This window comes from Paenibacillus chondroitinus NBRC 15376 (assembly GCF_004000765.1).
GTDB classification, from domain to species: Bacteria; Bacillota; Bacilli; order Paenibacillales; family NBRC-103111; genus Paenibacillus_E; species Paenibacillus_E chondroitinus.
On the sequence record NZ_BILW01000013.1, the window covers coordinates 1 to 173,895 of the forward strand.

General features: G+C 46.3%; 142 protein-coding genes, 3 pseudogenes and 1 riboswitch. Of the genes and pseudogenes, 15 read left to right on the forward strand and 130 right to left on the reverse strand.

Annotation, left to right across the window (positions count from 1 at the left end; genetic code table 11):
* Window positions 1-461 precede the first annotated feature (461 nt).
* From PCH02S_RS16045 to PCH02S_RS16055, 3 genes are all read right to left on the reverse strand, one after another.
* Window positions 462-1,826 (reverse strand): glycosyltransferase, encoded by a 1,365-nt coding sequence (locus PCH02S_RS16045; protein ID WP_164819585.1) that lies wholly within the window; start codon window positions 1,824-1,826, stop codon window positions 462-464.
* A gap of 130 nt (window positions 1,827-1,956) precedes the next feature.
* A complete protein-coding gene (locus PCH02S_RS16050; protein WP_127454740.1) occupies window positions 1,957-3,033 on the reverse strand; it encodes a polysaccharide pyruvyl transferase family protein in 1,077 nt (358 codons plus the stop codon).
* Window positions 3,034-3,071: 38 nt separating this feature from the next.
* Window positions 3,072-3,785, reverse strand: a complete 714-nt coding sequence (locus PCH02S_RS16055; RefSeq protein ID WP_246069112.1) for a glycosyltransferase family 2 protein — start codon at window positions 3,783-3,785, stop codon at window positions 3,072-3,074.
* Between the two features lie 215 nt (window positions 3,786-4,000).
* On the opposite strand from PCH02S_RS16055, the gene PCH02S_RS16060 reads away from it, so the two are divergent.
* The 3 genes from PCH02S_RS16060 (at window position 4,001) to PCH02S_RS16070 (ending at window position 6,624) form a co-directional block, all read left to right on the forward strand.
* Window positions 4,001-4,513 carry a hypothetical protein gene (locus PCH02S_RS16060; RefSeq protein WP_127454744.1) on the forward strand — a complete coding sequence of 171 codons (513 nt, stop codon included), beginning with the start codon at window positions 4,001-4,003 and terminating at the stop codon, window positions 4,511-4,513.
* 130 nt (window positions 4,514-4,643) lie between these two features.
* The gene (locus tag PCH02S_RS16065; RefSeq protein WP_127454746.1) at window positions 4,644-5,738 is read left to right on the forward strand and encodes a polysaccharide pyruvyl transferase family protein; all 1,095 of its coding nucleotides are present in this window, start codon (window positions 4,644-4,646) and stop codon (window positions 5,736-5,738) included.
* Window positions 5,725-6,624: a glycosyltransferase family protein gene (locus PCH02S_RS16070; RefSeq protein ID WP_127454748.1), complete on the forward strand. Its 900-nt coding sequence runs from the start codon at window positions 5,725-5,727 to the stop codon at window positions 6,622-6,624. Before PCH02S_RS16065 ends, PCH02S_RS16070 begins: the two co-directional genes overlap by 14 nt.
* 96 nt (window positions 6,625-6,720) lie before the next feature.
* Here PCH02S_RS16070 and PCH02S_RS16075 read toward each other — a convergent pair whose 3' ends face one another.
* The 5 genes from PCH02S_RS16075 to PCH02S_RS16095 all read right to left on the reverse strand — a co-directional run bounded on the left by PCH02S_RS16075 (window position 6,721) and on the right by PCH02S_RS16095 (window position 13,115).
* A complete protein-coding gene (locus tag PCH02S_RS16075; RefSeq protein ID WP_127454750.1) occupies window positions 6,721-8,199 on the reverse strand; it encodes a sulfatase-like hydrolase/transferase in 1,479 nt (492 codons plus the stop codon).
* A 27-nt stretch (window positions 8,200-8,226) separates the two neighbouring features.
* Window positions 8,227-9,066: a carbohydrate ABC transporter permease gene (locus PCH02S_RS16080; RefSeq protein WP_246069113.1), complete on the reverse strand. Its 840-nt coding sequence runs from the start codon at window positions 9,064-9,066 to the stop codon at window positions 8,227-8,229.
* The gene (locus PCH02S_RS16085) at window positions 9,063-10,004 is read right to left on the reverse strand and encodes a carbohydrate ABC transporter permease (protein WP_127454752.1); all 942 of its coding nucleotides are present in this window, start codon (window positions 10,002-10,004) and stop codon (window positions 9,063-9,065) included. The genes PCH02S_RS16080 and PCH02S_RS16085 overlap by 4 nt, the downstream gene beginning before the upstream one ends.
* A gap of 95 nt (window positions 10,005-10,099) precedes the next feature.
* Window positions 10,100-11,581, reverse strand: a complete 1,482-nt coding sequence (locus tag PCH02S_RS16090) for an ABC transporter substrate-binding protein (protein WP_127454754.1) — start codon at window positions 11,579-11,581, stop codon at window positions 10,100-10,102.
* Window positions 11,582-11,744: 163 nt separating this feature from the next.
* A complete protein-coding gene (locus PCH02S_RS16095; protein ID WP_127454756.1) occupies window positions 11,745-13,115 on the reverse strand; it encodes a response regulator transcription factor in 1,371 nt (456 codons plus the stop codon).
* Between the two features lie 89 nt (window positions 13,116-13,204).
* Between PCH02S_RS16095 and PCH02S_RS16100 the strand changes: the two genes are divergently transcribed.
* Window positions 13,205-14,866 carry a cache domain-containing sensor histidine kinase gene (locus tag PCH02S_RS16100; protein WP_127454758.1) on the forward strand — a complete coding sequence of 554 codons (1,662 nt, stop codon included), beginning with the start codon at window positions 13,205-13,207 and terminating at the stop codon, window positions 14,864-14,866.
* A 178-nt stretch (window positions 14,867-15,044) separates the two neighbouring features.
* On the opposite strand, the gene PCH02S_RS16105 is transcribed toward PCH02S_RS16100, so the two are convergent.
* From PCH02S_RS16105 to PCH02S_RS16205, 21 genes are all read right to left on the reverse strand, one after another.
* Window positions 15,045-15,731 carry an LrgB family protein gene (locus tag PCH02S_RS16105; RefSeq protein ID WP_246069114.1) on the reverse strand — a complete coding sequence of 229 codons (687 nt, stop codon included), beginning with the start codon at window positions 15,729-15,731 and terminating at the stop codon, window positions 15,045-15,047.
* On the reverse strand, window positions 15,724-16,077 hold the full coding sequence (locus PCH02S_RS16110; protein ID WP_127454760.1) for a CidA/LrgA family protein: 354 nt from the start codon (window positions 16,075-16,077) through the stop codon (window positions 15,724-15,726). Before PCH02S_RS16110 ends, PCH02S_RS16105 begins: the two co-directional genes overlap by 8 nt.
* 15 nt (window positions 16,078-16,092) lie before the next feature.
* A complete protein-coding gene (locus PCH02S_RS16115; protein WP_127454762.1) occupies window positions 16,093-18,177 on the reverse strand; it encodes a hypothetical protein in 2,085 nt (694 codons plus the stop codon).
* A gap of 26 nt (window positions 18,178-18,203) precedes the next feature.
* The gene (locus PCH02S_RS16120) at window positions 18,204-19,088 is read right to left on the reverse strand and encodes an NAD(P)-dependent oxidoreductase (protein WP_127454764.1); all 885 of its coding nucleotides are present in this window, start codon (window positions 19,086-19,088) and stop codon (window positions 18,204-18,206) included.
* A gap of 61 nt (window positions 19,089-19,149) precedes the next feature.
* Window positions 19,150-20,031 (reverse strand): carbohydrate ABC transporter permease, encoded by an 882-nt coding sequence (locus PCH02S_RS16125; protein WP_127454766.1) that lies wholly within the window; start codon window positions 20,029-20,031, stop codon window positions 19,150-19,152.
* 34 nt (window positions 20,032-20,065) lie between these two features.
* On the reverse strand, window positions 20,066-20,983 hold the full coding sequence (locus tag PCH02S_RS16130) for an ABC transporter permease (RefSeq protein ID WP_397369560.1): 918 nt from the start codon (window positions 20,981-20,983) through the stop codon (window positions 20,066-20,068).
* A gap of 353 nt (window positions 20,984-21,336) precedes the next feature.
* Window positions 21,337-23,664, reverse strand: coding sequence for a helix-turn-helix domain-containing protein (locus PCH02S_RS16135; RefSeq protein ID WP_164819586.1), 2,328 nt, complete (start codon window positions 23,662-23,664; stop codon window positions 21,337-21,339).
* Window positions 23,665-23,817: 153 nt separating this feature from the next.
* On the reverse strand, window positions 23,818-25,380 hold the full coding sequence (locus tag PCH02S_RS16140; RefSeq protein WP_127454772.1) for a type 2 periplasmic-binding domain-containing protein: 1,563 nt from the start codon (window positions 25,378-25,380) through the stop codon (window positions 23,818-23,820).
* Window positions 25,381-25,588: 208 nt separating this feature from the next.
* Complete coding sequence (locus PCH02S_RS16145; protein ID WP_127454774.1) at window positions 25,589-27,040, reverse strand: CoA-acylating methylmalonate-semialdehyde dehydrogenase; 1,452 nt, start codon at window positions 27,038-27,040, stop codon at window positions 25,589-25,591.
* Window positions 27,037-28,227 carry an iron-containing alcohol dehydrogenase gene (locus PCH02S_RS16150; RefSeq protein ID WP_127454987.1) on the reverse strand — a complete coding sequence of 397 codons (1,191 nt, stop codon included), beginning with the start codon at window positions 28,225-28,227 and terminating at the stop codon, window positions 27,037-27,039. The genes PCH02S_RS16145 and PCH02S_RS16150 overlap by 4 nt, the downstream gene beginning before the upstream one ends.
* Window positions 28,228-28,244: 17 nt before the next feature.
* A complete protein-coding gene (locus tag PCH02S_RS16155) occupies window positions 28,245-30,389 on the reverse strand; it encodes an alpha-amylase family protein (protein ID WP_127454776.1) in 2,145 nt (714 codons plus the stop codon).
* Window positions 30,390-30,566: 177 nt separating this feature from the next.
* Window positions 30,567-32,669 (reverse strand): hypothetical protein, encoded by a 2,103-nt coding sequence (locus tag PCH02S_RS16160; RefSeq protein WP_127454778.1) that lies wholly within the window; start codon window positions 32,667-32,669, stop codon window positions 30,567-30,569.
* A 453-nt stretch (window positions 32,670-33,122) separates the two neighbouring features.
* On the reverse strand, window positions 33,123-34,547 hold the full coding sequence (locus PCH02S_RS16165; RefSeq protein ID WP_407670088.1) for an NAD-dependent malic enzyme: 1,425 nt from the start codon (window positions 34,545-34,547) through the stop codon (window positions 33,123-33,125).
* Window positions 34,548-34,607: 60 nt separating this feature from the next.
* Window positions 34,608-36,791 (reverse strand): malate synthase G, encoded by a 2,184-nt coding sequence (locus PCH02S_RS16170; RefSeq protein ID WP_127454782.1) that lies wholly within the window; start codon window positions 36,789-36,791, stop codon window positions 34,608-34,610.
* 26 nt (window positions 36,792-36,817) lie between these two features.
* Window positions 36,818-37,585 carry a fumarylacetoacetate hydrolase family protein gene (locus PCH02S_RS16175; protein ID WP_127454784.1) on the reverse strand — a complete coding sequence of 256 codons (768 nt, stop codon included), beginning with the start codon at window positions 37,583-37,585 and terminating at the stop codon, window positions 36,818-36,820.
* A gap of 156 nt (window positions 37,586-37,741) precedes the next feature.
* Complete coding sequence (locus tag PCH02S_RS16180; RefSeq protein WP_127454786.1) at window positions 37,742-38,488, reverse strand: IclR family transcriptional regulator; 747 nt, start codon at window positions 38,486-38,488, stop codon at window positions 37,742-37,744.
* A 164-nt stretch (window positions 38,489-38,652) separates the two neighbouring features.
* The gene (locus PCH02S_RS16185; RefSeq protein ID WP_127454788.1) at window positions 38,653-39,528 is read right to left on the reverse strand and encodes a carbohydrate ABC transporter permease; all 876 of its coding nucleotides are present in this window, start codon (window positions 39,526-39,528) and stop codon (window positions 38,653-38,655) included.
* A 12-nt stretch (window positions 39,529-39,540) separates the two neighbouring features.
* On the reverse strand, window positions 39,541-40,494 hold the full coding sequence (locus tag PCH02S_RS16190; protein WP_157318803.1) for an ABC transporter permease: 954 nt from the start codon (window positions 40,492-40,494) through the stop codon (window positions 39,541-39,543).
* A gap of 20 nt (window positions 40,495-40,514) precedes the next feature.
* Window positions 40,515-41,600, reverse strand: coding sequence for a mandelate racemase/muconate lactonizing enzyme family protein (locus PCH02S_RS16195; RefSeq protein WP_127454790.1), 1,086 nt, complete (start codon window positions 41,598-41,600; stop codon window positions 40,515-40,517).
* Between the two features lie 33 nt (window positions 41,601-41,633).
* Window positions 41,634-43,952 (reverse strand): helix-turn-helix domain-containing protein, encoded by a 2,319-nt coding sequence (locus tag PCH02S_RS16200; RefSeq protein ID WP_127454792.1) that lies wholly within the window; start codon window positions 43,950-43,952, stop codon window positions 41,634-41,636.
* A gap of 128 nt (window positions 43,953-44,080) precedes the next feature.
* A complete protein-coding gene (locus tag PCH02S_RS16205) occupies window positions 44,081-45,616 on the reverse strand; it encodes an extracellular solute-binding protein (RefSeq protein ID WP_127454794.1) in 1,536 nt (511 codons plus the stop codon).
* 370 nt (window positions 45,617-45,986) lie between these two features.
* On the opposite strand from PCH02S_RS16205, the gene cyoE reads away from it, so the two are divergent.
* Window positions 45,987-46,907, forward strand: a complete 921-nt coding sequence (gene cyoE / locus PCH02S_RS16210; RefSeq protein ID WP_127454796.1) for a heme o synthase — start codon at window positions 45,987-45,989, stop codon at window positions 46,905-46,907.
* Between the two features lie 108 nt (window positions 46,908-47,015).
* Here cyoE and PCH02S_RS16215 read toward each other — a convergent pair whose 3' ends face one another.
* A complete protein-coding gene (locus tag PCH02S_RS16215) occupies window positions 47,016-47,468 on the reverse strand; it encodes a MarR family winged helix-turn-helix transcriptional regulator (RefSeq protein WP_127454798.1) in 453 nt (150 codons plus the stop codon).
* Window positions 47,469-47,702: 234 nt separating this feature from the next.
* On the opposite strand from PCH02S_RS16215, the gene PCH02S_RS16220 reads away from it, so the two are divergent.
* Both PCH02S_RS16220 and PCH02S_RS16225 read left to right on the forward strand, forming a co-directional pair.
* On the forward strand, window positions 47,703-48,179 hold the full coding sequence (locus tag PCH02S_RS16220) for a glutathione peroxidase (RefSeq protein ID WP_127454799.1): 477 nt from the start codon (window positions 47,703-47,705) through the stop codon (window positions 48,177-48,179).
* A gap of 508 nt (window positions 48,180-48,687) precedes the next feature.
* Window positions 48,688-50,772, forward strand: coding sequence for an acyltransferase family protein (locus tag PCH02S_RS16225; RefSeq protein WP_127454801.1), 2,085 nt, complete (start codon window positions 48,688-48,690; stop codon window positions 50,770-50,772).
* Between the two features lie 52 nt (window positions 50,773-50,824).
* On the opposite strand, the gene PCH02S_RS16230 is transcribed toward PCH02S_RS16225, so the two are convergent.
* Window positions 50,825-52,348, reverse strand: a complete 1,524-nt coding sequence (locus PCH02S_RS16230) for a glycoside hydrolase family 31 protein (RefSeq protein ID WP_127454803.1) — start codon at window positions 52,346-52,348, stop codon at window positions 50,825-50,827.
* A 115-nt stretch (window positions 52,349-52,463) separates the two neighbouring features.
* Between PCH02S_RS16230 and PCH02S_RS16235 the strand changes: the two genes are divergently transcribed.
* Window positions 52,464-53,333, forward strand: a complete 870-nt coding sequence (locus tag PCH02S_RS16235; protein WP_127454805.1) for an AraC family transcriptional regulator — start codon at window positions 52,464-52,466, stop codon at window positions 53,331-53,333.
* Here the strand turns inward: PCH02S_RS16235 and PCH02S_RS16240 are convergent.
* The 5 genes from PCH02S_RS16240 to PCH02S_RS16260 form a co-directional block, all read right to left on the reverse strand.
* The gene (locus PCH02S_RS16240) at window positions 53,321-54,121 is read right to left on the reverse strand and encodes a barstar family protein (protein WP_127454807.1); all 801 of its coding nucleotides are present in this window, start codon (window positions 54,119-54,121) and stop codon (window positions 53,321-53,323) included. The genes PCH02S_RS16235 and PCH02S_RS16240 overlap by 13 nt on opposite strands.
* Before the next feature lie 36 nt (window positions 54,122-54,157).
* Window positions 54,158-55,489, reverse strand: coding sequence for an SMI1/KNR4 family protein (locus PCH02S_RS16245; RefSeq protein ID WP_127454809.1), 1,332 nt, complete (start codon window positions 55,487-55,489; stop codon window positions 54,158-54,160).
* A gap of 101 nt (window positions 55,490-55,590) precedes the next feature.
* Entirely contained in the window at window positions 55,591-56,151 is a 561-nt protein-coding gene (locus PCH02S_RS16250; RefSeq protein ID WP_127454811.1) for a YdcF family protein, read from the reverse strand.
* A 10-nt stretch (window positions 56,152-56,161) separates the two neighbouring features.
* Window positions 56,162-56,590, reverse strand: coding sequence for a DUF6557 family protein (locus PCH02S_RS16255; protein WP_127454813.1), 429 nt, complete (start codon window positions 56,588-56,590; stop codon window positions 56,162-56,164).
* A gap of 164 nt (window positions 56,591-56,754) precedes the next feature.
* The gene (locus PCH02S_RS16260) at window positions 56,755-57,420 is read right to left on the reverse strand and encodes a methyltransferase family protein (RefSeq protein ID WP_218033157.1); all 666 of its coding nucleotides are present in this window, start codon (window positions 57,418-57,420) and stop codon (window positions 56,755-56,757) included.
* Window positions 57,421-57,601: 181 nt separating this feature from the next.
* Between PCH02S_RS16260 and PCH02S_RS16265 the strand changes: the two genes are divergently transcribed.
* On the forward strand, window positions 57,602-58,267 hold the full coding sequence (locus PCH02S_RS16265; protein ID WP_127454815.1) for an MgtC/SapB family protein: 666 nt from the start codon (window positions 57,602-57,604) through the stop codon (window positions 58,265-58,267).
* A gap of 38 nt (window positions 58,268-58,305) precedes the next feature.
* Here the strand turns inward: PCH02S_RS16265 and PCH02S_RS16270 are convergent, their stop codons facing one another.
* From PCH02S_RS16270 to PCH02S_RS16330, 13 genes are all read right to left on the reverse strand, one after another.
* Window positions 58,306-59,625: an ABC transporter substrate-binding protein gene (locus PCH02S_RS16270; protein WP_127454816.1), complete on the reverse strand. Its 1,320-nt coding sequence runs from the start codon at window positions 59,623-59,625 to the stop codon at window positions 58,306-58,308.
* A gap of 29 nt (window positions 59,626-59,654) precedes the next feature.
* Window positions 59,655-61,220, reverse strand: coding sequence for a response regulator (locus tag PCH02S_RS16275; protein ID WP_127454818.1), 1,566 nt, complete (start codon window positions 61,218-61,220; stop codon window positions 59,655-59,657).
* An 11-nt stretch (window positions 61,221-61,231) separates the two neighbouring features.
* Window positions 61,232-63,055: a sensor histidine kinase gene (locus PCH02S_RS16280; protein ID WP_127454820.1), complete on the reverse strand. Its 1,824-nt coding sequence runs from the start codon at window positions 63,053-63,055 to the stop codon at window positions 61,232-61,234.
* A gap of 18 nt (window positions 63,056-63,073) precedes the next feature.
* Window positions 63,074-63,892, reverse strand: coding sequence for a carbohydrate ABC transporter permease (locus tag PCH02S_RS16285; RefSeq protein WP_246069115.1), 819 nt, complete (start codon window positions 63,890-63,892; stop codon window positions 63,074-63,076).
* A gap of 11 nt (window positions 63,893-63,903) precedes the next feature.
* Window positions 63,904-64,824, reverse strand: coding sequence for a carbohydrate ABC transporter permease (locus PCH02S_RS16290; protein ID WP_127454821.1), 921 nt, complete (start codon window positions 64,822-64,824; stop codon window positions 63,904-63,906).
* A gap of 98 nt (window positions 64,825-64,922) precedes the next feature.
* Window positions 64,923-66,236: an ABC transporter substrate-binding protein gene (locus PCH02S_RS16295; RefSeq protein WP_127454823.1), complete on the reverse strand. Its 1,314-nt coding sequence runs from the start codon at window positions 66,234-66,236 to the stop codon at window positions 64,923-64,925.
* Window positions 66,237-66,791: 555 nt separating this feature from the next.
* A complete protein-coding gene (locus tag PCH02S_RS16300; RefSeq protein WP_127454824.1) occupies window positions 66,792-68,036 on the reverse strand; it encodes an MFS transporter in 1,245 nt (414 codons plus the stop codon).
* Window positions 68,037-68,152: 116 nt separating this feature from the next.
* Window positions 68,153-69,004 (reverse strand): aldo/keto reductase, encoded by an 852-nt coding sequence (locus PCH02S_RS16305; protein ID WP_127454826.1) that lies wholly within the window; start codon window positions 69,002-69,004, stop codon window positions 68,153-68,155.
* A gap of 72 nt (window positions 69,005-69,076) precedes the next feature.
* The gene (locus PCH02S_RS16310; RefSeq protein WP_164819587.1) at window positions 69,077-70,603 is read right to left on the reverse strand and encodes an extracellular solute-binding protein; all 1,527 of its coding nucleotides are present in this window, start codon (window positions 70,601-70,603) and stop codon (window positions 69,077-69,079) included.
* Between the two features lie 53 nt (window positions 70,604-70,656).
* On the reverse strand, window positions 70,657-71,799 hold the full coding sequence (locus tag PCH02S_RS16315; RefSeq protein ID WP_127454829.1) for an enolase C-terminal domain-like protein: 1,143 nt from the start codon (window positions 71,797-71,799) through the stop codon (window positions 70,657-70,659).
* Window positions 71,800-71,865: 66 nt separating this feature from the next.
* Window positions 71,866-72,747, reverse strand: coding sequence for a carbohydrate ABC transporter permease (locus tag PCH02S_RS16320; protein ID WP_127454831.1), 882 nt, complete (start codon window positions 72,745-72,747; stop codon window positions 71,866-71,868).
* Between the two features lie 25 nt (window positions 72,748-72,772).
* The gene (locus PCH02S_RS16325) at window positions 72,773-73,732 is read right to left on the reverse strand and encodes an ABC transporter permease (RefSeq protein WP_127454833.1); all 960 of its coding nucleotides are present in this window, start codon (window positions 73,730-73,732) and stop codon (window positions 72,773-72,775) included.
* A 186-nt stretch (window positions 73,733-73,918) separates the two neighbouring features.
* On the reverse strand, window positions 73,919-76,234 hold the full coding sequence (locus tag PCH02S_RS16330) for an AraC family transcriptional regulator (protein ID WP_164819588.1): 2,316 nt from the start codon (window positions 76,232-76,234) through the stop codon (window positions 73,919-73,921).
* 436 nt (window positions 76,235-76,670) lie between these two features.
* On the opposite strand from PCH02S_RS16330, the gene PCH02S_RS16335 reads away from it, so the two are divergent.
* The gene (locus PCH02S_RS16335; RefSeq protein ID WP_246069116.1) at window positions 76,671-78,584 is read left to right on the forward strand and encodes an endonuclease MutS2; all 1,914 of its coding nucleotides are present in this window, start codon (window positions 76,671-76,673) and stop codon (window positions 78,582-78,584) included.
* Between the two features lie 124 nt (window positions 78,585-78,708).
* On the opposite strand, the gene PCH02S_RS16340 is transcribed toward PCH02S_RS16335, so the two are convergent.
* From PCH02S_RS16340 to PCH02S_RS16505, 34 genes are all read right to left on the reverse strand, one after another.
* Window positions 78,709-79,539 carry a phosphoenolpyruvate hydrolase family protein gene (locus PCH02S_RS16340; RefSeq protein ID WP_127454837.1) on the reverse strand — a complete coding sequence of 277 codons (831 nt, stop codon included), beginning with the start codon at window positions 79,537-79,539 and terminating at the stop codon, window positions 78,709-78,711.
* A gap of 7 nt (window positions 79,540-79,546) precedes the next feature.
* Window positions 79,547-80,776 (reverse strand): Tm-1-like ATP-binding domain-containing protein, encoded by a 1,230-nt coding sequence (locus PCH02S_RS16345; RefSeq protein WP_127454839.1) that lies wholly within the window; start codon window positions 80,774-80,776, stop codon window positions 79,547-79,549.
* Window positions 80,777-80,804: 28 nt separating this feature from the next.
* Window positions 80,805-81,557, reverse strand: a complete 753-nt coding sequence (locus tag PCH02S_RS16350) for a sugar phosphate isomerase/epimerase family protein (protein WP_127454841.1) — start codon at window positions 81,555-81,557, stop codon at window positions 80,805-80,807.
* Window positions 81,558-81,589: 32 nt separating this feature from the next.
* Window positions 81,590-82,351, reverse strand: a complete 762-nt coding sequence (locus tag PCH02S_RS16355) for a sulfite exporter TauE/SafE family protein (protein ID WP_127454843.1) — start codon at window positions 82,349-82,351, stop codon at window positions 81,590-81,592.
* Between the two features lie 22 nt (window positions 82,352-82,373).
* On the reverse strand, window positions 82,374-82,736 hold the full coding sequence (locus PCH02S_RS16360) for a cupin domain-containing protein (protein WP_127454844.1): 363 nt from the start codon (window positions 82,734-82,736) through the stop codon (window positions 82,374-82,376).
* Between the two features lie 23 nt (window positions 82,737-82,759).
* A complete protein-coding gene (locus tag PCH02S_RS16365) occupies window positions 82,760-84,274 on the reverse strand; it encodes an extracellular solute-binding protein (protein WP_246069117.1) in 1,515 nt (504 codons plus the stop codon).
* A gap of 35 nt (window positions 84,275-84,309) precedes the next feature.
* A complete protein-coding gene (locus PCH02S_RS16370) occupies window positions 84,310-85,191 on the reverse strand; it encodes a carbohydrate ABC transporter permease (protein ID WP_127454846.1) in 882 nt (293 codons plus the stop codon).
* A complete protein-coding gene (locus tag PCH02S_RS16375) occupies window positions 85,191-86,153 on the reverse strand; it encodes an ABC transporter permease (RefSeq protein ID WP_127454848.1) in 963 nt (320 codons plus the stop codon). Before PCH02S_RS16375 ends, PCH02S_RS16370 begins: the two co-directional genes overlap by 1 nt.
* A complete protein-coding gene (locus PCH02S_RS16380; RefSeq protein WP_127454850.1) occupies window positions 86,150-87,130 on the reverse strand; it encodes a Gfo/Idh/MocA family protein in 981 nt (326 codons plus the stop codon). The genes PCH02S_RS16375 and PCH02S_RS16380 overlap by 4 nt, the downstream gene beginning before the upstream one ends.
* 316 nt (window positions 87,131-87,446) lie before the next feature.
* Entirely contained in the window at window positions 87,447-88,004 is a 558-nt protein-coding gene (locus PCH02S_RS16385) for a helix-turn-helix domain-containing protein (protein WP_246069118.1), read from the reverse strand.
* A 178-nt stretch (window positions 88,005-88,182) separates the two neighbouring features.
* Entirely contained in the window at window positions 88,183-88,635 is a 453-nt protein-coding gene (locus PCH02S_RS16390) for a hypothetical protein (RefSeq protein ID WP_127454852.1), read from the reverse strand.
* A gap of 36 nt (window positions 88,636-88,671) precedes the next feature.
* Window positions 88,672-89,637: an ABC transporter ATP-binding protein gene (locus PCH02S_RS16395; protein WP_127454854.1), complete on the reverse strand. Its 966-nt coding sequence runs from the start codon at window positions 89,635-89,637 to the stop codon at window positions 88,672-88,674.
* Complete coding sequence (locus tag PCH02S_RS16400) at window positions 89,630-90,613, reverse strand: ABC transporter ATP-binding protein (RefSeq protein WP_127454856.1); 984 nt, start codon at window positions 90,611-90,613, stop codon at window positions 89,630-89,632. Before PCH02S_RS16400 ends, PCH02S_RS16395 begins: the two co-directional genes overlap by 8 nt.
* 14 nt (window positions 90,614-90,627) lie before the next feature.
* On the reverse strand, window positions 90,628-91,500 hold the full coding sequence (gene opp4C / locus PCH02S_RS16405) for an oligopeptide ABC transporter permease (RefSeq protein ID WP_127454858.1): 873 nt from the start codon (window positions 91,498-91,500) through the stop codon (window positions 90,628-90,630).
* A 15-nt stretch (window positions 91,501-91,515) separates the two neighbouring features.
* Window positions 91,516-92,469 (reverse strand): ABC transporter permease, encoded by a 954-nt coding sequence (locus PCH02S_RS16410; protein ID WP_127454860.1) that lies wholly within the window; start codon window positions 92,467-92,469, stop codon window positions 91,516-91,518.
* Window positions 92,466-94,202 carry an ABC transporter substrate-binding protein gene (locus tag PCH02S_RS16415; RefSeq protein ID WP_127454862.1) on the reverse strand — a complete coding sequence of 579 codons (1,737 nt, stop codon included), beginning with the start codon at window positions 94,200-94,202 and terminating at the stop codon, window positions 92,466-92,468. Before PCH02S_RS16415 ends, PCH02S_RS16410 begins: the two co-directional genes overlap by 4 nt.
* 198 nt (window positions 94,203-94,400) lie before the next feature.
* Window positions 94,401-95,318, reverse strand: a complete 918-nt coding sequence (locus tag PCH02S_RS16420; RefSeq protein ID WP_127454864.1) for an ArsR/SmtB family transcription factor — start codon at window positions 95,316-95,318, stop codon at window positions 94,401-94,403.
* Window positions 95,319-95,511: 193 nt separating this feature from the next.
* The gene (locus tag PCH02S_RS16425) at window positions 95,512-95,697 is read right to left on the reverse strand and encodes a hypothetical protein (protein ID WP_127454866.1); all 186 of its coding nucleotides are present in this window, start codon (window positions 95,695-95,697) and stop codon (window positions 95,512-95,514) included.
* A gap of 105 nt (window positions 95,698-95,802) precedes the next feature.
* The gene (locus tag PCH02S_RS16430) at window positions 95,803-96,096 is read right to left on the reverse strand and encodes a DUF2325 domain-containing protein (protein ID WP_127454868.1); all 294 of its coding nucleotides are present in this window, start codon (window positions 96,094-96,096) and stop codon (window positions 95,803-95,805) included.
* A gap of 163 nt (window positions 96,097-96,259) precedes the next feature.
* A complete protein-coding gene (locus PCH02S_RS16435; protein WP_127454870.1) occupies window positions 96,260-97,237 on the reverse strand; it encodes an aldo/keto reductase in 978 nt (325 codons plus the stop codon).
* Window positions 97,238-97,261: 24 nt separating this feature from the next.
* Window positions 97,262-98,647 (reverse strand): LLM class flavin-dependent oxidoreductase, encoded by a 1,386-nt coding sequence (locus PCH02S_RS16440; protein WP_127454872.1) that lies wholly within the window; start codon window positions 98,645-98,647, stop codon window positions 97,262-97,264.
* A 32-nt stretch (window positions 98,648-98,679) separates the two neighbouring features.
* Window positions 98,680-100,914 carry an SfnB family sulfur acquisition oxidoreductase gene (locus PCH02S_RS36205; protein WP_218033158.1) on the reverse strand — a complete coding sequence of 745 codons (2,235 nt, stop codon included), beginning with the start codon at window positions 100,912-100,914 and terminating at the stop codon, window positions 98,680-98,682.
* A 13-nt stretch (window positions 100,915-100,927) separates the two neighbouring features.
* Window positions 100,928-102,307: an LLM class flavin-dependent oxidoreductase gene (locus tag PCH02S_RS16450; protein WP_127454873.1), complete on the reverse strand. Its 1,380-nt coding sequence runs from the start codon at window positions 102,305-102,307 to the stop codon at window positions 100,928-100,930.
* Window positions 102,308-102,325: 18 nt separating this feature from the next.
* Window positions 102,326-102,991 carry a methionine ABC transporter permease gene (locus PCH02S_RS16455; protein WP_127454875.1) on the reverse strand — a complete coding sequence of 222 codons (666 nt, stop codon included), beginning with the start codon at window positions 102,989-102,991 and terminating at the stop codon, window positions 102,326-102,328.
* Complete coding sequence (locus tag PCH02S_RS16460) at window positions 102,984-103,754, reverse strand: methionine ABC transporter ATP-binding protein (protein WP_127454877.1); 771 nt, start codon at window positions 103,752-103,754, stop codon at window positions 102,984-102,986. Before PCH02S_RS16460 ends, PCH02S_RS16455 begins: the two co-directional genes overlap by 8 nt.
* Window positions 103,755-103,772: 18 nt before the next feature.
* Window positions 103,773-104,666 carry a MetQ/NlpA family ABC transporter substrate-binding protein gene (locus tag PCH02S_RS16465; protein ID WP_127454879.1) on the reverse strand — a complete coding sequence of 298 codons (894 nt, stop codon included), beginning with the start codon at window positions 104,664-104,666 and terminating at the stop codon, window positions 103,773-103,775.
* A gap of 48 nt (window positions 104,667-104,714) precedes the next feature.
* On the reverse strand, window positions 104,715-105,998 hold the full coding sequence (locus tag PCH02S_RS16470; protein ID WP_127454881.1) for an acyl-CoA dehydrogenase family protein: 1,284 nt from the start codon (window positions 105,996-105,998) through the stop codon (window positions 104,715-104,717).
* 45 nt (window positions 105,999-106,043) lie between these two features.
* Complete coding sequence (gene ssuD, locus PCH02S_RS16475; protein ID WP_127454883.1) at window positions 106,044-107,201, reverse strand: FMNH2-dependent alkanesulfonate monooxygenase; 1,158 nt, start codon at window positions 107,199-107,201, stop codon at window positions 106,044-106,046.
* 97 nt (window positions 107,202-107,298) lie between these two features.
* Window positions 107,299-108,756, reverse strand: coding sequence for a 4-hydroxyphenylacetate 3-hydroxylase family protein (locus PCH02S_RS16480; protein ID WP_127454885.1), 1,458 nt, complete (start codon window positions 108,754-108,756; stop codon window positions 107,299-107,301).
* Between the two features lie 187 nt (window positions 108,757-108,943).
* Entirely contained in the window at window positions 108,944-109,543 is a 600-nt protein-coding gene (locus tag PCH02S_RS16485; RefSeq protein ID WP_164819589.1) for a TetR/AcrR family transcriptional regulator, read from the reverse strand.
* A gap of 461 nt (window positions 109,544-110,004) precedes the next feature.
* A complete protein-coding gene (locus tag PCH02S_RS16490) occupies window positions 110,005-110,991 on the reverse strand; it encodes an ABC transporter permease (RefSeq protein ID WP_127454888.1) in 987 nt (328 codons plus the stop codon).
* 1 nt (window position 110,992) lies between these two features.
* Window positions 110,993-112,498 (reverse strand): sugar ABC transporter ATP-binding protein, encoded by a 1,506-nt coding sequence (locus PCH02S_RS16495; RefSeq protein WP_127455003.1) that lies wholly within the window; start codon window positions 112,496-112,498, stop codon window positions 110,993-110,995.
* 75 nt (window positions 112,499-112,573) lie between these two features.
* A complete protein-coding gene (locus tag PCH02S_RS16500; protein WP_127454890.1) occupies window positions 112,574-113,671 on the reverse strand; it encodes a sugar ABC transporter substrate-binding protein in 1,098 nt (365 codons plus the stop codon).
* Window positions 113,672-113,812: 141 nt separating this feature from the next.
* Window positions 113,813-114,418, reverse strand: a complete 606-nt coding sequence (locus PCH02S_RS16505; RefSeq protein ID WP_127454891.1) for a pentapeptide repeat-containing protein — start codon at window positions 114,416-114,418, stop codon at window positions 113,813-113,815.
* A gap of 198 nt (window positions 114,419-114,616) precedes the next feature.
* On the opposite strand from PCH02S_RS16505, the pseudogene PCH02S_RS36965 reads away from it, so the two are divergent.
* A pseudogene (locus PCH02S_RS36965) lies at window positions 114,617-114,736 on the forward strand (VOC family protein); the annotation flags it as partial.
* A gap of 78 nt (window positions 114,737-114,814) precedes the next feature.
* Here the strand turns inward: PCH02S_RS36965 and PCH02S_RS16515 are convergent.
* The 11 genes from PCH02S_RS16515 to PCH02S_RS16565 form a co-directional block, all read right to left on the reverse strand.
* Complete coding sequence (locus PCH02S_RS16515) at window positions 114,815-115,636, reverse strand: carbohydrate ABC transporter permease (RefSeq protein ID WP_127454895.1); 822 nt, start codon at window positions 115,634-115,636, stop codon at window positions 114,815-114,817.
* Window positions 115,636-116,502 carry a carbohydrate ABC transporter permease gene (locus tag PCH02S_RS16520; RefSeq protein ID WP_127454897.1) on the reverse strand — a complete coding sequence of 289 codons (867 nt, stop codon included), beginning with the start codon at window positions 116,500-116,502 and terminating at the stop codon, window positions 115,636-115,638. Before PCH02S_RS16520 ends, PCH02S_RS16515 begins: the two co-directional genes overlap by 1 nt.
* Window positions 116,503-116,567: 65 nt before the next feature.
* Window positions 116,568-117,836, reverse strand: a complete 1,269-nt coding sequence (locus PCH02S_RS16525) for an ABC transporter substrate-binding protein (RefSeq protein WP_246069119.1) — start codon at window positions 117,834-117,836, stop codon at window positions 116,568-116,570.
* A gap of 218 nt (window positions 117,837-118,054) precedes the next feature.
* On the reverse strand, window positions 118,055-119,065 hold the full coding sequence (locus PCH02S_RS16530; RefSeq protein ID WP_127454900.1) for a LacI family DNA-binding transcriptional regulator: 1,011 nt from the start codon (window positions 119,063-119,065) through the stop codon (window positions 118,055-118,057).
* A gap of 135 nt (window positions 119,066-119,200) precedes the next feature.
* Window positions 119,201-120,187 (reverse strand): PfkB family carbohydrate kinase, encoded by a 987-nt coding sequence (locus PCH02S_RS16535; RefSeq protein ID WP_127454902.1) that lies wholly within the window; start codon window positions 120,185-120,187, stop codon window positions 119,201-119,203.
* Window positions 120,188-120,216: 29 nt separating this feature from the next.
* The gene (locus PCH02S_RS16540; RefSeq protein ID WP_127454904.1) at window positions 120,217-121,839 is read right to left on the reverse strand and encodes a response regulator; all 1,623 of its coding nucleotides are present in this window, start codon (window positions 121,837-121,839) and stop codon (window positions 120,217-120,219) included.
* 23 nt (window positions 121,840-121,862) lie between these two features.
* Window positions 121,863-123,320, reverse strand: coding sequence for a glycoside hydrolase family 32 protein (locus tag PCH02S_RS16545; RefSeq protein ID WP_127454906.1), 1,458 nt, complete (start codon window positions 123,318-123,320; stop codon window positions 121,863-121,865).
* A 57-nt stretch (window positions 123,321-123,377) separates the two neighbouring features.
* Window positions 123,378-124,208 carry a carbohydrate ABC transporter permease gene (locus tag PCH02S_RS16550; RefSeq protein WP_246069120.1) on the reverse strand — a complete coding sequence of 277 codons (831 nt, stop codon included), beginning with the start codon at window positions 124,206-124,208 and terminating at the stop codon, window positions 123,378-123,380.
* 16 nt (window positions 124,209-124,224) lie between these two features.
* Entirely contained in the window at window positions 124,225-125,160 is a 936-nt protein-coding gene (locus tag PCH02S_RS16555) for a carbohydrate ABC transporter permease (RefSeq protein WP_127454908.1), read from the reverse strand.
* A 114-nt stretch (window positions 125,161-125,274) separates the two neighbouring features.
* On the reverse strand, window positions 125,275-126,579 hold the full coding sequence (locus tag PCH02S_RS16560; RefSeq protein WP_127454910.1) for an extracellular solute-binding protein: 1,305 nt from the start codon (window positions 126,577-126,579) through the stop codon (window positions 125,275-125,277).
* 185 nt (window positions 126,580-126,764) lie between these two features.
* Window positions 126,765-128,582, reverse strand: a complete 1,818-nt coding sequence (locus PCH02S_RS16565; RefSeq protein WP_127454912.1) for a cache domain-containing sensor histidine kinase — start codon at window positions 128,580-128,582, stop codon at window positions 126,765-126,767.
* Between the two features lie 153 nt (window positions 128,583-128,735).
* A riboswitch (Fluoride riboswitch) is annotated at window positions 128,736-128,796 on the forward strand.
* A 95-nt stretch (window positions 128,797-128,891) separates the two neighbouring features.
* Here PCH02S_RS16565 and PCH02S_RS16570 point away from each other — a divergent pair.
* Window positions 128,892-130,172, forward strand: coding sequence for a voltage-gated chloride channel family protein (locus tag PCH02S_RS16570; protein WP_127455007.1), 1,281 nt, complete (start codon window positions 128,892-128,894; stop codon window positions 130,170-130,172).
* Window positions 130,173-130,174: 2 nt separating this feature from the next.
* On the opposite strand, the gene PCH02S_RS16575 is transcribed toward PCH02S_RS16570, so the two are convergent.
* From PCH02S_RS16575 to PCH02S_RS16630, 12 genes and pseudogenes are all read right to left on the reverse strand, one after another.
* The gene (locus tag PCH02S_RS16575; protein ID WP_164819590.1) at window positions 130,175-131,287 is read right to left on the reverse strand and encodes a GerAB/ArcD/ProY family transporter; all 1,113 of its coding nucleotides are present in this window, start codon (window positions 131,285-131,287) and stop codon (window positions 130,175-130,177) included.
* 32 nt (window positions 131,288-131,319) lie between these two features.
* Window positions 131,320-131,520, reverse strand: a complete 201-nt coding sequence (locus PCH02S_RS16580; protein ID WP_127454916.1) for a hypothetical protein — start codon at window positions 131,518-131,520, stop codon at window positions 131,320-131,322.
* A 13-nt stretch (window positions 131,521-131,533) separates the two neighbouring features.
* On the reverse strand, window positions 131,534-132,727 hold the full coding sequence (locus PCH02S_RS16585; protein WP_127454918.1) for a Ger(x)C family spore germination protein: 1,194 nt from the start codon (window positions 132,725-132,727) through the stop codon (window positions 131,534-131,536).
* Window positions 132,714-134,189 (reverse strand): spore germination protein, encoded by a 1,476-nt coding sequence (locus PCH02S_RS16590; RefSeq protein WP_246069121.1) that lies wholly within the window; start codon window positions 134,187-134,189, stop codon window positions 132,714-132,716. Before PCH02S_RS16590 ends, PCH02S_RS16585 begins: the two co-directional genes overlap by 14 nt.
* Window positions 134,190-134,520: 331 nt before the next feature.
* Window positions 134,521-134,799 (reverse strand): annotated as a pseudogene (locus PCH02S_RS16595) (carbohydrate ABC transporter permease); the annotation flags it as partial.
* Window positions 134,759-137,242: a sugar-binding protein gene (locus PCH02S_RS16600; RefSeq protein ID WP_307719937.1), complete on the reverse strand. Its 2,484-nt coding sequence runs from the start codon at window positions 137,240-137,242 to the stop codon at window positions 134,759-134,761. The gene PCH02S_RS16600 and the pseudogene PCH02S_RS16595, both read right to left, overlap by 41 nt.
* A gap of 247 nt (window positions 137,243-137,489) precedes the next feature.
* Entirely contained in the window at window positions 137,490-138,251 is a 762-nt protein-coding gene (locus PCH02S_RS16605; protein ID WP_127454924.1) for a GTP cyclohydrolase II, read from the reverse strand.
* Between the two features lie 272 nt (window positions 138,252-138,523).
* Window positions 138,524-140,155, reverse strand: coding sequence for an extracellular solute-binding protein (locus tag PCH02S_RS16610; protein WP_127454926.1), 1,632 nt, complete (start codon window positions 140,153-140,155; stop codon window positions 138,524-138,526).
* Window positions 140,156-140,233: 78 nt separating this feature from the next.
* Window positions 140,234-141,094, reverse strand: a complete 861-nt coding sequence (locus PCH02S_RS16615) for a carbohydrate ABC transporter permease (RefSeq protein ID WP_127454928.1) — start codon at window positions 141,092-141,094, stop codon at window positions 140,234-140,236.
* A gap of 13 nt (window positions 141,095-141,107) precedes the next feature.
* Window positions 141,108-142,076 (reverse strand): ABC transporter permease, encoded by a 969-nt coding sequence (locus PCH02S_RS16620; RefSeq protein WP_407670086.1) that lies wholly within the window; start codon window positions 142,074-142,076, stop codon window positions 141,108-141,110.
* A gap of 46 nt (window positions 142,077-142,122) precedes the next feature.
* Complete coding sequence (locus PCH02S_RS16625; protein ID WP_127454930.1) at window positions 142,123-143,283, reverse strand: Gfo/Idh/MocA family protein; 1,161 nt, start codon at window positions 143,281-143,283, stop codon at window positions 142,123-142,125.
* A 19-nt stretch (window positions 143,284-143,302) separates the two neighbouring features.
* A complete protein-coding gene (locus PCH02S_RS16630; protein WP_127454932.1) occupies window positions 143,303-143,989 on the reverse strand; it encodes a GntR family transcriptional regulator in 687 nt (228 codons plus the stop codon).
* Between the two features lie 358 nt (window positions 143,990-144,347).
* On the opposite strand from PCH02S_RS16630, the gene PCH02S_RS16635 reads away from it, so the two are divergent.
* Window positions 144,348-145,283 carry a helix-turn-helix domain-containing protein gene (locus tag PCH02S_RS16635; protein WP_127454934.1) on the forward strand — a complete coding sequence of 312 codons (936 nt, stop codon included), beginning with the start codon at window positions 144,348-144,350 and terminating at the stop codon, window positions 145,281-145,283.
* Window positions 145,284-145,385: 102 nt separating this feature from the next.
* Here the strand turns inward: PCH02S_RS16635 and PCH02S_RS16640 are convergent, their stop codons facing one another.
* From PCH02S_RS16640 to PCH02S_RS16655, 4 genes are all read right to left on the reverse strand, one after another.
* Complete coding sequence (locus PCH02S_RS16640) at window positions 145,386-146,123, reverse strand: polysaccharide deacetylase family protein (RefSeq protein WP_246069122.1); 738 nt, start codon at window positions 146,121-146,123, stop codon at window positions 145,386-145,388.
* Window positions 146,124-146,360: 237 nt separating this feature from the next.
* Window positions 146,361-147,656 carry a hypothetical protein gene (locus PCH02S_RS16645; RefSeq protein WP_127454938.1) on the reverse strand — a complete coding sequence of 432 codons (1,296 nt, stop codon included), beginning with the start codon at window positions 147,654-147,656 and terminating at the stop codon, window positions 146,361-146,363.
* 18 nt (window positions 147,657-147,674) lie between these two features.
* Window positions 147,675-148,907, reverse strand: coding sequence for an oligogalacturonate lyase family protein (locus PCH02S_RS16650; protein ID WP_127454940.1), 1,233 nt, complete (start codon window positions 148,905-148,907; stop codon window positions 147,675-147,677).
* A gap of 15 nt (window positions 148,908-148,922) precedes the next feature.
* Entirely contained in the window at window positions 148,923-150,308 is a 1,386-nt protein-coding gene (locus tag PCH02S_RS16655; RefSeq protein ID WP_127454942.1) for a family 4 glycosyl hydrolase, read from the reverse strand.
* Window positions 150,309-150,469: 161 nt separating this feature from the next.
* Between PCH02S_RS16655 and PCH02S_RS16660 the strand changes: the two genes are divergently transcribed.
* Window positions 150,470-151,330: an AraC family transcriptional regulator gene (locus tag PCH02S_RS16660; RefSeq protein WP_127454944.1), complete on the forward strand. Its 861-nt coding sequence runs from the start codon at window positions 150,470-150,472 to the stop codon at window positions 151,328-151,330.
* A 25-nt stretch (window positions 151,331-151,355) separates the two neighbouring features.
* Here PCH02S_RS16660 and PCH02S_RS16665 read toward each other — a convergent pair whose 3' ends face one another.
* The 17 genes and pseudogenes from PCH02S_RS16665 to PCH02S_RS16745 all read right to left on the reverse strand — a co-directional run bounded on the left by PCH02S_RS16665 (window position 151,356) and on the right by PCH02S_RS16745 (window position 167,427).
* Complete coding sequence (locus PCH02S_RS16665; protein WP_218033159.1) at window positions 151,356-151,631, reverse strand: hypothetical protein; 276 nt, start codon at window positions 151,629-151,631, stop codon at window positions 151,356-151,358.
* 102 nt (window positions 151,632-151,733) lie between these two features.
* Window positions 151,734-152,489: pseudogene (locus PCH02S_RS16670) on the reverse strand (aminoglycoside phosphotransferase family protein); the annotation flags it as partial.
* Between the two features lie 9 nt (window positions 152,490-152,498).
* Window positions 152,499-153,983, reverse strand: a complete 1,485-nt coding sequence (locus tag PCH02S_RS16675; RefSeq protein ID WP_127454946.1) for an amidase family protein — start codon at window positions 153,981-153,983, stop codon at window positions 152,499-152,501.
* Between the two features lie 82 nt (window positions 153,984-154,065).
* Window positions 154,066-154,512, reverse strand: coding sequence for an acetyltransferase (locus tag PCH02S_RS16680; RefSeq protein WP_127454948.1), 447 nt, complete (start codon window positions 154,510-154,512; stop codon window positions 154,066-154,068).
* A gap of 118 nt (window positions 154,513-154,630) precedes the next feature.
* Window positions 154,631-155,026, reverse strand: coding sequence for a GNAT family N-acetyltransferase (locus PCH02S_RS16685; RefSeq protein WP_127454950.1), 396 nt, complete (start codon window positions 155,024-155,026; stop codon window positions 154,631-154,633).
* A 179-nt stretch (window positions 155,027-155,205) separates the two neighbouring features.
* Window positions 155,206-155,955, reverse strand: a complete 750-nt coding sequence (locus tag PCH02S_RS16690) for a C1 family peptidase (protein WP_127454952.1) — start codon at window positions 155,953-155,955, stop codon at window positions 155,206-155,208.
* A 158-nt stretch (window positions 155,956-156,113) separates the two neighbouring features.
* Window positions 156,114-156,428 carry a type II toxin-antitoxin system RelE/ParE family toxin gene (locus PCH02S_RS36970; RefSeq protein WP_407670087.1) on the reverse strand — a complete coding sequence of 105 codons (315 nt, stop codon included), beginning with the start codon at window positions 156,426-156,428 and terminating at the stop codon, window positions 156,114-156,116.
* Window positions 156,412-156,699: a type II toxin-antitoxin system Phd/YefM family antitoxin gene (locus PCH02S_RS16700; RefSeq protein ID WP_127454957.1), complete on the reverse strand. Its 288-nt coding sequence runs from the start codon at window positions 156,697-156,699 to the stop codon at window positions 156,412-156,414. The genes PCH02S_RS36970 and PCH02S_RS16700 overlap by 17 nt, the downstream gene beginning before the upstream one ends.
* Before the next feature lie 238 nt (window positions 156,700-156,937).
* Window positions 156,938-157,858 carry an ATP-grasp domain-containing protein gene (locus PCH02S_RS16705; protein ID WP_127454959.1) on the reverse strand — a complete coding sequence of 307 codons (921 nt, stop codon included), beginning with the start codon at window positions 157,856-157,858 and terminating at the stop codon, window positions 156,938-156,940.
* A gap of 192 nt (window positions 157,859-158,050) precedes the next feature.
* Complete coding sequence (locus tag PCH02S_RS16710) at window positions 158,051-158,776, reverse strand: LutC/YkgG family protein (protein WP_127454961.1); 726 nt, start codon at window positions 158,774-158,776, stop codon at window positions 158,051-158,053.
* Window positions 158,769-160,286 (reverse strand): LutB/LldF family L-lactate oxidation iron-sulfur protein, encoded by a 1,518-nt coding sequence (locus tag PCH02S_RS16715; protein WP_127454963.1) that lies wholly within the window; start codon window positions 160,284-160,286, stop codon window positions 158,769-158,771. The genes PCH02S_RS16710 and PCH02S_RS16715 overlap by 8 nt, the downstream gene beginning before the upstream one ends.
* Complete coding sequence (locus PCH02S_RS16720; RefSeq protein ID WP_127454965.1) at window positions 160,283-161,011, reverse strand: (Fe-S)-binding protein; 729 nt, start codon at window positions 161,009-161,011, stop codon at window positions 160,283-160,285. The genes PCH02S_RS16715 and PCH02S_RS16720 overlap by 4 nt, the downstream gene beginning before the upstream one ends.
* A gap of 97 nt (window positions 161,012-161,108) precedes the next feature.
* The gene (locus PCH02S_RS16725) at window positions 161,109-162,023 is read right to left on the reverse strand and encodes a fumarylacetoacetate hydrolase family protein (RefSeq protein ID WP_127454967.1); all 915 of its coding nucleotides are present in this window, start codon (window positions 162,021-162,023) and stop codon (window positions 161,109-161,111) included.
* 30 nt (window positions 162,024-162,053) lie between these two features.
* A complete protein-coding gene (locus tag PCH02S_RS16730) occupies window positions 162,054-162,827 on the reverse strand; it encodes an SDR family NAD(P)-dependent oxidoreductase (protein WP_127454969.1) in 774 nt (257 codons plus the stop codon).
* Window positions 162,828-162,839: 12 nt separating this feature from the next.
* Window positions 162,840-163,685 carry an amidohydrolase family protein gene (locus PCH02S_RS16735; protein WP_127454971.1) on the reverse strand — a complete coding sequence of 282 codons (846 nt, stop codon included), beginning with the start codon at window positions 163,683-163,685 and terminating at the stop codon, window positions 162,840-162,842.
* A 41-nt stretch (window positions 163,686-163,726) separates the two neighbouring features.
* On the reverse strand, window positions 163,727-164,692 hold the full coding sequence (locus PCH02S_RS16740) for an aldo/keto reductase (RefSeq protein WP_127454973.1): 966 nt from the start codon (window positions 164,690-164,692) through the stop codon (window positions 163,727-163,729).
* A gap of 32 nt (window positions 164,693-164,724) precedes the next feature.
* Window positions 164,725-167,427 carry a UxaA family hydrolase gene (locus PCH02S_RS16745; RefSeq protein WP_127454975.1) on the reverse strand — a complete coding sequence of 901 codons (2,703 nt, stop codon included), beginning with the start codon at window positions 167,425-167,427 and terminating at the stop codon, window positions 164,725-164,727.
* 197 nt (window positions 167,428-167,624) lie between these two features.
* Between PCH02S_RS16745 and PCH02S_RS16750 the strand changes: the two genes are divergently transcribed.
* Window positions 167,625-168,527: a helix-turn-helix domain-containing protein gene (locus tag PCH02S_RS16750; RefSeq protein ID WP_127454977.1), complete on the forward strand. Its 903-nt coding sequence runs from the start codon at window positions 167,625-167,627 to the stop codon at window positions 168,525-168,527.
* A 52-nt stretch (window positions 168,528-168,579) separates the two neighbouring features.
* Here the strand turns inward: PCH02S_RS16750 and PCH02S_RS16755 are convergent, their stop codons facing one another.
* From PCH02S_RS16755 to PCH02S_RS16765, 3 genes are all read right to left on the reverse strand, one after another.
* Window positions 168,580-169,746 (reverse strand): response regulator, encoded by a 1,167-nt coding sequence (locus tag PCH02S_RS16755; RefSeq protein WP_127454979.1) that lies wholly within the window; start codon window positions 169,744-169,746, stop codon window positions 168,580-168,582.
* Window positions 169,743-171,551: a sensor histidine kinase gene (locus tag PCH02S_RS16760; protein WP_127454981.1), complete on the reverse strand. Its 1,809-nt coding sequence runs from the start codon at window positions 171,549-171,551 to the stop codon at window positions 169,743-169,745. Before PCH02S_RS16760 ends, PCH02S_RS16755 begins: the two co-directional genes overlap by 4 nt.
* A 188-nt stretch (window positions 171,552-171,739) precedes the next feature.
* Window positions 171,740-173,895, reverse strand: a 2,156-nt coding sequence (locus PCH02S_RS16765) for an S-layer homology domain-containing protein (protein ID WP_164819591.1), incomplete at its 5' end; no start/stop codon positions are given.

Here is a 173,895-nt window from a genome sequence, read left to right on the forward strand (position 1 = left end):
GCGTGCTGAGCACTATGGTTACTCGGTGCGAGGCGAGCGTGCTGAGCACTATGGTTACTCGGTGCGAGGCGAGCGTGCTGGCGCTATGGTTACTCGGTGCGAGGCGAGCGTGCTGAGCGCTATGGTTACTCGGTGCGAGGCGTTCATGCTGAGCGCTATGGTTACTTAGTGCGAGGCGATCATGCAGAGCACTATGGTTACTCGGTGCGAGGCGAGCGTGCTGAGCGCTATGGTTACTCGGTGCGAGGCGGACAGGCTGAGCGATTGGTCACTTGGTGCGAGGCGGACAGGCTGAGCGATTGGTTACTCGGTGCGAGGCGATCATGCAGAGCACCATGGTCACTTGGCACGAGCCGGACAGGCTGAGCGATTTGGCTACTTAGTTCGAGAACGCGACACAATTATCAGCGTTCTTATATAACAAAAAAAGCCACCCATATAGTGGCTTTCATAATCTCCGCTTATCTATTTCCTATCTCCGATCGAATAGCAGCTCTTTCTGTCGAAGGCAGTGTTTTTAAATGCTTCAAGTAAACATCGAAGAGAGCTGGAATCGTATCGTGCACATTAAATTTGTCCTCAACAAATTTACGGCCTACCCATCCGAGATCTTCCCGTTCACGTTCTTTCAGCTCCAATACCGACTTAATGTCGGACTCGAACTCTTCAACCGTCCATGGCTTGCTCGGTCCGTGATCGCAGAACCAGGTTTCCCATGCTTTGGCATACAGTTCCTTGCTCATAACCCCCATATATCCGGTAGCTCCTGCAACAATCGTAGGACATTCGCAGGCAAGTGCCTCTAGCGCAGCGCGCCCTGTGCCAATAAAGCAATCGCTTGCGGAGTAATAAGCGCACATATGCAGAGATTCTCCTGCCAGTTGTATAAAATCGACGCCGGCTTCTTCTTGAATTCGCGCCATTTCTGTTTGAACTAGCTCCTTATGATGCCCGCCGCCGACAATAATCTGCTTGAGCTCCGGATAATCGCCTGCAATAAGTCTCCGGCAAGCCTCCATGATCGCAAGTGAAATATCCGCTTTCTCAAATGACAACCTTGCTGCATAAGTAACTACTGGAGCATTATGGTCGATCCCCCAGGATGCACGTACATAAGGTTTGGTCGACTTGTGCGAAGAAAACTCCGATACATCAATCCCATTTTGCAGTAGGATAGAGGAGACGTGATTAGCCTTCAATGTTTTAACAATCGATTGGCTTACAGCCAGCACGGTGTCGCATTGTTTTACTAATGGAATTAGGGCATCATCTACGAATCCATGTACTGTAAATACGACGGGAATGTTCATTTCCTTACCAGCCTGTACGGCGAAAAGGCCAGATGGCCACTGATGAGCATGCAGGAGGGAAATATTTTCGTTACGGATAATAAGCTTCAAATAATCGATAATTTCAGCTTTTCTCTCCAAGTTTTCTTTGAACTCATCCGTTACAAAATCTACCGTATACACCGGACAGCCAAGGGCAGCAAAGGCGTCTAACATTCTTCCGGTCTTCGCCGCAACGACCACATGCGCGCCATTTCTCATTAACTCACGAGCTAAACCTAATGTATGCGTCTCGGTCCCGCCTACGTTAAACTGGTCAATGACCAAAAGCACTCGCAGATGTTTCTGCATTCTGCGAATTTCCGAAGCAGGAAGCTGCACCATCTGCGGCTTACCTTCAAAGCGGACAACATCTTTCAGATGAATGGTACCGCTTTTTTCGTTTTTAATGACAATGACATTTTGATTCTGGGAAGATGATTTCTTCTTGGTTGGTTTGCGCAAGGATGAAATTACTTTTCTCTTCGGCAACGGCAAAATCCTCACTCCTTCCATGTGCGTTAGCACCGGGACTGTTTGTCTTGTACTCCTATAATGTATGAGTGGAGGCCGATCTTGGCATGGTTGCTTATAACGATTACTAAAATTTCCATAAAACCCATCTTCTTTAGCTCCATGCCTGAAGGAAAGGAGATCGCAAGCTTGTTTGATGGGCAGAAATGTTAGCTTGCAGGCGATGCCTATCGCGCTCCCAATGCTCCAGAAGGTGAGATGAGGTTTGCTCTAATTTATCCGCAAGCCGCTCTTCGTCCGTCGAAATAACGGAGGACGGCAGCCCTATCGACTCTATGAAATCGAAGGTTTTCATCCGATAACCAAGTGCGATGAAGGGAACTTCAGCCGCAGCTGACATGACATTAGCGTGCAGTTTGAAATTTACCGTGAATGCGCAGCGCTTCATAATCCTCATTAAGGCCTGCGCCGAATAAACCTTTGGTGCAATCCGCACAGCTTCCGAGTTGCCAATCTTATCCGCCAAGCTTATCAATGCTTCTCTATCAGGGTTCCATACGTAATACAAATATAACTTGTAGCCCGCTTGTATCCACCTCTTGCAAGCTTCCGCCAACTGATTCTCTACAAGCTCTTCCTGTCCCCCATAAATCCGGTTATAGGAAGTCCCCCAGTTGATCCCCACGACCTTTTCATCAGAAGGCCACATTTTGGTATTGATAGGCGGCTCCAAGTCATCCGAACGCAGCAGTACCCCCGGATCTCCGCTTACGATAAACCTATCGGCATCCACATCCAGATATTCCAGCAGCTTTTTGGTCAGCGGTCCCCGCACGCCGGCAAATATGGCATTTTGGCTTATGTTCTTCAGCATTTTCCTATATTCAGGCTTTGTTTGATACTGCATCTTCCCGCTATCTCCGCTTGATAGACTTACCATATCTTTTCTTGTTATCCAATCAACGCCGCTTCCCCACACAGCCACTTGCTTCCCTTGCTTCAAAGCATGATGCAAAACATCCACATAACCTGGAATAAGCAGGGAACCCCCGCCAAGCACGACGACATCATAATCAGCGACATCCTGTAAACTTACGCCGGGCATAGAGGGTACGACCGAAACATCTTGCTCGGGCATCATGAGATTAGCACTTTCACGAAAGACGTCCCACATTAAATCGTCCCCGATATTCCCGAAACCGATCCAACCCACATAGAAAACTTTTCGCATCCTAGTCTCCCTTCCTGACTCTTGATGTCAGATCATTTCTATTTTCGGAAAAACTCTCTTGAGCGTTGGTTTTCATGCCTCCTGTAGAAATACAGAGGTTCTTTCAGATTGTCCACCTTCATACCTGCTGCTATACACCTAGCAATAAAATCGTAATCCTCGATACCGACACCACGCCTAATCGGTCCTCCGATCTGATCGAACACGCCGGCACGGAATAATATCGTTCCATGACAAACACAATGACACCCGTTCTTATAAGCAGCATTTATTTTGGAAACTCCATAGCTGAGCCATTGCTCCCGTTTACGGGTTTCGAAATGGCCATCCTGGAAATATTCATAGGAGGTTCCAATCATATCAAGGGATGGATGCTCGCGCATGGACTCAACTTGTCTCATAATTCGTCTAGAATGCGATAGATCGTCTGAATCCTGCATGGCAATGAATTCGCCTTTCGCCAAATACATCCCCACATTGATCGCTCCCGCGTAACCTGTATTGCGCGGCAGCTTTACGGCATAGAAACGATCTTCAAATGAGAATGTTTTGGCGGTTTGTTCTTTGATTTCCTTCCATCTATGAATCTTGTTCCAAGTTAAGTCCGTTGATCCGTCATCCACAACAATAATCTCTATTTCCTTATAAGTCTGTTTAAAAAGACTATTCAAACACGATTGCACATAAGCTTCCGAGTTATAGCAAGGAACGATGATACTTACGCGGTCTGGTATCACTTCTCTCATCATCATTCATCCTCCGGCTTCATCTCTATACTCTAATAGATGCACCCTATCATGAAATGGAAAGGGGCAGATGACGGGCTGGATACACCTATTATTGGCATTCTAGTTATATGAATCAGCACCAAAGATACATTTTAGTAGAGTTAGACGAATGGTGGAAAACTTTGTAATTTCTTACACATAAGATATAACATGCCTTAAAAAGATGGGGGTGAATAAAAATGTCTCTTAACTTAATTGAAAACTTTTCCTTCGAAACGGGCATTACTCCATGGCAAACAGCTGGTACAGCTGGTACAGTAAATCCCTTAACAGGCGCATTCGAAGGCAGCTTTGTCGGCACATTAGGTCCACTTGTCGCACTAGTTCCCGGCAATGCAGTCATAAGCCAAGCATTCCCAGTAGCTGCTGATGCCGTTAACCTGCGTGTGAGCTATGCGCTTCGTAGACTTGTGGCGGTAGCTCCGATCGTAAACGGAAATATCCAAGTTCAAATCGTATGGCAACGAGGAGCAGATGGCGCTTACGCTCCGATATCCACCGAAGTTCTGGAAGACATGCCAGGTACGGATATTGATCTTTCGCTAGAGTGGGAAACACACGTTGTTGTGACAGGTCCTAAACCTGCCCTAGCTGAGCAAGCCAGAATTCGCTTTATCCTTTTTGCTTCATTAATTGAATTAGGCGTTGCTGGCACTTATATTGATGAAGTCGTCGTTACGGCTGAGTCCTAAATTTAAGCTTTGAATGCCTATCAGGCTGTCGACTACGTGTCGACAGCCTGATTTCTATGAATATATAACATATATGTAAAAAATGAATATGATGTAGTTGTAGCAACTTTCTCTGAACGGAGGTCACATCTTGGCCAAACTATTATATTTGGGTGAAATTGGATATCGGAACGCGGGAGACGAAGTCATGTGGGACATCTTCAAGCAGGAAGCCAGACGATTCATCCCCAATGAATTGAGCTTGTTGGAAGCTTGCAGGCAAGAGTATGCGCATATCTCCGGCTACGATATCATCGTCCTTGGCGGCGGCTCCCTGCTTGCTCCAAGCTATATTTCCCTGCTTAGCAAAGCGATGGAGCTCAACAAATCGATCTATATCTGGGGCTCAGGGATCGATAAAATTGCCGGAAGATCCGGTCTGGACAGTTTATTAAACAAGAAACAACTGCCAGCGAATTTTGTCGATCCAAACATCGTCAACCAATTAAATAAAATCATTTCATATTCTCGCTATACAGCAGTCAGAGGGCCGCTAAGCCATCGATTTCTACAATCCATTGGCGTGAATACAGCGAAAGTCCAGATCAGCGGAGACCCCGCTTTCTTACTGCAGCCGGGTGACAGAGCCAAAGGGTTGTTTACGCAATATTTCGATCCACAGGAAGCGGTTGTCGGCATCAATTGGGGAACGGCGAATAATCAAATTTTTGGAGGCAAAGAAGACATTGTCGAAGATCAGCTTGCAGCGGCCGCTAAGTTATTGATTCATAAAGGCTACTCTATTCTTTTATATAACGTATGGCCGGAAGATATCCCCGCTAGCAAACGGTTATTAACGAAAATAAACAGGCCCGGAAAAGTGAAGCTCGCGGATACGGTGTATCCTTATCAGCTCATGGCCTTAATCCAAAAGTGCCGCTTTACCATCAATTTAAAGCTGCACGCCGCTATTTTCTCTGCCGTTATGCAGGTGCCGTTTATCTCCCTTGGTTACCGCTTCAAAATGTTTGACTTCGCAGCCTCCATCTCCATGCTGCCTTTTGTCATTCCGACCGATAACCCAGCCGTAAACTTTGAGATCCTGCGTTTATCCCAAGACATTGAAAAAAACCACGCTACTCTGGTTCGTACCCTGAAGAAAGAGATCAATAAATATGCAGGAAGGCTGTCCGCCGCCTTTTTTGTAAACACATTAAGAGAGGAGCTGCGCAATGGACACCCCTGAACTAGCAAAACCGCAACCTGCCATCATTATGTGCTATGGAAAAACTCCGTACACGCCAGGAAGATACTTAGAAGACGGTCTTCGCCGAATTGGTGTCCGAGTCGTTCGAATGGAAGAAACCGTTGATTTTGCCGCGATCAACATGAGCTCCTATCTGGGCGTACTCTTTGTTGAAAGTCCCTCTCGCCCGAAAGTGCTTGTCAAAAACATACATCTCGTTACCATTCCGAAGCTGTTCTGGATCCATCACGGCGAAAATCGCCTTAACGCGAACATTGAGATGTGCGGATGGTATAAACCGGATCTGCTGCTTATGGCTCACTCCCTTCATCTCGCGCATCAGTTCCCGTCTCCGGTTCGTTTCTTCCCGTTCGGCGTCGATCCGCATATTTTTCAGTCGGCGACTCCTTTGGTAGAACGGCCGGTTGACATTTCTTTTGTCGGTGGACAAAGCGCCTTGTACCGTACGCGGGAGGCCAGAATGAAATATATGGAAACGGAACTCAAGGGCAAACGAACGGTTTCTTTCAATAAAAAAGTTTTTCTCCACGATCTGAGCTCACTTTACGGTAAATCCAAAATTGTATTTAATCATACAGCTGATTCGATTAAGGCTTTCAACATGCGGATTTTTGAAGGAATGGGCTGTGGAGCTTTGGTTTTTTCGGACTATGCGCCCGAACAGGAAATGTTGTTTCAGGACAGGACTCATTTCGTGTTGTATCAATCGAGGAATGATTTGATGAATAAAATCGATTACTACTTAAATAACCTGCAAGAAGCGCAGCTTATTGCGGGTACAGCGCAAAACTATGTACGTCAATTCCACACCTATGACCATCGAGCCGAGCAAATCATAAATTGGATGAAAAAGCTTAGAGCATAATCCATCCCTAAATCATCGCAGATGAGAGGCATTCGTTTAGACATTCATTGAGGCAAGCGACGCCCCTCATCTTCGAATGATATTTTTACAAAGCTGCTAGAAACGGTGGTTGGTCTTGTGCGGGACCACATCAGCCGTTTCCTGATAAAAAGTCAGCAGCCGGTCCTTCAGTTCAGCGAGTATGCCGGCGAAAGCAGGATCATTGATCCGATTGACCGTTTCGCCGGGATCGCTTTGCAGATCGTATAGCTCATCCGACTCATATAAACGCCTTACATATTTATGTGTTTTGGTGCGGCACATGACAGCCTTCGTATGTTCCGCTTCTTCACTCTGCTGTAATCCTACCCGCGGCCAGTACAAGCCGGATGGCGTCGTCTGAGCGACACTGTCCTTCTCCATGCAGTGAATTTCGCCATGAATTCTGCCGCCTTCGCAAAAGACGGCATCACGGTGCTCGTCCGTATCTCCCGCCAGGAGCGGCAGAAGTGAACGTCCGAAATGGGTGTGCTCCGGTTTCAAGTCAAGTAATGCCTCAACCGTAGCGGGAAAATCAATTAATTCAACCAAAGCGTCGCTGACTCGCGGTATAACGGGAATATGCTTCGGCGGTTTAATGACAAAGGGTACCCGGGTTAACGTATCCTCAAACGTATTCTGCGTTTTTTCCACGATCCCGTAATCTCCCGTGAAATCACCGTGATCGGAGAAGAAGAACACCGCCGTATCGTCGTAAATACCCGCTTCCTTCAAAGCATGGAGAAGCAGCCCGAACTGATGATCCACTCGGGAGCACATACCGTAATAGGTCGCACGCAGCTCGTCCCAGCGTTCCTCCGTCCATGTTTGAAGATTTTGCCTGTCGTAAATCCCCTTAAGAAGACTGGGCTTGCCGTCCCAATTGTCGGGTGCCGGAATCCTCGGCGGCAGCTTCTCCCTGTCAATTTTGCTGAACCAAGGCTCCTCTACACCGTAAGGCGGATGAGGGTAAAGCAGTGGCAAGTAGAGGCAAATCGGCTGATCCTCGGGAGCGTTCTTGATAAAATCAATAGCTCCTAACACATTCGCCCAATCGTTGTCATAATATGCTTCCTCTGTCGGGTCTTTCTCTAGCTTGCCGGCATAGAAGGAATAATAGTTGTCCCCTTCCGGCTCGCCCCTCCACTGGTCATATCCGTGTAAGTTCGTCTCCGGGCGCGGCTGCTTCTCCGGTTTATACTTGATGTCACAGTAAGCATCATAGCCGTTCTCCGCGGGAACCAAGTCGTTTTTCCCGCCCCACCATACGGAGTAGCCTTGCTCCTTTAACGTGCGTAGAAGCACCGGTTCATCCGGCTGCATCATATGGAACATGGTGCGATGACCCCGTACATGAGGATACCAGCCGCTCATAAACGAGCATCGGCTCGGCGTGCACACCGGATTTTGGCAAAAAGCGCTGCGGAACGAAATAGCCTCGGTTTCTACCAATCGATCGAGCACCGGCGTTATCGCCGCAGCATTTCCGACATGCCCGAGGACGTCCCCCCTCCATTGATCAGGATTGAATATAACGATATGCGGTTTTTTCTCCATTCTGTGCAGCCTCCCTGGCTTGATTTATTATCCTTTGACCGAACCGGAAATACCTTCAATGAAATATTTTTGAAATGCAATAAATACGAGGATGACCGGCACCAGCGAAATGGATGCGCCCGCCGCCATACCGGACCAATCTATCGTGTGCTCGCCCGCAAATGAAAACATACCGACCGCAAGCGTACGCAGCTCGGGTTTATTCAGTGTAAACACCAACGGAACGAAAAACGAATTCCAGGTCCAAATGAACTGCATAATGACCGTGGTCGCGATAATCGGCTTTGATAGTGGCAGCATGATCTGCCAAAAGATCCGAAAAAAACCACCCCCGTCCATCTCCCCGGACTCCTCCAATTCCTTGGGTAAGCCATGGAAATAAGCCATAAACAACAGGATGAACAACACATGGGCACCGGAGGATTCCGCCAAAATGACACCGGGCATCGTATTGAGGAGTCCCAACTGTTTCACGATCAAATACACCGGAATAATGGTATATCCCTTCGGTATAAACATTGTAGCACTGAAGATAAATATGAGCAGTTTTCTTCCCGGGAAGTTGACGCGACCGAGCGCATAGCCAGTCAACACGCACAGTAAGGTGACAATAACAACTGTCGATACCGTCACGATCACCGAGTTTATGAAATAATCGGAGAAGTGGCCAACCTTCCATGCGCGTACATAGTTCATCCACTGCATCGATTCGGGAAAGAGCTTTAAGCCCGAGGTGATATATTCCTGATTCGTTTTCAAAGAAGAGAAGATCATCCAAATAAAAGGATAAATCCAAATGAAGCCGAAGACCGTCAGCAGGATATGAAGCAATCCATTCGCCAGATGACCTTTTTTTCTTATCATCATCCCCTGCCTCCTGCCTGCTGCAGCGACTTCACTAGAAGACCAAGAAGTGCAGTCAAAATAAATATGGCAACGCCAAATACGATACCGGCCGCCGACGCATACCCGATCTGCGGGAAGCCGCTTGTGCTGAAGGCGAAATTATAAATGTACAGATCCACCGTCTCTGTCGCGTAGAAGGGTCCTCCGCCCGTCAAGGTTTTGACTAAATCGAATACATGCATACTGTTGACTACCGTTAGCAAAAGAATTACAGCGCCTACCGGGGCAAGCAGCGGAAGCGTAATGTACCGCAGCGTTTGTACGCCATTCGCTCCGTCTGTTTTCGCCGCTTCGTAAACATCCTTCGGCAAAGATTGAAGCCCGGCCAGCCAATAAACGAGCACCATGCCGAAAAATTTCCACGAGCCGATCAGAATCAGCACGACCATTGCCGTATCGGCCTGACCCAGCCACGGAATCGGTTTGGAAAGGACCCCCAGCCCCATCAGTGCCTCGTTGACTAACGCATTTTCGTTGCCGAAAATGAATTTCATGACGATCCCCACAGTTGAGGTGGTTGTCACAACCGGTAAAAAGTATACCGTTCGGTAAAATACCTTGCCTTTAAACAGCGCCTGGTTCAAAACGAGAGCAAGCATGAGTGTAGTTGGCAATAAGATTAAGGTCTTAGCCGTCATGTAGATAAGACTGTTGCGAAATGCGTTCCAGAACGCTTGTTCATGAACTAACTTGATGAAATTATCTCTACCGATAAAATTTTCAAGAGGACCGAATCCGCTCCACTCGTAAAAAGAGTACACGTAGCTCATCACGATAGGGTACACGGTGAACGCGAGGAAAAATAAAACCTGCGGTCCGATCAAGGCGTAAGCCCATAAGTAGCGGATTCGCATCCGGCGGGAAACCGGCAATCGAATCATGGATGCAGTTCTACTCACGGAAGTTCCTCCTTCTGGGCTGTAGCTCACAGCAGTAATCAGGCAGCCTTGGGCGTAAGCCAGCCCTCCACTGCCCTGCTGCCAGTCGCATGCGCTTATTTTTTCAACTCGTTATATTTGTCTGTCGAATAAGGTTGCAGCGGGGTCCAGTTGGGGAACTGGTAATCCGACGGCTGTACCGGGGTTCCGGACTTATTCACTTTGTCGATGGATTCCTGCAACGCTTTGTTATAACCTGACGTCAATTGCGAAAGCTGGGCTTTCACATCCTTGACTTGGCCGGCTAAATATCCTTCCAGAATTTTACCGACCGTTTCCTTCGGTTTCTTCCCATTCAGCTCCGTATTCACTTGTACAGCTGCACGGTTGCGTGTGAACGGGTGCGGTGAAAGGACAAACGTTTGGTCTTGAATTTTCTGGGCTTCAACGAATGGAGGATTATCAATCTTCACCGTCTTGTTCTGATCGACAATCGGTGACCCCTCGACGCCAAGCTCCAGCTGTTTCGTGTAGTACCGATCCATATAAAACTGCAGGAACAGCTTGACTTCCTCATAGTGCTTCGTATTTTTGCTGACATGCAGCGTCGCTTTCGTTTCCCCCTGGAACGCATAATATTGAGGTTTTCCGTCCTTCGTCGGCAATGGGGCGACGCCAAAATCGTTAAATTTGTTATTTTGCTGCAGCTCTGAGGACAAGAACGTGCCGTCGATGACGAAAGCCGCCTTGCCCCCGGCAAACAAACTGGATGCTTCCCTGTAATCGATAACCAGACTGTTTGGATGAAGCAGCTTATCGTCCTGAAGCTTCTTAATAAACTCGATGCTCTCTACATATCCCGGAGAATCAAATTCATATTGGCCTGTTTTCAAATTAAAACCGTCATTTGGGACGACCTCCGGCTTAATTGCCGTCGCCATTTGGCCTAAATAACCACTGGCCAGCCAGTCAGTTTTAATTCCCAAAATTAAGGGGTATACGTCACTGCCGCTTTGTTTGATTTTGTTTCCGACCGCCACCAAATCGTCCCAGCTCTTCGGCACGTCTTTCTCGGATAAGCCTGCGTTTTTCAGCACATTTTTATTGTAATAAAGTACGTGAGCGTAACGGCGCGGCGTGAAATGAGGCAAGGCATAAACTTTTCCATTCAACGTGGTAAAACCCTCTGTCCAGGTTCCCTCGTAGAACTTATCCTTATAACCTTGTACAGCATCGTCAATATCACGAATGAGACCAAGACGATTCAGTTGATCAACAGGAACCGCATTGCTGTTGGCAAAAATATCCGGCAGGTCGTTGCTAGCGACTGCGGCCTGCAGTTGGGTCCCGTATTGAGAGGAAGCGATTGCGGGCAGCTCTACCTTAATATTCGGATATTTATCCGAGAATTCTTTGATTGCCTGCTCCAGTGCTTGCTGTGACTCCGGCCAACGATGCCAAAACTTGATCGTAACCTGCTCTTTACTTTGACGCTCTACCTTCTGCTCGGTTCCACTTGTGCCATTATTCGAGCAGCCGCTGATGGCCATCCCTGCAGCCAGCAGGAATACAAAGCTAGTTAACCCTCTTTTTTTCATAGACCCTAACCCCTCCGACAAAATTATTCACATCGCCGGTCTTCCGGTAGACATCCACTTAAAACACATTGGTATACTTGGTTTTAATGTAATTTCATCATACGGCATTTGAAGACTGCTAACAGCGAGAAAAATTTAGCCTATAGGCGAATTTTTTAACCGTTTATTTTTCTCCAAAGCTTGATCCATGCTGTTTCCGGTAGTCCCCCGGCGTCATTCCCCACTCATTTTTAAATAATGATGTAAAATATCGATGATCCTGGTAGCCTAAGCTTTCGGCAATCTTGGCAATTGGCTGGTCTCCGGAAATCAGAATCCGCTTCGCCTTCTCCATTCTCTTCCGTGTCAGGTACCTGACAAAGCTTAACCCGGTTTGCTGCTTAAACATGCGGCTTAGGGTTACCGGATGTACACCGACCTCCGCCGCCAGCGATTCCAAGGTAATGTCCATGTCAGCGCGCAGCTCCAGAAGACTCAATGCCTTTTCGAACCAATCAGCGGAGCCTCTAGGAACAGTTACAGGATGCAGCTGGTCAAAGCGCTTCATTACCCACTCTTGCAACCAAGTCCTTAGCTCCTGCCAAGTTGGATACCGCTCCACTTCCCGAAGCCATACCTCCTTAGGCCCATACTCCAAAATGTTAAAGGTTTGCCCTTCGGTGAAGTCCGAATCGAGCAGAGAAATCAGCTTCGCGCATTCCTCACGAACCACATTGGCCTGCAGACTCTGCAGCTCCTGGATCCAAAGGGACAGATCTTCATTCAATTTCTCCCGATCCGCTGCCTTCACTGCTCGAACAACATCCAGCCTAAGTCCGACTGCTGAATCCGCATTCGATCGGAATCGCCCACGATGGAAGACATCTATATCAAAAAAGCGTTTCGTTTCCCAGGTTTTCCACTCCGCCGGCCACAGTCGGGTAAGTTCGCCCGAATCCCGAAAGCTCCCTCCACTGTAAGAGGGCTCAGCCGTCACAATCAGGACTTTCTGCCCTTGGCATTCAAATCCGCAAATGGCTTTAGCATGCGTTTCAGCATGAACCACTTCATCTTCGAATAGAATCAACTTCCGAACACGATCGTCGAACCAGTAAGTAATGTTCCTATAGAATAAACCTTCGATCATTGTTGTCCCCAGCGCGCCGTTCAGTTCCATTCCCAGCTGTTCCGTCAATCGATCATAGGTCAATTGTACGACCTGCTTGATTTCATCGACATCAGCGGGTTTAAGCAAATAGTCGGATGCACCGAAATGTACTGCTTTCTTCGCATACTCAAAGTGGTTGTAGCCCGTCAGCATGATAACTTTTGTCTTAGGCAGCGCGTTCATCACATTCGCCAACATCTCGAGACCATCCAATTCAGGCATTCGAATGTCCAGAAAAACGAGCTCGGGACGTATGAGCTTGATTTGCTCCAGTGCTTCGTACCCATAACCTACATCAAAGACATTGGCATAGGGGTGGGATTCCGTTAATTTCATTACGATGCTTTGCCGAACTTCTTTCTCATCATCCGCTACACAAATTTTCATATGAAGCCACCTCAACAGCTATTTTTATTGTAAACTAACAGAGAATCCGCCACCAAAACTATAAATAACCTCCGGAAGGAGAATGCTTTGTGCGCAGCTCACTCCGAGCCCTGCCACTTTCACTAAAATACAAAATTTTAGTGATTGTGCTTATTATTACGATTATACCTATCCTACTCGCCAGTTTAAGCTGGCATTATCAAATGGTTCGCTCCAGCCTGCTTCATTCTTCAGCCGTCTCATCGGAGTTCGCCCGCTATGCGGCCAGAGAGGTCTCGCAATCGGTTCAAGAAATTAACCAATCCCTGGACCCGCTTGTGATTGATTCGAGTTTTCAGAAGTATATGACTATCCCTAAAGACGATATCGTCAGTCAAGCCGGCAGTATCCTTACTTTTCGCCCGAAGATAGACCCCTTGCTCCAATCCCATCCGGAAATTGAGGGCATCATTTATATAGATAAGGAAGGCAAAATATTATATAATTCCAATCAGAAAAGTATGAATTATAATTATGACTTTGCTTCGGATCCGCTTTTTAAGAAGGCAGCTTCCATGTACAAGCCCGTACTAAGCCAACTCCATCAAACACTTTATACACTTGGAAGCCCCCAAGAAAGCATTTCACTTATTAGACCGATTACATACCTGATCAGTGGAGAAATTAATGCGTGGCTTATCGTTGACATCAAAGCTGAACATTTTCGAAGCCTTATGAATGGAGCTTACGAATCTGGCGACGGTCAGATCTTATTATATCACCCTGCTAGTGGAAACGTCATATCCAAACAACCTCTTTCCGGAGAACTTCATAACGCTCTCGAACTCGCCCTTCATAAAGGCGGAGTACCGAACGAAGAGCTCTTATTTGAATCAGAGGGTGAACACTTTGAAGTTATTGCCCAAGAATTTGTTCCCGCAGGCTGGCAAATGGTCTTATTAACCCCCTTCGACGCGATAACGCAGGGCGTTAAAGAATCCAGGCTGTGGAGCTTACTCATTGCCTTTCTTAGCATTATCGCCGCGTGTTTTATCGCGTTTCCGTTGATTTCCGGGTTGCGGCGAGTCGAGCACCAACTGTATGCATCCAAGGTGAAAGAAAAAGAAAAAGAGCTGCTTCTGCTTCAGGCACAAACCAATCCGCACTTTCTATTTAATACCCTTGAAACGATTGAATCTTTGGCAATGAAACGGAATGGTGAAGCGGTCCGCAGCGTGGTACAGAGCGTATCGCGAATGATGAGATATAACGCAAAAAGTGATCACGGCTGGTCTACCCTGCGCGAAGAAATGACGTTTGTTACCCACTTTCTAAAAATTCACCGGTACCGAAACGGCGAAGAAGTCGCTTGCGATTGGGAAGTAAGCCCGGATCTATTGGACTTGTCGGTTATGAAGCTCATCATCCAACCGTTTATCGAGAATGCTCTTAAATATGGTTGGACGCCTGTCATGAAGGCAGATGATTTTAAGTTAACCGTTCGTATTCATCGACAAGAGACCTGGCTTTTCTTCCGCATCGCAAACACAGGCAACCCCATCATGGATACGGATTTAGAGAAAATCAACAAGATGACTCGCGGAGAAATGGACGACGACGATCCTTATTTTCATCAGCATACCGGAATATCCAATGTGTATCAACGGCTCGTACTCTCCTACGGCGACTCGGTTCTGATGAATTACTCCAAGCTGCCTGAACTGGGCACCATCGTTGAATTTCAGATTCCTTTCGGCACTCTAACTAGTTAGATTCTATTGGTGGGATCACGCTACTTAACTAGTTCCCACTATTGGAGAAAATGGTTCATTCGTTAAGAAATAGCGGAACGTAGCTCCCCCCTTGCGCTAAGACAAACTGTTGCGGCATTGTTTTTCACAAAAAGGCTGCCCCTACGGTCATTACAGACCTTCAAGACAGCCTTGTTCCCTACAAAATCCAATATAACGGAATAACAAGCAACGATATAAAAATCCCGGTTGCCGCCATGGCGAAACCACTGACACCGGCCTGCAGCTCCGATTCCTTGACCAGCCTGGCGGTTCCGATCCCATGCGAAGCCGTTCCTATGGCGGTTCCGATCGCGATATCGGACCTGACGCCACACAGCCTTAACAACTCGGGGCCAATCATGCTCCCTAGCAGGCCTGTCAACGTTGTCACGATAACGCCTAGCTCGGGGATGCCGCCCAAATGGCGGACGATCTCAACTGAGATCGGTGTCGTCACCGACTTAGGGATCATCGTTACCCAGATGTTTTTCGCTGCTCCCAAGCTCCACGTTATACCACCAGCACAGACTAACGCGCTAATGGAACCGGTTGTAAGGCCAGCCAGAATAGCCGGCAGATTACGGCCAATCGACCTCGTCTGCTTGTAAAGCGGCACGCCCAAACCTACCGTAGCCGGACCCAGCAGTAACGCAATATAATCCCCGCCAACCCGATATGATTCATAAGGAATGCCGCAAATAAGCAATATCGCAATAATACCCGCCGATGTAATGAAAAGGGGATGCACCTTGCTCCACTTTTTGTGCAGTCCCTGTGCGATCGCATATACGATAACCGTTAATGAAACGCCAAACATCGGCTGTTGAAAAAAGGCATTATCCACCCGACGAAACCTCCCTTTTCTTCAGCATAGCCGATGTCACCCAGCCGCTGACGAGCAGGCCGACGAGCGTACTGACCACGAGACTGAGCGCAATCTGGAGCAGCATGCTTTGGAGCAGCGGCCATATGGCCAAGATCCCCACAATATAGGGAACAAAAAAGGCAAGCATATGGCGCAGCAGAAACTGCGTGCTGGTTTCCACCCATTCCAACCGGACGATGCCGCTAAACAGAGCCAGCGTAAACAGGAGCAACCCGATAACATTACCGGGAAGCGGAATGTAGGCGAAATGCTGGAGCGCAATTCCCAGCATGTTGAATCCCAGCAAAATGGCAAAACCACGCATTGAAATAACTCCTTCTTATTTTTCGAATCGACGTGCCAATTCAATATCCGCTCTCACATCTTCCGAGTAATAAGGATACCCGAAGGTGCGTTTGACTCGAGCCATAAAGTAAGGCTTGTTATGCAAGCTCCAGTAGTAACCAAGTTTTTCCCAATGTACAGCTGCCTGCTCCAATTGCGTAACGGCCTCGGCCTTATGCTCTGTATGTTCGCTCAGTCTAAAGCGATTAAGCGCAAGAGAGGCTTTGAATTTACAGACATAATACCTGGACATCTCTACGTAGGCAAAAAGGTCGTGAAGTGTGCATGCAGCATGACTGCAGCATAACTCACCAAGCTCGTTGGACAGCTTGATGGCGACACGTTCGGTTTGATCGGCAGCCTCTTGCAGCAGATTCAGGATATCAGCAGGTGTTTCACGGTACTCTCCGAACAGGCTCTCTGCGTTATCTCCCCGTTCTGCTTTTGCATATTCGGATATGGACATAACACCGACCCCAGGCATGGGTACAGCGTTTACGAAATCCAGGATTGTCTTGAAACCGCTGACTTCTGATAAGCAGCTTTCGGCATGCCACTGGAAGTCATAATCGATCCAGAACAAGCGGTTGACAGCCGGTATGACTGATGATGCGCTTCGCAAGCCTTCCAAGAATAGAGGCGCATGAACCGGACCATAATGGGGCTTCAAAAGATGGACCCAGACGTCGTCACTTGTCTCAGGGTCGTACGACAACCGGCCCCAGAGCTGGAACTGGAAGATATGCCGTTCAAAATCATACTTCCATGTCTTGTGTCCATGCTCCACATGTTGAAAATCGTTGCCCCACAAGTATCCGTCTGCTCCCCAGTAAAAGCCTTTCACATGCGGCTTGATCATTCCCTTGACATAAGCGCGAACGTAATCGGGGTCTCCCCACCGATGGGTGAACACGTCGTCGTTACGAACCGTGTACAAAATGTTGGTCTTCTCCAGGTCGATGCCCTCCCAAGCACCCCAGAGACGTTCAAACTGGGGTTCCGGATGGGAATAACAATGAGCATTTGAATATTTCCAGCTGATATAAAATTGGTTGGAATCGAATTGGCTCTGCACCATTTCTTTGATTTCTTTGCCCGCATTCTGCATATTGGTGCGATGAATAAATGGGATGTCTCTTCCCGACTGTTTGATTGCCTCCACATACGTCTCGACAATCCACTTCTCTCGCTCATACCCGTTGCCGTCCATCCATTCGCTGGCCGAAGTCCCTAACCCTTTCAATTCAGGGTACGTGAGCAGCAGCTGAAGCACCATCTCACGAATGTAGTCTCTAATCAATTCTGATGCACCGCGAAAGCGATTCAGCGGGTATCCCACCCGGTGGATCAGGTTATCGTACATATTGCCGAAATCTCCTACCGCTTCAGGGAGCCCCAGACCTTTCGCCACTTCCGGGGTTATACGAATATTCCACGTAAAGAGATAAATGTCGATCCCTCTGCTGGCGGCATAACGAAACATCTCCCGGAAGAACCGGATGTTCTGATTGATTTCGGAATCACTATACGGATTGGCATCTCTGAATTTCGGAGAGACAACCATACGATCGTAGGGATGCTCTGACCACAAACTTAAACAGTTGTACCGATTCAGCGCGAGCATATCGATATAAGCTTTCCAAAAACCAATATCCATGCACGTTCCCTCATTCAAGACGAATGGATCTCCCGAATCAAATGGTGCGTACGGCAAATTAAATTTAATACCGCGCAAGCGCATTGCCGGCTTACGGAACATCTCTTCCCCATCCGCCAATTCCGCTCCGCGTGCCAACCGTTCTGCGTATTCCAGGCATCCGTACATGAGTCCACGAGAATCAGCACCTTCAATGCGGATCAGTTCCCCTTGGCGGGACAGGCGAAAGGCCTGTTCTTCGCCAGCGGACTCCCCTTTCTTTACAGGCAGTTTCTGAACGACAATTCCCCGTTCAGGCGTCAGTACCAAGCCCTTGCCATTATACTGCTCGACGAAAAACTGTCCCTTCGCATCCAAACTCTTCTTGATTTGATTCATCCCGAACAGGACCATCTCATCCTGGTGGTCGTAAACGAGTTTCATAGACGTCCCTCCGCTTCATTAGTATTTTAACGGTATATTTTGACCAGTGCCTGCGTACCGCTGCTCTCTTCCCCTGCCGCAGCCAGCTTCTCATACAGCGTCTTAGCCAGCGATAACCCGTATGCCTCAAGCCCCATAGCCTCAGCGGACTGCAAGGCAATGCCCAAATCTTTGATCATATGCTTGACATAAAATCCCGGCTCATAATTGCCTTGAATAATCCTTGGTGCAAGGTTGCTTAACGACCAACTACCGGCAGCTCCGGTCTCTATACTTTTCAGCACCCTGGCAGGATTCAAGCCCGATCGTTCAGCATAAACCAGCGCTTCAGAAACACCCATCATGTTGGCTGCAATCGCAATTTGATTGCACATCTTCGTATGCTGACCAGCGCCTGCTGCTCCTTGATAGACGATATTGGTCCCCATCGCCTGAAAGACAGGCAGAACGGCTTCGAAAGCCTCTTCGTCACCGCCAACCATGATGGATAGTTTCCCATCTCTAGCCCCTATATCTCCGCCTGAGACTGGTGCATCCAGCGATTGTAGTCCCTTTTTCCGAGACTCCTCGTAAATCCGCGCCGCCAATGCGGGACTTGAGGTCGTCATATCGATTAGATAGGAACCTGGTTTCGCAGCAGCTACAATTCCAGAAGGCCCCAGGAAAATGTTCTCCACATCACTCGGATACTCGACCATGGTAATCGTCACATCCGCATGGCGAGCTACGTCCGCAGCCCCTTCTTTCCATATTGCGCCCTCTTGCAGCAGGTCTTCCGACTTGCTTTTTGTTCGGCTGTAGACGTACAGGTCATATCCGGCCTTCATCAGATTTCGCGCCATGCTTTTACCCATTACACCCAGACCGATAAAACCGACTTTGACTTTTCCTGTTGATGCTAATTCATTCATGTTCATACCCATCCTTTGACATTCAAATTGTTGGTTAGATTAGCCTGTGATCACCCTGCGATCATCCTTTGACAGAACCTAGCATGACACCTTTGGCAAAATGCTTTTGCAAAAAAGGATAAACAAGCAATATAGGAGCCATAGCCAGCATAATAGCCGCCATGCGGATCGTTTCCTGTGGCACAATCCTGTCGTCTCCGCCTGCACCCGCTTGTCCGACACCCGTGGAGTCCGAATCGATGACAAGGGATTTTATCAACACTTGCAGCGTCCACTTTTTGGAATCCGAGATATAGATAAGTGCATTGAAGTACGTGTTCCAGTGAGAGACAGCAAAAAACAGCATAAATGCGGCGATTGCCGGCATCGACAGCGGGATAATGATACGCAGAAATACCCCAATCTCCGTGCACCCGTCGATGCGTGCGGATTCCTCCAGCTCCGGCGGGTGCGACTCCAGGAAGCTCTTAATGACAAGCAAACTCCACGCGCTGGTAAGCGTTGGCCAAATCAATGACCAATACGAGTTCAGCAGTCCCAGCTGCTTGATGAGCAAATAACTCGGCAAGATGCCCGCATTAAACACCAGCGTAAAAATAACTGCTGCCAGTAAGATTTTTCTTCCCGGTAATGTTTTCTTGGTCAGCACATAAGCGAAGCTGAAAGAGACAATGAGATTTAAGATCGTGCCGATGACCGTGACGAACACCGTGCTTTTCAGCGCATGGATAAAGCTGTTGGTCGATAAAATATATTTATAAGCGGACAATGACCATTTGTCTGGAAACAAATAAAATTTCAGCGGAATGTACACCTTCGGATCGGTGAAGGACACGCTAAACACATAAATAAATGGAAACAAACACACAATCGAGATCAAGGCCAACAGCGAATAGTTTACGTAATCAAACGTGGTCAGTTTCTTTTTGGCAACAAAGCTCATCGTTCCATCCTCCCTTTTTCAACCCAGAATCACCTCAATATATCCCCTCGTGCCCCAGCTTCTTCACAATATAGTTGGAGACCAAGACCAGGACCAAACCGACCACGCCTTTAAACATGCCAACCGTCACACCGATGCTGACTTTCCCTTGCAATACGCCAATGCTGTAGGCATACGTATCGAATACTTCCCCTACGGAAGAAACAAGTGGATTCATCATGAGAAGCACCTGCTCGAAGCCGACATCCGCCATATGCCCGAGACGCAAAATCAATAAAATGATAATCGTGGGTCGGATGGCAGGCAGCGTAATGTGCCAGATTTGTCTCCAGCGACTTGCTCCGTCTACGACAGCTGCTTCGTACCGTTGGGGATCTACCCCGGCCATAGCAGCCAGGAAGATGATCGTTCCCCAACCGGCTTCCTTCCACATATTTTGTGCTGTGATAAGCGCCCAGAAATAATTAGGATTGGATAAGAAGGCGACCGACTCATGCCCCCAGCCCGTAATGACTTTGTTCACGATCCCCACATCCGAAGACAGGATGAAGAAGGTTAGACTGACAACGACAACCCAAGACAAGAAGTGTGGCAAATAGACGATAGATTGGTTAAACCTTTTAAACGCCTCGTGTCGTACTTCATTCAGCATCAATGAAAGTACAATGGGAACGGGAAACATGAAGATCAAACCAAAGATGTTGATCGCAAAAGTATTGCGCAGCATGATATAAAAGTTGGGATCCGAAAACAGCTCGACGAAATGCTTCATCCCCACCCATTCACTTCCGCTGATTCCTGCATAGGGATTATACTCGGTAAAAGCCAGCACCAGCCCCCACATCGGAGCGAATTTAAAGACGATGAAATAAAGCACGCCTGGTAAAGCAAGTAAATAGACATATTTGTGCCGGGCCAAATTTGTCCAGCTGCGGGAGTGGGTCTTCGCCATAGGTTTGGTCGTTAACTCTGCTGTCGACGGCATCTTCTTGCACCTCTCTTTTTATATTCCTGGATGTTCTGATGTTCTACGCTCGAATCCATGTAAACCCTTTCAATACATTCCTTACTATATAACCGGACTGTTAGGCATCCTATAGACAATTCTTGAAAAACCTGGGCAGGCGGTTCAAACGTCAAGAATTGTCCTTGCAGCAAAATCTGTCCGGTATCCACGCCACATCCTAGGGGATCTACAGGCTGCTATTCCAGTAAATTCAGCCGTTTCCGAGTTCAAGCGGAACTACACCCAAAAGAGGCTGCCCCCGCCATTGCCATGGCTTTCGGAACAACCTCCAACTGCTGTTAACGCTGACGTGTCCGAAAACTACTCGGAGACATTTTGATAAACCGTTGAAAGATACGGTTCAGGTTACGCTCGGAATACCCCACGGCCAGCGCGATCTCACTTACGTTTTGATCTGTTTCCGTGAGCAACCTCTTCGCTTCATCGACCTTGCACTCCACAACGAAATCAAGGAAGTTCACACCCATTTCCTTCTTAAAAAGACGGCTTAAATAAGAAGGACTGAGCCCTACTTGCTCGGCGCATTGCACCAATGACAAATCGCTGCCGCAGTTCGCCCGAATATGCTTGCATACCTGCTGGATAACGGATTGGCCGGATTCATTCCGGTAATTTGTTGTCAGCCAGATGTACATCGGAAATAAGCTCCCTGCAAACCAATCCGCGATTTCCTGCGACGTCTGCCTGGTGTGAAGCTGCCCGAACCAATCGTGATCCAATATATCGAGAAGTGTGGCCCCTTGCTTTTCCAAAGATGAGATGAGCGTGGATAACAGTAAATGATAGCTTTGATAAATAAAACGATAGGACTGGGAAGCGCGAATCGCTTCGGAAAAAGCGGCCAAACCTTCCGCTGCCAGCTCCAGTTCCCCTTTATCCAAGGCGTCAATAATGGCGGTTTCGAATTCCCGAGGGTAGCGGAAAGCCGTCTGCTTCTTCTCATTTTCCAAATGTTCAATAAATAGGACGTTCTTCGTATTGTTGAATATGCGATACTGCAGCGCGCTTTCCGCCTCTTTACAAGAAACGGGCACATCCTCGATATGAAAATAAAACCGGCCGACGCCAGCCGTCGCTTTCATCGACAGATGCTCCTTTAAGGAGTCGCAGACGGATTCCGCATATTCTTCTGTAAGACGAAGCATCTCTTCTTGCTCCGTATCCGCCCTGAACTGCAGCAGCGCTACCCCCCGGCCTCTGTCAGGAATTACATACCCGCGCACGCTGGGATAAGTCTGAATAATTTCTTGCATGACATTGGAGATGACAAAAGCAATGATCCCTTTTTCATCCGGCCGAAAACGCTTCTCCCTCGCAATATTATCGGCATCCACGATGATGACGACATTCGTCGCATGTACGGTAATGCCATTGGCTTCACAATCACGAAGCAGCGGTTCTTTTCTTAAGTATTCGCCGTTAATCAACTGCTGAAGAAATTTCTCCCTCAGTGTAGGTTGAATGCTAGCCATAAAACCACCTAGCTTTTCCGTTTCCATGTTTAGAAAATCCAGACATTCCTTGATATAATCGAGTTCGTTTTGTTTATTTTGGATTTGCCCGATCCTCAGCGCCTTGCTATGCTTCATCAACTGCCCGATGGGGTTATAAGCCCACTTGGAATTGAAATAGGTCAATACGACTCCGAAAGTAATGAAAATAAACAAAAATAGAAGGGTCACGTTGCGTATCCAGTTCAACTGGCCGGCAATGGTTTTCTCAGGTACGATGGTAACGTAAATTCGCCCGTATATATTTTTGGTATATAGAAAATGCGCTTGTTCCCCATCGATGCCTTTGCTCAGGAAACTGCCAGTATTGCTGCTTCTATCCTTGATACCGTCTATGCTGCCCAAACCTTTCATTAAGGAAAGAACCTGATCGTACCCCAGCTCCCCACTGCCAGGAATAACCTTATGATGAATGACGAACAAATTCTGTCCCATCGGCAGTAAATACGTATCGGAATCCAAAAATTCACTAATCGCAGACTTTTCAATTTCAAAAGCAAGAATACCTTGCGCTTGACCGTCCCCCATGTTAGGAAGCCGGCGGGCAAATGTCACATAACCGTCCTTCTGCGCAGAAGGCAAGTAAGCCCACTGAGAGAGCTCTTCGCTGGCAATGATCGTATCAATATCATTTTTATAGGGGTAACTCTCTTTTTCGATAACTCCATAACGGTTCGATAACACCACATTTTCCATGGTATTATAGAAATAAATTTCATTAATAAAGCTGTCACTATTTTTGACCAGATTGATTTTATCCAGAAAATCCCTGTGCCACAGCCAGCTGTTGTCTTGATTCGGGTCTAGAAAGAAGCCCGATAGGATAGGGTCGACAGCGAGTTGAAGCGATTCCTGCTCGATGGTCTGAAAAATTCTTTCCGCACGATCCTTCATGCTCGATAACGACGAATTGCTTTCGTTCATGATTTGCTCCTGCGCCCGGTTCATAGCGAATTGATAGTACACTGCACTAGCCAGTATTAAAGGAATGCAAACAGAAATGCATCCAAGCCAAATCAGCTTATACAAATACCTGCCATGACTGGTGACATGTTTGGAACCTGACTGACGAATGTGTTTTATCCAGTTAATCATAATGCCCCCCACATCCATTTGCTTGTTTATACGGTCTGAGTATACTTCGCTTTGTCCTAAGACGAACCCTTTGGCAGCAGGTATTCATTTAAGCCCTTTCATATAGCAAAGAGGAGTCTAAGGCCTTAGCCTGCGATCTCCTCCAGCTTATTCTTATTTGCCGAAATACTGCTTATAGCTTTCCGCAAATTCCTTGTACGCTTTCTTTAAATCCTGATTTTCATTCAATTTATCTACATAACCCTTGTACTCTTCCATTGTAATCTGGCCAACAATCGCTTTCGTCGCCATAGCCTGCCATTCCTTCTCATACTTTGGCCATACGTTTGTCCACGTAGTAGAATTGATGATCGAGAACGGATTAAGCTTTCCAACTTGCCCATAGACTTCGACTTCTTTCATTTTGGCATCGTTGTAAGCTTTCGGCGCTGATGGATTGAGCACTTTCATCTTGTTGTTAAACGCCAGTGAAAATACCTGATTCGCATTGGTGGTAACCTGTTTGACTCCAAGATCCGTCAGCTGCGGTTGGCCATCTACAACTTTATGGTGAACACCTTCGATACCGTAGTAGTTGAAATCCGTATATTCAGCCGTCGTGGTTTTCTCAAAATAATCTAGAATTTGCTTCACTTTGGCTTCCGGCACCTTTTTGGAAATATAGAATGCGCCGAATGTCGGGCTTGCCAAACTGACTGTCACACCACCTGGTCCTTTAAGTGGCGGAAGGGTGATGACCTTCGCGTCGGGCTGCGTCTTCTGATTCATCTGCTCCCACGTATAATCGCGCCAGATGTTTCTTACATAGGAGGCGGCGCGCCCAGTTGCGTACATTTCTTCCGCTTGTGTTTTCTTCATCGAAGAGAATTCTTTCGCCAGTATGCCGTCTGCATACAGTTTGCGGAGCCATTCGACCATTGCGGTATAATTAGGTGTCAATTGATTTTTGATCAAGCCGCCGTCTTTATCATAAACCGGGTCAAGCGCGCCAAAAGCTCCCGAATACGTATCATCACCGTCAGCCAGCAAAAAGCCGTGACCGATGATGCCAATCGTATCCTTTTTGCCGTTGCCGTCTACGTCACTGTCCACAATCTTCTTCAGATCTGCCGCATACTCATCAATCGTTGTAGGAATAGGCAGGTTCAGCTTATCCAACCAATCTTTGCGCATTTTAATGCCCAAATCGATTTGTGGACGGTTGCGAGGAATGCCGTATACCTTTCCATCTAATTTCATATAGTTCCACACGTTCGGGCCGCTATTATTTTTCATGTTCGGGTATTTGCTGAAATCGCCAAGGAATGGCGTCAAATCCCAGAATGCTCCTTGATTAATGGCCTGAAGCAATGTAGGTCGGGTCATATTGGTGGATACAATGATTTCAGGCAAATTCCCAGATGCCAGCACCAGGTCGAATTTCGTATCGTAGTCACCGGATGGAACCCATTCCACATTTAATTGGGTATTGGTTTTCTTCTGCCATTCCGTCCAATACTCATCATTCATGTTCGGTACATCCGCATAAGAAGGAACGAGGAATTGAAGTTTCAACGGCTCCGCTGATGCTGGTGTTGCCTTGTTCGAATCCCCCTGTTTCGCCGTATTGTCTGCACCTCCCGCCGGTGCACTGTTCTCCCCACATCCTGCCAAGACGCTAACGGAAAGCATGCTGGCCATTATCATACTGAAACACTTTCGATAAAACTTCGACATCGGAACCCCTCCTCAAGTTATTTCGAATCGCGTGACCATTCGCAAGCCCACTGTATTTCGGTAACGCTTACATTTCTTATTCTAGCTTCTCATTCGGAAGCAAGTTAGTGACACTTCTTGTTTTTTCGGCCATTTGGAGCCAACCGCAAATTTTGTCCGGGCAGTAATAAACTGTCTGCTCTCCATTGTAGCACGGCTGGCAAGCCTCTTAGTAGCGCGAAGTTACCATCTTCTTACGGGTGTAGAATTCAACCCCGTCTCTGCCATTGGCATGCAAATCCCCATAGAAGGATTTCTTGAAACCCGAGAATGGAAAGAAGGCCATCGGCGCAGGCACTCCGACATTAATGCCCAGCATACCCGCATCGATCTGTTCGCGAAATTGCCTGATTGCTTTTGCACTGTCTGTATACAGACACGCGCCATTGGCAAATTCCGAACGGTTGGCGATCTCAATCGCTTCCTTCAGGCTGCTTGCGCGAACGATGCTTAAGACCGGCGCAAAAATTTCATCCTGCCAAATTTTCATATCGGTTTGCACCCCGTCAAAAATCGTCGGGCCGACAAAAAATCCGCCCCCCTGTGCCGCCGCCGCATCTCGTCCGTCCACGACCATTGAAGCTCCTTCGCGAATCCCCGCTTCAATATAGTCGATCGTCCTGTCTTTATGGGACGACCGGATAACCGGACCGAGGAAGACATCGGGTTCAAGCCCATTGCCAATCTTCATCCGACTTGCCGCTTCCTGCAATTTATTCACCAAAGTGTCAGCGATGTCTCCTACGGCTACGACAACGGAACAGGCCATGCACCGTTCACCAGCCGAGCCGAACGCTGCGCCCAAGATATTGCTGACCGTAAGTTCCAGATCGGCGTCAGGCAGCACGATGCTATGATTTTTGGCTCCTGCCAGGGCTTGAACTCTCTTTCCATGAGCGGCGGAGGATTTGTACACATACTCAGCAACAGGTTGGGAACCTACGAACGAAATGGCCTGGATGTCCGGGTGCTCGATCATCCCGTTCACGATCTCCTTCGAGCCGTGGACAATGTTGAGCACGCCTTCCGGAAGCCCCGCTTCCGTGAACAACTCTGCCAAACGGTTCGCTAACAGCGGAGTTCGTTCCGATGGCTTCAGAATAAACGTGTTCCCGCAAGAGATCGCCAACGGAAACATCCAGCATGGCACCATCATCGGAAAGTTAAAGGGCGAGATGCCCGCAACGACACCAAGCGGATACCGGTACATGCCCGATTCGATACCCGTCGCAATGTCGGGCAGCTGGGAACCCATCATCAGCGTTGGTGAACCCGCCGCAAACTCGACGCATTCGATCCCGCGCTGCACTTCGCCATAGGCTTCCGTGTAGCTTTTGCCGTTCTCCTGCGTAATAAGCCGGGCAAGCTCGTCCCAGTGTTCTACCAAAAGCTGCTGGTATTTAAAAAGAATGCGCGCACGCTTCGGTACCGGGGTCTCTCTCCAGGCTGTGAAGCTGCTGCGTGCTGCTTCTACTGCCGCATGCAAGTCACTGCGCGTAGACAGAGGGACTCGCGCAATAGGTTCTCCTGTCGCCGGGTTCGGCACGATCTCATAGGAGGAGCTATCGGACGGAACCCACCTGCCCCCGACATAATTTTGTAAAACCGGAATCGTTGTCATCGCGCCGCTCCTTCTTCTTTCTTTAATTCGTAATCGTAGCAAATACGATATAACGCTTCGATTTCACCTGCGGTTACAGATCTGGGATGATGGCCTGGACTTCCGCTAGCTATCGCGTCAGCCGCCATCTGTGGAATCGCCTTGTCAAACGCCTCGCGCTCGATTCCCCAATCACGTAAATTCGGAATTTTCATGAGGCTGCATAATGTCCGAACCTCCTCCATGACGGCGGCTGACAGCCTGTCTCTTTCGCTGTCAACAAGGTCGGGTCGCATCACGCGCCCGATCTCCGCTATACGCTCCTGCGCATAGCCCGATGTAAATTCAAGGACAGCAGGCAGCAGCATTGCGTTGGATATTCCGTGAGGAACGTGGAACAGCGCTCCCAGCGGTCGGGACATCCCGTGAATCAAGGTCACCGAAGCGTTGGAGAATGCGGCACCCGCCAGCATAGAGCCAAGTGCGATTTGAGCGAAGTCTTCCGCATCCCCCTTTTTCGCGTAACAGACGGGCAAATGTTTGATCAATAAGGCAATGGCTTGCAGTGCCCAACCGTCACTTAGCGGATTGGCCTTCCGGGACCAGTACGCCTCGATGGCGTGGCACAATGCGTCGATCCCCGACGATGCGATGACAGATGGAGGGCATGACATGCACAGCAGCGCATCTATGATCGCAACTTGCGGCACCAGCTCCGGCTGGGCGATCATCATTTTGACATCCCTGCGGGTATCAATGATGACCGTCACTTTCGTGACCTCAGACCCTGTACCCGCTGTCGTTGGTATGGCGATCAAAGGCAATGGCCGATTCGCGAACTTTTTCATACCGCCGACATAGTCTCCGATATATCCTGTGTTCGTCATCATGGCAGCGGTCGCTTTGGCGGCGTCGATGCAGCTGCCTCCTCCCAAAGCGACAATCACATCGCACTGCTCCTGCCGGCAGATGGCGAGCGCTTCATCCACATGCCGGTCGGTTGGCTCCGTCTCAACACCACTATAGATCGCACAGGAGAAGCCTGCTTGTTCCAAATAATTTCTGCATGTCTGGACGTGCCCGATTTGCGCCATAACGGGATCGCTAACGATTAGGGCTTTGCTTCCCAGACTCGATGCATAGGAAGCCACTTCCGAGAATGCGCCTAATCCAATGCTGATTCTCGACGGCATCAAAATCTCATGAATCATGCTGAGCATCCCCCTCATTCAAAAACAACGACATCATAATCCAAGATGCTCGACACGACGACAGAAGCAGCATCTCCTTCTCTGGTCATCGTTAATGGGCTATGATCGGACAGCCTGAAAGCTCGCTGTGGCTCGAAACCATCACCTAACGGCAAACGAATCGTCACGTCACGGGCCGGAATGAGTTGTCTGAACATTCTCCGTCCGCCATTCACGTTCACAAGATGAACCAGACGCCGTTTTTCTTGAACTCGTAAGGTTGCCAGCAGCGTCTCCGGAGCCTCCACCTGCAGCGGCAAAGTCTCCATTGTCGTCCATAACACCGCATTTACCAGCAAAAGCGCCCAATCCGGATAACCGTATCGCGCAAACGCCGTATCCTGTTGCCCCGGAAAATAAACCGTTCTGCCGCCGCCAATATGCTCTCTGGCAATCAGCATCGGCATTCCGGTATCCGGCTCCAGCGTGTATGACTGCCCCTCGGGGAAAACGCGGAATGGCGCGGACAACGTCAACGGCACGTCGGAATCTTGGTCTGCGGCGACCCGGCAATAAGCGTTTGAAGCCGGAATGACCGATGTATCCCCAAGTCGATCCAGCAAAGGATGCGAGGAATTTTGTACATTCAAATAGCTTTGCTTATATACACCATTCTCCTCTCCCGTCACGGAATTCGTACTTATATAGGAGACACCTAATAAATCTGCCAGTAAAAAGTCTGACCGCTTGCTGCCGTCCGTATCAAACAAGGAAGTTTCAAATGTAGCGATGACACTGCCGCCGTTCTTCGCATATTGGTTAAGTGCGGCTGCCGTCTCTTCCGACATGCAGGCAGTGGAAGGCAGAATGATCGTCCGGTATTTGCCGAGATTCCCCTTCTTCACTACGGCATCCGAGATGATATCAAACGGAATGTGATGATCCGACAGCGCCAATTCAATTCCTCTGATCGCATCGACATAGTTCATCTTTGGCTTCTCTTTTCCATAGTAAAAAAGGGTATCCTGGGAGTATACGATGGCTACGTTTGCACCGGATCGGTCATCGTTATAATATGCTTGATTATCCGCGACAAAGTGATACAGCGATTTCACCGCCGGAAAACCTCTCTGATCCTGATGTCCCTGAATCGGTCCTCCGGATAAATTCAAGATGGCATTGCCCCCGTTGGCGTATATCTGGGCCATATACACCTTTTGCTCAGCCGGCGGCACAGCATTTCTACGCCACGGCCACGCTTGGAAATAGGAGGCCAGCACCCAAGGCTGATGATCGCTGACATTGTCCAGGAAGTTCGCTTCCTCCGCAGGCCACAGCAGAAAGTCCCAGTGGCTTGACTCCCCTTCCACACGAATCCGGGTTTGCGCTTCCACTTGAACCGCGTCGATATAGGCCGCCATTCCTTCAATATCCAACGCGCCTTTGGTCGTCCATCCTGTTTCCCCAAAACACACGCTGTTACACATCACCGGCATATTCGGATCAAGCGATTTCACTAAGTCATACAAAAATTTGGAGCGCTCCACGACACGCTGCTGCCGCCACCGTTGGAAAGTTCCCCAGACAGGATCGTTCCAATCCTCTTTCACCGGAATTTGGCTGCCGGCATAAGCTCCGAATGCTTCTCTGCAGCGGGAACAATGACAAATCCCGTTGCCATAAGAGGAAAAGCCGTAGCTTCCTCCGCCGAATTTGATGCCGTCGACGTCGTAGCGCATCACGATTTCGCGTAAAATTTCCGCTAAATATTCATTTTGATATCCGCTTAGCGGACATGCGATATAAAAATCGCCCAAATCCTGATTTGCTTTATACGGCTTGCCTTCATGGTCACAGGAGCACCAATCCGGATGTTCCAACGCAGCATTACCCGGAATCAGACTCAGATCCATTGCTGCCACCGCGCGGATATCATAAGATTGAACCGCTTTCACGATTTCCCCTGTCAGATCCCGATCGCCCAAAAAAGGACTTTTTCTGATCGACAAGTTGGTAGGATGCACCGTCACATACCCTGCGCAAAAAAACGACAGCACATTTACACCGAGTTCATTCAAATCTTTTGCAAAACGCTCCGTGTCAAAATCAAGACAATCGACATCCCTGATTGTCAGATGTACGCCTCTGCTTCGCTTGCTCAACCAATCCGATTTCGCCATATTTATCCTCCAATATGCGTAGTGTGAACTCTGCCCAATCTGATTATAGATACGGATAATGCCGCATCCTATAGACACATTTTGTTACGATGCCCCTGCTCTTGCTCAGCGCAATATTTGTCCAAGAAGGCATAATCTGTCCTACAGTTGTTAAGCAAGTAGAAGTCATCTACTTGCTTATGTCTGATTATCGCCGGCGTGTACAAAGGCAATATCTTCAAGTACCTGCGGACGATACAGCTCCCATGAGAAAGGTGTCTTGCCAAGGTGCATCAAGGGATGTTCTACATAGTGCGCCTTGGTTACTGCGATCAGCCGCTCCCAATGTCCGGCTGCGTGCGGCGCCTCCAGAAGCTGAATCGCATGAAGGCGTTCGGCTTCGTCTCCAGTTCTTCTATACAGCTCATAAGAAACGGCTGCCCGTAGTTTATCTGCAAAATAATAATTCAGATGAGCCCATGCTTCAATGTCGGCCTTTTCACAACAGAGTACAGGGGTATCGGCTTTAATAGCCGCCAACCATTCGAGCCCGTGATTGGCATCAGACTCCAGCGTCTCTGCCAGCTTAAGGGGTGAAATCCTGTCCGTTGTTCGTCCTTCTAAGCGTTGGTCCACATATTCGGATACCGATAGATATTCCGGATTGAATGTTTTCCGCTCCAGAAGATCCTGCAACGAAATAAACGATGCGCCTCCATCGTATTCCGCTTCGTCCGTGGACATGAAGCCTTCGGCATACAAGGTGAAATCCCATGTGAACGAGAACATGGACGCGAGGGCCATTGGCATTTTACAAACAGCTGCATACGCTTTCAATAATGGCACTCCAATCGGTGCACGATGGCGTTGTTCAATCGCTTTCTCAAATACACGGTCAGGTGTATCCGGTTCATACAGCAGCCTTCCCCATAGCATGTAATACAGCCAGTTCTTTTCAAACAGATAAGTCCAGTCCATATGATCGCTATCTTTCAGATGGGCGTAATCAATGCCGGGAATCATGCATTCCGACCCGATATAGTAGCCACCAACATAGTCCTGCCCGTTCTCTGTAATATGCTCCCGAATGAAATCCGGCTGCGCCCAGCGAAGCGTGAAGAAGTCCTCGTTGCGGACCATCCAGGTGATTTTATAATTCGTTGGCGACGGTTTCCAATACCCCTCCATCCCATTCGAGCCACCATGCGTCAGCAGCAACTTCGAGGAGGAGTAGGCATGCGACCAATTGAATTTAACTTCCACCCATACTGGTTCAGGCATGAAGCCATTACTTTCTATCGCATTTCGCGTGATGGAAGGATCTACGGAAAACGGTGCGCGATGAATGAATTTTACCGGCCGGCTGGCTTGCTTCATCCCCTCAAAATAAACGTCATTGACCCAATCCTGTCGACTTTGCGGCGTCATATCGTTCATTCTTTCCCCTAGCGAAATGCCGAGTCCAGTAAGATCCGGATACTCTTCAATCAGCTGAGTAACACATTCCCGGGTATATTGTTTGATCATGTCCGTGGAGTAAGAATCTCCATAATGATAAAAGGTTTCGTCGCTTATCGCTTGTGGATCGTAATGCTCCCGATAGGCTTCCGATACGAAAATGTTCCAATTGACCATATACGTCTCGATTCCACGTTCTTTGGCCATCCGGAATAAAGCGGTCCAGTACTGCTTCCATTCCGCTAGTTCTTCCTCATTGAAAGGGCATGCCTTCGGAAAATGCACAGGACGAATCATGTAGGGAAACGGATGCAAATTCCACAACGTCAGAACGTTATAGCGGTTCTCAGCCATCATATCGAGAAACTTTTGCCAGAAGGCAAGATCACGGACCGTGTCCTTTTGAAGCTCAAAACACGCATTCCTCCGGTAACTTGACCAAGGAAGATTGAATTTGATGGCACGGAATGGAAAGCGGGCATTCATGACACATGGTGGGATGGCTGTCAGCGATCCATGTGCCCGGAGCCGCTCTTCCAGCTCCAGCGTTCCGTACATGGCCCCCGCTTCATCCCCGGCCAAAATGTACCAGGTTAAGGTGCTATGCCCTTCCCGCTTACGAATCTCGAAACCCTCTGGAGCGACAGAGGGATCTATGGTTATGCCATGTTTAGTGGCCGCTTCCTCCCTATCGGAGATGATGATTACGCTCGTAGATACAACGTTAGCTGCTATATCCAAAGGTTTAACTGGCCCCTCAAATCTTGCAATGGTGTCTAGCAGCTTAGAAGCTGCAAAACGGATCATGGATGAATCCATGTGATACACAACGGTCGTAGTCACTTTCAGCTCACTCCTTCCCCTCATTAAAGCATTATCGTTATCGTTGCTTCCAGCTTGATTGTAACAAGTCATTTCGAGGCATAGAACCGTCAGTTCTTGATGTCCCCTTCCTGCTTAATCAGGAACAATAATTGTCTTCCTGATCATTTTTTGTCCGTAACCATTACTGAGAAACACTTGGCGCAGGGTAATCTCAAACTAGATGAACTACAGGGCGCTATTCTAGCAAATTCAGCCCGTTCCTCGCTCAAGCGGAACTACAGGGGCTTATTTGACCACCTAACCCTGTTTTCTTAAAGAAAATGGACAAATAGCGGCTCACAGTTCCTCTCCGCGCGAAAAAGAGCCTATTTCGCAGAAATAGCGACCTGTAGTTCCCCTCCCTTGCCCGGAGAAGCCGCTCAAGCGATAGCTGCAAAAAGGCCAACCGGATAAATTCCGGTCGACCTTATCTTAACTAATCGGCGTTAACTTGCGTTCTGCAAATTTCGAGCCTCTAAACTCAGGCGGTATTCGACGAGCAACTCCTGTTTGAATGGCAGCCTGCACCACTTGATCGCGAATTTCCTGTACGACCTTCTCATTAAAAATGGAGGGAATAATATACTGTTCATTTAACTCATCATCTGTGACCGTGTAAGCTATGGCCTTCGATGCAGCCAGTTTCATTTCTTCATTAATCTGGCTCGCTCTGCAATCAAGCGCCCCTCGGAATATACCTGGAAAACATAGCACGTTATTGATTTGGTTCGGAAAGTCGCTACGACCCGTGGCGATCACTCTGACAAAGGGGGCAGCCGCTTCGGGATCGATCTCAGGCGTTGGATTCGCCATGGCGAAAATGACCGGATCGTTAGCCATACGATGTACCTCTTCCAGCTTCAACACATTCGGTCCGGAAACACCAATGAAAACATCGGCGCCATTCATCGCATCAGATAAACTGCCTTTCGTATTCTCCTGATTGGTGTTACGCGCCACCCAGTCCCACAATGGATTCTCGTAGATGTTGTCACGTGTCATAATGCCCTGACGATCCACAGCAAGGATGGTTTTCGCCCCGGCTCCCAACAGCATTTTAACGATAGAAACCCCGGCAGCACCAATCCCCACAACAACAATTCGGATATCCTCGATTTTCTTTTTGGTTAACCTTAGGCTATTGATCAGTCCGGCTAAAACAACCACCGCTGTCCCGTGTTGGTCATCGTGAAACACTGGAATGTCCAGCTCTTCCTTCAGGCGGGTTTCAATCTCAAAGCAGCGCGGAGAACTGATATCTTCCAAATTAATTCCACCAAAAGCCGGCGCCATATTCTTAATGGTTCGAATAATATCTTCCGTATCTTTGGTATTTAGGCAGATGGGGACAGCGTCCACACCTGCCAATTGCTTAAACAGCATCGCCTTTCCTTCCATCACCGGCATCGCTGCTTCGGGGCCAATATCACCCAGACCTAGAACGGCTGTACCATCGGAGATCACTGCAACAGTGTTGCGTTTAATCGTCAACGTAAAGGCTTTTTCCGGATTTTCATGAATCGCCATGCAGACTTTGGCTACACCAGGTGTATAAACCTTTGATAAATCATCCCGATTTTTCACCGGTATTTTGGGCTGGATTTCAATTTTGCCCCCCAGGTGCACAAGGAACGTGGGATCCGAGATATGATGCAGGACGACACCCGGAAGCATTCTAATTTTATCCGCAATCAATTCCTCGGCTTGTTCTCCTAGATTGACGGTAATATCCCTCGTTGTCGATTGTTTATCGGAACGAATCACGTCAATGGCAACGATATCTCCACCGGCACGACTTACGGCATTCGCCACTTCACCGAAAGTGGTTACCTTCTGATCCAATTCAATACGCAAGATGAGGCTGTTAGATGAGGTTTTCACAATACTTCTCTCCCTCCGTAATAAGGAAATACGTCTTTATCTATTCGAAGCCGGCACCATCGCCTTGAATTCCCTGCGTCTGCGATGCAAAATCGGTTCTGTGTAACCGCTTGGTTGTTCATAACCTTTGAATACCAGCTCACACGCAGCTTGAAAGGCTACCGAGTGATCTAAATTATCGGCCATCGGACGGTAAGCAGGATCTCCGGCATTTTGCTCATCGACCACCTTGGCTAAACGCTGCATGGTCTTAAGAACTTGCTCTTCCGTACAAATGCCGTGATGAAGCCAGTTAGCCAAGTGTTGGCTGGAAATACGCAAGGTGGCGCGGTCTTCCATCAGTCCTACGTTATTGATATCCGGAACTTTCGAGCAACCGATGCCTTGCTCTACCCAACGGACAACATAACCTAGAATACCTTGAGCATTATTGTCCAGTTCCTGTTGAATTTCTTCAGGAGTCCATTGCGGTTTGGTTTCCACTGGAATATTTAAGATCTCATTCAGATAATCTTTCCCGCTCGCTTTTAATTCGTTCTGGACTTCCTTGACATCCATTTGATGATAATGAAGTGCGTGTAACGTCGCTGCTGTAGGTGAAGGCACCCATGCCGTATTGCAACCAGCCTGCAGATGAGCAATCTTTTGATGCATCATATCCTTCATCAGGTCAGGCATAGCCCACATTCCTTTACCAATCTGGGCACGACCTTGCAAGCCGCACGCTAACCCTATGGTAACGTTTGATTTCTCATAGCCTTGCAGCCAACGGGAAGACTTCATATTATTTTTGCGAACCATAGGTCCTGCTTCCATCGAGGTATGCATCTCATCGCCTGTACGGTCCAGGAACCCTGTGTTAATAAAAACAATGCGATCCTTCACTTGGCGAATGCAAGCCTTCAAGTTTACGGAAGTACGGCGTTCCTCGTCCATTACACCGATTTTGATCGTATTGCGCTCCAACTCGAGCATATCTTCCGTCCGATTAAACAAAAGATTAGCAAAAGCCACTTCCTCGGAGCCGTGCATTTTTGGTTTTACAATATATACGGAGCCTTTAAGCGAGTTTTGATACGCGCTATTCCTCAAAAGATCGTGTTTGGCAATAAGGCTGGTTACAACGGCATCCAATATGCCTTCGGGAACTTCCTGCCCGTTCTGGTCTAATACGGCATCGATTGTCATCAGATGTCCTACATTCCGGACAAATAGAAGCGAACGACCTGGCAAACTAAATTCCTCGCCTGCAAGAGATGTATAGATGCGGTCAGGATTCAAAGTCCTTGTAATGAATTTATTTCCCTTCGGTACGGAAGCCGAGAGATTTCCTTTCATTAGTCCCAACCAGTTCCTGTACACCAATACTTTATCCTCAGCGTCTACTGCAGCAACAGAGTCTTCGCAATCCATGATCGTCGTTAGAGCTGCTTCCATCAAGATGTCTTTCACGCCTGCCAGATCATTCTGGCCAATCGGATGTTGGCGGTCAATTTGGATTTCAACATGTATCCCGTTATTTTTCAGCAAAACTGCGGAAGGATCGTCCGCCAGTCCTTGATAGCCAACAAGCTGAGAGGCGTCCTTCAAACCTGTCGTTTCCCCATTGGCTAAAGAGACAGACAATTCTCCATTCACGATCGAGTACCTAACCGCATCATGATGCGAGAAGTTGGACAAGGGTGCTGCTTGATCCAGAAAGCGCTTGGCATACGCAATAACTTTATCCCCACGAACGGCGTTGTATGCAGAAGTACGTTCTGCACCATTCTCTTCGTCAATAACATCCGTTCCGTATAAAGCATCGTAAAGACTTCCCCAACGGGCGTTCGCAGCATTTAAAGCATATCTGGCATTGTTAACTGGAACAACTAACTGAGGGCCCGCTTGATAGGAAATTTCCTCGTCTACCCCTTGTGTTGTAATTTGAAAATCTTCTACTTGCGGTTCCAAATAACCAATCTTTTGTAAAAAGGCTTGATAGCTCTCGGCGTTAAAACTTTCTTTATTTTCAATGTGCCACTCATGAATAAGCGTCTGCAGCTCATCCCGTTTGGCTAATAAGGCTTTATTCTGAGGGGCAAGGTCGTGAATCAACGTATTCAAATCTGCCCAGAACTTTTCACTTTTCAACCCGCTGCCAGGGAGTACTTCTGAATTAATAAACTGATAAAGCACTTCAGCAACTTGTAGACTTCCTACGTTTACATATTCGCTCATTTGGATGTCCCCTTTGTAAGTGTAGATTATGATTGTTGAGCAATAACAGGATTTTGCAAGTGGCCTATGCCTTCAATGTAACAATCCACGACATCGCCATCCCGGACTTGATCCGCACCGGCGGGCGTTCCAGTCAGAATGATATCACCTGGCATGAGGGTCATGAACCGGCTGATGTACGCAATCATGCTGTCAATTGGCGTAATGATGCGTTCCATGAGAGCATCCTGCTTAACAATACCGTTCACGGTGGATTGAATACGGGCCGAGTGATAATCAAAGTCGGTTACAATCACGGGACCCAGCGGGCAAAATGTATCAAAGGATTTGCCAATCGTCCAATGTCCCTCCGGATGAAAATAATTGAAAGCCCCCAAGTCGTTGGCTACCGTGTAACCGAAAATCACTTCGTGGATGTTTCTCGGGTCTATGTTTCTCGCTTCTTTCCCGATAATGACGGCAAGCTCCGATTCGAATTTGATATCGTCCGTTCCAAGTGGCAGAACCACGGCGTCTCCGGGTCCGACAACAGTGGTCAATGGCTTAAAGAACAGAATCGGCATTTCCGGTACCTCTGGTTTTGGCGCCCCTTCGCCAACAAAATTTTTACCGATACCGATGATGTGTCTTGGTGTCAGAGGAGCTTTCAGTTGAACATTGTCCAATGAGAATGTCTTCCCGGTAAGAATACGGGAGGTGAAAATATCACCTGTAAATTCATGAATGTTAGATTCTTCTATGATTCCACTGCGTATCTCTGATTCTCCAGAAACGATAAAACGAGCTAGTTTCATACGAAAAGCCGCCTTTCTTGTTCATTATTATGAACAACGTTCTATATTTTGTTTGTAAATTGATCTTCCCACAGTTTTCCGTTTGTGTCAATGGGATTTTGCCGATGTAAAACACAAAAAATCCCGATTCACCTAAGTGCCCCGGGACCCCTATCCTCATATATTCGTTGACAATCGTTTTGCTAAAGAGCAAATTTCACTGATGCTTTCTTCTTTCTTCCCTTCCCAATGATGGATGGGCATGGAACAACTGACCGCTGCAACTACGGTGCCCAGACGGCGAATCGGTGCAGCCACACAACAGAACCCCATGACGCCTTCCTGTATATCCAAGGAATACCCTCTTTGGCGCACGGTCTCCAATTCTTGCAAAAATGCTTCTCGGGAACCGATGGTATGAACGGTTATCTTATGGAGCGATTCCTGAGGGAATACCCGGCTGACTTGCTCGGCATCCATATCGATCATGAGCGACTTGCCAAGGCCGGTTGCATGAGCCGGGATACGAACGCCCGGCCCCGAAACCATCTGAACCGGTGTCGGTGCTTCCACTTTTGTCAGGTAGAGCACTTCGCTGCCATCCAACCTAGCCAGCTGCACGGATTCTTGCAGCTTGCGCATAACCGGCTCGGCCATTCGCCTGAATTCTTCAATCAGGTCATACTGGCGAAAATAAGCACTGCCCAGATCGCCAACCGCGCTGCCCAGAGCGTACGTCTCATTTCTGTCTCGATTGATCCACTGCAGCCGCTCCATGGTCTGAAGTAGAGAATACAGCGTACTCTTGCTGATCCCCAAGTGCTTGGACAACTCGGACAACTTCCATTTGTAGGGCTCCTCCGTCAGTAAGGTAAGTACTGCATGTGCCCGGTCCAGCGCTGGAACGGAATACTTTTGCTCCATTTTGTCACGTCCTTTATATGATAAACATCGTTCGATATATTGATCGTATTATCCCTAGATGCTACCATGCGTGCAATGGCTAGTCAATGCAGAATAACAGAAAGTGCCCATTCCTTCCCCCGCTGCCTGTGAGCCGGTGAATGAATGGGCACTTCCTGAATCCGTTAACCTTTGACGGAGCCTAGCATAACTCCCTTGGCAAAATGCTTTTGCAAAAAGGGATAGATGATTAAAATCGGCACCATAGCCAGCACAATCGAGGCCATACGAATCGTTTCCTGCGGTAAAACTCTGTCGTCACTGCCGACAGACCCTGCACCGCTGGCATCGGAATCGATAACCAACGACTTGACTAGCACCTGCAAGGTCCATTTCTTGGCATCGCTCAAATAAACCAGGGCATTGAAGTACGTGTTCCAATACGAAACCGCAAAGAACAGAACAAAAGCAGCAATCGCCGGCATGGATAAAGGAATGACAATGCGCCAGAAGACGCCGATATCCGAGCAACCGTCAATTCGAGCGGCATCTTCCAACTCCGGAGGCAAGGAATCCAGAAATCCTTTTATCACAATCAAGCTCCATGCATTCGTAAGACCCGATAAAATTAATGACCAGTGCGAGTTTAACAGGTTCATATCCTTCATTAATAAATAGTTAGGCAAAATCCCTGCGTTGAACACCAATGTAAAAATAACGCCGCCGAGCATCCATTTCCTGCCGGGTACATGTTTCTTGGTTAAGACATACGCAAATGTAAACGAGAGGAGAATACTTAGCACAGTCCCTATTCCTGTAACGAATACGGTGCTTTTCAGGGCATTGACGAAGCTATTCGTTGATAAAATATATTTGTACGCAGACAGCGACCATTTTTCCGGGAATAAATAAAATTGCAAAGGTACGTAGACTTCCGGATCGGTGAACGAAACGCTGAATACATAGATGAATGGGAATACACACGCAATAGAAATGATTGCAAGCAGCGAATAGTTCACATAATCGAAAATCGTCATTTTCTTCGTTTTTACGAAACTCATGGGTTCTCCTCCTTAATAAATCCCCTCTTGCCCCAGCTTCTTCACGACGTAGTTGGACAGCATAACAAGGATTAGGCCCACAACACCTTTGAACATCCCCACCGTCACACCAACGCTGATTTTCCCTCCGAGGATACCGATCGTATACGCATACGTGTCGAACACCTGGGAAACCGAGGTGACCAGCGGATTGTTCATCAATAAGATTTGTTCAAAACCGACATCTGCCATATGCCCTAATCTTAAAATCAGCAAGATAATGATCGTCGGACGAATGGCCGGCAGCGTCACATGCCAGATCTGCTTCATTCTCGACGCCCCGTCTATGACGGCTGCTTCATATTGTTGGGGGTCAACGCCTGCCATTGCGGCCAAGAAAATAATCGTCCCCCAGCCCACTTCCTTCCACATGCTTTGAGCGGTGAGCAGCCCCCAGAAAAAGTTCGGGTTAGACAGAAAAGATACCGTGTCGAAGCCCATATTCGATATCAGTTTATTGATCAGCCCTACATCTGTGGAAAGCATAAAAAACGTCATACTAGCAACAACAACCCATGACAAAAAATGCGGTAAATAAACAATTGACTGATTGATGCGTTTGAACGTTTCATGCCGAATTTCATTGAGCATCAAAGCCAGAACAATCGGCAGCGGGAACATGAATATGATGCCGAAAATATTAATGGCAAACGTGTTTCTCAACATGAGATAGAACACTTCACTATGAAATAACTCTGTGAAGTTGGTAAAACCAATCCACTCGCTCCCCCAAAGGCCTTTAAAAGGGTTGTATTCCTTGAAGGCAATCAAGAGCCCCCATAAGGGCGCGAATTTAAATATTAAAAAATACAGGATGCCCGGCGCAGCCAGAGCGTACATCCATTTACTCTGCACCATGGCCGCCCATAAACGTGAACGTTCCTGAACGCGCGTACTTTTTACAGTTGTTTGTACCTGTGTTTGCATGTGTGAAGCACCTCGCCCGTTTATTCGCTCACTTGATACTCGGCTTTTTCCAGCCATTCCGGCCGTACCGTGATGCCCCAGCCTGGTCCTTGCGGAACCTGCACCGCACCATCCGAAACTTTCAACGGCTCTGAAAAAAGTCCATTCGTCCAAGCATCCTCTTCAATCGTATATTCCATGTATTTCCCTGCGTTCGGAATAGCTGAGACCATATGCAGCGTAAAGACGGTCAACATCGATAAATTCGCAGCATGCGGTGTACAGGTCATTCCTACCGCTTCGGCCATTCGAGCGACTTCCAGTGCGCGGCTCAAGCCTCCCACATAGCAAATATCCGGTTGAACGATATCGACGGCACGCATCTGAATCATCCGTTTGAACTGTGCCAAATCCGTATCCTGTTCCCCGCCGGTTACCGGAATGTCCAGGGCGTCAGCTACTTGCTTCGTCCACTCCAGCTCCATGTAAGGGCAAGGTTCTTCAAAGTGACATACCCCGTATTCATCAAGCATCTTGCCTGTTTCAATCGCCTTAGCCGGTGTAAATCCACTGTTCGCATCGACATACAGCTGCGTTTGGTCACCGATAGCAGCCCTTACAGCCCGGACAACCTCTTCCGAACGGCCCGGATAGACATCCACATCACTCGCAAAGTTGTTGGCAATCCTGATTTTGAAAGCCTCGATCCCCTGCGTTTCCTTGAGGCGCAAGATCCGGTTAGCTTCCTCCTGCGGTGAAATGTTGCGCTTCATGCTGGAACCGTAAATTTTAACTTTGCCGGGTTTTCCGCCAAGCAATTCACTAACACTTTTGCCCATGCGTTTCCCTTTCAAATCCCACAAAGCCGTATCCAAGCCTCCGACTGCTCGGCATATATAGGAACCGGGAAACTTATGCTCTTCCCTAACAACCTTTTCCGCCAAGGCTTCGATTTCATTCGCATCTGCACCCAGTGCGTGCGGAGCTACTTGTTGATGCAGCACCAGCGCAGAAATATTCGCATGGTAAGGAGCGATCTGCCCATAACCTTGCAGCCCATCTTCTGAAGTGACGCGGACAACGGAAAGTTGGCGGGTTGTAAAAGTTTCGATACGCTTAATTTTCATCCTATCGTTCTCCCCTTTTCATTCAATCTCTTCCTACCTGAACTGGGAGCGGAATTGCCCCGGCGTCATACGTACATGTCGTTGAAAAATGCGGATAAAGTTGCGCTCGGAATATCCGATCGCTGTGGCTACTTCGCTGATGCTTTGATCTGTATCTTTTAACAGGCGCTCAGCTTGACCAATCTTCGTTTCCACCACATATTCCAAAAAGTTCTTTCCTACCTTCTTCTTAAACAATCGGCTCAGATAGGAAGGGCTTACACCTACCCTCTCGGCGCAATGCACCAAGGACAAATCATTCCCGTAATTGTTATGAATATACTGACACACCCACTGGATCGCGGATTCACCGGATGCTTCCCTATCATTTTTCGTCAACCACAGATACACCGGAAATAACGACTCCTCGAACCAATCGGTCATTTCCTTCGACGTCTGTTTGTTTCTTAACTGCCCGAAAAAATTATGCTCCATAATGTCGACGACATTCGCACCCTGCTTCTCCAGAGACACGATAAAAGCCGATAGGAAGATATGATAGCTTTGATAAATAAATACATAGGATTGTGAATGGCGCAGGATTTCCGTGAATTTCTCGAAATGCTGGATCGCTGCAGACAAATCCTCCTGCTCAAGTGCATGAAGAATCGCTTCTTGCAGCTCTACCGGGTACCGGAGCAGTGACTGCGTTTTCCCATGTTCGAAATCATCAATAAATAATAACGGTTCTGCGTCCCGAAATATCCGGTATTGCAGAGCATGAATCGCTTCCTTATAGGAAACCGGAACGTCTGCAATGTAAGGATAGAACCGTCCGATGCACACATTAACTTCAAAGGACAAATACTTATGAAACGCCTCGATCATCGCATAGGCATAGTTCGAGGTCAGCTCCTTCATGGTTTCCTGCTCCATCTCGGGCTTGAATTGCAGGATGGCCACGCCTCTGCCTTGATAAGGAATCACGTAACCTTCAAGACTATGCTGATTCAACAGCTCCTGCATGACATTAGCCAATGAAAAAGCGACAATTCCTTTCTCTTCCGGCAAAAAACGCTTCTCTTTATAAATATGGTCGGCATCGACAACCAGCACGACACTTGTAAATCCAACACCAATGCCATACGCTAAGCAATCCTGAAGCAGCGTTTGATTTGCCGTATAATCACCGCTCAGCAGCTTGAAGAGAAACTTCTCGCGCAAGGACGGCTCCATATTTTGCACATAACTTTCCAATTTCTCCGTCTCATTACTTAAATAATCCAGAGACTCTTTAATGATATCCAGCTCGTTTTCCTTCGGCTCGACACCATGGCCACGCAGAGAACGGCTGTGATTAATCAGTTGCCCGATTGGCGTATAGGCCCTCTTGGAGGTAATATACGTCAGAAGAATGCCGACACCTACAAATACAAGAACAATAAGCACCGTCATTTCACGAATCCAGCTTAACTGATCGGTAATGACCTGTTCAGGCGTCACAGATACGTAAGTTCTGGAGAATACATTTTTCACGTAGTGATACTGTGCCGGCTTCCCATCAATACCTTCTGCTACAAATATGCCCGAGTTTTGATCCGATGCCTTGATCATCGCAATCCCTTGTAATCTGGCCGTTTCTTCGGCTTGGTTCACTTGGGGGTTTCGCTCGATCCCAAAAGGATCGTTCAGCTTCACGATCATTAAACCTTGATCGCCGGTCAACATGACCGCATCTGTTTCCATAAATGTGCTCAGCTTGGCAGCTTCAATCTCAAAGCCGAGGACGCCCTTGGGCCCTTCCGTACCAATGAGTGGCAGCTGTCTGTAAAAGGTAATGTACCCTTCCTTGCCCTTCAGCTGTGTCCATTGCGTAGGACGTTTAATTGCGAGCAATTCGTCAATATTTTGTTTATATTTGTAATATTCTTTCTCAATGGAGCCGTATTCATTGGAAATGACCTCATGGTTTGTGCTGTTATACAAATATATTTCACTAATAAAGCTATTGAAATTTTTAACCAAAGCAATTTTTTTCAGTATATCAAGCTTCAAAAGACCGCTTTCATCCTGAGGGTTCGTAAACTCTTGCTGAATAAAAGGATCATTGGCTAACTGGAGCGAGTCCTGCTCAATTTCCTGTAAAACCGTTTCGGCGCGGTCCTTCATTATCGTCAAGGACGAGTCGCTTTCCGCCTGTATGTATTTCTGCATCCGATGTGTAGAGAATTGATAATACGCTACGCTAGCCAATATCACCGGAATACATACGGAAATACAGCCAAGCCAAATGAGCTTGAAGAAATACGTTCTCGTGTTCGTTCGCCTCTTTTTTCCAAGTTTTTTCAGAAACATGCTGCTCCAGTTAGCCATAAGTCCTCCCCGTCTTCTTAAGAAGCCCCATTGTCATACCACTCACTTATTCACACAGATGGTTCGTGTGTTAAGCATAGGGAGCGGAGCCGCAAAAAGCAAGCGGTAAGAAACTCACCTGTGGCTGTTTATTTGGGAAACTTCTCCTTATAATCTGCTGCGAATTCCTTATAGGCCGTTTGAAAATCCGGATTCGCATTCAGCTTTTCAATATAAGCTTTGTACTCATCCATTGAAATCTGCCCTACGATCGCTTTGACGACCATCGACTGCCATTCCGATTGGAACTTCGGCCAAATTGACGTCCACGTATTCGAATTAATGATAGAAAACGGATCAATTTTCCCTACTTCTGCATAAACAGCCACTGATTTCTCCTTGGCATCGTTATACGCTTTGGGAGCGGCAGGATTAATAACTTTCATTTTATTATTATAAGCTAGTGGGAAAATAGCTCCTGTGCCGTTAGCGGTTACTTGTTTTACACCAAGTTCGGTGAGCTGCTGCTGGCCATCCACCATCGTATAATCGACGCCTTCGATTCCGTAGTAGTTATAGTCCGTTTGTTCCGGCGTCGTTGTTCTCTCGAAAAAGTCCAGGATTTGTCTTGCTTTCTCCTCCGGCACTTGTTTCGAAATATAAAACGCTCCCGAGAATGGAACCGACAGCTGAACACTGGAACCTCCTGGACCTTTCATCGGTGGCAAAGAAATGACATTCGCGTCAGGTTGCACTTTCTTGATCGTTTGTTCAAAGTTGAAATCGCGCCATGTATTTCTGCCATAAGAAGCGGCTCGCCCTGTGGTAAACATCTCTTCCGCCTGGGTTTGTTTGATGACAGAGAAGTCCTTGGCCAGAACGCCGTCAGTATACAATTTGTGGAAATAGGAAACCATATCCGTGTAATTCGGTGTCAAATACTTGTTAATCATACCTCCGTCTTTCCCATAAATCGGATCGAGGCCTCCAAATGCAGCCAAGAAGCTTCCATCGCTGTCGGCAAAGAAATTGCCTGTGTTGCCTTGGCCGATCAAACCAACCGTGTCTTTCTTACCGTTCCCGTCCGGGTCTCCGTCTACAATGGTCTTAAGGGCAGCTGCGTACTCATCCAATGTAGTCGGCACAGGTAAGTTGAACTTATCCAGCCAGTCCTTTCTCATTTTGAGGCTGAGGTCAATATGGGGACGATTTCGTGGAACACCGAAAATTTTGCCATCCGTACGGACATAGTTCCATACGTCCTTGTATCCATTTTTCTTCAAATTCGGATACTTGCTAAAGTCACCCAAAAGAGGCGTCAAATCCCAAAATGCTCCTTGCTTCACTGCATTTTGCAGTGTTGGACGCGTAATACTGTTCGCAACAATAACTTCTGGAATGTTGCCGGATGCCAAGACCAGGTCAAATTTTGTATCGTAGTCCCCTGAAGGGATCCAATCTATATTTAGCTGGACTTTATTATCTTTTTGGAACTTCATCCAATATTCATTGTTCATATCTGGAATGTCCGCGAATGACGGTACCATAAACTGAACCTTCAGATCAGGCTTTGCAGCCGAAGTTGCCTTGGGCGTCTCTTTACTCTCTCCACAGCCTGCCAAGATCCCTAATAAAAGCGGAGCGAGCATAGTCAAGCTGACCCTCTTTGTTGTCAATATTTTCATAATAGCCTCCCTGTTGATGTTTGTGTTTCTCCGCTGTTCAAGTGTCCGGAACTAACAAGACAACGTGTTAGGCTTTATTATAGGAGCATCGCCAACTGCAAGTAAGTGACAATTCTTGTTCTTGTTGTCCTTCTAGCCAGCATATCAAATTTTGTCACTTTGCGGTCCAGCCCTGCATTCCCACGGCCGAAAATAAGACAAAAAACCGGAACCCCCGGGTCCCGGTCCTCATCCTCCACTTTTGCATCATTCACGAAAGAGACAAAGATTTATGACAGAATCATGAGTGTTTGCAGAAGCAAGACACAAGAGTGACTTCTATATGGTAACCTATACATAGGTAATTTACTTGGAAGGGTGTGTTAGCGACATGCGAGTCCAAAGCAATACGGTTAGCATCCAAACAGTTCCAATCTCATTCACGAAGGTACTCTTCGAAACTATAAAGATTGGCATTATTAAATCCAACCTCATCGCCATGATCGCAGGGCTTAGTGTGGCCTTGTTCGTACATCAAATACCGCTAATGGATAAAATCGGCAACATGACCTTGGCGTTGATCGGATCCTCTCTGGTGATTGGAGCGGCCGGTATTTTTAATAATTTATACGACCGCGACATCGATCGCATCATGGAACGAACGAAAAACAGGCCGACGGTTTCCGGCATCATTGATATCCGAAGCGGACTGTTCCTTGGGATTTGGATCGCAATCGGCGGTCTTGTCTCCTTGTATCTGGCGTCGCCGCTATCTGCTTTCGTCGGCTTTCTCGGGCTGTTCTTATATGTCGTGCCGTATACGATGTGGACAAAACGCAGAACTATCTACAATACAGAGGTAGGCAGCTTGTCTGGAGCCATTCCTCCGTTGATCGGTTGGGCCGCGATCTCACCGGATATTTTACATCCCCATGCCATTGCGCTGTTCCTGTTGATGGTTATCTGGCAGATGCCTCACTTCTACGCAATCGGAATTCGGCGCATGGAGGAATATCGAGCGGCTAACATTCCCATGCTGCCGGTGGTCAAGGGCATTCGCAGAACTTACGTGCAGATGAACGTGTACTTGGTTGCGCTATTTCTAGTCAGCTTTTTGTTCTGGTCCTTTAATCCGTATATTGCCATAGCGAATGCGCTCTTAAGCCTAGCCTGGTTGGTGATGAGCATCAACGGATATAAGCAGAAACCGGAGGACAAGTGGGCCCGTTCGATGTTCATCTTCTCCCTTAACCATATTACCGTGCTGCTGTTGATGATTGTCTGCTACTCGTTAGGTGCACTGTTGTTATAACGGTAAAATTATTATTTCACTCATTTAAGTTTCTATGTGTGCATTGCCTATCAGACTGGCCGGAGGAAACTCCGGCCAGTCTTTTTATTTTGCTTCCCCTTCAGCCTATTATTCTGATCGGCGTGCAACTTCATTTACTTTTGCCAGCAGCTCTTTAAACTGGCCTAGCGATTCTACATATTTTTCGAATGATCCGCAAATTTCTGCAAAAATGTCTACCGATACACTCTGCATTTGGTTTTGCAGCCCTGCACCTTTTTCCGTTAATGCAACCTCAACCTTCCGCTCATCCTCCACAGAACGTTTGCGAACAACCAAATCCGCTTCTTGAAGCCGCTTCAGCAGCGGTGTTAACGTCCCCGAATCCAGCAGCAATCTGTCGCCAAGCTCCGTCACCGTGCTGGTCCCTCTTTCCCATAACACGACCATGACTAAATATTGTGGATACGTAAGCCCAAACTTCTCCAGAATAGGCCGGTAAATGCGCGTTAATTCACGGGAAGTCGCATAGGCCGTGAAACAGAGCATATCCTCTAGCTTCATTACAGCTGCCTCTTTCATCCTCATTCCCCCTGTTATTTCGATATTGTACATTGTAACTCAACCTGCCTATTTCTCAAAATTTAATTTCAAACAATATATAGGCTCCCCTTTTACATAGAGCAAACCTAAATTTACTAAAATTATATTAAGCACAATCTAATTGACAGAAATGCAGTTCAGGGTTTATACTCTGGTACATAAGGTTTTGAAAAATTAAATTTTACAAAATTCAAATTGAAGGGAATGTGTCCTATGTCCATTTATAATTTCAATGTTAAAACAGCTAAAGGAACTCAGAAATCAATCGGTGATTACCGCGGTAAAGTCATGCTGATTGTGAATACAGCTAGCAAGTGCGCATTTACTCCACAATTTAAAGAGCTTCAAGAAATTTATAAGCAATATAAAGACGATGGCCTTGAAATTCTCGGCTTCCCAAGCAATCAATTCGGCAGCGGCGAGAAAGGGAACAACGAAGAAATTCATAGCTTTTGCGAGATTAACTTTGGCGTAACCTTTGAGCTTTTCGACAAAATCGATGTGAATGGCGCCAATGCTGATCCCCTGTATAGCTTTTTGAAAAAAGAAGCCAAAGGTGTGCTTGGTTCTGAATCCATTAAATGGAACTTCACGAAGTTTCTTGTTGACCGAGAGGGGAATGTAATAAAACGCTACGGTTCCACAGACAAACCTATGGCGATCGTAGAAGATTTGAAAAAACTGCTGTAATTTAAGCGGTGATCACCCCTGTACGAAACCCTTGATGCTCTGGATTCATGGTTTTACCACACTCAAGAGAACCAGAGGCCTTTATTTGGAGAAAATAGGGCTTTCTCCTCTCCGAGCGGAACTTACAGGCTCTTATTTGTCCGCGACAGCGCATTATGCCGCAGAAACCTGCAAAATAGCGGACTGTAGTTCCCCTTCCACGTGGAAAGTCTACAGTATTCGGCAAAATAGAGGCTCATTGTTCCCTCAAGATATCTAAGGGTAAAGTTTCACTTTCTGACGAACAACTAACCACCTTCATGGTGGTTTTTTTGTTTATTTATGTACCTATAGAAACAAGCATAGATTTTTAGTAATCAGAGCATCGATAACAGTCAATACTAGTAAAATAACTTCCCGTGCTAAAAAAGCTCCGTCGAGTAAATGTTTTTGAAAATTTGAACTCCTAATCATTGATCTGAGTCTAAGTATTTGTTTCAGGAATCGACAAATTAGGGGAGCTAGCATCATGAAGGAAGTCAAACAAAATCATCCACGCTATATGCCTGGATTGGATGGGATCAGAGCACTGTCGGTCCTTGCTGTAATTGCGTATCATCTCAACTGGGGGTGGGCCTCAGGGGGATTCTTGGGAGTAAGTGTATTTTTTGTACTCTCCGGTTATCTGATAACGGATATGCTGTTGGAAGAGCGCAAAAATAAAAATCGCATCGATCTGAAAAGATTTTGGATCCGCCGCATTCGCAGATTGCTTCCAGCCATGTTGTCAATGATCATCGCTGTTGCCGTCTTTCTGGCGATTTCAAATCATGCCAGACTCATTTCCATACAGGGGGATATTTGGTCGGCGGTAACCTATACTAGCAACTGGTATAATATTTTTCACCAAGTCTCCTATTTTGAGAGCTTCGGCCCTCCTTCACCGCTCGGACATCTTTGGTCGCTCGCCATTGAGGAGCAATTTTATTTATTATGGCCTCTGATTATCATTGGCTTGAGTCGTTTCTTTAGCCCGACTCGCGGCAAGTTTGTCTTACTCACCCTCGCTGGTGCCATTCTTTCTTATCTCGCTATGGTGATTTTATATGAGCCCGGTACTGACCCTAGCCGGGTATATTACGGGACGGATACAAGAGCATTCGGGCTCTTGATCGGTGCAGCTCTTGCTTTTATATGCCCAAGCCGTAAACTTCTCGACCCTACCTTATGCAAAAATCGTTCTTGGATAAATGTGATGGGTATCATTGGTCTTCTGGTTATCATTTACATGTTCCTTCAAACCGGAGAATACGATCAATCGCTGTACACCGGTGGAATGCTTGTCCTTTCAATTGCAGTCTCTTTCGTGATTGCAGCAGCAGCAAGTCCCTCTAGCTTTGTTAGCAAAATTCTCGGTTGGAAGCCTCTACGGTGGATTGGCGTTCGTTCTTATTCCATTTATCTTTGGCACTATCCTGTGATCGTATTAACGAGTTCGACTAGCCCTAATACGGATGCAAGCTATTTTCTTCAAATGATACAGTTAATACTTAGTATCGGATTTGCGGCCTTATCATACACCTTCATCGAAAACCCATTCCGAAGCGGCAATTGGCGTATTTGGACCAAGATTCCCGGATTTCGGTGGGAGGGACGTGCAAATCCGCTGACGTTTAGGTTTTTTATTCGACTCGTACCGATTGCCATTCTCACACTGATCTTCGTTTCCTGCATGTTTAATCGGAGCAGCACAGAAATAGCACTCAATTCTCAAAGTCCGACGAGCGCTAATGCGATTTCTACACCTTCCGATCAATTGACTGATGTAATAAGCGGTGTCTCGACAGCTACTCCTACCGTTGATACAAAACCTGATGCAACTAACGCTGTTCCGACGCCTTCTCCTAAAGGCAAAAATGTCCCTGTTTCGGCAAGCCCTGCCCCGACAGCTTCTCCTGCAGGTCCCCCTTCGCCGGGACAGTCAATTCTTGTCCCGACAGCTACTCCTGTAACGGAAAATTCAGCTGCTCTGATACCCCTTCCCCCTGGTGCAACAAATCAGGATAATATCACACAGAGTGAGAAAAAGACGGCGACTTCGACGAACTCATCCGGCGCTTATAAACGGGTTCCTTTAACCCAGAGGGTTACAGCTGTGGGGGATTCCGTCATGTTGGGCGCAGCCCCGGTTCTGGAGAAAATGCTTGAAGGGATTGTCGTAGACGGAAAAATCGGTCGGCAACTGTCACAGGCTACGGACATTATTAAACAATTCAAGTCTGATAAGACACTAGGTCAAATTGTTGTCATTCACCTCGGAACAAACGGCCCTTTTACAACAGCTCAGCTCGAAAAACTTCTCGAGATGATTGGGGAAGAGCGGGAAATCCTTCTCATTAATACACGTGTGCCTAGAAAATGGCAAGATACGGTAAATGATACGTTAGCCGATACAAGCAAAAAATATGCGAATGTCAAGCTGCTCGACTGGCATTCATTTAGTGAAGACAAGCCCGACTGGTTCGCCAGCGATGGTGTTCACTTGACGACCAAAGGTGCTGAGGCTTACTCCAAGTTTATTCTTAATTCTGTTACTTCTATAAAAAAGATATGATAGGTAAAAAGCCGGGAGCCCTTGTCAGATCAAGGATTCCTGGCTTTTATCGTCACTGTTTTCTATAAAAAGGCAACCTGGCCAGCGGCACCTCAATCTCCAACTTAGCAGGCCCCGACACGCTTGTACCGTCATCTCCAACCCATGTGCCCGAAGGAAAAATGACCTGGCGAGATCGCGCCCCTTGGACGACAACAGGAGCAACCAAAAGTGAATGACCCAGCATAAATTGATCTTGAACCATTTCCAGACCTTCTCCGGGAAACTCATAGGCCATATGACGCAGGATTGGCTCCCCAGTCCGTGAGGCATGTTTCGCAAGATCAAGGATTTCTTCGCCAAAGGCGGCATGAAGTTGAGCTGCTTCTACACAATAGCGCAGATGCTCATCATCCAAAACCCGCCAAGGTGCAGCTGAGAACTGCATCATCGGAAATAAGGCTGAGCATTGGGCCGAACGAACAAATAGTTCCGAATCCAATTGGTCAACTGAAAAGCTCGTAAACTCGCCTCCGCCGATCATATCCGGGCACGTATACGCATAGCCGAGAAGTCCTTGGGCCAATCCATCCGGAATTAAGCAATCAAGCCCGTTATCCTCCCATCTATGCTGCTTGTCTTTCAGCCTTTGGACCAATGGTTGCCCCGCAAGCTTCCAACAAGCGCGATACTCATTGAGCGGATATTTCAGTCCAACTTTCGCCCATGCTTCGCTATGACCATTGCGTGTCGTTTTCTCATAACTCAAATCATCCGACTCATAGAACTCTAAATCGCCAGCATCCAGCTTAAAACCATCAATTCCGAATTGCGACTGCAAGGAATCAAGCTGCTCATGAATCCACGCAACAGCTTGCGGATTCGTACAATCGAGAACGGCGCTGTATCCGTTCCACCATTTGCGAATCGCCGTTTTCCCCTCACCATCTTTTAAAAGAATCCCCGCCGGTTCCAGTTTACGAAATGTGCCGGAGTCAGGGCTAATAAACGGACAAACCCACAGCATGACTTTAAATCCCCAGGCATGCAGTTCATCAACCATCTGCTTAGGATGAGGAAAACGTCCTGGATGAAACGTCCAGGTTCCGTAGGGCTCGTGCCAATTGTCATCAATCATGATGACGCCGGGCGGCATGCCATTTGCGAGTACATCTCTTGCATATTGCAATACTTTCTCTTGCGTCGGATTATAGAGCAATTCGATCCACAGGTTGTACTGCGGTGCAGTAAACAGCAGCTCTTCTGGCAATGTTGGAACTGCCGGGAAGAACGTGCGGGCGGCATGACGGTATGCTCCGGCTAAAGTCTCATGTCCCTCTTCCACTTTCAGCAAGGCAACCTCACCAATCACCCTTAACTCCTTATGATCAATCTGAAAAGCGAACGGCTCCTCGCTCCAAACATATCTCCCTTTACTGGATACAAGCAGTGGGCAAGCCTGATTGGCTCCGCTGCTCGCTGCCAAATCAACACGAAATATCGATGGGCCATATGGCATACTTTTCCCGTCCGCTACCCGGCCTCCCCACCAATACTCGTCAGGCAATAATTCAATGACTAGTTCATTATTAACCATCCAATATTCACTCCCTCTCTTTATACCCATTGTATATCCGGATGTATTGAGGGGACAATCTTAATGTAATGACTTATAATATAACAAAATTGACTTTTTCTTAAGGAGAACTTTAATGCTCAAGCCAGCTGTATACGGATTTCGAAACGACGATACCTCCATCCTCACGCTCGATTCCATTGGATGGCAAATGATCAATAGCCCTGAATACAGTTTTAGCGGAGAAGAGCGCCCCGACTGCGGGCATGTCATTTTTCAATATACGATTCGCGGACAAGGTTATCTTGAGTATGAACAGCAACGCTTCCCTTTGACGAAAGGAACAGGTTTTTTAGTGAAAGTGCCTAGCAGCCATAAATACTTTTACGGAGATCAAAAGGAACCATGGGAAATCATCTGGCTAAACTTGCGGGGAGAAGAGGCGAATCGGATATGGGATTACGTGATGGCGTTGGAGGGGCCCGTCATCCAGAGAGATTCGGAAACGCCTCTCATTCAGGGGCTTTGGAAATTAATGCGCATGGTCGCTGAAGATAAGGTCACCGACAAATATCAACTCTCCCTCGGCGTATATGAATGGCTGCTCACACTCGTACAATCCAGCCGAGAAATGACAAAAGACGTTAGCGCAAGCTCGAGCACGCTCATTCAGACAGCAAAAAAATACATGAGAGATCATTTTGCAGATCCGCTCACTTTGGATATGATCTCTGAGCATTGCGGAATTAATAAGCACTACCTCTGCAGGCTGTTTCAGCGGTCTGAGCAAGCCTCGCCGCTCGCCTACCTGAGGGATCGAAGAGTCGAGGCCGCCATCGCCCTTCTCCGAACCACTGACCTGCCAGTTCAGGACATTGGCCAAACATGCGGCTTTGACAGTCCCAGCTACTTCGGCAAAATCTTCCGTCAATACATGCATATGACGCCAAAGGAATATCTGATGAAGAAGCTGGAGTTTCCTTATGACGCCATTTATTTGGAGTGATTAGGGGAAGTATCAAGAACCATAGTTACTTCCTTTGAAATTAGTAATTCTTTGATTCGCTGCAATTTTAACAGATCATTATTCTCAATTGTCTTTTGCTCTTTAAGTTCGTTAAAATCTGCATTCATAAGGTGAAGTGTGAAGGGGGGCGTAGCCCCGAAACCTCCATAGAAACAGTCTTCAAGACTGTCTAGAGTAAAACCGTAGTACCCTCCTGGCCCATTCATTGCCTCACCGAGAGCACAATAAAATGAGAGCGGATCAACTACATTTGTCATATCCAAGTAAAAGTGATTTTGCTCAACAAATCTAAATCTATTTTGGTTAAAGATAGAGTGTAGACGGATCACTTCCATCCAACCTTTTCTTTGCTTCTGCGTTAGAGCGACCCAATTATTAATAGTTAACGGTTTTGAAGTTACCCATTTATTCCAAATCTCTGAAGCATCAATAGATGGTGTTGTTGCAAAACCGCCAGATATTGTAAAATTAATCCTTTCCCGATTAGCAGCATCCTCTTTATTAAAGCGATATGGTTTTTCAGGAACGAAGAAATATTCTCCTATTACGTCCTTCCCCTGGGAAAGTATGTGTATATGCATCCCGCTCATTCTAGATTTGGTAGTTAAACAGTGTTGAATATAAGTTTCTCTGAACTGTAAACCTACAAACGTTATTTCATATATGTAGCAAGCGATTTTCTTGCGCCCATCTAGGAATCCAATAATATCGTTGCATTCTCCTATGATAAGATTATTTTCATCTTCTACAAGTAAATATTTATTCATGAAAGCCTCCGAAACTATTTTAAAAAACGCAGTTTATTAGATGATTTTTTCAACATTATCAATGATATTTTTTATAATCGACTTTTTGTTGTTAAGTGTCTCGGAATCATGAATTCTCATTAAAAAATCTATAAACTTTTCCCTGCTCGGAACCCCATAGACCTTTAATTGCATGAGATCATATGGTTTCTTTCGTTCACGAATCATTTCGTCTAACGCATGAATCAGTGTTAACTGATGTCGAGTTTCCATTTCTGACCACTTATTAATGTCTTCCCATGTCGGTGATGAAAATGCAAATAATTCAGACCAACCATTCGTGGCAGGTAGTCGACCATTCTTCTCAAGCCAAGTTATTACGCGATTGGATTGGAATACTGACAAATGCTTTAATGCGTCATAGGGATTAACCACAGTTTCTGATATCCCCTCTAAGTATTCGATAACTAACTGGTAGCCTTCCTCAAATGGCAAACACCTAGCGGTTAAATACGATCTGTCAGCAGGATCCAAATAACTTGACTCTACCCATTGCTCTCTGACCCATGCTTCAGCGTTGTTTTTAACTACCTCTCCTATTATTAAACATAAGACTTTTGATTCTTTTGCATGATAATTAGGCAGTCGTTTTAGTACATTTTCAAGAATTTCCGAGTGATTGAATTGACGAAGTGCGTTTGCTTCTCTTGCCTTGACTTCCCCATGGTACAAAATATATTGGAATAAGGATTCAAGTGATTGACTGGCATCTTCAAAACGCAAGCTCTGAAATGTATGGAACCATTTCTTCCAACGCTCTGCTTTTTCCGATTTAGTTTCAATCCCATGGTGGCCTAGAAAATCTTCATATTGCCATATCTCTGCACCAATACAACTAAGTTCTGTCATTTTATTAAGATATTCCATAAACGAAGCAGCTATAGGAATAACATTGTCTGTCTCATGATCCCAGTAGACAATAGGAGGATTAGAATCATTACTCAAATCTAAAGCTAAATAATCACCATTCCTGACTTGAAAAAAAGTAAGCTTCCCCTTCAAGTTAATCGCGTAATCTTCCGTCGAATCTTCTCCCCAATATTCCAACCCATCCAGACTCCAGCCGATTTCCCCACTAAATATTTCTCTAAATTCCTGCGGGAGTATAGCTTCTTCGGGGAACGACCATCTCAAATAAAGCTGTTTTGAATTTTCTAGAAGCACTTTCTTAAACTCACTTGGGATATTGATTCCTAAGGTAGACTCTTTATCTTTGATTTCCAAATCGCTTGCGGGTTTACTCTTAGTAAGTTCGATTATTTTACCACCATTGTTTTTTATCTTCTCTAATATTGAAGACCATTTTTCGATCAGTCTATCGACAACCATATTTACCTCCTGTTACATGAATGACAAAGGGAACAGTTGCACGGCGATCTGCTCCCGTTACGGCAACGGATCCAATTGGGTCTTTTTGCCTTCTCTTGTTGTTAGCTATTCGATCCCATTTCGTGTATGGCAGTTCTGAAATATTTCCCTACCTTCTCAAGCTCATTCATTACGAACTTAATTTTTTCTTCTTCTTTAAACCAGTTATCTTTTGAAGTCCCTGTTTTGTCGATTACTGGGCTTACATAAAAAACAGTCTCTTTTGGAAAAACAAATTGATACGTTAAAAGTGCTCTACGAGCGTGATAATTTTTACAGACTAGAATAACGTGTTTGGGGTGAATTCCTTGTTGTTGTAATACTTCCAGTGATAAACGTGCATTTTCAAAGGTATTCGTTGCTTGATCTTCTTTTAATATTGATTCCGAAGGTACTCCTAGTGACAGTCCAACATTTCTCAGGTATTCCCATTCCGTTGTTTCAACATGCGGAGTGGATCCGCCTGAAGGTAATATACATGGAGCGATGCCTTGATGATATAACATTGCAGCCCTTTCCATTAGTTGAGGATGGCTAGAACCTGGTATTAAAATAACATCTGATTGAGCAAGCTCCGTTTCGAAAAACATAAAATCGCTAATGCAGTCGAATGGAAAAGGCATAAAATCCCCCCTAAACATGAGTATCATCATATCCGTAATAGAATGTCATTTCCCAAAGACAATGAGCGATAAAGCTTTCTTTTGACATAGTAATTAAAGAATTCTCGTCAATAAAATAACCCAGCCATTGATTAAATTTGCTTCCTGCTATAGAGTAGCCAATCCATTCATCGTCCTTACCGCAAACGTCAAAGAGAAGTAAACCATCATCTTCATTATACTTTTCAATCCTAACCGATTCTCCATTACTATCATCTTGAAAAACATTTATATAAATGTACATGCAAGTTGCATTATCTGCAGGTAAAGTCATACTCAGTTTTTCATACAAGGAACCGAATTTTTCCAATCTATCTACTTTATCAGGATAATGGATAACAAACTTTTCCCATACCTTTGAAAAGTCAATCGAAGTAATTAAGTCTTTGAACGTCCGCATATTTACTCCAATCTATGTTTTTTACGTCTTACTAACCGAATAACAAAATCAATGATAATCCCAATCAAAAAGAATGAAAAAAAATGTATAAGGTAGGCAAGATAATTCAACCTGATACTTGAACTATCAGCAGCTAGTTTTACGCTCCAGCGATTTCACCTCCATTACCAAATAAAAGGGATTAAATGATAACGGATCTTCTTACAGTACTCTTCATACCCTGCTAACTCCTTTAATAATATTTTTTCTTCATTTAACAGCCTCAGCACAATAAAAATAATGATTGAAATTGAGGGAATCAATGCCCAAATTGAACCTAATGCAAGAGGGCTGAACAGGATAATGGATATTGCCCCTGTATACATCGGATGCCGCACCAAGGCATAAGGGCCTGTTGATATCACTTGCTGATTCTCACTCACTTCAATTATGGCAGATGTAAAAGAATTCTCTTTAAAAACAAAAAAGACAATGATAAAACCTAGCAAAACGAAGAAATCTGCAACGAATACAAGATACGAAGGTACATCTGACCAACTAAATCTATAATCTAAACCTGGAAGAACTAACAATCCAATAAAAAATATGGCGCCAGAAACGGATTGGAAAATTTTTTGTTCCTTTTCTACTTCTTTAGCATGAACTCTTCGTTCTATGAGCTCAGGATCTCTTTTCAAGAAATAAATATTGATGTACATCGTTGATCCAAAAAAGATGGCAAAATAAATCCACGCTTCAGAGAAATGTAAAGACCCCGCGGGTAAAAATAAAAATCCAAAAAAAACGATTGCAAACAAGATCGTTCTCATATAAACGTTCTTCTTTAACACCACAACACCTCCAAAGTTCTCAAATCGTGTTTAAATATAGATATTCGGTTATTGGGTTTATTTCCCTTTATTTGCATACTATTCTCTCTATGAAACAATGAGAAATTGATCTTTTCTACGCAGTAGGGTAAAATTTCCGATAAAGCGCTTTCAATATTTTCGTGAAAAGGATGGGATCTACATGATGGGATTCGAATATTTACTTCAAGTGATGATTGCCGGAATTTGCGGACTATTCATTGGATATGAGCGTAAAAACAGAATGAAAGAAGCCGGGATTAGAACTCATTTTGTTGTTGCTATCGGTGCTTCTTTAATGATGTTAGTTTCAAAATATGGCTTTTATGATGAACTAGGACAAACTGGCATAGCACTTGATCCATCAAGGATAGCAGCCCAGGTTGTAAGTGGTGTAGGCTTTTTAGGAGCAGGCATGATCTTTATGCAGCGTCATACGGTCAAAGGTCTTACCACAGCAGCAGGAATCTGGGCAACAGCAGGCATCGGGATGGCGATTGGATCCGGCTTATATGTTTTGGGAATCGGGGTTACTGTTTTAATTCTTATTGCTCAAATCGTGCTACACAGACGTTTCACTTGGCTGGCTGCGCCTAAATCAGAGCACCTGATCATACGTATCATCGACGAAGCAGGTTCTTTAGAAAATATGCAAAAAACACTGAAAGAAAAAAATATCAGGATCGTAAATTTTCAAAGTGAGAAATTAAGGGGAACCTCCGAAATTCTTTTGGATCTTACGATTAAGCTGCCTGCGGAATTAGATTTTGAACAAATGATTTCCCTCTTTCACAACATCTCCTTCGTTAATGCCGTTGAAGTCCAGTAATGCAGAGACCGGAACCCCTGCGGGTCCCGGTCTCTTTATTAGTTCGCTAGAATATCGTTTATCTTCTTCTCTAACGAAATTAAACCTTCCTCCGGGTCCAATCCGCCCAAAATAATGCTTTGCAGATCCTCCGACAACGTTGTGAAGATCGTCGCGTATTTATCCGTTTTCGGCGCAAATTTAACTTGGCGCTGAGCTTCAATAAAGATATCCCGGTAGGGCATCTGCTGATAGGCCTGACTTTGCACGACAGCCCGATTGGCGGGAACATGCCCCGCTTGCCCCCAGAGGGTGCTGCCTACTTCAGAAAAATAGGTCATGAAGGCCATCGCCGCCTTCTGTTTCTCTTTGGTTACGTAACTCGGTACGACCAGTGTATGCGAGCTGCCCCAATGGACCGGGCTGCCGAATATAGGCGGAAGCGGCGCAACGCCGACCCGCAGCGATTTTTCGCTCAAGTGATGCCCAGCTTCCCAAACACCTCCGAACCATAACGCCGCTTTTCCATTGTGAAAAGAGTCCCATGGCGTTTTGTCATTCAAATCCGCCAGACGCTTCGCGTAAAGCAGTTGATAAAATTTCAACACCTGCAAAGCTTTGTCATTATGTATCGCGGCTTTGGAAAGATCAGGCGTCAGCAGATCACCGCCAGCCTCATAATACAAGTTCAGAAAAGGTTCCTGAAAATAAGGTGTATTCACCGCAATGGGCTGAACCCCCGGCACTTTCGCCTGAATTTGCGTCAACATCTGAATAAAGCCTTCCGGCGATGTTTTGCCGAGCTTAAGGGTCTCATCCTCATTCAGTAGATCTGCTTGTTTCAGAATCTCTTTATTGTAGTAAAGAACATGAAAATGCGTATCCAGCGGAATTGCATATGGCTTTCCGTTAAAGCTTACGCTTCGTACATTAGAACTCTCAATTTCATCAAAATGGAAACCACTTCCATTAGCCAAGGCATCCAATGCTAGTATTTGTTTGGCTTTGATAAAAGGAGAAATGCGATCAACGTGCGCCACGGCGACGTCCGGCCCTTTTCCTGAAGAGAGCGCCGTGCTTAGTTTTACATAATATTCATTGGACTCCAACCTAAGCTGCTTTACAAAAACCGATTTCTGCGAGGTATTAAAGCTCCTAATAATCTGCTCGACATAATCGCCTTCACCGCCCCCAAATGGATTCCAAAAGGAAATTTCGACTGGAGGCATGTCCCCTTGCGTCACCGATTTCTCCTTGGCCAATTGCGGCGCATTGGTTTCTAACGCATTCGAGCATCCTGTGAAAGTCAGGTAAGTCAGGGCGATCCCCCCTATGCACAAAGCACGCAAGAACCGCCCCTTGTTTCTATGATTTAGCATAACATTCCCCCTGATATGACATCTCACCTCTATCTCTTAGCGCGAGTTCTATACTCCGATGGAGAAACACCGACATTTTTTTTAAACACTTTGGAAAAATATTTCGGATCGGCAATACCTACCAGATGACCGATATCTGCCGTCTTCAGCTCCCCTGTGAGTAAAGATTTCGCCTTTTCAATGCGAATGCGTGTCAAATATTCCAGGAAGCTTTCGCCCATCTCCTTTTTAAACAAATTGGCAAAATAGTTTTTGCTCAAATGGACAATATTCGAGATCGATTGAAGCGAAATTTCCTGCTGATAATACTGCTGAATATACTGCGTGGCTTTGATGATGCTGTTTCGGTCACTGTTATATATCTGAATCATATGCTGAAGCAGCTCTTGATAAGCTCCCATAAACCAGGTTTTGCTCTGATCTAGTGTTTCCAGTTTGGATAACTCGTCAAAATATTGCTTTTTCAATTGCATGATACTCATCTGATCGCTGGATACATCGGACCATAACGTCGTCAGCATAATCAAAAGCTCCAGAGAAATAATTTGCACAATGTCATAATCCTTGCGGGCATCCAACTGCTCGAATAGCTCTTCCAAATAGGTCTGTAATTCCTTGGTTTGAAAAGCATACACCATCGAATGAATATGGTTTGTGCTTATTTTTATCGGCTCTCCTGCTGGGTTCATTCCCGGCACATAATCGGTGCCATAGGCGATCACTTTGCCGCTGCCGACGAACATTTTAAACTTAACAGCCGCTCTTGCTTGCTCGTACGCGGTATGCAGCTCGGTTAATTCTTGAAATTCTCCGCTAATTCCAGCGGTGAAACACAGGCCATAAGTGGCATCAAGCCGAGTTAGACATGCCTCCGCTGCCTCACGGGCAGCCTTTTGGCCCTGCCGATGGGGCATGCCGGTCAACAGCAGCACATTCATTTCCCCTTGCCGATCGGGGAACACCTCATAAGCAAGCTCCCGGGCTTGCAGCTCGCTATCTAATACCTTACGCAGAGCAGATTGTTCCTCCGCGACATTCACATTCGTCGCATCCTTACCCATGTGAAGCAAATAAAAGGGAGCGTATCCTGTATTTCCAAAGTTGCTCTGGAGACTGCTGATATCTCGCTGAGCCCCCTCGACAAGCTCCTGTAGAAGCTTCTCCTTCCACAACGGCTCCACGGCTGGTTCTTCATGGATCGCTCCGGTTGGTGAAGTGATTTCTATGGCTTCCTTGACCTTCAGCAAAGCTTGCTCAAAATCTCGTGGCATCATATCCGATTTAATTAAGTACTCCGAAACGCCGTTGCGAATCGCTTCCTTGGCATACCCGAAGTCCTCGATATTGCTGAGGATCAGAATTTTCATGTGAGGGTTTATTTTACGCACCTCTGAAATGAGGGCAATTCCGTCCATGAGCGGCATTTTAATATCGGTAATCAGGATGTCCGGCATTTCCTTGCTCATGAGTTCTAATGCTTCTTGGCCGTTAGAAGCCTCTCCCATAACGATTAAGCCAAGTTTTTCCCAATCGATCATCGAACGAATGCCAAACCTAACGATATATTCATCTTCTACAATAATGACTCGAAACATGTTATTTCCTCCTACTCGATCATGGGAAGCCAAATCCCGATGCTCGTTCCTTCATCCAAGGTACTCTGAATATCTAAACCGTACGGCTTTCCGCAAATCAGCATGATTCGCTCGTCAACATTGGCCAAACCGATACCACCCATTTTATCAGCGGATGCTTCTTGAAACGGTGTCTGCAAACTCTTCACGAGACCCGGGTCCATCCCTCTTCCGTTATCTGCCACTAGGAAACGGATGCCCCCATCCGGATGCAGCGAGCAGCGGATATGTATTTCTCCTCCGGACTCACGATCGGTGAACGCATGGAGAATCGCATTTTCCACAATCGGCTGTAAAATAAGCTTAGGTGTCTTCAGATTGCGGACCTCTTCGTCAATTTGGAAATACGTTTGAATGTCGAAATTGAACCTGAATTTCTGAATCCCCAGATAACATTGGACATGCTCGATTTCTTCTTCGACCGTGACTGTTTCTTCTCCCTTGCCGAGTGAAATTCGCAGGAGCCGCGAAAGCAAGCTGACCATCTCGGCGGCATTGTTCGCCTTCTGCAGAAGTGCCGTCCATTTAATTATGTCTAGTGTATTGTACAAAAAGTGAGGATTAATCTGCGCCTGCAGCGCTTTCAACTCCGCTGCGCGCTTATGGCTTTGCTCCTCATAGACCGCTTTAAGCAGCTCGTCAAGCCGGGTCACCATGTAATTGAAATTTTCGCCCCATATATCAAATTCGTCATTACGCCGCTTGGCCTTGAAGCGCACGGTCAAATCACCCGACATCACCTGACGCATCAAACGGATCATTTTCAGAATCGGTTTCGAAATCGAATTAGCCAGAAACATCGCCGTCACTATCGAAAAGCCGATACAAATCAGCGCAATCACAATGATGATTTGCAGCATGCGGTTAGAGTCTTTGTACAAGGCAGACTCCGAAATGACATTTACGACCATCCAGTCGTTGGTATGCAGCTTTTTGTAATTCACGATCCATTTCTGCCCAGCATGCTTAAGTGGAAAACCATTGGTTTCGTCGGAAGACTGCAGCAATTGGTTTGAGCCCTGTTCCCCCAGTACTTCCCGAACATTTTTCCCTAAAAATTGATTGTCGGGATAGGAAATAATTCGACCGCTGCCATCAATAATGAAACTTTGAAGATCGGAGGAGTTCTTCGTCACTTTACTGACGATTTCCTTGAGTACATCTTCGCGAATATCAAGCACGGCGATGATGCCAACAGGGCTGTCGTCAGAGGTTTTATAAATCTGCTTAGCCAATGAGAACACGTGGACGCTCTGTGAATTCAAACTGTCGACATACGTCCCGAAACGGGTCGGGAACCATCGGAAGTTGCTGCCATCCTCAAGAGTCTTGAGAAAAGGAGTTACGATGCCTGCGGAACGGTCGCTCCAGCGGTAAATGCCTTTTATGTAGTGCGTTTGCGTTAGAAAGGAGATCGATTGAAAATCTTGATTAATCGCTATAATGGTCGATAGCTTCGTTGTTAAGGATAAGCTGTCCAAATCATACTGTCCGTTGTCAACCCGATCGAGCGTACGCAGCATGGAAACGATTTCATTATTGTTTACGACTTGCATCATCATGTCTTTATAGATGCCAAGCCGTGTATCGATATTATCGGCCGTTTGCTTGAGCAGCTGCTCGGAATATTCGGTGACCTTATTGTTGATGGTTGATTTCGAGATGGAATAAGAAATAAATCCCATTGCAACCAGAGGCGTCAATGAGAACAGAAATAAAAGCAGCATCCATTTATAACGTATGCTGCTTGTCCATATGAGTATCCTTTTGTTGTTCTTTTCAGGTCGTTTCGCCATGATGGAAATCCCTTCTATCTATCCTTTAACCCCTGACATCGCCACGCCTTGAACAATGTGTCTTTGCAACAGAATAAACACCACGATGGTTGGGATTGCTGCAATTGAGCTTGCCGCCATAATCATATTCAGGGACATTATATTATTCGACAAAAACGTTGGAAGTCCTGCCGAAAGAATCATGTTCTCTTGCGAGGTAATGGATAGGTAAGGCCATAAGAAGTTGTTCCAGGACAGGATGAAATAAAAAATGCCGACGGACACCATCGCCGATTTCGTAAGCGGCAAACAGATGCGCAGCCACAAGTTGATACTCCTGCAGCCGTCAATCTGCGCTGCTTCAATATAATCTTTAGGGACACCGTCCATAAACTGCTTCAGCAGCAGAATCCCGAGGGGATTCGTCAAGCCAGGAAGAATAATCGCCCAGATATTATCGATTAGTTTCAAGTGCAGCGTTGTCTCATATAGCGGGATCAGGATCGCTTCCGTCGGGATGAGCAATCCTGAAACGATCAGCAGATAGAACAAGCCTTTGGATTTAAAAGGTAATTTGGAAAAAGAGAAAGCTGCCAGCGAGCTGAAAAACAAGGAAACCACGGTGGTTATTACACCAATCACCGCTGAATTCCAGGTCCATCTCAGGATCTGGGAATCCTTCATCACTTTGTCATAATTAGCGAAGGTCAAATCAGACCATTTTATCCAATCGCTTAATGTATAGACATTGACGCCATTCGGCTTTAATGACACCAGAAGCATCCATATGAGGGGAAAAATAAACAACAGGGCAAGAACGACGGCGACGACATTCAGCGTAATTCGTTTTATTGGCATTGGGACCTCCGTTAGTCTTGACGATCTGTCAGTTTAAATTGAATCAGGGCAATGAGCAGCATCATGAGACAAAAAACAATGGACTGAGCGGAAGCAAGACCGAACATATCCTTTTTAAACCCTGTCACATAAATGTATCTGATCATCGTATTCGTCGAATCGCCCGGACCGCCGCCTGTCATGATTTGAACTTGCCCGAACAGTTTCAGACACGCAATAACCTGATAAAACACCTGTATTTTCATGACTCTAGACAAACCCGGGAGCGTAATATGCCAAAATTGCTTCCAAGCGCTAGCGCCATCTATTTTCGCAGCTTCATAATGATCCGTGGGAATTTCTTGTAATCCGGCTAGAAACAAGACCATGACGAACCCAACCGTCCACCAATTGGTCGTTATCGTAATCGCCCACCACGCAAAATTTTTATCCGTTAACCAGTGAATTTCTCCAGGGATGCCAATAAGCTTTAAAAAAGCATGGATCGGTCCGTACTTGGAGTCGAACATACGCAGCCAGATAAAACTGATAACAGAAACAGAAAGCACATACGGTAAGAAAAAAATAGAACGAATCGTTGTTCGGAATACAATTTTTTGATTGATTAGCAGCGCCAATACCAGTCCAAGTACAATAACCGCTGGCGTACAAATCAAAACGAAGTAAACCGAGTGCCACATATACAAATAAAAGTCTGAATCGGTGAAAATTTTCTTGTAATTCGCGAAACCAACAAACTTTTGCATACCTTGAATGTTCCACACATGCAAGCTCATCCAAGCCCCCCGACATACCGGCCAGAGGTAGAAAATCGTAAAGGGAATGAGGAACGGTATCAGGTACAAAATCGCTTTCCAGTCATTAAGAAAAGGCCAAACGTAGGTTTTTCGAAGGACAACCGTCCCCTCGTTCTCTCTCACTTTAGTCTCCATAGGGTATACTCCTTCAATCTTTGCTCTCTGTACTCCAATCAAAAAAACCGGGTGAAGCCGCCTTGCTTGATGCAGCCTCACCGGTTGGCATACACAGGCTAGTTGGATAAAATGTCGTTAATCTGCTTATCCAACGTTTTCAGCCCGTCTTCAGGGGATTGCTTGCCGAAAATAATGTTTTGAAGCGATTCCGAAACTGTCGTGATGATCGTCGTGTATTTATCGGTTTTCGGTGCGAATTTCACCGTTTTTTGTGCTTCGATGAAGTAATTGCGGTAAGGCAGCTTTTTGTATTCATCGCTTGTAGTTACAGCGCTGTTCGCCGGCACGTGGCCTGCTTGCCCCCAAGTTTTGCCGCCAACTTCCGAGAAGTACTTCATGAATTTAGCTGCTGCTTCTTGTTTCTCAGGTGCTACGTAGCTTGGAATGACGAGCAAATGAGAGCTTCCCCAATGCGTTTGGCTTCCGAAAATGGCCGGGAGCGGCATGGCGCCGATGTTTGGCGACTTTTCGCCGAGCAGTAGACCCGCTTCCCACACGCCGCCGAACCAGAAGGCCGCTTTGCCGTTGTGGAACGAATCCCAAGGGGTTTTATCATTGAGATCTGTATATTTGTTGTTATAAAGGTCCATGTAGAATTTCAAAACATTGAGCGCTTTATCATTATTAATGGCCGCTTTGTTCGCTTCCGCATTCAACAAGTCGCCGCCCGCTTCATAATACAGGTTCAAGAAAGGCTCTTGGAAATACGGCGTATTTACGGCAAGCGCTTGCACGTCCGGCACTTTCGCATGAATTTGTGCGAGTGTCTTCTTGAAGCCCTCCGGTGATAGATCGCCGAGCTTCGGCGTGCCATCATCGTTCAGCAGTTCCGCTTTTTTCAGCAAATCTTTATTGTAATAGAACATATGAAAATGCGTGTCTAACGGAACTGCGTAGGGCTTGCCATCGTAGGAGACGCTTTTCATATTCGAGTCGGATATTTGTTTTAAATCAAAGCCGACCTTGCTGGCCAACTGATCCACCGGCACAATTTGCTTCGCTTTCACAAACGGTGAAATGCGGTCCACGTGCGCGACGGCGACGTCCGGTCCTTTAGAGGAAGATAGCGCTGTGCTAAGCTTCGCGTAATATTCATTGGACTCAAGGCGGAGCTGTTTCACGGTGACTTCTTTCTGGGATTCGTTGTAACCTTTGATAATTTGGTCAACGAAATCGCCCTCTCCACCGCCGAACATATTCCAAAATGTGATTTCGACCGGGCTTGCCGGTTTGCCCGCAGCTGCTTTCTCTGTGGCGGCTGCTGTCGATGCCGCGTTGGTGGCAGCGCTTTCTTTTGTGCTCGAGCAACCGGAGATGACTAAGGTAAGTGCTACACTTGCCATCAGCAAACTGGTTAATTTCTTTTTCATCGTACGTACAACCCTCTCTCTGATTGATGGATGATTTGCGAAAGCATTTTCACTTGGCTACCTTGGTTAATACTTTACAGGGTTAACGCCCCGGTCTAAACCGATAAAAGGATGATCATTGGGGAACAAATTTAAGGTTGTAAGCGCATGCAGATGAAATGTAGTAGACGATCTTACGGTGGGTGTTCAAATGTACGATATGGATTCGACCTGATGCATCGTTTGCCACCTATCACCAATCACTCACCGAGTTATGACTGCAGCAATATCCTATGTTGTAATTTATGCAACCATTTGACTTTAATTGGGAGTCCGATCGCCTGTATATTGTACTTAGTACAACCATTCATGCGCTAAACCGCTTATATCTCGCCTTTTCGCAGCAAATGGTTATATATTGTGCAGCGAAAGACCGGATTCACGGTCAGAACACGCCGTTATGTTGTATAAAATGCAGCATAAGCCTTCTTGTGCTCATTCCTCCAGTTACTCCGCCAACGAACATCAAAAAAAGATGACCCCTATACAACTAGGGATCATCTTTAGTTACTAACCTCACGTCTGCCCTTGCAGTCTCTGAGCCAGCTTGCCCTGCACGAACCAAGCATACACCGCAAACCCCGTCAGCAGCGCTACGGCTGTTAACAAAAATGGCAAAGCGTAATGATTGCCGGCCAAAATGTACCCCGCCCAATACGACGCAATCGTATTGCCGATACTTCGTGAAACCGTCCTCATCCCTGCAAAAACATTACGGTCTTCTTCGGCAACGGCGGACATGCATTCACTGTCCATCATGTTGTTCAGCATCGTAAAGCCAGTGCCTCGAATCATCAGCAGTACGGCGAAGACGGAGCTGGGCATAGTAAGCGCCATCAGTCCTACTACTACGATGTTATACAGAAACAGGAATACGAAGGCATTGCGGCTGCCCATGCGCTCCAGTAGGTACGGAACGAGAAGTGAACCGATAAAAAAGAACACACCGGAGAGAGCTAGCAGCCCAGAGATGCTGCTGTCCTCCATCCCAAATCTAAACTTCAATATGACGTTGAGGAACGGACTCAACAGTCCAAAGGTAAAGCCAGAATTAAAGATAAGCAATGCAAGCAGGAACATAAGCGAATAGGCATGCGCTTTCTTGTGTTTGACTGAAGACGGAGCTGCGGAAGTCTCTGACTTCTCGGTTGCAACGAATCGGTCGTTGGCAGACGGAAGCAGCAAGCCCCTTAGAATACCGGATAGCCCCAAACAGCCGCCAGCCACGAAAAAGGCGTATTGGTACAGCGTGCTGTGCCCTGGCAGCCACAACGGGAGATAGCCTCCCAACCATGTGCCAATGCCGGTGCATAAGGTAAAGATCGCAAACAGCAGCGAGTAAGCGCTGGTCTCTTCTTTTTTCGTGCGGCAATATTGAAAAATCAGTTGGATTTCCGAATTCACGATGGCGCTAATACTAAGGGACCAAGTGAGCTGTGCGGTAGTAATCATGCCGACACTGGTGCCGAATCCAAAGATGATCAACGCTAAAAAAGCCAGCAGCATACCGATAACAAGCATCGTTTTACGGCCTATGTATTTAACGACGATCCCTGCCGGGAGACTGGTTAGCCCCACGGTCAGCGCTCCCAGCGAGGTGATGCGCCCGACGTCCTCTTTGGAGAAGCCGAGGTCCAGCAGATGTAAGTTTAAAATCAAGTTGAAAATACCGGCGCCGATGCCAAATAAGCTTTCAGTGGCAATAAATCGTTTGACGCCAGGGGATAAATCACGGAATAAACCGACTGTGTACGACCACATAGCTGCTCCCTTCCTCTTGCTGTATGAACCTATCTTACATGTCAGGGGCGCAGGGTTCAACTTGAATCATAAAAACCGGAACATAACGAAGTCCCAGCCCTCTTTTACCCAATCCATCAATAGTAAGTAAACATTTGCTCAATATCCACCCTTCCCGAAAGATTGTCACAAATAGCCACATTTTTCCGGACTTCCTCGGCATTTCGCATACCGATCAGGGCGACATCGACATGAGGATTAGAAAGCGCAAACTGGATTAATGCCTCGGTATAATCAAAATGGTTTTCCGGATGCACCATCGCCATCCAACGTTGAAAAACGCCCGAAGTAAACGCCCTCATAACCGCAATACCCAGGCCTGCTTTCTCCGCTTCAAGTATACTGCCAAAGGGTCTATTCGGATCATAGGGATGCTGCATCAAGATATTGTAACAAATCTGCATGATATCAAATTGCCCGCATTGGATGAAATCATAAACAGCTTTGTTCGAATCTTCACTCGTAAAGCCAATAAAACGAACCAAGCCCTCCGCTTTGAATTGCAGCAGTTGCTCCAATATCCCGCCGTGCAAAACTTGTTGCACATCTTGATCCTTGTAACTGGTACCGTGAAGCTGAAAAAAGTCCAATCGGTCGGTCTGCAGGCGCTGCAAACTCTGTTCAAGGGATCGCCTCAGATCATCGGGAGGACATATTTTCGCTTTGCTTGCCAAAAAAATAGCATTGCGGCTGCCCTTCAAAGCGTATCCAAGCAGCTCTTCGCTTTTACCGTTTCCGTATCCCGGTGCCGTATCGAAATAATTAATGCCTGCTTCAAGTGCGGCGTCAATGGCTGCGATAATGTGGTTATTGTTCTCCGGCAAATCGGGATTGTACTCCCGCAAATAATTCCTTAATCCCGCTGGAGCTCCGCCAAAGCCGATCCGACTTACCATTACGTCCGTTTTCCCGAAAGGTACATATTCCATGTTTTTTACACTCCTTATTCATTAGTTAAAAAACAAAGAGGCAAGGATAACCCTCACCTCAAGCAAGTAATTCTAATTTTGAGCTAGACGTTTTTTGTACTCGGCATTAAACTCTTCCGTAATTTTTTGGTAGTTCGGATCTTTTTTCAACGAGTCAATATATTTATCCCAATCTTCCATTGCAATTTTCCCGATGATGACTTGCGTTTTCATGTCGGCGATTTTTTTCTTGTAGTCGGCACCCAACTTAATATCCGTATCCGATACAAGACCAATTGCCGGATTACCAACGGAAACCTTCGCTCTTTCTTCCGTGATTTTCATGTTTCGCTGATAAACCTCTTTGGGCATGCCAGCCGCATATTGCCACAAATCAACGACTGGCGTACTGAACATTTTGCCCCATGTTGCTGTTCCTACGCTGTCTGCCACCGCTTTATCATTCGATACTTTTAAACCATCCGTAAGCGTATAATGAACATCTTTAATCCCATACAAGGTCAAATCCAGCCCTTCGCCACCGGAACCGTAATTCACAAAGTTTAAAATAGCTTTCATTTTTTGTTCTGGAACCGATTTCGGTATAGCCAGTACACCATTCATCCCTGTACCTTGGGGCACATAAGGCTTGCCTCCCGCTTTGGGAGCTAAAGAGACCATCGGCGTCCATTCGACCTTCGGATCTTTTTTCCATTGGTCCATTGTGTATCTGAACAGCGCCTCTGGCGTCTCATTCGTAATTCCCGCTCTACCGCTTGTAGCGAGCTCCCAATATTGGTTTTCTTTCAAAACCGGGAAGTCCTGCGGAATTAATCCTTCTTGGTACAGCTTGCGCTGGTAGAGCAGCGATTCTCTCATTTCCGGTTCAAGATACATGTTAACCAGCTTACCGTCTACAGCTTTCCACATGCCAACTGTCCCCAGGAATACTTCGTCAATGGTTGCCGATCCCCGCATCGTAAAACCGATTGTATCCTTTTTGCCATCAGGCGCATTATCCTTAAACGCTTTCATTACCGTATAAAGCTCATCCATATTGGTCGGCATCTTCAGGCCAAGCTTATCCAGCCAATCTTTACGAATGTCGAAAAATCCGCCGCCATCCAAAGGCCGTCCTGCAGGAATGGCATAACTTTTGCCATCAATTTTGGTATTGCTCCACGTTTTCGGATTAATGGACACCAGGTTCGGATAATCTTTGATATACGGCGTCAAATCCCAGAATGCTCCCTGCTTGACCATTTGCCGGAATAAAGCGGTCGTGATATCCGGGATTTTGATCAAATCTGCAATATCGCCTGCAGCCAGTGCCACATTGACGCGGTCCGCGTAATCACTCCCCGGAATCCATTGCACCGTCAGCTTCGTATTCGTTCTTTTCTCAAATTCTTTCAGAACCGGATTATCAGCACCCGGCGGCTGAGTGATCGTAAAGTCGGTCATGATTTTAATTTCGGTAGGCTTCGCTGGCGCTTTGGTCTCTTCCTTTGTTGTAGTCGTCCCTCCATCTTTCGCCGGAGCCGAAGAAGGTGCAGAGGAACAGGCGACTGTAAGGGATAAGGATACAACTAACGTAGATAACACGAGAAGTTTTTTCATATTTAACTCATCTCCCATAAATGTAGTTGATAGACCGGTACACCTTGCCGGAATTACACCGTCCAGCCATGTTCACTCACTTGGCTTTGATAATAAGCATCGTCAATGTGCAAGCCAAAGCCGGGAGTCGAAGGAACGGTGATTTTACCATCCTTGATGCTATAACCGGAAGTGTCGATACCTGGAATCTGCGCCTCATCCCATTCAACAAACATAAATCCTTCAATGGCTGGATATACCTGAGCGGAAGCGAAGTTACCATAGAAACCACCGTAATTGTGCGGTGCTGCTTTTACTCCGCTTTTAGCCAATCTTTTCGCTAATTTCAACCAGTTCACAATGCCATAGTCCTTCAAATCGTATTGAATCGCGTCGATCAGGCCTTGCTCCGCCCAATCCACAATGGGATCGGCCGCTAACCCTTCGCCGTCTGTGATCAGCACGCTCAATTTCTCCTCGCGCAGCCACTCCTTCAGATTGCGGTAGAGCCTGTCATCCTCGTGAAAAGCTTCCTCTATCCACAACAGGTTGGATTGTGCCGTTTCTTTCAACACATGTTTGGTTAAGTTCAAATTGTACCCATTGTTCGCGTCAATGGAAATGTTACATTGTGGACCGACCACATCCCTAATTCCGTTCACAACAGCAATATCTCTTTGGGTGCCTTCCATTAAATCCATATGCATGGCGCCACGGCCTACTTTAATTTTGAAACCGCGGAAACCTTCGTTATAGCCTTGCATGGCTTCTTCCTGGAGCAGTGCGACCGCGTCCCGCTCTGAACTCAGGTGCAAATCATCAAAGTACAAGGATGTATCATAGCAAGGAACCGTTAGTGGGGATGTCCACTCTTTTTGGCTTAATAGTTTATACACAGGCACTTCTCTTACCTTTGCCAGCCAATCAAATAACGGGAATTGAATGCTTTGAAACCGGTCTTTAATCCATTGTTCTTCACAGAAAATTTCGCTGACTGTGGCTCCGATCATGGCTTCAGCAGCTTCCCGAGAAACGCGAGACCAGCTGTAACCCGTGATGCCCCCAATCGTAATTCGCACCAGCGGAAAACTTACTTCCTTTCCATGTACACCCAGCCTTGCATTGCAGCCAGCCAATCTTCTGCGTTCACCCTTCATCATCACTTGCTCGATTTTCTCAATCTTCCAATTTTTATCCAAGTCAGAAAAGTTGTTCATGCTACTCAAATCTCCTTTATGGTTATATTTATTGGTTTAACAAGCCTGCCGGAATAATCATTATGATTATCCTTTCACAGAGCCTAACATAACACCTTTGGTAAAATGCTTTTGCAAAAACGGGTAGACCATCAAAATAGGAAGCGTAGACACGACAACTGCGGCCATCTTGATCGTTTGCGTAGGCAGCTGCTTATCCGAAGCCATCTCTACCGCGAGTGCTCCGCCGACCGAAGTATCGGAATCAATGAGCATGTTGCGCAGGACAATTTGTAAAGGCACCTTTGTAAAATCATTGATATACAACACGGCACTAAAAAACGTATTCCAGTAGGCCACGGCATAAAACAACCCGAATGCGGCCAGCGATGCGACAGAAAGCGGTAAAATAATTCGGAAAAAGATGCTTAGGTCATTACAGCCATCAATCATTGCAGCTTCTTCCAACTCGACAGGAATGCTGTCAAAGAAGCTTTTCATCAAGATCACGTACCAGCCGCTGGTCAAAACAGGGACAATCAACGCCCACACACTGTTTATGAGCCCCAAATCGCGGACTAATAAATACACAGGGATAATGCCCGGATTAAAAAGGATCGTAACCATCACCATGATCATCATGACTTTTCTTCCGCGCAGTCTTTTACGGGATAGTCCGAATGAGAAGGCTGCTGTTATCATGAGGCTTAACAGAGTTCCCACTGTTGCCAGAAAGGCACTGACCCCAGTTGCACGAATGAAAGCAGAAGTGGAAAGCAAATATTCATAAGCGCCAACACTCCATTTGCTCGGGAACAGGACAAAGCCGTATTTCTCTATGTATTCACTAGGTTCCGTAAAGGAAACAACGAATACGTAATACAAGGGAAATAACGTAATAATGCCAATGACAACAAGCAGCAGAACAATCGCCATCCCAAATATTCGGTCTCCAAAGCTTTCTCTCATTGCCTTCCCTCCTCGGAATTTTCGTTTAATACACACCTTCTTCACCGAAGCGTTTGGCCAGCCAGTTAGCCCCGATAACAAGCACAAGTCCAATCACGGATTTAAACAAACCGGCCGCCGTTGTATAGCTGAACTGTCCTTGTTGAATCCCATTGCGATAGACATAGGTTTCGAAAACGTCGGCAACGTTTGCAACTGCGCCATTACTCATCAAAAACACCTGTTCAAAACCAACATCCATAATTTGCCCCAAACGCAAAATTAAAAGGATAATGATGACGTTACGGATACCCGGTAAAGTAATATGCCACATTTGTCGGATCCGGCTGGCGCCATCGATCTTCGCCGCTTCATAAAGCTGCGTGTCAATGCCTGTCATCGCTGCGAGGAAAATAATCGTTCCCCAGCCTGTGTCTTTCCAAATGTTTTGACCGGTAAGCAGCCCCCAGAAATAATTTTCATTCGTCAAAAAATCAATTTTCGGAAAACCCGCATGTTCGAGCAGCATATTCACAATCCCATTGGATTGCGAAAGCAATAAAAAGGTAATTCCTGCGATAATGACCCACGAAAGAAAATGCGGTAAATAAACAATGGATTGAATCACGCGTTTAAAATATTTGTTGGTTACCTCATTCATGCAAAGCGACAACAAGATAGGAAGTGGAAAGAAAAAAACCAGACTCAACAAGCTAATCATCATGGTATTACGAAACAATAGAAAGAAGCTGGGATTTGTAAAAAAGCGAACAAAATTTTCAAAGCCTACCCAAGTGCTTTTAAATACGCCCATATAGGGGGAATAATCCTGAAAGGCGATGACCAGCCCCCACATCGGGTAATATTTGAAAACAAGAAAATACAGGATGCCTGGAAGAACCAGCAGGTATAAATACTTGTCACGTTTGAATTCGGACCATAGTGAAGTTCTTGCCTTTCTTTGAATAAGTTGCCGGTGATTCGCCTTCGTCACTTGGATGCCCATGTACCAATCCTCCCTTACAATGCTTGTGATCAGCTGATGGCCTAAATGTAAAGCACTAGCCTACATACCGCAATAATAATAAATTTTTACTATGTCTCGAAAAATTTCCGGTTATCGTCTTTTTTTGAAATGAACAAAAAAAGCCCCTCAAACATGAAGAAGGGCCGCTTTGAGATGGATATTTACCTACATCGATTGCGTGTGCTTTTCCCGATACTGCCGGGGAGTGATGCTCTCACTCTTTTTAAACATTCGGATCAGATAGGACGGTTGATAGTGCAGCTGCTCCGCGATATCGTTGATTTTCATATCTGTTGTCACCAACAGCTCTTTGCATTTCTCAATTCTCATCCGAACCATCGTATCGATAAAATTGATTCCGTTAATTTGCCTGAATACCTTGCTTAGCTTAGATGGGCTCATCTGCAGCTGATCCGCATACATCTCCAACGAAACGTCAAGTAAGATGTCCTTCTGCATTTGCAAAAGCAGATTATCGATCATTTCCCTTAAATTACTATCGTAGGTTATCGTTAACGCTTTAACAAAAGGCCTTATCAGCTTGATTTGAAACCATTCCAGGATTTGATCCGGCTCGGACAATTGCATAAGCTGCTCATAGAGATGAACCCCTCCATACAGGGAGAAAAGGTCCACTTCATGCTTGATCATCGCATTATGGATCGTTCCGAGCAGTTTCATCATCCCTTGGTGAACCATGAATTCAGCGCTATGATTGGTTTGCAGTTCGAGCATGAATTGCTTGATGAGCCGCATGGCTTCCTCTTCAAGCCCCATACTGACGGTATGGACAATCTCTCTTTCCAGCTCAAAAGGGAACTGATTCTGGCTTGTATTCGTCAGCATGAACTGATTCATATCCAACATTTGATTGGACGTATGGTGGTCACGAAAGCGGAGAGCTTTTCTTGTCTGCTCCAGAATCTCGGGTATATCCTTTATCGAGTCGGATATTTTACTAGTCACAATCGTAACTTTCATATGCAGAACATTATTAACCGCGACGATGTAGTCATGGGCAAGTTTGTTGAAATTTGCTTTAATCGCTTCATTGGACTTGTCAGGTTCCAGAACGAAAAATACGCCAATGGATAAATCCTGAAAGTTAATGATATGCACCATATCCGATATCTCCGTGCACAGCTCTTTAATGATATTAGAAGCCGCGAAGGTAACCAACTGGGCATCCCGCTCTGAAAATTTTCCGCCTAATTCAGAAATACCGTGAAACTGGGCGACCATAATGGCAAATCTTTTCGATTCAACATCCCAATCCAGCTGCTTCAACTTCTGGATAAGCTCGGATTCCGTGTGTGAATACAAATTGCCTTGCGAAAATTGCAGTAAAAAGCTTTCTCTAAGCGCAGGAATGGACTGCTTAATTTGGATAGAAAGCTCTTGCTCTGCTTGAAGCTGCAGCCTCCATTGATGCTCAATATACGTAATTTCGTTTTTTTCGTTCGATCGGTGCGTTCTGGAATTTTCAAAAAGACGCTTTATCCGATAAATGGGATCGTATATTTTGTTTGAGGCAAACCATGCAAGCAGCAACCCGATGATTAAGCCAAACATACTAATCCAGACAATAAGAGTGGACAAGGCAGTTACAGGCGCAACGATTTGCGATACAGGGGTAGCAGTGACAACCGTCCATTTACTGCCTAACTTAGAAATACTCCCATACGATACGTTATATTTTTTGTGGTTCCAATCGAATTTGAACATATTCTCATTGGCATTTTCTACAGATATTTGACTTTTCAATGCATCTTCCAGCGTCAGCAGCTCTTGACTGTCTTCTTGTTTTGGCGGAGTCGTCAAGTATTCCCCATTCTCATTAAAAAGAAAAGCGACTCCTTCGCCTGAGACGAGTTTCTGAACCATTGTGTTTAGTTTATTTTGGTCCAGGTAAATAATGAACATCCCGAAAGAACCATACATTTGTCCACCGGGGAGCTTAATTATGATCGCTTTATTTATCGTGTCCGGCATATTTATCTTTTTTAAGGAATAATCCCAATAGATCGTTCGCTCTTGATCCAGCAAAGAATTCAACAAGTCTCGATCCTCATCGGTTCGCACAGATTCAAACCCGGCCTCATCACCGATTATCTTGTCTGAATCACGTAAATACAGGCTCACACTGTTAATAAGGGAATTCGACTCCGTAATAAGTGAAAACGATTTCATAAGTTCGTTTGTTTTTTGAAATTCCTGGACGAAATCCAACTCCTTCAAGGTCTCGTCCAAACTCCGGTCGAAAGCAAGCCGCACCACCGAATGCTCCAGATTCGCCATATAATCATTTAATTGCTGAATCGAGGAATGGAGCTGATTCTGATGAGCCTTATTCACTTCGGTTTCGATCCGATCTGTTCCGATATAGTAAATAATGACGCCTATAAAAGCAATAGGAATGCAAGTAATTAACAGTACAATGCCTAAATTTTTCCAAAATATAGTTCCCCTGCTTTTACTCATTTGCTTATTCATCCGTTCATCTTCACACCCATCGCCAATTTTGGTTGTATTGAACAATTAATTCGTCACGCTTGTACATATTCCTCCATCAGTTCCTTTTTTATACCATTCAAACTTCTTGTGGAAAGTTTGATTTAAGCTATTTTATCCCACGATTTTCAGACTGAATTCGCATAAGATAAGGGTATATTAGCCGTATAGATGTACAAAGGAGAGATTTTAATGTCTGAGGTCGTTCTTAACCAGTAATTTCATAGTGCAACCCGTTTTGTTTGGCGTACGCGAGTAAACCGTTCAATTGGACAGGTTTGTTTTGTCGTGCACTACGGGCAGGTTGCATGTGATGCTGTTAAGAACATCATTTTCTCCCTAAGCGGACTGGAAACGATCGTTGTTTCCAGTCCGCTTTTTTTTGTACCCAAAAGGAGGCATTCATGTGAACAAGTCCACTTATCAACGTTTGGAATACGACCGCATTAAACAGCGTTTGGCCGACTTTGCCATGAGTTATTTGGGCCGCGCCCACATTCAGAACATGGAACCAGTCATTGAAATGGTCCTCGTGGCAACTCTGCTTCAAGAAACCGAAGAAGCGCTAAGTGTTATTGCCCACGGAGCCAGCGTGCCGATCCCGTCCCTGGAAGGCATTGAGCCGCTTATAGGCACTTTCGGGAAAGGATTTATTCTTACACCGCAGGACTTTATGCACTTCGCCAGATTCATCGAAAGTTCACAACAGCTTAAGAACTTTATGAAAAAGAAGGAATCCGTCAGTCCGCGCGTCGCTTCCTACGCGCTATCCTTATACGAATTGCATGAACCGCTAACCGAGATTCGGCGCTGTATCCGCAACGGTCAAGTCGATAACGAGGCGAGCGCTGCTTTGTCGCGTATCCGCAAAAAAATGAACATCCTCGACGACCGCATGCGCAAGAAACTGGACACCGCTTTGTCCAAATATCGCAGCTATTTGCAGGATAACGTCATCTCGACAAGGGGAGGCCGGTACGTGTTGTCCGTGAAGAAGGAACACCGCAAACAAGTTGGCGGCGCGGCGCTGGACGAGTCGGCAAGCGGGCAGACTGTCTTTATTGAGCCGGCTGATATCGCTGATCTGCATGGCGAGCATTTACACCTGCAGGCCGAGGAAGCTGCGGAGGTAACAAGGGTGCTTAGCGATCTAACGGATCTGATCGAGCATAGCAAGTATGAAATTTCAATCAACTTGGAAACGATTGGCCATTACGACTTTATGTTCGCAAAAGCCAAATACGCGAAAACAATCGACGGGCGAACGGTCAAGCTAAACGATCGCGGCCGGATCTCCATACATGGCGGCCGTCATCCGCTGCTCGGCAGGCATTCCGTTCCGCTTGATATCCGCATCGGCGGCGATTATCGCGCGCTTGTTATTACAGGACCGAATACGGGAGGCAAAACCGTTTCGCTGAAAACCGTCGGACTGCTAACACTTATGGTGCAGTCGGGTCTGCTCGTTCCGGTAGGAGAAGGAAGCGAATTCGCTGTGTACAGATCCGTTATGGTCGATATCGGGGACGGACAAAGTCTTGAGAATTCGCTCAGCACCTTCTCCTCGCATGTCAAAAACGTGATCGGCATTCTCAAAGAGGCTGCCCCCTCGTCGCTGGTCCTTCTCGACGAGCTTGCCTCAGGAACCGACCCTGGCGAAGGAATTGGCCTATCGATCGCTGTGTTGGAGGAACTGTACCGCCGGGGAGCTACGGTCATGGCGACGACACATTTTAACGAGATCAAAAAATTTGCCGGCGCTGCGCCCGGCTTCGAGAATGCGCGTATGGAATTTGATACGGAAACGCTTGAGCCCCTTTACAAGCTAACAATTGGTCAAGCCGGCTCCTCTTATGCCTTCTATATCGCGCAAAAGCTCGGTATGCCGCCAGCGCTCATCGAGAGATCAAAGATGATCACCTACGAGGCGACGCAGCGCTCGCCCGAAGCGCCTGCAATAGCTGCGGCGTTTACAGGAGAAACACCTCCTCTAAACGCCCCGTTGAAAGAAAAAAAAGAGCGAGCGCCTATGCCGGATTTCGCTATTGGCGACTGCGTCTGGGTGCACTCGCTGCGCCGTACAGGCATTGTGTGCAGCGAGCCGGATCATCGCGGAAACATTACGGTGCAAATCCAGAAGGAGAAAGTGCGCATACACCGCAAGAGAATTTCGCTTTATATCGAGCGCAGCAAGCTATATCCGGAAGGAGACTACGATATGGACATCGTGTTCGAATCGAAAGACAACCGAAAGAAGCGTAAGCAGATGAGTAAACGTCATGTTGAGGGGATAACGATTGAGTATAGGGAGAATGAGTAACCGAGGCACGTTTTAACTACATTTTTACTGGATGGCGAAAAGCCCGAGGATTTTTTTCCTTGGGCTTTCAATATTCAAGTAAATATATTACATAAATGGTAATTATTTTTTCTCAATCTGATATTTATGACTTACTTAAACTCTTAAATCTTTTTACCTGCTCGGTAATGGCAATCTCGGTAGGCAAGCGCTCCACGCTGGAGGCTCCGAAGAAACCCGCTATCCCGTTAGTTTTACCTAACACATACTCAACATCTGCCGGTTCAGATATCGGACCACCATGACAGATGACCAATATATCCGGATTAATAGACTTACCGGCATCATAAATACGTTGAATGAGCTCCGCCGATTCATCTAGTGAAAGCGCCGTCTTGGCTCCGATGCTGCCCTTCGTCGTTAGTCCGACATGAGCGACAAGCACGTCCGCGCCGGCCTTCGCCATTTGAATCGCATCGTCCTCACTAAAGACATACGGGGTTGTCAATAAATCCAAGGCATGAGCCTTACGGATCATATCGACCTCCAGCTCATAGCCCATCCCCGTTTCCTCCAGGTTTTGCCTGAAGGTGCCGTCGATCAAACCTACGGTAGGAAAGTTTTGCACACCCGAGAAACCCATTTCTTTCAACTGCTTCAGATAGACATCCATCAAACGGAAAGGATCTGTCCCGCATACCCCGGCCAATACAGGAGTATTCTTGACAATAGGCAGAACCTCGCCACCCATCTCCATAACAATCTGATTGGCATCCCCATATGGCATTAATCCAGCTAATGATCCCCGTCCTGCCATTCGATAACGCCCGGAATTGTAAATAATAATCAGATCGACGCCGCCCTCTTCCGCACATTTCGCCGATAACCCCGTTCCCGCTCCTGCTCCTACTATGAAACGGCCCTGTTCAATTTGCGACCGCAATCTGCTTACGATTTCCTGCCTTTGCATCGCCATTGTTTGCTTACCCTCTCTTATTTCGTTCTAATAACTGAAGTAAGTTTTCCGCAATTACATCAGCTACCGCCGGATTATTAATGTCTTGCTCCATATCAATCATCGGAATGTTCGATCTGAGATGCTCTTTTATTCCTTCATACAACGCCTGACGTTCTTCCTTACCTTCAAAAGGTTTGGCATCCATATCCAGCAAAGAAACACCGCCTTTTGGAAACACGACAATGGTCGGAGCTGTACCCGCGTTCAGTTTTGTCGCCAATAACCGGCCCAATTCTCTGTTCTCATCAATGGTAGTTCTCATCAAGGTTGTTGTCGGGTTGTGCTGGTAAAAGGTTCGCTCCTTGAATTGTGCCTGTACGGTCTCCGGTGGACCGAAATTGACCATATCGAGCGCCCCAACCGAAACAACCTGTGGAATACCCGCTATTCCCGCTGCTTCCAGACGGTTTGGTCCGGCATCGAATATACCGCCAACCAAATGATCCGCCAATTCCGTGGTCGTTATATCCGCAACGCCCTGGATATACCCCGCTTTGATTAGCTCCTCCATTGCCAAGCCACCTGTTCCGGTGGCATGGAAGACAAGCAGATCGTAACCACGCTCCTCCAGAATTTCTCGTACGCGTGTCGCGCATGGAGTCGTTACGCCGAACATCGTGATGCCGAGTGTAACCTTATCTTCAGCAATCCCCTGATCCGCTTCCGTATAATTGATCATTCCAGCCAACGCGTGAGCTGCATTGCTCAGTATTCGACGGGATAACTGATTGATTCCGGCTATATCAACGACGGAGTACATCATGGTTACATCTTTGATGCCTATATAGGGTTTCGTATTGCCCGATGCCACAGTGGAAACCATCAGTTTAGGAACCCCGATGGGTAATCCCTGCAAGGCAGATGCCGCCACTGTCGTACCCGCCGTCCCCCCCATTCCGAAGGCTGCGCCTACTATTCCCTGTTTTTCGAGGCCAATAACGATTTCAGCAGCGCCTCGGGTCATAACCGCAATAGCCGTTCCCCGATCTTTACCACTTCTGAGCTCCTCAATGCTCGAACCGCCAGCTCTTGCAACCTCATCGGCGGATACATCGGGTTGAAACAACGGATTGCCAAGTACACCGGTATCTACCGTGAACGTTTCCACCCCGCAAGCTTCCAGTTTTTCTTTTACAAATAGAAACTCTTGACCTTTCGTATCCAAGGCTCCGATAAGAACTGCCTTTTTACCCATCGTTACCAGCACCTCCAGGCTCTGATTTTCAGTTCAATCGGCTCTTCATATATGCGTAGCAGTCCTTCATACCCTCAGTCACACTGCCACCGCTTTCCTCATCCGCAGAAATCCATCCTTGATAGCCGATCTCACGAATCGCTTCGAAAATAGGGCCAAAGTCAATAGACCCTTGACCGAGCACTTTCCATTCCCCTTGATCAAAGTCCTTAAGGTGAAAGTTATCGATGACGTGTCCAAAGCTGCGTATAATTTCTGCTGCATCATGGATACCGGATTTCACCAAATGAGCCGTATCGACAGTGAGTCCAATAGAGTGCTCTTTGATTTGATTGAAAAAGATATCAAAATCATCGCGATGCATAACGGGATTATTAAAATGATGGTGAAGTGATAGCTTCAGCCCCTGCTGCTGCGCCTCAAGTCCCAAATCCGAAAGAACGTCCGCATATCTGCGAATGTCTGCCGGGGTCACATTGGCTCTAGGAATCCCATGGCAGTAAACAATAAGTTCCGTGCCGACCGTCGAAGCGAAACGAAAGACATTACGCAGTTTCTCAACACTGGCATCATCCAAATTGCCGCCTGTTATTAAAGCCGAACTGCTGCCTGATAAACCGCCCCAAGCTTCTATGAAGTTTTCCGGTTTTAGCAAAAAAGGGGCATATTGCGCTTCCTTTAATTGAAGTCCGTCATAACCAAAGGCTCTGTACTGTTCAAAAAGCAAAGTTTGCTCCTCCATCGTGGAGGTAGGTCTTGAAAACGCCAATTTGATCGTCATATCTATTCTCCTTCTAGCTAGATCTCATCGATTCAATTGATTACGATACCCTCAGCGAGCAACTTCAGTGCTCCAAAAGCACCAAGTAAAAGAACAAGCCGCTGAAAGTATACCTGAGGAATTAAAGGCAGCAGCTTGATACCTGCATAAGCTCCAATTGCTATTAAGGGAAGGGTCCAAATACCTATAAGGAGAGAATCGGACGTGATCATACCCAGATGGATGAAAAAGGGTACTTTCACGAGGTTCACGAGTAAAAAAAACCAAGCACCCGTGCCTATAAATTCTTGTTTGGGTACTTGCTTGGCAAAGAGGTAAATGGCAATGATCGCGCCGGAAACATTACCAATTGTCGTTGCAAAACCAGCAAGGATCCCCATCGATGCAATAAACCACATGGAAGATGGAAACTTGGAATCAAATCTTGCTCCCATGAAATCCCTAAGGAGTTGAAGAAGGATCAATCCGCATATAAGCGCACCCAAGAGAAGCTTCAATTGATTGTTATCGACCTTTAGCAGTACGACATAACCACCTATTACTCCGATAAGTGCCCAAGGCATCAGGCTGATCAGATGATTCTTTATCACTTTTTTACGGTAATACGCAACCGCTATGATATCACCTATAATTAGCATCGGCAGCAAGATGCCTACAGACATTTTTGTTGGAAAAATAATGGTCAATAACATCGCATTGAAGATGCCCATGGTCGAAATACCGGTTTTCGCGAATCCGACAAATATTCCGGCGAAAATAAGGATTACAATCTGCAGATAGGTCAGTTCAAACATCGATTTACTCCGTTAAAAGGAATTATTCCCCTACCGTCTGGCGGTCAGGAGCCGAATAAGCGATAATCATACGGCATGGCTCCCAACTTGTGGTTGTTGCATTATGAGGGACATTCCGTGGGATGCGCAGCATCATGCCAGGCTCCAGATGGAAGGTCTCATCGCCAAGTGTATGATCACACTCACCGGAAAGAATGAAAATGACTTCTTCACAATTAGGGTGTACGTGTCTTGGATTGGAATCCCCCGCATGAATATAGACCATGCCGAAGGTCATTTCACTGGCTGGATCAATATCCTGGCCGCAAAGCCATTGAATTTTCCCCCAACTTTGGTTCAATACACGTGATTCATCCTGTTTTCTCAAATCTGTTATAGTCGCCATTCGCTCATTCTCCTTTTGTTGGTTTACTTAGCTGCCAGACGCTCCTTATAGGAAGCATTCATTTCTTGTATTATTTTCTGATAATTGGCATCTGTTTTTAGACCTGCAACGAATTTATCCCATTCCTCTATACTTACCTTGCCCATGACAACCTGTGTTTTAATATCGTTAATCTTCTTGGTATAATCGGCTCCGTATTTAATATTCGTTTCCGAGTACAGTCCGATATCCACTCTTGGTGTGCTGATTTTTGCTTTGGCATCAATAATTTTTTTGTTTCTTTCAAATATTTCCTTCGGCATGCCAGGTGCATAGGCATACATATAAGGGTCATGCTTCATAAACAGCTTGCCCATTGCTCCAGGCCCCAGGCTATCTTTAACCGCTTGGTCATTGGTGACATAAAATCCGTCTTCTTTTTTGTAATGAGTACCTTCAATACCATAATTGGATAAAATGTGGCCTTCTTCGGAAGCGCCGAAATCAAGCAGCGATAAAATTTTACGCATTTTCGCTTCCGGAACACTTTTCGGAATCGCATAAACGCCTATGAAGCCGCTATTTTGCTGTTGGAAAGGTCCTTTATTCGCTTCCAACGAAACGATCGGTTCCCAATTTACCTTCGGATTCCGCTTCCATTGATCGAATTGCCAACGCCACATGGCCTCGATCGTTTCCGTCGTTATGCCTGACTTTCCGCTTGTCGCCAGATCTGTAATGTCATTACTTTTCATCACGGCGAAATCCGCTGGAATCAGCTTTTCGTCATACAGCTTTTTCTTATAAAGCAGCGCTTCTCTCATCTCAGGCTCTAATGTAATATCAATCAGGTTTCCATTCACAGGTTTCCACTTGCTGCTGGCTCCTGCATAAATAAATTCAATTTGATCGTGTGTGCGCATCGTATAGCCAACCGGATTATTCGTGCCATCAGGATCTTTCTCTTTAAAGACCTTCATTACGTTGTATAACTCATCTAAGGTTGTAGGCATCTTCAATCCAAGCTTATCCAGCCAATCCCGGCGAATGTAGAAGGTAGTCCCACCCTCCAGCGGGCGTACAATGGGCACGACATAACTTTTGCCGCCAATTTTCGTATTGTCCCAAATCGCCTTTGGAGAATCCATCAAGTTCTTGTAGTCCTTGAGATAAGGGGTTAAGTCCCAAAATGCACCTTGTTTCACCATCGTTTGGAACTGGGGAACGGTCGAATCTGGAAGACGGATCGCGTCCGGAAGGTCTCCTGAGGCCAACAGTACGTTTAACTTGTCATCAAATACAGGATCTGAAACCCATGTAATATTAAGTTTCGTATTCGTCTTTTTTTCGAATTCTTTTATAACCGGATTATCCGGCCCCGGAGGCTGAGTAATCGAGAAATTAGCGAAAATATTGAGAGCTACAGGTGCCGACTCCTTACCGGTTTCACCCGGTTTCGGTGCCGAAACTTCTGTACTATTGCCGGTACACGCTGTAGTCACTACCGCTAAAAGCGATAGCATAGCGATAAACACACTCTTTTTTTGAACCATCTTCATGCCGCCTAAACCCCCTTAATAAATATAAACTTGGGTTAGCCTTTGACTGAACCGAGCATGACGCCTTTGGCGAAATGCTTCTGTAGGAACGGATACACCGCCAAAATAGGAACCGTCGCAATAACCACCGCCGCCATCTTAAGCGTCTGGGTCGGCAGTTGATTCTCGGACATCATTTCAACTGCTGCTGCTCCGCCTGTCGTTGTATCCGATTCAATTAACATATTCCTCAGTACAACTTGTAAAGGCACTTTTGCGAAATCATTGATATACAAAATAGCATTGAAGAACGTGTTCCAGTACGCCACTGCGTAGAACAAACCGAAAGCAGCTAAAGCCGGAGCCGATAGGGGAAGCACAACACGGAAAAATGTACCCAGGTCCGTGCAGCCATCAATCATGGCCGCATCCTCCAGCTCTACCGGAATGCTGTCAAAAAAGCTTTTCATCAGGATGACATTCCATCCGCTAACCAGCACCGGAATAATAAGTGACCAAATACTGTTGATTAAGCCAAAATCACGGACCACAATATAGTTCGGAATAATGCCCGGATTGAACAAAATCGTCAATAAAACCATCATCATCATGATTTTTCTGCCTCTTAGCCTTTTCCGAGACATCCCGAACGCCATTGCTGCTGAAAAAATTAAACTTAAACCGGTTCCGACAGTGGCAAGAAAAGTACTGTTTAACATCGCAACTTTAAATGCATCGGTATTCAACAAATATTTGTAGGATACAAGCGACCAGTGCTGGGGAAACAAAACAAAACCATTTTTCATCAAATATTCATGAGGTTCGGTGAAAGAAATGACGAAAACATAATACAGCGGGAACAATGTGACGAGTCCAATGACAACTAGCAAGATCGTATTAAAACCGTTAAACAGCCGTCCTGCGAGGCTTACTTTCATTAATAGACACCTTCCTCACCAATCCGTTTGGCCATCTTGTTGGCCAAGACAACGAGCACAAGACCTACCACTGATTTGAACAAACCAACGGCCGTGCTGTAACTGAATTGCCCACTCTGGATGCCATTGCGGTATACATACGTCTCAAAAACATCCGCATACTTGGCGACAGCCCCATTATTCATCAGGAAAACTTGCTCGAAGCCTACGTCCATAATATGTCCGAGTCTTAAGATAAGCAGAACCAGGATGACGCTTCGGATTCCGGGGAGTGTTACATGCCAGGCTTGCAGCCATCTGTTGGCACCGTCTATTTTGGCAGCTTCGTATAGCTGCGTGTCTACACCTGTAATCGCCGCCAAAATGATAATGGTTCCCCAGCCGGTTTCTTTCCAAATATTTTGTGCAACGAGCATGCCCCAGAATGTATCTGTATTTGTCAGAAAATCATATTTGTGAAAGCCCAAGGATTCGATCATCAGGTTTATAATGCCGTTCGACTGAGACAGGAGCAGGAATGAGATTCCTACAATAATGACCCATGACAGGAAGTGCGGGAGGTAGACAATCGATTGAATGATTCTTTTGAAAAATTGATTGTTCACCTCGTTCAATAGCAAGGACAGCACAATAGGCAGCGGAAAGAAAAACACCAGATTTAATAAGCTAATGACCATTGTATTTCGAAAAAGAAGATAGAAATCAGGATTGGAGAAAAAACGTATAAAATGCTCCAATCCTACCCACTCGCTCTTCCAAACTCCCGCATAAGGCGAGTATTCCTGAAAAGCAATAAGGATGCCCCACATGGGAAGATATTTGAAAATAAGAAAGAAAAGCACACCCGGTAAAACCAACAAATAAAGGTATCGATCTCGTTTAATATCTAATATAAAAGGCCTGGATTTTTTGCGAGTATCCACACTAACGGATGTTTTCAAAGATGAGGACTGTGTAGTCATATGAAATGAACAATGCGCTGTTCTTCAGCAGATACATAGGCAGCATCGAGAAGAGAAACCGTTTTCAAATTATCTTGAGAACTGTTCGGTGCTTCCACACCTGTTTCAATGGAGGTGAACAGATGGTTAATCCCTTCGAACGTTGCCGTTTCTCTGGAAACATGGTTTTCCCATGTTTGCTCAGGTGTTTTTTCACGAGGGCGATACAAATGAATTTTTCCGTCAACGGCAATGATCGTCCCTTTTTCGCCAATAACAATCATTTCCGTTCTGCCTATAGCACTAGAGAAACTTTGAATGTAAGTCACGACCGCGTCGTTCTCGAACACAACTTGCACAGTGCCATCGGTTTCCCCGACACATTGGATTGCGGAAGAAGAACGGTTCTGAGCAACAACGGACTTGGCTTCAGATCCGAGAATTAACCGAAACCCGTCAAACCAGTGAATTCCCATAACAGATAATGCATGGCGGCTTTCTTCCAACCTCCAACCTGCGTCCTGTCTAAACATGAGATTTGTAAACAAGATGGACGTTACTTTCCCAATCCGATCCTCGGCAACAATCCCCTTTACCAGTTCAAAAGGAAAATGGCGCCGGAAATTTTGGTTAATCGAGATAGGTACGCCATGCCGCTTCGCCTTTTCTGTAATCTCTTTTGCTTCAGCCAATGTATCTGAAAAAGGTTTTTCACAGAAGATGGGAATTCCTGCTTCAATAATCGGGAATAGGATTTCTTTGCGGATAGAAGTAGGTGTACACACGACAACAGCATCAACACCACTATTCTGGATAAAATCGTTCAACTCCGTAAATCGCTGAGCAACACCATATTTATCAGCTTTGGCATGTAACGCCTCGGGATTCGGATCACAAAGTGCCGTTACCTCGATTCGTTCCGGATGATCTTTATACCCCACAAAATGCAATTCAGTTACTCCACCAGCACCAACAATACCAACTTTGTACTTTTTCATTTCGTTCCAGCCTCCTGATTTGGTTTTGAACAGCAATCCATGACTAACCCTTCTAACCACTTCATGTGAAGAAACAACGCTGCCTGTAAGTTAAACGATTTTACTTTTAGTCACCTTAATTGTATTAAATTCAACTTGGTTGAATAAGCTCAGTATACATCACCCTGCCAATTATTGCAATCGCTTTCTTTTCAAAAATTTAAAATTTAGGGCAGAAAAAAAGACCACATACTCTAAGGTAGAATACATAGTCCGTCATCTCTTGTTTTATTGGAAAACCTGGCTTCTTATCAAACTGACATTCAGAAAATGACTACTAAGTATCGCTTACCTTCGATTGCGTAAACACAGCCACATATTTCACTTCGTCTGTGATGGCCATTAACGAATGTTTCTCAATAGAATCGAAGTAAAGACTATCTCCCGGCTTCAATGTATACTCCACGCTGCCCACTTTGTACTTCATTTCGCCTTCCAAAATGTAAATAAACTCTTCACCATTGTGGCTGTATTCATTTTTGCTATCATTATCTTCCTTCCGGGATATGAACAAAAAAGGCTGCATCAGCTTTTCTCCACGTTCAACGGCAAAAGTAAAAAATGAATACCCTTTATCCGTTTTGGTCATTCTTGCTTCGCATGTTTCCTTTTTCGTATAAATCGTTCCCGCTTGCTCCTGGTCGTCCAATAGAATGGACACTTTTGTACCTAATGCATCAGCAATTTTCACTAACGTTGAGATGGGCGGGATGGTTTTCCCGTTCTCTATTTTGGATAATAAACTTTTGGAGAACCCGCAAACATTGGCAATATCCATCAAGTTTCGGTTTTGTTCCGTCCTGAGCTTTTTGATTTTATTCCCTAAATCCATCATATAGTTGTCCCCTATTTTCATGTCATTCAACTAAGTTTATTCTAACGAAACTTGACTGATCAGTCAAGCCTAGGGTCTTTCTCCGGTTCAGCTTTACGAACTGAAAAACCGGCAACCTGCCCGTAGGCAAGTTACCGGTTTATATGAATCATGCAAGAATACATCTTCCTCGCCTTTTTCAACGATGCTGGAGCTCAATGTGAACCCTATCTATTTCCTCACCCGTTTCACTGACAAATGGAGTAAGGCTCATGTTCCAATGGTTCGGGACAAGAAATCTAAGCAGCTGGAATTGCTCAGGGCTAAGGGTCAAATTTAGAAAGGAAGACTCTACAATATCGTAGTCAGCACCTTCTAATTTATTAAATTTGATGGCAAGTAAGTTTTTGATACCGCCGAACGTTATAAAACTGAATTGATATCCATCGTTAATAGCCGATAATAAGGTTTCCAAATGCTCGTCTCGGTAAGTCACGAATCCTTTCCAATCGACGTCTGAACGGACTAATTCCTTCAGCTCCGCTTCCTTATACCTAACTACAATCTCTGTTATTTCCGTTTTCAAATAACCTTTTGCGCTTATCATTTCCAGTCGCAGCGCATAAGGCTGCGGAAGTTTAACGACCGACATGTATCCCCCTCATTTCTCATGCTGGAATTAGATCATTTAAACGAGATGGCAAGCAACAAAATGCTTTCCCCCCACGTCTCTGAAAGCGGGCACTTGTTCCTTACAAACAGCAGTTGCAAAAGGGCATCTTGTATGAAATTTGCAGCCTGAAGGCGGATTCGCCGGGTTTGGAATATCCCCCTTTAATAGGATTCTCTCCCGCTTCAGTTTAGGAATCGGGATGGGAACAGCGGATAGCAGCGCTTTGGTATAAGGATGCAGCGGATTACGGAACAATTCGTCGCGTGAAGCTGTCTCCACCATGGAGCCAAGATACATAACGCCGATTCGGTTGCAAAGATGCTCGACTACACTTAAATCATGAGAAATGAATAAGTAAGATAACTCCCGTTCCTCCTGCAGCTTGCGAAACAAATTAATGATCTGTGCTTGAATCGATACGTCTAAGGCTGAAACGGGTTCATCGGCTATAATCAGCTCCGGTTTCAGCACAAGCGCACGAGCAATGCCGATCCGCTGACGCTGCCCTCCGGAGAACTCATGCGGAAAGCGATCCACATGATAGCTCGACAGACCGCAGGATTCCAGCACTTCGAGCACGCGATCCCTGACCTCTTCCTTCGGAACGAGACCATGATCAAGCAGTGCTTCTCCAATTGCATCGCCAACCCTGACACGAGGATTCAGTGAGCTGTACGGGTCTTGAAAGATCAGTTGCATCTTGGGGCGCAGTTGCCGCAGTTCATCGCTTGGGAGCTTATACAGATCAATACCCTTGAATTTCACTTCCCCGGCCGTCTTCTCTGTCAGACGAAGAATGGTACGTCCAACCGTACTTTTCCCACTGCCTGACTCGCCGACTAGACCGAACGTTTCTCCCGCTTGAATATTTAGACTGATGCCATCAACTGCTTTCACATGTCCGACAGTTCGGTTCAATAATCCAGATTTAATTGGAAAGTATTTTTTCAAATCATGTACGCTTAACAATGGCTCAGCCAACGTTCATCGCCTCCTCATACAACCAGCAGGCGGCTTTTTGCCCTTTTGCCACTTCTTTTAAAGGAGGAGATTGGGTCCGGCAGATGTCCATGCAGTGCTCACACCTGTCGTGAAAATAACACGACTCTCTCAGCTCCAGCGGATTAGGCACCTGACCGGGAATGGAGTACAGTTCGTCCTGCCGTTGATTAATAATTGGCTTCGACTTTAAAAGCCCTCGTGTGTAAGGATGCTGCGGGTTTTGAAACAACTCGACAACCTCGCCTTCTTCCACGACTTTGCCAGCGTACATAACAACGACGTAATCCGCCATCTCCGCAACAACACCCAGATCATGCGTAATGAGTAAAATAGACATTTGCGTGTCTTCTTTGAAAAGCCTGAGCAAATCCAGGATTTGCGCTTGGATGGTTACATCAAGCGCAGTTGTTGGTTCATCGGCGATAAGCAATTTGGGACCGCAGGAAATAGCAATCGCAATCATGATGCGCTGCAGCATCCCGCCGCTTAACTCGTGCGGATAGCTGCTGAATATCTGCTCAGCCCGTGAGATGCCGACCTTGTCGATCAGCTCTATCGTTCTCTGTTTGGCTTGCTTCTTGCTTAGCTTCAGATGTTCAATAAGTGGCTCCATCAGTTGTTGACCAATGGTCAACACCGGATTGAGTGAGGTCATTGGTTCTTGAAAAATCATGGCGATTTCTTTGCCTCGGATCGCGCGAAGCTGACTCTTGTTAAAACTCAGCATATCCTCGCCTTGGAAACTAATCCTACCGCCCGTTACCTTGCCCGCCGGTCCTTCTATTAACCCCATGACCGACAGCGCGGTAATGCTTTTCCCGCTTCCGGATTCTCCGACAATACAAACGGTTTCTCCTTGCCTTACATGCAGGCTCACATCGTCAACCGCTTTGACGACACCGCCTTCTGTCTGAAAATAAGTGCGTAGGTGTTCAATCTCAAGCAGATCTCTCATCGGATGTCAGTCACCTACCTTTTCTGTTTCGGATCCAGCACATCACGCAAACCGTCACCGAATATGTTAATTGCTATAACTGTTATAAAAATCGAGAAACCTGGCGGAATCCATAACCATGGCCGCTCTTGAAAATCGATCAAGTTGTTCGCTGCGTCAATCATATTGCCCCAGGTTGGCGTTGGCGGCATGACCCCGAGTCCGAAGAAACTAAGCACCGATTCGCTTAGTATCGCTCCACCGATGTTCAGCGTTGCGATAACGATGAGCAGTGGAATTAAATTAGGCAGCAGATGATGAAACAATTTGCGGCGATCACGCAAACCAAGAACGACCGTCGCCTGCATGAATTCCCTTTCCCGAAGACTGAGCATTTGCCCACGAATCATGCGTGCAAGACTCGGCCAGCCTACAATGCTAAGCATTAGCATCACAATATACATACGGCTGCCCGTAGGCACCTTCCACTCCGAAAGCAGCGCTCCAAAAATAAATAACAAGGGTAAATGGGGAATGGTTAACAGCAAATCGGAAATGCGCATAATGATTTGATCTGCTATCCCTCTGTAGTAACCCGCTATCGTTCCGAGCAGCGTACCGATTGCTACGGATAGGACCATAGAAGCTAGTCCCACCGTTAACGAAATGCGTCCGGCTTGCAGCACTCGAGTCAAAACATCACGACCTAGCCCGTCGGTTCCAAGCCAATGCTTCATGCTCGGGGCTTTATTCATCATCGCCATATTAATCTTGCCATTCGTATAAGGAGAGAACAGAGGCCCTGCAAAACAAGCCAAGAACATAATCACAACTACAATTAATCCGAAGACAGCTAATTTATTTCTTAGTAAACGCTTGAAAGACTGTTTCCATAATGATGTCGGCATAACGATGTTCCTCCTCTACAACCGCACTCGCGGATCGGCGATGTGGTATAGAATATCCGATATCAGTGTCCCGATGACGGTGAGAACAGCGATGAACATCGTGAAGCCCATAAGAAGCGGATAATCTCGCAACGAAAAGGATTGAATATAAAGTTGACCGATGCCAGGCCAATTGAATATTTTCTCCGTAATTAGCGAGCCCCCGAACAAAGCCGGCAGTTCAAAGCCAACGAGTGTGATGGCCGGAAGCAGCGCGTTGCGAAGTGCATGGGTAAACAGGACTTTCCCTTCTTTCAAGCCTTTTGCCCGAGCCGTGCGGATATAGTCTTGCTTAATAACTTCAATCATATTGCTGCGGAAATAACGGGTCAGTGAGCCGAGACCTAGCAGCGTCAAGACAATTACCGGCAATAGCATATGATGAAGGACTTCTGTGAGGTAAGCGAAACCGGTCGCATTGCTCCCCGTCGTTAACATGCCTCCAGGCGGCAGCCATTTCAGGTCTACTGCCAATATTTTAATTAAATACAGCCCGATAAAAAACGATGGAATCGACATAGCTGCAAAGATTGCAATCATCACCAGCGTATCAAACCAGGAGTACTGTTTATACGCGGCAACAACACCGATAATGACTGCAATAAACCATGTCAGGAATGTAGAGACGATAGCTAACAAGAATGAATTCCATATATAATCATTGAAAAGTTTGAGAACCGGCTTCTGCTGTGCCAGTGAGAATCCAAAGTCGCCATGGAACGCATTCTTCATCCATAAGCCGTAACGCTCCAGCAGAGGTTTGTTCAATCCATAAATTTCCCGCAGCTCCGCTTTCCGTTCTGGCGATAATTTGATATTACCGCTTATGAAATCCCCCGGGGTCAGGGCGTACAAGCTAAAAATCAGAAAGGATGCAGCGATCAGAATCACGAGCATGTAGACAAATCTCTTCGTTAAATAAGTGCTCATGGTTGTTTACTCAATGACCAGTTCGGTAAGCTCGTGGAAAGTCCATTAAATGGACTTACAGACAGATTCTCGATTCTTCCGTTATAGCCATAGACCGTTTTCTTGTAGTTCGTGAAGATGACCGGCAACTCGTCATTCATCAGTTGATAAATTTCTTTGTACACTTTCTTGCGCTCTTCGATATCGATAGTAGCCAAGCCTTTATCGTATAATTCTTTGAATTTTGGATTATTATAACCTTTAATTTCTCCATCTACGAATGGTTGTAAACCGTCGGATGGATCGGTAATCAACGAAGTAGAGAAACTAACCATATCGTAATCCCCGCCTTCTACTTTGGAAACAAGTGCGTTGAAATCGGCAAATACCTCCGGCTGGAACTTGACGCCAAGCGTTTTAAAGGATTCCGTCGTTACAGCAATAAAATTGTCAGTTTGCGCACTTTTGGAACCGAGGAAATGAATGGACAATTGTTTGCCGTCCTTCTCGCGAATTCCGTCTGCGCCAGGCTTCCAGCCCGCTTCGTCGAGCAATTGCTTCGCCTTTTCAATATCGAATTTATAAGGGTTAATCCCCTCTTCTGTGTAGGACCATGAAATCGGCGATGATGGGATATTGGCAATTTGGCCTGCGCCTTGATTGGCGTCGACATAAATACTTTGGCGATCGATACCGTAGGCAAACGCTTGTCTGACCTTTTTGTCCTTGAGCTGATCATGCTCCAAATTCACTTGGATGTAGCCATACGTGCTCGGTGTATAAGGAATAATGTTGACAAAGCCCATTTTTTTCAGCTTATCCACGTTTTCCTTCGTTGCGCTGAAAGAAGCGTAGTCCACTTCGCCGGTTTCAAGGAACTGCCAGGCGTCGCCTTGCGATGTTTTATAAATAAAATGTTCCGTTTTCGGCTTGCCGCCATAATAATTCTCGTTCGCCACGAAGCGCACTTCCTGCCCTGGCATGAATTTCTCTAGCTTGTACGGACCATTGCCTACTGGCTTTTCATGAAGCTTCTTAATGTAATCCAGCTGACCGAAGTGATAATCCTTGCCATAGTAGGCCTTAGATAGGACATCGGAGCCGAGCGTCAAAAGCGCTGTGGCATTCGGTTGTTCTAAAGTCACAGAGATCGTTTGGGGATCAATGACTTTAATTCCCTCAATGTTATTGGCTTTCCCTTCTTTATATTCTTTGCCGCCTTTCACGTGCAAAACATCAACTTGCATATCACCATCATAGGCTTTGTCGTGCAAAATAGTCCAAGTAAATGCAACATCATCTGCGGTTAGCGGCGTACCGTCGCTGAATTTCAAGTCTTTGCGAAGATGAAACGTGTAAGTCAAGTTATCGGGGGAAACATCCCATTTTTCCGCTAGTCCAGGCGTAGGAACACCTTTGTTGTCAACTGTGACTAGTGGCGTGTATAGCAGAGATGAAACATTCCCGTCATATCCGCTTTGATGGAAATATGGCGTAAATGCGCCGCTTGGATCTGTCAGGCCGACGATAATCGTATCCGTACGCTGTTTGGCGCTGCTTGGCAATTTGGACAAATCCGATGCTTTGATCTCAGCCAGCGAACTTGCCGGTGCGGCGGTTTGGCTCACGCCTGCCGCTGCAGGTGTGCTGCCGCCCTGAGTTGGCGTCGTAGTCTCTTGATTGTTCGAGCAAGCGGATAAAAGAAGTGAACCTACGGTTAATAAGGTAGATAAAACAATAAAGCTTTTTTTCATAATAAAACCCTCCTCAGATTAATTCCGACTAAAACGATATGAATAAGTTAATACTCATATTATAGAAACGAAATGCAGTTCTGTAAAGAGAGAACTAACAAATATTTCTCATAAAGAAGAAACGCAATTAGCTAAAAAAAAATCATTTCCTCTTCGAATGCCGAAGTGAAAATGATTTCTTTATGTTTTCTATTCCTATTACTGGTTTTTGATATAAGAAGTTAGTTTGTTCTGTAGATGCAGCAGAGCACCCTCTCTTAAACTGTACTCCGTTAATGTCTCGCCTTCGAAATGTGCGTAAATGAGCCCTGCACTTCGCAGCTTCGAGATGTGATCGTGCGTAATGCCTTTGGATAATTGAAGATGACGGACAATTTCAATAAAACTTCGCGGCCCCTGATGCAAATATCTTAAAATTTTCAAACGGCTCATCTCCGCCAAGCTTCGAATAATTCGGTATTCATGAGGGGGTAAATCCTCCTCGTCATTGAAATAGATTCTTGCCGCATAATTGCAGATCGTTAATTGGCGAAACGAAGAAACGACATTAATAGGCTGAAAATGGTATTGGGGAATTAACAGTAATTTTTCCAACCCTTTCATTGGCTTAAAGCATAACCCATTCGTTGTTTCATCGACAAATGTATTAGAATCCATTGCTGGCTGCAAGGCTTTACGATTTTCAGCCTCATTTTGCAGTCTCTGTATGATTACGGGGTCAATATGCTGAAAATATAGCTCATTCCACTCTGAAAAAAGGGATAGCGTTCTTGATTTAAAGGCAGCCATATTGTCCGGAAATTGACTGCTGTACTCCGACATCAACTCATATAAGTCACCAGCGCCCAAACCCTCCAGCCAAGAAAGAAATTGATGAACGTGCTGTTTTTCCGGGCACAAGTGAACAAGAAGATACGTCAATTTCCAATTCGAATCGACCTCCGTTTGATCCAACAGCGAGGCGAATTCAGGCGTTAAGCGCTTGCGAGTTTCCTTTGCCCATGCTGACGTTAAATCAATCTTCTTATATGATTTACGACAAATATAGGTATGTAGACTGTTGATGAGCTCGTGTAATGGTTCAAATGTTGTATCTATTTTGTAATCCACTGTCATACACCCCTATTTTCTATTTTAAATTCTATTATAGCTACAAGTTCGAATAGTTGAAAACAAAACTTAACATCTTTCTAGCGTTTAGACGCAAAAAAGTACATTCTCTCCATGCGAACAGGAGAACATGCACCTTTTTCTTTGCAGCCTTGATAGTATGTGTGACTTTTTCAAAAAAAGGGATTCCGTTAGATATTCACTCCTCCATAGTGGATCCTTTTGGATCTTTCATATACCAAAATTCAGAATTGATAATAGATTGAATCGACGGTCCATGATCCTCATCAAATAACGCATCAACATGGTATACAAGTACCGGCTTTGTCTTCAAGTCGGATTTTTGCTTTTTGAGAAACTTAACGGAATCCAGTAATATTCCCATTGTTACTCCACCCTTCGTTTGAATGAAAAAAAGCATGGATTCAGCATCCATGCTTCCGGTTTTCCGGTCAGAATCAGATATATAGATAGACTAAGAATTACTAACTCAACTTAACTGTAAAGCCTTCTCGATCGCTCCGGTTGCCCCAAAACCATCATGGTAATCAATCTTTTTGCCCATTTTTTCTGCGAGCTCTCTCACCGCCCACATCGAAGTATGTTTGATTGCGCCTTTTAAAATAATAATAACATCCGCCTGATGAATGATTCGTTTGAAATGATTCTCAACGGAGCCTCCACCCGTTTTCCCCGTATGGTGCTCAACAATCAGACCTCGCTTTTCACCCATTTTTTTGAACGTATTCGTTTGACTTCCGCCAATAATCGCAACCGTCTTCATGTTCGACTCCTCCATTCAATTCGAATCTTTGTTCCACGATTTCACTATCTGTTATAAATATCCTAACCGATTATACAATAATGTCAATAGGTTTACTCGGAATTATTTTTAAAAAGAGAAAGCCTGACTCCTCAAGAACCCTCAAGAAGTCAGGACTTTAAAACTAACTGATAGAAGCCTCTTCGCTGCGGTCTGTTGCGATCGGAGGATCAATCGACAATGCCGTAACTTCTTTACGCCATTCGTTCGTGAAATCCAGATCCACCGCAGCTAGAGAGGGCTCTAACTGTTCCACACTGCGCGCACCGATAATCGGCGACGTAATGGCCGGGTTGCTAAGCACCCAAGCAACCGCTAAGGTAGCTGGATGAATCCCCTTCTCACGCGAATGCGCTGTGAATCTATCTGCAATATCGTAATAGGCTTCGTCACCGTAACGCTTCGTGTAGTTGCCTTGATCCACCAGCCTGCCGGCAGCGGGCTTCTTGCCATGTCCATACTTCCCTGTCAACAGCCCCCCGCCAAGCGGGCTATAACTAATGACTCCAAGTTTCTCCGATTCAGCCAGCGGCAGAATCTCGACTTCTACTTGTCGTTTGACGAGATTGTACATCGGCTGAATCAGCTCAAAGCTTGCCAAGCCTTCTTTGGCGGAAATGCCAAGCGCCTTCGCTATTTGCCAAGCAGCCCAATTGCTGACGGCGGGATACAAGATTTTCCCTTGCTTCCGCAAGTCATCCAAAGCACGCACAGTTTCCTCAATGGAGGTCAGGGAATCAAAGCGATGAATGAAATAAAATTCAATGCGGTCTGTTCGAAGCCGTTTCAAGCTTTGTTCTACGGATAAAAACAAGTGTCTGCGCGAGGATCCGCGTGCGTTAGGATCAGAGCCGAACGGAAAGCCGGCCTTTGACGTAAGAACCAGTTCGTCTCGTTTGCCCACAATCAGTTCTCCTAATATCTCTTCAGCCGCCCCGCTGCTGTAAACGTCGGCGGTATCAAAGAAATTAATGCCTTTGTCCAAACAGCGATAGAACAATTGCTTCGATGTTTCCTTGTCGGCGTTGCCGCCAAAAGACATCGTTCCGAAGCAGAGCTCCGAAACTTGAATACCCGTTTTTCCAACTGTCTTGTACTTCATGCGATTTTCTTGCCCTCCTTGGATCTATCTCGTATATTCAAGGTTTCTCCTGTACTGCGCCGCAGGATGGTTCGCCGGGAGCAGGCGTTTCCCCGATCCAAACAGCTTCTCCCTCAGCGTTCCCGCTTCGTAGTCTAGTTGATATACGCCACGACGCTGCAGTTCTGGAACGACTTGATCAACAAACTCACGCAGGCTGCCTGGAGTAATCAGATGCGCAAGATTAAAACCGTCGAGACCGGTCTCCTCTACTTGCTCCTGCATGTAGTCAGCGATTTGCTCAGGCGTTCCTACCAGCAAGCGGCCTTGTCCTTTGTCCAATGTCCCGATACGTTCCATGACTTCCTTCACGGTAAGGCGATTCTGGACATGTTTAGTAAACTGTGCCGCACGGCTCTGGCCGTGGTCGGTTGCCCGGTACTCCAGATACGAATCAGGATCGTAGGCCGATAAATCATAGCCGCTGGAGCCGCCAAATTGCGCAAGCGCCGCCTCCCCGCTCCACATGCCAGCGTATTCCCGCAGCTTCGCCTCCGCTTCCTCCTGCGTTGCTCCAACGATAACGTTCAAGCCCGTAAACATTTTGATACTCTCCGGATCCCTGCCTATTCGCTCCGCTTTGTTCCTTATATCTTGAATGTTGGCTTTAAGCGATTCCTTCGAGTTGCCGCCTACGAAAACACATTCCGCATGCTTAGCGGCAAACTCCCGACCTTTCTCCGAGCTCCCCGCCTGGTACAGAACAGGCGTACGCTGCAAGGAAGGCTCGCTTAGATGCGGTCCAGGCACACGAAAAAATCGGCCTTCGTGATTAATGCGGTGAACCTTCGCCGGCTCTGCGTATACACTACGGGCAATGTCACGTACCACGGCTCCGTCTTCCCAACTGCCTTCCCAAAGTTTATAGGCAACTTCCAAGAATTCATCCGCAACCTCGTACCGGTCGTCGTGCTTGATCATTTTATCCAGACCATGATTCAAAGCTGCATTGGGCAAATAGGAGGTAACGACATTCCACGCGATTCGCCCGTTAGTCAGATGATCAAGTGTAGTGAACCTCCTGGCATGCGCATAGGGATGCTCATAAGTGGTCGTCACCGTAACGGCAAAACTCAGATTCTCCGTGACACTCGCCATCGCAGGAACGATGAGTGCCGGATCGTTTAGCGGCACTTGAACGGCATCTCTAATAGCCGGATCCGCGCTCGCCTTATAGACGTCATAGATACCGACGACATCCGCAAGAAACAGCGCATCGAATTTACCGCGTTCAAGCAGCCTGGCCATCTCCGCCCAGTATTCCAAATCCGTATAGCGATGCCTTTCACTATCTGGATGTTTCCATAAACCGTGTGAATTGTGCATCGCACTGTTCATATCGAATGCGTTCATGATGATTCGCTTGGCCATAGTCCCGTGTTTCCCTCCTTCCATTATTACCATTACATCTTGTATTCATGATAAACCCCGTTGAGAAACCACTTGCCGACATGATGCAGCTTCAACCGAGCCGGATCGTGCAGAGTATGAATGCGAACATTCCGCCAGTGGCGGTCGTAATTATGCTTGCGATCCATCGAGGAAGTACCTGCAACCTCGAAAAGCGCGTTTGTGATCTCGATCGCCGTTTCCGTAACGAGCCATTTCGCCGAATCAACCGTCAGTGCGGCCTTGCCGGCGGTTTCCGCATTCAGATCCTTGCGCGCGTGGTCAATCGCATCGGCGGCCCGATCCAGCAAAGCTTCCGCCGCTTGCAAACGAATGCCTAGCTCGCCGAAGCGGCGAATCAGATCGGGTTCCTCGTTAGCTCGCGTTACGCCGCTGCCGAAAGCCGGACGCGTGTATTCGCGAACGAACGCCGCTGCGTCCTCCAAGGCTGCTTGCGCAATACCGATATCAATGGCGGCGTGCATGATTTGCCCGAACGCAGAGAAGTATTGAGGACCTTCAAATATTTGAAAATGGGGCAATAAGCAGCTCTCCGGCACTTTCACGTTTCTAAGCACAACACTGCCGCTTGCTGTCGTCCGCTGGCCGATACCCGACCAGTCGTCGAGCACCGTTACCCCGGGCGCGTGCCTCGGAACGAAAGCGGTCATTCTTTGTTCGTCTTCGTTCAGTGCCGTAACCGGAATCCAGTGCGAATAGAGTGCACCCGTCGTATAATATTTATTTCCGTTTAATACGAAGCCTTGCTCGCCATCGTGTTTACGAATTGTTGTCGTGATCTTTCTAGCACCTTTGCTGCTGCTGCGTTCCGCTAAACCATTGCCAAACTGGGCACCATTCAATACTTCCTGAAAGAAAAAGCTTTTCTGCTCCTTACTGCCAATTAAATCTATTGTTTTTACGAAAAAATGATGATTTTGTGGGATTTGCCCGATGGAACCGTCAGCGTGCGAGATGATCTTAAAGATGTCCACAAGCGTTCGAGTGGAGACATCCGGACCTCCGTATTCCTTCGGCACGACGAGTCCAAGCAAACCTAATTCAGCCAAACGCCGTATCTCGCGCAAAGGCAGCTTTCGCCCGCGGTCCCTGTCCGAGGCGCCGGGGCGAATTTCCTCCGCAAACAATCGCGCAGCCTCCAGCGCTTCCTCGTCACCTTGGAGCCGATGAGCCCTTGGGCGCTCATTGAAAAAAGAAAGCGGCAGATCCCGCTCAGCATATTGCGAGAGCGACTCCCTTTGAGGACGCTCGAGTTCCCCGCTATCAGCAAGCAATTGGGCGTTTTGAAGGATAGCCCGATCAAGCGATTCTTCTAAAGGAAAATCGCCTTGCAAACATCCGTGATCTTGCATCTCCTTCTTGAGATTAACAAGTTTGCTCCATTTATCGTCCGAAACGTTAACTCCTAATTGCTTATGCAAGTCTTCGGAAAAAATGAATGGGATGGCATTCTCGGATATTCCGAGCTGTTTGGCTGCAAGCCGATGTGCTTCCGTCGGATGATCGATGGCCCAATCGGAAGCTAAGGATATGTGGGCGAGCAAACGTTCAACCTCAACGGAAGGCTCTTGAATCAGAATCCCCCCCGCCGAGACAGTCAGTACTGTCAACACGGGAGTATACAAGCTGAAGCCTTCCAGTTCACGAAGGCCCAAAAGCCGTCGGGACTCTTCGGGGAGTGCCCGGTCGGCATACACGGCATCGACTTCATTGCTCAGCAGAGCGCGGAGCTCCCTCCTCCCAGGATGGACTCCGTCCGCAGCCTTCTCGCTTTGAAGTTCAATCCATTTCGGCCGTGCTGCCGCAATTCCCACTTTCTGCAGTGCAGCGTCCACGAGCTTTGCCGCATGGCGTTTTCGAAGGCTGTCATCCGGGTTGATCCTTGCAGCGATCCCTAGCTTCGCCCCCTTTAAATCGGCAGCTGTTCGTAACCGTGAATCCGAATGCACGAGAATGACACTTCGCCGCTCCTGCTCCTGGAGTCCGATAATGCGGAGCTCCTCTTTCAAGGCTAACCGCTGCAGAACAACCGACGCCGGTTCCATTCGAAGCTCCAATTCATCAGCTGTCCCTGCCTTTATCCGGAGCCTGCCGGATCCAGCATCCCGCAAGACCGGAATGCCTCTTCGCCGCAAATCGAATGGCAGCTCTCCCAACTCATACGCGAGATCGATGGCATTCGGATTGTCAGTCGCTGGCTGCGGTAGAGCATCTATTTTTATTGACATACTTATCCTCCTATCAGGTCAAAGTAGGCTGCTTACGGTAGACGGCGCCGGGATGATCTTCAGGCAATCTGCTTACACCCACACCAAACAAACGTTCCCTCAATGTCGATTCCTCATACTCTTCCCGAAACAAACCTCTACGCTGCAGTTCGGGAACGACAAGCTCCACAAAATCGCGCAATGTATCCGGGGAGATAATCTGCGTGACATTAAACCCGTCGATCCCCGTCTCCTCTATCCAAAATTGCATTTTGTCGGCTACCTCTTCCGGCGTCCCGACGACAAACAATCCCCGCCCGCCAAGCGTCCCTAATGTTTCCATGACTTCACGAACTGTCTTCGGACGCGGGCTGTCCTTCGTAAATTGTGCTGCTGCTGTCTGCCCATGGTCCGTTTCCGTGTAGGCTAGCACGTCTCCCGGTTCGTAAGCGGACAAATCATAGCCGCTTCCTCCCCCATAATGAGCCAATACGCCTTCCAAACTGTACAGTTTTTGGAAGCTCTCAAACTTACTCCACGCTTCCTCATGCGTTCGTCCTACAATGGCCAGCAAACCGGTCATCAGTTTAATATGATCCGGATCACGGCCGAAGGCGACGGCCTGTGCGCGAATATCCGCTGCATATCGTTTCAGCGTTTGCACGTTCCCACCGCCAAGAAAAACGGCCTCCGCATGTTTCGCTGCAAATGCGCGCCCGCGTGCTGAACTGCCGGCCTGATAAATAACCGGTGTCCGCTGTATGGAAGGCTCGCTTAAGTGCGGTCCGGGAACTTTGAAAAATTTCCCTTCATGATGAATGTGATGCACTTTATTCGGATCCGTGTATACGCCATTTTCGACATCGCGAATAACTGCATCGTCTTCCCAGCTGCTTTCCCAAAGCTTATAGGAAACGTCTAAATATTCTTCCGCCATTTCGTAGCGATCGTCATGCTTGATCATTTGATCCAACCCGAAGTTACGCGCAGCGCTCGGCAAATACGAGGTTACCACGTTCCATGCGATTCTGCCCTTCGTTAAGTGATCGAGTGTCGACATCCGCCTAGCATGGCTGAAGGGCTTCTCGTATGTCGTGGAAAAGGTGACGGCGAAGGCTAGATGTTTGGTAACAAGCGCCATCGGCGGCACAACAAGAAATGGATCGTTGCAAGGAATTTGCACGGCTTCACGAATCGCCGTCTCCGGTCCTTGCTTGTAAACATCATAAACCCCTACAACGTCAGCTAAAAATAAGGCGTCAAACTTCCCACGTTCCAGCAATTGCGCCAACTCCGTCCAATAACGGATATCTGTGTAGCGATGCCGGTTGCTGTCGGGATGCCGCCATAAGCCGTGTACGATATGGCCGACGCAGTTCATTTCAAAGGCATTGAGGTGGATTTTTTTGGGCATGCTGATTTCCCCCCTTCTTTACAACCGTTTATCCAGCTTGCGTACAATATAGTTGCCAGTGAATTGAAAAACTTGCACGAACAACACCATAATGACGATCGTAACGAACATCACATCCGTTTGATAACGGTAGTATCCGTACCGGATAGCAAAGTCACCGATACCGCCGCCGCCGACTAGTCCCGCAACCGTAGAATAGGAAAGGAAACTGACGGTAACAATCGTTATCGCATTTGCAATACCGGAACGAGCTTCTGTATATAACACTTTCCAAACGATTTGGAATTTGTTTGCCCCCATCGACTCAGCTGCTTCTACCACACCGCGATTGACTTCAAGCAAAATTTGCTCAATAAATCTTGCAAAATATGGTACCGCATTGATGATCATCGGGACGGTGGCCGCTGTTGTACCAAGCGCCGTACCGACGACAAGCCGGGTAAAAGGAATGATCGCAATCATCAGGATTAAAAAAGGAAACGAACGAATCAGGTTGACGAATCCATTCAAGATGAGATAAAACTTAGGCCATTTGAGAAAAGAATCGGGCCGTGTCAGGAATAAGATCGTCCCTAGCGGTGTACCGATGGCAACGGCAATTGGGATTGTCAAAATAAGCATGTATAGTGTTTCCAGAAGCGCCTCAATAAGTTCAGGCCAAGCAGTTGCTATATTATCAAACATAATTGGCCTCCAGTTCTCTCTCCAGCGAGATCTCGTTGTTGAACAAATACTGCGCGATGTTGGATTGAGGTACAATATTTTTTTCGCTTAAATCAAACTTCTCCACAATTTTCCCATGCTCCATGACCGCCACTTTATTGCAGATCGCTTTCACGACGTTCATCTCATGAGTAACAATGACAATTGTGATGCCCAAATTGCGGTTAATTTCCTTCAATGCAGCCAAAATACTGCCTGTCGTCTGAGGGTCCACCGAAGAAGTCGGCTCGTCGCAAAGTAGAATTTTCGGGTTATTGGCTAGCGCCCGGGCGATTGCGACCCGCTGCTTCTGTCCTCCGCTAAGCTTAGCTGGGTACGCCTTCGTCTTGTCAGATAAACCGACCATTTCGAGGCAGGTCTCAATGCGTTTATGCCGTTCGGCCTTAGGCACCTTCGCAATTTCAAGCGGGAAGCTCACATTGTCATACACATTTAGATTGTTAAGCAAATTGAAATGCTGAAAAATCATTCCAATTGAAAGTCTTTTCTTCCGCAGCTCGCGCAGATGAAGCTTCGTCAATTCCTCGCCGTCAACAATGACATTCCCTTCGTCAGGCCGCTCCAACAGATTGATCGTGCGCAGCAGAGTGGACTTCCCCGCTCCACTAAACCCAATCAGTCCATAAATATCGCCTTCTTCAATTTGCAGCGAAGCGGAGGATACCGCATGCAGCGGTCCTCCGGCAGTGGTGAACGTTTTGCTTATATTTTGCAGGGTGATCATGGACAACCCTCCCCTTCATCATTTATTCAAACTTTCCAATGTTTCAATGGCATCTCCGTATTTTTCCTTATAAAAATCTTTTATTGCCTGGCTCTCATAAGCCTTTTGCAGTGCTTTGACTTTGGGAGTGCCTAACAGCTTGTTATTCACTGCTACGATTCCTTTATAAGGCAAGTCTTTTCCTGTCTCCAACGCCAACGCGTCCTGTTTTGGCTTATACCCAATCTGAACCGCCGTTCCGGCGAACAAGAAACCTACGTCAACGTCGTCAAGCGTCCTTTGCAGCATCAATTGGTCGACTTCTTTAAATTTGTACTTATGGGGATTATCCGTAATATCTTTAAGCGTCGCATGGATGACATCCACGCCATCCTTCAATTTCAAGAGCCCCAGATCGCGAAGCATGAAAAGCGCGCGTCCATTGTTTGCGGGATCGACAGGAATACCGATAATGGCGCCGTCGGGAACCTCTTTGAAAGATTTATATTTCTTAGAATATAAGCCTGAGGGGGTGAACGTTGTGTAAAAAGCTCTCGAGATGTTCTTGAGACCCTGATCCTTCACGAATTGATTAAAATACGCCTCGTGCTGAAAAGAATTCGTATCCGCTTGGCCGTCGTTGACGATTTTATTAGGTTGGATAATGTCGTTTACAACGACATAATCAAGCGTATAACCGTCCTTGGCTAATTCCGCCTTTAATATTTTGACAATCTCTCCGTTGAACCCCGCATCACTCATCACGTGATGAATCACCTTATCTTCGGGATTAGCGGTCGCTGCAGCTTTCGAGCTGGCAGCAGGCTGAGCAGCTGCGTTCGTGCTTGCCTTATCCGTTTTCGAGCAAGCTGCAAGAAGGAACGTGAGGGCGAGGATAACGAACATGGTGGTGCGTATGGCTGGTTTTTTCATCTTTTTTTACCACTCCTTTGATCTGAGATTTTTATTTTAAAAAAGAGACTAGGACGGCGGCTTCAGCCGAACGTCGTTGTCCCCAGTTGTCTGGTCGGTATTTGATGGTTCACCTATACCTGTTTGCCAAGCGAATGGCGGCCGCATGCCATTAACAACGTAATCACCTACAATACGTTCTTTATAGATCAAGGGGTTATGCGAAGCAATCGTCCGGGCGTTTCGCCAATAGCGATCAAGCGCCTTCGATCTGGCTGTCGCCGAAGCGCCCAGTGCATCGAATATGGCGGCAGTGGCCTCAAGTGTCAGCCTCGCGACAATCGTCTGCGCTTGAGCTACTTCCACCTCTGCTTCGACATTCGCCTTATCCGCGTATCCGGTGTCTTCCGACGACTGGGCATCGCACGCTCGCTGCACAGCTTCGGCCGCTTTCAGCACGATCACTCCTGCAGCGTAAGCCTGACTGTGCGTACGTCCTACAACTTGCAGCACTTGAGGATCGTCGCCAGCCCGGGCGGCTGATGCGTGCGAGTACGTTCTCCGCCGGTCAGCAACCGCGACTGCAACGTCCCTCGCAGCCGCCCGGGATATGCCTGACAACGTTGCAAGATGAACCATTTGGGCGAACGCGGTGCCATACTTTGTGTAGGTTTCCCGGTCGAATACATCCTCTCTCTCGACAGGTGTATTGACGAACTTCGTCGTGCCGCTGCCCGTCAGCGTTTGCCCAAAGCCTGCCCAATCATCCACAATGTCAACGCCTTCCGCCTCAGCCGGAACCATAGCTGAGACGATCTCGTCTTTTCCAGCCGTCGCGCTAACTACGATCCAATCTGCATAAATCGTGCCTGTAGAGTAATATTTAACACCATTTAAACGAAGTCGATCCTCCGTCTCGGACAATGCGGTCGCGTAGCTTCCCACCTTGTTCTCTCCAATCTCCGTCAAAGCATTCCCAACGATTGCACCGTCTGCGATACGCTTTAACCATCGTTGCCTTCGTTCTCCATCCGGCAAGTTTAATACTCTTTCGACGAAGCCGAAATGAATCCGCAGCGCTTGCGTGACATTGGAATCCGCTTCTGACAATTCGATCAGCAGTCCAAATAATTCCGGAAGCGTAGCACCGAACCCGCCATCCTCCTGCGAAATACGAACGGTTCCGAAGCCGCTCTCCCTTAGCCATTCCATCTCTTCATATAGAAGTTTACGGCTCATTTCCCGATTGACAGCCCCTTCGCGAATTCGTTGAAAGGTCGGACGGAAACGCTCAGCCAGTCTCTCGTAGTTGTCCGACGGGCTGCTGCCCCAAACACCTTCGGTTCTACCCATTTTCTTCCTCCTTGTTTCCCAATCTATACGATGCCCTCAGGCTTTTTAAGAGGATGCTACCGACCTATTTTCCGCATTCGGCAAAATATCGTTTGCCACCATTTCGCCGAATGGACTTACGAACGCATATTTCTCTTTAGGCGCCTCCCTGTTGCTAAGCGGAAGTCTGGGAAAAAGCAGTTCTTCCACCCGGTAGGCTTCTTCCAAGTGAGGATATCCGGACATAATGAATGTTTCTATCCCGAGCTCACGGTACTCCAACATCCGCTTCGCTACCGTGTCCGGATCGCCAACCAACGCCGTCCCTGCCCCGCCTCTGACAAGGCCGACACCTGCCCAGAGATTAGGGCTGATCTCCAGTTTGCTGCGATCTCCTCCATGAAGCTCTGACATACGCCTTTGTCCGACGGAGTCCATCTTGGCGAAGGACGCTTGTGCTTTAGCAATTGTCGCGTCATCCAAGTTCGAAATTAAACGGTCTGCAGCCGCCCAAGCCTCCTCTTCCGTTTCTCGGACAATGACATGCAGCCTTATTCCGAAGCGGACTTTTCTTCCGCTTTTTGCAGCGAGTTCCCGAACCGTCTCAATTTTTTCTTTGACTTGTTTAGGCGTTTCACCCCACGTTAAATATACATCTACATGATCCGCTGCGATTTGTTGAGCGACAGGCGATGAACCTCCGAAATAAAGTGGCGGATAAGGCGTTTGAACCGGCGGATATAAAATTTTGGCATTTTCCACCGTGATATGAGATCCCTCGAAGTCGATCTGCTTCCCCTGCATAAGCTGTCTCCAGATCGTCAAATATTCATCGGTTAGCTCATAGCGAGTATCATGGTCAAGCAGCAGTCCGTCGCCTCTTGCTTCGGAGGTATCTCCGCCGGTTACGATATTGATGAGCAATCTCCCTTGAGACAACCTGTCAAAAGTGGCCGCCATCCTTGCCGATAAAGTCGGTGACATCAGACCTGGCCTCAGTGCGATAAGAAACTTTAGCCGTTTTGTAGCCGGGATTAGCGCAGAGGCTGTCACCCACGCATCCTCGCATGATCTTCCGGTTGGCAGCAATACTCCGCTGAAGCCAAGCGTGTCAGCCGCCTTGGCAATCTGGGTAGCATAGTCCAAATCCACCTCTCTTGCTCCCTCTCCCGTCCCCAAGTACCGTCCGTCTCCATGTGTCGGTATAAACCAGAAAATTTCCATTTTACAATCCATCCTTTCATCAAATTAAAAAGGAGACCTAATCCGCCCTATAAGGCAGAAGGTCTCCGGTTGTCCGGTTGACAATTCATACAATCAACTAATTTCCATTCGCTGCTCCCCGCTTTGCGGACTCTTTAATGAGTTTCCAAATCGGAGCGGTTAAACTTTCTTTATCGTGAGTTAAATATTGATTCGCATAACCTCGTACAGGATCCCCGGCGTAAAATCTCTCATACAGCTCATGTCGGGAGCCAAGCGGGCTACCCACCAAATCCCATGCAAGCTTGAACAACTGTACCTTTTTCTCAGCGCTGACCGTGGCTCCCTCGAAATACTCGCTCATTAACTCGGATATGGTGCCATAGAAATCTTCAATACTAGAGGGGACTTGGACAAACCCGCCACCGCCAATCTGCTGTAAGATCTCAACAGCGCGTGGATAAAACTTTGTTCCTATATTTCTAGCTGTGTTTATATAGGACAGCTCTGGGGCCAAAACGCCGTTCTCATCATATTTCGCTTGTGCCTCAGAAGCAATGACAAGCGCCTTCATGGTATCGATTTGCGTCAACAACTCACCAAGCTTCTCTTGAATGTGGAGAAACCCGCCTACACCAATCGCTTCCGCAACAGCAAATGTGACACCGGTGATAAATTCAAGCTTCGCAACATAGCGCACGACATTCTGATGAAAGGCTAGCGCATTGGCCGTTGTATTCGCTCTAAGCGCCATGACTTTATCGGCATCACCGTACATGAGTACGCGTTCCCAAGGAATCAAGACATCATCGAAAAACAAGACGGCATCCATTTCGTCGTATCTTGCGCTTAGAGGCGCATCATGCGCTTTATCGCTCGCATAGGATTGCCGACAAACGATATGAAGGCCTGTAGAATTCGCCGGCACTATTAGGACATGAGCATGCTCTCGATGGGCTTGTTCCAATTTGAGAAAGGAGAAAATAACAAAGTCATGCGTATACGGCGCACCAGTCGCAATCATCTTGGCTCCTCTGACTACAATTCCTTCGCTTGTCTCCCTAACCACATGCAGAAACCGGGATGCGATTCTGTTATCGTCCAATCCGCTCGATCTATCAATTTGGGGATCAATGATGGCTGTCGTCAAAAAAAGATCGTTGTCCCTTGCCGTTTCATAGTATGTCGTAATTTTTTGTGCAAAACCCGGTTCTATTCGATCAAGCTCGTGGCGTGCAGCATACCATCCCGTGATGAAAGAACGCGCATAGTCAGAGAGCCGGCTCATCATGCCATTGCATTGTTTGGACCAAAAGGCGAAGGATTGGCTTCTTTTTGCAAGCTGCTCAGGGGTATAGGGTACAAGGAAAGAACTGTGGGCATAGGCCTCCCTGCCCTTGACTTGATAACCTACTTGTTCTCGAAGTCGGAGGTCGTCAAGCGAATCAAACAAACTTCGTATTGTTGATAATGTTCCGCGAAAGGCAGGATGCGTGTCGAGATGAGTGACATTATTGCCACCCAGCCATACCGTTCGCCCATCATTCAAACTTTTTATAAACCTTTCGCCTCTCAAGCTCTCACTCCTACCTTCTTGAAATTCCATAATTCCGATGAATTAACTCAGGTATTAACTTCATCATATCCATCCAACGCAGCCCGGTCAACAAACAAAAAGGAATAAAATGAAGCTTTTCGGACATATTGAATCATTTTGATTCGTTTATTTCATTAAACCAAACACAATCCGTTCAATTGTGCACCTATAAACTCATAGCCTGATAGAAGCCAATTGATGCTATCCTGCTTAATTGAATCGCCATATAGTTGGGTGAATAAATCATCCCTTGTTTTAACCAGTTTAGGATTATACCTACAATCCAAGATGCCATGCTTACCAGCAAAATATCCAATGGAATCGGCTGCTTCTGATCCATTCGATTATTGTCAACCCTCTGACCTATCGTGTGCTGGATCGTTTCACTCATACGATCTTCAAACCGTGAATGCGGCAAACGGAAAAGCAGAACACGATAAATGGTTGCTTGCTCGGACAAGTGCATGAAAAGCAGCAGGAAGTAGGGATCAGGGACTTCATGATGCGGTACATATTTCAATATTTGCGTTTTATTGTTTTCGTATAAACGGAATAACTCAACAAGCTTATCTTTCATGATTTGTTCAAGTAGATCGTATTTGTCTTGAAAATGGGTATAAAAGGTGGATCGACTAATATCCGCAGCCTCTGTAATATCCCTCACGACAATATCCTCGAAATCTCTCTTATCACAAAGCGTCAAGAATGCATGGGTAATATGTTGTCTCGTTTTATGAACTCGGCGATCTGATCGTAAAGTAGTCATGCTCATCTCCCCCCTTTACATATAAATAGTCGACACTTTAGCGATTTTTGTCCGATATCGGACATTTCCTGGAATTATGTTCCTTTCCTGAATTTGTTATAAGTTATCATAGAATATAATTCACAGTTAATCAATTGGAATTATATAATTTAATAGGGTATCTGACTTCGTCGCCACCTTTGAGGAACTACAGGCCGCTATGCTAGCAAATTCAGCCCGTTTCCGCGTTAAGCGGAACTACAGGTCCTTATTTGACCGTCTAACCCGTTTTCCTTAAGAAAACGGACAAATAACGGCCCACAGTTCCCTTCCACGCGAAAAAGGCGCTATTTCGATGAAATAGCACCCTGTAGTTCCCACTGGGGAGGAATCGTTGGAGGAGTTAACTTCTCCTCTGTCATTCAGCTTGTTAAGAAAAGAACACCAGCGTTACTGAGACATTTGGCGGAGGAGGTAACCTCTTACGCTTTCTTGCGATTTAAATGAACAAACGTAATCGCCAACGCAAGCACCAGCACGCCGCCTTTGACAATGTCGAAGCCAAAATAAGGGACATTCAGCATCGTCAAACCATTCAGCAAAATTCCGATCAAAACCGCTCCAAAAAACGTCCCGATCACATTCGGCTTTCCAGCGCCAAGCACGGAATAACCCACAAATACGGAAGCAACAGCTTCCATCAGCAAAGGAGCACCCGCGTCAATTTGACCGGAACCTACACGAGAAGCATAGAGAATCCCTCCGAACGCGGCAAAAATACCCGATAGCACATACGCAGCCAGACGAATTTTATTTACAGAAATGCCTGATAAACGGGCAGCTTCACGATTTCCGCCTGTCATGTACATTTGCCGACCCCAACGCGTATATGTCAGAAAAATATGAACGGCGATTACAGCCACCAACATGAGAATAACCGGCACAGGTACCCCGAGCAGCTTGCCTTGGCCAATCCATAGAAACTCCGGCGTGAATTTACCTTTGGCTACGGTCCCATCTTGGAAACGCATATTGTTATAAATGGAGAACCCTTTCGTATAGGTCTTTTGGACACCGCCGATGATGTACATCACAGCCAAAGTCGCGAGCAAATCCGGAATCCGCACCTTCACAATCAAGAGCGCATTCAAAAGCCCGATAACGGCTCCAATGATAATCGGAACGATAATAACAATAATCAAAGGCTGTTGGTACCAGACCATCAACGCCGCCGCACCTACCGTCGCCAACGAAACTGTCGAGCCTACGGACAAATCAAAGCCGTCTACAATTTGCGATAACGTCACCCCGATAGCAACGAACATAACAATGGAAATGGAACGCAAAATATCGGCGATATTATCGTAGGTCATGAAATTTTCATTAATAATCGAAAAGACGATGATGACCAAAGCAATAATGAATAATGCGCCATATTTAAAGGAAAAATCCAAGCTTTTTTCTTTCATGTTATTCGGCCTCCCCCGCACTCGCATACGTTAAAATGAGATCCTGCGTCGCTTCCTCTCGGGTGAGCTCCTTCACGACCGAACCATAACTCATCACTATAATGCGATCAGCAATTCCTATAATTTCATTTAGCTCGCAAGATAAATAAATAATGCCTTTGCCTTCTGCCGCCAGCTGCCCAATGAGGCGAAAAATATCGCTTTTCGCGCCAACGTCAACACCTTTGGTCGGCTCGTCAAACATATAGACGTCGGCATTCGTCGGCAGCCATTTGCCTACGGCAACCTTCTGCTGGTTGCCTCCGCTCAAATGTTTGACGACGCGGTTCGGGTCGCCCGGCTGCACGCCGAGCTGCACTACCATCTTCGCGGCGTGTTCGCTTTCCTCGCGCTGCCGCACGAAGCCCAGCGAGCTCAGCTTGCGCAATATCGGCAGCGACAGATTGCGCTTCACGGTCTCCTCTACGAGGACGCCCTGCTTGCGGCGCTCCTCGGGCACAAGCGCGATGCCGGCGCGCACGGCATCCTCCGGCTGGCGCAGCGCGAGCTTGCGGCCGCTGAGCCACACCTCGCCGCCGTCCGCGGCATCGGCGCCGAAGATCAGCCGGCTCAGCTCCGTCTTGCCGGCGCCGACCAACCCCACGACGCCGAGGATTTCACCTCGGCGGAGGGCAAAGCTGACGCCGCGCACCTTCGTGCCGCGGCGCAGTCCCTTCACCTCGAGGAGCGTTTCGCCAATGGGGACATTGGCTTTGGGAAACTCCTCGGTGAAGGTCTTGCCCAGCATCGCCTCGATCACGCCGGCGATGTCCATGGCAGCGGCCGCCTGCGTGAGCACCTGGCGGCCGTCGCGCATAATCGTGATCCGGTCGGACACCCGGAACACTTCCTGCAATCGGTGGGAGATGAAGACAATTCCCACCCCCTCCTGCTTCAGGCTATCCATAATCTGGAATAGCCGCTCTGATTCCTCCAGACTGAGAGGCGCCGTCGGCTCATCGAAGATCATGATCTTCGCCTTGTGCGCCATCGCTCTGGCAATCAAAACAAGCTGCTTCTGCGAAATGCTCAGCTCATCCACTTTACGCCGCACCGAGAACGTTGCGCCGATCTTCGCAAGAATCGCTTCAGCTTCGCTATGCAGCTTGCGCCAGCTAACCCAAGCGCTGCCATGAACCATTCGGTCCATCATCACGTTTTCGGTGACAGTAAGCTCAGGTACAAGTGCCGTATCCACTTCTTGATAGACGCAATAGATGCCCTGAGCCATGGCTTCCTTAGGCGTTTGGATCGTTAGCGTTTGACCGCCTATGGCAATTTGGCCGATGTCGTACGTGTAGGCACCGGACAAAACCTTCATCAATGTGCTCTTCCCAGCTCCATTCGCACCCAGCAAGGCATGAATTTCACCTGCACGCAGGTCAAAATCAACCTCCTGCAGCGCCTTCACGCCGGCAAACGATTTGGAGATGCCACTCATCTGTAATAAAGCTGCGCTATCCTTCATCGACATCCGCCTTCACCTCTCTTGGCAATCTGAAAGTCCCATCGCAGATTTGGCGATGGGACCCCGTTGTTCCGATTATTTTTTTTCTGCTGCTTTCAACCAATCCGTGTAGCCTTGTTGGCTTCCGCCCCAGCCTTTTACATATTCGCTAAGCTGCGTTGTATTCACTTGTTTGTCTTTCGGCAGTTGCTCTCTGGAAACATATACAGGATCCAAAACAACTTTCTCTGGCGTTTGATCACCGTGCAGCTTTTGGTACAAGTAACGGACTTGAACGCGCCCGATATCTTTTGGATCTACGGCAGCAGATGCTACCCAAGGACTTTTTGGATCTTGCAGAAGCTGCAAATCTTCATCGCTAAGGTCGATACCGTATACTTTAATTTCCGTACGGCCTGCTTGTTGAATCGCACGGGTAGCACCTTTCGCAAACTCATCCCAAGCTGCCCATACCGCTGTAATATCACCTTTGTTCGGATACTTTTTAAGAATCGCTTCCATTTGTGTTTGGGTATCCAAAGCAGGGTCTTTGGCCGTTCCGAATGCCGCTACTTCTTTAATATCCGGATATTTCTTCTGGAAAGCTTGATATGCTTCTTGTCTGCGCTCCATTGGGGCGAAACCGGCTACCCATACTTTCACGATATTTCCTTTGCCGCCTGCATCTTTAGCCAACTGCTCCAAGGTTGCTTCGGCCATTTTTTGGTCGCCTTGCTCCAGGGAAGTTACGCCTGGGACAGTGAGGATAGAATCAAAGCTAACAACCGGAATTTTCTTCTCGACAGCTTTTTTCACACCAGCCTCAAGTGCTTCAGCTGTACCGTGGTCAATTAAAATACCATCGAATTTTTGGTTAATGGCTGCATCCAGATTGGAAGCCATTTTGGCAAGGTCCGTATCGGCAACGAATACCGTAACTTTCCCGCCTAGCTTTTCCACTTGCTCTTTCACACCTTCAACATATTGAGATGAGAACGTGCCTGTATTGAATTGCATAATAAGTGCAATTTTCTTTCCGCTTAAATCCGCAGCACCTTTCGTCGCTTCCGTTGCTTTCGCGCTTGCCGCTGGGCTTGCTGTCGCACTGCTGCTCTCTTTTTGTCCGCAGGCTGCAAGCAAACTACCGAACACAGCTAAAATAACAAATAAACTGACCAATCTTGTTTTTTTCATGATTACCCTCCCGATCCTTACTTCTCCTATTTCCCCTATCAATTGTCGGATAAAATATACCAAGTTATCCAGTAGGAATTAATTTATATTAGCATCGGTAGGTTATCTCGTCAATAGTTTTGATTGAATTTTGTCCATTGATCAATTCACTTTGGCCCCATGCGAGATTGCGAACAACACGGCTTGTTCTGTATCCATTCGTAACCCCTTGAGCGTAATGCTTTTGAAATCCACGCCATCCATTTTAGCTCCCCTTACGTCGGCTCCCTGTAATTTCGCTCTAGCTAACAATGTTCTCGTAAGATCGCAATTTCTTAAGTCAGCTTTTTCTAAATTGGCTTCCGTTAAATCTGATTCTAAAAATTTAATCCCACGTAAATCTTGCTTAACCAATCTGGCTCTTCTCAAATTCGTATAAGACCAATCTCCTTGGAAGAAGGTGATTCCATCCAATTGGGCGCTGGAAAAATCTGAACCTGTCATTTTGCATGTTTCAAACTTCGCGACAAATAAATTTGCTTCGGTAAAGTTACAATTCTCGAACGCGGTTTCCTTATGAATGGAGCTATTTAACGAGGCCCCCCGAAAATTACATTCAATAAAACGGCAGTTCCTCGTTGTAATCTCTTCTAACGATCCGTTAGCAAATATGCACCGATGAAAAGTGCAGCTGATTAGCTCCCCATATCTTAAATCTTGATTGCTAAAGTCTATTCCTTCATAACTTTGATTGATATGTTCATACATAGTAATCCTCCTTTAAATCTTTTAACGTATACCTCTCTACCATCTCTTTCAAATAATCTCGAAACTCTTCAACAGAGGCTTTCACTTATCTAGTATACTTCATTTATCACAAGATAGAGGAGTGGTTTTATGGCAGCTATTGCCTATTTAAACTTTGATGGAATCACAGAACAAGCCATTGAATTTTATTCGAAGGCTTTATCAGAAATGCTTTGGTCTTCCTGCTTCGGAATGTTGGTTGATAAGTTTGGAGTTACTTGGAAGTTCAATAGTGACGCAGATAAATTTCTTGATAAAGTTATTTCCAGCAAACGGTAACCCCGTGAAAGAATGTACGCCCATCGAAAAAAAAGACGGTGCCCGAAGTAGGGACACTGCCTTTTTCTATATCTTTTTCTACTTCACAGCGCCTTGCGTAATCCCATTAATAATCCACTTTTGGGCAATGAGATAGACGATGACCATTGGGGCAAGCGCAAGCAGGTACGAGGCAAAAGCCAAGTTGAAATCCGTGCTGAATTGGCCTTGAAACACGTACTGCACAAGAGGAAGCGTGTAAGATTCCGGTTTGCCTAAAATAATAAGCGGCAGCATAAAATCGTTCCACGTCGACAAGCAGCTTAATATGGCGATTGTGGCATTAATCGGTGCAAGAAGAGGGAATATAATGCGCCAGAAGGTACCATACGTGGAAGCACCGTCAACCGTAGCGGCTTCTTCCAATTCAATCGGTATGGTACGGATATACCCGACATACACAAAAATGTTAAAAGCAAGTCCGTACACGATATAGAGAATAATTAATCCAGGCATATTGTTCATATGCAGATTCGTTGTCAGCTTTACGATTGGAAGCATAATAATCTGAAAAGGAATGAACATCGCACTGATGAAATAAAAATATAAGCCTTTAAAAAACTTGTTGTTCATATTTCGCGCAATCGCATAGGAAACGAGTGAATTGGTCAAGAGTATGAAACCAACGGAACATACGGTGATCACAAAGCTGTTCCCAAAAGCCGTGAAAAAGTCGGTTGCTTCAATAGCATTTGCGAAGTTTTCAACATGCAATCCCGTCGGCAGCGAAAAGACCGATATTGCCATTTCCTCCGGATTCTTGAGGGCAATGGCGACCGCCATATATAAAGGGAACAAAATAAGCAAGGATCCCAGTGCGATCAAAGTTGTGACGATCCAGTTCGTGGAGTGTTTGGTCATTATGCTTCCATCTCCCGTTTCTGCAAAAATTTAAGCTGTAGGACAGAGATGACGACAATCACGATAAAGTAGATGACGGCATTCGCGGATTGGTATGCAAATTCTCCGCCTTGGAAGCCGCCTTGATAAATCAAGAAAGCAATGGATTGCGTCGCGCGACCAGGTCCGCCTCCTGTCAATGCAACGATCTGGTCAAAAACCATCAGGGATCCCTTCATGGCAAGTACCATATTGATCGTGAAAAAGGAGGAGATCATGGGAAACGTAATTTTCCAAAACGTCTGCCATTTGCCGGCCCCATCCAAAGAGGAGGCTTCATAGATATCTTGTGGAATCGTTTGAAGTCCAGAAAGATATAGAATCGTATTAAACGCAATGCCTTGCCATACAGCTACAATCACGATCCCGATCCACGCCCATTGTTCATTGCCCAGGATGTTGGTGGAAAGGAACTCGATTCCTAATTTCTCCCCCATGGTAGGAACAACGTTGGAAAATAGGTAGTTGAAGATATAACTGACAATCAGTACGCCAAGCACGTTAGGGAGAAAATAAACCCCCCGGAAGAAATTACGGTATTTAATACGTGAATTAAGACCTAGAGCAATGAGCAAACTTATTACATTAATGAGAATCGTAACGACGATTGCATATTTAAACGTAAACAAATAGGAGTTAATGACATTGACGTCTTGAAAGAGATTGATAAAGTTTTTAAAACCTATAAAATCGTACCCTTCGCTATACCCATCCCAATTCGTGAATGCGTAATAGATGCCTTGTAGAGCAGGAAAGGTATGAAAAGCGAAAAACAGCAGCAACGCTGGTATTGCCATACTGTAATACGCCGCTTTTTTTGAAACCATGATGAACCTCCTTTATAAATAGGGAGAGAGCACCTTGCGGCGCTCTCTTCTATGTGTGTCGGCGCTTACTTGCGGTTAGCAACTTTATCCCACTCGGTATCAAATTGTTTCACATAAGCATTGACATCTTTCTTCTGCAGGTAGCTTTGGATAATCGTATCCGCTTTAACAGCACCAGGAATGTAGTGATCGGAGAAGTCTTCAATAGCGCCGCTCGTGAACGAAGCATTCAGATCCTGTACACTGGCATCGGTTTGATTCACATTTTTTACGGCAGAGAACGCTTTTTGCTCATCAATGTAAGTTTGAACGTTTTCCGTTTTTAGCATGAATGCAATAAATTTCTTGGCCTCTTCAGGGTGCTTGCTGCTTTTGGAAATGGTCAACAGCGTATCCACGCCGGAAATAACTTTATTTTTAGCCGGGTCGTTCGTCGCCGGGAATGGGAATACACCCAAATCTATGCTAGGATTCGCTTTTTTGATTTCTGGAATAGCCCATACACCTTGCAGATACATAGCGGATTCACCTTTAGCGAATGCCGTGTTACCATCGTTGTAGCCCTTGCCCATCATATCCTTTTGGCCAAAATCCAGAAGCTTTAATTGCTTGTCCGCTACTTCACGGAATTCCGGGCTATCAAACTTCACTGAGCCTTTTGATCTTTTGTCATAAAAATCAATACCCAAGATGTTGGTTGACAAGGAGTTAAATGGCACCATTACCGTCCAGGAGTCTTTGATCGTCAAATAGATCGGAGTTTTACCGGCATCTTTCACTTTTTGCGCAGTAGCCAAGAATTCATCCCAGGTTTTCGGAACGCTTAGACCCAGCTCTTTAAACATCGTTTTATTGTAAATCACACCACTTGCATTCGCTGTAAAAGGAATCGCGCTGAGCTGCTCGCTGCCTGTCAGTTTCTTCAACATGTTTATGTAGGAAGGCTGGATATTGGCTGTCAGAGCATCGTTCGAAAAATCTGCAAACAATCCGCTCTTGGATAGCTGAGCGAACGTATCCGTTGCTCCGAGACCAATAATATCTGGCACATCTTTTTTGGCAACGCGCGTTTTCAGAACCGTTTCCGCATCCGGCGGGTTGACTTGCGTCACGACGATGTTCGGATTCGCATCGTTAAACTTTTTCACCAGCTCATCGAAGGAGGCTTTCGCTTCCGCTTTATTCTGGAAGAACTCGAGTTTCACTTTCTCTCCGGATGCAGCTGAAGTTGCCGGATTGGCAGCAGATTCACTGTTCGTTTTCCCTCCACCACAGCCTGCAAGGACGGAAAGAGCAAGGACGCTTGTACAAATCGTTGTAACTGTTTTTTTCATCGAAGAAACCTCCATTTTATAAAAGAATAAATATGAGTAAGACTAAGCTTTAATAAGAGTAAACGTTTACTTAAGGGAGAAAAAAAAAGAACGAACCAACTTGCTTCACATCACCACCCATAAGAAATGAGTCTTGTTCAATTTCATGGCTCTAAAACCTTCATAAAGCAGTCATTTAGGTTAAACGTTTACTTAAAATTCTGAAAAAGAAGCCCTTTTCAAGGCTTGGATCGCACGGTTTGTCTCTCCACCAATTGATGGCTTACGATGCTGCTTGACACTTGCATTTCACTTTGTTCAATCAAAGAAATCAGCTTTTCTGAGGCCAAACGCCCCATCATTGTCAGCGGTTGATGGATGGTCGTCAGCGGCGGGTAGACCATTCTCGCAAATTTTAAATCATCATACCCTATGATCGAAAGATCATCCGGAATCTTGATCCCTTGTTCAAAGGCATAATTCATGGCGCCGATGGCCATTTCATCGCTTGCCGCGAACACAGCTGTAAATGGAGGCGCTTCAGTCAGCAGCTTCTTCATAGCATCCCTGCTGCGCTCCAATTGAAAACCGCCAATGGCTACTCGCGATTCGAGGTATTCAATGCCATTGTCAGCCAAAGCCTGACGGTATCCCTCCAAGCGAGGATAACCCGCTATCTGATCCTTAAGCGAACCGCTGATCATGGCGATCTCCCGGTGTCCCTTCTGAATAAGATAGTTGGTCGCATGGTAAGCCGCTTGTCGATCATCGACTTTGACATACGGGATCATATGTTTTTGAGACATTGTATTTACAAGTATAACGGGAACTCGCATTTCCTTGATTGCTTGATAGTATTCATCCTTAAGCACTTCGCTTGTGAAAACAATGCCATCTACCTGCTTCTCCCTTAGAACTTGCAGATACTTCAAGGTCCGCTTGCCTTCTTCAGCCGTGTTGCACACAATGACACTGAACCCTTTTTCTTGAGCAGTCTCCTCAATCCCATGAAGAATATCGGATGAGAAGCTGCTGGACACATGCGGAAACAAGACGCCAATGGTCTGAGTCCTCTTATTAACGAGACCTCTTGCAATTGCGTTAGGTTGATAACCCAGTTCTTCCACCGCTTGCATAACCTTCTGTCTGGTTCTGTCCGAATAGCCAGCGAGGTTATGAAGCACCCGGGAAACCGTAGCGACAGAAACATTCGCTGCCTTGGCCACATCTTTAATTGTCGGAGGATTCATACGGTAAATTCCCTACTTTGCATAACATCTAATGGATTACGTAAACGTTTAAGTAGTTTTAGAATAGTCGCCTGTGCAGGATTTGTCAAACAATTTTTAAATCGCTTACAAAAACTGCCTGCACAAGCCTTTGAACTATTCATCAGTTCCAAAGGGGGCTTGCTCCATAAAATGAGCCACTTCGTCATTAGTGGGTAGCGCCGGTATTGCGCCATTACGTGTCGTTGTCAAAGCCGCCGCTGCATTCGCAAACACAAGTATTTCATGCATTCGTTTTTTAGTTATCCGTACGGGGTCATTTAATTCTCGACTTAACTGAAATAACAGCGCTCCGATGAAAGAATCCCCAGCCCCCGTTGTATCGATTGCTTTAATCCGATGTCCAGGCACGGACACACTGCTTGAGCCGCCCTTCGTGAACCAAGTGGCGCCTCGTGAACCACGCGTCAACAGCACGTTCCCAACATCACCGACAAACAAGGAAGCGATCGCTTCTGCCTCTTCACGAATACCGGTGATAAAGGTCAACTCTTCGTCGCTAATTTTAATCAAATGGCTGTATGGGATAAAGGCCAGAATCGTTTGCCTGCACAGTTCTGCGCTTTCCCATAGCGGGAGCCTCACGTTCGGATCGAAGCTGATGAAGCCACCTGCACGCTTGACGGATTCTATAGCGCGAATGTGTGCGTACTTTACCGGTGCCTCGATCAAGTCAACGGAACCATAGTGCAGCAAACTCCCATGCTCAAACCTGCAAGCTTCAATATCCGCTTCATTCAACAACATATCTGCACTTGGCTTACGATAAAACGCAAAATCACGGCTGCCATCGTTTTGCAGACTAACAAACGCTAGTGCCGTATTCGCCTCCGATGTGCGGGAAACACACCGGGTATCCACACCTGTCTGCCTCATCGTTTCTACCAAAAAGTCGCCGAATGCATCCTCTCCCAGCTTGCCAATAAAGGAGCTTCTCCCTCCAAGCTTCGCAACGGTACAAGCGGCATTGGCCGGGGCACCGCCCGCTGCCTTGCTGAAAGAGTTGACCGCATGCAGCGGAACGCCCGTTTCCGCAGGGATAAAGTCGATTAATGCTTCCCCGATTGTGTATACCGTTCTCATGTTTATCCCCCTATGCCCTTATGAAAATGTCAATCCTTTGTCAGATGAATCAAATGTTGATGCCTCCGGTACTCGTCGGGTGTCATCCCGAATCTGCTTTTAAATACGCGGTAAAAGTACTTGTCATCTTTGAAGCCAACATTTGAAGCAATTTCGTATACTTTCATATCACTGTTTTCCAGCAGTTCAATTCCTTTCTTAATCCGAACATCCGATAAATATTTGCTGAATGTTACGCCTAAATGATTTTTCAACATCATGCTGACATAATTCGGGCTGAAAAATAAGTGCGCAGCCACTGCATCAAGCGATAAGTCTTCCATATAATGCGTGTCGATATATTTCATACAAGTATCCACGACAGACTCATGTTTTCTGGATCGGCTCATCTTCAGCAGTTCCGACCATTGCAGCAGAACTTTCCCGAACCGGCTCCTGCAAATGTGAAAATTCGGACTTGAAGAGAGCTCCTCTTCGGTATCCGACAACACTTGCTTGTAGTCGAGGTCCGTGACAAAATCTTTGATAACCACCGCTATGGCCGAAACCATCCGAAGCACCGTTTGCTGCCATTGATCCGGATGAGGAAATCCTCCAGTTACGACCAAATCGAACCAATCGTCGGCTAGCCTCAAGATGTCCTCGCTTCTGTTTTTACGAATCGCCTCTTTGAACAACTCTTCCTCTCTTGCATAATCATAATGCATAGGCCGGACAAGCGCCCGGACTTCGGAGTATGGAATAACATAGCGTTCAGGCAGAAAATATCGAAATGGCACCGCTGTTAGTGCCTCTTTAAAGGAATGTTTTGCTTCATGCATCATTTCTTCGCGGCACTCTCCAATGCCAATCGTCAGCTCGACGTCATACTGCTGAGACACGTTTAGGGCAAGTTCTTCCATCTCTTGGGCAATACGTTGATAATCACTATCATGCATGCTTGACGATGTCATGACGATAATCAGCAACTCCTTATCCTTTCTTGAGAAGAAGGAGATCGATGATCCGAATAACGCTGCTTTCGCCTCCAAACTGCTGAGCAAAGCGCATTTTGTGCGGTTCTCGATATCCAGTAACTCCAGCAGAGAACTGTTCTGTCGGACTCTGGCAACAGCAATAATCCCTATGTCCGCCAAGTCGAACTGCTCTCGCAGCTCCTTACATTGAGAGGCAGAGACACCTCCATACACCCAATCGGTAAGCAAATTCTCATAATATGCGGTTAATGTCCGATCCAGCTGCTTTTTAATCTGCTCATTGGCCAGCACATGCATAGTTTCTTGCTGAATGCTTTGATCAACCTTATCCAGAACCGCACTTATGCTCTCTTCTTTAAGCGGCTTGACCAAATAATCGAATGCACCTAATTGAATGGCCTTTTGAGCATATTCAAAATACCGATAGCCGCTAAGAATAATCACTCTAATCTTATGTGGCAAGTCGTTCATTTTCTCAATGAAAGTCAATCCGTCTAGAACGGGCATCTTAATATCGGTAAAAACAATGTCAATGTTGCTAGTATGGATGACATCCAGAGCTTCTTGGCCATTCTTGGCTTCCAAGACGCTGCACTCGGGTCTTGCATTCCTGATCATTTTGGCGAGTACTCTTCGTTGTATGACTTCATCATCCACGACCAGAATGTTATGCATGTAAACCTCCTACCTAAATACGCCTATACGAATAATGAGGAAATGCTCAGCGACGCTAGCCTAACGTTACCATGCTTTGCATAAACCGCCAAGCCGGATTGCTCTTCTATCGGGAATAGCAAATCTGTAATCACCGCTTCTCCCTCTCCAGCGAATACTTCAACAGAGCAGCGGTCCACCCAAACCCGAAGCACAAGTCGACCGTCAACCGCTTCCGCTTTGGCAGCATGCCTCCCGGGAAAATCTGCATGGAAGTCTGTTTTTCCAGATCGTGTTCGATCGACGAAGAGCTCCTGCGCTTCTACCGAATAAGCTACCACAGTTTCATATTCATTTGATGTCCGCACTTTAAAACCGAATTCCGTTGCCGTCTGCAACTCAAACTCTGCTTCCAACATAAAGCTGGTTAGGGCAAGCCCAGACAACGGATTGTATCCCGGTTCGATGAGAAGATCATTCCACTGCATCGTGTCTGTCTTCCACTGATCCAGTTCCTGAATAGGCCGTTGAACCAGCAGGATGCTATTCTCCCGACTCCGTAGGCCCAACGTTCTGGGAAGCGTCATGGCACTGCGCCATCCTTCTGTCGGCGTTACCTGTGCGTATTTCCAATTGCTGAGCCACCCGATATAGATGCGGCGCCCATCTTCGGCCGGCAGGTCCGACCAGCTGACCCCGGCGTAATTATCTCTCCCGCCATCAAGCCACCTAACCGACTCGGGAGTGTCAGCATTCTTAAACTCGGTGCCGTTAAACTGCCCGATAAAATACTGCGTTCTGGAACCTTCCGAGTATTCCGGCGAATTTCCGATACTAACCAACATCACCCATTTGGTATGGGAAGGATCGCCGTCAACCGGAAGCTGGAATAAATCCGGGCATTCCCAAACGCCAATGTGCGAGCCCTCCCCTTCTCCAAACTGACTCGCGAAAGTCCAATCCTTCAAGTTTGGAGAGTGATAGATGCTTACGGTTTGCCCTGATGCCAAAATCATGATCCATCGCTTGGATTCAGTATGCCAGAAAACTTTGGGATCCCGGAAATCCGGAAACCGCGCATCTGCTAACACCGGGTTTCCGCTGTATTTGGTCCAGGTTCTTCCCGCATCAGAGCTGTAAGCCAAGCTTTGGCTCTCCCTGACGGATCCGTTCTCTCCCTCATTGTCATGATGCGTAAAAATCGCGACCAAACCGGCTCCGCCACCAAAGAACCCGGATGTATCCTCCCAATCAACGACGGCGCTCCCGGAGAAAATATAACCGTGCTCGTCAGGCTCCAGTGCGACCGGCATATGTTCCCAAGAAACTAGATCCTTGGAGATCGCATGCCCCCAGTGCATAGGTCCCCATGTTGTCCCATCCGGGTGATACTGGTAGAACAGATGATACTCGCCTTGGAAATACACGAGACCGTTCGGATCATTCATCCACATCTGCTGCGGCGTAAAATGAAAATTAGGTCTATAACAATCTTTTAACATTAGATTCCCTCGCTTTATTCACATTTATTTTCTTCCTTTGACTTTTACACGAACCGGTTAACCTTTAATCCCCGTGCTCGTAATGCCCTGTACATAGTACTTCTGAAGAAGCAGAAAAATGAGTACGATGGGCAGGGTAGTGAACGTGAGCGTCGCCATAATCTGTCCATAGAAAATAGGCGGCAAGGTAAAAAAGGTTTGAATCCCCAGTTGGATGTTCCGCAGCGATTCGCCTGTAGTAACCAGGATAGGCCACATGAAATCGCCCCAGTGAGAAATGAAATCCAGAATAAATACCGTTGTAAATACTGGCCCGGACAAGGGCACGACGATTTTGAAAAAAGTTTTGATCGGTGATGAACCATCCATCGCTGCGGACTCCAGAAGTTCATTTGGAATATCCATGAAAAATTGACGGAACATGAAGATGCTGAAGCAGTTTGCAATGAAAGGAACGATCAAGGCATACCATGTGTTCACCCAACTTAAGCTGTTGACGACAAAATAAAGCGGCATCACAATGCTTTCAAAAGGAACGATCATCAATGCGATAATGGCGGTTAGAATGATACTTTTTCCTTTAAATTGAAGCTTTGCCAAGGCGTAACCGCATATTGAATTGACTCCTAGACCGCTTATTCCAATAATCGAGACGTAAAATAAGCTATTAAACAAGTATTTCATCATCGGAATTCGATCAAATGCACGTATATAATTATCAAACGTAATATGCGTAGGAAGTAAAGATTTGAGTGAGCCTAAATCCGCAAAAATCTGATTCTCCGGTTTAAGGGATGAGACTACCATCCACAAAAGCGGAATAATGAAGAGCAACGTCATGACAAGATTGGATGCATAGATGAATACTTTTAACTTACGATCAGTCACGTGTCTCTCCTCTTTCCTATCCTCTGTCTTTAAAAAACTTTCTCATAGAAAATGAAATGGCAATGACAATCAGGAAAAAAATAACGGATACGGCTGAAGCATATCCGGCATTTCTGAATTGAAATCCTTGCTGGTAAATCAAAAGCGCAAGCGTTCGTGTTGAATTCTCAGGTCCGCCGTTCGTCATAACATAAGGTTGTGTAAACAGTTTTACGGCTTGAATCGTCGTAATGGTTAATACGAACACAATTACATTGTATAAGCTTGGAATGGTTATAAAACGCAGCTGCTGTACCCTATTCGCCCCGTCCATCGCAGACGCTTCATATAGATCCTTAGGAATGCTCTGCAATCCTGCCAGAAAAATCATCATTTGATAACCGGCTGCTTGCCAAACGGACATGAAGATAATGGCGTTCATGGCTTGATCCGCACTGCGCAGGAAAGGCTGCTTCGGGATGCCGAAAAACTGTAAGGCGGAGTTAATTAAGCCTTCATTTGGGTTATACAGTGAGATCCAGAGGATGGCGATCACCGTCATGGAAGTAATCACCGGACTGAAGTAAGCAATCCGAAACACATTTCTAAGCTTCAATTGATTATTGACTAGCAAAGCGAGCATAAGCGCTACTGCGGATTGAACAGGAACAACAATAATGGTGAAATAAAGTGTATTGTACAGCGATTTATAGAAAAGCTTATCTTTGAACAACATGAGGTAATTGTCCAAGCCGATAAATTTAATTTGATCCGGTCTCAGCAAGTTAAACTTCGTAAAACCGAATACAACAGCCAGCATGAAAGGCAATAGTAAAAACAGGATGAGCAGGATAACAGCTGGTAGAATGAAGGAATAACCCGTTAACGCTTCTCTCCGCTTCTGATGCCCGATGGACGAAAGCCTGGACTTCTTGCTGCTCTGAATTTGAATTTGTGAACTGGCACTTTGCATGGGCTCACCCTCACTCCTCTCCAATTAAGATTTGCTTTATATATTGCAAGCGTCATGCGGCACCTTTTCCTAAGTTCGGATATCCAAGTGCCGCAAGAGCCTCCTTCTTAAAAGTTACTTAAAATTACGCTTGTACTCCGCATCATAAGAGGATGCCACCTGATCGAGCGATTTCTTCACATCTGCTCCCATCATGATGTCCGTCAAGGCTTCCGCAAATTTCTGAGTTAATACCGGATAAGCAGGTGTCACGGGTCTGGCATGAGAAACGGTTGTTACTTGTTCTTTAATCACTCTCATCGGCAGATCATTGTATTCCGGCAAGCTGTCGTATGCTGATTTTCGGCTAGCGGGCATACTGGTCGCTTTGGCAAGCTGCGAGGAGCTATCCTTGTTCGTCATCCATTTCACAACTTCAGCCGCCTCCTTCGGATGCTTGCTATCCGTTGTTACGCCAATCGCCCAGCTGCCTGATGGCGAGCTTAAGCTGCCGCCGTCCTTCTTGGGAAAGTACGTAATCCCCCATTCCAAATCCGGATAATTTTTGAACCCTGGAATATTCCATGGACCTCCAAGTTTCGTTGCCGCTTTGCCCTCTTCAAATTCCGTCGGTTTCGGGTCGATATTGAACAGCTTCTCGTTCGCCAATTTCTGTAGAAATTTCGCTGCATCCACCCCCTTATCGCTGTTTACCCAGCCTTGCGAGGTTGTGCCTTCCTTATTGACAATATCGGTACCTGCAGAGATCCACAGCTGTTCGAATGCGTACGTCATCCACTCACCTTTGTCGTTAATCATATTGGTGCCGAACATCTCTTTGGAAGCCGTCTTTTTCATCACATCGTACAACTGGTCCCAGGTCCAGGCATTTTCAATTTTCGTCGGGGGTTCGATGCCGAACTGTTTCATGATTTTCTTGTTGTAGAATAGCACCACGGAGGATTCGGACAGACCTGCTGCATAAAACTTCTCTTTATAAGTGCCCTGCTGGATAATGGATGGCACGAAATCGTTCAAGTCTTCTTTGGTAAAATACTCATCAAGTGGAATGATGATATTGGATGCGGCATAGTTGGCAACGTTCGGACCATCCATGGATACGACGTCCGGCAGCGTGTGGGAAGCTACGGCAGCGTTGATTTTATCCTCGTAAGCAAAGGAGTTTCCTCGGGTAATCGGCTCCATCTTCAACTTAATCTTGCCTTGATTGGCCTTATTAAACTCTTCAACTCTTCTTACGTAAAATTCGTCTTCCGGCCCGCTGGCTTGTGGTCTCCAGTAGGAAATTTCAATTTCCTTCTGTCCAGTCTGGGAACTGTCTCCCGTTGATCCTGCACTTCCAGCTGATCCGCCTGTTGAGCATCCAGCAAGAAATGAGATGGCTAGTATACCGGATATCGTTTTTATGTTTCTATTCATGCTTACCCCTCCTGAAGCGTTTTCTTGTTTACGCTTTCATCATATCGTGACCAATACCGCAGATCCTACTCTAAAAATCGTAAAATGGTGGACTTTTGCAATGAAAACAGTTTCATGTCCACTTCTTTATTGCAAAAACCTCTAGCAGGATCGCAAACCGAGCGACCGCGCTAGAGGCAAAATTGTTATGGCATAGGTAAAATAATCGTCACTTTCGTACCTGTCAACACTTGCGATTCAATGGTTACGCCATACGGCTCCCCATATATCAGTTTAACCCGTTTATTCACATTTTCTATTCCAATAGATTTGCTATTTCCCGTAGTATCCGTATCCGAAATGGCTAAAATGCGAGACAACACCGACTCCTCCATCCCCTTGCCATTGTCTTCAATGGTGAAAACCCTCAATTTACCCGCAATTTGACCCGAAACACGAATACAGCCGCCTTCCTCGCAATCCTCCAATCCATGAATAATGGCATTTTCAATGAAAGGCTGCAAGAAAAATTTAGGCACTGTGTAACGATAAAGCGCTGGGTCAATATCATACTGAATTTGAAATTTGTCTTCAAACCGCTGCTTCATGATATAATCATAACTTTTTAGATAACTCACATCTTCACCAAGAGTAACTTCGCCGGACTTCTTGGCGGTGTATTCCAGCATTTCTGACAGATCCACGAGCATATTACTGATAACCGCTTGCTTGTTCTCAATGGCTAAATAATTAATGATGTTCAACGTATTGTATAGAAAATGCGGATTAAATTGAAAATTTAACGCTTTGAGCTCCGCCTCGATTTCTTTCAGACTTGTCTCATAATTTTCTTTTATCAGAGTCTGAATTTTATCGTTCATGTGATTAAATTTATGAATAATGAGATTTACTTCACTAGTCCCGTGCGTTTCAATTCTCGCGTTAAAATTCCCCTCCCCGATCTGTTTAATCCCCCACAGCAATTTTTTGAGAGGCATTGTAATCCGGTTTGAGAAGAAAGATGCCAGAAAGATGGACAGAATCAGAATCAACACAGTGGAATAGAAGGTGTAACTGAACATATTAGGCACCGTTTTCAGCAAATTGTCATACGGAATGAATACCGCCGAAATCCAGCCTGTAGTGGCAATCTGATCGAAGCAGACGACCATTTTTTCACCGTTAATCCGAACATAACGTGTGCCACTTTCAGAGTCCAACAAACTGCGCGTCCATTCTTGATTTAACAGCTTGTCACCGGAATGGTCGGAAGTCGAAATGACTTTCATATCCTTCGTAAATACATAATAATACGAGTCCTTTACAACCAAGCTTTCCTTGAATGCTCTACTAATCATTGATTCTTGAAAATTAACGAGGAGAATTGGGCGCTCAGCACCTTTATCCATGCCTTTCAGCAGGTTATTCGTGACACGGGATAAGTTAATAAATCGCGCAGCCGTAAAAACATTCTGATCTTTCCTACTTGCTGCCGGGGTAGAGGCGAAGTACTTTTCAAGCAAATTGTAGGTTGGAATCCAGATTGTTTTATCTATAGCCTTCAGACCGGTTTGGTAAATGTCAGAGGAGGAGAAATCTTTCTTTGGAATCCAGAAATTAGGGTTTCCGCCAAACATGTAATCCTTCGTCGCCAAATTGACGGAAAAGAAATCCTCCGATGAAGGGAAATATTTTTGTAAAATTCTAGTGATTTTCCGATCAGTTTCATAATCTAACTGTCTGGCTTGCAAGTCAGTCGTATTAAAAAGCTCGAACAACTCTTCATCCAGATGCATGTTGATTGCACTTTGCTCGACGGTGGCAAATTTGGCATCTAAGGACTTATTACTCGTTTTCACTAATCCAAGATAGGTGCCGCTGGCATTCTGAAGAATCACTTGAGAGCTCTTAATGTAATAGCCTATTCCCAGCACTGTCATTGATACAACGATGAGCACGATATAGGATATTGTTAACCTCACCCTTAAACTTAACTTATTGTACTTTTCAATAAGTCCATACATCCTCTGACCTCCAGCTTCGCACTTGCATGTTCTTACATGGACTATAATGAATAAATAGTTGTTCTGCAAGTGGTTACACCATGCCCCGTTAGCTTAAAACAACAACACCTTGATATAAATACCGGATATGCGTATACTAATAAAAGCACTAATAATTTTATAGGCGATGGAGTTCGCCATTAACCGCCTTTGCGCTAATAACTCCTACCAGTTTATTTGGCATGAAACTGGTAGGAGTTTTTTGTTTATACCTGCACGATAAAGGAGAGACAGCAGTTGAAACGTTATTTCCAAGGTCATACATTAAGGATGAAGGGCTATGCAGAAAGGTGGATTCATTTTGGCATCCTTGCTTCCATGCTCAAGTGGATTGTCATTGGTGGACTTGTCGGTATCTTTACAGGTTCTGCGTCTGCCCTTTTCTTGGCGAGTTTGGATTGGGCAACGAATACACGGACGAACCATTCGTGGTTGTTATGGCTTTTGCCTATCGGTGGAGCTGTGGTCAGTTACCTATACGTTAAATTTGGCAAAGATTCGTCTAAAGGCAATAACCTCATCTTAGAGCAAATACACGAAGGCAATGGGAAGATTCCTTTCCGAATGGCGCCGCTCGTTCTATTTGGAACCCTCGTCACCCATTTGTTCGGAGGTTCGGCAGGCCGGGAGGGAACAGCGGTGCAAATGGGGGGAAGTATATCCGAATGGATTAGTAAAGTCCTCAAACTCCATCCACTCGACCGTAAAATCATTTTAATGTGTGGAATAAGCAGCGGCTTCGGCTCTGTTTTCGGTACCCCCCTAGCCGGCACCGTATTCGGCCTTGAAGTTCTTGTTATCGGCCTTGTCCGGTACGAGGCGCTGATTCCTTGTTTTATTGCAAGCTTCGTAGGGGATAAAGTTACTACATCTTGGGGAATCCATCATCTTCATTATTCCATGGGTGCAGTACCGGATTTTAGTACACTTCTCTTGTTGAAAATCGTGATGGCTTCCGTCTTGTTTGGATTGGCAGGCTTATTCTTCAGTGAACTAACCCATCGTCTAAAGGCACTGTTTACGAAAATTTTCAAGAATCCCGTCATCAAGAGCTTTTGCGGAGGATTTATCATTATCGGAATGGTCTACCTTTTTGGTACTAGAGATTATCTTGGCTTAGGGATTCCGCTGATCCAGCAGTCATTCAGTGAAAGTGTAGCCCCTCTTACGTTCTTGCTTAAAACCATCTTCACCTCGGTTACTTTAGGCGCAGGTTTTCAAGGCGGAGAGGTCACCCCATTATTTGCAATTGGCTCGACTCTGGGAAGCGCGTTAGCTCAATATTTACATCTATCTGCTCCGTTCCTGGCGGCAATTGGATTTATCTCTGTTTTCAGCGGCGCAACCAACACGCCTATTGCTTGTTTTCTTATGGGCATCGAACTCTTCGGGGCGGAAGGTGCTGTGTACATGTTCATCGGCTGCATCATTAGCTTCTTGTTTTCAGGTCACACCGGCATTTATACAGCTCAAAGGATCGGTATTTCAAAAAGCAGGAGTGTCATGATAGAAGAGAATGCAACTCTTGGCTCTGTTTTCAACAAAAAGTAACGCTATTCTTCCATTACATTTTGGCTCGTCCGCGAACGTTGTACGTACTTTTTCATGATGGAAATTCCCCAATAAACGAGCGGGGAACATTCAACAAAATAAGCAAAGTTCGCCCAGGAATGCAAAATGAAATCATTAAGCTCGATTAAGTTTTTTACGGAATGCATCGCCATGCCCACCGCTATCGCGCCAAACGAGATGGATAACGGCCGTGAGTCTTTGAGCTTCAACAGTTGGGAGGAGATGAAAACCGCCATGTACAGTAGAATACTGATTTTTATAAATAGTCCTGCAATCCAAATGGCAACGACAATGGGGTCCAAATTTTCCAGGAAATCTCCAATCCGGATAAATCGCAGCATTTCTAAAATAGGATAGGTGAAATGAGCCATTAACGGTGCATCAAATAACAAAATACATAATAAAAAGTAGACTTCAAAAAATAGGGTACTTATTAACGAGGACCATAATAATGTCCGAACCGTTTTCTCTGCCTTCGCAAGAAAGGGAAAGATGAAAATCACTAAAAACATTTCGCCAAACCAAGGTACGAATGGGTAACTCGTTTGAATCATATCTCTCCAACTAAGGCTTGTTATTAAGGCAATGGTCCGCTCATAGTTTAATTCTTTTCCTACTAATAGAGGGATAATCGAAGCTGTGGAAAATATAACAAAAAAGAACCCCGCGGCACATCGAAATATGGCTTCGATCCCTGATCTCACAGCTATGGAGATGACGAGTCCAAATGAGCTTGCGATCACCCAACTTGGGGTAGAAGGCAAATAGATCTGGACCAAGAAGTCCGTGGCTTGTCGAAGGACAATACCTGCGAGGTGAATAAAGAAAAAACAATAAATGACCATCATGATGAGATTAAGCCATTTGCCAAGAACTTCTTTCCCATAATGAATGATAAACTCATTTGGGCGCTTCTTGGTATACCAAACCGATAAGCATGTGATAAGAAGTCCACCGGCATGAGCGATCAATACGCTTAACCACCCTTGATAACCAGCCAAACCCGTAAGAGGACCCATCAGGAACCCGGCGGCTGTTGAGAAATTAAATAAAACAAGCATTAAACCTAGCTCCACTTGACTAATCCGTTGCATGCTTGCTTTCATCCTCTCGTCAACAGCTTTATTTATTGAAAATTAAATATGTATTCAATAAATTGGTTCGTACTAGGTAAATCTTGATACATATGAATAGCCGCCTGATACAAATAAGCCGCTGCTATAAATGAGCCCGTAATCCAGTAGGTTCTCGGTTTACGCTTGTGCCGAATCAAGAAACTCAGCTCATAAGATGTTATCCCTATAAATACAATAGTTATGCCAATCACCAGGGCTCCCCTCCTATTCCTTGATGTTCCTAATGACTGCATTCTTTTCAGCACCGGTCCGTTTAACAAAAATTTGGGTAGACACATGAAACTCGCATTTCTTATAGTGTTCACGCCAATTCCCCTTCATTTGCTGCCATACTTTGGGGTATCTCCAGCCAAGAATTCTTCCAAAGTTAAAGACGTCCACCTCTTCAGATTGCGTAGTTTGCAGCGTTCGTAAAATTCTGCCCTTCAATTGTTCTGACAGCAGCTCCTCGAGAACTTTTAATTGTTCAGGATCCATGAGATCAATATTGGATTCAGACGACAGAACATCATTATCAGCTTCAATATGAATATCAAAACCAAACTGATCACCATTGATCCATGGTTTAATGGAAGAATTGGACGTTTGAATGAGAAAAGAGATCGTTTTGCCATCCGTTGGGGATTTGATTGAGTTCATTGAGCTCTTCATTTTTCCATTTAACCATAGCCCTGCCCGCATACCTATAACATCTAGCGTTCCTACCATGACACCGCTTCTGAACAGTGCTGCACCATCCGTCCCAACCCATGTGCTCATCTTGCCTTCTTCGCTGACCATTTCCGTTTGCCCTATTGTCAGAAGTCCGGTCACCATATCCCCGCCGGATGCCTCCGCTTCCAAAAAGTCTTTGATTGTCGCGCCCAATGTCACATTTCTCTGGGCATACTCACGCAACACTTCTGACGGCAGCCGCTCAAACACAGGCGTCAAGTTGCCAATATCACGGCCACTTGTTGGCGAAACAAAAAGGAAAGATTTCGTATGGAAATTCGGCTCACGAGCAGTAAACTCTAACAATTGATTGATCCCGAATTCCGCCATTTTCCGGCCAACAACAATGACGCGACAATGGCCCCAGGATATTTCCCTCGATAGATCCGATCGGATTTTACGAATCGCTACGGGGATGCTCTCGCCTCTTTTCGTCACAATGGAATAGGGGTTGCCTTTGGCCGTACCACTAAGTCCCATACCCGTAGACATTCGATTGGGCAGAGGAAATCCTAATGAAACTTCATAAACCCCCTCTTCCGGATAATCAATATACATGGCCGTAACAAAGGCATGATCATTGATTTCAATCCTGGACCAGCAGCCAGTTAGAAGCAATAAAGAGATAAACGTGACAAAATACCTTACACTTTTTAATTTCGAGCACAGTTTAATCACCATCATCTTCAGGAATTTGCGGCCTAGGTTTGTACGTTAATCTTTGATCGCCTTTTGTACCGTATAACGCCGGCCTTCTCTTCATCATCCACATGGGAACCCGAATCAGCACATCCTTCCAATCACGAAATACAATCGGTGCTGTTGGGGAGAGGTACGATGTACCAAAGGAACGAAGGGTCACCAAGTGAAGATAAATAAGGATAATGCTTAGAATGACGCCGTAAAGTCCTAGGGATGCCGCAAGAATCATCACCGGAAACCTCAATAAACGGAAAGTCAAACCCAAATCAAAATGCGGAATAATGAAAGAAGCGATACCCGTAATAGAGACTACAATGACCATTGGAGCGGAAACAATTCCTGCCTGCACAGCCGCCTGTCCAATGACTAATGCCCCGATAATGGATACCGTTTGTCCTATTGGTTTCGGAATACGCAAGCCCGCTTCCCTCAGCGCCTCAAAGGTAATTTCCATAATAATCGCTTCAATAATAGCGGGAAAAGGTACATTTTCCCTTGCTGCCGCTACAGCAATCAATAGATTTGGCGGAAGCATTTCAGGATGGAACGTTGTGACCGCAATGTATACGGAGGGAAGCAAAAAAGAAATAAGCAGAAAGAAGTACCGAATCCATCGTATCCATGTACTTGCTACAAATCTTTGATAGTAGTCCTCAGCGGATTGGAGCAGCATATACAAGGTAACAGGGATCAAAATCGGTACAGGTGTTCCATCGACAAGAATAGCAACTCTTCCTTCAAGAAGCGCCGCACACACGGTATCCGGCCTTTCTGTATACTGCACTTGAGGAAACGGCGAAAAGGGATTGTCCTCAATAAATTCCTCAATATAACTGCTTCCTAATACACCGTCTATCTCTACTCTCGATATGCGTTTCCTTACTTCCTCCACCAATTTCTGTTGGCAGATTCCTTCGATATAACATACAGTTACAAATGTGTTGGTGTACTCACCGAATTGAAACTTCTCAACCTTCAAAGCTGGATGCTTAATGATTCTGCGGATCATTGTAAGATTAACCGATAAATCCTCAACGAATGCCTGCTTCGGTCCGCGAATGACATTCTCATTTTCCGCTTGTTGAATCGCCCTTTTCTCTACGGATTTCATTGGAAATAAAACCATCAGGGGCTCATTTTCAATTAATAAAACAATCGTGCCTTCAAACAAGCTCTGTAATGCAGTACCTACTTCTTTACTGCTGTTTATGGCGGAAACCGGAATTTGTTTAAATTGAAGAATGTGCTGAACGAGTTCCTCTGTCGACACGACGCTCAATTCATATAACATCGGTGCAATAACTTGTTCCTGAAGCATTTGTTGATCGACAAGGCCCTCAATAAAAATAAATACACAAGAGATGTCACCGATCAGGCATTCATGAAAACAAATATCAGCACAATTTTTCAATTGATCTTGGAACCATTGTCGCCTTAAAGACAACTCAACCTCTACATTAGGTATAGGAGTCAAATTAGCGAGTGAAAGGGTTGGCCGTACACTTCGCTGCTTTTTTAACCAACTGGGGAAGCGCATAGATACTCCAAGTTTTTTCTTTTTAGCATGCAATATAACGGAGTTATTTATTCATAAATTTGGAAATGTCAACAAAACGAAGATCCAAAACTGATTACGAATGTAACAGGTGTTACGAATACTCCTTTCACCCCGCAACCAGGAGATACCGTGCTGCAGCGAAACTTAGTCAGACCAATCCGCATAATAAAAAAACGGCAGCTAGAGACTTGTAAAAAGTTCTAGACTGTCGATTTTTTTATTTAATCCCCGAATGCATGAAGCTTTCCACAAACTGACGCTGGAACACGAAAAAGGCCGTTAGAAGAGGCAGAATCACCAGTACCGTAGCCGCTGTTACAGTCCCCCATTGCGCGCCCGTCTCAAACGATTGGGCAAAAATCGCAATCCCTACCGTCAACGGTCTCGTTTCAATGGAATTCGTTACGATGAGCGGCCACATGAAATCATTCCAATGCGCACTGACGGAGATTAAGTCAAAGGCCAAATAAGTTGACTTGGCGGAAGGCAAATAGAGAACCTGCATTATCTGTATCCACGACAACCTTGTCGTTAATCATTTCCATTACACGATTGTTGAAAGCTTTTACCGTATAGTGGTACATTTTGCTCGGATCTATGGCTTCCGTAAAAGCACCTGTATCCATAACATTCCAGGCATTAGCCGTGGTTCTTTCAGCAAACTCTACGCCATTGGCCGCTGTAGCGTCTTTTCTGACCGCCATTTGATAATACGGATAATCATTATTTTGAATGCGATACATGATGGAATGCCATCTGGCCGTATCGTTCGCTTGCAAATGCGTGACATCGGCTTCGATTTTATAATTGCCAAATGTCCCTAGATAGTCTGGCAAAAGTACGCGCGAAGGATTGTCCGGCGATGCCGCCGCATCCATTTCAAAGCTTCCGGCTTTAACAACGGCTTTACTGGCTGTCGTCCCTTCTTTGCGAGTCCAACCTGCAGGAAGTATTCCTTCCGTTAGCTGATCAAAATTCTCTTCATAGAGGACATATTCCCTATCCGTTGTTTCTTTCGCTACGACTAGCATAGAAATGGAAACACCGTCTTTTTGGGCAGTTAAGGCGTATACACCTTTCTGAAGAACAGTCAGGCTGCCGTTATTCACCACAACGGAAGGGCTGCTGGACGTCCAGGTCAAATCATTTCCTGTCACGGTACCTGAAGTAAAATCAGTAAAATCTGCTTTAAACGTAATTGAAGTTAAATCTACCGGCTGATTCACTGTGGCCAAAAAATAATTGTCATTGTGTTTCAGGGAACTAACTTTTGCCGGCACCGTACTAGGTGTTACGGTTACTTGTTGCACGTATTCCGCATTTTCATAAATGACTCTAACTTCTGCACTCCCTGCTTTCACAGGGTAAAGCACATTGTTTGAGACTTTGATGATTGACTCATCCGAGGAGTAATATTTTAGCGGTTTATTTAAAATGGATTCCGTAATACCGTCCGAATAGTACACACTGCCGGTTACACTTATCGGTCCAGTCAAGGCTTCGATCGAGCCAGGCACAACGAGGTTAAGGCGATCTGCTGTAATTCGCGTCACCTTCAAGTTGTCGAATGACACCTTGTTTTGATCCGCTTGCAGCCCTACCTTGCCTTTCTCCATCACGACCGTTGTTGGCAGGGTGGTGTCCGTTACCATGGTATAACCTGGATCTGACTTGGCTTTCATGTATTCTTTGACATTGTTATCAAAAACGCGAACCTTCATCGAATAGTCGGCATTCAAGGTCAACGCTCTCCAAGTGCCGGAGATTGGCGTCGGTGAATACCAGTTGCCGTCCGCTTTCCGATAGGCGAATTCATAGGTGCCATTTTGACGGATGGCCATTTGATTGTAAGGCACTTTTCCCGAAGAAGGCACCCTGAACATCAATGAAGCCCATCTTGCCGAATCCAGCACAGATTCAAATCGGATATCAGCTTCTACCGTGTAATTGTCCCATTGGACTGGCGCCACAACTCGAGCTTGTTTACCCGAAGCTTTCCCATCAAAAGTGACTCTGCCATTGCCATAAGTATCCTGCACGACTGTAAACGCGGGACTTCCTGCGTTCACATCACTAATCCATCCATAAGGTAGGGTTCCTGCCGGAATCGTATCAAAATTTTCCTCAAGCAGTACCGGATTCACCGGATCTGTCACAGGATTGCTATCGATCAAGTTGATCACACCGAAGCCGGAGGTATCATTCCAGAACGAACTTGACTGATAGGCACTCCAGTAGCTGTTTCTTTGCTGTGTTGCGTCCGCCCCATAGCGATCCGTTACTCCAATTTCCAAACCCAACTTCTTGGTGAGATTAGGATCCATCTTCAACATATCCCATGGTATAGCCGTCTCCAAGGACCACCCCGTCGCCGTCTTCTGCATGGCTCTCAGAATCTTGTTTGCATCTTTACTATTTTGGCCGTTTGCTGCAGCACCGAAATGAAACTCTGGTGTCGTAGAATCCGCTTGGTACACAAATCCGAGCTGCATATCATCTGCCACGTAAGGGGAAGATTGGTGCATCGTAGGATCTAGAAAGAAATTAATATTATCCTGGTCAAACCAATTGCCTGATCCCGCCGCAGTCAGACTATCATCATCCGCTTTGACTCCTATGTATAGATACTTATTATCCCAGAGCATGCCGAATTTACTATCTTTAAACGTACCGCTGCCTGTTTGTTTGGTTAAGCTTTGGTTAATTGACCATAGTGACTCATCCAACTTCCCGTCAATAACCGGAGCATTCACCGTTTTCCTCACATTTAATGTATTTCTAACGTCATCTGCTGCGTGAGCCTGCTGCTCAGGCGAGAGACCAAGCGGTACGAAACTGGCGACTAATGCAGCTACGATAAGACGATTAATAACTCTTTTATATCGTTTCATAGAATCAATCCTCTCTTCAGATAGGTATGGCATAAATCCGTGTTCCATCTAGCATTTTCCTCTTGCCTCACTGCTCCTTTCTGTTTTTTGAGAACACAAAAAACCCTTCAAGCAAACAAATGATACAGCTAGCTTCCACTAGCCAATCCATTGCTGCCTAAAGGGTTTTCTCCTGGTCTCCTACCCCTGCCTATTCAATTCGGTTGTCCTATAAACAATACTAGCGAGTGATTGTTTATTAGGTCTTATCTATGCAATAAGAAATTGTAAAGTGTAATCCAGCTAATACTCCCAGTTAGTCATTGTTACAGCAGTCTTCACCTTCGTTTAGGTGTCCTGATCGCTCGATTTTCGTTTTCAAATACTTCTCATTATATTCAGAGACATCTCCCCAAAGCTGAACACGATCCTCTACATCCAGCCCAGCCTTCCTAAGCGCAGCCAATTTCCTCGGATTATTCGTAATCAAGGTGACGGGCTTTGTTCTAAGCGTCTGCAAAACCTTGATGGCATCACTGTAATCACGGGAGTCATCCACGAAACCAAGCTGAAGATTCGCATCTACCGTATCAAATCCATTTTCTTGAAGTATATAAGCAAGTGCTTTACTAAAGAGCCCGATGCCTCTTCCTTCATGGTTTGCCAGATAAAATAACGCTCCGTTTCCATGTTCGGCAATATGTTTCATTGACTGTTTGAGCTGGTATCCGCAGTCACATCGCTTGCTGCCAAATATATCTCCGGTATGACAGATCGAGTGAAAACGGATCAAGGCATGATCGGCATTTGAAAAATCCCCATGGACAAGTACACTCGATTGTTGAAGCTCAGCTAAATTAGCAGCAGATAATTTGGTCACTATACGCTCAAAATCGTCCGTCACCTCATTGCAGTTCAGCCAGCAATACCATTTAAACTCGACGGTTTCTCCCTGTAAATTAACGGGTAATTTTATGGGGCCAACTAGATAGATAGCTCCTTTGTTTGTTTGGATTCGTTTTATTTTCTCTTGTAAGAGCGAAATCACTTTAGGGTCAAAGTTCTTTACAGTTGGCATGTATACGTCTCCTTTATATTCCGACTCGATGATGTCGAACCACTTATACGCTACGGATAAAATGCAAGAATCTTAGAACCCTATATTTTCCATTTTCGATCTAAATTATTCGAATATCGCACTGGACAGAAGCAACTCAAAAACTCCTAACAATTTCACTGTTCCGTTGTCTTCTTCTCTTGCTTGCATAGATCCAGAAGTAAGTACAACATAATAAAAAGCCGGACTTGGGTAAATCCCTTGTCCGGCTTTTATCTCGTTTAGACTCTCACCTATTTACCATTCTGAGCCTTATAATTCTTTATAAATTCGTCTTCAACGGCCTTCCCACCCTGATCCATGTACTGTTGAACCAATGATTTGTACAAGCCATCAACTTCAGCCGGCTTAGCAACAATTAGTTTTGCAAGCATTTGTGCGGAAAGATTCTTAAGCGCTGCGTTGTTTTTGGCATCAGCCGCATTCGGGATGGAATAGAAGTAGCCGGCATAATAGTCCACCATACTTACCTTCAAAGCATTTTCTGCATCCTTTTCATAACCGGGATATCCTGAAGAAATAGCTGCATCATTCTTTTTCTGATCCCCAAGTTCAATACCATTGGATAGGATGTCATAGTCCAGGTTGTTAGCAACCGTCATCATCTTATCTCCTGTATTTGTCGTTCCTGTTTGTTTTGGAACGCCATCCACCATGTTGTAGTCTACGCCTTCCTGACCGTTTTGGAGGAAAAGGGTTACCTTAGGGTCACTCATCCAGTTGAGGTATTGAATGGCAAGGTCAACGTTTTTACTTGTTTTAGGGATGATGATATACATACCATTTGGGCTGTACCCGTTTTTAGGATGTTTGCCCGCATCATTTTGCCATGGATCGATTGGAACAAGCTGAGCACCAGGAACATTTTTAGCCAGGTTGGCATAGGTGCCGGGAGCCGTTCTGTACGGACCATCCCAGTTTGTTTGGAATGCTCCCACTTTTCCGTTGGAAATATCTGCGTCCAGCAGTTTTCCATCTTTATCCGTTGCGAAATTCGGGCTAATTAAACCGGCATTATACATTTTGTTGACATACCCAACCGCTTTATCAAATCCCGGCATGCTCCAGTTGGCCAACCAGATCGATTGCGGCTGAAGGGTAGCAAACTGTTCTTCCGTAAGATTAGATGGTTTAAAGGCTTCTGGTATGAAACTTAATCCGGGATTTAATGGCTGCAGGGAATAACCGTACGGTATGACACCGCTTACATTTCCGGGATTCTTCTCTTTGAAGGCAACCATGGTGTCATAGAATTGTTGCGGTGTAGTAGGAACAGGAAGCCCCAATTTATCAAGCCAATCTTTACGGATAAAAGTGTTTGAACTTGCAAGAACGGTCCTCTTGCCCGGTATAGAATATTGCTTGCCATTAAACTTTCCATATTTTAATACATCATCACCAAGATACTTGGTAAGTGTAGATCCATATTGCTTGAGAACTGGATCAAGTTCTGCCAAGCCACCTTGTTGTACATAATTGTAAACAACACCCTGGTTGTACGTGAACGTAATGTCAGGTGCCTGGCCGGATGCCATCAATACGTTCAATTTGTCTACTTCCTGGGCTCTAGGAACGGAAACAAATTTTACTGTGGCATTAAACTGCTTGCCGAAATTATCGTTGATATACTTCGTCCAGAAGTTATCATTCAAATCCGGCTGTCCGGGTTTACCTCTGTCGAAAACTTCAACAGTTAATGTTCGATGTTCTTTTGCAGCACCTGCTGCAGCCGTTTGTGTACCAGCGCTTGCTGTAGCAGTGGCGTTTGTGCCCGCTGGTGAACTACTCGTGCAGGCGGATAATGTAGAAGCAAGTAATAGGGCGGCCAAAGAAAAACCGATAGATCTTCCTGTCTTTACCTTCAAAGAACCCAACTCCCTTTTTTAAATTAATCGTATATAAACTCGCGAAATAGATGAAATCATCCATTTCACAAACCCATATCAGCCTTTAACGGCACCAATCATAATACCGGATACAAAGTACTTCTGAAGCCACGGATACACAAGAAGAATCGGAATTGTGCCAAACATAATACTTGCCGCTTTCAACGCCTCGGAAGGCAGATTTACAATGAGGTTCTCGCCGGACATCTGCTGTGAGAGATTGATAACGTTATACAGCTTAAGCTGTATCGTATAGAATTTCTGGTCTGTAATGTAGAAAAGAGCATCCTGAAAATAGTTCCACCGGAATACGGCATACAGTAAACTGACTGTGGCAAGTGCCGGCTTGGAAAGAGGCAGCACGATCTTGATCAAAATCTGCAGCTCATTGCATCCGTCCAAGTGTGCAGCTTCCTCCAGACTTTCAGGCAAGCTTTGAAAAAACGATTTCAATATGATCATGTAGTATACGCTCATCATACCCGGGAGAATCAATGATAATGGCGAGTCCAAGAGGCTCAGATTCTTTACATTGAGATAGTCCGGAATCAACCCGCCGCTAAAATACATGGTAAACACCATCAATAACAATAAAACATTTCTGCCTTTAAGCCTCTTTTTGGTCAACGGATACGCTGCCAATATAGTAACAGTCAAAGATACGAGCACAAATACGGCCGTCAGAATTATCGTATAAAACAAGGAGTACAACATACCAGCATCCCTGAAAACAACTTTATAAGCTTCTATATTAAAGTCTATGGGGTAGATGGTAACAGCTTGGGATATAATCGCCGTGTTAGAGCTAAGTGATTGGGAGAGAATATAAAGAAAAGGAACCAGACATATAAAAACCGCAATTAAAATAACCGTTGCTGCAGTATAGTCAATCATTCTATTCTTAAACGTATGTGACATTGTCGATGCCTCCTCACCATATTCCGTTTTCCCCTAATTTACGGGAAATAAAATTAGAGGTTACCAAGAATATTAAGCAAATAACAGACTGGAACAAGCCCACAGCTGCACCAATTGAAAAGTTCGCAGATTGAATCCCTACACGATAAACATAGGTGCTGATAACGTCCCCATAATCCATAACAAGGTTGTTTTGAATGTTGAATGGACGATCGAAATTAATAGCCATAATGTTACCGAGCTGCAGAATCAGAAGAATTGCAATGGTTGGTCGGATACCCGGCAGCGTAATATGCCATATTTTTCTTAATCTTCCTGCTCCGTCTGCGTCCGCAGCTTCATACAACTGTTTGTCGATTCCTGTCATAGCAGCAAGATACAGAATTGTTCCCCATCCTGCGTTCTGCCATACGCCAATTAAAGAATAAGTTGCAACCCATGCAAATTTGTTCGTGAGGAACGGTAACGCTTGCCCACCCATATGGCCAATTAAGGAGTTTAACATACCTGTGGGAGAAAGCAGCTGAGTAACAATGCCGCCAATAATAACCCAGGAAAGGAAATGCGGCAGATACAAGACGGTCTGGCTAATCTTTTTGAACTTATTCCATACCAGTTCATTTAATAAAATGGCCAAGATAATCGGTGCTGGAAATCCCAGCAGCAAATCCAAAAAGTTCAGCATCAACGTATTTCTAACAACTTGAAAAAATTGTGGCGAGGAAAAGATTTGCCTGAAGGTTTCAAAATTATTCCATGGACTCATGCTGACGCCCTGAAAAATGTTGTAATCCTTAAAAGCAATTTGTATGCCATACATAGGTGCATATTTAAATGTCACGATATATGCAATAGGAACTAGCAACATCAGGTAAAGCATGTAATCAAGTCTTATATAATACGATAAGCCTTTCTTTTTTTGCTGCGGTATTGCGACGCTTTCCTTCTTATCCAGAACAACACTACTGTTCATTGCCTGCATAAACGACTACCTCCATTTCACTGGTTTCTCAACTTGCCCAGAGCAGTTACTTCTTATAATCGCTGCCGAGAGTAATGTCGTTCTTCGAGAAGGAAACAACCGATGCGGTCTTCTCGTAAAAATGCGGTGCGTTCGCGAGCAAGCTGTCTCTTGAATAGAATAAGCTGTCTTTCGTTAGTGGCAGGCTTACACTCTTGCCTGTAGTAGCCGCTTCATAGATGGCCGTAATCAGTTCAAGCGTTTTGCGTCCTTCACGACCGTCAATGAGTACCTCCAGTGATCCGCTTTCGATCGCCTTCATCACATCGTCAATTTGTCCGGCGTGCCCGGTGTACGGGAGGTCTTCCATACTGTTGTAATTGTTCTCAAGCTCTTCCTCGAGATCAGTGTTCCGAATCGGAAATCCATTTTCCTTGGACGTGGAGGCATAAACTTTCCAGGGTGCGGAAATTCTCGCCTTTTCCCCTTGGAATATAAGCTGCTGTTCTTCTCCGTGATGCACGACAGAGCTTGTTATTTGTGCCAGACTTCCATTACCGTAAGAAAGAATAGCTATGGAGATGTCCTCGACTTCCGCATTATCATGCGAAGTATTACTCATCACTGCTTGAACTTTATCCGGCATCCCCATCGTCCACTGCAGCATGTCAATATGATGAACGGCATGGTTCAGCGTACAGCCGCCGCCTTCCTTTTCCCAAGTGCCTCTCCACCACAAATCGTAATAGCAGTGCCCTCTCCACCAGTGGGAATCAACCTGTGCATGCACGATTTTGCCTGCCTTTCCGGTGTCGAGCGTGCGCTTCAGCCTCATGATAGGATCCCTGAACCGGTTTTGCCCGATAACGGACAGTATACGCTGCGATTCTGAAGCCGCTTCCAACATGCGATCGCATTCTTCCAAGGAAGATGACATCGGCTTCTCTACCAATACATGCTTGCCAGCTCTCAAAAAGTCGATAGCGATTTGCGCATGCGTATACGGCGGAGTGCAGATCGACACCAGATCAATGTCGCTGTCCAGCAGCTCACGATAGTCCTCTTCGACCCTGCAATCGAGCTGAAATTTCTCTTTATGCCCGGCTGTCTTTTCCTTGTAAATATCACATAACGCAACGACTTCGCATCTTCCTTTGAACGAGTTTGCATACGCTTCCAAATGCGCATTTGCGATACCGCCGGCACCGATCACGGCTACTTTTATCATCGTCTTTCACTCCTTTGATTTATTTGAAAAATTTGGTGTGCTTCAGCTTCAAATTTTCTTTTTCAATCAAGAGCAGCTCCAAATGATCTCTTATCATTTTTTCCGCTTGGTCGGGATCTTTCTCCTTGATGGCACGAACAATGCCATGATGCTGGGCAAGTATAATTTTCCAGTCGGAATCGGAAGCCAGCCGTAAAATACGAATGCGGTTGTCATGCGTTGCCATTTGCTGAATGAGTCCCCATGTACGTCCCCGGCCGCAGCCAATCATAATCGATTTGTGAAACTCTTCATCAAGCTCAAACAGACGCCCATAATTTTGTTCGGATTCGCATAGTTCTTGCAGCGAGATAAGATTTTGCAGATGAAGCACCTGTTCCTTGTCAAGCAGCTCACATGCTTCTCTAACAACGGCGGATTCCAAGGTTTTTCGGACAAATCTGGATTCTTCCGCATGCTGCAAATCGATAAGCGATATGATGGAGCCCTTCTGAGGAGTCGTTTCAATCAATTCTTCCTGAGTCAGTTTAACCAATGCTTCCCGAATCGGTGTTCTGCTCACTTGGAGCATTTCGACCAGTTCTTTCTCCGAGATAAACCGCCCCGGTTCGAGTCGCAGCTCCATGATGTTTTTCTTCAAGGTTTCATAAACGAAATCCCGGATTAGTCCTCTTTTGTCTCTTGAAATGTCAATTTGAATACTCATAAGATTCCTCCAGCCCGACGAGCCGCCATTCATCTTTGAAGCACTTCCAAAAAAGCGCTTACAAAAATATAAGATGACTAGTTACCCTAGTATACCAGCTTGATTGCAGTGAGCCGGATCGCTTTAATAAATCGGCCACCCTCTGATTCATTCATTCAGCCAGCATATGCTGACGACGCCTTGAAATTGCATAATTAGCTGCCTTTGACCTGTGATAATACTAACATACCACTACTATATTGGAGTTGACGATGCGCTAATCGTTTACAACATTTACCCATTTCTTGCATTCCCTCCCGATTGAAAGCGCTGTATAAATGGTGTAGAATAGATCGAAAAGCAAGGGGGGACGTATATAATGTCTGAAATGATCGCCGATATGGTTGAAATAGGCAGGCTTCCCGACGTTCGAATGTCCTTTCACCTGATGGGGCTGCATGTTCGCGATGTGGGTCCCAGTTGGACCTATCCATCCCATGAACATCCGATGTACGAGCTTCATTGGGTGATCGAAGGGGACATGAAGATGATGATTGAAGGTCAAATTTATGATCAAAAAAAGGGAGATCTGCTTTTCATACGTCCGGGAATCATTCATTCATGCAAGTCCGCAGGCTCTCGTGGCTTCACTTATTTTTGCATCCATTTCAGCGTAGCAGATCCCGCTTTCTCCAAAGAGCTGGAGCGCCGTCAAGCCACATGCTACGAGTCCTCCTCTCCCCTTGTCAAAGAATTGGCTCCCTTCTTAACAGAATTATGCAATTTTGCCACTGAAAACAAAAATCGATCACTTTCTGCTGCAAAAAGCATGAAAATGTACGCAGCCGTGTTTGAGCTTTTGGGAACGTTCGTGGAACAATTGTCCCAAACCGACAACTTCGTGCTTACGAAAAAGGAATTACTGGCCAGCCGCATCGCCGAAAATATTGGATCTTCGATCCGAAGCAGCCTGCTTCATGGCCAAGTGGAAGACAACGAGAGAAAATTCGTCCAAGATATAGCCGAATCGCTGAATCTGAGTCCATCCCAGGTGAATCGGGTATTTCAACAGGTATACGGGAAAGCTCCCCGCAAATATATGTCGGAAATTTTGTTAAGCGAGGCACAGCGCTTGCTGCTGCAGACTGACCTGTCCATCGATCACATAGCCATGATACTCGGGTATAAAACAAGCGCCCACTTCAGCCGCCAATTCAAGCGTTGGATCGGGATTGCGCCATCAGTCTATAGAGGTACTGCCGAAATGGACGAAGGTCCCCCGCTGATACCTCCATCTCCTCAGAAATCACGATGATTTCCATTCTCCAACAGCGATAACCGGCAGCCTCCTACACGACTCAAAAGGCTGTTAGCCTGCTAAATATCGCAGTCTAACAGCCTTGAAATAAAGGTAAAATTAATTGGCAGCAAGTAGTTCTGGAACCGTCACTAAGGTATAACCCTTTTGTCTCAAATAGGAGATAATTTGAGGAAGCGCCTCTACCGTGTTACCGAGTTTCCCATGCTTCCCACCTGCAAAATGCTGAAGAATTATTGCGCCTGGTCCAACCTCTTTTCGTACATTGCTTAGAATTTGCGGAACACTTTTCCCATCCCAGTCTAACGTATCAACGGACCAACCAATCACTTGATGGCCAGATTTCATAGATGCATTAAGAACCTGCGGAGAAACCGCACCATAGGGTGCTCGAAATAAAGTGGGGACTACACCTGTAATTTGCTTAATCATATCGTCCGTTGATCCAATTTCACTCTCAATCTTATCGGCAGTCGCTTCAGAAAGATTGGCATGATCCCACGAGTGGTTACCGATAACATGACCTTCATCTACAACCCTTTTCAACATTTTCGGATGCTCTTTCGCATGTTCGCCGACTACGAAGAAAGTCGCTTTCACCTGCTCCTTCTTCAATATGTCCAGGATGAGCGGCGTATATTTTTCATCAGGACCATCATCAAAAGTTAAGGCCACTTTAAGCCCGTCTTTTTTCACATTATTGATGACTACAGCACTTTCACTTTTTTGCTCACTATTAGAATCATCTATTTTCTTTATCACTTTTTGTTGGGGTTCTATGTGTACAGGTGAGATGACTTGTGTATTAGGTAAGGAAACTAAACTTTCAGGTTGCACGGAATGGCTGCACCCGGTCGTTCCTAATATAACAAATAGGATTAGTGCGGTTAGGCTAACTTTCATTTTTGTACCACTTCTTTCTGCCACTCTAATTGCTAAACTCAGACAACTAATTAAATATACTATAAATGCTTATATTTATGTACTATATTTCTCTTTTTCGATTGTATAAAAAAAATGACCCTATCGAGTCAGGTGTCTCCTCGATAGGGTACAATTTAGTTAGTATTACACCTAGTAACCACCGGCAAAACGGTCGGTGACTTGCTTGTGGGAGGTCGCCTGCCCCACCGCCCGCTCCATAAACCTCGTTCTTTTCTCCTGCGTAACGGCTGCTGCCAACTGTGCTTGATCCTGATCCCCTTGATGTACATCATGAATGATCCATTTTTGTCCGAACCCAGCATGAACGACCTCATCTGCCCAATCGAAATCCTGAAACGTCGTCATCAACGGATCCTGAACCTTATCGCGACAAAACTCCCACTCTTCCCGCTTCCCCGGAGGATATTTCATGGCTGCTTTTTCTATGGCAATCGTAAGGTGGGTATAAGCTTCGTCAATACTATCAAATTCATTTACGCACATTTCGTAAAATCCAATCCAATTTGGAATGTCGTAAACATTCCTTCCTTTTGCCCGTAACGCAGCCTCCCCGAACCAGGAATGACGCGCCTCGTCCCACAGATGGCGAGCCACATCGTAATGAAAGGCCCATGGCTTGCTATCCGCACTGAAATAGATGTAAGCGAGCGCCTCGGTTGCCGTCATTTCATAAAACCGGTGCAGCATCATCGCCTCAAACCGGCCTGCGTCGTTGTCCTCGAACGTCATTCCGTCGAACTTGCGCCGGTTTGTCTTAAATCGGCTATCCCGGATCGAAACATTCGGCAGCTCAAACGAAAAGGCTGCTTCGGGCATTAAGGGCTCATGCTCCGTCCTTGGCTCCGTACCACTGATGCCCCCAGCTCGCTGCAGCAAATTCTCGAGTAGCGATTTCCACTTCTCGGCATCCCGGCGTTCCTCTTCCGAGGCGGATTGAAGCAGCTCCGTGACGGTTGATTGGCCCCAGTCGATTTGCATCTGCCGGTCAAGTTGCTGATGCCGGAGCATCATGATGGTCGGCTCGTCGACAATAGGCTGCGCTCGCTGCATATAATCGTCGATGGCCTCCAGCTGAGCCGGCTTCACCACTTCATACAACGCAACTAACAAAGTTAGTGTGCTTGCGGAATCGAGCACTTGATTCGTCAACCGTTCGAGCGCAATGTCGGGACACTTATCGAATGCCGCCGTGCTTAGTCGCAGTTGCCTGCAGCGATTGCGGCACTGCTCATTGAAGGAAGCATCTTGCCACACCATCCGGGCTAATGCGCCTTTGAGCTCATATTCCGGCCTGGCAATCAGATGGCCGGCTTCGATTCTTGCCAGCTGCCTATCGATGTAAGCGAGCCGGTGCAGCCGGTTGGCTGATTCGGCTACTGACATGCCAATTTTGTCCCACTGCTCTATTCCCATAAAAGGATGCATGGTATAACCCCCTTTGACTTATACAGTTTCGTGCAAATCAACGATATAAATATTGCCTTGGGTCCGTTCATTATGAGTATCCGAGGTAAAAAGAACGTACTGGTCGTTATGGCTGAAAATGGGATGCGGATGCACGTCCTGCACAGAGAAGCTGCTGTTGTGGAGACAGAGAAGTGTCATGTCCAGCTTGGCGCTCAGCCAATCTATCCGGCACAGATGAATACTGTGGGCATCAATAATGCCGTCAGTCACAAGCAGTGAGTCGTCTGTACTTGTAGTGAAATGTCCATAAGCCGTCATATCAGGTGAAAAGCTTACTTCCGTGTACATCCCTTCCCGTGAATCCATATAACCGACAAAGCTGACAATCGGTTCTTGCTCTTTCGCTACTTCTTTCATCGCCGGATCGTTAGGTACGCCTCGGGTTCCGTGATATATCACCGCATGGTTTTGATTCGCCCACATTTCATGGCAAATCCACAAAGACGGTCCCCCGTTCGATTGATCCCTCACCTTCGAGATCTTCCCGTGATCATACAGCCAAATACGCTGATCGACCATCCCGCCTTCATGGTTGAACAGAATGATTCGCGGATCGTTCGGGTGGAACTGAACGTGGGTAACCCAGCCCTGGTGCGTAAAATTGTAGAGCGTTTCCCCTGAAATCGTATCGATGACGACGACTTGTGAGCTGATGTTGTCCCGCTTCACCTTTTCCCGAATGGAGCTGAAAGGATTACCATCTCCAACCTCAAACGCGGCTGAATCGATATAAGGGACGCAAGCGTATCGTCCGTCACCAGACAAATGCGTAAATCCGGTCATCACGTTTGCCGGGAGTTGATAAACGATCCTTTCCTCCAGCCCGTTTACATCGAGCAATCGCACCTCGTTGCCTTGAATATATAGCAAAAGACCTGCCGCAGGAGCAAAGCTAGGGCTTGCTTTGGCGAAACCGCGGTACGGATTGCCGTCATAGTACACATAACTTTTCATCAGGCCGTCACTATTGTCCGTAAGTTGAACAGCCGTACCGTCTTCCAGCGTCAGCTTGAACACATTCGGATTGCCGCTGCCCAGGTCGCTGATATATAGAATTTGTTGATTATCCTCGGTAAAGCTGCTGCTCGTAAAATATAAATGATGATGATTTCCAGGCAGTGAAGTGAGCTGAGTCACAGTCCGCCCTGTTAGCTCATCCTTGCGTTTCTGTAATTGATGTTTGAAGATGGTACCTTTAACCGTATTCACTGCTTCCTCTCCCCTCTAGTTAAAAAAACGCGGCAGCCAGCTCCGATTCGCCCGTAGCAAGCTGTCAGCCAGCTCCCCGAGCTCGGAGAAATCAGCGAGCCCGCTAAGCGGATCCAGGCTTAACGCCTCGATCAGCGTCTCCCGGCTGCCCTCCAGCGCCGCTTTCAACGTAAGCTCATGTACATCGGCATGAAGCCTGCACAGACTGCCGACCGGACCAGGCAGATCACCCGAAGACCACGGGTGAATCCCGCTCGATCCAACAGTGGCGAGTGTCTCCACGATGACGTCCTTAGGCATGTTTCCGATTTGCCCTTCGTTCGGGACGTTAACAATCGCGGGCGTCTCGCCGCCAGTGACAACAGCCTTCATGATTTCCGTCATTTCTTCGCCGGAGCGCTGCCAGGAAACCTCTTTTACGCCGTTTGCCAGCTGCCGGATCGTGTCCAGCTGATGCACCTTCGTCAAGCGCCTGGCGTCTACCGTCGTCTTGAGCACACCGTATTTCATGCCGTACCCGTTTCTCACATTGCACAGACTTGGATAGAACTCGATCAGATGGCGGTCTCCTGCCAGCGGCAAGTACCCAAACTGACGGCATAATGCCAGCTTCGCTGCGCTTTTATTATGAAAGGAATCATTTTGTCCTGCTGCTCCTTCGTCTTCAATATCCCAATGTTCTTGGGCATATGCGCGGATTCGAGGCAGCACATCTTGGCCATTAAGCTCTGCCTTCGTCAGCCAGATGAAATGGTTGACCCCTGCAACCTTATAATGAAACCCTTGCTCCGGAAGCCAACGGTACAGATAATCAGTCACGTTCATGCCCTCAGGTTTGGGCAAACCAAGCATCGGGCCGAAATATTTCGGAGCCGCATGCAGCTCATGGCACATGCCGACGACCTTGACACTCTTGGCCGCCTTATTCATGGCCCTAGTGACGACGCTCATGGGATTCGTCACATTGAACAGCCAGGCACCCGGACATATCTCCTCCATTTCCTGCACAAGCTCGTAGGCAACCGGTGCCGTACGCAGCGAAGCGGAGATGCCGCATGGTCCAACCGTCATCGATACCGGCTGCCGGATGCCGTATTGGATTGGCAGCTCCAGATCATTCCAGAACGCATCCATCGCTCCTGGACTGAACGTCGTCAGTACGAAGTCCGCTCCTTGCAGCGCTTCCTTCCGATCATCCATAATGCGGATCCGGTATTCCTTGTTACGAAGCCTATTGAAAGTGTGCAGCATAGCGGCTACAGCCTCAACATGCTCTCGGTTCGGGTCGACCAGTCTGATTTCGCCACCTTGAATCTCGTCCAACAAATACACGTCCCGCATGAGCCCCACCATCCAGTTGACGCTCCCGCCGCCGATAATCGTTAAGTTCATAGAATCCATCTCTTTCGCCTCCAGAGAGTAAGAGCTTGATATTTTCGAATTAAGCGTATCATCCGAGCCGTGAGAGCGTCTTCAATTATCTTGTTTTTCTCCCCATACATTCACCTATCTTGCTATAATATATTGAGAGTGCTGTCGTTACTGAAGGAGGGAGCCTGCAATTGGACCGGACGACCATGTCGAACTACAATGTTCCTTATGACCGAACCCCGCCTTTCTCCATAAGTTATACCCATGATAGGGAAATCGGGAAAAAACCAGTCATTCACCATTATCATAATGCCTTCGAGCTTGATTTCTTTGTCAAAGCGGACCTTGAAATTTTCGTACGGGACAACAATTACACGATCCGGGATGGCGACTTCTTTTTCATTAACGAATACGAGATCCATCGGATCCGCTACCAGCCGAACCGCCCTTATGCAAGATATGTGATTAATTTCAGCAAAGAGTTCATTCAAGGGATACTTCGAGAAGCCGGGCTGGAGCCCACCTTGGACTGGTTAATTCATCAAGGTCCACGTAAGGTGGAGACGAAGCTGGAGCAGCGAAGCGCACTGACGTCTCTTTTCAAATCGGTGGTGTCCGCGCATGAATTGAACGATCGCGATCCGTTAGCCGAGGCCAAGGTAAAGCTGAATTTACTCCAGCTGTTAATCCGATTTAAGGAACTAGCAGACCAGCAGCAGCCGTCTCCTGCCTTTAATCCGTACATTAGGGGACTGATCCGCTTTATCGATGAACATTACGCCAAGCCGATCACCCTGGAGCAGCTTCAAGCCGAATTTGGGCTGAGTAAATATTATATAAGCCATTTGTTCAAAGAGACGACCCATTTTACAGTATTCGAATATGTGTTAAACCGAAGAATATTAGAAGCCAAAAAATTATTGGAGCAAACGGAGCTTTCCATTATTGATGTTGCCCTCGGCTCTGGCTTCAATAACCTGCAGCATTTCTATCGAATTTTTCAGCGTCATGTAAAACAAACACCTCTGCAATATCGCAGAGGTGTGAGGTGAGATTATGTTTTTACATTGGAATTCTCTAAAAAGTAGTATTTTTGCTCAGTACGTCTGCGAATAAAGAAAAGAAGGCAATTGCAAAAATAGCATATAATACAATAAAAATAGCCATCATTATTAAGCTCGCTTTGGCGTAATTAGACTTATTTTTGTTGGCACTGTCACCAAATGCCCAAACAAATAACATGACGATATTGGCGATTGGAATCATCAAAATTAAGCTAGTAATTAGCCAATTTTTCACCGTCATAACCTTTTCTCTTTGATCTAGCCCATAGTTTGTTGTTTCCATCGACATTTCAAAAATCCCCCTTAACCATCTTTGTATATAATTACCATTCCATAGTATATATGAAAAAGCACAAATGTAAAGGAATATTTTAACAAATACATCATCGGGTTAACATGATAATTGCATAGTCTTCATTTCATAGATTTTTTGGAGAGTATGGGCATACTTCGTCTTCTCATCCTCAACTTCGGAATGAAGATACCCCTCTACGAGCCTGTACCCGAATATGAGAAGAATCATCTCGTAGACACAATGCTCAGCGATTCCGGATACATGTGCATATTCCGAAAAGCCTTTGTAATACGCGGGGACACAACGCTGGTAGTATTCGACCATGTGATCGATATCCGGTTCATCCGCGATCAGGCTTGCAAGATCCTCGCCTAGGTAGCCCCATCCGCTGGTATCCCAGTCGATGAGCGCGATATTCCCTTCAGCATAGATCAGGTTGGCTACCCAGAAGTCTCGGTGGCATAGCACGAGGGGCAATTTCTCGATACGGGCGAATATCTCCTCTGCTTGCTCATCGATGTCGATGAGCATATGCTGCACGTGCAGCGGGAATTCGCAGTCCTCCGAACGGATATATTCGTAAACGATCGGCCATGACCGATAATGCAGGTACGTATTCTTCATGAGATCCGCATGGCTCAGGTTGGTCAAGCTCTGCAGTACAGCAGGCTGCTCCGCATACAACTTGCCTTGAAAGCGCCCTAACTCCAGCGCAGCCTTTTCATACATGTCGCCGGTCAAGTCTACACCGGATACGCCATCGATATATTCCAGCCACAGCTGGTATTTATTTTCTTCGGCATTGAGCTCGGCATGATAACATATCGGCCAACGGAGGGTTTGCGAGAACGTGATAGAAGCCTATTGGGACAGTACTAAAGGAGGAAACCGATATTTCGTCGCTTGTTCATAAGCATACGCAAGTTTGATTAGAACAGGTTCGCTATAAGCAGAGCCGGAAAAAACAACGCCGAACGGTCCTTTCGTAATCCATCCCTCCGATGTCGTGCTTCCTACGGATGCAAACCCGGCTGGGACTGTAATTAAAGGGTATCCCGCTCTTCCCGCGATGTCCGTGCCGTCGTAGTTACCAGGCAATAATAAAGCATCCAGATCGTGTTGTTTTAAAACAGCGTCGATTCCTTGAGCGCGGGAATACTCCTCATTTTTCCGTTTACTCTCCAGATATTCTGTATCCTCCAACGATCCGGATGTTTCATCACACCAGATTAGGCGGGATTGGCCATATTTTAATGCGACATCCGTATGGTTTTGATTAAACGCTATTACTTCCGACAAACTATGTACAGGTATGGATGCGGGCAGTCTGGCTAAGTAATCATTGACATACTTTTTAAACTCATGACGCTTAACATCAAAATTCCAGTTCACCAGCTCACAAGGAAGAGAAACAGGGTCAACAACAGTGGCACCTTCCTTTTTTAATAGGGCTATGGCTGCCTCCATGATGGCTAATCTCTCTGGATCCAAGTTCTGATAATAAAATCTTGGGATACCAATTCTAGCTTTTTTTATAAAGCTATTATCGAGGAACTGCGTATAGTCCTTATACGAGCGGTTTACACTTTCGAAGGTGCTAGAATCCCGTTCATCAACGCCTGCCAGTACTCCCAACAAAATAGCTGCGTCTTTTACCGTTCTAGTCATAGGACCCGGAGTATCTTGGCTATTCGAGATCGGAATGACCCCTGCTCGACTAATTAAACCGACAGTCGGCTTCAATCCGACGATGAAATTTTGGCTCGCTGGACAAATGATGGATCCAGTTGTCTCTGTTCCAATAGCTGCAGCTGCCAAGTTTGCCGCTATAGCCGCAGCCGAACCTGAGCTGGATCCGCCGACAAAGAATTCCCCTGGTCCATAGGGGTTCAAAGTTAGCCCGCCTCTTGAACTATAGCCTGCCCACATGGTGGAAGACATAAAATTAGCCCACTCGGTCATATTCGCCTTTCCAAGGAGAACAGCGCCTGCTGAACGAAGCTGCGCTGCCACCCATGAGTCTTCCACCGCATAGGAATCCGCTAGAGCTACAGCTCCCGCGCTTGTGTGCATGTTGTCATGAGTATCAATGTTATCCTTCAATAAAAGCGGAATACCGTGCAACGGCCCTCGACTTCCCGTGCAAGCCCTTTCTTTATCTAATGCGCGCGCGATGTCGATAGCATCAGGGTTGATTTCGATAATCGCATTTAGCCCAGAATACCTTTGGATACGATCTAAATAAACGTTGACCAGATTTTCAGATGTCATATTGCCTGACTCCATGGCTGTCTGCATACTGTTGAAATCGGCCTCAATAATCCACTTATCCAGTAGGTCTTGCATGAAATCGCTCCTTTAATCTGGCTCTAAATAGTGCCAATTCTTAGCACTTTCTCCTATCAACGGTAACACCTTCTACGGTAAATCAACTTTTTAACTCCAAGTGAAGTAGGGGAAATGGTTGACCTGAGCTGTCTATTTCTGATCGTCCCACCTGATCAAATCCGATCTTTTTGTAAAATGCATACGCTCCTTCATTTTGCTCATTAACATCAACCTGGAGATTCCTTCCTTTTAGTTTTACAGCATGGTTAATTAATCTGCTCCCTATACCCTTTCCGTGGTAATTGGGGTCTACAAACAACATTTCTATCTTTGTTCCGTCAAGCCCGATAAACCCTGCAGGTTCTGTATTTCCATTCATTTCCACCCAAATTTCCACTTCTTTTAGTGCTCCGTTTTTAACGATGCCATGATAAAATTGAATATCATTTTCCGTCAGAAATGTATGGGTATGAACTACAGCTTTATGCCAGATATCCACTAATTTATCATGATCCTTATCTTGGTAAGCTACGATTTCATATGACATTTATTCATCCTCCATAATTTAGCTTATCTGTTTCTACCTGCCCTTTAACTTATAGAATACATATTTCTCTTTTCTTAGTAATGTGCAAAAATTGTTATAACCAAACTGCCCCGTTAGTTTAATCCTTCCTCCTCCAAACCCCTCCAGGACAAGGAACAAACCCACTATCTGAGTAAAACGCAGTATGTTTAGAAGCGTAAGTCAAAGTTACAATCTCTAACCCAAAACGTTCCGCCTCTTCAAGTAATTTCTTAACTAAGGCTTGGCCTATCCCTTTTCTCTGATGTTGCGGATGCACAATAATATCTTCCATATATCCGTGTTGCAATCCCATTCCAGCAATGTAACCGAATGCTATTAATTCATTTTTCTCATCCCTTAGTCCGGCCCAGAAATTACAGCGTTCAAATAAAATGGGATAATCAAAATGCCTGCCATCCCACCCCACCAGTTCTCTTAAAGTTGGCACTTCGTGAGTCTCTAACGGTAAATTAATGACGATCTCTTGATTCAATTGACCATCTCTCCTCTGAAAATCATTGTTATTAAAAAATTATCCATCTGTTGGCACAATCCTGCCAGTTACTTGCCATAGAAATAACCGCCGCTCACTCTCTTTTAATAAACATTTGCTTGTGATAAAAAGAAAACCTTGCGAAATTAGTCGCAAGGTTTTTAGATAGGTGGTCTTCACTATTTGCCTGTCCACATATCGGAAACGTAGCCTTTATCAAAAAACGATTTTGGTAAATAGAAATAACCTTGATCGCCCCAGCCTGTTCCCCATGAATTTCTGACAATGATATAGACCGTTCCATTTATTTTTTTATAGCCAACAGCGAGAACAGCATGTCCACCAAGCAAAGCTTCACCATGTTTAGGGAGCGGAACCATCCCTGTGCGCGCGACATCAGCGGATTCAAAGCTGTCGTACACGGAAATGCCTAGCACGACCGGGTATTCGCTGGCTAGTGCGGATTGCAGCGCGGCAAATGAGGTCACGCGATGATACTCGTTGATTTTGAAAGTTTTGGCGTTCGCTTCGGCTTTGGCGGAAGGCGTTTCCGCAAATTTGGAAACATCATAAGGGAAATCAGCTTCTGGCGCGCATCCAATCGTCTGCAGAACCTTCATGCCATCGCGAATATACGCGCCTGCATCGGAAGAAATGGTGCCCTCCATCGAGCGCTCATGCCAATAGAGGTATAAACGGCTTAACCGTGTTAAAGGCTGCCCGGCTTTCACTTCATAATATTCCCGCAGCCCGGAAGCAATCGCATTGGCCGTGCAGCTGCCCAGCGAGCCTTGATCCACCACAGGTGAGGTGAATTTTCGTAAATCGACACTTTCTGGGAGCATGGCAGCATCCATGTGAAGGGAGCGGAATATGAAATCCCGCACATCTTCTAAGTCTTGTTTTAATGTGTATTTACGTTGAGTCATACGATCATCTCCTTATGCCTTTGCTATCAATATATGAAAATCTAGCAAGCTAGCAACGGCGTATAAGGAGATGGTTATAAAAAATAAGAGCCGCTAGAGTTGGGATCTAGGGCTCTTAAACTTAATTAGGGGAGCACCGCTGCCTCCCTTGTTTCGTATCATTTAATCATCTTGGTCAAATCCATCTTCGCATAGATCACCCTATGGATTTCAACCACTTGTTCACTCACAACGTAGAATACCAAATAATTGTTGACTGGCAAGATCCTGTATTCATGCTTCATATCATCTATGGGCTGATATACCCTGCAAGAGAAAGGGAATTGCTGTAGCCTGGATATGGATTCATCCATAGCATCCAATAAATCCGCAGCAGCCTTTGGTGCGTGTAGCGTATCCACAATGTAGTCGGATATATTCTTTAAATCCTGTAATGCCAAAGGCAGATAGTCCAACTTAAACATTTTTCCCATTGATCTTAGCAGCGAGATTTGCCCTTAATTCCGAAAACACTTCTTCATGCGAATATCGCTTATCCGTAGACTTGGCCTCAAGTTCAGCTTCTTTAAGCTTGAAGTAAATGTCACTTTCAAATTGCTTTCGCTCATACGCTTCAATGCTCATCACAACCATATCACCATAACCGTTCTTGGTCAAAAATACGGGTTCTGAGGTTTCGTGTACAACCCTTGAAATTTCAGCAAAATTATTGCGCAAATCCGAAACCGGTCTAATATGTGGCATGTCATCACCCCTCATTAATGTAACATAATTTTATCATAATAATGCTAACACAACAATGAGACGGCTGTTCATGACGGGCTGTATTCAGACATAATTTGTAATGGGGGACAAGCGCCGACCATTACCGCTACTAATAGTTACCGCGCCTAGCCAACCAGCTGATTTCAAAAGAGTTAGGCGAAGTAAGTCCGAGAAAAGCGAAGTATCACAGTCACAATAATCCTTATAGGACGCGGGCTCAAAGGCTTTTGGTTCGTATAACTTTAAACTCTTTAATCGATGTATAAAATCCCAGAATATCTGAATCAATTGGCAAGCCAGATACTTGCCCATCCCCAATTTCAATTACAATCCAGTCACCAGAATCTGTTTTTCCGATGTCCATCGTAAAAAAGTTGCTTTCAATCTTCTGAGCAAGATGATTAAAAATGGTTAAATCAGGTTTCTCATCATCGTAATGAATATCTTCCCAATAATCGAATTGAAAAAGAAATTGTTTTTGGTAATAAAACAATCTATATTCCTTTGAGAGCGGCATCTGACTCTTGGAATGGATAGATATTTTTTCAAGATTCACGAACTCTCTAAACACTATGCCTTCATTCATGTGTTCACCTTGTCGATCAATAAAATTCTTAATGACTTTGGTTGCATGATTTCTATCCGAAGCATTCGGTATGAAAAAAGATTCGTTCCATTCGTGCTTCCTGGATTTCACATAGTCCTTTATGATAATCGGTTTGCTCCCAAACTCAGACAGATTCCTATAGATTTGATCGAAATCATTTTTCAGGTTTTCAATATGAATCCAATTGCTATAAGGAGTTAAGTCTTTCATCTTTTCATAGGAATTGGGAAACCAGTGACCATTCATATATTCATCAGGATTGTTAACGAGAAATATATTCTTCTTTTGTAAACCGTTGTATAAGTCTTCATAGTTCCTGGGCTTCATCATCCAGCCTCTATATAGCGCTGATTCATGAGATACAACTGCATTAATTTTACTTAGAGACTTGTCAGTATTGCCTTCCAACAACTCTTCAAGACTTATTAACAGGATAGAAAATCCAAGAGATTTAGCTATAGAGAATTCCTTCTCATAATCAAAGTCAACTGCATTTTTATTCATAGGATCTGAACAAAAAATAAGAAGCATACAGATTCGACCCCCATGTTGGATTTAATCCCCTACTTGCAGAAGTTTCAACTAACGTTACATTTGCTACTTTGTAAACACTCTATGTTTTACATATTCGTGAATCAGATAAGACTATCCTCCCAGTTCGATTAATCCCAAAGCCATAATAAAAAATCAAAAACCGGAACCCCAACGGAGTCCCGGCCCTATTTACCCTACAATCAGCGCATACACAATACCCGGTCCGTGAACCCCAATGGTCAAATCATTCTCAATATCAGCCGAACGGCTTGGTCCAGAGATGAAATGAATACCCGCAGGCAAATTCTCACTTCCCGCACGATCGAAATGAACCAATGTTTCGCCTAAACGTGTTTTCAGTCTATCTACCGGAATAATGGCCATCAATACAGTCGGGAGCAAACTAACCGATCTTCCTTTGTCCTGTGATGACAGGACTGTTATAGAGCCTGTATACGCTGTAGCGTAATCCGCCATCACAATACCAAAATCCGCTTCAGCGGCGCGGGCTTTCCAGTGATTCTCCGGCTCACGGTTCCAAACCGATACGCTAGTACCTTTTAGCACGCCTTCCAAATCAAGAGCATCAAGCTCCGATTGGTTTTGCCGGATGATATATTTAACGCTCATTTCCTGGGCTTTATTCACTATGAATTGTTGAACATCTTCCATGGAAGATAGACGAGCCACATGTCCGCCAGCAGCTTGGAAATTTTCTGTAAATCTCGTAATTCTCTCTTCAAGAGGCCATTCGAATGCTTGCCAGAAATCAGGCGCTCCTCGATAAGACTGAACCGGTTTCTCAGTCACCCGTGCTCTTCCCAGCTTACTAGCGATGCCATTCATGAATGTTTCCTGTTTCGCGCGTGACTCCATTTCAAGCTGCGCTAACCATTCCTGATGCGTATCAGCCATGTTCATGCCCTCCTCCGGTACTTCTTTCCTTGACAATGGCTTCCATTCGTTGGCGCACTTCCGGATCCAGCTCTTTCAACCCTTGGCGCAGTTCCTCCTCCAAAGTCCCCCACCCCTCACGGAACGATTTTTCAGGCAAACTTGGTGTTACCCTATACGAATTCCAGCCTTTGAGCGGACCCAGCTTCGTACGGATCTCTCCATTGCGAACGACAAGTTTCTGGCCGATCTTGCCGAGCTTCAGCACACTTTTGAAACGGCCTGAATTGCCCATAACCGCCGAGAAGCCTTTCATGCCAATCGCTTCAAGCTTATTGCCATGGCCACTCTCCACCTTGCGGCGCCGTAAAGAAACAAGCATATCGTGCAGAGGGATCTTGACGGGGCACGCTTCGTAACAAGCCCCGCATAAGCTGGAGGCATTCGCAATATCGTCCCACTCGGCCACGTTTTTCTTTAATGCAGGAGTCAATACGGCGCCGATCGGGCCGCTGTATGTGCCCCCGTATGCATGTCCCCCGATATGCCGGTACACCGGACAAGCGTTCAAGCAAGCGCCGCAGCGGATGCAATTCAGCAATTCTTGAAATTCGGGATCTCCCAGCTGCAAAGAACGTCCGTTATCGACAATAATAATATGCATTTCCTCAGGACCATCGGCATCATGTTCTCTTCTCGGACCCGTAATACCTGACATGTACACCGTCAGCTTCTGACCTGTCGCCGAACGCGGCAGAAGCGTTGCCATGACTTCCAAATCGGTCCAGGAAGGAATAATGCGCTCCATACCCATTAGCGTAATTTGCGTCTTAGGAACCGTCGTTACCATCCGGGCGTTGCCTTCATTCTCGAACAGCACCATGGATCCGGTCTCGGCAATCGCGAAGTTGCAGCCTGTCATCCCGATATCGGTTTCAAGAAACTTCTCCCTCAGCTTCTTACGAACAAAACCTGCTAGAATCGACGTATCCGGCGGCAGCGTCTCTCCGGCTTCTTTGGATAGCAACTCCGCAATTTGATATCTGTTCTTATGGATGGCCGGAATGATAATGTGGGAAGGCGTTTCTCCCGCGAGTTGAATGATATACTCACCTAGATCCGACTCGATAGCTTCAATCCCGATTGATTCAAGCGCGTGATTTAGATGAAGCTCTTCGGTTACCATGGACTTTGATTTTACAACCGACTTTGCAGATTTACGTTCCGCAATCGCCAGGGCAATTTTCACCGCATCAGCCGATGTATCAGCGAAATGGACATGAACACCATTAGCACGAGCGTTATCCGCAAACAAATTCAAATAATAATCCAGATGAGCAATCGTATGGAGCCGGATTTGTCGACCTCTCTCTCTCCACATATCCCAATTGCCGTGTTCTTCTGCAGCTTTCTTCTTACCTCCACGCAGCCGCTCTGTTGTAAAGCGCACGGCATTGCGCAAAAACTCATCGTTAAGCGCCAAATCCGCACGTTCTTTCACGCTTGAAGCAGCAGAATTAGTTGTACTCAAGCTCGATTCACTCCTTCATACAGCAGCTCTGCCAAGTGCATCACCTTGACGGGTTCGTTTCGAAAACGCAGGTTGCCGGCGATATTCATTAAGCAGGCCATGTCGAGACCGACGAGAACTTCCGCTTCCGTTTCTTTCACATGATTCACTTTCTCTGAGACCATAGCTCCTGAAATGTCTGCCATCTTGACAGCAAAAGTCCCTCCGAACCCGCAGCAATCTTCAGCAAAAGGAAGCGGAACAAACTGTAAACCTTGGACATTTTCCAATAATTCCAACGGCTCATCTTTGACACCAAGAAGCCTGCTTCCGTGGCAGGATGGATGATAGGTGACTTTATGAGGAAACACCGCCCCCAGATCCGTAACCCCCAACACCTGCACAAGGAATTGAGTAAACTCGTAAGTTTTTCTCTGAAGCTCTATCGCTTTCCCCAAGAGAACAGGATCATCTTGAAAGAGATTCGAATAGTGATGAATCATGTAGGTGCATGAACCCGAGGGAGAGATAACAAAATCGCTATCATCAAACGCTTTGAGAATCGTTTTGGCCGTTGTCCGTGCTTCATCCCAATATCCGCTGTTATAAGCGGGTTGACCGCAGCAAGTTTGAACGCTTGGAAACTCCAACTGAACCCCATATTTGGCTAAAAGCCGCACCATCGCTTCTCCTACTCGGGGATAAATCGCATCGCTAAGACAAGTAATAAATAATGATACTTTCATGGTGCACCTCTCATCTTTATGACCTATATCTCTATCAGATTGTCAGATATGTAAAGTAAAAGAACCTCAACGATCGAGGTTCTTACTATTTATTCTGCTATTTCTCAGCAACCATCGTATTTGTTAACGAACCCAATTTCTCAATCTCAATGGTTACAACATCTCCCGGTTTTAAATAGATCTGCTTCTCCTTCGGATAGCCGAGCACAACACCGGCAGGTGTTCCTGTTAGGATAATATCACCTGGAACTAAGGTCATGTGTTGCGAAATGTAGCTGACAATTTCGTCGCAATGAAAAATCATATCGGATGTATGGGAATGCTGTCTAACCTCGCCGTTGACGATACAGCGAATGTCCAGATTGTTCGGATCTCCTACTTCATCTGCGGTAACAAGGAAGGGTCCTAATGGGCTGAAGCCGTCGCATGATTTACCAAGCAGCCATTGTTGCGTTCTCATTTGCAAATCTCGCGCGGACAAGTCGTTCACATTGCAATAGCCGAATACGTGATCTAACGCATGCTCCTTCTCCACATATTTCGCTTTTTTCCCGATTACAATCACAAGCTCCGCTTCGTAATCAACCTGCGACGACACTTTCTCCGGCAATGGAACTTCAGCGCCATGTCCAGTTAACGTATTCGAAAATTTATTAAAAAGAATCGGATACTCCGGAATCGGCGCATTGGTTTCTTCAGCATGTTTGCGATAGTTGAGCCCAACACAAATGATTTTGCTTGGGTTCGTCACAGAGGGTCCATATTGGATATGAGTCTCATCCAGCCAATAAGCTTCTCCCTCTGAGCCTGCTTCAAGCACAATGTTCACAAGACGCTGCAGCTGCGCAACCGCCGCCGTTCCGCCTTCTATGACAGCATGCAGCGTCGTCGGCAAGCTAATCGTTTGGTCCAATGTCATTCCTTTGATTGCTGCGGCGACATCCAAAATGCCGTTATCCGTTTTAATACCAAGCTTAAATTGGCCGTTGTCGTTAAATGTCAGTAGTTTCATTCGTACATATTCTCCTCCAGCTAGCTAATGTTAGGCGTTCTTGCCGAAAACAACACCACCGTCAATGTAGAGCGGAGAACCCATCATAAACTTGGAATCATCCGACGCCAAGAACAATGCCGCTTTAGCAACATCCTCTGACTTGCCCAGTTCACCGCTGAGCTGGCGCTGTTTTAGGGATTCGATGGCAGCTGTAGGATCATCATAGGAAGTCTTTAAATAGTTTTCTACGAACGGTGTAAAAATCGTACCCGGCAGAAGGGCATTCACCCGGATGTTGTAGGCTGCATAATCAACCTGCATCGATTTGGTTAAAGCGAGTACGGCTCCCTTTGTTGCAGCATAAGAAACTCTGCGCGCGAGTCCAATTTCCGCTACGCACGACGACATGTTAATAATTGAACCTGTTTTACGCTCCATCATGTAGGGCAATACATATTTCGAGGGCAGGAATACGCCTTTTACGTTAATGCTCATAATCCGGTCCCAAGCTTCCGGCTCAATTTCATGTACGGCTCCGACACCGCTGATTCCAGCATTGTTAAACAAAACATCGATGCGGCCAAACTCAGCAATAGCCGTTTCCACCATCGTTTTGACGTGCTCAGGATTTGTTACATCCGCGTGGAGAAATAATGCTTCGCCGCCATTGTCCTTAATTTCGCTCACGGTTTCTCTGCCCTTGGTTTCATCCAAGTCATTCACGATAACTGTTGCGCCTTCTTGTGCAAAAAGCAATGCCGTGCTTTTCCCGATACCTGAACCGGCTCCAGTGATTAAAACTACCTTATCTTGTAATCGCATACTTCCACTCCTCTATGATTCAGCTTGAATGCCATAAAATTTTGCCGCTGTTCCGCCTAATATGGCAGCTCTCTCGTGTTCTGAATAATCGGCAATTGCACGATTGGTTTGCTCCCAGACTTTCTCATAGTCCCCTGCCAGGTTGGCTACTGGCCAATCGCTTCCAAACATGAGTCGATCCGCCCCAAAATGCGTTAACGCATAGTCGATATAGGGTCTCAAATCCTCTGAGCTCCAGGTATGCCAATCCGCTGCCGTATTTAATCCAGATACTTTTGCGTACACATTCGGGTACTGAGCCGCAGCAGCAAATTGTTCCGCCCATGCTCCCATTTGCTTTTCCTTGATCGGTGGTTTGGCGAAGTGGTCTATGACCATTCTAAGATCCGGTATTTTCTCAGCCAAATAAGGGACATGTTTCAAATGATTCGGGAACTCGCCCACGATATCGAAGGTCAAGCCGAAAGAAGAGAGGATCTTGAGCCCCTCTATCACCGAATCGCGGATGACCCAATCAGGATCCTTCTCTTCGTGAATCAGATGACGAACCCCTTTGAAGTAAGGATTGGCGGCGTATTCCTGCAGCTTTTTATCCGCCACTCCCGGAATGTTCAAGGGTACCCACCCAACAACCGCGCCTACCCATTCTCTTTCGGCGGCTACCTTTAACATATAATCGGTATCCTCATAGGAGTTCATAGCTTGTACGATGACCGTTTTGTTAATGCCAGCCTTGCGAATCAGCGGTTCCAATTCATCCGCTTCAATGGTACGGCATATCGATCCGAAAGACGGATCCAGCCAAGGGTACGCAACCTTTTCCAAATTCCAGAAATGCTGATGGGTGTCTATGATCATGGGCGAAAGCTCCTTTGCTTGAACTTATCTCATTCGGTACTCTAAGCAAAACGATTTTCTTCAGGATCTTCCATATCATAGCCAAAGGCATCAAGCGCCGGCCATAGCTCAGGGGCAATCGGGTAATTCGCGAGTTCCAGCGTTTGAGCGATCCGTTCCGGTTTACTCATGCCGACGACCGTACTCGCGATTCGCGGGTCACGGAGCGAAAATTGAAGTGCGGCGGCGGCAAGCGGAACATCGTATTCCAAGCAAACCTTAGCGAAATTACGCGCTCTCTCCAATAAGAGTGGTGGGGCCTCGCTATAGGCATAACGTGCGTATGCTTCCGGACCTTTAGCGAGTATTCCACTGCCATAAGGAGCAGCATTAATAATCGCAACGCCCATACGGCTCGCGACATCAAGCAAAGGCTCGGCAGCCCGATTGAGCAGCGTATATCGATTGTGGGTTTCAACCGCACTAAACGCTCCCGTTTCGACATAACGAATGAGCATATCGATCGGTCCGCCGGATATGCCGATGTGATCGATGACCCCCTGCTCTTGAAACTTTTGCAGTACTTCTAGCGGTCCGCCGGATCCCATCACATTTTCAAAGGTGGTATGTTCAGGATCGTGGATGTAAACATATTGCAGACGATCAAGTCCTAATCGTTCGAGACTTCCTTCGATGGAACGTTTAATTTGTTCGCCGCTAAAGTCGCCGGTCTTCAGGTCGCGGTCGGCTTTGGTGGCCAACACATACCCCGCTGGAAGACCACCATTTGCATGAATAGCCTTACCGATTCTCCGTTCGCTCTCGCCTTCGCCATAAGCCGCAGCCGTATCCAGAAAGTTGATTGGGCTTTCGAAGGCGGCGCGCAACGTCACCAACGCTTGTTCCTCCGACGTGCTGTATTGAAAGGTTTCCGGCATATCCCCCAGCGGAGCGGCTCCAAAACATAGCGGTGAAATGAGTAGGCCGGTGCTGCCAAGCGGTCTTTTGGATAATAATGCGTTCGTCATGGCGTGTTCCTCGCTTTCTGATATTGTCTGTATTATAACGACACACCCAAAAAGCCCCGTGTCATTTGAAAATCGATATTTCCTTGCTGATAGAGACGCGGTACATAAGTATGTTCCAGAATTTCTTTGCTGCGCTCAAGAATTTGATTCACCCAGAAGCTTGGGTTACCCCCGAGTACCAAATCGACATCCTGCTTAAGGTTAGGCAGATCAACCTGTTCCGACGTCACTTGCAGCATAGGGACAAAAGGATGCGCCTGCATCGGACGATCACCGATCAGCGCGATGATTAACTCCACACCTGTGGCGGCGAGTCCTGTGATCGTCTCTACGCCATGCGTTGTTGGCGTTTCCATCACGTGGAAGCCGTTTTGGCGGACGTGTTCCCCATAGGCAATGGACGGCCGAACTGGAGACGAGCCAAATAAAGGCTGACTGAATCCGTCCTCGGTAAGCAATCCGCTGTTCTCAGGAACAACGACCAAGCCTCCGGCACCGACGATCATCTTGGTTAGCAACCCCAGCTGCTGTCCGGCATCTTGGTTAATGGCACCAGCGCTTACAATCCCGATGCGCAACCCTTCCAGACCGACCGTCACCTTCTCCGCAGGTTCGGCGGCGGCCAATTGTTCGGCGAACCAGGACTCGACCTTTTCGCTCACCTTGGCAATTCCGCCGTCGAGCTGGATACTGGCATAACCAAGGCGGCTCGCATCGACACCCATCACGTCCATCTGATGGCGCATGTAGTCGTTATGCGTTTTCTCGCAGCCATGTTCCAGCAGCAAACAATGCTCCACCATCGGATGCGTAATATAACCGATCATCGTGCGGGAAAACAGGGATTCAGCCGGCCCCCCCGAGGTGCCGCAGCCTTCCGTGTGCGCCAAGGTGACAAAGCGCGAGAGCTCAGGTTTCCCTGCTCCTTGCTCGTTCAAGCGCCGTGTGATCATACCCGCTACCTGTCCGGCACAAAGACTGGTCGGCACGATCAAGCCGATATGATCGCTGGACTGCCGATTGCGGTGCCGAGTGAAGGAGAATTGGATCGGGTTAGCCGTCGTTACAGCATCATCTTCAATGGCTATCGGAGCTCCTGTTGGTACAGGAGTGTGAAGCAGCGTCTCCAGCTGGCTCGCATCGTTCTGCTGCCAGTTGCGCCAAATTTGTACTTGCGCATGGCCCGCCTTCTCGCCGACGCTTCGCTGACCGGAGGCAATTTGAATCGCCAACTCGAATACCTCTTGGCCCAGCTCATCCATCGACTTGCCTTCCAGATACTGCCCCGCATTCACATCCATATCGTTCGACAGCAATTGGAACCGGCGAGTTGTCGTGACCACCTTGACCGTAGGTACATACGGGAAGTTGGTGATTGAACCATTTCCTGTTGTAAAAAAGATCATGTTGCAGCCTGCGGCTATTTGTCCGGCGATGCTCTCCAGGTCATTGCCGGGGCTATCCATGAAATAGTAACCGCCATTCTTCATGAGCTCCCCGTACTCCGTAGCATAGTCGATCCGTGTTGTCGGGTCTTTTTTCATGGCAGCGCCTATAGATTTGAGATAAATATTATACAAGCCGCGATACATGTTGCCGCCCGACGGGTTACCTTCCGCACTGGTGCCATGCCAGGACGTGCGCTCCTTAAATCGGTTCACAAGCTCCAGAAATTTGCGAGCGGTTTCCACGTTGCGTACTTTTGACAGGACATAAGGCTCCGCGCCAATCAACTCATCCGTTTCGGCTAGACTAGCCGCACCACCGTAACGCACCAGTTGTTCCGAAACCCAGCCAAGCAGCGGATTCGCGGATACTCCGGAAAATGCGTCCGAACCGCCGCACTGCAAGCCAATTCGCAAGTGGCTGATAGATTCAGGCGTCCGCTGCATCGAGCTGACCGCCCCCAGCCAATTCCGTATGATCGCTTCCCCTTTAACAAGCTCCTCTTCGAAGCTGCCAGTGAGCGACACGAACTTATGCAGCACTTCATCGATCGGATAGCTATGCTCGCGTGCATAAGCCTCCACCATCTTGTTCGTGACCGATTCATTGCCATAATCAACAACCAATACCGCTCCGACGTTGGGGTTGACCATGAAACCTGCGAGCGTCCGCAGCAGCAAATCCACATTATTCAGTTTCTCTGTACCGCCCTCAGTATGAGCGACGGGAACGATCCCGTCGATATTCGAAACGTTCTTCCATTCGTCTTGCAGACGAGCGGCAAGTTCCTTTACGTAGCTACCAGTGTGCGAGGTGGTACCGAGCAGTGCGACGTAGTTTCTGGTGCCAACCCCGCGATCTGCATGGCGGCGATATCCCATGAACGTACGCGTATCCTCATAAGCTGGCGATGCCTGAGCCGGCTGGAAGTTCTCTTCGTCAAGGATATAGGGAGAAACTTGATCAGCGAAATTGGGCTCCGCCGGCACCGCGAACGTCAACTGGCGCACACTGAGCGCTTCCCGTACCGTTTTGTTGATCACATAGTTGCCGGGTTGAATCGGCTTAATCGCCTTACCGAAAGGCAAGTGCCACGAAAGCAGATCTTCGCCAGGAGCAACCGCTTTCACCGCGAATCGATGACCTTCCATCACCGTGTAATCCAAGACGAGGAATTGGCCTTCATACTGAATGACAGTACCGGAGTTCAATTGTTGAATCGCAACGGCGCAGTTATCCCCGGGCAAGGGAAGTCTCGCTACTTCTTCAAATTGGTAAACGACGTCCATCGATGACTGGCTCCTTTAATAAGATTTTCCGAACTTATAAAATAAATTGAGTTTTCTTCTAAAATTAGTGCTGCTCAATCATATTGTATCAAGAATATGTCATTTGTTAATTCTTTACCTTTGCAAAAACATACTCTATTTTGATATTCTATTAATATGAAAATAACGCAGTGAGATGATCTGTGGAGGTCCGAAATATGCAAAAACCGCTTATCAAGAACTTTATTAACGACCACCTCCTACCATTGGACATTGTATTTAAGGACATAAAGACACCAAATCGTGAACTGCCAGAGCATCTTCATGATCGCTTTGAATTGGTTTATATTTATAGTGGAAATGGTACGTTTTTCTTAAACCAAATGCTTTATGAGATGAATGAGGGAGACCTCTTCATCATTCCTGGAAATACCGTTCATCAGGCGTTGCCAGATTCCGAGTTTCCAATTACCGCCACTGCCGTCTATTTCGATCCGCAACTGATTGGACATTATGCAGCAGGCGATTCCTTTACGAATATGCAAGTTTTTGAACGAGCCCGCAAATATAAGAACTATAAGCTTGTAGTCCCAGCAGCCATACGCCCTCAACTCGAAGAAACACTCAAACAAATACATGAAGAATTGGAACGGCACGAAGCCGGTTTTAGATACGCTGTTCAACTACATTTAAATAGCCTTCTCATCAGCATTAATCGTTTGATCTTAAAAGAATCCCATCATCAACTGGTCGCGTCCGATATCGGCCCCCCCTGGTTACTGAACATCCTTCAACACTTAGATCAGTTTCACACTGAACCAATTGCTGGACTTTCATATTTGGCTAAGCACGCTTCCGTCTCAACCGCTCATTTATCCAGGGTGTTTAAACAATTAACCGGGATGAACATCACCGACTATGTGAATGCCAAGCGAATTTCAACTGCAAAGGAGCTGCTTTTAACTAGCGACTTAGGCATAGATACGATCGCCCACAATTGCGGTTATGAGAGCTTACCTTATTTTCATAAGTTATTTAAGAAGTTTACCGGCGTTACCCCAGGCGTATATCGAAGAAAAGTAATGAATGAAATTAGCTCCCAATTAGACAACAAGACATAAAGGTCACTATTCCTCCCTGCCTTCCGCCAAGAATGACAAAAACCGCGATGCCTCAAGGCTTCGCGGTTTTTGGCTTTTTATCTGTGATTGCACGAATTAACGAACTGTATAGAGCGGTCAACTCTTCAGAAGGGCGAATACCTAGCTCCTGATGAAGCAGCCGAACATAATCCGTATACAATACGGTCAATCCCTTTTTGTCCCCCGTCATTTCGCGTATCATCATCAAATGGTGGATGACCGATTCATCTAACGGATTGTGCTCGTTAAGCTTAAGTAATAACTTTGAAGCGGAGCCTGTATCTCCCGACGAAATCAGTACGGCGGCAAGTCGTTTGACGAATGAAGTGTACATTTGACGATAACGTTCCGTTTCGTGAATAGCCCATACATACGCTTTATCGCCAAACAAATCCCCCGTATAAAGGCGTTCAACGCTTAGAGCATTTTCCACTTGGCTGGCATCGATTGTGTGCAGTTCTTTCACTTGCGATTCGAACTCTACATAATCAATATTAGCGTCCTGCCACTCAAGTGCATACCCATCATTCTCTGAACGTATGACCTCGCGCATACCAAGCGGTTCCAGTGACTTGCGCAGTTGGTACACCGTTGTATTCAAATAACTTTCCGCACCTGCTTGCTCCATGCCGCCAAAAATATCCGTAACCAACTTAGAACGTGGAATACGTCTACCTCGGTAAAGCAGGAGATAGGCAAATAGCTCTGCGCATTTTCGCGAGATCCACTTCACTCGGCCCGTTTCCTTGCTTACAACTACGTCTCCGAGCGCTGTAATAACAATCCCTCTTCTTTGCTGCGTCGGTGGTACCAGGATCGCTGACGGATGGAAAGCCCGCCAGTTCTGAAGCGCACGGTGTACGGTTCGCTGCAGCCTCTCTTGAGAAACCGGCTTGACCAGATAGTCGATCACCGAAAGTTCATAAGCTTCCAGGGCGAAATCCTTGTGAGAGGTGACGAATACAATTTGCACTGGAGAGCCGACGTTTCCTAACCTTGCAGCGAATTCCATCCCATTCTCACCTTTCATTGAGATATCAACGAAAGCGAGGCCGATGTCCGTATGCTCTTGTAAAAAGAAGGAAGCAGATTTCGTATCCGTGAAGGCGCCGACAACTTGAACCTCCGGCAGCTTATGCAACATTTTGCTCAAAATTACATGCATTGTCACGTCATCATCTACCAAAATAACTTTCAAGCCTCCTCGCCTTCCTTCCGCTCGTCAATGACATCCATCCCGTCTCTTGAACGGTGTAAAGTAAAGAAAAACGTCGTTCCCACTCCCGGCACGCTGTTAAACCACAGATTCCCTCCATGAATCGCAATAAATTCACGTGTTAACATAAGCCCAAATCTGGCATGCCCTGCACCTTGTTCTGGGTCCGGCACTTTGATAAATGTATCGTCACGCCGCAGCATGTCCACTGTCTCTTCGTCCATTCCTTCTCCATTATCGCGTATAGTCACAACAATCTTATCCTTGTCCAAATGTGCCCCAATTTCAATCCATCCACCAATTCCCGTAAACTTGATCGCATTCGATAGCAAGTTCCGCAGAATGAGATCCAGCATCTCTTTATCTGCGCTAACTGTAAACTTCTCGTCAATTTGCTCTCTCAGCACAATATGCTTCATTCCGGCCTTCGACTCTGCTAGTAACAGGGCTTGACGAACGACTTGCTGCAAATTCCAGCCTAGGGGTCGAAACACGACATTCCCTTTCTGGTTGCGATACCAGTCGAGCAAATTCTCGACAAGATAGAACGTGTTCTGTACTTGTCCTTGGAGTACTCCGAACAATTCGGCATGCTCATTGTTATCTGCAGCAAGTTCTTCACCAAGCAGTTCGGTTATACTGACCAAATGCGCGATTGGGTCTCGAACGTCATGTGCCACAACCGTAAACATCTTATCCTTAAACGAATTTAATTCCATAAGCTGGTTCGCACTCTCACGCAGCCTTGCCTCGTTTTCTTTCAACTCCGTAATATCATTAAAGAGGATCATCTTTCCAATTGGTGTGCCTGAATCATAGATGAACGATACACTGCATTGATAATATGTATTTTTATTGCCATCAGCTTGGGATCTGTAGAACGAGAACCGTTCGTTTCCATGATGAGAGTCAAGAATGGGGTGAATCAATTCAGGATTGGCGGAGAGTACCTCCCCTACATAGGCAGGGTAATGTTTCGTCAATGTGAGTTCCGGCAGGACGCCTTCGGCCGCTTTGTTGTAACTGACAATTTGATCCTTGTAGTCGAGCAGGATAACACCATCCCGGATGGTGTCGAACACTTGAGTCAGCGCAAGCGGTGTAAATCGGAGCAGATTGAATCGCAGAATTCCCCAGGCATAGACGATTCCAGACACTGCGAACCCGAAAGGCGTCAAATCGACGACCATTCCAAACCACAAGGTGATATTGAACAACAAGGGCACTGCGGCTCCCATGGTCAGTACGATAATTTGCTTGCGAACGATGCTTGAAGACCGCCAATACATCGGGATAAATAGAAAAAAACCACACAATAATACGAAGTAATTATACAGCGTATGTGCTTTATACCAAGGCCCTTTAACTGTTATATACAACGGAAATGAACTAGACTCATTGAAGAGATATTGCTCATAAAAAAGGTGATGCCACTCATTGGTCAAATGGGAAATAAAGACCCCTGCAGGGATAACGAAAAGTGCCAGCGCAAGGCGTTTTCGGTAACGCGAGGCCGTCCCAGAGAATTGGATGACCTGGAAGAGCCAAAGCGTCGTGACGAATGGAATGCCTACATATTCGATTTGAAGCGAAAGCTTAACTTCGTATAAGTTGCGGCTTAACAACTCGAAAGCATAACCAGTTGCGTACCAAGCCGCCCCTATCATAATCAGAATCATCGTTCTAGCGACTGGTAAATGCCGTTGCTGATAGGACAAAAACGCAACGTATATCATGAATCCCGCTGCCAAAAAAAGCAGTAAGGATAACCATTGAACTGTGCTCACTGCAGCGTCTCTCCTCACTATGGAACTGACATGCGGGTCAGTCCTAAGTAAACCTCCTTTTCAATATACATGCTTATTCATCGAGTATCTACCCTTCTCCCTTAACATTTCGTCAACTAGTAGGCTTAAGAACTTGAGGCTATAAAATAAAAAAGCCGCATCACATGCGACTTTTTCTGTAACCATATTTATTTAATAAAATGCACGTACTGCAAGAGCCTTTTCAGTATAACTGCTGCCTGCGCCCTCGTTGCATACTCCGTCGGGGCAAAACGTCCGTCTTCCATCCCATTCATAATGCCGACTTCCGAAGCTCGGATTGCCGCCTCTTGCGCCCATGAAGAAATGGATTCTCGATCCGTGAAAGCGTTTAGGCGGCTGCCCGCTTGCCCTTGCCCTTTGCTGCTAGCTCCATTGCTGGTCAAGGTTAAGGCGCTCGCGATCACAACGGCCATTTCTTCACGGGTAATCGGGGCATTGGGAGCAAAAAGTCCGGCACCGACGCCGCTAACCAAGCCACTAGCCACTGCCGCATCTACTGTAGATGCATACCATGCAGATGCAGGGACATCCGCAAAATGGGCACCGCCCCCGTTCTCCTTTGCGGATAGCCCTAGCCCGCGAACGAGCAAAGCTGAGAATTCCGCTCGTGTGATGGTTCCTTCTGGCGCGAAACGGTCGGCCGCCACGCCGTTCACCAGCAACTTGGACGCCAGATACTCCACATCCGCTTTCGCCCAATGTCCGTTTAAGTCGGCGAATGTTCGTGCCTGCACATCTACAACTGTGTACAAGCTGTTATGTGGCACGGTCAAAATCGCTTCTGTTTTGCCATCTGGACCGGTTTCCAGCTGTGAGGGAACAAAAACGACGGTGCCGTTTGCCGGGATATACTGAACGGCAACCAGGTTACGGTTCATGTTCTCTCGGTCTAACTTTATGGTCCGAATCGTGTACGATCCGCCAAAGTCATGCACCTCCAACGTCTGCCCTTTAGCTTCTGCCGTCACCTGGTAGTCAATGACGTTGGCAAAAACAGCAAAACCTTGGGAAACGCCAATCCGATTAATCTCTTGTCGAACATTCTCACCGACCTGCACCTGTATGATGTTCACGGTCAAATCCGATACTTGCGCGTTGAGACGCTCCGCCAAGCCGGTCAGATCAATCGCGCTTAACCGCAATTGATAGCTGGAGTCGTTCAGCCTCATCTCGATAATTGCATTAGGATACGCTTGGACCATTTGCGCAATCCAGTCAGCCGGAAACTGTGTTTGTACCGCTTGCTCCCGATTGCCAATTTTAATGCTGACAAACGGTTCCTTCGCATCTTTCAGGAGTTCCAATATCTTTTCCCTTGTTCGTTCAGGGAGGATAACCTGTTCGGCCACCGTGCCGTCCGAACGCGTGATCTTTTTGATGTTGGAAGGATCGACAAGAGCGGTAATCCCGCCGGTCATATTTATCTTCACTGTCGTCTCCGTCGTCGCAGTCGTCCCCAATGTAATCGGTCTATCGCCATTATCCGATGAAGACGGGATTAAGATCCCAGTAACAGTGATGGTTTTCACTGTTTCATTGCCTGCTTTGTCTAGGGCATATACGGTATAGTCGCCGTTGGCCGTAATCGTGAATTGAGATGCGGCCAAAATATCGGTTCCTTTCGTTCCCCTAGCAAAATCAGTCGCGCTAAGGCTTCCAGGTAGCCAACGGAGCTCTGTCATTGCATTTCCCGCAGTCACGCCGTACACGCTTGCGGTCACGCTGATCGCTTTACTTGCCGATCCGTTCGATGCAGCCCTCAGAGCAACATCGGGCGGTATCGCCACGATGCGTATTCCGCTCGCGTCTGGTGCTGCGTAATTCAGCGAAGCCGCAAGTCCGTTGAAGGTGCGAGCGATACTTGCACCGTTCAGGAGATCCAACGAAGCGGCAACTTTAATTCCGTCAATATCCGCGAGCCCTGCCGGAATTTCGTATTCGAAAGTAAGTTTTGTCAATGGTGTGCCGCGCTCTCCTGTATACGGGGCATATACTGTCTGATATACCGTCTGAGTGACGGAATCATCTCCAATTATGATTGGAACGGCGGGTGTCCCACTCACGGTTACTTCGTATCCGTAAAATACCGTAAAGCGAAGTGTGTCGTTTGTTCCATACAAATCATTGGCCGATACCGTTAGCACCACCCCCACCCAAGAGGCTTCAAATACCGCCATAGCTTCGTTCAAACTGACGGTGGCTTCATCCAATCGAGTCTGAGATTGATTCTTCGCATCATCGGCAATAGCCTGCGCTGCATCTATCGCGGTCTGCAAGGCAGCGCGGTCTTTTGCCGAAGTCT

Coding starts and splice junctions, on each gene's coding strand:
- PCH02S_RS16090 (WP_127454754.1), bottom strand. CDS start 11,581: ATGAAAAAAAGAGGGTTAACTAGCTTTGTATTCCTGCTGGCTGCAGGG.
- PCH02S_RS16390 (WP_127454852.1), bottom strand. CDS start 88,635: ATGTCGGTCGTTAAACTTCCGCAGCCTTATGCGCTGCGACTGGAAATG.
- PCH02S_RS16375 (WP_127454848.1), bottom strand. CDS start 86,153: ATGACTACACAGTCCTCATCTTTGAAAACATCCGTTAGTGTGGATACT.
- PCH02S_RS16600 (WP_307719937.1), bottom strand. CDS start 137,242: ATGGAACACGGATTTATGCCATACCTATCTGAAGAGAGGATTGATTCT.
- PCH02S_RS16355 (WP_127454843.1), bottom strand. CDS start 82,351: ATGTTTGAACTGACCTATCTGCAGATTGTAATCCTTATTTTCGCCGGA.
- PCH02S_RS16470 (WP_127454881.1), bottom strand. CDS start 105,998: ATGGGTAGAACCGAAGGTGTTTGGGGCAGCAGCCCGTCGGACAACTAC.
- PCH02S_RS16220 (WP_127454799.1), top strand. CDS start 47,703: ATGTCCATTTATAATTTCAATGTTAAAACAGCTAAAGGAACTCAGAAA.
- PCH02S_RS16420 (WP_127454864.1), bottom strand. CDS start 95,318: ATGACAGTGGATTACAAAATAGATACAACATTTGAACCATTACACGAG.
- PCH02S_RS16110 (WP_127454760.1), bottom strand. CDS start 16,077: ATGCGTGGTTTTGCCATTTTGCTGGGATTCAACATGCTGGGAATTGCG.
- PCH02S_RS16290 (WP_127454821.1), bottom strand. CDS start 64,824: ATGGAGACTAAAGTGAGAGAGAACGAGGGGACGGTTGTCCTTCGAAAA.
- PCH02S_RS16195 (WP_127454790.1), bottom strand. CDS start 41,600: ATGAAAATTAAGCGTATCGAAACTTTTACAACCCGCCAACTTTCCGTT.
- PCH02S_RS16460 (WP_127454877.1), bottom strand. CDS start 103,754: ATGATCACCCTGCAAAATATAAGCAAAACGTTCACCACTGCCGGAGGA.
- PCH02S_RS16170 (WP_127454782.1), bottom strand. CDS start 36,791: ATGAGCGAATATGTAAACGTAGGAAGTCTACAAGTTGCTGAAGTGCTT.
- PCH02S_RS16625 (WP_127454930.1), bottom strand. CDS start 143,283: ATGATAAAAGTAGCCGTGATCGGTGCCGGCGGTATCGCAAATGCGCAT.
- PCH02S_RS16730 (WP_127454969.1), bottom strand. CDS start 162,827: ATGCGATTACAAGATAAGGTAGTTTTAATCACTGGAGCCGGTTCAGGT.
- PCH02S_RS16435 (WP_127454870.1), bottom strand. CDS start 97,237: ATGAAGTACAAGACAGTTGGAAAAACGGGTATTCAAGTTTCGGAGCTC.
- PCH02S_RS16360 (WP_127454844.1), bottom strand. CDS start 82,736: ATGGCGACTATAACAGATTTGAGAAAACAGGATGAATCACGTGTATTG.
- PCH02S_RS16325 (WP_127454833.1), bottom strand. CDS start 73,732: ATGGGCATCCAAGTGACGAAGGCGAATCACCGGCAACTTATTCAAAGA.
- PCH02S_RS16205 (WP_127454794.1), bottom strand. CDS start 45,616: ATGAAAATATTGACAACAAAGAGGGTCAGCTTGACTATGCTCGCTCCG.
- PCH02S_RS16615 (WP_127454928.1), bottom strand. CDS start 141,094: ATGTCACATACGTTTAAGAATAGAATGATTGACTATACTGCAGCAACG.
- PCH02S_RS16130 (WP_397369560.1), bottom strand. CDS start 20,983: ATGGCGAAGACCCACTCCCGCAGCTGGACAAATTTGGCCCGGCACAAA.
- PCH02S_RS16270 (WP_127454816.1), bottom strand. CDS start 59,625: ATGCTAAATCATAGAAACAAGGGGCGGTTCTTGCGTGCTTTGTGCATA.
- ssuD (WP_127454883.1), bottom strand. CDS start 107,201: ATGGAAATTTTCTGGTTTATACCGACACATGGAGACGGACGGTACTTG.
- PCH02S_RS16485 (WP_164819589.1), bottom strand. CDS start 109,543: ATGACTACTTTACGATCAGATCGCCGAGTTCATAAAACGAGACAACAT.
- PCH02S_RS16575 (WP_164819590.1), bottom strand. CDS start 131,287: ATGCAACGGATTAGTCAAGTGGAGCTAGGTTTAATGCTTGTTTTATTT.
- PCH02S_RS16655 (WP_127454942.1), bottom strand. CDS start 150,308: ATGGATTCTATGAACTTAACGATTATCGGCGGCGGGAGCGTCAACTGG.
- PCH02S_RS16230 (WP_127454803.1), bottom strand. CDS start 52,348: ATGGTTAATAATGAACTAGTCATTGAATTATTGCCTGACGAGTATTGG.
- PCH02S_RS16280 (WP_127454820.1), bottom strand. CDS start 63,055: ATGGCGAAACGACCTGAAAAGAACAACAAAAGGATACTCATATGGACA.
- PCH02S_RS16125 (WP_127454766.1), bottom strand. CDS start 20,031: ATGAGCTTTGTTGCCAAAAAGAAACTGACCACGTTTGATTACGTAAAC.
- PCH02S_RS16515 (WP_127454895.1), bottom strand. CDS start 115,636: ATGACCAAACACTCCACGAACTGGATCGTCACAACTTTGATCGCACTG.
- PCH02S_RS16530 (WP_127454900.1), bottom strand. CDS start 119,065: ATGAATCCTCCGACAATTAAAGATGTGGCCAAGGCAGCGAATGTTTCT.
- PCH02S_RS16745 (WP_127454975.1), bottom strand. CDS start 167,427: ATGGACGTCGTTTACCAATTTGAAGAAGTAGCGAGACTTCCCTTGCCC.
- PCH02S_RS16385 (WP_246069118.1), bottom strand. CDS start 88,004: ATGATGGATTTAGGGAATAAAATCAAAAAGCTCAGGACGGAACAAAAC.
- PCH02S_RS36205 (WP_218033158.1), bottom strand. CDS start 100,914: ATGTCAATAAAAATAGATGCTCTACCGCAGCCAGCGACTGACAATCCG.
- PCH02S_RS16185 (WP_127454788.1), bottom strand. CDS start 39,528: ATGAGTTTCGTAAAAACGAAGAAAATGACGATTTTCGATTATGTGAAC.
- PCH02S_RS16285 (WP_246069115.1), bottom strand. CDS start 63,892: ATGCCAATAAAACGAATTACGCTGAATGTCGTCGCCGTCGTTCTTGCC.
- PCH02S_RS16560 (WP_127454910.1), bottom strand. CDS start 126,579: ATGAATAGAAACATAAAAACGATATCCGGTATACTAGCCATCTCATTT.
- cyoE (WP_127454796.1), top strand. CDS start 45,987: ATGCGAGTCCAAAGCAATACGGTTAGCATCCAAACAGTTCCAATCTCA.
- PCH02S_RS16050 (WP_127454740.1), bottom strand. CDS start 3,033: ATGCGAAAAGTTTTCTATGTGGGTTGGATCGGTTTCGGGAATATCGGG.
- PCH02S_RS16175 (WP_127454784.1), bottom strand. CDS start 37,585: ATGAAACTAGCTCGTTTTATCGTTTCTGGAGAATCAGAGATACGCAGT.
- PCH02S_RS16315 (WP_127454829.1), bottom strand. CDS start 71,799: ATGAACAACTTTTCTGACTTGGATAAAAATTGGAAGATTGAGAAAATC.
- PCH02S_RS16250 (WP_127454811.1), bottom strand. CDS start 56,151: ATGCCTTTTCCATTCGACTGCATTAGCGATTTTATGTTTTTCGAAACG.
- PCH02S_RS16060 (WP_127454744.1), top strand. CDS start 4,001: ATGTCTCTTAACTTAATTGAAAACTTTTCCTTCGAAACGGGCATTACT.
- PCH02S_RS16500 (WP_127454890.1), bottom strand. CDS start 113,671: ATGAAAAAAACAAGATTGGTCAGTTTATTTGTTATTTTAGCTGTGTTC.
- PCH02S_RS16535 (WP_127454902.1), bottom strand. CDS start 120,187: ATGAGAACGGTATACACAATCGGGGAAGCATTAATCGACTTTATCCCT.
- PCH02S_RS16710 (WP_127454961.1), bottom strand. CDS start 158,776: ATGGCTGATACGCATCAGGAATGGTTAGCGCAGCTTGAAATGGAGTCA.
- PCH02S_RS16310 (WP_164819587.1), bottom strand. CDS start 70,603: ATGAAAAAACTTCTCGTGTTATCTACGTTAGTTGTATCCTTATCCCTT.
- PCH02S_RS16320 (WP_127454831.1), bottom strand. CDS start 72,747: ATGAGAGAAAGCTTTGGAGACCGAATATTTGGGATGGCGATTGTTCTG.
- PCH02S_RS16070 (WP_127454748.1), top strand. CDS start 5,725: ATGGACACCCCTGAACTAGCAAAACCGCAACCTGCCATCATTATGTGC.
- PCH02S_RS16525 (WP_246069119.1), bottom strand. CDS start 117,836: ATGAAAAAAACAGTTACAACGATTTGTACAAGCGTCCTTGCTCTTTCC.
- PCH02S_RS16740 (WP_127454973.1), bottom strand. CDS start 164,692: ATGACGAACGCATTATTATCCAAAAGACCGCTTGGCAGCACCGGCCTA.
- PCH02S_RS16345 (WP_127454839.1), bottom strand. CDS start 80,776: ATGGGTAAAAAGGCAGTTCTTATCGGAGCCTTGGATACGAAAGGTCAA.
- PCH02S_RS16400 (WP_127454856.1), bottom strand. CDS start 90,613: ATGAGAGATCTGCTTGAGATTGAACACCTACGCACTTATTTTCAGACA.
- PCH02S_RS16630 (WP_127454932.1), bottom strand. CDS start 143,989: ATGAGTATTCAAATTGACATTTCAAGAGACAAAAGAGGACTAATCCGG.
- PCH02S_RS16265 (WP_127454815.1), top strand. CDS start 57,602: ATGATGGGATTCGAATATTTACTTCAAGTGATGATTGCCGGAATTTGC.
- PCH02S_RS16370 (WP_127454846.1), bottom strand. CDS start 85,191: ATGAAAGTAAGCCTCGCAGGACGGCTGTTTAACGGTTTTAATACGATC.
- PCH02S_RS16455 (WP_127454875.1), bottom strand. CDS start 102,991: ATGTTTGATAATATAGCAACTGCTTGGCCTGAACTTATTGAGGCGCTT.
- PCH02S_RS16725 (WP_127454967.1), bottom strand. CDS start 162,023: ATGAAACTACTGACATTTAACGACAACGGCCAATTTAAGCTTGGTATT.
- PCH02S_RS16495 (WP_127455003.1), bottom strand. CDS start 112,498: ATGAAGGATAGCGCAGCTTTATTACAGATGAGTGGCATCTCCAAATCG.
- PCH02S_RS16735 (WP_127454971.1), bottom strand. CDS start 163,685: ATGATCATAGACACCCATCAGCATTTCTGGAATTTGGAAAAGGTTGCG.
- PCH02S_RS16585 (WP_127454918.1), bottom strand. CDS start 132,727: ATGATGGTGATTAAACTGTGCTCGAAATTAAAAAGTGTAAGGTATTTT.
- PCH02S_RS16225 (WP_127454801.1), top strand. CDS start 48,688: ATGAAGGAAGTCAAACAAAATCATCCACGCTATATGCCTGGATTGGAT.
- PCH02S_RS16700 (WP_127454957.1), bottom strand. CDS start 156,699: ATGCCACATATTAGACCGGTTTCGGATTTGCGCAATAATTTTGCTGAA.
- PCH02S_RS16415 (WP_127454862.1), bottom strand. CDS start 94,202: ATGAAAAAAAGCTTTATTGTTTTATCTACCTTATTAACCGTAGGTTCA.
- PCH02S_RS16645 (WP_127454938.1), bottom strand. CDS start 147,656: ATGCATCCTTTTATGGGAATAGAGCAGTGGGACAAAATTGGCATGTCA.
- PCH02S_RS16520 (WP_127454897.1), bottom strand. CDS start 116,502: ATGGTTTCAAAAAAAGCGGCGTATTACAGTATGGCAATACCAGCGTTG.
- PCH02S_RS16490 (WP_127454888.1), bottom strand. CDS start 110,991: ATGAAAGAAAAAAGCTTGGATTTTTCCTTTAAATATGGCGCATTATTC.
- PCH02S_RS16545 (WP_127454906.1), bottom strand. CDS start 123,320: ATGTTAAAAGATTGTTATAGACCTAATTTTCATTTTACGCCGCAGCAG.
- PCH02S_RS16135 (WP_164819586.1), bottom strand. CDS start 23,664: ATGATTAACTGGATAAAACACATTCGTCAGTCAGGTTCCAAACATGTC.
- PCH02S_RS16180 (WP_127454786.1), bottom strand. CDS start 38,488: ATGGAGCAAAAGTATTCCGTTCCAGCGCTGGACCGGGCACATGCAGTA.
- PCH02S_RS16505 (WP_127454891.1), bottom strand. CDS start 114,418: ATGTATGAACATATCAATCAAAGTTATGAAGGAATAGACTTTAGCAAT.
- PCH02S_RS16240 (WP_127454807.1), bottom strand. CDS start 54,121: ATGAATAAATATTTACTTGTAGAAGATGAAAATAATCTTATCATAGGA.
- PCH02S_RS16720 (WP_127454965.1), bottom strand. CDS start 161,011: ATGAAAGTATCATTATTTATTACTTGTCTTAGCGATGCGATTTATCCC.
- PCH02S_RS16750 (WP_127454977.1), top strand. CDS start 167,625: ATGCAAAAACCGCTTATCAAGAACTTTATTAACGACCACCTCCTACCA.
- PCH02S_RS16605 (WP_127454924.1), bottom strand. CDS start 138,251: ATGCCAACTGTAAAGAACTTTGACCCTAAAGTGATTTCGCTCTTACAA.
- PCH02S_RS16295 (WP_127454823.1), bottom strand. CDS start 66,236: ATGAAAAAGAAATTAACCAGTTTGCTGATGGCAAGTGTAGCACTTACC.
- PCH02S_RS16095 (WP_127454756.1), bottom strand. CDS start 13,115: ATGAAAATTTGTGTAGCGGATGATGAGAAAGAAGTTCGGCAAAGCATC.
- PCH02S_RS16300 (WP_127454824.1), bottom strand. CDS start 68,036: ATGTGGTCGTACACAGTCGGTTTATTCCGTGATTTATCCCCTGGCGTC.
- PCH02S_RS16055 (WP_246069112.1), bottom strand. CDS start 3,785: ATGATGATGAGAGAAGTGATACCAGACCGCGTAAGTATCATCGTTCCT.
- PCH02S_RS16705 (WP_127454959.1), bottom strand. CDS start 157,858: ATGCTTCTTATTTTTTGTTCAGATCCTATGAATAAAAATGCAGTTGAC.
- PCH02S_RS16635 (WP_127454934.1), top strand. CDS start 144,348: ATGTCTGAAATGATCGCCGATATGGTTGAAATAGGCAGGCTTCCCGAC.
- PCH02S_RS16540 (WP_127454904.1), bottom strand. CDS start 121,839: ATGCATAACATTCTGGTCGTGGATGATGAAGTCATACAACGAAGAGTA.
- PCH02S_RS16425 (WP_127454866.1), bottom strand. CDS start 95,697: ATGGGAATATTACTGGATTCCGTTAAGTTTCTCAAAAAGCAAAAATCC.
- PCH02S_RS16190 (WP_157318803.1), bottom strand. CDS start 40,494: ATGCAAACACAGGTACAAACAACTGTAAAAAGTACGCGCGTTCAGGAA.
- PCH02S_RS16450 (WP_127454873.1), bottom strand. CDS start 102,307: ATGCCCAAAAAAATCCACCTCAATGCCTTTGAAATGAACTGCGTCGGC.
- PCH02S_RS16340 (WP_127454837.1), bottom strand. CDS start 79,539: ATGGCGATGCAAAGGCAGGAAATCGTAAGCAGATTGCGGTCGCAAATT.
- PCH02S_RS16120 (WP_127454764.1), bottom strand. CDS start 19,088: ATGAATGAATTAGCATCAACAGGAAAAGTCAAAGTCGGTTTTATCGGT.
- PCH02S_RS16200 (WP_127454792.1), bottom strand. CDS start 43,952: ATGGCTAACTGGAGCAGCATGTTTCTGAAAAAACTTGGAAAAAAGAGG.
- PCH02S_RS16145 (WP_127454774.1), bottom strand. CDS start 27,040: ATGACAACGATTCCGGTTTTACAAAATTATGTCGGGGGCAGGTGGGTT.
- PCH02S_RS16330 (WP_164819588.1), bottom strand. CDS start 76,234: ATGAGTAAAAGCAGGGGAACTATATTTTGGAAAAATTTAGGCATTGTA.
- PCH02S_RS16075 (WP_127454750.1), bottom strand. CDS start 8,199: ATGGAGAAAAAACCGCATATCGTTATATTCAATCCTGATCAATGGAGG.
- PCH02S_RS16365 (WP_246069117.1), bottom strand. CDS start 84,274: ATGAAGATGGTTCAAAAAAAGAGTGTGTTTATCGCTATGCTATCGCTT.
- PCH02S_RS16665 (WP_218033159.1), bottom strand. CDS start 151,631: ATGTCGATGGAAACAACAAACTATGGGCTAGATCAAAGAGAAAAGGTT.
- PCH02S_RS16555 (WP_127454908.1), bottom strand. CDS start 125,160: ATGCAAAGTGCCAGTTCACAAATTCAAATTCAGAGCAGCAAGAAGTCC.
- PCH02S_RS16465 (WP_127454879.1), bottom strand. CDS start 104,666: ATGAAAAAACCAGCCATACGCACCACCATGTTCGTTATCCTCGCCCTC.
- PCH02S_RS16440 (WP_127454872.1), bottom strand. CDS start 98,647: ATGGCCAAGCGAATCATCATGAACGCATTCGATATGAACAGTGCGATG.
- PCH02S_RS16565 (WP_127454912.1), bottom strand. CDS start 128,582: ATGTATGGACTTATTGAAAAGTACAATAAGTTAAGTTTAAGGGTGAGG.
- PCH02S_RS16570 (WP_127455007.1), top strand. CDS start 128,892: ATGAAGGGCTATGCAGAAAGGTGGATTCATTTTGGCATCCTTGCTTCC.
- PCH02S_RS16410 (WP_127454860.1), bottom strand. CDS start 92,469: ATGAGCACTTATTTAACGAAGAGATTTGTCTACATGCTCGTGATTCTG.
- PCH02S_RS16275 (WP_127454818.1), bottom strand. CDS start 61,220: ATGTTTCGAGTCATTATTGTAGAAGATGAATATATCGTTAGGTTTGGC.
- PCH02S_RS16305 (WP_127454826.1), bottom strand. CDS start 69,004: ATGGAATATGTACCTTTCGGGAAAACGGACGTAATGGTAAGTCGGATC.
- PCH02S_RS16245 (WP_127454809.1), bottom strand. CDS start 55,489: ATGGTTGTCGATAGACTGATCGAAAAATGGTCTTCAATATTAGAGAAG.
- PCH02S_RS16350 (WP_127454841.1), bottom strand. CDS start 81,557: ATGACGATCAAATTGGCGTTTTCAAGACCTACCTCCACGATGGAGGAG.
- PCH02S_RS16430 (WP_127454868.1), bottom strand. CDS start 96,096: ATGAAGACGGTTGCGATTATTGGCGGAAGTCAAACGAATACGTTCAAA.
- opp4C (WP_127454858.1), bottom strand. CDS start 91,500: ATGCCGACATCATTATGGAAACAGTCTTTCAAGCGTTTACTAAGAAAT.
- PCH02S_RS16080 (WP_246069113.1), bottom strand. CDS start 9,066: ATGATGATAAGAAAAAAAGGTCATCTGGCGAATGGATTGCTTCATATC.
- PCH02S_RS16215 (WP_127454798.1), bottom strand. CDS start 47,468: ATGAAAGAGGCAGCTGTAATGAAGCTAGAGGATATGCTCTGTTTCACG.
- PCH02S_RS16690 (WP_127454952.1), bottom strand. CDS start 155,955: ATGACTCAACGTAAATACACATTAAAACAAGACTTAGAAGATGTGCGG.
- PCH02S_RS16680 (WP_127454948.1), bottom strand. CDS start 154,512: ATGTCATATGAAATCGTAGCTTACCAAGATAAGGATCATGATAAATTA.
- PCH02S_RS36970 (WP_407670087.1), bottom strand. CDS start 156,428: ATGGGAAAAATGTTTAAGTTGGACTATCTGCCTTTGGCATTACAGGAT.
- PCH02S_RS16675 (WP_127454946.1), bottom strand. CDS start 153,983: ATGCAAGACCTACTGGATAAGTGGATTATTGAGGCCGATTTCAACAGT.
- PCH02S_RS16235 (WP_127454805.1), top strand. CDS start 52,464: ATGCTCAAGCCAGCTGTATACGGATTTCGAAACGACGATACCTCCATC.
- PCH02S_RS16140 (WP_127454772.1), bottom strand. CDS start 25,380: ATGTCGAAGTTTTATCGAAAGTGTTTCAGTATGATAATGGCCAGCATG.
- PCH02S_RS16115 (WP_127454762.1), bottom strand. CDS start 18,177: ATGAAACTCGTTTACGACCACCAGGATGAGATGGTCCTGTTCGGGATG.
- PCH02S_RS16620 (WP_407670086.1), bottom strand. CDS start 142,076: ATGCAGGCAATGAACAGTAGTGTTGTTCTGGATAAGAAGGAAAGCGTC.
- PCH02S_RS16255 (WP_127454813.1), bottom strand. CDS start 56,590: ATGCGGACGTTCAAAGACTTAATTACTTCGATTGACTTTTCAAAGGTA.
- PCH02S_RS16380 (WP_127454850.1), bottom strand. CDS start 87,130: ATGAAAAAGTACAAAGTTGGTATTGTTGGTGCTGGTGGAGTAACTGAA.
- PCH02S_RS16155 (WP_127454776.1), bottom strand. CDS start 30,389: ATGGCGAAATCGGATTGGTTGAGCAAGCGAAGCAGAGGCGTACATCTG.